Source organism: Herbaspirillum sp. GW821-FHT09A12, assembly GCF_059418325.1.
On the sequence record NZ_JBWKPR010000002.1, the window covers coordinates 686,122 to 912,188 of the forward strand.

At 62.0% G+C, this 226,067-nt stretch carries 212 protein-coding genes, 1 tRNA gene and 1 pseudogene (2 of these 214 only partly in view); 101 read left to right on the top strand and 113 right to left on the bottom strand.

Going from position 1 to position 226,067, the window contains the following annotated elements; genetic code table 11:
* On the bottom strand, nt 1-1,063 hold the 5' portion of the coding sequence (locus AC07N6_RS08120) for an efflux RND transporter periplasmic adaptor subunit (protein WP_494779804.1). It extends 38 nt beyond the left edge of the window; the window shows 1,063 of its 1,101 coding nt (coding positions 1-1,063); its start codon is at nt 1,061-1,063; its stop codon lies beyond the left edge, outside the window.
* Between the two features lie 88 nt (nt 1,064-1,151).
* Nucleotides 1,152-1,769: a TetR/AcrR family transcriptional regulator gene (locus AC07N6_RS08125; RefSeq protein WP_494779805.1), complete on the bottom strand. Its 618-nt coding sequence runs from the start codon at nt 1,767-1,769 to the stop codon at nt 1,152-1,154.
* A gap of 91 nt (nt 1,770-1,860) precedes the next feature.
* Here AC07N6_RS08125 and AC07N6_RS08130 point away from each other — a divergent pair, with 91 nt between their 5' ends.
* The 3 genes from AC07N6_RS08130 to AC07N6_RS08140 all read left to right on the top strand — a co-directional run bounded on the left by AC07N6_RS08130 (nt 1,861) and on the right by AC07N6_RS08140 (nt 5,572).
* Nucleotides 1,861-3,324: an efflux transporter outer membrane subunit gene (locus tag AC07N6_RS08130; RefSeq protein ID WP_494779806.1), complete on the top strand. Its 1,464-nt coding sequence runs from the start codon at nt 1,861-1,863 to the stop codon at nt 3,322-3,324.
* A 297-nt stretch (nt 3,325-3,621) separates the two neighbouring features.
* On the top strand, nt 3,622-4,005 hold the full coding sequence (locus AC07N6_RS08135) for a TetR/AcrR family transcriptional regulator (RefSeq protein ID WP_494779807.1): 384 nt from the start codon (nt 3,622-3,624) through the stop codon (nt 4,003-4,005).
* An 811-nt stretch (nt 4,006-4,816) separates the two neighbouring features.
* A complete protein-coding gene (locus AC07N6_RS08140) occupies nt 4,817-5,572 on the top strand; it encodes a YoaK family protein (protein ID WP_494779808.1) in 756 nt (251 codons plus the stop codon).
* Nucleotides 5,573-5,666: 94 nt separating this feature from the next.
* On the opposite strand, the gene AC07N6_RS08145 is transcribed toward AC07N6_RS08140, so the two are convergent.
* The 4 genes from AC07N6_RS08145 to AC07N6_RS08160 form a co-directional block, all read right to left on the bottom strand.
* The gene (locus AC07N6_RS08145) at nt 5,667-5,993 is read right to left on the bottom strand and encodes a KGG domain-containing protein (RefSeq protein ID WP_494779809.1); all 327 of its coding nucleotides are present in this window, start codon (nt 5,991-5,993) and stop codon (nt 5,667-5,669) included.
* A 298-nt stretch (nt 5,994-6,291) separates the two neighbouring features.
* A complete protein-coding gene (locus tag AC07N6_RS08150; protein WP_494779810.1) occupies nt 6,292-6,660 on the bottom strand; it encodes a hypothetical protein in 369 nt (122 codons plus the stop codon).
* Between the two features lie 20 nt (nt 6,661-6,680).
* Nucleotides 6,681-7,622: a LysR substrate-binding domain-containing protein gene (locus AC07N6_RS08155; protein ID WP_494779811.1), complete on the bottom strand. Its 942-nt coding sequence runs from the start codon at nt 7,620-7,622 to the stop codon at nt 6,681-6,683.
* Nucleotides 7,623-7,719: 97 nt separating this feature from the next.
* Nucleotides 7,720-8,559 (bottom strand): FadR/GntR family transcriptional regulator, encoded by an 840-nt coding sequence (locus tag AC07N6_RS08160; protein ID WP_494779812.1) that lies wholly within the window; start codon nt 8,557-8,559, stop codon nt 7,720-7,722.
* Between the two features lie 357 nt (nt 8,560-8,916).
* Here AC07N6_RS08160 and AC07N6_RS08165 point away from each other — a divergent pair, with 357 nt between their 5' ends.
* Nucleotides 8,917-10,350 (top strand): aldehyde dehydrogenase family protein, encoded by a 1,434-nt coding sequence (locus AC07N6_RS08165; RefSeq protein WP_494779813.1) that lies wholly within the window; start codon nt 8,917-8,919, stop codon nt 10,348-10,350.
* Nucleotides 10,351-10,396: 46 nt separating this feature from the next.
* Nucleotides 10,397-11,155 (top strand): SDR family oxidoreductase, encoded by a 759-nt coding sequence (locus AC07N6_RS08170; protein WP_494779814.1) that lies wholly within the window; start codon nt 10,397-10,399, stop codon nt 11,153-11,155.
* A gap of 133 nt (nt 11,156-11,288) precedes the next feature.
* On the opposite strand, the gene AC07N6_RS08175 is transcribed toward AC07N6_RS08170, so the two are convergent.
* Nucleotides 11,289-12,605 carry a CitMHS family transporter gene (locus AC07N6_RS08175; protein WP_494779815.1) on the bottom strand — a complete coding sequence of 439 codons (1,317 nt, stop codon included), beginning with the start codon at nt 12,603-12,605 and terminating at the stop codon, nt 11,289-11,291.
* Nucleotides 12,606-13,201: 596 nt separating this feature from the next.
* Between AC07N6_RS08175 and AC07N6_RS08180 the strand changes: the two genes are divergently transcribed.
* A complete protein-coding gene (locus tag AC07N6_RS08180; RefSeq protein ID WP_494779816.1) occupies nt 13,202-14,506 on the top strand; it encodes an MFS transporter in 1,305 nt (434 codons plus the stop codon).
* A gap of 67 nt (nt 14,507-14,573) precedes the next feature.
* Here AC07N6_RS08180 and AC07N6_RS08185 read toward each other — a convergent pair whose 3' ends face one another.
* The 5 genes from AC07N6_RS08185 to AC07N6_RS08205 all read right to left on the bottom strand — a co-directional run bounded on the left by AC07N6_RS08185 (nt 14,574) and on the right by AC07N6_RS08205 (nt 18,699).
* Nucleotides 14,574-14,885: a hypothetical protein gene (locus tag AC07N6_RS08185; protein WP_494779817.1), complete on the bottom strand. Its 312-nt coding sequence runs from the start codon at nt 14,883-14,885 to the stop codon at nt 14,574-14,576.
* A gap of 102 nt (nt 14,886-14,987) precedes the next feature.
* Nucleotides 14,988-15,698 (bottom strand): ABC transporter ATP-binding protein, encoded by a 711-nt coding sequence (locus AC07N6_RS08190; RefSeq protein ID WP_494779818.1) that lies wholly within the window; start codon nt 15,696-15,698, stop codon nt 14,988-14,990.
* Nucleotides 15,691-16,455 (bottom strand): ABC transporter ATP-binding protein, encoded by a 765-nt coding sequence (locus tag AC07N6_RS08195; RefSeq protein WP_494779819.1) that lies wholly within the window; start codon nt 16,453-16,455, stop codon nt 15,691-15,693. Before AC07N6_RS08195 ends, AC07N6_RS08190 begins: the two co-directional genes overlap by 8 nt.
* The gene (locus AC07N6_RS08200) at nt 16,452-17,747 is read right to left on the bottom strand and encodes a branched-chain amino acid ABC transporter permease (RefSeq protein ID WP_494779820.1); all 1,296 of its coding nucleotides are present in this window, start codon (nt 17,745-17,747) and stop codon (nt 16,452-16,454) included. Before AC07N6_RS08200 ends, AC07N6_RS08195 begins: the two co-directional genes overlap by 4 nt.
* 4 nt (nt 17,748-17,751) lie before the next feature.
* Nucleotides 17,752-18,699 carry a branched-chain amino acid ABC transporter permease gene (locus tag AC07N6_RS08205; protein ID WP_494779821.1) on the bottom strand — a complete coding sequence of 316 codons (948 nt, stop codon included), beginning with the start codon at nt 18,697-18,699 and terminating at the stop codon, nt 17,752-17,754.
* 165 nt (nt 18,700-18,864) lie between these two features.
* Here AC07N6_RS08205 and AC07N6_RS08210 point away from each other — a divergent pair, with 165 nt between their 5' ends.
* The 6 genes from AC07N6_RS08210 to AC07N6_RS08235 all read left to right on the top strand — a co-directional run bounded on the left by AC07N6_RS08210 (nt 18,865) and on the right by AC07N6_RS08235 (nt 24,241).
* Nucleotides 18,865-20,352 (top strand): protein adenylyltransferase SelO, encoded by a 1,488-nt coding sequence (locus AC07N6_RS08210; protein WP_494779822.1) that lies wholly within the window; start codon nt 18,865-18,867, stop codon nt 20,350-20,352.
* 52 nt (nt 20,353-20,404) lie between these two features.
* On the top strand, nt 20,405-20,800 hold the full coding sequence (gene msrB / locus AC07N6_RS08215; protein ID WP_494779823.1) for a peptide-methionine (R)-S-oxide reductase MsrB: 396 nt from the start codon (nt 20,405-20,407) through the stop codon (nt 20,798-20,800).
* 51 nt (nt 20,801-20,851) lie between these two features.
* Complete coding sequence (locus AC07N6_RS08220; protein ID WP_494779824.1) at nt 20,852-21,472, top strand: septation protein A; 621 nt, start codon at nt 20,852-20,854, stop codon at nt 21,470-21,472.
* Complete coding sequence (locus AC07N6_RS08225; protein WP_494779825.1) at nt 21,469-21,753, top strand: BolA family protein; 285 nt, start codon at nt 21,469-21,471, stop codon at nt 21,751-21,753. Before AC07N6_RS08220 ends, AC07N6_RS08225 begins: the two co-directional genes overlap by 4 nt.
* 83 nt (nt 21,754-21,836) lie before the next feature.
* Nucleotides 21,837-22,613 (top strand): peptidylprolyl isomerase, encoded by a 777-nt coding sequence (locus AC07N6_RS08230; protein WP_494779826.1) that lies wholly within the window; start codon nt 21,837-21,839, stop codon nt 22,611-22,613.
* Between the two features lie 509 nt (nt 22,614-23,122).
* Nucleotides 23,123-24,241: a porin gene (locus AC07N6_RS08235; protein ID WP_494779827.1), complete on the top strand. Its 1,119-nt coding sequence runs from the start codon at nt 23,123-23,125 to the stop codon at nt 24,239-24,241.
* A 143-nt stretch (nt 24,242-24,384) separates the two neighbouring features.
* On the opposite strand, the gene purL is transcribed toward AC07N6_RS08235, so the two are convergent.
* On the bottom strand, nt 24,385-28,410 hold the full coding sequence (gene purL, locus AC07N6_RS08240; protein WP_494779828.1) for a phosphoribosylformylglycinamidine synthase: 4,026 nt from the start codon (nt 28,408-28,410) through the stop codon (nt 24,385-24,387).
* 520 nt (nt 28,411-28,930) lie between these two features.
* Here purL and AC07N6_RS08245 point away from each other — a divergent pair.
* The 3 genes from AC07N6_RS08245 to AC07N6_RS08255 all read left to right on the top strand — a co-directional run bounded on the left by AC07N6_RS08245 (nt 28,931) and on the right by AC07N6_RS08255 (nt 32,888).
* Complete coding sequence (locus AC07N6_RS08245; protein WP_494779829.1) at nt 28,931-30,202, top strand: FAD-dependent oxidoreductase; 1,272 nt, start codon at nt 28,931-28,933, stop codon at nt 30,200-30,202.
* Nucleotides 30,203-30,415: 213 nt separating this feature from the next.
* Nucleotides 30,416-31,984 (top strand): NAD(P)H-hydrate dehydratase, encoded by a 1,569-nt coding sequence (locus AC07N6_RS08250; protein ID WP_494779830.1) that lies wholly within the window; start codon nt 30,416-30,418, stop codon nt 31,982-31,984.
* The gene (locus AC07N6_RS08255) at nt 31,938-32,888 is read left to right on the top strand and encodes a DMT family transporter (protein WP_494779831.1); all 951 of its coding nucleotides are present in this window, start codon (nt 31,938-31,940) and stop codon (nt 32,886-32,888) included. Before AC07N6_RS08250 ends, AC07N6_RS08255 begins: the two co-directional genes overlap by 47 nt.
* A gap of 9 nt (nt 32,889-32,897) precedes the next feature.
* On the opposite strand, the gene AC07N6_RS08260 is transcribed toward AC07N6_RS08255, so the two are convergent.
* The gene (locus AC07N6_RS08260; protein ID WP_494779832.1) at nt 32,898-33,629 is read right to left on the bottom strand and encodes an ABC transporter ATP-binding protein; all 732 of its coding nucleotides are present in this window, start codon (nt 33,627-33,629) and stop codon (nt 32,898-32,900) included.
* Between the two features lie 22 nt (nt 33,630-33,651).
* Here AC07N6_RS08260 and AC07N6_RS08265 point away from each other — a divergent pair, with 22 nt between their 5' ends.
* Nucleotides 33,652-34,302 (top strand): arylesterase, encoded by a 651-nt coding sequence (locus AC07N6_RS08265; RefSeq protein ID WP_494779833.1) that lies wholly within the window; start codon nt 33,652-33,654, stop codon nt 34,300-34,302.
* 60 nt (nt 34,303-34,362) lie between these two features.
* On the opposite strand, the gene AC07N6_RS08270 is transcribed toward AC07N6_RS08265, so the two are convergent.
* The 3 genes from AC07N6_RS08270 to AC07N6_RS08280 all read right to left on the bottom strand — a co-directional run bounded on the left by AC07N6_RS08270 (nt 34,363) and on the right by AC07N6_RS08280 (nt 38,107).
* Nucleotides 34,363-35,082 carry a glutamine amidotransferase gene (locus AC07N6_RS08270; RefSeq protein WP_494779834.1) on the bottom strand — a complete coding sequence of 240 codons (720 nt, stop codon included), beginning with the start codon at nt 35,080-35,082 and terminating at the stop codon, nt 34,363-34,365.
* Between the two features lie 336 nt (nt 35,083-35,418).
* A complete protein-coding gene (locus tag AC07N6_RS08275) occupies nt 35,419-37,341 on the bottom strand; it encodes a SurA N-terminal domain-containing protein (protein WP_494779835.1) in 1,923 nt (640 codons plus the stop codon).
* 241 nt (nt 37,342-37,582) lie between these two features.
* Nucleotides 37,583-38,107, bottom strand: a complete 525-nt coding sequence (locus tag AC07N6_RS08280) for a TonB family protein (protein WP_494779836.1) — start codon at nt 38,105-38,107, stop codon at nt 37,583-37,585.
* A gap of 356 nt (nt 38,108-38,463) precedes the next feature.
* On the opposite strand from AC07N6_RS08280, the gene AC07N6_RS08285 reads away from it, so the two are divergent.
* The 5 genes from AC07N6_RS08285 (at nt 38,464) to AC07N6_RS08305 (ending at nt 46,035) form a co-directional block, all read left to right on the top strand.
* On the top strand, nt 38,464-39,606 hold the full coding sequence (locus AC07N6_RS08285; RefSeq protein WP_494780261.1) for a putative 2-aminoethylphosphonate ABC transporter ATP-binding protein: 1,143 nt from the start codon (nt 38,464-38,466) through the stop codon (nt 39,604-39,606).
* A 17-nt stretch (nt 39,607-39,623) separates the two neighbouring features.
* On the top strand, nt 39,624-41,390 hold the full coding sequence (locus AC07N6_RS08290; RefSeq protein ID WP_494779837.1) for a putative 2-aminoethylphosphonate ABC transporter permease subunit: 1,767 nt from the start codon (nt 39,624-39,626) through the stop codon (nt 41,388-41,390).
* Nucleotides 41,391-41,457: 67 nt separating this feature from the next.
* Nucleotides 41,458-42,492 carry a putative 2-aminoethylphosphonate ABC transporter substrate-binding protein gene (locus AC07N6_RS08295; protein ID WP_494779838.1) on the top strand — a complete coding sequence of 345 codons (1,035 nt, stop codon included), beginning with the start codon at nt 41,458-41,460 and terminating at the stop codon, nt 42,490-42,492.
* A 199-nt stretch (nt 42,493-42,691) separates the two neighbouring features.
* Nucleotides 42,692-43,888 carry a TIGR03364 family FAD-dependent oxidoreductase gene (locus AC07N6_RS08300; RefSeq protein ID WP_494779839.1) on the top strand — a complete coding sequence of 399 codons (1,197 nt, stop codon included), beginning with the start codon at nt 42,692-42,694 and terminating at the stop codon, nt 43,886-43,888.
* A gap of 479 nt (nt 43,889-44,367) precedes the next feature.
* Complete coding sequence (locus AC07N6_RS08305) at nt 44,368-46,035, top strand: MFS transporter (RefSeq protein WP_494779840.1); 1,668 nt, start codon at nt 44,368-44,370, stop codon at nt 46,033-46,035.
* A gap of 145 nt (nt 46,036-46,180) precedes the next feature.
* Here the strand turns inward: AC07N6_RS08305 and AC07N6_RS08310 are convergent, their stop codons facing one another.
* Entirely contained in the window at nt 46,181-47,128 is a 948-nt protein-coding gene (locus tag AC07N6_RS08310) for a LysR family transcriptional regulator (protein WP_494779841.1), read from the bottom strand.
* A 151-nt stretch (nt 47,129-47,279) separates the two neighbouring features.
* Here AC07N6_RS08310 and AC07N6_RS08315 point away from each other — a divergent pair, with 151 nt between their 5' ends.
* The 4 genes from AC07N6_RS08315 to purT all read left to right on the top strand — a co-directional run bounded on the left by AC07N6_RS08315 (nt 47,280) and on the right by purT (nt 51,815).
* Nucleotides 47,280-48,608, top strand: coding sequence for a CitMHS family transporter (locus tag AC07N6_RS08315; RefSeq protein WP_494779842.1), 1,329 nt, complete (start codon nt 47,280-47,282; stop codon nt 48,606-48,608).
* Between the two features lie 27 nt (nt 48,609-48,635).
* Nucleotides 48,636-49,976 carry an acyclic terpene utilization AtuA family protein gene (locus AC07N6_RS08320; RefSeq protein ID WP_494779843.1) on the top strand — a complete coding sequence of 447 codons (1,341 nt, stop codon included), beginning with the start codon at nt 48,636-48,638 and terminating at the stop codon, nt 49,974-49,976.
* Nucleotide 49,977: 1 nt separating this feature from the next.
* Nucleotides 49,978-50,286 (top strand): AtuA-related protein, encoded by a 309-nt coding sequence (locus tag AC07N6_RS08325; RefSeq protein WP_494779844.1) that lies wholly within the window; start codon nt 49,978-49,980, stop codon nt 50,284-50,286.
* A 317-nt stretch (nt 50,287-50,603) separates the two neighbouring features.
* The gene (gene purT, locus AC07N6_RS08330; RefSeq protein WP_494779845.1) at nt 50,604-51,815 is read left to right on the top strand and encodes a formate-dependent phosphoribosylglycinamide formyltransferase; all 1,212 of its coding nucleotides are present in this window, start codon (nt 50,604-50,606) and stop codon (nt 51,813-51,815) included.
* 82 nt (nt 51,816-51,897) lie between these two features.
* Here purT and AC07N6_RS08335 read toward each other — a convergent pair whose 3' ends face one another.
* Together AC07N6_RS08335 and AC07N6_RS08340 are read right to left on the bottom strand one after the other, a co-directional pair.
* Nucleotides 51,898-52,233, bottom strand: a complete 336-nt coding sequence (locus AC07N6_RS08335; RefSeq protein WP_494779846.1) for a helix-turn-helix domain-containing protein — start codon at nt 52,231-52,233, stop codon at nt 51,898-51,900.
* Complete coding sequence (locus AC07N6_RS08340) at nt 52,214-52,594, bottom strand: type II toxin-antitoxin system RelE/ParE family toxin (protein WP_494780262.1); 381 nt, start codon at nt 52,592-52,594, stop codon at nt 52,214-52,216. The genes AC07N6_RS08335 and AC07N6_RS08340 overlap by 20 nt, the downstream gene beginning before the upstream one ends.
* A gap of 247 nt (nt 52,595-52,841) precedes the next feature.
* On the opposite strand from AC07N6_RS08340, the gene nadB reads away from it, so the two are divergent.
* The 3 genes from nadB to AC07N6_RS08355 all read left to right on the top strand — a co-directional run bounded on the left by nadB (nt 52,842) and on the right by AC07N6_RS08355 (nt 57,343).
* Nucleotides 52,842-54,443 (top strand): L-aspartate oxidase, encoded by a 1,602-nt coding sequence (nadB, locus tag AC07N6_RS08345; RefSeq protein WP_494779847.1) that lies wholly within the window; start codon nt 52,842-52,844, stop codon nt 54,441-54,443.
* Nucleotides 54,444-54,613: 170 nt separating this feature from the next.
* Nucleotides 54,614-54,892: a putative quinol monooxygenase gene (locus AC07N6_RS08350; RefSeq protein WP_494779848.1), complete on the top strand. Its 279-nt coding sequence runs from the start codon at nt 54,614-54,616 to the stop codon at nt 54,890-54,892.
* A gap of 219 nt (nt 54,893-55,111) precedes the next feature.
* Nucleotides 55,112-57,343, top strand: coding sequence for a patatin-like phospholipase family protein (locus AC07N6_RS08355; protein ID WP_494780263.1), 2,232 nt, complete (start codon nt 55,112-55,114; stop codon nt 57,341-57,343).
* Between the two features lie 7 nt (nt 57,344-57,350).
* Here AC07N6_RS08355 and AC07N6_RS08360 read toward each other — a convergent pair whose 3' ends face one another.
* From AC07N6_RS08360 to AC07N6_RS08370, 3 genes are all read right to left on the bottom strand, one after another.
* Complete coding sequence (locus AC07N6_RS08360; RefSeq protein WP_494779849.1) at nt 57,351-58,184, bottom strand: alpha/beta hydrolase; 834 nt, start codon at nt 58,182-58,184, stop codon at nt 57,351-57,353.
* Nucleotides 58,184-59,473, bottom strand: coding sequence for an MASE1 domain-containing protein (locus AC07N6_RS08365; RefSeq protein ID WP_494779850.1), 1,290 nt, complete (start codon nt 59,471-59,473; stop codon nt 58,184-58,186). Before AC07N6_RS08365 ends, AC07N6_RS08360 begins: the two co-directional genes overlap by 1 nt.
* A gap of 311 nt (nt 59,474-59,784) precedes the next feature.
* Nucleotides 59,785-60,537, bottom strand: coding sequence for an SDR family oxidoreductase (locus tag AC07N6_RS08370; RefSeq protein WP_494780264.1), 753 nt, complete (start codon nt 60,535-60,537; stop codon nt 59,785-59,787).
* Between the two features lie 127 nt (nt 60,538-60,664).
* On the opposite strand from AC07N6_RS08370, the gene AC07N6_RS08375 reads away from it, so the two are divergent.
* Complete coding sequence (locus tag AC07N6_RS08375) at nt 60,665-61,573, top strand: LysR family transcriptional regulator (RefSeq protein WP_494779851.1); 909 nt, start codon at nt 60,665-60,667, stop codon at nt 61,571-61,573.
* 340 nt (nt 61,574-61,913) lie between these two features.
* On the opposite strand, the gene nadC is transcribed toward AC07N6_RS08375, so the two are convergent.
* Genes nadC through AC07N6_RS08390 form a run of 3 tightly spaced genes read right to left on the bottom strand, consistent with a single transcriptional unit; the run spans nt 61,914 to nt 65,585 of the window.
* Nucleotides 61,914-62,825, bottom strand: a complete 912-nt coding sequence (gene nadC, locus AC07N6_RS08380) for a carboxylating nicotinate-nucleotide diphosphorylase (protein WP_494779852.1) — start codon at nt 62,823-62,825, stop codon at nt 61,914-61,916.
* Entirely contained in the window at nt 62,822-63,961 is a 1,140-nt protein-coding gene (nadA, locus tag AC07N6_RS08385) for a quinolinate synthase NadA (RefSeq protein ID WP_494779853.1), read from the bottom strand. Before nadA ends, nadC begins: the two co-directional genes overlap by 4 nt.
* 22 nt (nt 63,962-63,983) lie before the next feature.
* Nucleotides 63,984-65,585 carry an ABC-F family ATPase gene (locus AC07N6_RS08390; protein ID WP_494779854.1) on the bottom strand — a complete coding sequence of 534 codons (1,602 nt, stop codon included), beginning with the start codon at nt 65,583-65,585 and terminating at the stop codon, nt 63,984-63,986.
* A 546-nt stretch (nt 65,586-66,131) separates the two neighbouring features.
* Between AC07N6_RS08390 and AC07N6_RS08395 the strand changes: the two genes are divergently transcribed.
* Nucleotides 66,132-66,719: a DUF1439 domain-containing protein gene (locus tag AC07N6_RS08395; RefSeq protein WP_494779855.1), complete on the top strand. Its 588-nt coding sequence runs from the start codon at nt 66,132-66,134 to the stop codon at nt 66,717-66,719.
* A 21-nt stretch (nt 66,720-66,740) separates the two neighbouring features.
* Here AC07N6_RS08395 and ldcA read toward each other — a convergent pair whose 3' ends face one another.
* The 7 genes from ldcA to AC07N6_RS08430 form a co-directional block, all read right to left on the bottom strand.
* Complete coding sequence (gene ldcA, locus AC07N6_RS08400) at nt 66,741-67,754, bottom strand: muramoyltetrapeptide carboxypeptidase (RefSeq protein WP_494779856.1); 1,014 nt, start codon at nt 67,752-67,754, stop codon at nt 66,741-66,743.
* Nucleotides 67,751-68,278, bottom strand: coding sequence for a tRNA adenosine(34) deaminase TadA (gene tadA, locus AC07N6_RS08405; RefSeq protein ID WP_494779857.1), 528 nt, complete (start codon nt 68,276-68,278; stop codon nt 67,751-67,753). Before tadA ends, ldcA begins: the two co-directional genes overlap by 4 nt.
* Nucleotides 68,279-68,288: 10 nt before the next feature.
* Entirely contained in the window at nt 68,289-68,735 is a 447-nt protein-coding gene (queD, locus tag AC07N6_RS08410) for a 6-carboxytetrahydropterin synthase QueD (RefSeq protein WP_494779858.1), read from the bottom strand.
* 139 nt (nt 68,736-68,874) lie between these two features.
* Nucleotides 68,875-69,510 carry a 7-carboxy-7-deazaguanine synthase gene (gene queE / locus AC07N6_RS08415; RefSeq protein ID WP_494779859.1) on the bottom strand — a complete coding sequence of 212 codons (636 nt, stop codon included), beginning with the start codon at nt 69,508-69,510 and terminating at the stop codon, nt 68,875-68,877.
* 216 nt (nt 69,511-69,726) lie between these two features.
* On the bottom strand, nt 69,727-70,038 hold the full coding sequence (locus AC07N6_RS08420; RefSeq protein WP_494779860.1) for a putative quinol monooxygenase: 312 nt from the start codon (nt 70,036-70,038) through the stop codon (nt 69,727-69,729).
* An 11-nt stretch (nt 70,039-70,049) separates the two neighbouring features.
* Nucleotides 70,050-70,826: an SDR family NAD(P)-dependent oxidoreductase gene (locus AC07N6_RS08425; RefSeq protein ID WP_494786249.1), complete on the bottom strand. Its 777-nt coding sequence runs from the start codon at nt 70,824-70,826 to the stop codon at nt 70,050-70,052.
* Between the two features lie 79 nt (nt 70,827-70,905).
* A complete protein-coding gene (locus AC07N6_RS08430; RefSeq protein ID WP_494779862.1) occupies nt 70,906-71,886 on the bottom strand; it encodes an aldo/keto reductase in 981 nt (326 codons plus the stop codon).
* Between the two features lie 131 nt (nt 71,887-72,017).
* Between AC07N6_RS08430 and AC07N6_RS08435 the strand changes: the two genes are divergently transcribed.
* On the top strand, nt 72,018-72,911 hold the full coding sequence (locus AC07N6_RS08435) for a LysR family transcriptional regulator (protein ID WP_494779863.1): 894 nt from the start codon (nt 72,018-72,020) through the stop codon (nt 72,909-72,911).
* A 156-nt stretch (nt 72,912-73,067) separates the two neighbouring features.
* Here AC07N6_RS08435 and AC07N6_RS08440 read toward each other — a convergent pair whose 3' ends face one another.
* The gene (locus AC07N6_RS08440; protein WP_494779864.1) at nt 73,068-73,766 is read right to left on the bottom strand and encodes a hypothetical protein; all 699 of its coding nucleotides are present in this window, start codon (nt 73,764-73,766) and stop codon (nt 73,068-73,070) included.
* Between the two features lie 299 nt (nt 73,767-74,065).
* Here AC07N6_RS08440 and AC07N6_RS08445 point away from each other — a divergent pair, with 299 nt between their 5' ends.
* Nucleotides 74,066-74,428, top strand: coding sequence for a cupin domain-containing protein (locus AC07N6_RS08445; RefSeq protein WP_494780265.1), 363 nt, complete (start codon nt 74,066-74,068; stop codon nt 74,426-74,428).
* A gap of 69 nt (nt 74,429-74,497) precedes the next feature.
* On the opposite strand, the gene AC07N6_RS08450 is transcribed toward AC07N6_RS08445, so the two are convergent.
* From AC07N6_RS08450 to AC07N6_RS08460, 3 genes are all read right to left on the bottom strand, one after another.
* Nucleotides 74,498-76,702 (bottom strand): OsmC domain/YcaO domain-containing protein, encoded by a 2,205-nt coding sequence (locus AC07N6_RS08450; RefSeq protein WP_494779865.1) that lies wholly within the window; start codon nt 76,700-76,702, stop codon nt 74,498-74,500.
* Between the two features lie 213 nt (nt 76,703-76,915).
* Nucleotides 76,916-77,545, bottom strand: a complete 630-nt coding sequence (locus AC07N6_RS08455) for an NADPH-dependent F420 reductase (RefSeq protein WP_494779866.1) — start codon at nt 77,543-77,545, stop codon at nt 76,916-76,918.
* A gap of 191 nt (nt 77,546-77,736) precedes the next feature.
* The gene (locus tag AC07N6_RS08460) at nt 77,737-78,489 is read right to left on the bottom strand and encodes an SDR family NAD(P)-dependent oxidoreductase (protein WP_494779867.1); all 753 of its coding nucleotides are present in this window, start codon (nt 78,487-78,489) and stop codon (nt 77,737-77,739) included.
* Nucleotides 78,490-78,650: 161 nt separating this feature from the next.
* Here AC07N6_RS08460 and AC07N6_RS08465 point away from each other — a divergent pair, with 161 nt between their 5' ends.
* The gene (locus AC07N6_RS08465) at nt 78,651-79,244 is read left to right on the top strand and encodes a TetR/AcrR family transcriptional regulator (protein WP_494779868.1); all 594 of its coding nucleotides are present in this window, start codon (nt 78,651-78,653) and stop codon (nt 79,242-79,244) included.
* A 223-nt stretch (nt 79,245-79,467) separates the two neighbouring features.
* Here the strand turns inward: AC07N6_RS08465 and AC07N6_RS08470 are convergent, their stop codons facing one another.
* Nucleotides 79,468-80,229, bottom strand: a complete 762-nt coding sequence (locus AC07N6_RS08470; RefSeq protein WP_494779869.1) for an NADPH-dependent F420 reductase — start codon at nt 80,227-80,229, stop codon at nt 79,468-79,470.
* Nucleotides 80,230-80,326: 97 nt separating this feature from the next.
* On the opposite strand from AC07N6_RS08470, the gene AC07N6_RS08475 reads away from it, so the two are divergent.
* Nucleotides 80,327-80,689 carry a winged helix-turn-helix transcriptional regulator gene (locus AC07N6_RS08475; protein ID WP_494779870.1) on the top strand — a complete coding sequence of 121 codons (363 nt, stop codon included), beginning with the start codon at nt 80,327-80,329 and terminating at the stop codon, nt 80,687-80,689.
* A gap of 68 nt (nt 80,690-80,757) precedes the next feature.
* Here the strand turns inward: AC07N6_RS08475 and AC07N6_RS08480 are convergent.
* From AC07N6_RS08480 to AC07N6_RS08510, 7 genes and pseudogenes are all read right to left on the bottom strand, one after another.
* Nucleotides 80,758-80,982 (bottom strand): annotated as a pseudogene (locus tag AC07N6_RS08480) (site-specific integrase); the annotation flags it as partial.
* Nucleotides 80,983-81,050: 68 nt separating this feature from the next.
* Complete coding sequence (locus AC07N6_RS08485; protein WP_494779871.1) at nt 81,051-81,995, bottom strand: nucleotidyl transferase AbiEii/AbiGii toxin family protein; 945 nt, start codon at nt 81,993-81,995, stop codon at nt 81,051-81,053.
* Complete coding sequence (locus AC07N6_RS08490; RefSeq protein ID WP_494779872.1) at nt 81,988-82,599, bottom strand: hypothetical protein; 612 nt, start codon at nt 82,597-82,599, stop codon at nt 81,988-81,990. The genes AC07N6_RS08485 and AC07N6_RS08490 overlap by 8 nt, the downstream gene beginning before the upstream one ends.
* Before the next feature lie 282 nt (nt 82,600-82,881).
* A complete protein-coding gene (gene guaA / locus AC07N6_RS08495) occupies nt 82,882-84,474 on the bottom strand; it encodes a glutamine-hydrolyzing GMP synthase (RefSeq protein ID WP_494779873.1) in 1,593 nt (530 codons plus the stop codon).
* Nucleotides 84,475-84,593: 119 nt separating this feature from the next.
* Entirely contained in the window at nt 84,594-86,063 is a 1,470-nt protein-coding gene (gene guaB / locus AC07N6_RS08500; protein WP_494779874.1) for an IMP dehydrogenase, read from the bottom strand.
* Nucleotides 86,064-86,233: 170 nt separating this feature from the next.
* Nucleotides 86,234-86,530: an RnfH family protein gene (locus AC07N6_RS08505; RefSeq protein ID WP_494779875.1), complete on the bottom strand. Its 297-nt coding sequence runs from the start codon at nt 86,528-86,530 to the stop codon at nt 86,234-86,236.
* Entirely contained in the window at nt 86,523-86,954 is a 432-nt protein-coding gene (locus AC07N6_RS08510; RefSeq protein WP_494779876.1) for a type II toxin-antitoxin system RatA family toxin, read from the bottom strand. Before AC07N6_RS08510 ends, AC07N6_RS08505 begins: the two co-directional genes overlap by 8 nt.
* Nucleotides 86,955-87,021: 67 nt before the next feature.
* On the opposite strand from AC07N6_RS08510, the gene smpB reads away from it, so the two are divergent.
* Nucleotides 87,022-87,471, top strand: a complete 450-nt coding sequence (gene smpB, locus AC07N6_RS08515) for an SsrA-binding protein SmpB (protein ID WP_050466870.1) — start codon at nt 87,022-87,024, stop codon at nt 87,469-87,471.
* A gap of 58 nt (nt 87,472-87,529) precedes the next feature.
* On the opposite strand, the gene AC07N6_RS08520 is transcribed toward smpB, so the two are convergent.
* Nucleotides 87,530-89,128, bottom strand: a complete 1,599-nt coding sequence (locus AC07N6_RS08520; RefSeq protein ID WP_494779877.1) for a glycosyltransferase family 9 protein — start codon at nt 89,126-89,128, stop codon at nt 87,530-87,532.
* A gap of 51 nt (nt 89,129-89,179) precedes the next feature.
* Entirely contained in the window at nt 89,180-89,866 is a 687-nt protein-coding gene (locus tag AC07N6_RS08525; protein WP_494779878.1) for a hypothetical protein, read from the bottom strand.
* A gap of 401 nt (nt 89,867-90,267) precedes the next feature.
* Between AC07N6_RS08525 and AC07N6_RS08530 the strand changes: the two genes are divergently transcribed.
* Together AC07N6_RS08530 and AC07N6_RS08535 are read left to right on the top strand one after the other, a co-directional pair.
* Nucleotides 90,268-90,957 carry a response regulator transcription factor gene (locus AC07N6_RS08530; protein WP_141915283.1) on the top strand — a complete coding sequence of 230 codons (690 nt, stop codon included), beginning with the start codon at nt 90,268-90,270 and terminating at the stop codon, nt 90,955-90,957.
* A 1-nt stretch (nt 90,958) separates the two neighbouring features.
* Nucleotides 90,959-92,392, top strand: coding sequence for an ATP-binding protein (locus tag AC07N6_RS08535; RefSeq protein WP_494779879.1), 1,434 nt, complete (start codon nt 90,959-90,961; stop codon nt 92,390-92,392).
* Nucleotides 92,393-92,479: 87 nt separating this feature from the next.
* Here AC07N6_RS08535 and AC07N6_RS08540 read toward each other — a convergent pair whose 3' ends face one another.
* From AC07N6_RS08540 to ppsA, 4 genes are all read right to left on the bottom strand, one after another.
* The gene (locus tag AC07N6_RS08540; RefSeq protein ID WP_494779880.1) at nt 92,480-93,745 is read right to left on the bottom strand and encodes a serine hydrolase domain-containing protein; all 1,266 of its coding nucleotides are present in this window, start codon (nt 93,743-93,745) and stop codon (nt 92,480-92,482) included.
* A gap of 116 nt (nt 93,746-93,861) precedes the next feature.
* Nucleotides 93,862-94,776 (bottom strand): SPFH domain-containing protein, encoded by a 915-nt coding sequence (locus AC07N6_RS08545; protein ID WP_494779881.1) that lies wholly within the window; start codon nt 94,774-94,776, stop codon nt 93,862-93,864.
* Nucleotides 94,777-94,806: 30 nt separating this feature from the next.
* Nucleotides 94,807-95,241: an NfeD family protein gene (locus AC07N6_RS08550; RefSeq protein WP_494779882.1), complete on the bottom strand. Its 435-nt coding sequence runs from the start codon at nt 95,239-95,241 to the stop codon at nt 94,807-94,809.
* Between the two features lie 190 nt (nt 95,242-95,431).
* Complete coding sequence (gene ppsA, locus AC07N6_RS08555; RefSeq protein WP_494779883.1) at nt 95,432-97,789, bottom strand: phosphoenolpyruvate synthase; 2,358 nt, start codon at nt 97,787-97,789, stop codon at nt 95,432-95,434.
* Between the two features lie 364 nt (nt 97,790-98,153).
* Between ppsA and ppsR the strand changes: the two genes are divergently transcribed.
* Entirely contained in the window at nt 98,154-99,008 is an 855-nt protein-coding gene (gene ppsR, locus AC07N6_RS08560) for a posphoenolpyruvate synthetase regulatory kinase/phosphorylase PpsR (RefSeq protein WP_494779884.1), read from the top strand.
* A 36-nt stretch (nt 99,009-99,044) separates the two neighbouring features.
* Here ppsR and AC07N6_RS08565 read toward each other — a convergent pair whose 3' ends face one another.
* The 17 genes from AC07N6_RS08565 to rpsB form a co-directional block, all read right to left on the bottom strand.
* Complete coding sequence (locus AC07N6_RS08565) at nt 99,045-99,518, bottom strand: DUF6314 family protein (RefSeq protein WP_494779885.1); 474 nt, start codon at nt 99,516-99,518, stop codon at nt 99,045-99,047.
* A gap of 8 nt (nt 99,519-99,526) precedes the next feature.
* Nucleotides 99,527-100,318 carry a TrmH family RNA methyltransferase gene (locus tag AC07N6_RS08570; RefSeq protein WP_494779886.1) on the bottom strand — a complete coding sequence of 264 codons (792 nt, stop codon included), beginning with the start codon at nt 100,316-100,318 and terminating at the stop codon, nt 99,527-99,529.
* A gap of 10 nt (nt 100,319-100,328) precedes the next feature.
* On the bottom strand, nt 100,329-100,952 hold the full coding sequence (gene rnhB, locus AC07N6_RS08575; protein ID WP_494779887.1) for a ribonuclease HII: 624 nt from the start codon (nt 100,950-100,952) through the stop codon (nt 100,329-100,331).
* A gap of 46 nt (nt 100,953-100,998) precedes the next feature.
* Entirely contained in the window at nt 100,999-102,174 is a 1,176-nt protein-coding gene (lpxB, locus tag AC07N6_RS08580) for a lipid-A-disaccharide synthase (protein ID WP_494779888.1), read from the bottom strand.
* Nucleotides 102,158-102,946, bottom strand: coding sequence for an acyl-ACP--UDP-N-acetylglucosamine O-acyltransferase (gene lpxA / locus AC07N6_RS08585; protein ID WP_494779889.1), 789 nt, complete (start codon nt 102,944-102,946; stop codon nt 102,158-102,160). Before lpxA ends, lpxB begins: the two co-directional genes overlap by 17 nt.
* Nucleotides 102,947-103,126: 180 nt before the next feature.
* The gene (gene fabZ / locus AC07N6_RS08590; RefSeq protein WP_050466884.1) at nt 103,127-103,609 is read right to left on the bottom strand and encodes a 3-hydroxyacyl-ACP dehydratase FabZ; all 483 of its coding nucleotides are present in this window, start codon (nt 103,607-103,609) and stop codon (nt 103,127-103,129) included.
* A complete protein-coding gene (lpxD, locus tag AC07N6_RS08595; protein ID WP_494779890.1) occupies nt 103,602-104,669 on the bottom strand; it encodes a UDP-3-O-(3-hydroxymyristoyl)glucosamine N-acyltransferase in 1,068 nt (355 codons plus the stop codon). The genes fabZ and lpxD overlap by 8 nt, the downstream gene beginning before the upstream one ends.
* Nucleotides 104,670-104,812: 143 nt before the next feature.
* Nucleotides 104,813-105,286, bottom strand: coding sequence for an OmpH/Skp family outer membrane protein (locus AC07N6_RS08600; RefSeq protein WP_494780266.1), 474 nt, complete (start codon nt 105,284-105,286; stop codon nt 104,813-104,815).
* 89 nt (nt 105,287-105,375) lie between these two features.
* Nucleotides 105,376-107,751: an outer membrane protein assembly factor BamA gene (bamA, locus tag AC07N6_RS08605; RefSeq protein WP_494779891.1), complete on the bottom strand. Its 2,376-nt coding sequence runs from the start codon at nt 107,749-107,751 to the stop codon at nt 105,376-105,378.
* 191 nt (nt 107,752-107,942) lie between these two features.
* Nucleotides 107,943-109,316: an RIP metalloprotease RseP gene (gene rseP, locus AC07N6_RS08610; RefSeq protein WP_494779892.1), complete on the bottom strand. Its 1,374-nt coding sequence runs from the start codon at nt 109,314-109,316 to the stop codon at nt 107,943-107,945.
* On the bottom strand, nt 109,313-110,485 hold the full coding sequence (gene ispC, locus AC07N6_RS08615; RefSeq protein WP_494779893.1) for a 1-deoxy-D-xylulose-5-phosphate reductoisomerase: 1,173 nt from the start codon (nt 110,483-110,485) through the stop codon (nt 109,313-109,315). Before ispC ends, rseP begins: the two co-directional genes overlap by 4 nt.
* Before the next feature lie 25 nt (nt 110,486-110,510).
* Complete coding sequence (locus tag AC07N6_RS08620; protein WP_494779894.1) at nt 110,511-111,338, bottom strand: phosphatidate cytidylyltransferase; 828 nt, start codon at nt 111,336-111,338, stop codon at nt 110,511-110,513.
* Nucleotides 111,338-112,096, bottom strand: coding sequence for a polyprenyl diphosphate synthase (uppS, locus tag AC07N6_RS08625; protein ID WP_494779895.1), 759 nt, complete (start codon nt 112,094-112,096; stop codon nt 111,338-111,340). Before uppS ends, AC07N6_RS08620 begins: the two co-directional genes overlap by 1 nt.
* Nucleotides 112,097-112,294: 198 nt before the next feature.
* On the bottom strand, nt 112,295-112,855 hold the full coding sequence (frr, locus tag AC07N6_RS08630) for a ribosome recycling factor (RefSeq protein WP_494779896.1): 561 nt from the start codon (nt 112,853-112,855) through the stop codon (nt 112,295-112,297).
* A gap of 127 nt (nt 112,856-112,982) precedes the next feature.
* Nucleotides 112,983-113,699 (bottom strand): UMP kinase, encoded by a 717-nt coding sequence (gene pyrH, locus AC07N6_RS08635; RefSeq protein ID WP_050466893.1) that lies wholly within the window; start codon nt 113,697-113,699, stop codon nt 112,983-112,985.
* Between the two features lie 275 nt (nt 113,700-113,974).
* Nucleotides 113,975-114,862, bottom strand: coding sequence for a translation elongation factor Ts (gene tsf, locus AC07N6_RS08640; protein ID WP_494779897.1), 888 nt, complete (start codon nt 114,860-114,862; stop codon nt 113,975-113,977).
* A gap of 140 nt (nt 114,863-115,002) precedes the next feature.
* Nucleotides 115,003-115,746, bottom strand: coding sequence for a 30S ribosomal protein S2 (gene rpsB / locus AC07N6_RS08645; RefSeq protein WP_141915339.1), 744 nt, complete (start codon nt 115,744-115,746; stop codon nt 115,003-115,005).
* A gap of 288 nt (nt 115,747-116,034) precedes the next feature.
* Here rpsB and map point away from each other — a divergent pair, with 288 nt between their 5' ends.
* The 3 genes from map (at nt 116,035) to AC07N6_RS08660 (ending at nt 120,492) form a co-directional block, all read left to right on the top strand.
* Nucleotides 116,035-116,859: a type I methionyl aminopeptidase gene (gene map / locus AC07N6_RS08650; RefSeq protein ID WP_494779898.1), complete on the top strand. Its 825-nt coding sequence runs from the start codon at nt 116,035-116,037 to the stop codon at nt 116,857-116,859.
* Nucleotides 116,860-117,077: 218 nt separating this feature from the next.
* Nucleotides 117,078-119,630, top strand: a complete 2,553-nt coding sequence (locus tag AC07N6_RS08655) for a [protein-PII] uridylyltransferase (protein ID WP_494779899.1) — start codon at nt 117,078-117,080, stop codon at nt 119,628-119,630.
* Between the two features lie 115 nt (nt 119,631-119,745).
* Nucleotides 119,746-120,492, top strand: a complete 747-nt coding sequence (locus tag AC07N6_RS08660; RefSeq protein WP_494779900.1) for a pseudouridine synthase — start codon at nt 119,746-119,748, stop codon at nt 120,490-120,492.
* Nucleotides 120,493-120,528: 36 nt separating this feature from the next.
* On the opposite strand, the gene AC07N6_RS08665 is transcribed toward AC07N6_RS08660, so the two are convergent.
* A complete protein-coding gene (locus AC07N6_RS08665) occupies nt 120,529-121,026 on the bottom strand; it encodes a cyanophycin metabolism-associated DUF1854 family protein (RefSeq protein WP_494779901.1) in 498 nt (165 codons plus the stop codon).
* A 2-nt stretch (nt 121,027-121,028) separates the two neighbouring features.
* A complete protein-coding gene (locus AC07N6_RS08670) occupies nt 121,029-123,308 on the bottom strand; it encodes a cyanophycin metabolism-associated ABC transporter (protein WP_494779902.1) in 2,280 nt (759 codons plus the stop codon).
* Nucleotides 123,309-124,026: 718 nt separating this feature from the next.
* On the opposite strand from AC07N6_RS08670, the gene AC07N6_RS08675 reads away from it, so the two are divergent.
* On the top strand, nt 124,027-126,225 hold the full coding sequence (locus AC07N6_RS08675) for a cyanophycin synthetase (protein WP_494779903.1): 2,199 nt from the start codon (nt 124,027-124,029) through the stop codon (nt 126,223-126,225).
* A gap of 57 nt (nt 126,226-126,282) precedes the next feature.
* Nucleotides 126,283-128,853, top strand: coding sequence for a cyanophycin synthetase (gene cphA / locus AC07N6_RS08680; RefSeq protein WP_494779904.1), 2,571 nt, complete (start codon nt 126,283-126,285; stop codon nt 128,851-128,853).
* 58 nt (nt 128,854-128,911) lie between these two features.
* On the opposite strand, the gene AC07N6_RS08685 is transcribed toward cphA, so the two are convergent.
* The 7 genes from AC07N6_RS08685 to AC07N6_RS08715 form a co-directional block, all read right to left on the bottom strand.
* Nucleotides 128,912-129,484, bottom strand: a complete 573-nt coding sequence (locus AC07N6_RS08685) for an AAA family ATPase (protein ID WP_494779905.1) — start codon at nt 129,482-129,484, stop codon at nt 128,912-128,914.
* Nucleotides 129,485-129,681: 197 nt separating this feature from the next.
* Entirely contained in the window at nt 129,682-130,218 is a 537-nt protein-coding gene (def, locus tag AC07N6_RS08690; protein ID WP_494779906.1) for a peptide deformylase, read from the bottom strand.
* 100 nt (nt 130,219-130,318) lie between these two features.
* A complete protein-coding gene (galU, locus tag AC07N6_RS08695; RefSeq protein WP_494779907.1) occupies nt 130,319-131,209 on the bottom strand; it encodes a UTP--glucose-1-phosphate uridylyltransferase GalU in 891 nt (296 codons plus the stop codon).
* Between the two features lie 102 nt (nt 131,210-131,311).
* The gene (ligA, locus tag AC07N6_RS08700) at nt 131,312-133,372 is read right to left on the bottom strand and encodes an NAD-dependent DNA ligase LigA (protein ID WP_494779908.1); all 2,061 of its coding nucleotides are present in this window, start codon (nt 133,370-133,372) and stop codon (nt 131,312-131,314) included.
* A gap of 19 nt (nt 133,373-133,391) precedes the next feature.
* Nucleotides 133,392-134,684, bottom strand: a complete 1,293-nt coding sequence (locus tag AC07N6_RS08705) for a cell division protein ZipA C-terminal FtsZ-binding domain-containing protein (protein WP_494779909.1) — start codon at nt 134,682-134,684, stop codon at nt 133,392-133,394.
* Nucleotides 134,685-134,946: 262 nt separating this feature from the next.
* On the bottom strand, nt 134,947-138,477 hold the full coding sequence (smc, locus tag AC07N6_RS08710; protein WP_494779910.1) for a chromosome segregation protein SMC: 3,531 nt from the start codon (nt 138,475-138,477) through the stop codon (nt 134,947-134,949).
* A 215-nt stretch (nt 138,478-138,692) separates the two neighbouring features.
* Nucleotides 138,693-140,468 (bottom strand): methyl-accepting chemotaxis protein, encoded by a 1,776-nt coding sequence (locus AC07N6_RS08715; protein WP_494779911.1) that lies wholly within the window; start codon nt 140,466-140,468, stop codon nt 138,693-138,695.
* 344 nt (nt 140,469-140,812) lie between these two features.
* On the opposite strand from AC07N6_RS08715, the gene dapC reads away from it, so the two are divergent.
* From dapC to AC07N6_RS08760, 9 genes are all read left to right on the top strand, one after another.
* Entirely contained in the window at nt 140,813-142,027 is a 1,215-nt protein-coding gene (gene dapC, locus AC07N6_RS08720; protein WP_494779912.1) for a succinyldiaminopimelate transaminase, read from the top strand.
* A gap of 68 nt (nt 142,028-142,095) precedes the next feature.
* Nucleotides 142,096-142,932: a 2,3,4,5-tetrahydropyridine-2,6-dicarboxylate N-succinyltransferase gene (gene dapD, locus AC07N6_RS08725; protein ID WP_494779913.1), complete on the top strand. Its 837-nt coding sequence runs from the start codon at nt 142,096-142,098 to the stop codon at nt 142,930-142,932.
* 141 nt (nt 142,933-143,073) lie between these two features.
* Nucleotides 143,074-143,436: an ArsC family reductase gene (locus tag AC07N6_RS08730; RefSeq protein ID WP_494779914.1), complete on the top strand. Its 363-nt coding sequence runs from the start codon at nt 143,074-143,076 to the stop codon at nt 143,434-143,436.
* 15 nt (nt 143,437-143,451) lie between these two features.
* Entirely contained in the window at nt 143,452-144,579 is a 1,128-nt protein-coding gene (gene dapE / locus AC07N6_RS08735; RefSeq protein WP_494779915.1) for a succinyl-diaminopimelate desuccinylase, read from the top strand.
* 71 nt (nt 144,580-144,650) lie between these two features.
* Complete coding sequence (locus AC07N6_RS08740) at nt 144,651-146,234, top strand: methyltransferase regulatory domain-containing protein (RefSeq protein ID WP_494779916.1); 1,584 nt, start codon at nt 144,651-144,653, stop codon at nt 146,232-146,234.
* Nucleotides 146,235-146,534: 300 nt separating this feature from the next.
* Entirely contained in the window at nt 146,535-147,428 is an 894-nt protein-coding gene (gene prmB, locus AC07N6_RS08745) for a 50S ribosomal protein L3 N(5)-glutamine methyltransferase (protein WP_494779917.1), read from the top strand.
* A 50-nt stretch (nt 147,429-147,478) separates the two neighbouring features.
* Nucleotides 147,479-149,470 (top strand): ATP-binding cassette domain-containing protein, encoded by a 1,992-nt coding sequence (locus AC07N6_RS08750; RefSeq protein ID WP_494779918.1) that lies wholly within the window; start codon nt 147,479-147,481, stop codon nt 149,468-149,470.
* 181 nt (nt 149,471-149,651) lie between these two features.
* The gene (locus tag AC07N6_RS08755) at nt 149,652-150,455 is read left to right on the top strand and encodes a cystine ABC transporter substrate-binding protein (RefSeq protein WP_494779919.1); all 804 of its coding nucleotides are present in this window, start codon (nt 149,652-149,654) and stop codon (nt 150,453-150,455) included.
* 68 nt (nt 150,456-150,523) lie between these two features.
* Entirely contained in the window at nt 150,524-151,183 is a 660-nt protein-coding gene (locus AC07N6_RS08760) for an amino acid ABC transporter permease (protein WP_494779920.1), read from the top strand.
* 146 nt (nt 151,184-151,329) lie between these two features.
* Here the strand turns inward: AC07N6_RS08760 and AC07N6_RS08765 are convergent, their stop codons facing one another.
* On the bottom strand, nt 151,330-151,611 hold the full coding sequence (locus AC07N6_RS08765; RefSeq protein ID WP_494779921.1) for a hypothetical protein: 282 nt from the start codon (nt 151,609-151,611) through the stop codon (nt 151,330-151,332).
* A gap of 171 nt (nt 151,612-151,782) precedes the next feature.
* On the opposite strand from AC07N6_RS08765, the gene ompR reads away from it, so the two are divergent.
* Genes ompR through AC07N6_RS08780 form a run of 3 tightly spaced genes read left to right on the top strand, consistent with a single transcriptional unit; the run spans nt 151,783 to nt 154,532 of the window.
* Entirely contained in the window at nt 151,783-152,544 is a 762-nt protein-coding gene (gene ompR, locus AC07N6_RS08770; protein WP_494779922.1) for an osmolarity response regulator transcription factor OmpR, read from the top strand.
* A gap of 43 nt (nt 152,545-152,587) precedes the next feature.
* Nucleotides 152,588-153,949 (top strand): sensor histidine kinase family protein, encoded by a 1,362-nt coding sequence (locus tag AC07N6_RS08775; RefSeq protein WP_494779923.1) that lies wholly within the window; start codon nt 152,588-152,590, stop codon nt 153,947-153,949.
* Nucleotides 153,950-153,986: 37 nt separating this feature from the next.
* Nucleotides 153,987-154,532: a flagellar protein FlhE gene (locus AC07N6_RS08780; protein ID WP_494779924.1), complete on the top strand. Its 546-nt coding sequence runs from the start codon at nt 153,987-153,989 to the stop codon at nt 154,530-154,532.
* 29 nt (nt 154,533-154,561) lie between these two features.
* On the opposite strand, the gene radA is transcribed toward AC07N6_RS08780, so the two are convergent.
* From radA to alr, 3 genes are all read right to left on the bottom strand, one after another.
* A complete protein-coding gene (gene radA, locus AC07N6_RS08785; protein ID WP_494779925.1) occupies nt 154,562-155,947 on the bottom strand; it encodes a DNA repair protein RadA in 1,386 nt (461 codons plus the stop codon).
* Between the two features lie 74 nt (nt 155,948-156,021).
* Entirely contained in the window at nt 156,022-157,410 is a 1,389-nt protein-coding gene (locus AC07N6_RS08790) for an L-cystine transporter (protein WP_494779926.1), read from the bottom strand.
* 148 nt (nt 157,411-157,558) lie between these two features.
* Nucleotides 157,559-158,638, bottom strand: coding sequence for an alanine racemase (gene alr / locus AC07N6_RS08795; protein WP_494779927.1), 1,080 nt, complete (start codon nt 158,636-158,638; stop codon nt 157,559-157,561).
* Between alr and AC07N6_RS08800 the strand changes: the two genes are divergently transcribed.
* Together AC07N6_RS08800 and lplT are read left to right on the top strand one after the other, a co-directional pair.
* On the top strand, nt 158,613-158,819 hold the full coding sequence (locus AC07N6_RS08800; RefSeq protein WP_494779928.1) for a hypothetical protein: 207 nt from the start codon (nt 158,613-158,615) through the stop codon (nt 158,817-158,819). The genes alr and AC07N6_RS08800 overlap by 26 nt on opposite strands.
* 163 nt (nt 158,820-158,982) lie before the next feature.
* Nucleotides 158,983-160,251 (top strand): lysophospholipid transporter LplT, encoded by a 1,269-nt coding sequence (gene lplT / locus AC07N6_RS08805; RefSeq protein ID WP_494779929.1) that lies wholly within the window; start codon nt 158,983-158,985, stop codon nt 160,249-160,251.
* A gap of 49 nt (nt 160,252-160,300) precedes the next feature.
* Here lplT and AC07N6_RS08810 read toward each other — a convergent pair whose 3' ends face one another.
* The 4 genes from AC07N6_RS08810 to tsaB are packed head-to-tail and all read right to left on the bottom strand — an operon-like array spanning nt 160,301 to nt 163,602.
* Nucleotides 160,301-161,323 carry a DUF1853 family protein gene (locus tag AC07N6_RS08810; protein WP_494779930.1) on the bottom strand — a complete coding sequence of 341 codons (1,023 nt, stop codon included), beginning with the start codon at nt 161,321-161,323 and terminating at the stop codon, nt 160,301-160,303.
* Between the two features lie 31 nt (nt 161,324-161,354).
* Nucleotides 161,355-162,383, bottom strand: a complete 1,029-nt coding sequence (locus AC07N6_RS08815) for a uracil-DNA glycosylase (protein WP_494779931.1) — start codon at nt 162,381-162,383, stop codon at nt 161,355-161,357.
* Nucleotides 162,380-162,886, bottom strand: a complete 507-nt coding sequence (gene rimI, locus AC07N6_RS08820) for a ribosomal protein S18-alanine N-acetyltransferase (protein ID WP_494779932.1) — start codon at nt 162,884-162,886, stop codon at nt 162,380-162,382. The genes AC07N6_RS08815 and rimI overlap by 4 nt, the downstream gene beginning before the upstream one ends.
* Nucleotides 162,883-163,602: a tRNA (adenosine(37)-N6)-threonylcarbamoyltransferase complex dimerization subunit type 1 TsaB gene (gene tsaB, locus AC07N6_RS08825; RefSeq protein ID WP_494779933.1), complete on the bottom strand. Its 720-nt coding sequence runs from the start codon at nt 163,600-163,602 to the stop codon at nt 162,883-162,885. The genes rimI and tsaB overlap by 4 nt, the downstream gene beginning before the upstream one ends.
* A 111-nt stretch (nt 163,603-163,713) precedes the next feature.
* On the opposite strand from tsaB, the gene AC07N6_RS08830 reads away from it, so the two are divergent.
* Entirely contained in the window at nt 163,714-164,139 is a 426-nt protein-coding gene (locus AC07N6_RS08830) for a thioredoxin family protein (protein ID WP_494779934.1), read from the top strand.
* Between the two features lie 12 nt (nt 164,140-164,151).
* Here AC07N6_RS08830 and AC07N6_RS08835 read toward each other — a convergent pair whose 3' ends face one another.
* Nucleotides 164,152-165,063 (bottom strand): LysR family transcriptional regulator, encoded by a 912-nt coding sequence (locus AC07N6_RS08835; protein WP_494779935.1) that lies wholly within the window; start codon nt 165,061-165,063, stop codon nt 164,152-164,154.
* Between the two features lie 217 nt (nt 165,064-165,280).
* Between AC07N6_RS08835 and AC07N6_RS08840 the strand changes: the two genes are divergently transcribed.
* The 3 genes from AC07N6_RS08840 (at nt 165,281) to AC07N6_RS08850 (ending at nt 167,496) form a co-directional block, all read left to right on the top strand.
* Nucleotides 165,281-165,565, top strand: coding sequence for a DUF4148 domain-containing protein (locus AC07N6_RS08840; protein WP_494779936.1), 285 nt, complete (start codon nt 165,281-165,283; stop codon nt 165,563-165,565).
* Nucleotides 165,566-166,025: 460 nt separating this feature from the next.
* The gene (locus tag AC07N6_RS08845; protein WP_494779937.1) at nt 166,026-167,279 is read left to right on the top strand and encodes an aspartate kinase; all 1,254 of its coding nucleotides are present in this window, start codon (nt 166,026-166,028) and stop codon (nt 167,277-167,279) included.
* A gap of 123 nt (nt 167,280-167,402) precedes the next feature.
* Nucleotides 167,403-167,496, top strand: a tRNA-Ser gene (locus tag AC07N6_RS08850).
* A 413-nt stretch (nt 167,497-167,909) separates the two neighbouring features.
* On the opposite strand, the gene AC07N6_RS08855 is transcribed toward AC07N6_RS08850, so the two are convergent.
* From AC07N6_RS08855 to AC07N6_RS08880, 6 genes are all read right to left on the bottom strand, one after another.
* On the bottom strand, nt 167,910-168,488 hold the full coding sequence (locus AC07N6_RS08855; protein WP_494779938.1) for a hypothetical protein: 579 nt from the start codon (nt 168,486-168,488) through the stop codon (nt 167,910-167,912).
* Nucleotides 168,489-168,896: 408 nt separating this feature from the next.
* Nucleotides 168,897-169,847 carry a hypothetical protein gene (locus AC07N6_RS08860; protein ID WP_494779939.1) on the bottom strand — a complete coding sequence of 317 codons (951 nt, stop codon included), beginning with the start codon at nt 169,845-169,847 and terminating at the stop codon, nt 168,897-168,899.
* Nucleotides 169,848-170,133: 286 nt separating this feature from the next.
* The gene (locus AC07N6_RS08865; RefSeq protein ID WP_494779940.1) at nt 170,134-171,291 is read right to left on the bottom strand and encodes a WD40 repeat domain-containing protein; all 1,158 of its coding nucleotides are present in this window, start codon (nt 171,289-171,291) and stop codon (nt 170,134-170,136) included.
* A gap of 85 nt (nt 171,292-171,376) precedes the next feature.
* Entirely contained in the window at nt 171,377-171,946 is a 570-nt protein-coding gene (locus AC07N6_RS08870; protein ID WP_494779941.1) for a hypothetical protein, read from the bottom strand.
* Between the two features lie 51 nt (nt 171,947-171,997).
* Entirely contained in the window at nt 171,998-173,125 is a 1,128-nt protein-coding gene (locus AC07N6_RS08875; protein WP_494779942.1) for a WD40 repeat domain-containing protein, read from the bottom strand.
* Between the two features lie 219 nt (nt 173,126-173,344).
* The gene (locus AC07N6_RS08880) at nt 173,345-174,214 is read right to left on the bottom strand and encodes a hypothetical protein (protein WP_494779943.1); all 870 of its coding nucleotides are present in this window, start codon (nt 174,212-174,214) and stop codon (nt 173,345-173,347) included.
* A gap of 801 nt (nt 174,215-175,015) precedes the next feature.
* Here AC07N6_RS08880 and AC07N6_RS08885 point away from each other — a divergent pair.
* The gene (locus AC07N6_RS08885) at nt 175,016-175,771 is read left to right on the top strand and encodes an ABC transporter substrate-binding protein (RefSeq protein WP_494780267.1); all 756 of its coding nucleotides are present in this window, start codon (nt 175,016-175,018) and stop codon (nt 175,769-175,771) included.
* A gap of 12 nt (nt 175,772-175,783) precedes the next feature.
* On the opposite strand, the gene AC07N6_RS08890 is transcribed toward AC07N6_RS08885, so the two are convergent.
* The 5 genes from AC07N6_RS08890 to rph all read right to left on the bottom strand — a co-directional run bounded on the left by AC07N6_RS08890 (nt 175,784) and on the right by rph (nt 181,930).
* Nucleotides 175,784-177,853 carry a putative bifunctional diguanylate cyclase/phosphodiesterase gene (locus tag AC07N6_RS08890; protein WP_494779944.1) on the bottom strand — a complete coding sequence of 690 codons (2,070 nt, stop codon included), beginning with the start codon at nt 177,851-177,853 and terminating at the stop codon, nt 175,784-175,786.
* 4 nt (nt 177,854-177,857) lie between these two features.
* Nucleotides 177,858-179,057, bottom strand: coding sequence for an EAL and HDOD domain-containing protein (locus AC07N6_RS08895; protein ID WP_494779945.1), 1,200 nt, complete (start codon nt 179,055-179,057; stop codon nt 177,858-177,860).
* Nucleotides 179,058-179,227: 170 nt separating this feature from the next.
* Nucleotides 179,228-180,472, bottom strand: a complete 1,245-nt coding sequence (gene hemW / locus AC07N6_RS08900; RefSeq protein WP_494779946.1) for a radical SAM family heme chaperone HemW — start codon at nt 180,470-180,472, stop codon at nt 179,228-179,230.
* Complete coding sequence (gene rdgB / locus AC07N6_RS08905) at nt 180,469-181,059, bottom strand: RdgB/HAM1 family non-canonical purine NTP pyrophosphatase (protein WP_494779947.1); 591 nt, start codon at nt 181,057-181,059, stop codon at nt 180,469-180,471. Before rdgB ends, hemW begins: the two co-directional genes overlap by 4 nt.
* Nucleotides 181,060-181,201: 142 nt before the next feature.
* A complete protein-coding gene (rph, locus tag AC07N6_RS08910; protein WP_494779948.1) occupies nt 181,202-181,930 on the bottom strand; it encodes a ribonuclease PH in 729 nt (242 codons plus the stop codon).
* Between the two features lie 306 nt (nt 181,931-182,236).
* Between rph and AC07N6_RS08915 the strand changes: the two genes are divergently transcribed.
* From AC07N6_RS08915 to AC07N6_RS08940, 6 genes are all read left to right on the top strand, one after another.
* Nucleotides 182,237-183,151: a YicC/YloC family endoribonuclease gene (locus AC07N6_RS08915; RefSeq protein WP_494779949.1), complete on the top strand. Its 915-nt coding sequence runs from the start codon at nt 182,237-182,239 to the stop codon at nt 183,149-183,151.
* 55 nt (nt 183,152-183,206) lie between these two features.
* Nucleotides 183,207-183,563: a type II toxin-antitoxin system RelE/ParE family toxin gene (locus tag AC07N6_RS08920; RefSeq protein ID WP_494779950.1), complete on the top strand. Its 357-nt coding sequence runs from the start codon at nt 183,207-183,209 to the stop codon at nt 183,561-183,563.
* Complete coding sequence (locus AC07N6_RS08925; protein WP_494779951.1) at nt 183,560-183,844, top strand: helix-turn-helix domain-containing protein; 285 nt, start codon at nt 183,560-183,562, stop codon at nt 183,842-183,844. The genes AC07N6_RS08920 and AC07N6_RS08925 overlap by 4 nt, the downstream gene beginning before the upstream one ends.
* Nucleotides 183,845-183,922: 78 nt before the next feature.
* The gene (gmk, locus tag AC07N6_RS08930; RefSeq protein ID WP_494779952.1) at nt 183,923-184,561 is read left to right on the top strand and encodes a guanylate kinase; all 639 of its coding nucleotides are present in this window, start codon (nt 183,923-183,925) and stop codon (nt 184,559-184,561) included.
* An 83-nt stretch (nt 184,562-184,644) separates the two neighbouring features.
* A complete protein-coding gene (rpoZ, locus tag AC07N6_RS08935; RefSeq protein WP_050466556.1) occupies nt 184,645-184,848 on the top strand; it encodes a DNA-directed RNA polymerase subunit omega in 204 nt (67 codons plus the stop codon).
* Between the two features lie 35 nt (nt 184,849-184,883).
* Nucleotides 184,884-187,148 (top strand): RelA/SpoT family protein, encoded by a 2,265-nt coding sequence (locus AC07N6_RS08940; RefSeq protein WP_494779953.1) that lies wholly within the window; start codon nt 184,884-184,886, stop codon nt 187,146-187,148.
* 84 nt (nt 187,149-187,232) lie between these two features.
* Here the strand turns inward: AC07N6_RS08940 and AC07N6_RS08945 are convergent, their stop codons facing one another.
* A complete protein-coding gene (locus tag AC07N6_RS08945; RefSeq protein ID WP_494779954.1) occupies nt 187,233-188,267 on the bottom strand; it encodes a LysR family transcriptional regulator in 1,035 nt (344 codons plus the stop codon).
* Between the two features lie 262 nt (nt 188,268-188,529).
* On the opposite strand from AC07N6_RS08945, the gene AC07N6_RS08950 reads away from it, so the two are divergent.
* Entirely contained in the window at nt 188,530-189,138 is a 609-nt protein-coding gene (locus AC07N6_RS08950; RefSeq protein WP_494779955.1) for an FMN-dependent NADH-azoreductase, read from the top strand.
* Between the two features lie 94 nt (nt 189,139-189,232).
* Here AC07N6_RS08950 and AC07N6_RS08955 read toward each other — a convergent pair whose 3' ends face one another.
* Nucleotides 189,233-190,573, bottom strand: coding sequence for a DUF3422 family protein (locus AC07N6_RS08955; RefSeq protein ID WP_494779956.1), 1,341 nt, complete (start codon nt 190,571-190,573; stop codon nt 189,233-189,235).
* A 127-nt stretch (nt 190,574-190,700) separates the two neighbouring features.
* Nucleotides 190,701-191,258 carry a transcription elongation factor GreB gene (greB, locus tag AC07N6_RS08960; RefSeq protein ID WP_494779957.1) on the bottom strand — a complete coding sequence of 186 codons (558 nt, stop codon included), beginning with the start codon at nt 191,256-191,258 and terminating at the stop codon, nt 190,701-190,703.
* Nucleotides 191,259-191,494: 236 nt separating this feature from the next.
* Here greB and AC07N6_RS08965 point away from each other — a divergent pair, with 236 nt between their 5' ends.
* Nucleotides 191,495-192,382, top strand: a complete 888-nt coding sequence (locus AC07N6_RS08965; protein ID WP_494779958.1) for a methylglyoxal synthase — start codon at nt 191,495-191,497, stop codon at nt 192,380-192,382.
* Nucleotides 192,383-192,405: 23 nt separating this feature from the next.
* Nucleotides 192,406-193,041: a hypothetical protein gene (locus AC07N6_RS08970; RefSeq protein WP_494779959.1), complete on the top strand. Its 636-nt coding sequence runs from the start codon at nt 192,406-192,408 to the stop codon at nt 193,039-193,041.
* 251 nt (nt 193,042-193,292) lie between these two features.
* On the opposite strand, the gene AC07N6_RS08975 is transcribed toward AC07N6_RS08970, so the two are convergent.
* The 12 genes from AC07N6_RS08975 to AC07N6_RS09030 all read right to left on the bottom strand — a co-directional run bounded on the left by AC07N6_RS08975 (nt 193,293) and on the right by AC07N6_RS09030 (nt 202,307).
* A complete protein-coding gene (locus AC07N6_RS08975; protein ID WP_494779960.1) occupies nt 193,293-193,901 on the bottom strand; it encodes a phage virion morphogenesis protein in 609 nt (202 codons plus the stop codon).
* 191 nt (nt 193,902-194,092) lie between these two features.
* A complete protein-coding gene (locus AC07N6_RS08980) occupies nt 194,093-195,376 on the bottom strand; it encodes a PBECR2 nuclease fold domain-containing protein (protein ID WP_494779961.1) in 1,284 nt (427 codons plus the stop codon).
* Nucleotide 195,377: 1 nt separating this feature from the next.
* On the bottom strand, nt 195,378-196,916 hold the full coding sequence (locus tag AC07N6_RS08985) for a DUF935 domain-containing protein (protein ID WP_494779962.1): 1,539 nt from the start codon (nt 196,914-196,916) through the stop codon (nt 195,378-195,380).
* Nucleotides 196,916-198,646: a phage terminase large subunit gene (terL, locus tag AC07N6_RS08990; protein ID WP_494779963.1), complete on the bottom strand. Its 1,731-nt coding sequence runs from the start codon at nt 198,644-198,646 to the stop codon at nt 196,916-196,918. The genes AC07N6_RS08985 and terL overlap by 1 nt, the downstream gene beginning before the upstream one ends.
* On the bottom strand, nt 198,639-199,133 hold the full coding sequence (locus tag AC07N6_RS08995; protein ID WP_494779964.1) for a DUF1804 family protein: 495 nt from the start codon (nt 199,131-199,133) through the stop codon (nt 198,639-198,641). Before AC07N6_RS08995 ends, terL begins: the two co-directional genes overlap by 8 nt.
* A complete protein-coding gene (locus AC07N6_RS09000; RefSeq protein WP_494779965.1) occupies nt 199,133-199,474 on the bottom strand; it encodes a VpaChn25_0724 family phage protein in 342 nt (113 codons plus the stop codon). Before AC07N6_RS09000 ends, AC07N6_RS08995 begins: the two co-directional genes overlap by 1 nt.
* The gene (locus AC07N6_RS09005) at nt 199,471-199,806 is read right to left on the bottom strand and encodes a DUF2730 family protein (protein WP_494779966.1); all 336 of its coding nucleotides are present in this window, start codon (nt 199,804-199,806) and stop codon (nt 199,471-199,473) included. Before AC07N6_RS09005 ends, AC07N6_RS09000 begins: the two co-directional genes overlap by 4 nt.
* Nucleotides 199,803-200,339 (bottom strand): hypothetical protein, encoded by a 537-nt coding sequence (locus AC07N6_RS09010; RefSeq protein WP_494779967.1) that lies wholly within the window; start codon nt 200,337-200,339, stop codon nt 199,803-199,805. Before AC07N6_RS09010 ends, AC07N6_RS09005 begins: the two co-directional genes overlap by 4 nt.
* A complete protein-coding gene (locus AC07N6_RS09015) occupies nt 200,336-200,986 on the bottom strand; it encodes a transglycosylase SLT domain-containing protein (RefSeq protein WP_494779968.1) in 651 nt (216 codons plus the stop codon). Before AC07N6_RS09015 ends, AC07N6_RS09010 begins: the two co-directional genes overlap by 4 nt.
* Nucleotide 200,987: 1 nt before the next feature.
* Complete coding sequence (locus tag AC07N6_RS09020; RefSeq protein ID WP_494779969.1) at nt 200,988-201,371, bottom strand: putative holin; 384 nt, start codon at nt 201,369-201,371, stop codon at nt 200,988-200,990.
* A gap of 102 nt (nt 201,372-201,473) precedes the next feature.
* Complete coding sequence (locus AC07N6_RS09025) at nt 201,474-201,917, bottom strand: hypothetical protein (protein ID WP_494779970.1); 444 nt, start codon at nt 201,915-201,917, stop codon at nt 201,474-201,476.
* A complete protein-coding gene (locus AC07N6_RS09030; protein ID WP_494779971.1) occupies nt 201,918-202,307 on the bottom strand; it encodes a helix-turn-helix domain-containing protein in 390 nt (129 codons plus the stop codon). It abuts the gene before it with no gap.
* Nucleotides 202,308-202,362: 55 nt separating this feature from the next.
* Between AC07N6_RS09030 and AC07N6_RS09035 the strand changes: the two genes are divergently transcribed.
* The 30 genes from AC07N6_RS09035 (at nt 202,363) to AC07N6_RS09180 (ending at nt 224,883) form a co-directional block, all read left to right on the top strand.
* Nucleotides 202,363-202,572, top strand: a complete 210-nt coding sequence (locus AC07N6_RS09035) for a helix-turn-helix domain-containing protein (protein ID WP_494779972.1) — start codon at nt 202,363-202,365, stop codon at nt 202,570-202,572.
* Between the two features lie 13 nt (nt 202,573-202,585).
* Entirely contained in the window at nt 202,586-203,665 is a 1,080-nt protein-coding gene (locus AC07N6_RS09040; RefSeq protein WP_494779973.1) for a transposase, read from the top strand.
* Between the two features lie 21 nt (nt 203,666-203,686).
* On the top strand, nt 203,687-205,345 hold the full coding sequence (locus tag AC07N6_RS09045; protein WP_494779974.1) for a Mu transposase C-terminal domain-containing protein: 1,659 nt from the start codon (nt 203,687-203,689) through the stop codon (nt 205,343-205,345).
* A gap of 24 nt (nt 205,346-205,369) precedes the next feature.
* Nucleotides 205,370-206,347 carry an AAA family ATPase gene (locus AC07N6_RS09050; protein ID WP_494779975.1) on the top strand — a complete coding sequence of 326 codons (978 nt, stop codon included), beginning with the start codon at nt 205,370-205,372 and terminating at the stop codon, nt 206,345-206,347.
* Nucleotides 206,348-206,357: 10 nt separating this feature from the next.
* Nucleotides 206,358-206,573, top strand: a complete 216-nt coding sequence (locus tag AC07N6_RS09055; RefSeq protein ID WP_494779976.1) for a hypothetical protein — start codon at nt 206,358-206,360, stop codon at nt 206,571-206,573.
* 240 nt (nt 206,574-206,813) lie between these two features.
* Nucleotides 206,814-207,431 (top strand): DUF3164 family protein, encoded by a 618-nt coding sequence (locus AC07N6_RS09060; RefSeq protein WP_494779977.1) that lies wholly within the window; start codon nt 206,814-206,816, stop codon nt 207,429-207,431.
* Nucleotide 207,432: 1 nt separating this feature from the next.
* Nucleotides 207,433-207,837 carry a hypothetical protein gene (locus AC07N6_RS09065; RefSeq protein ID WP_494779978.1) on the top strand — a complete coding sequence of 135 codons (405 nt, stop codon included), beginning with the start codon at nt 207,433-207,435 and terminating at the stop codon, nt 207,835-207,837.
* Nucleotides 207,824-208,135 (top strand): hypothetical protein, encoded by a 312-nt coding sequence (locus AC07N6_RS09070; protein ID WP_494779979.1) that lies wholly within the window; start codon nt 207,824-207,826, stop codon nt 208,133-208,135. The genes AC07N6_RS09065 and AC07N6_RS09070 overlap by 14 nt, the downstream gene beginning before the upstream one ends.
* A complete protein-coding gene (locus AC07N6_RS09075) occupies nt 208,132-208,497 on the top strand; it encodes a DUF4406 domain-containing protein (protein ID WP_494779980.1) in 366 nt (121 codons plus the stop codon). Before AC07N6_RS09070 ends, AC07N6_RS09075 begins: the two co-directional genes overlap by 4 nt.
* Nucleotides 208,498-208,507: 10 nt before the next feature.
* Entirely contained in the window at nt 208,508-208,759 is a 252-nt protein-coding gene (locus AC07N6_RS09080) for a hypothetical protein (RefSeq protein ID WP_494779981.1), read from the top strand.
* Complete coding sequence (locus tag AC07N6_RS09085) at nt 208,756-209,208, top strand: phage protein GemA/Gp16 family protein (RefSeq protein ID WP_494779982.1); 453 nt, start codon at nt 208,756-208,758, stop codon at nt 209,206-209,208. The genes AC07N6_RS09080 and AC07N6_RS09085 overlap by 4 nt, the downstream gene beginning before the upstream one ends.
* 74 nt (nt 209,209-209,282) lie before the next feature.
* Entirely contained in the window at nt 209,283-209,663 is a 381-nt protein-coding gene (locus AC07N6_RS09090; protein ID WP_494779983.1) for a DNA-binding protein, read from the top strand.
* A 236-nt stretch (nt 209,664-209,899) separates the two neighbouring features.
* Nucleotides 209,900-210,892 (top strand): phage protease, encoded by a 993-nt coding sequence (locus AC07N6_RS09095; RefSeq protein WP_494779984.1) that lies wholly within the window; start codon nt 209,900-209,902, stop codon nt 210,890-210,892.
* Nucleotides 210,893-210,950: 58 nt separating this feature from the next.
* A complete protein-coding gene (locus AC07N6_RS09100; RefSeq protein WP_494779985.1) occupies nt 210,951-211,853 on the top strand; it encodes a Mu-like prophage major head subunit gpT family protein in 903 nt (300 codons plus the stop codon).
* Between the two features lie 88 nt (nt 211,854-211,941).
* Nucleotides 211,942-212,358, top strand: coding sequence for a hypothetical protein (locus AC07N6_RS09105; RefSeq protein ID WP_494779986.1), 417 nt, complete (start codon nt 211,942-211,944; stop codon nt 212,356-212,358).
* Entirely contained in the window at nt 212,355-212,852 is a 498-nt protein-coding gene (locus AC07N6_RS09110) for a phage protein Gp36 family protein (protein ID WP_494779987.1), read from the top strand. The genes AC07N6_RS09105 and AC07N6_RS09110 overlap by 4 nt, the downstream gene beginning before the upstream one ends.
* The gene (locus AC07N6_RS09115; RefSeq protein WP_494779988.1) at nt 212,845-213,327 is read left to right on the top strand and encodes a phage tail terminator protein; all 483 of its coding nucleotides are present in this window, start codon (nt 212,845-212,847) and stop codon (nt 213,325-213,327) included. Before AC07N6_RS09110 ends, AC07N6_RS09115 begins: the two co-directional genes overlap by 8 nt.
* Entirely contained in the window at nt 213,324-214,808 is a 1,485-nt protein-coding gene (locus AC07N6_RS09120; RefSeq protein ID WP_494779989.1) for a phage tail protein, read from the top strand. The genes AC07N6_RS09115 and AC07N6_RS09120 overlap by 4 nt, the downstream gene beginning before the upstream one ends.
* Nucleotides 214,809-214,844: 36 nt before the next feature.
* Entirely contained in the window at nt 214,845-215,204 is a 360-nt protein-coding gene (locus AC07N6_RS09125; RefSeq protein WP_494779990.1) for a phage tail tube protein, read from the top strand.
* Nucleotides 215,204-215,797 (top strand): phage tail assembly protein, encoded by a 594-nt coding sequence (locus AC07N6_RS09130; RefSeq protein WP_494779991.1) that lies wholly within the window; start codon nt 215,204-215,206, stop codon nt 215,795-215,797. The genes AC07N6_RS09125 and AC07N6_RS09130 overlap by 1 nt, the downstream gene beginning before the upstream one ends.
* A gap of 226 nt (nt 215,798-216,023) precedes the next feature.
* Complete coding sequence (locus AC07N6_RS09135; RefSeq protein ID WP_494779992.1) at nt 216,024-218,114, top strand: phage tail tape measure protein; 2,091 nt, start codon at nt 216,024-216,026, stop codon at nt 218,112-218,114.
* A gap of 14 nt (nt 218,115-218,128) precedes the next feature.
* On the top strand, nt 218,129-219,265 hold the full coding sequence (locus AC07N6_RS09140) for a DNA circularization N-terminal domain-containing protein (protein ID WP_494779993.1): 1,137 nt from the start codon (nt 218,129-218,131) through the stop codon (nt 219,263-219,265).
* Nucleotides 219,258-220,322 (top strand): phage baseplate assembly protein, encoded by a 1,065-nt coding sequence (locus AC07N6_RS09145; protein ID WP_494779994.1) that lies wholly within the window; start codon nt 219,258-219,260, stop codon nt 220,320-220,322. Before AC07N6_RS09140 ends, AC07N6_RS09145 begins: the two co-directional genes overlap by 8 nt.
* Nucleotides 220,322-220,900 (top strand): phage baseplate assembly protein V, encoded by a 579-nt coding sequence (locus tag AC07N6_RS09150; RefSeq protein ID WP_494779995.1) that lies wholly within the window; start codon nt 220,322-220,324, stop codon nt 220,898-220,900. Before AC07N6_RS09145 ends, AC07N6_RS09150 begins: the two co-directional genes overlap by 1 nt.
* 4 nt (nt 220,901-220,904) lie before the next feature.
* Nucleotides 220,905-221,315: a phage GP46 family protein gene (locus AC07N6_RS09155; protein WP_494779996.1), complete on the top strand. Its 411-nt coding sequence runs from the start codon at nt 220,905-220,907 to the stop codon at nt 221,313-221,315.
* The gene (locus AC07N6_RS09160; protein ID WP_494779997.1) at nt 221,312-222,361 is read left to right on the top strand and encodes a baseplate J/gp47 family protein; all 1,050 of its coding nucleotides are present in this window, start codon (nt 221,312-221,314) and stop codon (nt 222,359-222,361) included. Before AC07N6_RS09155 ends, AC07N6_RS09160 begins: the two co-directional genes overlap by 4 nt.
* On the top strand, nt 222,358-222,933 hold the full coding sequence (locus AC07N6_RS09165) for a hypothetical protein (RefSeq protein WP_494779998.1): 576 nt from the start codon (nt 222,358-222,360) through the stop codon (nt 222,931-222,933). Before AC07N6_RS09160 ends, AC07N6_RS09165 begins: the two co-directional genes overlap by 4 nt.
* Nucleotides 222,920-223,849: a hypothetical protein gene (locus tag AC07N6_RS09170; RefSeq protein WP_494779999.1), complete on the top strand. Its 930-nt coding sequence runs from the start codon at nt 222,920-222,922 to the stop codon at nt 223,847-223,849. Before AC07N6_RS09165 ends, AC07N6_RS09170 begins: the two co-directional genes overlap by 14 nt.
* Nucleotides 223,850-223,852: 3 nt before the next feature.
* Nucleotides 223,853-224,059 (top strand): hypothetical protein, encoded by a 207-nt coding sequence (locus AC07N6_RS09175; RefSeq protein ID WP_494780000.1) that lies wholly within the window; start codon nt 223,853-223,855, stop codon nt 224,057-224,059.
* 290 nt (nt 224,060-224,349) lie between these two features.
* The gene (locus AC07N6_RS09180; RefSeq protein WP_494780001.1) at nt 224,350-224,883 is read left to right on the top strand and encodes a DUF7338 family protein; all 534 of its coding nucleotides are present in this window, start codon (nt 224,350-224,352) and stop codon (nt 224,881-224,883) included.
* Between the two features lie 174 nt (nt 224,884-225,057).
* Here the strand turns inward: AC07N6_RS09180 and AC07N6_RS09185 are convergent, their stop codons facing one another.
* Nucleotides 225,058-226,067, bottom strand: the 3' portion of a protein-coding gene (locus tag AC07N6_RS09185) for an EAL and HDOD domain-containing protein (RefSeq protein WP_494780002.1). Its footprint extends 337 nt past the window's final position; 1,010 of the gene's 1,347 nt are visible here — the last part of the coding sequence; the start codon falls outside the window, past its right edge; its stop codon occupies nt 225,058-225,060.

Here is a 226,067-nt window from a genome sequence, read left to right on the forward strand (position 1 = left end):
GCACCGCTTGGCCTTCGCGCAGCAGGTGCGCACCGAGGGCCACGATGCGGTCGCCCCGCTTGAGCGAACCGGAGACGCTGGCGCTGTCCTCATTGAGACGAAGCACCGAGACCGGCCGCCAGGAGGCCTTTCCGGGCTCGCCCTGCACCACCCACACACCGACGCCCTGGCCCTGATCGAACAGCGCGCCGATCGGTACCTGCATGCCGGCCTGCTGTTCTTCGCTCTCAGGAATGCGCACCGTCACCGTCGCCCCCAGCGGCAAGCTGGCCTGCCCGGCATCGAGCAGATAGCGCGCCTCGAAGGTACGCGTCATGCGGTCCGCAGTGTTCGAGAGTTGCCGCAGATGCGCGCTCATCGTGACCTGTTCGGCCCCGAAGAGCGTGGCCGAAGCGGTCGAGCCCAGCTTCGGCCGCATCGTCTCGGGGAGCTGGATCAGCGCTTCCCGGCTACCGTTGCGGGCAAGGCGCACCACCACCTGGCCGGCACTGACGACCTGGCCGGGTTCGGCCACGGTCTCCATCACGATGCCATCGCTGTCGGCCACGAGCTCAGCATAGCGGCTGGCGTTACGGGCGACATCGGCCTGCGCCTCGGCGGCAGTGAGCTGTGCCTTGGCGGCATCGGCGGCGGCTTTTATCTGGTCATAGGAAGATTCGGAAATCGCACCGGTGCCGCGCAAGTCGCGATAGCGCGCTTCGTCGTCGGCCGCTTGCCGGGCCCGGGCGCGCGCGGCCGCCACGGCTTCGCGTTGCGCGCTGGCGCCCAGGTTCAGGTCGACCGGATCGATGCGCATGAGGAGCTGCCCGCGCTTGACCGCTTGGCCGGCATCCACCAGCCGCTCGACCACCTTGCCGGGAACACGGAAGCCAAGATCGCTCTGTACGCGCGCGGCGACGACTCCCGTGAACTCCCGCGCAGGCAGCGAGGCCTCTCCGACTACGGCGATGCGTACCCGGGGCACTTCCGTGCGCGGATCATTGGTTTTCTTGTCAGCGCACGCGGCCAGCGCCAGTGGCAGTGTGCACAGGACGAGTGAAATTGCGAGTCGGCGCCGAAGCATGGGAGCCCTTCCAGTAAATGATCAGGGCTCTCATTCTGTTTCAAGTGACCAATTTAGTCAATGGTCACAATCTGTTTTGATTAACGTTTCATGGGGCCAGACTGCGCAGCACCAGGCTCGACAAGAGGGCCGGGGCCTGCTCGGTGGAATCGAAACTGTATTGCAATAACAACGGATTCATGTACGGACGCATCACCAGATAAGTGGCCATCGCCGCCTCATCGAGAGGCGTCTTGCGCTCGAAGTCTCCCGATTTGCGCCCTTCCTGCAAGACATCGACAAGCAGTTTCTTGGTGCGCTCTTCATAGGCGATCACGGCCTGCCAGCGCTCGGTGGCGGCCGAGGCGGCGATTTCGTAGAGTTTCCGGTCGCGGAAGAACAGCCGCAAACTGGCTTCCGTACTAGCTTTGAAGAGACGACGAAGCTTGTCGGCCGGGTGCTCGGCCTCGGCCACGGCGCGACAAACCTCGTCTTCTATTTCACGCAGGCAATTGGCGCAGATCATTTCGCCGATGGCCTGCTTGGACGCGAAGAACTTGTAGATATAGGCCTTGGAGAAACCGATGGCTTTGGCTAGATCGGACACGGTGGTCTTTTCGTAGCCATAGCGGCTGAAGTGCTCGGTAGCTGCGGTAACGATTTGATCCCGGACTTCATGATCCGCGGGACCCCGGGCAGAAACCGGGTAGGTGCTGGGCTTGTTCATGGGTGACAGCTTACGCCAAGATTCGTGATTGAACAAATTGTGACCAAATGGTATTATGGTCACAATAAATAACTTTTATGGATACTGGACCATGTTGCTCAGACGCCCTCTTTTGGCACTGCTGGCCGCAGGCATGATGTCAGCCTGCTCTGTCGGCCCGGATTATGTCCGCCCCGCCACGACGATACCGGACCAATACCAGGGGCAGGCACTGTTGCAGAGCCGTTCCAGCAGTGCGCCGACCACAGCAGCAGACCTGAGCCAATGGTGGACCGGCTTCCACGATCCGCAATTGACCCGCCTGGTGGCGCTGGCCCTGCAGCAAAACCTCGATCTGGCGCAGGCCAGGGCGCGCCTGCAACAGGCACAGGCCGCCGTGGGGGTGGCCAACGCCGCCCTGCTACCCTCGGCCAACGTGAGCGGCCAGGCCGCGCGGGCTTACCAGTCCGTCGAGACGCCGCTGGGACAAGTCCTCAATTCCCGCCCCGGCTTCGACCGCGACGGCCATGCTTATGCCACGGACCTGAACGCCAGCTGGGAATTGGACATCTTCGGTGGCCTGCGCCGCGGAAGAGAGGCCGCCCTGGCCGAATATCAGGCCTCCGAAGCTGGTTTAGCTGCCGTGCAGCTGGCCGTTGCGGCACAGGTGGCCGACACCTATATCAGCATCCGCGGACTGCAGGAGCGTCTGCGCAACGCGCGCGAGCAGGTGCAGAACCAGCAGGAGCTGCTGGACCTGAACAGGCGGCTGCTGGAGCGCGGCCTGCTGGCGGAAATGCAGGTAAAGCAGATGGAAGGCAGTCTGGCCCAGTTCAATGCCGCCATCCCGGTCTTGAGCACCGCGCTGGAGGTCGCGATGAATGCCATGGACGTGATGTTGGCTTCGCCCCCCGGCACTTATGCCGCCGAGCTGAAAGAAGCTCAGGCCATTCCGCAACTACCGCAGTTCACCGATATCGGCGCTCCCGCGCAGTTGCTGCGACGCAGACCGGACGTCATTGCCGCCGAGCGTCGGCTGGCCTCCGCCAATGCCCGAATCGGCGTAGCCGTCGCCGAGTATTACCCCAAGCTGTCGCTGTCAGGCCTGATCGGCAGCGCCACCTCGGTCTCCAGCGCCAATCTCTTCAGCTCCGGGGCCAGCCAGGCCAGCGGCGCGCTGGGCTTGCGCTGGCGCCTGTTCGACTTCGGCCGCATCAATGCGCAGATCGAACAGGCAAAAGGACAAGAGGCCGAAATGCTGGCTGCCTATCGCCTGGCAGCGCTGAAGGCGACAGAAGACGTGGAGAATGCCCTCTCCGCCCTGACCCGCAGAGAGCAGCAGGCCACCTTCCTGTCGCAAGCCGTGCAATCGCTGAGCCAGTCGCGCGCCTCCACGTTTGCCGCCTACCGCAGGGGCACCGCGAGCCGGATCGATGTGCTGCAGGCAGACGAAAGCGTGCTGCGTTCTACCGATGCGCAAATCCAGGCTCGCGCCGAAGCTGCGCGCGCGGCCGTGCTGACTTTCAAGGCGCTGGGCGGCGGTTGGCAACCACCTGCCAGTTCCGAGGGAGCCTGAACCTCGCTCCGCCTGCTGATTTCGCTGGCGCAGACCAGTCAATTGCTGTGTTTGCGACGAGTTCCCCCCTCGTCTGCAAACATTTCACCCTGCCTTGATCTCCCGTCTTGGCGGGGTGTTTTTTTTCAAAATGAAAGGTGAAGATTTTTCTGAAGAATATATGTTGTGCCCAGCCATGTACTGGATCCGCGCAACATTGGAAGGACTTTTAGAGCAATTTCACTTGGGCCGAATTTCAGGTCCAATTTACCGGCGAGATCATCAAAAATGGAGTCCAAACGAATAACAAGAGCTCAAATGCAAGAGCAGACACGAACCCGTTTACTAGATGCCGCCAACATTTGTATTTCCAAAAAGGGCTATAGCGGGAGCAGCATAGATAACATCACAGAGCAAGCTGGCTATACGCGCGGCGCGTTCTATTCAAACTTTGCAAGTAAGAAAGATCTATTTATAGAGCTGCTTCGCCGCAACGAATACTTAGATCAAATAGTCTCACTGAATCTATCCATGGCAGACTTGAATGACGAAGATCCCAAAAGCATACTGAATTTGGTATGTCTGCATCAACATCTGAACCAAGAGAATACTATTCTTTGGCTTGAAGCAAGTTTGTACGCAGCTCGTGATCTAAATTTTCGACACCGCCTGATCGCTCTCATTCTCGACAAGCGGAAATGACTGGATAAGCTAACGCTAGGCATTGAGTTTTTTTAAAAAATAGAGGCAGCGCCAAAAAGCTGTTGAGTTGCCGCTCGTCGTCGACGCCTTGGAGAGGCCGATCCTTCCTTGTAGGGGTTTTTCTGACGCAGCAATCGGATACTGTCCGATCTGTTTTTTTGCAGTGCGACGCTACTATCCATTCCAACGCACTCGAAACCGATGGACATCAATTTTCAGGCCGGAACGTCCCCCTCCGTCCGACCATGGAAACGTCCTTCCCCAATCGGTTTATTCCCACGAGTCGTTTCATAAGCAGAAATTCATCGGAGATTCCCCCGATCTCCGGCGTCTTATATCCCTCCCCTCAGGCCGCCTCCCCCAGGCGGCCCTTTTTTTGCCTGTCTTTTTGCCTGTCGGGCCGGACTCGGGCAACTGCCGACAATACACGCCGCCCCTTCCACGTCGCAGACGGGCAACGCCGAGGCCATGATTCAGGTCAGCTTGTTGCGGGATGTCTGCCACGCCAGCCCAATGGGAAGTATTCTTATCCCAATTAGGGCCCGCGGCGCCAAGAAAATCATTAACGCCGGGGCACTGGCAATGGCATGGAAAATGCACGCCCACGGCGCTAATGCAGTTCAGTTAAGCCGAAATTTCTCCGTCGCCCTGACGAAGGTCAGGGTCCAGCGTCGTTCAACGGCCATTGAGGCTCAACGAAAGACACTGGATCCCGGCCTTCGCCGGGATGACGATTTGTAGATGGAAGGCTTAACTGAACAGCATTACGCCCACGGCGCAGTTCTTCCGACCCGATAACCCTGAATCCGTCATGCCGATCAATTACTTGCGCCAGCTTACCAGTCCGGCGCGCACCGAGTTATCAAACCGCCATCTCGGCCGTTCGCTGGCGTTCGTCGCCGGCGCCATCAATGCCGGCGGCTTCCTGGCGGTAGGCCAATACACCTCGCACATGTCGGGCATCGTCTCGGCACTGGCCGACGACCTGGTGCTGGGCCAGGTCATCCTGCTGGTGACCGGCGCCAGCGCCCTGCTCGCCTTCACCACCGGCGCGGCGACTTCGGCCGTGATGATCAACTGGGGGCGCCGCCGCCATACCCATAGCGAATACGCCATGCCGCTGATGCTGGAGGCCGTATTGCTGCTGTGCTTCGGCATCATGGGCAGCAACCTGGAAGGGCATCGGCTGCTGTTCGTGCCGGCCACGGTGGCGCTGCTGTGCTATGTGATGGGTTTGCAGAATGCGATGATCACCAAGATTTCCCGCGCCGAAATCCGCACCACCCACGTCACCGGGCTGGTGACCGACATCGGTATCGAGATCGGCAAGATGTGCTACTGGACGATGGCTCCCGGGATACCGGGCGAGCAGTTGCCGGACGACCCGATATCGCCGGCGCGCCGCAAGCTGTTCTTGCTGTCATCGTTGCTGCTGATGTTCTTCCTGGGCGGCGTCATCGGCGCGATGGGCTTCAAGACGGTGGGTTTCCTGGCCACCATCCCGCTGGCGGCCTCGTTGTTCCTGCTGGCGCTGGTGCCGTTGATCGATGACCTGGCGCGGCACTAGGACTGTCGGCGCTCAAAAAGGGGAAAAGGGAAACGAGAAAAAAGAAAAGGCGCCGCGGCGCCTTTTCTTTCGTTGGTCATCCGGCGGGCCGTCCTCAGCCTTGCTGGGGCGGATTGATGTCCGACTGATGCGGCTGCAATGCTTGCGGCGCACTTTGGGTCATCTGCGGCAGCGCCACGGCCATGCTGTCGCCGGCCGCGCCTGAATCGCCGGCGGCGGAAGCGGCATTGGCGCCGTTCTTGCGGCCATGGCTGTTCAGTCCGCCCTTGCGGCCCGCTTCGCGCGCCTCGGCCGAGGTGAACTCGTGGGCGGCGCCTTTGGCATGGGCCGCCTTGCCGCCCATGCTGGCGATCTGGCGCTGCTTGTTCGGATCCATCGCTGCAAAGCCGCGGCTGCTGCCGGGGTTTTGTACATTTGCCATGTCTGACTCCTTTGTCTGGAATAGTCAAAAGTGAAGTGGGAGGTAAACAGAGGGCAGCCGGAGATCCAGGCCTGTCTCGCAGTGATGCCAGGCCGGTTGCCGGATATCGCTGCTGGGGCAAAACCGTCTGTCCACGTCAGCAGTGTAAAAAGCATTCACCGCAGCCACTATCAGAAGAGTCCATCAGGCCATGTAGGCATTGGCTGTAGGAAATGAAGGAAAGCATGAAGATGAGCTTGCCGATTGCTGCCGGCATGCCGGCCGATCCGGAGTCCAAGCGTGCCTGCTGAAGCGGCTTTCAGACGATTTTGCAGGGGATCAGGGCATCTTCGTTGAATCCGTATACCGAGCACAAGCGGTGATAGCCGTCGGCAATGATGACTTTCACGCCGGCATCCCTGACCAGCAACAGGGGCGAAAGCTTGTTTCCCGCGAGAATCTTTTGACGGTCTTTCTCGACGTGCGCATTGCCGCTTCCGAGAAGCGCCAGGCCGGAGGCGCGAAAGATGTCTTTCGCCTTGAAGGTCGACATGGGCGCCTGCCGGAGCTGCTCGACGTAGCGCGCGGCTTTCGCATCGTCATACAGCAGGTTCAGATAGGACTTGGCGGCCGGGTAATCCTGCTCTTCCGGTTCGCTCATCCAGCGGATGTCGACTTTGTCGCTCATGGCGCGTCTCCTGTGATGACTTATTCCCGCTTCAGCAACTCAGTATGCCCCCATTTTCCGGAGCGGCACAATTCGTCGGTCACATCGAGCACCAGTTGCTCGACCGCGGCGGCGGCATTGGTCAGGGGGATGTTCTTGGAGGCGCACAAGGCCAGCGTGCGCGAGATTTTTTCCCCGGCGATGGAATGCGCCACCATTTCCCCGCGCTCGATGTCCGCCAGCAGCGGCGCCACCGGCAGGATGGTGGCGCCGATATCGGCCAGGATGGCCGATTTCAGGATCGCCACCGAATTGATCTCGATCACGTTCTCCAGCGCCATGCCTTTGGAGCGCACCAGGTTCTCGATGCGCGGCCGCACGCCATGCGCCAGCCCCGGCAGGATCAGCGGCGCCTCGATCGCCTTGGCCAGTTGCACCCCGCGGCGTCCGGCCACGCCATAACGCGACTTGGCGCGGGTGATGTACATCATCTCTTCCTCGATCATCGGGGTGGTGGCGAAGGAAGACAGCTGGCCGTCGTCGAACAGCACCGCCAGGTTGATGCGGCCGGACTTCAACTGGGTGATCAGGTTGCCGGTCAGCTCCTCGGTCAGCTGCAGCGTGATCTCGGGATAGGTGGAGCGCACCGCATTGAGCAGCGGCAGCGCCAGCGCGTTGGAGACGCTTTGCGGAATCCCCAGCGCCACCGTGCCGGAGGGCTTGTCGGTCGATTGCGCCACGGCCTGCTTGGCGTCCTGGATCTGTTTCAGGATCGCCAGCGCATGTTCATAAAACACCTTGCCGGCGTCGGTGGCGATCACCCCCTGGGCCGAACGGTGCAGCAATTGCGCTTCCATCTCGTCTTCCAGCTGGCGGATCTGCTGGGTCAGGGCCGGCTGCGCGATATGCAGCACGCGCGCGGCGCGCGAGAGGGAGCCGTGGTCGACGATGGCGACGAAATACCGCAGTTGACGCAATTCCATTCGGGAAAATCCAGTGATTCGTTCTTGATTGTCTTGCGCCGGCAGGCGCTTTATTTGTCAATTTACCTGACAACATGGCTTGATGCAGCCTCTGGCGCTACATCCCCGGCCGGCTGTTGAACATGCGCGTGCGGGCATTTTCAATATGGCCGCGCATGGCGCGCCGGGCGCCTTCGGCATCCTGCTCGCGGATCAGGTTGAAGATGTGGCGGTGTTCGTCCATCGCATCCTGCGAACGCGTCCATGGCGGGATATGCATCAGGTGGCGCAGCATGTTCACGGCGTGGCTGACATCGTATTCCAGCGTCTTCATCACCTGCACGAAGCGCACATTGGCGGTGGCCATGGCGATCGCCTCATGGAAGGCGAAGTCGAAATGGTGGGCGATGCCGCCCACGGCATTGGCCTGTTCGAAACCTTCCAGCAGGCGCTCCATCTTGTCCAGGTCTTGCGCATTGCGGCGCAGCGCGGCCATGTAGGCGCACTCCGGCTCGATCACCAGGCGCAGCTCCAGGCCGTTCATGATGTGGCCGATGCGGGTCTCGGGCTCGGCATCCTGCGGCGTCGCCGCCAGGCCCGGCTTTTCCTTCACATAGGTGCCGGAGCCACGGATCGACTCGACCAGCTGGTCTTCGCGCAAACGGTCCAGCGCCTGCCGCACCACCGGGCGCGAGACATCGAACAGCGTGGCCAGGTCATTTTCCGCAGGCAGCTTGCTGCCGACCGCGATGCGGCCTTCGACGATGGCGTGGAACAGCGTCTCGTAGATGCGTTCGGCGAAGCGTTCCGGACGTACCGGGCCGAGGCCGGCCGCAGTCAGCGTCAGGATTTCCGGCGAAGCGCCGGCGCCACGCGCCACGTTCTTCAAATTGACAACTTTGGCCGATACCTCGCCGCTTGCCGCATCGGGGCGGCGCGGCTGGCTGGACTTCGACATATCGTCCCTCCCCGCTTGGAACCCGTTCCACAATGAAACGGGTGCTTCATCTGTCGCACGAGGGGCATGGTAGCGGATTTGCCGCGGATGCAGATAGTTTTTGCCGAAGCTGACGTGCATTAAATAAGTAAAATAAATTGACAGCTTTTAAGACCTGCCTTAGATTGAGCACCCATAAACCGCGCCGCCATTGCCAAGCATCACCCAGCCTTGCAGCGGACGCCACATAACGACAGGAGACCACGTCCCATCGGGTTCGCGCATATCGTGCATATCGTGCATATCGCGCCGGCCTGCCCTGCCGTTTCGCCTTGCCTCAGCACCTGCCCAGGACTCAACCGAAAGGACGCATCGCCCATGAAACAGCACTTCATCGACAACCGCTGGGTCGCCCCCGCTTCCGGAGAAAGCATTCCCGTCATCGATCCCTCCGACGGCCAGGTCTTCGACGCCATCGCACGCGGCAACGAGGCCGACATCGAGCGCGCCGTCAAGGCCGCGCGCCGCGCCTACGAAGGCGCCTGGAGCAAGCTGTCGGCCGCCGAACGCGGCCGCCTGCTGATGAAATTGTCGATCAAGCTGCAGGAGCACCAGGAAGAGCTGGCCCAGCTGGAAGGCCGAGACTGCGGCAAGCCGATGAAGCAGGCGCGCGCCGATGCGGCCGCCATCGTGCGCTATTTCGAGTTCTACGCCGGCGCGGCCGACAAGCTGCATGGCGACACCATCCCCTACCAGGCCGGCTACACCGTGCTGACGCTGCGCGAGCCGCATGGCGTGACCGCGCATATCGTGCCCTGGAACTATCCGATGCAGATCTTCGGCCGCTGCGTGGGCGGCGCGCTGGCCGCGGGCAACACCTGCGTGGTCAAGCCGGCCGAAGACGCCTGCCTGTCCATCCTGCGCGTGGCCGAACTGGCGGCCGAAGTCGGTTTCCCGGAAGGCGCGCTCAACATCGTCACCGGCTATGGCCATGAGGCCGGCGATGTGCTGGTCCGGCATCCCGACATCGACCATGTGTCCTTCACCGGCTCGCCGAATATCGGCAAGGTGGTGGTGCGCGCCGCCGCCGAGCACCATACGCCGGTGACGCTGGAACTGGGCGGCAAGTCGCCGCAGGTGGTGTTCGACGACGCCGATATCGACGCCATGCTGCCGGTGGTGGTCAACGCCATCGTGCAAAACGCCGGACAGACCTGCTCCGCCGGCAGCCGCTTGCTGGTGCAGCGCGGCGCCTATGAGAAAGTGCTGGATCGCCTGGGCCAGCTGTTTTCCAAGTTGCGCGTGGGCTCCTCGCAGATGGATCTGGATTGCGGCCCGCTGATCCGCAAGACGCAGCAGGAACGCGTGGCCGGTTTCCTGTCCGACGCCCGCAGCGACAAGATCGCCATCGTCGCCCAAGGCAGTATCGATCCCAAGTCGCCCGCTTCCGGCTTCTACCAGGCGCCCACGCTGCTGCGCGACGTGCCGCCGCAGCACCGCCTGGCGCAGGAGGAAGTGTTCGGGCCGGTGTTGGCTGCCATGCCTTTCGACGACGAAGCCGAGGCGATCCGCCTGGCCAACGGCACCGACTACGGCCTGGTGGCCAGCGTCTGGACCAATGACGGCGCACGCCAGTTGCGCATGGCGCGCGCCATCCGCAGCGGCCAGGTATTCATCAACAACTACGGCGCCGGCGGCGGCGTCGAACTGCCCTTCGGCGGCGTCAAGGCCAGCGGCCACGGACGCGAGAAAGGTTTCGAAGCCCTGTACGGCTTCACCGTATTGAAAACCATCGCGATCCGCCACGGCTGAGCCGCGAGCATTGCACGATAAATCAATGAATCAACCAGGAGACAACATGCGTTTGCAAGACAAAGTGGCCATCGTGACCGGCGGCGGTTCGGGATTCGGCGAAGGCATCGCCAAGACTTACGCCCGCGAAGGCGCATCGGTGGTGGTGGCCGACATCGGCGAGGCCGGCGGCCTGCGCGTGGTGGAAGAAATCAGGCAAGCCGGCGGGCGCGCCGTCTTCGTCAAGGCCGACGTGTCGAAGGCGGCCGACATGGATCGCCTGCTGGCGGCCGCCCTGGAGCACTACGGCGCCATGCACATCATGGTCAACAACGCCGGCACCACGCACCGCAACCGGCCCATGCTGGAAGTGGAAGAAGCCGAGTTCGACCGCGTCTACGCGGTCAACGTCAAGAGCATCTTCCTGTCAGCCAAGACCTTCGTGCCGCATTTCCGCAAGGTGGGCGGCGGCGTGTTCATCAACATCGCCTCCACCGCCGGCATCCGTCCGCGCCCGGGCCTGACCTGGTACAACGGCAGCAAGGGCGCGGTCATCACCACCAGCAAGTCGATGGCCGCCGAACTGGGCCCGGACAACATCCGCGTGAATTGCGTCAACCCGGTGATCTCGGCCACCGGCCTGCTGTCGGAATTCATGGGCGTACCCGACACCCCGGAAAACCGCAAGAAGTTCGTAGCCACGATCCCGATGGGCCGTTTCTCGACCCCGCAGGACATCGCCAATGCCTGCCTCTACCTGGGCTCGGACGAGGCCGGGTTCGTCACCGGCGTGTGCGTCGAAGTCGACGGCGGCCGTTGCGTGTAAGCGCCTGCCCACGCCCTTCGACACTCGGCGGGCATCTCTGCACTGCGAGCAAAAAAAACGCCCGATACGGTGTATCGGGCGTTTTGTTGCAATCAAGCCTGTCCATCCATTGAGGACTGGACGGGCGATAAGGCTATAGCGGAATCACGCCAAGCAGCATGGCGATGCCAAGCAAGCAGAGCGAGAGGCCCCACATCCAAAACAGCGAATAGCGGATATGTTTGCCCATTTCCAGATTGGCCAAGCCGAGGGCTAACCAAAGCGCGGGAGAGAATGGACTGATGAAGGTGCCGACCACATTGCCGATCACCAGCGCATAGACGGTGACGGCCGGTTCCACCCCGTGCATGGAAACAATCTGCATGACAATCGGAAGCAAGCCGAAATAATAGGCATCGGTACTCAGTATCAACTCCATCGGAAGACCGAAGATGCCGAGAATGATATGCAGATGGGGAACCATGCTGGCTGGCAATATCGTCACGAGATCGGCTGCAATCGATTTCAGCATGCCGGTGCCATCCATCATGCCAAGGAAAGAGCCGGCGGCCAGAATAATGGCGCCCATCATCAATGCATTGGGGGCATGCGCCTTGAAACGCTCCATCTGCATGGGAAGCGATGGGTAATTGACCAGCAGCGCCACCGATAACCCGATCATGAATATATAGGCGGACGGCAAAATCCCTATCACCAGCGCACCCAATACGCTCAAGAAGATCAAGGCATTGAGCCAAAGGAGTTTAGGACGCAAAAGCGCTTCTTCCGCGCTGGAAAGCTGATCATGCTCCTCAATATGCTGCTCGCTGCCGGCATGGCCCGCAGACAGCCCCTGGGCCGAAATACGGCGTGTCTCCCTGATCCCCAGGACAACCGCCAGCAATACCAGAAGGACCACGCCCGTAAGCTGCACGGCGATTATCGGACGCCATAACATACTGACGTCGATTCCCGTTACCGCCGCCGCCCGCCCCAATGGCCCGGCCCACGGCAGCATATTGAGTATGCCGGCCCCAAGCGCCAGCACCATCAACATGAGATAGGGGCTCATTCTCAGTTTTTTGTAAAGAGGCAGAAGCGCCGGGATCGTTAACAAAAACGTCGTCGCGCCAGCGCCGTCGAGATGCGCCAGCATGCCCAATAACGCCGTGCCCACCGTCACCGCGATCACGTTGCCCTTGGTGATGGTCAGCATCCATTTGATCAGCGGCCTGAACAGGCCGACGTCCTGCATGATTCCAAAAAAAGTGATCGCGAAGATGAACATCGCGGCCACTTGTATCACTTTACTCAGCCCCTGCGTGAAAAAGACCCCGAGTTCGGCCGGACCGAAGCCCGCCAATATGGCGCCAAGCAGCGGGAACAGAATCAAGCCGATGATCGGCGCCCCCTTTCCCGTCAACAAGAAAACCACAACAGAGAAAATGGTTAGCATCCCTAGTAGGGTCATCAATGTATGCCTCCGTCTTTTTGATATTTCATCAGTTAATGTTCTGTGCGTTCGACTCCGGATTGGCGACGCGAATACTTATCGGCCGGCGCCGGTGATCAGGCACTGGCCGTGCCCCTTTTCCAAAAGAATCGAACGGGATTTGAGCGCTACGGGAAAAACGCAAACTATTTGCGGCAGCATCATTTCCCCGTGAATGCTTGCCGCCGAAAGAATGCCTTATCTTTGTATCTTTCGACGATCTGACGCAAAGGAACTCCGAACTCTTGTATTTGACTCGTATGTGCTTTCGTACATTTTTGAATCCAAGCGATCCGAGCCCCCCATCCCGCCGCTGCCGCTCAAAAAACATCGAATGATTGGCAAGGCATCCCGCGAGTTAATATATTAATTGTTTTATCAGGCCCTGGCGCATCTTCTCGCTATCTACATATCGCTGGCTACCTGGCGGCATATATTGACAACCGCACCGCCGCCACTACAATGCTGGGCACCCGCTGACTGAAGCGACGCTGCGCAAGTCATATGGCCGGATGTGGCTGGATGGCGCAGACAGACAACTATAAAAATTCCGCGCACACTTTTTGGAGTGAGACATGACCTACAACGCAGGCCTGAGCGCCTCGTCCGGCGGCGCCTTTGAAGATGCCACCTATGCCAAAGTCACCTGGCGGCTGCTGCCGCTGCTGTTCCTGTGCTATGTGGCCTCTTACCTGGATCGCGTCAACGTCGGCTTCGCCAAGCTGCAGATGCTGTCCGACCTGAAGTTCAGCGAAACCGTCTACGGCCTGGGCGCCGGCATCTTCTTCATCGGCTACTTCATCTTCGAAGTCCCCAGCAACATGATCCTGCACAAGGTGGGCGCCCGTTTGTGGATCGCCCGCATCATGATCACCTGGGGCATCATCTCGGGCGCGATGGCGTATGTCACCACGCCGGAAATGTTCTACATCATGCGCTTCCTGCTGGGCGTGGCCGAAGCCGGCTTCTTCCCCGGCGTGATCCTGTACCTGACCTACTGGTATCCGGCCGAGCGGCGCGGCAAGATCACCGCGCTGTTCATGACCGGCATCGCCTTGTCGGGCGTGATCGGCGGCCCGCTGTCGGGCTGGATCATGCACTCCATGCCGGGCATCTGGGGCCATACCGGCTGGCAATGGATGTTCATCCTGGAAGCCATCCCTTCGCTGGTCCTGGGCGTGCTGGTCATCCTCTACATGAAAGACCGCATCCGCGACGCGCATTGGCTCACCGAGGACGAAAAGGCCCTGCTGGAGAGCAATATCCGCAAGGAAGACAGCCAGAAAGAACACCTCTCGCTGTCGGCCATGTTCACCAACGGCCGTGTCTGGCTGGGCGCGCTGATCTACTTCTGCTTCGTGATGGGCCTGTATGGCGTGAGCTTCTGGCTGCCGACCATCATCAAGACCACCGGCGTCACCGATCCGCTCAATGTCGGCCTGCTGACTGCGATTCCCTACGCCTTCGCCGCCGTCGCCATGGTGCTGATCGGTCGCAGCGCCGATGCCCGCCGCGAGCGCCGCTGGCACGTCGCGATTCCCGCCTTCCTGGGCTGCGTGGGCCTGCTGGCCTCGACCGTGTACGACCACAACACCACGATGGCGATGGCCTCGCTGACGCTGGCCAGCATCGGTATCCTGGCCACCCTGCCGCTGTTCTGGAGCCTGCCGACGGCCTTCCTGTCGGGCACCGCGGCGGCCGCCGGCATCGCGCTGATCAATTCGCTGGGCAACCTGGCGGGTTTCGTCAGCCCGTTCCTGGTGGGCTGGCTCAAGGACGCCACCCAGAGCACCAACGCCGGCATGTACGTGCTGGCGGCCTCGCTGGTGATCGGTGGTTTGCTGACATTGACCTTGCCGGCCAGGCTGGTGAACAAGTAATACGCCGGCGCGCTTCCGGCGACAATGAAAACGGCGGCTCTTTCGGGAGCCGCCGTTTTTGCATGGCTTACTGCTTGTTCTGTGTATTCTGCTTGTTCTGCTTATTTTGTATTTCCTGCGGCGCCAGCAATTGACGCATGGCCAGCCGCACCGCATCCGCATGCGTGGCTTGCGGATGCCGCCGTTTCTGTTCTTCGACCAGAAGATCGACATGGGCGCGCTCGCCGTGGCACAACTCGGTCATGCGCGCAGTCAGTTCCAGATAGCCTTCGGGGTCATGCAGTTGCCGTCCCGCGCGCGCCACATGGCGCAGCCAGGCGCGGTCTGCCGCATAGACGGCGAGGACGCCGGTCGCAAGAAACAGTATCCAGTTGAGCATGGGCGGGATCCCTGGCAAGAGGAACGCCGATTGTGTACGCCCCCTGGCCGGCGAGCCATCGGCGCCATCCGAGAAAATCGACTATTCGTGGCGCAATCCCAGTCAGACCGACAGCCAATCGCGTTGCACCGTGGCATCGGCCAGCAATTGCGCAGGCGTGCCGTGGAACACAACCTCGCCACGCCCCATCACATAGACGCGCTGGGAGATATCCAGCGCGATCGCCTGTTTCTGTTCGATCAGCAGCACCGCCACGCCGCGTTCGCGCAATTCCTGCAGGTAGCGCGCCACCTGCTCCACCATCTGCGGCGACAAGCCTTCGGTCGGCTCGTCGATCAGGATCAGCCTGGGATTGCCCATCAATGCGCGCGCCAGCGACAACATCTGCTGCTCGCCGCCCGATAAGGCGCCGGCTGCCACCGTACGCCGCTTGTGCAGCGACGGGAACATGGCGTACATGTCATCGAAGCGCCAGCCATCGTCCGGTTGTTTCCCGCTTTTCTTGCCCAGCAGCAGGTTCTGCTCCACCGTCAAGGTGGGAAAGACGTCGCGGCTTTCCGGCACATAGGCGATGCCCCGATGGGCGATGTCATACGTCGGCAAACCGGCGATATCCGCGCCGCCAAAGCGCACCATGCCCTCGCTGCGCACCTGCCCGACCAGGGCCTTGAGCAAGGTCGAGCGGCCCGCGCCGTTACGCCCCAGCACGCTGACGATCTCGCCCGCGCCGACCTCCAGGCTGACGCCTTGCAGCACATGGCTCTGGCCGTACCAGGCGTGCAGATCATTCACTTCCAGCAAGGGGCTAGACATGGCGGCTCCGGTCCAGGTAAAGGCGCTGCACCTCGGGATTGGCGCGGATGCTGCGCGCATCGTCGCAGGCGATCACGCGGCCGTTGTCCATGACCGCGATGCGGTCGGCCAGGTTGAACACCACCTCCATGTCATGCTCCACCATCAGCAAGGTCTTGCCGACGCTGACTGCGCGGATCAACGCCACCATCGCTTCGGCCTCGGCGCGATTCATGCCGGCGGTCGGCTCATCCAGCAGGATCACCGAGGCATCGGCGGCGATGGTGACCGCCACTTCCAGCGCGCGCTGGTCGGCATAGCTGAGCTCGCCGGCGGGCACATGCGCGCGCTGGCCCAGGCCGACCTGCTCCAGCACCGCGCTGGCGCGCTCGGCGGCATCGCGCAGGCGGCCAATGCGGCGCCAGAAGGCGTAGCGGTAGCCGAGTTTCCACAAGACGGCGCAGCGCACGTTTTCAAAGGCCGACAAGCGCGGGAACAGGCTCGATATCTGGAAACTGCGCGCCAGCCCCATGCGGTTGATCTGTTGCGGCGCCAGGCGCGTGATGTCGGCGCCATGCAGCAGGATGCTGCCGCCATCGGCGCTATAACGCCCCGAAACCAGGTTGAACAGGCTGGATTTGCCGGCGCCGTTGGGGCCGATCAGCGCGCAGCGTTCGCCTGTACGCAATTGCAGGTCGACGCCGGCGATGACTTCGGTACCGTCAAAGGCCTTGCGCACGCCGCGCAGTTCGAGCGCATGGCCGCTACTGCTACTCATGCCGCCTCCCGCCGTTGCGCCTGTTCGGAAGACTCCACCCGCTTCCATGTGGCACGCCAGGCCGCCAGCCATGGCCGGCGCAGGCGCACAATCGCACCGACGCCGACCAGCACCATCGCCGCAGCCAACAGCCAGGCCGAAGCCGCATGGACATCGATGCTGAAGCCGAACAACACCACCGGCGCCACGCCGCTGCCGCTGTCGCTGCTAATATTGGCCAGGCTGCCCAGGCTCAGTTGGTAAAGCATTTCGGTAGCGAGGACGATGCCCGCCAGCGCCAGCAAACCGGACAATGCCAGCGCCGCCAGCAAGCGCGCCAAGGCGGCATCCAGGGCCCGCGCCCGCATGGCGCGAACGAGGTTGTCCACCAGTTTGGCCAGGCCGCCGGGCAACGCCATCACGATCAGGATGAAGAACGCGCCAAGGTAGAACTGCCAGGCCTGGGTATAAGCCGACAGCAGCGAGGCGAACAGCACCCCGACCACGCCGCCGATGATGGGGCCGTAGAAGAAACCGGCGCCGCCGATGAAGGTGAACAGCAAGATGGAGCCGGAACGCAGCGCCCCCACGTATTCGGCGCTGACGATCTCGAAATTGATGGCCGACAGCCCGCCCGAGACGCCGGCGAAGAAGGCCGACAGGATCAGCGCCAGGTAGCGCACGCGCTGCGGATCGTAGCCGATGAAGGCGGCACGCTCGGGGTTGTCGCGCACGGCATTGAGGATGCGGCCCAGCGGCGTGTGCTTCAAGGCATGGATGGCGACGGCGCATACCAGCAGCCAGCCGGCGATCAGGTAATACACCTGGAGCTGCGGGCCGTAGCTGATGCCCAGCACCGGCTCGCCCGCCACCCGGTTGCCGGAAATGCCGCCCTCGCCGCCGAACAGGTCGGGAAACATCAGGGCGCAGGCCGATACCAGCTCGACCAGCCCCAGCGTGATCATCGAAAAGGTGGTGCCGGCGCGGCGCGTGGTCAGGTAACCGAAGACCACGCCGCACAGCGCGCCGACCAGGCCGCCGGCCAAGGGCACCAGCGTGATCGGGAAAGGCAGGCTGCCGTCGCCGATGCGGTTCATCAGGTGGATGGCGCCGAACGCCCCAAGCCCCGAATACACCGCATGGCCGAACGACAGCATCCCGCCCTCGCCCAGCAGCATGTTGTATGAGAGGCAGAGCAGCACCATGGTGCCCATCTGCGACAGCAGCGACAGCGCCGCGCTTTGCGGGAACGCCAGCGGCGCGGCCAGCAGCGCCAGCGCGAAGCACAGCCAGGGGAGCCAGGAACGATTCATCGCTTCACCCTTCCCGCTTGCCCATCAGGCCCTTGGGGCGCACGATCAGCATCGCCACCAGCAGCAGGTACGGCAGGATCGGCGCGACCTGCGCCAGCGTCAGCCGCAGCACCGGCGCCAGCGGCCCCGCCGACGGCACGCCCAGGCCCAGCGCCCCCAGCATGCCGGCCAGCGAGTAATCGAGCGCCACGGCGAAGGTCTGCATCATGCCGATCAGGATGGAGGTGATGAAAGCGCCGGCCAGGGAGCCCAGCCCGCCCACCACCACCACCACGAAAATGATGCTGCCCACCGCCGCCGCCATGCCGGGTTCGGTGACGAAGGCATTGCCGCCGATCACCCCGGCCAGCGCCGCCAGCGCGCAGCCGCCGCCGAACACCAGCATGAACACGCGCGGCACGTTGTGGCCGAGCGCTTCGGCCATCTGCGGATGGGTCAGCGCGGCCTGGATGGTCAAGCCGATGCGGGTATGCCGCAGCAGCAGCCAGATGGCCAGCAGCATGAGCCCGGCCACCAGCAGCATGAAGCCGCGATAGACCGGGAACGAGGTCGAATACAGCGTGAACAGCGTGCCGTCCAGCCCGGCCGGGATGCGGTACGGCACCGGCGAGCGGCCCCACACCAGTTGCACCAGCTCCACCACCAGGTAGGACAGGCCAAAGGTGAACAGCAACTCCGGCACATGGCCGTAGCGGTGCACGATGCGCAAGCCGTAATGCTCGACCAGGGCGCCGGCCAGGCCGACCAGCACGGGCGCGATGAACAGCGCCGGCCAGAAGCCGAGCACGCTGGAGATCGAATAGGCCACATAGGCGCCCAGCATGTAGAAGCTGGCGTGGGCGAAGTTGGGCACGCCCATCATGCTGTAGATCAGCGTCAGCCCGGAGGACAGCATGAACAGCAGGAAGCCGTAGCCCAAACCGTTCAGGAAGGTGATCAGTGCGAATTCCAAGGATGCCTTTGCAGCGCAGTACGGAAATTGCCTTCCCGCAATCGCGGCAAGGCTCAAAAGTAGCGCGATCCTATGGGATTAGCGGTTCTCTGTCAAAATGACGGATTACGTGCGGATGCCTCGCCACGCGCTTGCGATCGGCGCCGACAGCACCATTTACCTGCCATGACCACCATTCCAGACGCCACGGCGCCCCTGCCGACCTTTGGCAACCGCTTCGCCGACTTGCCGCCGGCCTTTTACACGCGCTTGCAGCCGACCCCGCTGCCGGCCCCCTATCTGGTCGGTTTCAGCGACGCAGCGGCCGCCGCCATCGGCATGGACCGCGCCATGACCGGCGATCCCGCTTTCCTGGACGTATTCACCGGCAACCGCATCGCCGACGGTTCGCAGCCGCTGGCGGCGGTGTACTCCGGGCACCAGTTCGGCGTATGGGCCGGGCAATTGGGCGACGGCCGCGCGATCTCGCTGGGCGATGTGCCCGCCGCCGACGGCCGCGGCCGCATCGAGCTGCAATTGAAGGGCGCCGGCCAGACGCCCTATTCGCGCATGGGCGATGGCCGCGCCGTGCTGCGCTCGTCGATCCGCGAATTCCTTTGCTCCGAAGCCATGGCCGCGCTGGGCATCCCGACCACGCGCGCGCTGGTGGTGACCGGTTCCGACCAGCGCGTCATGCGCGAGACCGCCGAAACCGCCTCGGTGGTCACGCGCATGGCGCCTAGTTTCATCCGCTTCGGCTCGTTCGAGCATTGGTACTACAACCAGCGCTTCGACGACCTGAAAGTGCTGGCCGACGCCGTGCTGGCGCAGTTCTATCCTGAATTGCTGCAGCAAGAGAACCCCTACAAGGCGCTGCTGACGGAAGTCACCCGCCGCACCGCCGAGCTGATGGCGCAATGGCAGGCGGTCGGCTTCATGCATGGCGTGATGAATACCGACAACATGTCGATCCTGGGCCTGACGCTGGATTACGGCCCGTTCGGCTTCATGGAAGCGTTCGATGCGCGCCATATCTGCAACCATACCGACCAGCAGGGGCGCTACTCCTACCAGATGCAGCCGCGCATCGGCCAGTGGAACTGCTTCGCGCTGGGCCAGGCCATGCTGCCGCTGGTGGGCAGCGTGGAAGACACCGAAGCCGCGCTGGCCGGCTATGAAGCGACATTCGAAGCCAGGCAGGATGCGCTGCTGCACACCAAGCTGGGCTTGAAGAGCTTCCAGCCCGATGACGACAAGCTGATCGACGCCATGTTCGCCATCTTGCAGAACAGCCATGTCGATTTCACGCTGTTCTTCCGCCGCCTGGGCGAGTTGCAGGTCGACAACCCGGCCGCCGATGAGCCGTTGCGCGACCTGATCATCGACCGTCCCGCCTTCGACGCCTGGGCCGCGCAATACCGCCAGCGCCTGCGCGCCGAAAACAGCGACGATGCCGGCCGCCGGCTTGCAATGCACGCGGTCAACCCCAAATACGTGCTGCGCAATTACCTGGCCCAGGTCGCCATCGACCGGGCGCAGCAAAAGGATTTCTCGGAAGTGGAAAAACTGCAGGCCATCCTGCGCCGCCCGTTCGACGAGCAGCCCGAGCACGACAAGTACGCCGACCTGCCGCCGGGCTGGGCCAGCCATCTGGAAGTGAGCTGCTCCTCCTGAAAACCATTACACTTCCGGCAACGCCATCGCATCAGCATTACAGGAGCCAGACATGACCAAACGCGTAGAAAAGACCGAAGCCCAATGGCGCGAGCAACTTGAACCGATCGAATACCAGGTGGCCCGCGAGGCCGCCACCGAGCGCGCCTTCACCGGCCGCTACTGGGATCACCACGAGGCCGGCACCTATACCTGCGTCTGCTGCGACACGCCGCTGTTCACCTCGGACGCCAAGTTCGACTCCGGCTGCGGCTGGCCCAGCTACTTCGAACCCATCGATGCCGCCAACGTGCGTGAAAAAATCGACCGCAGTTATGGCATGATTCGCACCGAGATCATCTGCAACGTCTGCGACGCCCACCTGGGCCACGTCTTTCCCGACGGCCCGCCGCCGACCGGGCTGCGCTATTGCATCAACTCGGCGTCGCTGCGCTTCGATCCGGCCTGATGCCGCGATGATCGCTCCCGATTAATTTATTTTCGAGAAGAAGTCCGCACAATGAAGTTTCTGTTCGACCTGTTCCCCATCATCCTGTTTTTCGGCGTGTTCAAGTGGGCCGAAGGCCATCCCTCGGCCGCGCAGGAACTGGTAATGCAATACCTGGGCGGCGCCATGTCCAGCGGCGCGGTCACCGCGGCGCAGGCGCCCATCCTGCTGTCGACGGCGGTGGCGATCCTCGCTTCGCTGGCGCAAATTGCCTGGCTGCTGCTGCGCCGGCGCAAGATCGACGGCATGCTGTGGGTGTCGCTGGCGATCATCGTCGTCTTCGGCGGCGCCACCATCTATTTCCGCGATGACACGTTCATCAAATGGAAACCGACCATCCTGTACTGGTGCTTCGGCGTGGCGCTGCTGTTCTCGCAGCTGTTCTTGAAGAAGAACCTGATCCGTATGATGATGGAAAAGCAGGTCAGCCTGCCGGAGTCCATCTGGCCCCGCCTGAACCTGGCCTGGATCGTGTTTTTCGCCGCCATGGGCGCGCTCAACCTGTATATCGCGTTCAACTACCCGCTCGATACCTGGGTGAACTTCAAGATGTTCGGCAGCATGGGGTTGATGTTCGTCTTCATCATCGGCCAGAGCCTGTTCCTGTCGAAGTACATGAAAGACGCCGAATGAGCGCCGCCGACACGCGGCCCGAACGCATCCGCGAACGTCTGATTGCAACTTTCTCGCCCAGCCAGTGTCTGGTCGAGGACGAGTCCGCCCTGCATGCCGGTCATGCGGGCGCGGCCTCAGGCGGAGGTCATTACAGGGTCCGCCTCGTCTCCAACTTGTTTGAAGGTAAAAATAGGGTTAATCGCCATCGGCTGGTGTATGATTGCCTGTCCGACCTGATGCAGCAAGAGATCCACGCGTTGGCCATTGTGGCGCTCACCCCATCAGAGGCAACCGACTGAAATCAAGAACAAAGAACAGACGCCACCCCTTCCTGTTTTCATCTCCATTTTGATCTACTCCTTTATTTTTTTAGGATGCAATAATGACATTTAAACCTGCTCGTCTGCTGGTTCTGCTGTTTGCAATCGCTTCGATCCCGGCTGTCGCTCAAAACCTGGCTGTCGTGAACGGCAAGGCTATCCCCTCCTCCCGCGCCGACCTGATGGTCAAGCAAATGACCTCCCAAGGCCAGCCCGACAGCCCGCAACTGCGCGGCGCCATCAAGGAAGAGCTGATCAATCGCGAAATCCTGATGCAGGAAGCCGACAAGCAAGGCCTGTCCACCAGCCAGGACGTCAAGAACCAGCTGGAACTGGCGCGCCAGTCGATCGTGATCCGCGCCCTGATCGCCGATTACCTGAAGAAGAACCCGGTGTCGGACGCCGACATCAAGGCTGAATACGACAAGTTCAAGGCCCAGGCCGGCGACAAGGAATACCATGCCCGCCACATCCTGGTGGACAAGGAAGAAGACGCCAAGGCCATCATCGCCAAACTGAAAGCCGGCACCAAGTTTGAAGACCTGGCCAAGCAGTCCAAGGACACCGGCTCGGCTGCCAACGGCGGCGACCTGGACTGGGCAACCCCGGCTTCCTTCGTCAAGCCGTTCTCCGACGCCATGGTCGCCCTGAAGAAGGGTGAAGTCACCCAGACTCCGGTGCAGACCCAGTTCGGCTGGCACGTGATCCAGCTGGAAGACGTGCGTCCGGCCAAGGTGCCGACCCTGGACGAAGTCAAGCCGCAAATCGCCGAAGCCCTGCAGCAGAAGAAGCTGCAGGCTTACCAGGAAGAGCTGCGCAAGAAAGCCAAGGTGCAGTAACCGCCCGGCTTTACGGCGGCCATCGCTGGCTGCCGCAGCGGCATCCGACAAACCCGGTCAAGGTCTCCTTGCCGGGTTTGTTGTTTTACAGGCATGATCTTTTGCGCGACTCGCGCCGTCGGACGTTGCAATGTCCTGATGCCATCCTCTTGCGCGGCATTCCGGTCACTTTGCATGCACTGTCGCATTCAAACGATGCATCGGAAAACGCCGGGCAAACCCATCGGTGGATACGCCCCCTTCAAGAAAAATAATTGTTATTTATTTTTTATCTTTTAATAATTTTTTTATAAATAATTAGAAAAATAAAATTATTGAGCCTCACTTCAATCATTTCACCAATACGCATTCTGCTATTCTTCGATCCTGTCCCAATCGGGACAAGGCCGTCCGCTCACCAAGCATCAACAGCAAAAAGAGCGGCGACAACAGGCATTTCGGAGGAGGCGCACAAGGTCGCTCCGTGATGCCGCCCATTACATAACATCGTGGTTTCAGGAGAGACACCCATGAAAAAGAGTTCCTTGTTGCTGCTCGCAGCGGGTTTGACCAGCGGCGGCGCAGCATTTGCCCAGACGAACGTGACCATCTACGGCATCATCGATACCAGCGTCCACTACCTCAGCAACGCCAATGCCAACGGCAGCAGCAACATCCGCCTGGACAACGGCGCCATTGCCAACAGCCGTATCGGCTTCAAGGGCACCGAGGATCTGGGTGGCGGTCTGAAGGCCATGTTCCAGCTGGAAAACGGCTTCTCCAGCGACACTGGCGCAATGAGCCAAACCAATACCCTGTTCAACCGTCAGTCGTGGGTTGGCCTGCAAGGCAACTTCGGCAAGGTCCGCGTAGGTAAGCAAAACACTCCGCTGTTCGACCTGCTGGCCGACCATTTCGACCCGCTGACCGTGGGCAACTATGGAAGCAATTCCTGGCTGCCGGCCGCCGGCACCTTGATTCGTACCCCAAACATGGTGCGCTATGACAACGACTTCGGTCCGGTGTCGGCTGCTGTCAGTTGGTCCTTCGGCGAACAGGCCGGTTCGGTGCGCACCGGTAGCCAGTTCAGCAGCGCTCTGCGCTATACCGCCGGCGCCTTCGCGGTCGGTGGCGGTTTCCAGCAAACTGTGAGCCCCGACAACTCCAGCTACAAGGATACCGTCTGGAACCTGTCGGCTTCCTATGACTTCGGTTCGGCGAAGGTGTTCGGCGGTTGGTTCAACATCAAGGACACCACTGGTACTACCGGAGCTTATATGGCTGTCGATAGCGATACCACTGGATGGACCACCGCCAGCACCGTCAAGGCAACTGCCGGCAATCAGCGCAAGGACAATGGTTTCTTCCTCGGCTCCAGCTACAAGGCCACCAGCGCCCTGACCTTGACCGGCGCGTTCTACTACGACAAGAGCAAGAACGTGTCGTACGAAGGCCTGGGCAATGTCGGTGACGGCAAGCGTTACGCCGTGGTCGGCTGGGCTGACTATGCGTTGTCCAAGCGCACCCAGTTGTATGCCACCATCGACTACAACAAGGCCAAGGACGCGGCCGTGTATGAGTTGACCAACTCGGCTTCGGGCAAGAACAGCCTGACCACCGTCGGCGTTGGTATCCGCCACTTTTTCTGATCCTGCCTGAACCGCGCCGCCTACCTTCAAGAGGTTGCGGCGCAAGTCAGACGATTCAGAAAGCAAAAAGCGCAGTTCCTTTCGGAACTGCGCTTTTTTATTGCCGCATCGCTTGAACGGCCCGCCAGGCGGGCCGGCCGAGGTCATCCCACCCACTTGCGCGCATTGCGGAACATGCGCATCCACGGCGAATCCTCGCCCCAGGATTCCGGGTGCCACGACTGCGTGACGGTGCGGAACACGCGCTCGGCGTGCGGCATCAGCACCGTGAAGCGGCCGTCCGGCGTGGTCACCGAGGTGATGCCCTGCGGCGAACCGTTCGGGTTGTACGGATAGCCTTCGGTCACGGCGCCCTTGTTGTCGACGTAGCGCATGGCGACGATGGCCTTGGTGATGTCGCCGGTCTGCGAGAAGTCGGCGAAGCCTTCGCCGTGGGCGGTGGCGATCGGCGCCTGGGTGCCGGCCATGCCCTGCATGAAGATCGACGGCGAATCCGCCACTTCCACGTTCACGAAACGCGCCTCGAACTGCTCGGACTTGTTGCGGGTGAACTTGGGCCAGTCTTGCGCGCCCGGGATCATCGACTTCAGGTTGCTCATCATCTGGCAGCCGTTGCAGATGCCCAGCGAGAAGGTGTCGCCGCGCTGGAAGAAGCGCGAGAACTGTTCGGCCAGCTGCGCGTTGAACAGGATGGTCTTGGCCCAGCCCTCACCCGCGCCCAGCACGTCGCCGTAGGAGAAGCCGCCGACGGCGATGAAGCCCTTGAAGTCGTCCAGCTTGGCGCGATTGGCGATCAGGTCGCTCATGTGCACGTCGACCGCGGTGAAACCGGCCTTGTGCATGGCGAAGGCGGTCTCGATGTGCGAGTTCACGCCCTGCTCGCGCAGGATCGCCACCTTGGGACGGGCGGCCGCGCCCAGCGACAGGAACGGCGCGGCGATGTCTTCCTGCGGATCGAACGTCAGCTTCGGGCTGATGCCGGGGTCGGCAGCGTCCAGGATGCGGTCGTATTCGGCATCGGCGCAGGCCGGGTTGTCGCGCAAGCGCGCAATGCGCCAGCTGGTCTCGCTCCACAGGCGTTGCAGCTCGATGCGGGGCTGGCTGTAGATGTTCTTGGCGTCGCGCAGGAATTCCACTACGTCGCGCTCGTTGGGCTTGCCGATGATGTGGCTGCAGGCGCCCAGGTTGAAGCTGCGCAGCACGTTCATCACGTCCGACTTCTCTTCGGCGCGCACCTGGATCACCGCGCCCAGTTCCTCGTTGAACAACGCGCGCAGCGTCAGTTCGTTGCGGCGCTCGGCCACTTGCGAGGTCCAGTTCTTGGAGTCGCCCCAGTCGGCCGCATGCTCGCTTTCCATGGTCAGGATGTCGAGGTTGACCGAGATGCCGGTATGGCCGGCAAAGGCCATTTCCGCCAGCGTGGCGAACAGGCCGCCGTCGGAGCGGTCATGGTAGGCCAGCAGCTTGCCGTCGGCATTGAGCTGCTGGATGGCGTTGAAGAAGCCCTTCAGGTCTTCCGCGCTGTCCACGTCCGGGGTTTCATTGCCGATCTGCTGCATGACTTGCGTGAGCGCCGAGGCGCCCATGCGGTTCTTGCCGCGGCCGAGGTCGATGACGATCAGCACGGTCTCGCCGCTATCCTTGCGCAGTTGCGGCGTGAGCACGCGGCGCACGTCCGTCACCGGCGCAAAGCCGGACACGATCAGCGACACCGGCGAAGTCACCGACTTGGGGCCGGCGTCATCGGTCCAGGTGCTGCGCATGGACAGCGAATCCTTGCCCACCGGGATCGACACGCCCAGCGCCGGGCACAGTTCCATGCCCACGGCCTTGACGGTGTCGAACAGCGCGGCATCCTGGCCGGGCTGGCCGCAGGCCGCCATCCAGTTGGCCGACAGCTTGATGTCGCCGATCTCGGCGATCGGCGCGGCGGCGATGTTGGTGATCGCTTCGCCCACCGCCATGCGGCCCGATGCGGCGGCATCGATCACCGCCAGCGGCGTGCGCTCGCCCATGGCCATCGCCTCGCCCAGATAGCCTTCCAGGCCCATCGCGGTCACGGCGACGTCGGCCACCGGCACCTGCCAGGGGCCGACCATCTGGTCGCGCACGGTCATGGCGCCCACGCTGCGGTCGCCAATGGTGATCAGGAACGACTTGTCGGCCACGGTCGGCAGGCGCAGCACGCGGTGCGACACATCCACCAGGTCCATGCCGGTCAGGTCGACCGCCGGCAGGGTCTTCTCAAGGTGCTTGACGTCGCGGTGCATCTTGGGCGGCTTGCCCAGCAACACATCCATCGGCATGTCGACCGGGTTGTTGCCCTGCTCGGGGTCGATCACCTTCAGCTGGCGCTCCTCGGTGGCGGTGCCGACCACGGCGAACGGCGAACGCTCGCGCTCGCACAGGTACTTGAACAGTTCCAGGTGCTCGGGTGCGATGGCCAGCACGTAACGCTCCTGGGACTCGTTGCTCCAGATTTCCTTGGGCGCCAGGCCGGACTCTTCCAGCGGCACCTTGCGCAGGTCGAACAGCGCGCCGCGCTTGGCGTCGTTGGTGATTTCCGGGAACGCGTTGGACAGGCCGCCGGCGCCGACATCATGGATCGACAGGATCGGGTTCTCGTCGCCCAACGCCCAGCAGGCGTTGATGACTTCTTGCGCGCGCCGCTCCATTTCCGGATTGCCGCGCTGCACCGAGTCGAAGTCCAGGTCGGCGGTATTGACGCCGGTGGCCATCGACGAGGCGGCGCTGCCGCCCATGCCGATGCGCATGCCGGGGCCGCCCAGCTGGATCAGCAGGCTGCCCGCGGGCAGGTCGTTCTTCTTGGTGTGCTTGGCCGAGATGTTGCCCATGCCGCCGGCGATCATGATCGGCTTGTGGTAGCCCATCACCTCGCCGCCCACATTCTGCTCATAGGTGCGGAAGTAGCCGCCCAGGTTGGGCCGGCCGAATTCGTTGTTGAACGCGGCGCCGCCCAGCGGGCCTTCGATCATGATCTGCAGCGGCGAGGCGATGCGCTCGGGCTTGCCGTAGATGCCGCCCTCGGCGTGGATGTCGCGCTCGGCCACCGGTTGCGCCACATCGCGCGCGTTTTCCCAGGGCTGCACGGCGTGCGTGACCATCAGGTTGGAGACGGTGAAACCGGTCAGGCCGGCCTTGGGCTTGGCGCCGCGCCCGGTCGCGCCCTCGTCGCGGATTTCGCCGCCGGCGCCGGTGGAGGCACCCGGGAACGGCGAGATCGCGGTCGGGTGGTTGTGGGTTTCCACCTTCATCAGGATGTGGGTCAGCTCTTCCGACGCCTCATACACGTTGCCGCGGCCGGCGCCGCGCTGGTAAAAGCGCGGCACCGTGGCGCCCTCGATCACCGACGAGTTGTCGCTGTAAGCCACCACCGTGCCCTTGGGGTTCAGTTGGTGGGTGTTCTTGATCATGCCGAACAGCGACTTGTCCTGCGCCACGCCGTCGATGGTCCAGTCGGCGTTGAAGATCTTGTGGCGGCAGTGTTCGCTGTTGGCCTGGGCGAACATCATCAGCTCGACGTCGGTCGGATTGCGCTGCGCGCGGGTGAAGGCGTCCACCAGGTAATCGATTTCGTCGTCCGACAAAGCCAGGCCGAGTTCGGTATTGGCGCGCTCGAGGGCGGCGCGGCCGCCGCCGGTCACATCCACCGACTCCAGCGGCTTGCCCTGCAGTTCGGCGAACAGGCCGGACGCTTCGCTCGGGTGGCGCAATACGGTTTCGGTCATGCGGTCATGCAGCAGCGCCGCCACGGCCGGGATGCTGGCGTCGTTGAGTTTCTTGGCGCCGCCCAGCAGGCCGCTCTTGATCTGGACGCGATAGACGATGCCGCGTTCGACGCGGTGGATATGGGCCATGCCGCAGTTGTGGACGATATCGGTGGCCTTGCTGGCCCAGGGCGAGATGGTGCCGAAACGGGGAATGGCGACAAAGGCCTCGCCTTCGTCGCTGCCGTTGAACGGGTCGCCATAGGTCAGCAGGCCGTTCAGGCGCGCCTCGTCTTCCTTGGTCAGGGCGCCCGCGGCATCGACAAAATGCAGGAACCGGCCGGAAATGCCGGTAATGGCGGGATCGACAGCTTGCAGTTGGGACAGGAGGCGTTGGGTGCGGAAAGCGGAAAGGGCATTGGAGCCCGGCAAGATCAGCATGGCGAGGTCGAGGCAGTTGGCTTGAATCGGGAAAACGGGTGCTGGCGCGGCTTGGAACCGATCCACCGACGCCGATGCATCCCATGGTTCCGCACTGCAACAGGCAGATGCCTGGCACGGACAAGGGATGCTGCATCGGGCTGATCTGATGGATCGTGCGCGCGTTTGCTAGCAAAGACCGAATTATACAGTGGACAAGGGGGTATTGGGCTCACTCAACGCGAGCGCGCGGCCCTGGCGCGCCTTTCTGCCCGGCGCTTGTCATCGGCCCATCCCGTCTGCGCGTTGTTCAACGAAAACACCGACGGTTCTTGAAACGCATTCCCTCCCGGAAATGGAACTTGCATGACATTCAGGCAATATCTCAGCAGCAAGACCATTTCGCGGTATCATTCCGGCCGCATCGGAAAACCGGCCTTGCCCGCATGGCGATATTGTCATCGTGGCCATCTCGACCATCAAGGCAGCCATCCGATGACGATGACAACAGCGGCCTGATCCGCCATCCAAGACACACAGAGTGAACAACACACATCGACAGATCGCCGTCATCGGCGGGGGACTTTCAGGGATTTGCAGCGCCTATTTCCTGGCCGCCAAGGGGTATGAGGTCGCCGTGCTCGAACGGCGCGCCCATGTTGCAGAAGAAGCCACGTTCGGCAATTCCGGCCTGCTCGCGCCCGGCGCGGCCATGCCGCTGACCCTGCCCGGCGCCTTCGCCACCTTCGCCGGCCGTTTCCAGGAAGAACCGCGCGTGCTGCTGGCCGCCGGCACCGACTTCAAGCGCAACCGCTGGATGCGCCAGACGCGCCAGGCCCAGCAGCAACGCCTGGCCGCCAACAAGCTCCGGCTCACACGCCTGTCAGCCTATGGCCAGGAACTCACGCGCCAGTTGCAGGAACATTATGCGATGGAGCACGAAAACAGCAGCGGCGTGTTCCATCTGTTCCGCACCCCGGCCGAAGCCGCGCGCATGGCGCCATTGCAAGAAAGCGCCCAGCAATGCGAGATCCGGCACAAGATGCTGGACACTGCGGCGCTCCGCCTGCTGGAGCCGGCCTTCTCGTCAGAAGCCGCCCTGGCCGGCGCGCTGTATTACCCGGACGACATCGCCGGCAATTGCGTATTGTTCGCCAAGCAGATGCGCAACGCAGCCCAGGAACTGGGCGTGTCTTTCCATTTCGGTTCGACCGTCAAGTCGATCCAGCCTGAATTCGGCGCACGCGTGACGCTGGAACTGGAGTCGCCGCACCTGGCCGGGCGCCTGACCACCGATGGCGTGGTGCTGGCCGCCGGCATGCAGACCGCCGAGCTGCTGCGCCCGCTGGACACGCCGCTGCCGATGCGCGCCCTGCAAAGCTATTCGGCGCTGGTGCCGATCAAGAACCCCGACGATGCGCCCGACATGGCGCTGTTCGATGACAGCTACAAGGTCGCCATGACGCGCCTGGGCAATCGCATCCGCATCACCGGCCTGCTCGGCTTTTTACCGCCGTCGCAGACGATCCCGCCCAAGGCACTGCGCAACCTGCTCAAGATCGCGGGCGACTATTACCCGAACGCCGCCAATTACAACCAGGCGCACTTCTGGAGCAGCACGATCCCGCTCCTGCCCAGCGGCATGCCGCTGTTTGGTCCGACGCGCCACGGCAACGTTTTCGTCAACGTCGGCCACGGCATCGCCGGCTGGGCCGCCGCCGTCGGCTCGGCGCGCGTGCTGGCCGATATGGTCGCCGGCGAGCAGCCGGTGGTGGATGCCGAGGGCTTCTTGCCGCAAGACCTGGCCGCCTGATCCGGTCTTCAATCTACGCCCCGGCCCTGGTCGGGGCGCTCCCTTTGCATCCGGCAAACGCGGCATCGCGCGCGGATTCATCTGCGCCGATTTTTTTCATCTGCCGTCGTGCAGCGCATTCTGCGCAATTGACTTAGAATGATTTCGAGGCAATGCCTCACCTCTGCAGTTCATCCCGATCACCGCAACACCAACGCATCAGCGATCACAGCCATGAGCGCGCTCTATTCTGCTGCCGAAATCCGCGAAGTCGAGCAGACCGCCCTGTCCGGACTCCCCTCCTATACCCTGATGCAGCGCGCCGGCGCGGCCGTGGCCGAATATGCGCAGCAGTTGCTGTCGTCCACCACGCAATCCTCACCTTCGGTGCTGGTCTTGGCCGGCCCCGGCAACAATGGCGGCGATGCGCTGGAAGCGGCCTGCATCCTTGAGGAAGCCGGCATCGAAGTCGCCGTGCAACTGCATGCCGACCAGGGCAAGCAACCCGAGGATGCGCGCCGCGCGCTGGCGCGTGCGCGTGAAGCGGAAATCCAGTTCATCGAAGACCTCACGCCGGCCGGCCTGCGCGAACAATCGTGGGCGCTGGTGATCGACGGCCTGTTCGGCATCGGCCTGACGCGCGCGCCCGCGAGCAAGCTGCGCGCCATCATCGACCACGTCAACGGCCTGCCCTGCCCGGTATTGTCGATCGACGTCCCCAGCGGGCTCAATGCCGACACTGGCAGCATCGTCGGCGGCGCCGATGGCGTAGCGATCAATGCCACCCACACCATGACTTTCATCGGCGACAAGCCCGGCTTGCATACCTGCGAGGGCAAGGACCATAGCGGCCTCATCGCGCTGCAAGCGCTGGAGATCGGCCCTGGCTGCTACCGGCCGACCCGCGCCTTCCTGAACGGGCCGGCGCATTTTGCGGCGTCCCTCAAGCCGCGCGCCAACAACTCGCACAAAGGCAGTTACGGCGACGTGATCGTCGTCGGCGGCGCCCGCGGCATGGCCGGCGCGCCGGTGCTGGCGGCGCGCACCGCGGCGTTTGGCGGCGCCGGCCGGGTCTACCTGGCGTTTGTCGATGACGGGCCGGCCTACGACAGCGTGCATCCGGAATTGATGTTCCGCGTCGCCGACCGCGTCGAGTTCGGCGCCAGCGCGGCGCTGGTGGTCGGCCCCGGCATGGGCACCTCGCGCCACGCGCACGACATCCTGGCCCGCGCGCTCGACAGCCAGGCCGACATCGTGGTCGATGCCGATGCCCTCAACCTGATCTCGGCCGAACCGACCTTGCAGCACAAGCTGCACGACCGCCGCGGCGGCAGCGGGGAAATCGCCAGCATCATCACCCCGCATCCGCTGGAAGCCGCGCGCCTGCTCGACACCACGACCCAGAACATCCAGAGCGACCGTCCCCAGGCCGCCCGCATGCTGGCGCGCCACTTCAATGCCATCACCGTGCTCAAGGGCGCCGGCACCGTGATCGCCTTTCCCGATGGCGAGATGGTGATCAACCCGACCGGCAATCCGGCGCTCTCCACGGCCGGCACCGGCGACGTGCTGTCCGGCCTGTGCGGCGCGCTGCTGGCGCAAGGATGGCCCCTGCGCGCCGCCGCGCTGGCCGCCACCTGGATCCATGGCGCCGCGGCCGACCGGCTGGTGGCGCAGGGCCTGGGCCCGGTCGGGCTGACCGCCAGCGAATTCATCCCGGCCATCAGAGCCGTGTTCAACAACATCATCCGAGACCATGTCCACCAGCGCCCTGCCGCAGTTCCGAGTCGTACATACTCCTAAGCTCTGGCTGGGGATCATTTTCCTGGTTACCGGATTGTGGACGCTGTCCCTGCTGGACGCAGCCGGCAAGCTGCTGGCCATCTCCGGCTACCACGTGGTGATGATCGCGTGGATGCGCTACACCATCAACGTGCTGTTCATGGCGACCACGCTGGTGCCGCTCTACCAGAAACGCAGCGGGCGCAGCATCTTCCGCTCCAACCGGCCGGGCCTGCAGATCGGCCGCGGCGCCCTGTTGCTGGCGTCGACGCTGATCTTTTTCTCGGTATTGAAGGTCGTGCCGCTGGCCGAAGGCACGGCGATGAACTTCTGCGCGCCGCTGGTGGTGCTGGCGATCTCGCCCTGGCTGCTAGGGGAACGGGCGTATGTCTCGCGCTGGATCGCGGTGCTGGTCGGCTTTAGCGGGATGCTGATCGTGATCCGCCCCGGCGGCGACATCCCGCCGCACGGCGTGGCGCTGGGCTTGCTGTCGGCCTGCACGATGGCGCTGATGTCCATCCTCAACCGCAAGGCCAACCAGGCCGACGACCCGATGGTGACGCTGTTCTACGGCGCGCTGATGGGCAGCGCGCTATCCACGCTGGCGGTGCCGTTCTTCTGGAGTTCGCATACGCCGGACCTGGTCGAATGGGCGATCCTGATTTCCACCGGCCTTACCGGCACCATCGGCCACTTCCTGCAAAACAACGCCTACCGCCACGCCGAAGCCTCGGTGCTGACGCCCTTCTTCTACGCCCAGATCATCTCGGCATCCGGCATGGGCTGGCTGGTGTTCGGCCAGTTTCCCGACCGCATCACCCTCCTCGGCATCGCCATCATCTGCGCCAGCGGCATGGGCATCGCCTATATTGAACACAAGCGCGCCCATCCGCTGCCGCCGGCCGATCCGATGGAAGCGGTCTAAATATCGGACTCAGGTACTGCCGGCAAGGCGGCCGGCAGCGATGGTGATGGTGCGCGCGCAGCGCGCGGCGATGGAATTGTCGTGCGTCACCAGCACCAGCGTGGAGCCGCGTTCCTGGTTCAGTTCGAACATCAGCTTGATCACCGATTCGCCGGTGGCGGCATCGAGGCTGCCGGTGGGCTCGTCGGCAAACAGCAGCGGCGGCTCGGTGACGAAAGCGCGCGCCAGCGCCACGCGCTGCTGCTCGCCGCCGGAGAGGTATTTGGGGTAATGCTTGAGGCGGCTGCCCAGGCCCACGCGCGCCAGCATCCGCTCGGCCTTGGCGCGCGCCTCGCCGTCGCCGCGCAACTCCAGCGGCAACATCACGTTTTCCAGCGCGTTGAGGTGGCCCAGCAACTGGAAGGACTGGAACACGAAACCCAGCTTGCGCTTGCGCAGCGCCGCGCGGCCGTCTTCATCGAGGGCGAAAATGTCCGCGCCATCCAGCCGCACGGAACCTTCACTGGGGGTATCCAGTCCAGCCAACAGGCCCAGCAGCGTGGATTTGCCTGAGCCCGAGGCGCCGACGATGGCCAGCGTGGTGCCGGGCGCCACGGTAAAATCGATGCCGGAAAGAATCGTGAGCTGGCCGGATTCGGCCGATGCATCGGCAACGCGTTTGGACAACTGAAGGACTTCAATGGCAGGGACAGCGGAAATGACGACAGGATCGGCAGCAATGGCGGCAGCGGAATCGGGCATGCAGGGCATTCAGTCAAGAAGGATGGCGACATTTGCAGCGCGAACCGGCCTCAGGGCATGGTTGCGGCTGCTGGCGGGCATCGCCCTGATGCTGGCGGCGATGAGCGCTTATTCTGCCCCAAAAACCCTGCTCGTGCTCGGCGACAGCCTCTCGGCGGAATACGGCCTGGCGCGCGGCACCGGGTGGACCCGGCTGCTGGAGCAGCGCCTGCAACAAAACAAGGTCGATGCCGTGGTGATCAATTCCAGCATCAGCGGCGACACCACCATCGGCGGCAAGAATCGCCTGCCTTCCCTGCTGGAAAAGAACAAGCCCGATATCGTCGTGATCGAACTGGGCAGCAACGACGCCCTGCGCGGCCTGCAACTCAACACCACGCAAGAGAACCTGCAGGCCATGATGGACCTGGCGCGCCAGAACAAAGCCAAGGTGCTGCTGGTGGGCATGCAGATCCCGCCCAACTACGGCGCCGACTACACGCGCCGCTTCACTGACATGTTCCAGCACCTGGCCAAACGGAACAAGGCGCCGCTGGTGCCCTTCTTCATGGACGGCATCGCCGCCAACATGGAGCTGTTCCAGGCCGACCGCATCCATCCCAACGAACAGGCGCAAGCCATGCTGCTGGATAACGTCTGGCCGCATTTGAAACCGCTGGTCGGATTGAAATAAACGCTCCCTTCGCTACGCCGCCAGGCGGCTACTCAGGGCGAACGGGCTTGGTCGAATCGCTCAATGCCGCGCATACAGTTCCAGAAACCGGCGCAGCAAGCCGGTCGATTGCGGCGTTTCGCTGACCTTTTCGCACAGCGCCATGGCGTCGATGCCGCAACCGCGATACACCTCGGCGTAGTAATTCAGGTGGGCCCGCACGAAGTCCGGCGAGAACTCCGGGTGAAACTGGGTCGAATAGATGTTTTCCGCATGCTTGAGCATGTGGTGCGGGTCCAGCGGCGAGCACGCCATCACGATCGCTTCCGCCGGTGGGCGCAGCACCGACTGCATGTGCAGCATGTGCGCCGGGAAAGTGGTCGGCAGCTCGCCCAGCAAGGCATCCTTGCGGCAGCAGTCGTAGGTTTGCACATGCATGGTGCCGGCGGCGCGGCCGGCCGGGTTGTAGCCGACTTCGCCGCCGAAGGCATAGGTCAGCAACTGGTGGCCGTAGCAGATGCCGAACATCGGGGTCTCTTCCGCCGCCGCATCGCGCAGCCATTCGGCGGTGCGCTCGCTCCAGTCTTCCTTGTCGGTCACCATGGCGGGCGAACCGGTGATGAAGACGGCGCGGTAGGAACAGGGCGAGCGCAAGGCCTGCCCCTGGTACACGGTCACGGTTTCGGTTTCATGATCGGCCAGTCCGGCGGCAGACTGGATCTGCTGCGCGTAACCGCCATAATTGCTCTTGAGGGTCTGGTTGGGATCGCCGGTTTGGATGATCAGGACTGGGGCTGGCATGGAAAGCAGTGGTCGACTATTCAATGGCAAAACATTGCACCGGAAGCATTTCCATTCAGGAATCCCTTCTGCGATGCCCTTCGAATTCGACTGGAGGCGACGATAACTTTACGGCAGCCGGATAACGCTGGAACGACGCAAGCCGCGATCAGGATGACAAGGAAAGCATGCTGAAAAATGCTGCGCCGCCTCAATAATGAAACAAAAAAGGCCGCTGGAGAAGCGGCCTGTATAAATTTTTTAGCTGATTGTCGCGCCCATGCACGGATGTCACCGGCATGGGGCGCCGCACGCGCACCGTTTCACATCTGTGGTGCGCCCTGCGGCGTGGCTGCCTTATTTGGCGGCATCGTCGGCGCTGATCGCGGCGGCCCCCTTCAACAGCTTGGTCTTGGCCTTTTCACGCAGGTAGCCGAGGTAAGCCAGCGCTTCCTGCTGCGACAGCGCATTGGCGATCTGTTCCTGCTCGGCCTTGCGGCGCGCGGCATCCGCGGTCTTGGGCTGCTCGACCTTGGTCACGCGGTAGATCTGGTAACCCATGCCCGGCATTTCCACGCCGGTGTAGGCCGGCAGCTTGGCGGCATCGACCTTCATGACGGCAACAAACGCCTCTTCGTTCCAGCCCTCAGCCTTGACGCGCGAGACTACCTTGGCCTCGCTGAAGCCGGCGCCGTCATCCTTGGCCTGCAGTTCGGCCAGGCGGGCCTGGCCGGCCTTGGTGGCCAGCGCCTGCTCTTCCTGCAGCAGCACGACCTTCTGCACGTCAGCCTTGACGTCCTCGAAGGCGCGCACGGCCACCGGCTTGTATTGGCTGATGCGGCCGGCCACCAGGATATTGGGGGCGACCTGCACCGCTTCGCTGTTGTGCCTGGACTTGATCACGTCGTCGGTAAACAGCGCCGTCAGGAACTTGGCATTGTTGTACGGCGCCGCGCCGGCCGCCGGGTTGGGCGCGCGCGTGACGCCGGTGGCGGTCTGGATAGTCAGCTTGAGCTTGTCGGAGACCGCCTTGAGGCTGTCGCCGTTTTCGTAGACCAGGTTATTGAACTGGTCGGCCAGTTCGGAATACTTCTTCGCCGCGATCTGCTTCTTGATCTCGCCGGCGATCTCATTTTTCACCGCATCGAGCGGCTTGACCGACGCCGGCTTGATGCCGGTGACTTCGATCACGTGATAGCCGAAGTCCGACTCCACCGGATCGCTGATCTCGCCCTGCTTGAGGCCAAACGCCGCATCCTCGAACGGCTTGACCATCGCGCCGCGGCCGAAGAAGCCCAGGTCGCCACCATTCTCGGCCGAGCCCGGATCTTGCGAATTGGCCTTGGCCAGCTTGGCGAAATCGCCCGGATTCTTGCGCAACTGGGCCACCAGGCCTTCCGCCTTGGCCTTGGCGGCCGCCTTGTCGGCCGCCGACGCATCCTTATTGACGGTGATCAGGATGTGGCTGGCGCGGCGCTGCTCTTCGGTCGCATACAGCTTCTGGTTTTGCTCGTAGTAGGACTTGATGTCGTCATCGGTCGCCTGCGACTGCGCGGCCACGGCGGCGCCATCGAGCACCACGTATTCGATGCTGGCCTGCTCCGGCGTTTCAAAGCGCTTGCCGTTCTTGTCGTAGTAGGCCTTGAGCATCTCGTCGCTCACCTTGACCTGGGAGGCGTAGCTCTCCGGCTTGAAGTTGAGCATCTGCACCGTGCGTTCCTGGTCGTTCAGGTTCGACAGGTTATCGGCCACGGTCTTGGGCGCGAATGCGGTGTTCTGGATCGCCGCATTCAACTGCTGCAGCGCCATTTCGCGGCGCAGGCTGGCCTCGTAACCCTTCGGAGTCATGCCCTGGGCCGCCAGCAGCACGCGGTATTGGTCGTTGTCGAAGGTGCCGTCCGGTTTGGTCAGGCCCGGGATTTGCAGGATGCTTTGCTGCAGCGCCTGGTCAGGCACCACCAGCTTGCTGGCTGCCACTTCGGCGCCCAGCGCGCGTTGCGCGATCAGGTTGTCGAGAATGGCGCGGCGCGCCTCGGGGGTATCGAACAGCCTGGTGTCGAACTGATCGCCATAAGCCTGGCGCATGCGGTCGAGCTGCTGGCGATGCGCGGCATCCCATTCTTCCTTGGTAATGGTCTGTCCGGCCACCTTGGCCACGGCGCTGCCGCTGTCGCTCAGGCTGCTGTAGCCCTCCAGGCCGAAGAAAGCGAACGACGGGAAGATGAACAGCAACAGCAGGAACTGCATCAGGCGCTGGTGGGTACGAATGAATTCAAACATGAATAGCCAATCAATAAACGATCCGGTCAATGAAGGTGTGCGCCCCTCGCTGTCTCGTGCCGGATTCGGGTAATAAAAAAGGCGAACTCACGTTCGCCCTGGTCCGGCGGAGCGGGAACCCGCCCGGAAACTCTTCCTGCGGCAGGCCCTCGGGCGCACAACGCACTCAGTCGTGCACGCGCGACATTATACACATGCCAATCCCCGGCAACACCCCCGCGCCGGCTGCGGATGCCTGCATTCATTCGCCCATCTGCGCCAGCGCCACGCTGCGCAACTGGAAGCGCCCATCGTTATTGAACAGCCAACTTTCGGACAATTCGATGCGGCCGTGCTGCAGCAGCGCCTCCGGCGGCTTGGGAAAAGGCGCCGTATTCTTCAGGCTGCCCAGCGCGCTGGCCTCGGCCTGCTTGTCGCGGTTGCTGCGCAGGATCTCGCTCTTGACCAGGTTGCCGTCGCGATCGACCACATACTTGACCACGATCACCGAGCGCAGCAACGCTTGCGGACGCTCGACATAGACGCTGGTGAAATTGACCTGCGAGATGCGCTTGGCCAGATCCTGCTTGTAGCCATCGGCGGTGGTGGCGGTCGAGGTGCCGTCCGGCGTGGTCTTTTTCTGTTCGATGATGGACTTGGCCAATTCGTCGCGCTGCTGTTGCGTACTCTCCGGCCCCGAACAGGCGGCCAGCAATGCCGCCGCGCCGATCCTGGCCAGCGTCAGGCGGGATGGCCCGCGATATCCCTGCTTCCTTGTTTGACTCATATTCGTTCTCCCCGCATGTCCGCCGCTGATGGCGCCCGGCAACAGCTTGCCGCCTTTCAACGCGCGCTCAGGAATATCGACATTACTCCACATTATTCGACACTATATCAGCGCCGCCGCGCCCTTCCGCCAGTCCGAGAAACGCACCATCCATAACTTCAATCTATAGGTCGGATATTACTCCGCTATCGCAGAGGGAGCTGTCATCCAGCAGTCATATTTGCCCCGTAACATCCGCTTGCCTTGAGACCGACAACGCCCCGCAAATGCGCGACAGCGCTGAGTTCCTGCAAACACGGCAAACGATTGCGGCAGCGTTGCGGCCCAGCCGCTCCACCAGCGAGACCAACCAGATGATGCAGACCGCTTCCCCCCTTCCCAGCGCCCTCGGTTCCCATGCCGGCGATCTGTCGCATACCGATGGCAGCGAGACTTTCCTGTCGGTGCGCGGCATCGACAAGCGCTTCGGCGCCTTCACCGCGCTAGACCGTGTTTCGCTCGAGGTCAGGCAGGGGGAAATGGTCTGCCTGCTGGGCCCGTCCGGCTGCGGCAAGACTACCCTGCTGCGCACCATCGCCGGCCTGGAACGCCAGGATGCCGGCAGCCTGCAGGCCGGCGGGCGCGATATCTCGCAGTTGCCGCCGCAGGCACGCGATTACGGCATCCTGTTCCAGTCGTACGCGCTGTTTCCCAATCTCACCGTGGAAGACAACGTGGCCTACGGCCTCAATGCCGCGGCCGGCCAGCGCAAGCTGTCGCGCCAGCAAAGGCGCGAACGCGTGGCCGAGATGCTGGGCATGGTGGGCCTGGCCGGCAGCGAGCGCAAATATCCCGGCCAGCTCTCCGGCGGCCAGCAGCAGCGCGTGGCCCTGGCGCGCGCGCTGGCGCCGTCGCCTTCGCTGCTGCTGCTTGACGAACCGCTATCGGCCCTGGACGCCCAGGTGCGCGAACACCTGCAACTGGAAATCCGCCGCCTGCAAAAGGAATTCCGCATCACCACCCTGATGGTCACGCACGACCAGGAAGAAGCCATGGTGATGGCCGACCGCATCGCCGTGATGAACCGCGGCCGCATCGAGCAATTCGGCACCCCCGACGAAATCTACCGGCGCCCGGCCTCGCCCTTCGTGGCCGACTTCATCGGCCAGTCCAACTGGCTGCCCTTCACCCGGATCTCGGGCTCCCAGGTCGCGGTCGGTTCGCTGCAACTGGAGATCCAGCCGGAGGAAGAAGAACTGTCCAGCGGCCGCCTGTTCTGCCGGCCGGAAGCGGTCGACCTGTTTCCCGCCGAGCAAGCCGCCAACCGCTTCCGGGCCCGCGTGGTCGACCGCATCTATCTCGGCAACCGTTACCGCATCGCCCTCGCCGCCGATGCCCTGCCCGGGCAAACGCTGATGGCCGACGTCATGGGCCAGGCGCATGACCGGCTCGGCGCCATGCGCGGCGGCGAAGGCATCTGGATCGCGCTGCCGCGCCAATCGCTGCAGGTCTTCGTCTGATGAGAAACGGCGCCGCGATGAACTCCACCGCCACCACTGCCAGCAGCGCCATGCCCGACCTGGGGGCGCCGGGCCTGCACAGCGCTGGCGCCAGGCGCGCGCAACGCCAAACAGACCCCGGCCAGTTGCTGCTGGCCGGCCTCAAGTGGCTGTTGCTGGCCGCGCTGCTGCTGGGGCTGGGCGGCCCGCTGGTGTTCATCCTGATGCAGGCGGCGCTCACCCCTGAGGGCCGCTGGGCCGGCTTGCAGCCGTTGGCCGCATTGTTCTCCAACATCAATTTCCTGCCCATGCTGGGACGCAGCCTGTGGGTGTCCTTTGCCACCGCGCTGGTCACGGTGCCGCTGGCCTATGCGTTCGCCTACGCCTTGCAGCGCACCTGCATCCCGCTCAAACCGGTGTGGCGCGGCATCGGGCTCCTGCCGCTGCTGGCGCCGTCGCTGCTGCCGGGCATCGCGCTCATCTACCTGTTCGGCAACCAGGGCTTGTTCAAGGAATGGATGGACGGCAGCATCTATGGTTTCTGGGGCATCCTGCTGGGCGAAGTGTTCTACACCTTCCCGCATGCGCTGATGATCTTGCTGTCGGCCTTGTCGCAAGCCGATGGCCGCCTGTACGACGCCGCCGCCGCGATGGGCTCGTCGCGCTGGCGCACCTTCAAAAGCGTCACCCTGCCGGCCACGCGCTATGGCATCTTCGGCGCCTTCTGCCTGGTATTTACGCTCGCCATCACCGATTTCGGCGTGCCCAAGATCGTCGGCGGCGCCTACAGCGTGCTGGCGGTGGAAGCCTACAAGGCGGTGGTCGGCCAGCAGCAGTTCGGCCGCGGCGCGCTGATCGGCCTGTTGCTGCTGGTGCCGGCGGTGCTCACCTTCGCCGTCGACGCCTGGCTGCAACGCCGCCAGCGCGCCCAGATGAGCAGCCGCTCGGAATCCTATGTGCCGCGCCCGGACTGGCGCCGCGATGGCGCCAACCTGATGGCGGTGACGGCGCTGGCCGCCGCCATCCTGACCATCATCGCGGTCGCCATCGGCGCCTCGCTGGTCAAGCTGTGGCCGTACAACCTGCAGCTCACGCTGCAGCACTACGATTTCGACAACATGGACGGCGGCGGCTGGCTGGCCTACTGGAACAGCCTCAAGCTGGCCTGCGGCACCAGCATCGCCGGCACCCTGGTGATCTTCACCGGCGCCTGGCTGATGGAAAAGACGCGCGGCGGGTCGGCGCTCTCGTCCGTACTCGGCCCGCTGTTGCGCTTCCTGTGCTTCCTGCCGATGGCGGTGCCCGGCCTGGTGCTGGGCCTGGGCACCCTGCTGTTCTTCAACCACCCGGCCAACCCGTTCAATTTCCTGTACGGCACGATGGCGCTGCTGGTGCTGTGTTCGGTGGTGCACTTCTACACCACCGCCCACCTGACCGCCGTCACCGCGCTCAAGCAGCTCGATCCCGAATTCGAAGCCGCCTCGCTGTCGCTGAAGGTGCCTCTGCTCAAGACCTTCGTGCGCATCACGGTGCCGCTGTGCCTGCCGGCGCTGCTGGAGATCTTCCGCTACCTGTTCGTGTCGTCGATGACCACGGTCTCGGCGGTGATCTTCCTGTACCGCCCCGACACCGTGCTGGCCTCGGTCGCCGTGCTCAACATGGACGACGCCGGCGATGTCGGCCCGGCCGCGGCGATGTCGACGCTAATCCTGCTGACCTCGGCCGCCGCCTCGCTGCTGATGCACGCCGCCGGCGGCCGCTGGATCGCCCGCGCCCAGGCGTGGCGCCGCGCGCGCACCCATTGAGCCGAACCTTGTTTCCCATCCGGCGTTCTACCGACGCCATTTCAACCCAGCCCATCCAAAGGCCATCATGAAAAAAACCAAGCTGTTCAAACTGCTCGCATCGGCCATCGGCGCCGGCATGCTGTTCTCGGCACAGGCCGCGCATGCCGCCACCACGCTGACGGTCTACACCGCCCTCGAAGCGGACCAGATCAAGGCTTACCAGGCCGCTTTCCAGAAGGCCAACCCGGATATCGAAATCAAGTGGGTGCGCGACTCCACCGGCATCGTCACCGCCAAGCTGCTGGCCGAAAAGGCCAATCCGCAAGCCGACGCGATCTGGGGCCTGGCCGCCACCAGCCTGGCCATGCTGGACAAGGAAGGCATGCTGACCCCGTACGCCCCCAAGACCCTGTCCAACATCGAAGCCAAGTACCGCAGCGCCGCCAATCCGCCGGCCTGGGTCGGCATGGACGTGTGGGCTTCGGCAATCTGCTTCAACACCGTGGAAGCGCAAAAGCTGGGCCTGCCCAAGCCGACTTCCTGGGCCGACCTGACCAAGCCGGTCTACGCCGGCAAGATCGTGATGCCGCACCCGGCATCTTCCGGCACCGGCTACCTGGACGTCTCGGCCTGGCTGCAGATGATGGGCGAGGAAAAGGGCTGGGCCTACATGGACGCCCTGCACAAGAACATCGGCCAGTACACCCACTCCGGTTCCAAGCCCTGCAAGCAGGCTGCCACCGGCGAGTTCCCGATCGGCATCGCGTTTGAATACCGCGCCGTGAAGACCAAGAAGGAAGGCGCGCCGATCGACGTGATCCTGCCGTCCGAAGGCCTGGGCTGGGACATCGAAGCCACCGCCATCGTCAAGGGCACCAAGAACCTGGAAGCCGCGAAAAAACTGGCCGACTTCTCCGCCAGCAAGGAAGCCATGACCCTGTATGAGAAGAACTTCGCGGTGGTCGCCATGCCCGGCATCGCCAAGCCGGACGAACTGCTGCCGGCCGACTATGAAAAACGCCTGATCAAGAACGACTTCACCTGGGCCAGCACCAACCGCGAGCGCATCCTGACCGAGTGGAGCAAACGCTACGAAAGCAAGGCCGAGAAGAAGCAATAAGCCGCACGGCCAAGGCAGTACGGCCTGCGCCGCCATTCGGTGGCGCAGGCCGCGCGAGCAACAGCGGCAACCGACGGGCGACGCCAGAGCGCCCGCTTAGAACCTGATTGCGATCTCGACGGGAGTTGAGCAAATGTCATTTCAATCAGGTTCTTCAACGACATCTTTGCAAACAGAACCAGAATCGGATGGAGCATTCATGAACAGCAGCGACTCCCAACACTTCGACCTGGCCGTGGTCGGCTCCGGCATCCTCGGCCTGGCGCACGCCTACGCCGCCGTCAAGCGCGGCCTGCGCGTGGCCGTCTTCGAACGCACCGGCACCCCGCTGGGCGCCTCGATCCGCAATTTCGGCATGGGCCTGGTCACCGGCCAGCCGCCCGGCATCATGCTGGACCTGGCCCGCGAAAGCCGCGAACTGTGGCTCTACCTGTCGACGCGCGCCAATTTCAGCGCCCGCGAAGCCGGCACCCTGCTGTTCGCCCGCACCGAAGCCGAACGCGACGTGCTGCAGGAATTCATGATCGTGCGCGCGCGCCAATATGAATACCGCGTCTCGCTGCTGCAAGGCGACAAGCTCAATACCCTCTACAACGGCCGTTTCAGCCATCACCTCGCGGCCCTGCATGGCACCGAAGACCTGCAGCTGTATTCGCGCGAGGCCATGCCGGCCCTGGTGGCCTACCTGCATTCGCAGGGCGTGCATTTCCGCTTCAATACGCTGGTGCATGGCGCCGGCGACGGCCGCCTCGCCACCACCGCCGGCGACTTCCGCGCCGAACGCGTGATCGTCTGCTCCGGCCATGACTACCAGACCCTGTTCGCCGACCGCCTGCAAGCGATGAACCTGAAGCAATGCCGCCTCCAGATGCTGCGCGTGAAGACCGAAGACGCGCTGCCGCTGACGCACGCGGTGCTGACCGGCCTCTCCTGCACCCACTACGGCGCCTTCTCCGACCTGCCCACCGCGCGCGCGGTGCATGCCGAGATCGACGCCACCGCGCCGCTGCTCAACAAGCACGGCATCCACCTGCTGGTCAGCCCGACGCCCTACCAGGAACTGATCATCGGCGATTCGCACTACTACGGCGCCGACTCGCCGCCCTTCAACAGCGAAGAGATCGACCAGTTGATGATCGGCCTGGCCGAAGACGCGCTGGCCACGCGCGTGCAGGTGCTCGAGCGCTGGCAAGGCGTGTACGGCAGCAAGGGCCCGGGCCCGTTCTCGGCGCTGCCGATCGATGACAAGACCACGGCCGTGCTGATGCATACCGGCATCGGCATGAGCGTGGGACTGGGGCTGGGCGAGCGCGTGGTGAAGGCGCTGCTGGCCGGCGATGCGCTGCCTTCGGGCAGTGACGCCGCGGCGCCGATGCCGACCACCGCGCTGGCATAAGGACCGGATACCCGCCAGGTTCAACGTCAACGTTCATAGCGACACGCAGACACGATGTCCGGCGCCGGCCGTAGAAACGCCGCATGCGTCCGGCATCGGGTTGCCCACCATCCGGGCTTTGGCCGCTGCACCGCAAAAACCTCTTCTTCCCCTGCCATGCGTGCCGGCATGGCTTCTCCATGCTGCGTCGCAACCAATTCCGCCGCGTTTCGCCTGTAAGCCTGTGTAAGTTTCAAGCAAGTCCTGCGTAAGTTTTGAGTCGCACACTCGGCGCGTGGACAAGTGGGCCATTACGCAAGCAATGCGGAACGAATACCGCAGTTTGTGTATGGATCGGTTGACGATCGCCGCCAAGGCGGAATCGTCGGCGGATTCGAAAACGGGGATGGCGTCGCACAGTCATGGCATCTCCGCTGCGTTCTTGCATAACGCCCCATTCGGCCATGCATCAGCCAATCAATTAAAACTAGGAGACCAGCATGACGACAGCATCAGTCAACACGACTGCGCGCGGCATCACACCTGAGGAGCGCAAGGTCATTTTCGCGTCCTCCCTCGGCACCATTTTCGAATGGTATGACTTTTACCTGTACGGCTCGCTGGCGGCCATCATCGCCAAGCAGTTCTTCGCCGGCACCGACCCCAACACCGCGTTCATCTTCGCGCTGCTGGCGTTTGCCGCGGGCTTCATCGTGCGCCCGTTCGGCGCGCTGGTGTTCGGCCGCCTGGGCGACCTGGTGGGACGCAAGTACACCTTCCTGGTGACCATCCTGATCATGGGCGCGTCGACCTTCATCGTCGGCATCCTGCCCAACTACAACGCCATCGGCATCACCGCGCCGATCATCCTGATCATCCTGCGCATCCTGCAAGGCCTGGCGCTGGGCGGCGAATACGGCGGCGCCGCCACTTATGTGGCCGAGCACGCGCCGGATGGCCGCCGCGGCGCCTTCACCGCATGGATCCAGACCACCGCGACCCTGGGCCTGTTCCTGTCGCTGCTGGTGATCCTGGGCGTGCGCACCTCGGTGGGCGAAGCCGCCTTCGCCGAATGGGGCTGGCGCATTCCGTTCCTGGTCTCCATCCTGCTGCTGGCCATCTCGGTGTGGATCCGCCTGTCGATGAATGAGTCGCCGGCGTTCCTGAAGATGAAGTCCGAGGGCAAGATCTCCAAGGCGCCGCTGACCGAAGCCTTCGGCCAATGGAAAAACCTGAAACTGGTGATCCTGGCGCTGATCGGCCTGACCGCCGGCCAGGCCGTGGTGTGGTACACCGGCCAGTTCTACGCGCTGTTCTTCCTGACGCAATCGCTCAAGGTCGACGGCGCCACCGCCAATATCCTGATCGCGATAGCGCTGCTGCTGGCCACGCCGTTCTTCATCTTCTTCGGTTCGCTGTCCGACAAGATCGGCCGCAAGCCCATCATCCTGGGCGGCTGCCTGATCGCCGCGCTGACCTACTTCCCGATCTTCAACGGCCTGACCCACTTCGCCAACCCGGCGCTGGAAGCCGCGCTGAAAAAGGCGCCGGTGATCGTGACCGCGGATCCGGCAAACTGCCAGTTCCAGTTCAACCCGACCGGCACCAAGAAGTTCACCTCCTCGTGCGACATCGTCAAGGCCAAGCTGTCGGCCGCATCGGTGAACTACGAGAACGTGGCCGGCGCACCGGGTTCGGTGGCCACCGTCACCATCGGCGACAAGGTCATCACCTCGTATGACGCCGCCGCCTTGTCCAAGGAAGAAGCCGCCGAGAAAGACAAGGCCCTGTCCAAGGAACTGTCTGACGACATCAAGGCCGCGGGTTATCCGAGCAAGGCCGATCCGGACCAGATGAACAAGCCCATGGTCCTGTTGCTGCTGTTCATCCTGGTGCTGTACGTGACCATGGTGTACGGCCCGATCGCCGCCGCACTGGTCGAAATGTTCCCGACCCGCATCCGCTACACCTCGATGTCCATGCCTTACCACATCGGCAACGGCTGGTTCGGCGGCCTGCTGCCGACCACCTCGTTCGCGCTGGTGGCCTTCAAGGGCGACATCTACTACGGCCTGTGGTATCCGATCGTGATCGCCCTGGCGACCTTCGTGATCGGCCTGTTCTTCGTGAAGGAAAGCGTTCACAACGACATCTACGCCGCTGACTGAAGCGGGGAGCAGATGGCGGGGGAGCCCCGTCCTGCAGCGGCTTGAGTGTTGAGTTGCTTGAGTTGCGCGGGACGGCGGGATCGACAGAAAACAATTATTCCTGCAATCGTTGGGCCGATCGGAACCGGATATCCGATCGGCTTTTTTATTTGGCGCCGCGCTTGCCTGCCGGCGGCCGCCCTTTCTCCGCAATGCCCATTTCCATTGCCGCTTTCTCTTCCACCAACGCCAGCAAGCCTTGCGCCGCGATCGACAGGCTGCGCTCCTTGGGCGTGACGATCAACAGCGGCCGCACCAGCTCCGGCGCATCCAGCGGAATCGCCACCAGGTTGGGAAGGCGGAACTGGAACAGCGTCAACTCAGGCACCACGCTCACGCCAAGGCCGCTCTCGATCAGTGCCGCCACCGTCGCCAGATGTTCCACTTCCAGCCCGGTGTTGACCGTCCCGCCGGGATGCAGCATCGCATCCAGGTGCTGGCGCACGCTGGTCGAACGCGCCAGGTGGATCAGCTCGCAACCGGCCAGTTGGGCCACCTTGATGCGCCGTTTGCCGGCCAGCTTGTGGTCGCGCCGGCACACCAGATAGAACGGATCGGAACACAGCGGCCGGGTATCGAATTCCAGCAGCCTGGGCCCCGGCGCGGTCAATGCGATATCGGCCTTGCCATGGCGCAGCAGGTCCAGGCAATGGTCTGAAATGGCGTCGAACAATTCCACCGTCACCCCCGGATAGCGCTGCCGGTACTGCGCCAGCACCGGCGGCAGCCAGCCGGCCGCCAGCGAAGGCAAGGCGGCAATGGCGACCCGGCCCTTGCGGCGCGCCACATAGTCGCTCATGTCGGAGAAAGCCGATTCGATATCGGCCACCAATTGGCGCGCCACTTCCACGAACAGCTCGCCTTCCGGCGTGAGCGTCACATTGCGCGTATCGCGCTCGAACAGCCGCGCGCCGGCGGCGGCTTCCAGCTTCTGGATCATCACGCTGAAGGCCGACTGCGAGACATGGCAGCGCTCGGCCGCATGGCCGAAATGGCGGCAGTCGGCCAGCGCCAGGAAGGCCTGCAGCAGACGGGTCGAAATATTGGCGGCCATGATTAATCCGAAAAAACGATTAATTGATCGAAAATACGCACTTTACAGCAAAATCGACCGCCACCTACACTCGTTGCACCGCACTTAAAACCATAAATGCGATGCTCCGCCGCCTGCGGACATCCTCGAATAAAAAACACCGGAGACATCTATGCTCGCCCTGCTCGGCTTTATCACGATTGTCGTTTTGCTGGCCGCCATTCTGACCAAGAAAATGTCGCCGCTGGCGGCGCTGATCGCCATTCCGTTTGCGGCGGCCCTGATCGGCGGCTTCGGCCTGGGAACCGGGAAATTCATGGTCGACGGCATCAAGGGCATTGCCCCTATCGTCGGCATGTTCGTCTTTGCCATCCTCTTCTTCGGCGTCCTGAAAGATGCCGGCATGCTCGATCCGATCATCAACAAGGTCCTGAAAGTGGTCGGCTTGCGGCCCTCGCGCATCGTGCTCGGCTCCGCCATTCTGGCCGCCATCGTGCACCTGGACGGCTCCGGCGCCGTCACCTTCCTGGTGACGATTCCGGCCCTGCTGCCGCTCTACGAGCGCCTGAACATGGACAAGCGCATCCTAGCCTGCGTGGTCGCCATGGCCGCCGGCGTGGCCAATGCCTTGCCCTGGGGCGGACCGACCTTGCGCGCCGCCGCCGCATTGCATATTCCGGTCGCGGACCTGTATCTGCCGTTGGTGCCGGTGCAGATTTGCGGCATGCTATTCGTCTTTGCCTGCGCCTGGTTGCTCGGCAAGCGGGAAGAACGCCGCCTCGGCCTGACCGCTTCCGGCGCCGCCCCGGCCTTGGCAACGCAGGATGCCGGCGCCGGCTACCACCAGCAGGAACTGAGCGAAGAACAACGCAGCCTGCGCCGCCCCGGCAAATTCCTGATCAATGTCGGGCTGGTCTTGCTGGTCCTTGGCTGCATGATTACCGGCAAGGTCGACCCCGTGGTCTGCTTCATGATCGGCACCGTACTGGCCTTGTTCATCAATTACCCTGAAGTCGCGCAGCAACGCGCCCGCATCGACGCGCATGCCAAAGCGGCGCTGATGATGGCCAGCATCCTGCTGGCAGCCGGCGTTTTCACCGGCATCATGAAAGGCAGCGGCATGCTGACCGCGATGGCCAAATTCGTCGCCTCCAGCATTCCGCTCGATATGGCGCATCACCTGCCCTTTTTGCTCGGCCTGGTGTCGATGCCGCTGAGCCTGCTGTTCGATCCCGACTCGTTCTATTTCGGCGTCTTGCCGGTATTGGCCGAAGCCAGCAATGCGCTCGGCGTTCCCAGCGTGCAGATGGCGCAAGCCGCCCTGCTTGGCCAGATGACCACCGGTTTTCCGGTCAGCCCTCTGACGCCTGCGACCTTCCTGCTGATCGGCCTGGTCGGCATCGAACTGGGCGACCATCAAAAATTCACCATTCCATTTCTGTTCGCCACTACGGTCTTCATGACCTTTGTTGCAGTGGCGTTCGGCTTATTCCCGTTCTAGAGATAAGTCAGTTTCAAGGAGCATGCAATGCGATCCATCCGCATCGGCGCCGGTGCCGGCTATTCCGGCGACCGCATCGAACCCGCTGTCGAACTCGCTGAAAAAGGCGAACTCGACTACCTGATCTTCGAATGCCTGGCCGAACGCACCATCGCCATCGGCCAGCAGGCGCGCCTGGCCGACCCGGCCAAGGGCTACGACCCGCTGCTGGCCGAACGCATGCAGGCGGTGCTCAAGACCTGCGCCGAAAAGGGTATCCGCATCATCACCAACATGGGCGCGGCCAATCCGCAAGCCGCCGCGCGCCGCATCCGGGAAATCGCCCGAGAGATCGGCCTGAAGCGGCTCAAGGTCGCCGCCGTCAGCGGCGATGACGTGCTGGATGTGCTCAAGCGCGGCAACTTCACCATTGAAGACAACGGCCAGCCGGTCGCCTCGCTGGGCGACAAGCTGATCTCGGCCAACGCCTATCTCGGCATCGCCCCCATCGTCGAGGCGCTGCAAGGCGGCGCCGATGTCGTGGTCACCGGCCGCGTGGCCGATCCGGCGCTGGTGCTGGCGCCGCTGGTACATGAATTCGGCTGGGCCGGGGACGATTGGGACAAGCTGGGCCAGGGCACGCTGGTGGGCCATCTGCTGGAATGCGCCGGCCAGATCACCGGCGGCTACTTCGCTGATCCGGGCAAGAAGGATGTGGCCGGGCTGGCGCGGCTGGGTTTCCCGATCGGCGAAGTCAGCGCCGACGGCAGCGTCGTCATCACCAAGGTGGCCGGCTCCGGCGGCCAGGTGACGGCGCAAACCTGCAAGGAACAATTGCTCTACGAAATCCATGACCCGCGCAGTTACTTCACGCCGGATGTGGTGGCCGACTTCTCGGCAGTGCAGATCACCGAGATCGGTCCCGACCGCGTGGCCGTCACCGGCGGCCGCGGCCGTCCCCGCAGCGCCACGCTCAAGACCACGCTGGGCTACCGCGACAGCTTCATCGGCGAGGGCCAGATTTCCTATGCCGGCCCAGGCGCCCAGGCGCGCGCGCAACTGGCGCTGGACATCGTGCGCGAACGCCTGCAACTGACCGGTGTGCAAGCCGACGAATTGCGTTTCGACCTGATCGGCGTCAACGCCATCTGCGGCAACGACATGTCATCTGCCGCCGCCGAGCCGTTCGAAGTGCGCGCCCGCGTCGCCGGCCGCACCGCCAGCATGAAGGAAGCGGTGCGCATCGGCAATGAAGTCGAGACGCTCTATACCAACGGCCCGGCCGGCGGCGGCGGCGCCACCAAATCGGCGCGCGAAGTGATCGCGGTGCTGTCCATGTTGCTGCCGCGCGAGCTGGTGAGCGCATCGGTTCATTTCGAGGAGATCTGACATGCTGCTGCGTGACATTGCCCATTCCCGCGCTGGCGACAAAGGCGACATTTCCAATATCTCGGTGATCGTCTATCGCCAGCAAGACTATGCCCTGCTGGAGCGCGAACTGACCGCCGAACGCGTGCGCGCGCATTTCGCCGGCGTGGTGCACGGCGAGGTGGTGCGCCATGCGCTGCCGCACTTGGGCGCGCTCAACTTCGTCATGCAAAAAGCGCTGGGCGGCGGCGTCACCCGTTCGCTGGCGCTGGACGCGCATGGGAAATCGTTGTCGGGTGCGATGCTTAATTTGCATTTGAACGAAAAATAATTCGTCCCGACGGAAAATCCCGATCGCGGCAAAACGCGGACATTCGCAAACCCGGCCGCTTCCAGCCAATCCGTTTTGCCGGCAATTGCGCGCCGTTGCCGGCGCATACCCAGAAGTTGGAATCGAAGGTATTAATGGATTCGCATTGAAAGATTTCCACAAAGAAATCATTCGTTGCAGCCTATGCCGATATCGCGCATCCAGCCGTCATGACGACGGATAATGCGGCTGTCCAAACACGGCAAGATTTGGTATCGTCCCGCCGTTATCGATTCCTCGCACCGGATCAGGCTGTTCCTGATCAGCCCCCTCCCGTTATGAAAAAACCAATCCGACTCGGCACTCCGCTTTCCCCATCGGCAACCAAAGTCATGCTGCTCGGCTCCGGCGAGCTCGGCAAGGAAGTCATCATCGCGCTGCAGCGCCTGGGCGTGGAAGTCATCGCCGTGGACCGCTACGAGAATGCGCCCGGCCATCAGGTCGCGCATCGCGCCTACGTGATCAACATGACCGACGGCGCCGCGCTGGCCGCGCTGATCGAAAAGGAACAGCCCGACCTGGTGGTGCCGGAAATCGAGGCGATCGCCACCGAGACCCTGGTCAAGCTGGAAGAAGCCGGCAAAGCCCGCGTCATCCCGACCGCGCGCGCCGCCTGGCTGACCATGAACCGTGAAGGCATCCGCCGCCTGGCCGGCGAGACCCTGAGCCTGGCGACCTCCCCCTACCGCTTTGCCGACAGCCTGGAAGAGTTGCAGGCGGCCGTGCAGCAGATCGGTTTCCCGTGCGTGATCAAGCCGGTGATGTCTTCCTCCGGCAAGGGCCAGTCGAAGATCGATGGCCCCGATGAAATCGAGGCCGCGTGGAACTACGCCGCCGCCGGCGGCCGTGTCGATGCCGGCCGCGTGATCGTGGAAGGCTTCATCGATTTCGATTATGAAATCACCCTGCTGACCGTGCGTTCGCTCAATGAAAACGGCGACACCGTCACCAGCTTTTGCGACCCCATCGGCCACGTGCAGGTCAAGGGCGACTACGTCGAATCCTGGCAGCCGCACCCGATGCCGGCCGCGGCGCTGGACAAGGCCCGCGACATCGCCCGCAAGGTCACCGACAACCTCGGCGGACTGGGCCTGTTCGGCGTCGAGCTGTTCGTCAAGGGCGACATGGTGTGGTTCTCCGAAGTCAGCCCGCGTCCGCACGATACCGGCATGGTCACCATGGTCAGCCAGGTGCAAAGCGAGTTCGAACTGCACGCCAAGGCCATCCTCGGCCTGCCGGTCAACACCGCGCTCAAGACCCCTGGCGCCTCCGCCGTGATCTACGGCCAGCACGATGCCCGCGCGATCGCCTTCGAAGGCGTGGCAGATGCCTTGCGCATCCCCGGCGCGGACATCCGCCTGTTCGGCAAGCCGGAATCCTTCCAGCGCCGCCGCATGGGCGTGGCGCTGGCCTCCGGCGAAAACATCGAATCGGCCCGCATCCGCGCCAAGCAGGCGGCGGCCAAGGTCAAGCCGGTGATTCCCGAGTAAGCACTTTCCGCAGGAAACTCCCGAAGCCGGGCTCCGATGCAAGTCGGGGCCCGGTTTTCTTTAGAACCGGTGCTTGCCTTGTTCAGGCCGGAGTGAGCGTCAGGTGTCCGACGCCCGAACTGGAAGCATGGACGCGAATTTCAATGTCGTAACCCAGGCGGGTCAGGCAATCCATGAGCTTGCGTTCGGAGAAATTAGAAAACTCCCCATGCAGGAGTGCCGACACCTTGGGCTGCGTCAGGCCCATGCGTTGGGCCGCCTCAGCCTGGGTCAATCCGTGCTTGCGGATTGCCTTGGCGATCTCGATGGTCAATCCGGACTTGATCTTGAGCTTGTCGGCATCAGGCAGCGCCAGATCGGCAAATACGTTGCCCGAACTGGATTCGACCTCGATGCCTTCAATGACGCGCTTCTTCATTTCCCGACTCCTGTACGACGATTGCCGCCACCCGCAACCGTTTTCTGATGATTTCCATGTCCGCTTGCGGTGTGGCGATGCCACGTTTGCTTTTCTTCTGGAAGACGTGCAGCACGAATACCGCTTCAGCGAAACGCACCGTGTAGACGGCGCGGTACGTGCCATCGGCATCGTCTTCCACGACTTCCAGCCCCCCTGCTCCGCCAAAACCCCTGAGCGCCTTGGCCGCGGCATGTTGTCCGCCGTGCTGGGCAACATCCAGCGCGTGCCCGAAGAACTTGCGCACCGGAACCGGAAGCGCCAACAGATCCTTTTTACTGCTGCCGAGCCACACAAGCTGGCGTTCCTGATTGCTGGACATGATATACCATTTCAAGGATATTTTTTTCCTGTGCCAGACACTACTGCGATGCCGCTGCATTGGATATCGATCAATGGGGAATTTGTGGCAGATTTCAGAAAACCCGTGCATCTGCCGAATCCGGCCAGCTTTCACGGGACGACGGGGGAGGAATCGCGCGTCATGAAAACGCGCTAAACAGTTTCCAGCGCACGGTGGTTATAATCACTGCCCCACCCCTCACACAACAGCAGTGTTGCTCACGATCATGAAGTTCGATGTCGCCATCATCGGCAGCGGTCTGGCCGGTCTTTCCGTTGCACTCCACCTCGCCGAAAAACACCGGGTCGTCGTCGTCTCCAAGGGCGAACTGCTCGACGGCGCCAGCAACTGGGCCCAGGGCGGCATCGCCGCCGTGCTCGATTCCGGCGACAGCCATAGCCAGCACATCGCCGACACCCTGGTGGCCGGCGCCGGGCTGTGCGATGAAGGCGCTACGCGCTTCATCGTCGAACATGGCCGCGAAGCCATCGAATGGCTGATCGAGCAAGGCGTGCCTTTCACCCGCGACGACAGCGCCGAGCTGGGCTACCACCTGACGCGCGAAGGCGGCCACAGCCAGCGCCGCATCATCCATGCGGCCGACGCCACCGGCCATGCGGTGCAGGTAACGCTGGAGCAGCGGGTACGCACGCATCCCAACATCACCCTGCTGGAACACCACTGCGCGATCGACCTGATCCAGGCCCGCAAGCTCGATCCCCAAGCCGAGGCGCGCTGCCTGGGCGTGTATGTGCAAGACACGGATTCGGAACGCGTGCTTTCGATCGCCGCGCGCCATACGGTGCTGGCCACCGGCGGCGCCGGCAAGGTCTACCTGTACACCTCCAATCCGGATTCGGCCACCGGCGACGGCATCGCCATGGCCTGGCGCGCCGGTTGCCGGGTGGCCAATATGGAATTCATCCAGTTTCATCCGACCTGCCTCTACCATCCCTACGCCAAATCCTTCCTGATCAGCGAAGCGCTGCGCGGCGAAGGCGCGCATCTGTTGCTGCCGCAGTCGGCCGGCGCGGCCGCAGGCACGCGCTTCATGCCCGAGCATGACGAACGCGCCGAGCTGGCGCCGCGCGACATCGTGGCGCGCGCCATCGACTTCGAGATGAAAAAACGCGGCCTGGATCATGTCGACCTCGACATCAGCCACCAGAGCCCGGCATTCATCCAAGAACATTTCCCGACCATCATGGCGCGCTGCCTGGAGTTCGGCATCGACATCACCAAACAGCCGATCCCGGTGGTGCCGGCCGCGCACTACACCTGCGGCGGCGTGGTCACCGACATGGCCGGGCGCACCGACATGCCGGGCCTGTATGCCGTGGGCGAAACCGCCTATACCGGCCTGCATGGCGCCAACCGGCTGGCCAGCAATTCGCTGCTCGAATGCCTGGTGCTGGGCCGCTCGGCGGCAGGCGACATCGAACGGCAATTGGCGGCCAACGCAAAGCCCCTCGCCGAGGTGCCGCAATGGGATGAAAGCCGCGTCACCGATGCCGACGAGGAAGTGGTGATCGCCCACAACTGGGACGAGCTGCGCCGCTTCATGTGGAATTACGTCAGCATCGTGCGCACCGACAAGCGCCTGGAGCGCGCCCAGCACCGCATCCGCCTGCTCAAGGAAGAGATCGACGAGTACTACGCCAACTTCCGCATCACGCGCGACCTGCTGGAACTGCGCAACCTGGTCGACGTGGCCCAGCTGATCGTGGCCAGCGCGCTCACCCGCAAGGAAAGCCGCGGCCTGCATTTCAGCCAGGATTACCCGCGCACGCTGCCGCGCGCCACGCCGACCATCCTGCCGGGGCTATAAACGTCTGGCCGGAGGCTGCGCGGCCGATGACGCCGCGCAGCATCGAATCCCCTTGCCATGCCGCCCTGCACGCGGCTAGCATCGGCTGGAGCGTGCCAGAACCCCTGGATGCACGGTGCAACACGCTCCAGGCATGCGCATTGCGCCAGCGAACGGCCAAGGAGGTCATCATGAGCATCACCCGCATCAACAGCTTCCGTGCGCAGGAACACCACGCCGGCGACCTGAAGAACTTCCTGATGGGCATCTTGCCCGCCGTGCGCGCCTCCGCCGGCTGCCAATCCTGCGAACTGCTGCAAGACCATGCCGATCCGCGCCGCATCGTCATCGTCGAGGTCTGGGACAGCGTGGAAGCGCACAAGGAATCGCTGCGCCACGTGCCACCCGAAAGCATCCGCCAGGCCAAGGAGTTCCTGGCCGAACCGCCTACCGGCGCCTACTATTCCTGAGCCGCTCCGGATGCGATGCAATTGCCGCCGCGCCCTCGCGCCGGTGTAGCTGGTGTAATATCCGCCATCGATCATCGGCCATTTTTCGCCTGAGAGACGCATCCAGGCAATTGGCCGTTTTCCCTATTTCATTGCGGAACGCCCACCGTGCCACGGCCCTTTTTCCTATTTCCGCGCAGCCGTCTGCGCCTGTCCATCCCGTTCATTTTTCTGGTCACCCTGGCCCTGGCGGCCCTCCCGGGCGCACCGGCCAAGGCCGAGGCGCCGGCAAGCGGCCCGGCTGCCGGCAAGCAACGCCCGCGCATCTGCCTGGTGCTGTCCGGCGGCGGCGCGCGCGGCTATGCCCACCTGGGGGTGCTGCAATACCTTGAAAAACTGCACGTCCCGGTCGATTGCATCGCCGGCACCAGCATGGGGGCGCTGATCGGCGGACTGTACGCTAGCGGCATCCCGGCCGACGAACTGGAAAAGCGCCTGGCCGCCACCAACCTCTCCGATATCGCCTTCGACCGCAGCGAGCGCTCGCGCCTGCCGCAATCGCAGCGCGAGGACGAATTCCAGTACCCGATTTCGCTGTCGGCCGGTTTTGACGGCGACAAGTTCAAGCTGGCCTCCGGCCTGATCCAGGGCAACAACCTGCTGTCGCTGCTGCAGAACTGGACTGCGCAGCTGCCGGCCAATATCGAATTTTCCCGGTTGCCGATCCCCTTCCGCGCGGTGGCGACCGATCTCGGCAAAGGCAGCGAAGTGGTGCTGGAGGACGGCTCCCTGCCGCGCGCCATGCGCGCCAGCATGGCGGTGCCGGGGCTGTTCGCGCCCTTTCGCATCGGCGATCGCACGCTGGTCGATGGCGGGCTGGTCAGCAACCTGCCGGTGCAAACCGCGCGCGACATGGGCGCCGACGTGGTAATCGCGGTCAACATCGCCACCCCGCTGCAAGACGCCTCGCAGTTGCAGTCGCCCACCGCGGTGGCGCAGCAGATGGTGGGGATCCTGATCCAGCAGAACGTGAAGGCGCAAAAAGCCCTGCTCGGCAAGCCCGACGTGCTGATCGAACCGAACCTGGCGGGCATGTCCTTCACCGACTTCGCGCGCGGCAAGGATGGCATCAACGCCGGCTGGGAAGCGGCGCAGCAGCAAAATGAGCGCCTGGTGCAACTGTCGCTGCCGCCGGCGCAATGGCAGGCCTACATGGCCGCGCGCGCCCACACCGGCGTGGCGCTGGCCGGCGACACCCGCATCGATGCCATCGAGATCCATGGCAGCGCGCGTATCCCGGCGGCTTATGTGCGCAAGCGGCTGGGCGTGAAGGAAGGCGACGCCTACGACGGCCAGCGCATCAATGGGCAACTGGCGGAGTTGTCGACCAACGGCGACTTCAATACGGTGACGCAAGAGCTGGTGAGGCAAGACGATGGCCGCAACGTGCTGGTGATCGATGCCGAAGAAAAAACCTGGGGGCCGCAATACCTGCTGTTCGGCCTGGGCCTGTCCAACAACTTCAACGGCCGCGGCGGCTTCAACCTGCAGATCGGCCACCGTTATCCCTGGCTCAACAGCAGCGGCCTGGAGTGGCGCAACGACCTGGTGCTGGGCAACAAGCTGGCCAGCCTGCAAAGCGAACTGCGCCAGCCGGTATTCGGCGCGTCAGGCATGTACGTGGCGCCGTATGTGGAGATCAGCCGGCGCTACGTCGACCTCTACCCCGACGGCAGCGACGTCAAGGCCTCGCCCTTGAATGAATACCGCATCGATTCGGCCACCGCCGGCATCGACCTGGGCGTGCCCATCAGCCACCTGGGCGAGCTGCGGCTCGGGGTGAACTACCAGCACGTCAAGTATTCGCCTTCGTACAACATCAGCACCGACGAGGGCAATGTATTCCCCGACCTGCAGAGCAACCAGCCGGTGGCCCGGCTGCGGCTGACCATCGACCAGCTCGACGACGTGCTCTTCCCGCGCAAGGGTTATTACCTCTCGGCCGAGGCCAACCGCGGCTTCGGCGGCGAAGAACGCCGCTTCTCCGATGTCCAGGCCAAGACCCTGTGGGCCTTCAGCAGCGGGCTCGATACCATCAACCTCGCGCTGGAAGGGGCCAGCAGCCTGTCGGCAAACAGCGCCGGCATCGGCTTCACGCTGGGCGGCTTCCAGCATTTGTCGGCCTATGCGCCGGATCAGTTCTTCGGCAATTACCTGCTGTACGGCCGCCTGACCTATTTGCGCGACCTCGCCGAATACAGCTTGCCCGGCCTGCGCAATCCGGTGCTGGGCACCAGCCTGGAAGCCGGCAACGTCTGGCAGAGCCGCGACGCCTTCGGCGACGGCCCCTACAAGAAAAGCGTGAGCCTGTTCCTGGGCGGCACCAGCCCGGTCGGCCCGCTCTATTTCGGCGTGGCGCTGGGCCAGCAAGGCGTATGGAACGTGTACATGCAACTGGGACGGGTGTTCTGAGCCACGGCTAGGCTCCGCTTTCCCGCGACGGGGCCTCACCGCCCCGCTCCCGCCTGCGCGGGCGGAACGCCTGCGGCGGCAAGCCGAAAAACGCCAGGATGCTGCTGGCGACCTGGTCACGGTCATTGTCCACGCAGATCATGTGGTAACTGTTTTCCAGCACCACCACGCGCGCCTGCGCAATCTGCTCCTTGAGAAACTCGGCCGAACGCAGACTGGTCAGCTCATCCTCGCGCGCATGCAGCACCAGCGTGGGCGCCTTGATGTTCCTGGCGCCGCGCATGACCCAGGCGCGCAGGCGGTCGACCTGCCGCACGCAGCTCAGCGGCACCCAGCGGTAATGGAAATCGTCGCCGCGCTCGAACTTGGCTTTCACCACGGCGCGCACCAGCGTGTTCTTGATGCCGTAGGGCTCGCCCTCTTCCACCTTCATGCGCGCGGCCACGCCGGGGATCAGGTAGAACAGCGGACGCAGCATGGCGTACCAGGGCGTGGACCAGCCGTCGATATGGATCGGCGGCGCCAGCGCCACCAGCTTGCCCTGGGCTGCGCCGTGCTGCACGCGCTCGGCCAGCGCCAACGCTACCAGCGCGCCCATGCACATGCCCATGATATGTAATTGGTCGTACTGCGGCTGCAGTTCGCGGTATTGGTCCTCGACGGCGTCGACCCATTGCTCGGCGCGCACCCGCACCAGATCCTCCGGCCTGGTGCCGTGGCCGGCCAGGGTGATGGCGTGCGTTTCCACTCCGGCCTTCCGCAGGATCTTGTGCATCGAGCCCAGATCGTACTGGGTACCGCCCAACCCATGGATGAGCAAGGCGCCGACACGGCCGCTCACTACGCGCCCCGGCTTGGCGCCGTATCCTGTGCCTGCTGCGCCTGGTCGGAGAAACGCCAGACGCCGGCCACCAGCGCCAGGCGGTCTTCGGCGTCCAGCAGGCTACGGCTGCTGTCGAGCACCAGCGCGTTGCCATCCTGCAGTCGGAACTGCATGTCGGCGCGCTCATCGCCATCGCCATCGTCCAGCCAGCGCTGGCGCAGACGCGCCTGGTCCAGCGGCGACACCCGCCGCAGCACCTGATCCAGCGTGTGCAACTGCGTCGCCGGCACCCCCAGCAGCGCCTCGACATCGCCGCTCCAGGTGAAGACAAGCTGTTGCGGATCGAGCGTATAAGCCAACTGGCGGCTGGCCGACAGCGACAGCTCGACCTCGTTTTTCCAGCGCGCGACATCCTCGTGCAATTGCTCGCGGGTAGTCTTGAGCGCACTGATCAGCAGCGATAGCAGCGACGCCACCGCCAGGTAGATCTGCAGCTCCAGCAAGGCATTGCTGGAATGCAGCCGCACCAGCTCGACGAAGGGGCCGCGCCCCAGCGAGTTGTAGACGAAGGCCATCAGCGACAGCACCGCCACCGACAGCGCGCCGCCGCGCCCGCCCCATAGCAGGGTCACCAGCGCGATGAAAAACAGGGGAACGTAAGTTGTGGAGAATTCGACGTCGAATACCAGGCGGTCGATATCGCTGTCGAAGGCCAGGTAAGCCGATGCGACCATGGCGACGAAGGAGGCCAGGCCCAGCAGGAACTCGGTACGGGCAATGCCTCCCGAGCGGGTCGCGCGAAACTGCGACCAGCCGGCCAGCACCGGCGTCATGATCAGGATGCCCACCAAGTCGGACAGCGCCCAGATGCGCAGCGTCTGCCAGAACGACAAGCCTTGTGTGAACTGGAACCAGGCGGCGCCGAACATGCCGCTGACCACGCTGGCGCCCACGCCGATGATCAGCAGGCCGCGCACGAAGAACAGCCCTTCCATCGGGAAAGGTGCGCGCCGTACCAGCCACACGACGATGGCGGCCACGCCGATCTCGTCCAGCGAAAACAGCATCATGCGCCATAGTTCGCGTTGCTCGATCCAGCCCAGCAACACCTGGGCCGCCACCAGCAGCACCAGCAACGGGAACCAGCGCGCGGTTGGCGTCAGCAGCAGCGCGCTGACGGTGATGCCGGCCGGCAGCCAGATATAGCCGCTGGCGATGAATGCCCCGTTGAGCTCATGCGACGCGAAGCCGAACAGGAAATACACGACAGCCCACGCCAATGGCGCAACAAGATTGTCTGGCTTCACAATGGAGTCCCGGGAAATGAAGGTGGCGATGCCTGCGCGATCTCGGCCGCGGCAATGCCGGCCATTCTATCAGGCAGGCTCGCGGCTGCCGTAGCGGAACACGGCAAATGCCGACGAAATTCGCGCAACCTTGGGCTGCGCGTTCGAGGGCTGGCCAACAGCGCAAGCCGGTAGCATCACATGGATGACCTCCATGCCACGGCGGCGCGCTTCTTTGAGGACGATTCTAGAAAGCGGCAGCGATCAGCGCGCCTTGTTGGCGGAGATGCGCCTGGAAACGATCGGCATAGTCTTCGACTTGAGCTGCGCGCTTAGCCATTGAGCAAGCGGCCGCCGTCAAGAACGATTTCAGAGCCGACCGTCCAGCGCGACTCGTCCGATGCCAGATACAGCACGGCTTTGGCCACCTCGTCGGAAGTACCGAAGCGCCCAAGCGGAATGGTTGCCGCGATCTCTTTGTTAAGCTGCTCACGATATGCTTCCGGAACGCCGAGCTTGTCGTAAAGCGGCGTCTCGACGGGGCCAGGGCTCACAGCGTTGACACGGATGCCACGGCCCAGCAATTCGGTCGAGAGCGTCTTCGACATGTTCAGGAATGCGGCCTTCGTCGCGGCATACACGGACGAGCGATCTGCGCCCGCATGCGCGCTGACGGAAGTGGTCAACACTACGGAAGCAGGATTTGCGAACACCGGCAACAGCGCCTGCATCAGGAAGTACGGCCCTTTGACGTTGATGTCGAAAGAACGGTCGAACATATCTTCCGTCCATTCCTCAATGGGCCGCCAGACGGATACGCCGGCATTGAGGAAGGCAACGTCGAGTTGGCCATAGTGTTCCTTGATGACTTGTGCCAGCTCCTTTTGTGCTGCGATGCTGGCCGAGTCGGCGCGCAGCACCGGCACTTCCGGGCCCAATTCGGCCTGGGCCTTTGCAATCGAATCGGGGTTGACACCCGTGACGATCACACGAGCGCCCTCCGCCAGGAACTGCTTTGCCGTTTCCAGCCCGATGCCACTGGTGCCGCCAGTGATGAGAGTACGTTTACCTTGCAAGCGCGACATTTGAATTCTCCGGTGAATGACGACCACCACGGTCGACATGGAGCAATATGCGCTCATACCCCGCAACAGATAAGACTGCCCATTCGCATATAATTCATGCAAATCAGGCATGAATTGAGGTGGAGAAGTGGACCGATTTCTTTTGATGACATGTTTCGCGCGTGCTGTAGAAACAGGAAGCTTTTCGGCGGCAGGGCGCGATCTAGGGCTGGGACAACCCAATGTGAGCCGTTATGTAGCGGCTCTGGAGGATCATTTGCAGACGCGCTTGCTCCACCGGTCTACGCGGAAGCTATCCTTGACGCCGGAGGGCGAACGCTACTATGCGGACATCCGGCGCATCCTGGATGCGGTGGATGAATCCGAATCGTCCTTCAGGAACAATGTCGAGCCCTCGGGACTCTTGCGCGTAGCCTGTCCGACAGCGCTCGCACACGCGTTTGTGCTTCCGCATGTGCCGGCCTTTTTGGAGCGCTACCCTCAATTGACCCTGGATCTCCAACTCAACGATCGATACATAGACCTGGTCAATGAAGGCACCGAACTCGCCATTCGCATAGGACAACTGGAGGACAGCACCTTGCGCGCCCGGCGTCTTGGAGGGTACGACCGGGTCTTCGTCGCCAGCAAGGACTACTTGGCTAAACGCGGAGTTCCGCAGACCCCGGATGATCTACGCGACCACGATTGCATCGTCTACACCTTACTGTCGTCCGGGGCGACCTGGCGATTCCGGGACGCCGACATTCCGATTGCCGGCAGGCTCAGGGTCAACTCGCCCGACGCTGTGAGTGCGGCGGTCGCGGCAGGCCTGGGTGTGGCGCATGGCCCCGCGTGGCTGTTTGAGGACGGGCTCAACAGCGGGAGATTGCAGTTCATTCTCACCAACCATGCGGCGCCCCCGGTCCCCGTGCAGATGGTTTATGTCGCCAATAGACTGCTCCCCACGCGGGCTATCGTGTTCATGGATTTTATGGCTGACGTGTTTTCAAAGATTCCGGCCTTGAACGGCAGCACCCCTGTGCCGACGCTATAAAACGAGACCTGCTGTATCCAGTCCTGGCGTAGTTCAGCGAAGTGCCGGACTGCAGTCATGGTGAAATAAAAAACGCCGCGTTGGACGCTAATGCTGTTCAGTTAAACGATGAACGGCATTTGTGTTTGTGGAGTCCGGACTCCGTTCGCCCTGAGTAGCTGCGCAGCAGCGTATCGAAGGGCAGGCAAGACCGGTAAGGCTGACACGCTGGCTTCGATACGGCCCTGACGGGCCTACTCAGCCCGAACGGGGTCTGTGATGAGTAGTTCAGAATTAGCCTTAACTGAACGGCATTACGCGTTGGACGCGGCGTTTTTTCGGCAGCGCAAACGGCCGATGCTCAGCCGACCACGCGCAACGAGAAATCCGCCGCGCGGATGTCCTTGGTCAGGCTGCCGATGGAAATGCGGTCCACCCCGGTTTCGGCAATGGCGCGCACGGTCTGCATGTTGATGCCGCCGGACGCCTCCAGCACGGCGCGGCCGGCATTGTAGGCGACCGCTTCGCGCATCATCTCCAGCGAGAAGTTGTCGAGCAGGATGGAGACGGCGCCGGCGGCCAGCGCCTCCTTCAGTTCCGCGAGGTCTTCCACCTCGACCTGGATGGTCACGCCGGCCCCCAGTTTCTGCGCGGCGTTCATCGCGGCGGTGATGCCGCCGGCCGCGGCGATATGGTTTTCCTTGATCAGGATGCCGTCATACAGCGCCAGGCGCTGGTTGGCGCCGCCGCCCACGCGAACCGCGTATTTCTGCGCCAGGCGCAAGCCGGGCAAGGTCTTGCGGGTGTCGAGGATGCTCGCTCCGGTGCCGGCCACCACGTCGACGTAGCGCCGGGTGGCGGTGGCCACGCCCGACAGCAATTGCAGGAAATTCAGGGCGCCGCGCTCGGCGGTCAGCAAGGCGCGCGCCGGGCCTTCGATGGTGCAGACCTCGGTGTCGGGTTGCATCAGGTCGCCTTCGGCATAGCTCCAGCCGATTTGCAGGCGCGGGTCGAGGCGGGTCATGACGGCCTCGAACCAGGGCGCCCCGCACAGCACGGCGGCTTCGCGCACGATCACGCGCGCCTTGACGAATTCGTTCTCGGGCACCAGGAGGCCGGTGTAATCGCCATCCCCCACGTCCTCGGCGATGGCCTGGTTGACGTTGGCGTCGAACGCCGCATGCAGCGCGGCATCGAACGGGGCGAAGGGGTTGCGCAGGCTGCTGGTGGCGCTGATGCTGCTGGGGCTGGTTTTGATGGCGTGGAGTGTCATGCTGGGCCGATTCCTGCAAACAGGGTCTGTTCGTCTTCAAGCCGCGCCGAGGGGCGGACATTGGCTTTCTTGTTGGCTGCGAAATCCAGCATGCGGTCGATGCACACCACGGCTTGCTTGCCGACGGCGGGATCGACGTGAATCTCGTTAGCGCCGGTTTCCAATACGTGCAACAGATTCTGCAAGCCGTTCATCGCCATCCAGGGGCAATGCGCGCAGCTCTTGCAGGTGGCGCTGTTGCCGGCCGTGGGCGCGTCGATGAACAACTTGCCGGGCGCAGCCTGGCGCATCTTGTGCAAAATCCCGTTATCGGTCGCCACGATGAACGATGGCGCATTCGAGGCCTGCACAGCGGCGATCAGTTGCGAAGTCGAACCGATCACATCGGCCTGCGCCACCACCGCCGCGGGCGACTCCGGGTGCACCAGCACCAGCGCCTCGGGATGTTCGGCGCGCATCAGTTCCAGCTCGACGCCCTTGAATTCGTCGTGCACCAGGCAGGAACCCTGCCACAGCAGCATGTCGGCGCCGGTCTGTTTCTGGATGTAGCCGCCCAGATGCTTGTCGGGCGCCCACAGGATCTTCTTGCCCTGCGCGTGCAGCTCCTGCACGATCTCCAGCCCGATCGACGAGGTCACCATCCAGTCGGCGCGCGCCTTGACGGCGGCGCTGGTGTTGGCGTAGACCACCACGGTCCGGTCCGGGTGCTGGTCGCAGAAGGCGGCGAATTCGTCCGGGGCGCAGCCCAGGTCGAGCGAACAGGTGGCGTCCAGGTCGGGCATCAGGATGCGCTTTTCCGGGCTCAGGATCTTGGCGGTCTCGCCCATGAAGCGCACCCCGGCCACGACCAGGGTCTGGGCCGGATGGTCGCGCCCGAAGCGCGCCATCTCCAGCGAGTCGGACACGCAGCCGCCGGTTTCCTCGGCCAGGTCTTGCAGATCGGCGTCGACGTAATAGTGCGCCACCAGCACCGCTTGCTTTTCCTTGAGCAATTGCTTGATGCGCGCCTTGAGGTTGGCGCGCTCCTCTACGCTGGGCGTCGGCGGTACCTTGGCCCAGGCGTTGGCGGTACAACTCCCGCCGGTCTCCATTTGTGGCCGCTCGAATTCGACGACCTTGGTTGCGGTTGCTTGCATGGCAGTGGGATGGCTCTGCGGGTTATTGGATGCCCTGGCTGGCCAGGTAGTCTTCATAGTTGCCCTGGAAGTCGACGATCTCATTGTCTTTCACTTCCAGGATGCGGGTGGCCAGCGAAGACACGAATTCACGGTCGTGCGACACGAACAGCAGCGTGCCGGCGTATTTCTCCAGCGCGATGTTGAGCGACTCGATCGATTCCATGTCCATGTGGTTGGTCGGTTCGTCCATCAGCAGCACGTTATGGCGGCCCAGCATCAGCTTGCCGTACATCATGCGCCCTTTTTCGCCGCCGGACAGCACCTTGACCGATTTCTTGACGTCGTCGCCCGAGAACAGCAGGCGGCCCAGGATGCCGCGCACGGCCTGGTCGTCGTCGCCTTCCTGGGTCCACATGCCCATCCAGTCGGTCAGGGTCTCGCCCTTGGCGAACTCTTCGGTCGGGTCTTGCGGCATGTAGCCGACGTTGGCGTTCTCGGCCCACTTCACCTGGCCGTGGTCCGGATGGATGCCGCCGGCCGCATCGCCGCCGATGCTGCGCAGCAGGGTGGTCTTGCCGGCACCGTTGGCGCCGATGATGGCGATCTTTTCGCCGGCTTCGACCATGATGCTGAAGTTCTTGAAGATGTCGCGGTCGTAGGTCTTGGTGATGCCCTGGGTTTCCACCGCCAGGCGGTGCAGCTTCTTCTCGCCTTCAAAGCGGATGAAGGGGTTCACGCGCGAAGACGGCTTGATATCCTCGACCTTGATCTTGTCGATCTGCTTGGCGCGCGATGTCGCCTGGCGCGCCTTGGACTTGTTGGCCGAGAAGCGGCGCACGAAGTCCTGCAGTTCGGCGACCTTTTCCTTGGCCTTGGCATTGACCGCCAGTTGCTGCGCGCGCGCCTGCGACGAGGCCAGCATGTAGTCGTCGTAGTTGCCCGGATAGACCTTCAGCGTGCCGTAGTCCATGTCGGCCATGTGGGTACAGACCTGGTTGAGGAAGTGGCGATCGTGGGAAATGATGATCATGGTGGAATTGCGCTCGTTGAGCACGTCTTCCAGCCAGCGGATGGTGTTGATGTCCAGGTTGTTGGTCGGTTCGTCCAGCAGCAGGATGTCCGGGTTGGAGAACAGCGCCTGCGCCAGCAGCACGCGCAGCTTCCAGCCGGGCGCGACGTTGCTCATCGGGCCCTGGTGCTGTTCGATCGGCACGCCCACGCCCAGCAGCAGTTCGCCGGCGCGCGCTTCGGCGGTGTAGCCGTCGTATTCGGCGAACTTGGCTTCCAGGTCGGCGGCCTTCATGTAGTCGTCGTCGGTGGCATCCGGGTTGGCGTAGATGGCGTCGCGCTCGGACATCGCCGCCCACATCTCGACGTGGCCCATCATCACCACGTCCAGCACGCGCATTTCCTCATAGGCGAACTGGTCCTGGCGCAGCTTGCCCAGGCGCTCGTTGGTGTCCAGGCTGACGTTGCCGGCCGACGGCTCGAGGTCGCCGCCCAGGATCTTCATGAAGGTCGACTTGCCGCAGCCGTTGGCGCCGATCAGGCCGTAACGGTTGCCGTCGCCGAACTTGACGGAGATGTTCTCGAACAACGGCTTGGCGCCGAACTGCATGGTGATGTTAGCGGTGGATAGCACTGCGAAAAACCTTTTCTAAAATGAAACTTGCGCGCGATAAAAAGCAGACATTGCCGCCAGGCGCGCCAAAACGGGCGAAAACGGCAATTTTACCACTGCGAGCCAGTGCCGGCTTGCGTTGCAGCCCGTCTGCGGGACAACCGGCGCCGCCCGATTCCGCCGTCCTTTCCCGGCAGCAAGCCTCAGGCGCAGCCCGCCTGCCCGCCGGAAGCTACAATGGCCGGGATTTTTAGCCGGCCCAGAGCGTGTTATGAACTATTACAGCCCCCGCGTTCAAATGAGAAGGGTGCAGTGCAAGGCGCGGTGCGCCGCACAGGGTGGTGCCCTGTGCAAGCGCCGCAACGCCGCACTGTGCCCTTCTCATTTGAACCCTTCGGGCAGCCCCGGCAACGGGCCGCCTGCTGTGTTGCTCCTCCTTGCCGTGGCGCCACCACGGCGCGTCGTCGCGCCTTGCATCCGGCCCGTTGCCGGGGCTGCGCGGGAGCTGTAATAGCTCATAACACGCTCTCACTCCAACCGGCTTCGCAGCATTGAAATGAAGACGATATGACACAAGCAAAAAAGATGCCCCGCCGCACCACTCCCGCCGCCCTCGCCGCTGTTGCCCTCATCGGGATGGGACTTGCCGCGGCCAGCCATGCCGCCTACAACCTCTGGACCGGCGAATACAGCGTGTCAAAAAAGGAATTGGAGGCGGCGATCGCGCCGCAGTTTCCGCGCAAGCTGCGCTATATGGAAATTTTCGAGGTCACCCTGAGCAACCCGCGCCTGGGGATGGAGCCGGACAAGAACCGCCTGAGCACTGTGGTCGATGCGCAAATCGCCAACCCGTTGCTGCTGGCCCGGCCGGTCAATGCCGCGCTGACCATGAGCAGCGGCTTCAAGTACGATCCCGCCACGCGTTCGCTGCGGCTGGATGCGCCCAGGGTGGAGAACGTCGATTCGCAAGACCTGCCGCCGCAATACAGCCAGCAATTGAGCGCGCTGGGCAATGCCGCCGCCGACAAGCTGCTGCGCGACTATGCGGTCTACACCTTTACGCCCGAGCAGCTGCAAATGAACGGCAAGCGCTTCGAGCCGGGCAAGATCACCGTGGAAAAGGATGCGGTGAAGGTGGAGATCAAGGAGCAGTAGGAATGATCGGAAATATTGGAATTATCGCCTGCGCAGCGTTGGATAGCCCGACAGCGTCAGCGTGAAGCCTTCGGCCCCCTTCGAATCCAGCGCCGCATGCGCCCCCATCGGCAGCGTCACCAGGTCGCGCACGTGGCCGAACGGCAGGCCGGTGACGATCGGTGTGGCGATGCGCTGGCGCAGGAAGGCCAGCATCTCGCCGAAGTCGTAACCATTGTCGACCTCGCCCAGCCGGTAGCAGGAAAAGTCCCCCAGCACGATCGCCCTTTGCCGCGCCAGCACGCCGGCATGCTCCAGTTGCAGCATCATGCGCTCGACCCGGAACGGGTGCTCGTTGACATCTTCCAGAAACAGGATGCCGCCATCGATCTGCGGGAACCACGGGCTGCCGACCAGGTGCGCCACCATCGCCAGGTTGCCGCCCCACAGCTTGCCCTCGCATTGCAGGGCCGGGCTGTGCGGGTCGGTCCAACGGTCGCCGTTGGGCGCGCGCTCGGCGCCGGCCGGGCCGGTGTAGTTGCGCACCACGGTCTGCGGCGCAGACAGGGTTTTCCAGAACGTCGCCAAGGCCTGCCAGTTCGGCTGTTCAGCGCCGAAATCCCCAGCCAGCATGGGCCCCTGGAAACCGGCCATGCCCCTCAGCTTGAGCAAGGCGAATTGCAGCGCGGTGACGTCGCTGTAGCCGACCAGCAGCTTGCCGCTGGCCGCCAGCGCAGGAATATCCAGCGCCGGCAGGATGCGGCTCATGCCATAGGAGCCGCGCAGGCACAGCAGCACATCGATATCCGGATCGGCGGCCGCTTCCATCAGTTGCGCGGCGCGCTGCTCGTCGGTGGCGCCGAAGCGCTGGAAGCGCGCCTCATGACTGTAGAAATTGCGCACGCGGCAGCCCAGCGACGCCAGCAGCGCCACGCCGCGCTCCACGTTTGCCGGGTCGACCGCATGGCCGCACGGCGCAACGATCGCCACGCCGGTGCCGGCCGGCACCAGCCCATCGAGTAGTTCCCGGCCGGCGGCCGCTGCTGCCTCTGTCATTGCTGTTCGCTTTCATCGTCGGTTTGCCCATTCGCCGCCGCATCCAGCAGCCGCTGCTGCTTCAGCTGGTCGCGCCGCATGGCGAAAAAATCCTTCAGCAACTGGCCGCACTCTTCGGCCATCACGCCGCCCTGCAATTCGGTATGGTGGTTCAATTTTTCCTGTTCGAACAGGTTGAGCACCGAGCCGCAGGCGCCGGTCTTGGGGTCGGCCGCGCCGTACACCACCCGCGCCAGGCGCGCATGCATCATGGCGCCCGAGCACATCGCGCAAGGTTCCAGCGTCACATACAGCTCGCAGCCCGGCAAGCGGTAGTTGCCCAGTTTTTCGGCGGCCGTGCGCAGCGCCATGATTTCCGCATGTGCGGTCGGGTCGTGCTTGCCGATGGGATGGTTGAAGCCGGTGGCGATCACCGCCCCGTCCTTGACCACCACCGCGCCGACCGGCACCTCGCCCAGCGCCCAGGCGTTATTGGCCTGGTCGAGCGCGGCGCGCATGTGGCGCAGGTCGTCTTCGGTTGGCATGAAGTCGTCCTTAGTCGGCAGTGACTTCGGCCCAGCAATTGGGCGTCTCGTGCAGCACCAGCTTTTGCAGGTGCAGGCCGGTGCCGTAGCGGTCCTTGTAGGCCGCCTTGAGGATATGGAAGGCGGCGCGCGCCAGGTTTTCCACGGTCGGGATGCTGTCGATGACGACCGTCTTGTGGCCCGGCAGGCTGGCCAGGAAGTCGCGCACCGGCGTGTCTTTTTCATAGACCAGGAAGGCATGGTCCCAGACGTCGACCAGGTGTTCCTTGGCCAGCGACTTGATGTCGGAAAAGTCCATGATCATGCCATTGTCGGAGTTGCCTTCGATGTCGATCACCGCGCCGGTCAGCGTGATCTCCAGCGTATAGCGATGGCCGTGCAGGTTGCGGCACTGGCTCTTGTGGTCGGGGATGCGGTGGCCGGCATCGAATTCGAGTTTGCGGGTGATCGTCAGCATGAATGGTTTTCCGAGAGGGAGGCCGGCTCCGGCGCACAAGGTGCAACACGCGCAGCGGGCGGCGATAAGCGATTGTAATCAATCGGCGCGGCCTCGCGTAGGCGGATTGACCATGCCGGGTATTGGAGCGGGAAGATGTTCAGGGAATATTGAGCAGCTTGTGGGTCTGGATGCTCAGCTTCCACTTGGGGTTGCCCTTGACCATCTCGATGGCCAGCCTGGTATTGGCCGCCGCCTCCGGCCCGTCCATGGGCTGCAGCAGGAAGTGGGTGAAATCGAGCGTTTCGTATTCCGCCAGCGGTTGTCCGGCCTGCGGCACCACTACCTTGAGTTCGCTGCCCTGCTTCACCTTCAGCTCCGAACCCATCTTGGGGCTGACGCAGATCCAGTCCACGCCCGGCGGCACGGGAATGGTGCCGTTGGTCTCGATGGCGATCTCGAAGCCGGCGGCATGCATGGCATCGATCAATGGCCCATCGAGTTGCAGCAGCGGCTCGCCGCCGGTAAACACCACGTACTTGCTGGGCGCATAGCTCGCCGGCCACAGGCTGTTGATCTTGGCGGCCAATTCTTGCGGCGACTTGAACTTGCCGCCGTTCTCGCCATCGGTGCCGACGAAATCGGTATCGCAGAACTGGCAAATGGCGCGGCTGCGGTCTTCCTCGCGCCCGGTCCACAGGTTGCAGCCGGAAAAGCGGCAAAATACCGCCGGACGGCCTGCGTGGGCGCCTTCGCCTTGCAAGGTGTAGAAGATTTCTTTGATGCTGTAAGTCACGATATCGGTGCCGAAAGGCGTAAAACGGGCTGAAGGAAGCGGCCAGGGATGCCCCTGCTGCGGGATGGCTTCCTAAGCGCCTGATATTTCGGGATATTTTCCGAACGTCCAAAGGGGCATTATAGCGGGACGGCAGGCCTGACGCAGCCTCCGGCTGCTGCCGGTGGCCTTGTCATTGTCGTTTTGGGGATGCTCAGATCAAAGAAGTCCGTTCTTTTAATCGCTTATACGCTTGGATAATGTGATTGACGGGCCGAATACGAGGAGTGGACCAAGTTCTTTCATCACCTCGGCCACATGTGGATTAGCCGCGTGAGCGGCAACTGCTTGTTCGTCTACCCATCCATCGATGATGTAAAAAGTGTTGAGATCATCCATCTTTTGGTGGAGATCGTAATAGAGGCAACCGGCCTCGCGTCGGGCTGGTTCGACGAATTGCAGAACGAGTTCCCGAACCCGTTCCCGATCCGCAGTCTCACAACGCAATTCACAAACGATATGGCGTTCCTGTGCTTTAGCGTTTTGCATTCTTGCCACCTTCAATTTTTGCCAGCATATACACGGGTCATGCCGCCATCGACCACCAGGTCGATGCCGCAGATATAGCTGCTCGCATCGGACGCAAGAAACACCAAGGCGTCAGCAATATCTTCGGCCGTTCCAACCCGCCCTGCCGGAATCTCTGTCGATACGCGGCTGACGTAGCCTGCGACCTCGGCATCGGTCATTTTTTGCTCATGGCTATATCCTTCGGTAGGTACCACGCCAGGGCTGATCGTGTTGACCCGGATCTTCCGGTGCTTGAGATCGGTGGTCCAGCTGCGCGCGAGCGAACGCACCGCGGCCTTGGTCGCTGCATAAACAGCAAAACCCGGCAACCCCATATCGGCGGTAATGGATGCATTGAGAATGATTGATGCTCCATCGCGCAGAACGCCAAGGGTACTCTGTACCGTCAGAACAACTCCCTTGATGTTGATACTGAGTTCGCTGTCAATCTGTTCTTCGCTCAACTGTGCGAGTGGCGTTGCATGGCCGCCACCGGCATTGGCGAACAAAATGTCCAGCTGGCCGTGTGCCTTCCTGATCATTTCTGCGACTCGCAGCATGTCACTCTTGCTTGTGACATCGGCCTGAATTCCCACTGCACTTGCGCCAAGTTTGCTGACGGCGGCATCAAGCACCTCCTGTCGCCGGCCCGTGATGTAGACCACGGCGCCGTGTTCAATGAGACGTTTCGCGGCACCGAAACCAAGGCCGGTTGTCCCGCCGGTGACCAGCGCGACACGTCCCCTGAGTGTTTGATTACTCATCATTTTTTCCTTCGAAATATTTTGTACGGATAACGATCTACGAGTAGAACGTCGGCTCGGACCGAGCCCTTGAACTTTGAACTTAGCGGTTGATCGTCTTCATCATCTGCGCGTTGTATCGCTCACCCTGCACCGGAACCTTGGCCAAGACATCGCCGATTTCCTTCAGGTCTTCATTGGTCAGTTCGACGGTGGCGCCGCCGACGTTCTCTGTCAAACGATGCAGCTTGGTCGTGCCAGGAATAGGCGCGATCCAGGGTTTCTGGGCCAGAAGCCATGCCAATGCGACTTGAGCCGGCGTGGCTTGTTTGCGCTTCGCCACCTCGCCAATCAAGGAAACCAAGTTGTGATTGGCTTCACGTGCCTCGTCTGCGAAACGGGGCAAGTTATTGCGGACATCACCGCTGGCAAACGTCGTATTGGCGTCTATCTTGCCGGTAAGAAAACCTTTTCCAAGCGGACTGAACGGAATGAAGCCAATGCCTAATTTCTCAAGCGTCGGCAGGATTTCGCTTTCCGGCTCCCGCGTAAACATCGAGTATTCGCTCTGCAAGGCGGACAGCGGCTGCACGGCATGTGCCTGACTGATAGCTTGCACACCGGCTTCGCACATGCCGAAGTACTTTACCTTGCCCTCCTTGATGAGGTCCCGAACTGCGCCTGCAACATCTTCCATAGGAACATTCGGATCGACACGGTGCTGATAGAACAGATCGATTCGATCGGTCTTCAATCTTTTCAGCGATTGTTCCGCGACCAAGCGAATTCGCTCCGGCCGGCTGTCGAGTCCAGTGGCCGCATTGCCATCCTTGAAACCGAATTTAGTCGCAATAACCACTTGGTCACGAAAAGGCGCCACGGCCTCACCGACCATTTCTTCATTTACCTGACCGTAAGCTTCTGCCGTGTCAAATAACGTGACACCACGCTCGAATGCAGCTCTGATAAGTGCAATCGCCTCTGCTTTGTCTGTCGCGGGGCCGTAGCCGAAAGTGAGCCCCATACAGCCCAGTCCGATTGCAGATACTTCCAAACCGTTATTTCCCAATTTACGTTTTTGCATAGCGCTCTCCAAGATTTGTGCCGACTAAACATTGTCAGGCCGCCGACGATGCCCACTGACCCAACTTTAGGTCACCACAGTTCCCTTGAGAAGACCTATACTTTGCAAATCGATATGTAGAATTTCAATAAATGGAACGTATAAATCTTAATAACGTTGCCGCATTTGTCGTAGTAGCGCGGGAGCGCAGCTTTACGCGAGCTGCTGCTCAGCTCGGACTTTCGCAATCGACGCTCAGCCATACAATTCGAGTGCTTGAGGAAAAGATCGGCATCCGGCTGCTGACACGTACGACACGCGGCGTATCCCCTACGGAGGCAGGCGAACGCCTCCTTGCGAGCGTCGGTCCTTATTGTGAAGGGATTGAAACTGAATTGGCTTCGCTGAGTGAGCAACTAGACAAGCCGGCAGGCACTATCAGGATCAATTCGCACGACCATGCGGTTCGAACAATCCTATGGCCGAAACTATCGAAGCTATTGCCCGCGTATCCAGAGATAAAAATTGAATTCACGATAAGTTACGGACTGATCGACATTGTTGCCGAGCGCTTCGATGCTGGTGTGAGGCTAGGCGATCAAGTCGCCAAAGACATGATCGCGGTTCGGATCAGTCCCGACTTCAGGATGGTCGTTGTTGGTTCACCATCGTATTTTGCGACGCGCAAAAAACCGACAATGCTGCCAGACCTCACCGCCCATAATTGCGCGAATCTACGCCTGCCTACCCACGGCGGCCTCTATGCATGGGAATTTGCGAAAAACGGCCAGGAAATGCATGTACATGTACAAGGTCAATTGATTTTCAATACCTCGCCCGAGCTGCTAACCGCAGCCTTGGAAGGATATTGCCTGGCCTATGTACCAGAAGATGTGGCGCAGCAACATATTACTGATGGACGCTTAATACAGGTACTTGAAAAGTGGAGCCCAACCTACCCGGGTTACCATCTGTATTATCCAAGCCGGAGAAATTCTTCGCCGGCTTTTTCATTGGTACTGAACGCTCTGCGCGACACACGATAAATCTCGATGCCACGATGTCTGTGACCGCTTTGGCGAGTATTTTCGATTACGAAAAAAGCGTGCTCGAAACGTCCGACATTGGCGGTTTATGGCTTGAACGTTCCATGCGGTCTGGCGCCAGTGGACTTGGCGCCTGATACCCCTCCTGGCGAACCATCATTGCACTACTTCGAAACTGAGCGTGGCCACGTGCCGCACGTCAGTAAACTCCTTGCCGTCGATGGTGACCGAACCGTTCACCTTGGCCGTCACTTCCAGCACGTACAAACCCGGAAACGGCGTGCCCAGCGTGACGCTGCCATCCTTGGCGGGCGTCAGCACACGACGCCAGCCTTCGGATGTCTCGACGTTGACTTGGGACGCGGCCACCGCACTGCCCTTCCACATCAGCCGGAAAGTGTCGCCGCCCGGCTTGGTGGGCACCAGCTCGAGGTCATTGACGGCTTCGGTCTCGCTGCGGCCGTAGCGGGCCTGGTAGAACACCACGGTGTTCTTGCCGGTGATTTCGCGCGCGGAAAAGCGCAGGTCGCCGCCTGCCGGCGCCTTGTCGATCTGCAAATGGTCGCCTACCGTCGTCACCGGCAGGCTGGCGGCCTCATCCGCGGGAAAGGCTTTGGGCATGTCGATCTGCGGCATGGACACATCGCGCTTGGCGAGCTCGCCGGAATAGACGCGGAAGCGTCCATTGGCCCGCCCGTCGGCGTTGTCTTTCTCCAGCCACAGGTAATTGGCATAAGCCGGGTTGGCCAGCGCCAGCGAAGCGGTCAGCGCGACGGCTGTCATCAACTGCTTGCGGCCGCTAACCAGGCGACTGGAGACCGACATCGGCAATGAGGCATTTTTCTTGGTGGTCATGATAGTGGTTGTCTCGTGGTGAATTCAATGGAACAGCACGGTAGCAAAAGCATTGGCGCAACACGTAAAGATGATAATTATTCTTATTTGAATTCTACCCGTTGATCCGCATCCGCTCCATTGATAATCAATTCAAAACGTAACCTGCCATGCGCCGATACTGCCGCATCGCTTGCCGATGCCGCCGCGCAACTGAGCCTGGCCGGCCAGGCGAAAAGGAAAACCCGTGGCGATGCGCGAATCGCGAACCTTCCCCTGTTAAACTGCCGGCCAGCTTACCGATGACTTCCGCCATGACCATGCCTGCCATCACCGAATTCCGCCATCAATCCCCCGCCCCTGAATACGACCATCCGCGTGAAGAGCGCAGGCTGGAAGGCAATCCGAAACGCACCACCTGGAATCATTTCACCAACGCCGGCGGCGAAGTCAGCGCCGGCGTCTGGGCTTGCGAAAAAGGCAGTTGGCGCATCGCCTTCGCACCCAACAAGGATGAATATTTCTACGTGCTGGAAGGCCGCTGCCGCGTCATCGACGAGCAAGGCCACGCCGCCGAGGCCGGCCCGGGAGATGCGTTGGTGATCCCCGGCGGCTTCAAGGGCATCTTTGAAGTCGTGGAACCGGTGCGCAAGCACTATGTGATCGTGGAGCGGGCGGCCTGACTTATCCGCCCGACTTGTCCGCCCGCCTTATTTGCCCGCCTTATTTGCCCGTTTCCGGGAAACGCACAATCAGTTCTTCGCGCCTGCCGCATTGGCTCGCGCCTTATGCAGCTTGCGGTAGCTGTCGAGCAGGCGCTGGTGCCGGTCCAGCCCCTCCAGCTTCATGCTGGTAGGCGTCAATCCGTAGAAACGCACGCTGCCGTCCACTGAACCGATGACCGCATCCATCCGCTCATTGCCGAACATGCGGCGGAAGTTGGCTTCGTAATCGGCCAGTTCCAGTTCCTCGTCGAGCTGCACTTCCAACACCACGTTCAAGGCCTGGTAGAACAATCCGCGCTCGACCGTGTTGTCGTTGTATTGCAGGAAGGCGCCGACCAGCTCATGCGCCTCCTCGTACTGCTTCAGGGCCAGGCGGATCAGCAGCTTCAGCTCAAGCACCGTCAACTGTCCCCATTCGGTGTTTTCATCGAACTCGATGCCGATCAAGGTAGCGATGTCCGAGTAATCGTCCAGCTCATTGTTTTCCAGGCGATCGAGCAGCGCCGCCAGGCTGGCGTCGTCCAGGCGATGCAGGTTCAGGATATCGGCGCGGAACAGCAGCGCCTTGTTGGTGTTGTCCCAGATCAGATCCTCGATCGGATAAATCTCGGAATACCCCGGCACCAAAATCCGGCAGGCCGTCGCGCCCAACTGGTCGTACACCGCCATGTAGGCTTCCTTGCCGAGGTCCGCGAGAATGCCGAACAAGCCCGCCGCTTCCTCGGCGTTGGAGTTCTCGCCCTGGCCGGAAAAGTCCCATTCGACAAACTCGAAATCCACCCTGGCGCTGAAAAAGCGCCACGACACGATGCCGCTGGAATCGATGAAGTGCTCGACGAAGTTGTTGGGCTCGGTCACCGCGTTGCTTTCGAAGGTCGGCTGCGGCAAATCGTTCAAGCCTTCGAAGCTGCGTCCCTGCAGCAATTCCGTCAGGCTGCGCTCCAGCGCCACTTCGAAGCTGGGATGCGCGCCGAACGAGGCGAAGACGCCGCCGGTGCGCGGGTTCATCAATGTCACGCACATCACCGGATAAGTCCCGCCCAGCGATGCGTCCTTGACCAGCACCGGAAAGCCCTGCTCTTCCAGGCCCCGGATACCGGCCACGATGCCGGGATATTTCGCCAGCACTTCTTGCGGCACGTCGGGCAAGGCGATTTCGCCTTCCAGGATTTCGCGCTTGACCGCCCGCTCGAAGATTTCGGACAGGCATTGCACCTGCGCTTCGGCCAGCGTATTGCCGGCGCTCATGCCGTTGCTGACGAACAGGTTTTCAATCAGGTTGGACGGGAAATACACCGTTTCGCCGTCCGACTGCCGCACGTACGGCAGCGAACAGATGCCGCGCTCGGCATTGCCGGAGTTGGTATCGACCAGGTGCGAGGCACGCAACTCGCCATCGGGGTTATAGATGTCCAGGCAATACGCATCCAGGATCTCCTTGGGCAGCGCATCCTTGCGGCCCGGCTTGAACCAGCGCTCGTTCGGGTAATGCACGAACTGGGCGTTGGCGATGTCTTCGCCCCAGTAGGAACCGGCGTAGAAATGGTTGTTGCTGATGCGCTCGATATACTCGCCCAGCGCCGAGGCCAGCGCGCTTTCCTTGGTCGCGCCCTTGCCGTTGGTGAAGCACATCGGCGAGTGCGCGTCGCGGATATGCAGCGACCACACGTTGGGAATGATATTGCGCCACGAGGCGATTTCGATCTTGATGCCCAGGTTCGCCAGCAGGCCCGACATATTGGCGATGGTCTGCTCCAGCGGCAGGTCCTTGCCCAGGATGTAGGTGCTGGCCTCGCCGTCCGGCTTCACCGTCAACAAGGCCTGCGCATCGGCATCCAGGTTCTCGACCTCTTCGATGATGAACTCGGGGCCTTCCTGCACCACCTTCTTGACGGTACAGCGCTCGATGGAACGCAGGATGCCCCGGCGGTCGGCTTCCGAGATATCGGCTGGTAACTCGACCTGGATCTTGAAGGTTTGCTGGTAACGGTTTTCCGGGTCGACGATATTGTTCTGCGACAAGCGGATGTTTTCGGTCGAAATGTTGCGCGTATTGCAGTACAACTTCACGAAGTAAGCCGCGCACAAGGCCGACGAAGCCAGGAAGTAATCGAAGGGACCGGGCGCCGAACCGTCGCCCTTGTAGCGGATGGGCTGGTCGGCGATGACGGTAAAGTCGTCGAACTTGGCTTCGAGGCGCAGCTTGTCGAGGAAGTTGACCTTAATTTCCATGAGGGGCTCTAAAAATGGGAGTGGGGGCTATTATCCCCGTCAGGTCGGCGCCCTGCAAAACATTCTCGCGTGATTGCACAAAAAACATGCACAGAGACAGGACAGGCCGGGATGCGCGCACGCCCGACCATCAGGTTGGAGGGTGTTCATCCCGAATCCCTCTGCAACGGCAACTGATCCGCCGACTCATAATGCACGCGGCCCAAGTTTTTCTTAGCGAACTATCCGGCGCACGAAGTGCAATTCAACCGCGGATAGAGGGCCGCCGAGCTGTTGCATCGCACCGCCGTCGGCGAGAGAGCCGAGGTCGAGCGCGACCAGGCCCGTCGAATTAATCAGTTCGACCACGACCGCCTTGGCATCGCGATCGTCCCCCGACACGAACAGTACGGTCTTCGGCTTCTGTGGCGAGAAATCCTGTATCCAAGCCATCGGCATGTTGCTGATCGATTTCACCAGCCTGGCCCCGGGCGCCATTGCGGCGACTGTCTCGCTCGAGGTGCGGCCCTTCAATGCGGCCACCGATCTGGCGACGCCGGCAGCGCTGGTGTCCGGTTCCTCGCCCATATGGGCGTTGGTCCCGTCGACCAGGATACGGCCGCTCCAGTCGATCCCCTTGAGCGCCGCCGGCGCATCCGCCCAATTCGTGGCGAGGATCACCACATCGCATTGCGCGGCGTCCTGCCTGGATCCCGCGCTGGCGGCCGATCCCAGATCGGCGACGCGCCCCGCAAATGCCTCCGGCCCGCGCGAACTGGACAGGACGACCTCGTGGCCCGCGCCGATCAAGTGGCGACCGATGGTCGTCGCCATGCGGCCAGCGCCGATAAAACCAACTTTCATATCCGTTTCTCCTCGATCAAATGACGACGCAAGCAGCCATGGCCGATACAGTCGCTGCGCCGAACGCCGCCACCGCTGTCTCGCCTGCCATTCCATTTGACGAGCGCGCTGTGTTAATTAAAACCAAAGGTTGAGAGATGTGACCCCACGACTGGCCGGACTTGTGGGCCAGCCATGGGACCGCGTCGGGGTCAGGCCTGCGCCATGCCCCCATCGACGGGAAGATCTATACCGGTGATGTAAGAACTTTCATCGGAGGCGAGGAACGCGACTGCTGCGGCGATTTCCTCGGGCATGCCTCTGCGGCCCATCGGGATCTGCGTGGTGAACTGTGCGACTGCCTGCTCGGCCTGTTCGGCAGTCAGGCCCGTCGTCGTCGCCAGGGCCGGGGTGTCGATTGCTCCGGGGCTCATGCAATTGACGCGGATCTTGCGGTCCTTCAATTCCAAGGCCCAGCCGCGCGCGAAGTTGCGCACAGCCGCCTTGCTCGCGGCGTAAGCAGTAAACCCTGGCAGCCCGAGCACGTTGGAGACCGAAGAGTTCAGGATAATCGAAGCGCCATCCTTGAAGAGGGGAAGCGCCTTCTGCACCGTAAAGAACATCCCCTTCACGTTCACATCGAAGGTCTGGTCGAAATGGGCCTCGGTCGCGACCGCGAGCGGGGCGATCGTTCCTGCGCCCGCGTTCGCGAAGAGAACGTCGATGTGACCGTGCTTCTCTTTCACGACGGCATAGAGCCGGTCCAGGTCTTCCAGGCGCGACACGTCGCCGACGACCGTCGTAACGTTTCGCTTGATGGAGGCGGCGGCCTCCTTCAGCTCTGTCTCTCGCCGTCCAGTGATCACGACGTGCGCACCCTCTTCCACGAAGCGCCTGGCCGTGGCCAGGCCAATCCCGCTGCTTCCGCCCGTGATGACGGCAATCTTGCCTTCCAGTTTTTTCATGATCTTTTTGAACCTTTCGTTTGCGGTGTAAAGCAGCGCCGCTGTTCCCATCGGCACAAAGGCGCTGTATCATTTGGATCATCGATCCATATCCTGATCCGCAACATCTGAACCATTGATCCAAATATATGGATCAATGATCCACTTGTCAAGGGACACCCATGCGCGCTGACGCAAAAAAAAATTACAGCCACATCCTCGCGATCGCGCGTGAGGTTCTCATCGAGGATGGCGCCGATGCCTCGATGCGCGATATCGCCCGTCGCGCCAATGTCGGATTGGCGACGCTGCTTCGTCACTTCCCGTCGCGGGAAGCCTTGTTCGAAGCGCTGCTCTGCACGAATCTGGATGCGCTCACGCAAAAAGCAGGTGAACTCGAAAAATCGGGTTCACCTGGCGCAGCGATCATGTCCTGGTTCCGCGAATGGATGAGCTTTGCCCAAAGCTATCGGGGCGTTGTCGCCCTGATGGCGGCAGCCCATACCAACCCGGACTCCGCGCTTTACGCTTCATGCGCAGCAGTGCACTCAGCGAGTGCACGCCTGTTGCAACGTGCTCAGGCGGAAGGGACGGCACGTGCCGATATGAACGGGGACGACATGTTCGGCTTGATGGCGGCGCTCGGCTGGCTTGTCGATCTACCCTCATTCGCGCCACGGGCAGATCATCTTGCTCACCTTATTACGAGCGCCATCCTGACAAACTCGTCCAGCGATGACGTCAAAAGGAAAGGCGTCAAAAAGGCAGTGCCCTGAGTCGGATCGGGCAGGAAGGATTGGTGGAGATCCGCGGTGGCCGGCGCCCCGCGCTCGCGGCGCAAGCGCAAGGGTTCGTGCATAAGACGTTTTCTCCGCACGGATACGGCGATCACCCAAGGTCGCGGTGCGCCCATGCGATCCGCATCTATGACTACACAAAGGAACGGACGATATGCATCAGGCACATGCATGGACTGCGCGATCTCCGCGGAAATTCCGATCAGGTTGTCTGCCCGTTGGCAACAACATTGGTTGCGCGGTTCGCGGCGACGATATCGGCATGCGTGGGGTTGGCGCCCAGCTTGGCGTAGAACTCCAGCATCCGATCACGGATCGGGGCGGCGACGCCGGGAACCGCCGTGGCGAGCGCCTTGCGCATGGCGTCGGCATCGAAGTCGCAACAATACGCAGGAGTCGCTGGCTGCTGCCGCCAGGATTCTTCGAGTGAACCCGCATCGACGGCATCGAAGCCCGTCTGATTCACAAGCGCCATCACAATTTCCTTGGCGCGCTGGTCATTCCCAGCCACAGCGGCCGCAAGACGGCCACGCGTCCCCTCCGGCTGCCCCAGTTCTGCGAGCGTGTACGTCAGGACGTTGTTGAACGCCTTAATGACAGGGCGACCGATTTGCCGGGCCACCCACACGCTCTCTGGCATGCCCTCGTCGATCTCGGAGATGTGCGGGTCGCGCATGTCCGGGTAGTAATTGCCGGTGTCGATGATGACGGCATCGGCCGCTACCGAGTCGAACAAGTTCCGTGGCAGCGCCTGCACGGCGGGGAACGGAATCGACAGAATGACGACGTTGGCACCATCGACCGCGCCGTAAACATCTGCGGCTTGCGCGCCAACCTCATCGGCAATCTGGCGAACGCCATCCAGGCCGCGAGAGTTGGCGACGCGGACTTCATGGCCTGCCGCACTCAGCTTGCGTGCCAGAGACGCGCCAATGTTCCCTGTTCCGATGATTCCAATTTTCATAGTTCTGTCCTCAATCACTCATGATGCATGCATTTTAGATGGCTTATGAGATAATGGTAAGTACCAACCAAAAAGTAAGTAACGCACCGAGAAGAATATGTCACTAGAGCGTGAGTGGAATTGCGAAGATCCCAAAAAGCGGCTGGAGTGGGCCGAGGCGACGACGGAGGCCCTGCGGGTTCTTGAGGGCAAGTGGAAGATCGTCATCATCTGCCAGCTGTTTGCCGCAAAAGGGCCGTTGCGCTTCTCCAATCTGGAGAGGCTGATTGCTGACATCAACCAGAAGATGCTGACTCAGCAACTCAAACAGTTGGAAAAAGACGGCATCGTGCGGCGAACGGTGTACCCGCAGGTACCGCCGAAGGTGGAGTACGAACTTAGCGATATGGGATATGCGCTTGGGCCGTCAATGCAGGCCTTGATCGAGTGGGCCGAAATGCGGCGAAAAGTTGCCAACTAGCCGTACATACACTGCTGGGCGGCGTGTCGGGGGGGCCTGTAATAACAGATCCTGATTTTACGCGGCATCAACCGGTCTTTCGGGATTGTCCAGAGCGCCGCATCGAAGTCGCCCTCCTCCCACGTGGCCAGGATGAATTCCGACTTACGCACCATCGTAAGGAGCATGAACCTGATCGCCAGAAGCAGCGTGGGCAAGCCAGGCGTCCGCTCCAGCGCCTTAAAGAACACGTGGATCTCAGCGGGCGTCAGTACCCGATCGCGAGGCTTGAATCTGGCAATGGCCTCCCATCGCGGTGGGGACATAAGGCACGTGCAGCATCGCGCAAGATCCTCAATGAATACGCTACGTCCGTGGCGTCTCACATTACGTCGATGTATTGATGAATCCGAGCCACCAGCGCATCGAAATCAGGCTGGCCCTGGTAATACAGCGCTTGCGTCTTGCGGTATTCCAACGCGAAGCGCTCGCGTTGTACAGCGTCAGCAAAGACAAAGGCCTGGTTTCGTGCAATCACCTGCTCATCGCCGCTCCGAAAGCGCTGCGCCTTACGCTCCTGGTAGGCCGGTTCCCGTATGAATGCCTGCACCTCCTCCAAACCCAGAAGGCAGTACACGTCATAGTAGTGCCGCAGAAAATTGCCCGGAAACGCCTCCGACTCACCCAAGCGACGGTACTTGGTGGAAATTGTCTGAAGCTTCTCGACGAAAGTGTGCGTCGGCGCATAGCAAGGTACCGCTACTGCACGGTTGTCGAACATGTCTACGCCTCGATCTCTGGCAACATCGAAAGCCCATGATGAGATCGTGACAGCTCGATTGGGCGCCGTGTCGTCAAATCCAAGCTCCAACAAAATTCCATCCTTGACACCTGCCAATGCCGATACGCGCGGCGTGTAGATCAAGCGGATGCCGGCGCTGCGCATCTTGTCGTCGTCAAATTGCGTGTCGCGCTCAACGCTGCCGATGCCCGGGATACGGATACGCGCCGCCAGTTCGTCGTAATACGTACGGCGCGAAAGGACGTGCGCTGGCTTGTCTTGATTGCGCCCCGTCTTCACATCCATGTCGGCGGGCGGCTCGATGCGGATGTCGATGTCCTCGGAAAAACGGTGGATGACGCCAAAGCCCTTCGAGAGCGACGTCCCTCCTTTTAGTTCGAACTGGAAGCCCTGTGCCTGCAAACCCCACAGGCAATGCATGATCCAGTAGTCCTTCTCGACCAACATGGGATCAAGCCCCCGCTCGTCAGCGACAAGCGCAAGCAACTGATCAAAGTCCTTCCGCGCGTGCAGGAAATCAGGCACTCATCCACTCCCGCAGGCGCTTGCGCGTCGCCACATTGCCAAAACTGTCGGCAGCCCGCTGCAGCCGGACTGAGTCGAACGAGGACAGCTTGCTGCGCGCTTGGCGCAAAACGGCATCACGATCCTCGGCCAACTCTTCAAGGTTGTTTAGCAGATCGACATACAGAAACTCGGGGGTCAGCTTCTTCGGGAAGCGCGGCTTCATTCGGAAGTCGAACTGCCGGTTGCCAAGTTGGAAAACACCATGGCGCTTGTGGTTGTAGACCAGCGTGCGGTTATAGAGCTGAGTGGTACCAAGACCCACGGCGTTGTAGGCCGAGGGTGAAAACACCAGAAAATCCTTGTCACGAAGAAAGCCCCCCACCACTTGGTCATCAGTTGGCGGCAGCGGGCCAAAGCTGGACTGCTTCGGCGCGTGGTAGAGGCCCTGCGCAAGTTTTTTCAGCTTTCCTGTGGCTACCAGCTCACGGAGATGCCTATCCACTGCGGTGGACAGATGTGCCAGATCCTCGCGTCGATAGACACGACCGGCTTGCAACTCATCCGCAAGATGAGCTGCGGCCCCTCGGAGGGGCTCAACGGCAGATAGAGCGGCGACAGGCATGTCTGATTTCTCATTGAAGTTTCATGCATTTTATCGCATTCTGCCGACTACGTCAGCCGCAAGTATGGGCGCGCCAGCACTGCGACTCCGACACGTTGTGCATCTACACCGCCGGGATGCCTTCCCCTGCTTGGCGGGTGATGTATCTCCGGCTGCTTTCCGCAGCTTTCCGTCTCAATTCCAGTGCCGCACTGGGGCGATGGCGTTGGGATAATCCCGCGTGCGGCGGCTGTGCGGTCGGATAACGGCTCTCAGCCTTTTGCCAGCTTGTAGGATTCCTCCTCACTCCCACTCAATCGTCGCCGGCGGCTTGCCCGAGATGTCGTAGACAACGCGGTTCAGGCCGCGCACTTCGTTGATGATGCGGTTGGACACGCGGCCCAGCAGCTCGTGCGGCAGGTGCGCCCAGTGCGCGGTCATGAAGTCCTGGGTCTGCACCGCGCGCAGCGCCACCACGTATTCGTAGGTGCGGCCGTCGCCCATCACGCCCACCGACTTGACCGGCAGGAAGACTGCGAACGCCTGACTGGTCTTTTCGTACCAGCTCAGGCCGTCTTCGTCCTTGGTGTTGCGCAGCTCTTCGATGAAGATGGCATCGGCGCGGCGCAGCAGGTCGGCGTATTCCTTCTTCACTTCGCCCAGGATGCGCACGCCCAGGCCGGGGCCCGGGAACGGGTGGCGGTACACCATCTCCGGCGGCAGGCCCAGCGCCACGCCCAGTTCGCGCACTTCGTCCTTGAACAGTTCGCGCAGCGGCTCCAGCAGCTTCAGGTTCAGGGTTTCCGGCAGGCCGCCGACGTTGTGGTGGCTCTTGATGGTGTGGGCGGTCTTCTTGCCCTTGCCGGCGCTTTCGATCACGTCCGGGTAGATCGTGCCTTGGGCCAGCCACTTGGCGCTCTTGAGCTTGCCCGATTCGGCCTGGAACACTTCGACGAACTCGCGGCCGATGATCTTGCGCTTGGCTTCGGGGTCGGTCACGCCGGCCAGGTGGCCCATGAACTGGTCGGTGGCGTCCACGTGGATCACCTTCACGCCCAGGTTCTTGCCGAACATTTCCATGACCATCTTGCCTTCGTCCAGGCGCAGCAGGCCGTGGTCGACGAACACGCAGGTCAGTTGGTCGCCGATGGCTCGGTGGATCAGGGCCGCCGCCACGCTGCTGTCGACGCCGCCCGAGAGGCCGAGGATGACTTCATCGCTGCCGACTTGCTGGCGGATGGATTCGACCGCCTCGGCGATATAGTCGGGCATGTTCCAGTCCGATTTGCAGCCGCAGATGTCGAGCACGAAGCGGCTCAGCAAGGCCTTGCCTTGCAGCGTGTGCGTGACTTCCGGGTGGAATTGCACGGCGTAGAAACGGCGCTCTTCATCGGCCATGCCGGCGATCGGGCAGTTGCCGGTGGAAGCCATCAGCTTGAAGCCGGCCGGCATTTCGTTGACCTTGTCGCCGTGGCTCATCCACACCTTCAACATGCCGTGGCCTTCGGCGGTGGTGAAGTCGGCGATGTCTTTGAGCAAGGCCGTATGCCCATGCGCGCGCACTTCGGCGTAACCGAATTCGCGCAGTTTGCCGTTTTCAACCTTGCCGCCCAGTTGCTGGGCCATGGTCTGCATGCCGTAGCAGATGCCCAGCACCGGCACGCCCAGTTCGAACACCGCCTGCGGCGCGCGCGGGGTGTCGCCGTCGGTGACGCTGTTGGGGCCGCCGGAGAGGATCACGCCGGCCGCGCCGTAGTTGCGTACGAACTCGTCGCTCACGTCATGCGGAAAAACCTCGGAAAACACGCCGGCTTCGCGCACGCGACGCGCGATCAGCTGGGTAACCTGGGAACCGAAGTCGAGGATCAGAATTTTCGAGTGCGAATGCGTAGACATGGCGATGGGAGATAGCTGCGTTGATGGATGAAATGGCAGTGACGGCTGCGACAAAAATTCAACAGCCCGGCAGTCCGGCATCTTGCCTGCGGACTGTCGGGCTGTGGCCGCACCGGGGATTACTCGGCGCGGTAGTTCGGGGCTTCCTTGGTGATCTGCACGTCGTGCACATGCGACTCGCGCATGCCGGCCGCGGTGATCTCGACGAACTCCGCCTTTTCGCGGAAATCGTCGATGCTGCCGCAACCGCAGTAGCCCATGGAGGAGCGCACGCCGCCCACCAGCTGGTACAGGATCGCGACCACCGAGCCCTTGTAGGCGACGCGGCCTTCGATGCCTTCGGGCACGAACTTGTCGGCGGTGTTGTCGCCGTCCTGGAAGTAGCGGTCGGCCGAACCGTCGGCCATCGCGCCCAGCGAACCCATGCCGCGGTAGGACTTGTAGCTGCGGCCCTGGTACAGGATCACTTCTCCCGGCGCCTCTTCGGTGCCGGCGAACATGCTGCCCATCATCACGGCCGATGCGCCGGCGGCCAGCGCCTTGGCGACGTCGCCCGAGAAGCGGATGCCGCCGTCGGCGATGACCGGAACGCCGGTGCCCTTCAAGGCGTCGGCCACGTTGGCGATGGCCGAGATTTGCGGCACGCCGACGCCGGCCACGATACGGGTGGTGCAGATGGAACCGGGACCGATGCCCACCTTGACGGCATCGGCGCCATGCTCGACCAGCGCCTTGGCGGCAGCCGCGGTGGCGATGTTGCCGCCGATCACTTCGACGTGCGGGAATTTGGTCTTGACCCACTTGACGCGGTTCAACACGCCGGCCGAGTGGCCGTGGGCGGTATCGACCACCAGGACGTCCACGCCGGCCGCCACCAGCAGCTCGATGCGCTCGTCATTGTCCGGGCCGACGCCGACTGCCGCGCCCACGCGCAGCTTGCCATGCTCGTCCTTGCAGGCGAAGGGGTGTTCGGTCGACTTCTCGATGTCTTTCACGGTGATCAGGCCGCGCAGCTCGAACGCGTCATTGACCACCATCACGCGCTCCAGGCGGTGCTTGTTCATCAGGCGCTTGGCTTCTTCCGGATCGGCGCTGGCGCCGTTTTCCTTGACGTAGACCAGCTTCTCGCGCGGGGTCATCTTGGCGCGCACTTCGGCGTCCAGCTCCTTTTCGAAGCGCAGGTCGCGGTTGGTGATGATGCCCAGCAGGCTCTTTCCTTCGACCACCGGGAAACCGCTGATGCCATGCTGCTTGGACAGCGCGATGACGTCGCGGATCTTCATGGTCGGCGGGATGGTGATCGGGTCGCGCACCACGCCAGATTCGAAACGCTTGACCTTGGAAACCTCGCGCGCCTGTTCCTTCGGCGTCAGGTTCTTGTGGATGATGCCGATGCCGCCTTCTTGCGCCATGGCAATGGCCAGGCGGGCTTCCGTCACGGTATCCATCGCCGCGGAGACCAGCGGAATGTTCAGCGTGATGTTGCGCGTCAGGCGCGTGGTGAGCGAAGTATCTTTGGGAAGGATGTCCGAGAAGGCCGGGACGAGCAGCACGTCATCGAACGTGAGTGCTTTTTGGAGAAGACGCATAGTGTTTCCTATAGGCGCAAAAGCGAATTATACAGAAAAGTTTTGCGTGCGTCGCGCGACAGTTGCGTTTTGCCGTCCGGCCTGTGGCAAACAGGCCGGATCCGTTGAAATTCAGGCAAGCATCGCCTGCGATGCGTATGGGGGCCGGCCAGTGCGAGGTCGGGGGCATGTCAGCGCTGCGCCTTGTGCGCCACCCGGCGACGGCGTGAATCCTTGGGGTCGGCGATCAGCGGGCGGTAAATCTCGATCCTGTCCTGCGCCCGCAGCGGCGTGTCCAGCGCCTTGAGCTTGCCGAAGATGCCGACGCGGCATACGGTCAGGTCGATCGCCGGCTGCTCGCGCAGCAGGCCGCTGTCCATGATGGCTTGCTGTATCGTGCAGCCCTCGTCCACTTCGACCTCTTTCAAGACCTGCAAACCGGGGCCGGCGTAACAGATCTGCACTTGCAAACGGGTCGGCTCAGCCATATATCTGTTCGGCGCGCTTGCAGAAGGAATCGACGAAGCTGTTGGCGATCATGCTGAACACCGGGCCGATGACGCCTTCGAGGAGTCGACTGGAGAATTCATACTCCATGTCGAATTCGATCTTGCAGGCGTCTTCGCGCAAGGGCTTGAAATGCCAGCGCCCTTCGAAATGCTTGAATGGCCCCTCCACCAGGCGCATGGTCATGCTGGTGGGACGCACATTGGTATTTTGGGTGCTGAATGACTGTTTCAGCCCGTGGTAATTGATCTTCAGCTTGGCCGTCAGGCTGTGTTCGCCGCGCTCGGCCACTTCCACTCCCCCGCACCAGGGCAGAAATTGCGGGTAGTTCTCGACCTGATCCACCAGGTTGAACATCTGCTCCGCGCTATAGTTGATCAAGACGGTTTTGTGTACGACTGCCATCGAGGGTGATCCGTTTGATAAAATCGCAAAGTAATAATTTTAAACCGACGGGACGAGTTTTCCTTAGATGAGCATAGTTGACAACAAAAAAGCCTTTTTCGATTACTTCATCGAGGAGCGATTCGAAGCGGGCATCGTCCTGCAAGGTTGGGAAGTCAAATCGATACGCGCCGGCCGCGTGCAACTGAAAGAAGCCTATGTGATCGTGCGCAACGGCGAGGTATTCCTGTTCGGCGCGCACATCAGCGCCCTGACCAGCACCTCCACCCATGTGCACCCTGAAACCCTGCGCACCCGCAAGTTGCTGCTGAATGCGGCCGAGATCAGCAAGCTGATCGGCAAGGTGGAACGCTCCGGCTATACCCTGGTGCCATTGAACCTGCATTACAGCAAAGGACGCGTCAAATGCGACATCGGCCTGGCCAAGGGCAAGAAGCAGCACGACAAGCGCGAGACCGAGAAGCAGCGCGACAGCCAGCGTGAAATCCAGTCCGCCATGAAACAGCATCGGCGCTGACCTGACCGCCGCTTCCGGCAAAAAAATAACGGCTGCCTGGTGCAGCCGTTTTCATTGGTCAATTGCCTGATCTGTCCCCGGCAGCAAGCGCACGCACGGCCGCGGCGACCTCTTCGAGCACATTGTCCCAATTGCCGCGCTCCCGCTGGCGAAACAGCCGCATGCGCGGATACCAGGCGCTGCGATCGGGCTGCAGCCCCCAGCGCCATTCGCCTTCCAGCCGCAGCATCAGCCATACCGGCATGCCCAGCGCGCCGGCCAGGTGGGTCACCGCGCTGTCTACGCTGATCACCAGATCGAGATTGGCCAGCAGCGCCGCCGTATCGCTCCAATCCTGCAATGGAAAGGCCTGAAGATTTTGCAGCGTATCGACGTACTGCCTGTCCGATGCCGGAACCGACTGCTGCAGGCAAATGAAATCGGCCCCGGCGTCCAGCATCGGCTTGAGCTGCGCCAGCGCCAGGTCGCGCGTATGGTTGACGATGCCATATTGCCGCCCGGCCCAGGCAATGCCGATGCGTGGACGCCGCGGCAAGCCGTCGCGCCGGCCCAGCCGCGCCGCCCAATGCGCCACATGCCCCGGGTCAGCAGCCAGATAGGGCGGCAGCGGGCCTTGCGCCGGATCCGGCCTGCCCAGCAGCAACGGCAGGCTGAGCAAAGGCGCATGCACGTCGTGGGGAGGCAGCGCCTTGTCGTTTCCGGTAAAACTGCAGGCCGGAAATGCAGGCTGCAGCAGCGGCAGCAATGCCGGCGGCACGCAGACGATGACTTGTTGCGCCCACCGCGCCACGTCTGGAATATAGCGGGCAAATTGCAGCGAATCGCCCAGCCCCTGTTCGGCCCACAGCAGCACCGTCTTGCCGGCAAGTTCCATCCCCGCTTGCCATGGCGGGCTGGCGCTGCGCAGGTCGGCACGGCGGATCTGCGCGATCGAGCGCCTGGCCTCATGCTCGCGCCAGCCTTCCTCGTAACGGCCCGCCATCAACAGCAAATGGCTGCGCGCCACGCGCGCCTCGGCAAAGCCGGGATGCCGGGAGATAGCCTGTTCATAGCACGACAGCGCATCGCCAAAACGCCCCATCTGGCGCAACACGTTACCGCGATTGAACTGGACCAGCGCCATGTCGGCGCCGCTGTCGAGCGCCCCTTGGCACTCGTAGCAGGCCAGCGCCTGCTCATGGCGATTCAGCCGGAGCAGGATATCGGCGCGCAGGTTGAGGATGGAAAAATCGGCGGGGAAAGCTGCTGCTGCGGGGGCAATCGCTTCCAGCGCGAGTTCCGGCAGCTCAAGCTTGAACAGCGCTTCCGCCTTGCGGATGCCGGCCTCCAGGGATGGGGATGAAGATGATTCGGCCTGCAGGCGGTCGCATTGCCCGACCAGCGCCTGCAATGCCTGCGTGCGCGCAGCCGTGGCATCCGCCAGCGCCGGGCTAAGCGCCAGGCAAGCCTCGTAACTGGCGACTGCGGCCTCGAAATCTCCAGCCTGTTCTTGCAGGCGCCCGCGTTGCATCAGGAGGGGGAGGAATTCCGGCTCGATGGCCAGGCCTGCGGCCACCTTTTCCAGGGCCGGCCCATGCATGCCGGCGCCGCCCAGCGCGATGGCGTCGCACATCAGGGACATCAACTGCGCCAGCCTGGCCGCATCCAGATTATTCATGCGGCCAACTTAGCACGGGGCCGACAAACGCAAACCGCGACGACGACGGCTTTACGCCGTCGTATCGATCAGGTTGCCGGCGCTCTTGCCATCGGCCAGCTTGCTCTGCAAGCTTTGCAGGAAGCTCGATAGCGACGTGCTGTCGCCGGACACGCCCAGCGAGCTGAGCAGGCTGCTAAAGCTGCTTTCCAATGAAGATAGGCTGCTGTCGGAACTGGAAGCGCCATCCGACTCGTCGCTGCCGCTGAGCTTGGAGATGAGGTTCTTGAGATCGGCTTCAAGCCCGCCGCCCGGCGGCGGCGGACGGCCTGCCGGCGTATAGGAGGATGAGGCAGTCGAGGTCGTCGCATCGGTCGCCGTATCGCTGCCGTCCGAACTGGCATCGCTGCCCGATGGCGGCTCGCCGCTGCCCTGCGCATGCAGCGCCGCCATCAGTTGCTGCAGGAAGGCATCCAGCTTGGTGTCGACGCTGCCGGTGGCGGCCGATGTTGCGGAGGTGAGCGAATAGGAACTGGTGGCACTGGTGGCGGCGGCATCGCTGTCCAGGTCGATGCCCAGCGATTCCAGCACATCCTTGAGGGCGCCCAGCAGGCCGCCGCCCTTGCCGCCTCCGGGCGGCGGCGGAGGCGGCGGCATGTCCATGCGCGTGGAGGCGCTGGACGTGGCGGAACTGGCGCTTGCCAGCCCGCTCAGGTCGGCGATGGTGTAATTGCTGCTCGATACGCTGCTGATGGTCATGATGGACTCCGTCTTGTATTTGCGATGCCGGTGCATCGCCCCCGTCGATATGGCAAAAGTATCCACCAGCGCAGCATGTTAAGTTCGCGCCGATCGGGTAAAACGGAGTAAAGTTTTGTCAGGCGCGGTCGGGCTGCCCATTCGTTGCCGCGGGCGCCGGGATTTTTCCCGCAAAAACGATGCGGCAATGGCAATATTCGCCGGCCGCATTCCTTGCGATATTGAAATAAAGGAATCCGAGCATGGGCGCTCAAAAATGTTCGCCAGCACCGGGTAAATGAATGTAAAGATGCAATTGTAAAGACGTTCTGAAACACCTCTGCAAAACCTTTTACGGCATATTAGCGACTGCCGACGTCCCGCGGCATTAATGCAGGGCAACTAAAGAATGGAATGCAGCAATGTCTAAAGTGCTTTTGATCGATGACGATGTCGAGCTGGTCGATATGCTCAAGGAATACCTCGAGCAGGAAAAATTTGAAGTCAATGTCGCCTATGACGGTGAAGCCGGCGCTGCCGAGGCCTTGACCGGCCAATACGCCATCGCCGTGCTGGACGTGATGATGCCGCGCCTGAACGGGGTCGACACCTTGCGCCGCATCCGCGCCAAGAGCAGCATGCCGGTGGTGATGCTGACCGCCAAGGGCGACGACACCGACCGCATCATCGGCCTTGAACTGGGCGCTGACGATTACGTTCCCAAGCCCTGCACGCCCCGTGAAATCGCCGCCCGCATCCGCGCCATCCTGCGCCGCGCCACGGCCGACAACACCGAGCAATCGCCCTACTCCCCGCTGGCCGTCGGCGCCTTGTCGATGTGGCCGGAACAACGCCGCGCGACCTGGTCCGGCCGCCCGCTGGAACTGACCAGCAGCGAATTCAACCTGCTCGAGGTGCTGGCGCGCAATGCCGGCAAGCCGGTGAGCAAGCAGCACCTGTCCGAACAAGGCCTGGGCCGTCCGCTGGCCCGCTTCGACCGCAACATTGACGTGCATCTCTCCAGCATCCGCCAGAAGATCGCCGCGCTGGGCAGCGACAAGAGCTGCATCCAGACCGTCTACCGACTGGGCTATCAGTTCATCAAGGAATAAAGTGGGTCGGTTATTCTGGAAGTTCTTCTTCTTCATCGCCATCGCCCAGATCACCGCCACCTTCGGCGTGGGCGTGCTGTTCTGGATCGAAAATCTGGAGCGCAATAACCGCACTTCCGAGATCGACCTCAGCCCCCCGGCCTCCTTCATGATCCGTTCGGCCGCCGCCACCCTGCAGTTCGGCGGCACCGAAGCCTTGCGCAGCCTGATCAACGAAGGCCGCGAGCATCGCCTGAAGTTGTATGCGGTCGATGAAGAGATGAAGGACCTGATGGGCCGCGAAGTCTCGCCCAAGCTGGTGGAAGAAGCGCGCGCCGTGCTCAAGACCGAAAAAGAGCGGCGCGTGGTCGAACTGGTGAAGGCCGCCAATGGCCATAGCTACCTGCTGTTCATCCCCGCCCCGCCCGAAGAATTCATCGGTCCCGGCGGCCCTGGCGGCCCCGAACCTGGCGGACGCGAGCCGCGCCACATGCGCGAGCGCGGGCCGCAGCCCTTGTTCTTCCCGAGCATGCCGATCGTGGTGGCGCTGCTGGCCAGCATGGTGTTCGCCCTGTTGCTGGCCTGGTATTTCTCCTACCCGATCCGCCACCTTAAAAACGCCTTTGCCCAGGCCGCTTCCGGCAACCTGGACCTGGAACTCGAACCTGTCATGAGTTCGCGCAGCGACGAACTGGCCGACCTCGGGCGCGACTTCGACGCCATGACCGCCAAGCTGCGCACGCTGATGGAGAGCCAGCGCCGCTTGCTGCATGACGTCTCGCATGAGCTGCGCTCGCCGATTGCCCGGCTGCAGGTCGCCATCGGCCTGGCCAGGGTGCAGGACAAGGACAAGCTGGAGATCACGCTGGAACGCATCGAGCGCGAAAGCGTGCGCATGGACAAGCTGGTGGGCGAGCTGCTGACGCTGTCACGGCTGGAAGCCAACGTGCCCGGCTCGATGGAAGAAAACATCGCAATCCAGCCGATGCTGGCCGACATGATCAACGACGCCAGTTTCGAGGCCAGCGCCAACGGCAAGCATATCGAGGGCCAGATCGATTGCCCGGTGGAGGTCAAGGGCAATCCGGAACTGCTCTATCGCGCCATCGAGAACGTGCTGCGCAACGCCATCAAGCACACCGCGCCCGATACCACGGTACAAATCCATACCCAGGTCGATGAGATCAACAAGCTGCTGCATCTATCGATTCTCGACCGCGGCCCCGGCGTGCCGGAAGACGAACTGAACAGCATCTTCGAACTGTTCTTCCGCAGCAGCCGCACCAAGAGCAACAGCTCAGGCCATGGCCTGGGGCTCTCCATCGCGCGGCGCATCGTCGAAGCCCACAACGGTTTCATCCGCGCCGCCAACCGCAAGGATGGCGGCCTGCGCGTGGATATCACCCTGCCCTTCATGGCGGATGCGCCGGCCAAAGGGCAGACGCTGGACGCCTGACGGCGCGCGCTCCGCAGGCAATGGCGATAACGGCCCGGCCGGCATCGATGCCGGCCGGGCCGTTTTTCTTGGCGGGGAGTTGCCGTCTTACCTGGCCTGCTCCGGATCCGGCCGGCCGATGATGGCCGCCATCAAGCCGCGCTGTACCGCGACCTGGAAGGCTTGCAGCTCGGCCACGGCCTTTTCGGGCGGATAGGCGATCGGCAGGCGATTGAACAGCACGGCCCACGACCAGCCGTCTTCACGCGCCTGCAGGTAGGCATAAGTGCCGGTGGTCAGCGCGCCGCTGTGCGAGAGGATGGTGACCCCATTCATCCTGGTGACCACCCAGCCCAGCCCATTGTTATTGTCCGGCATGGCCGGATTGCGCTGCATCATCAATGCCACCGTTTGCGGCTTGAGCAGCGCAGGCGACTTGCCGCGCCCCAGGGCGGCATCGGCGAAGCGCACCAGGTCGCCCGCGGTCGCCGCCCAGCCGCCGTGCGCATCCATGGACTGGAGATGGAAACCGAAATACGAGCCGGGGCCGGTGCCGCCGCTGCCGTCCTGGTCGGGTACCGGCGGCCAGCGCGGGTCATCGTAATAAACCGCCTCGTTGGCCACGCGCTGCATGCGCTTGTCTGCCGCGATCACCGCGCTGCCGGCACCCGCCGGCTCCAGCACCAGCTCGCGCACCGCCTGTGCATAAGGCTTGCCGCTCTTGTGTTCGATGATGCGGCCGAGGATGTTGTAACCGAAATTGCTGTAATGGACTTCGGTGCCGGGCGCCGCGTCCAGCAAGCGGTGCTTCAGCATGAAGGCGATGACGGTGCGCGCCGGGGCCGGCGCCGGCACGTTCATCGTGCGCGCGATCTCGACCAGGTCGTATTGCGGATCGTAGTCGCCCGCGCCCCAGCCCGCGGTATGTTGCAACAATTCACGCAACGTCACTTTCAGCACGCGCGGGTCGAGCGGATCGGCGAACTCGGGATAGGCGGCGTCGGGCAGCAAGCCGTCCGGGCCGAATACGCGCCGGTCCAGCGCTTGCGGCAACTCATCCTCGAACAGCTTGAGCAGCGCCACCGCCGTGATCGGCTTGGAGACGCTGGCGATGCGAAACACCGTCAGCGGCGTCGCCGGCGTGTTGCTTTCCGTCACCGCCATGCCGTAGCCGCGCTGGTAGACCAATTCCCCCTTGTAGGCGATGGCGATGCTGGCGCCGGGGATCGGGTATTGGGCCAGCAAGCGGCCCATCTGCCCGTCCACCCGCGCCGCCAGGGCCTCATCATCCTGCTGCTGCGGCTGCTGCTGTGACAGCTGCGACTGGGCATGGGCCGGCAGGCATGCGCCTGCCGCAAATAATGCGATGGACACGGCTGCCGGCAGCAAATGACGGATACGGCGAATACGGCGGATATGGCTGGACCTCGTGGCTTCCTGCGTTGCCCGACTCCTGCCGGCCGATATCCGCGATAGTGCAAACGACAGCATCACTTCGGCTGGCTCTTGACCACTTGCAGCGCTGCCGCGATCAGTCCGCTCATGTCGGACAGGTTGGCCGGCACGATGATGGAATTGTTGGTCTTGGCCAACTGGCCGAAAGCCGTCACGTATTGCTCGGCCACCTTCAGGTTCACCGCATCCGATCCGCCCGGCGACTGGATCGCCGCCGCGGTCTTGCGGATCGCTTCGGCGCTGGCTTCGGCAATCGCCAGGATCGCAGCGGCCTGGCCCTGGGCGCGGTTAATCGAGGCCTGCTTTTCGCCTTCCGACCTGGCGATGGCCGCTTCGCGCTCGCCGGTGGCGATGTTGATCTGCTCCTGCTTGCGGCCTTCGGAGGCGGCGATCAGCGCGCGCTTCTCGCGCTCGGCGGTGATCTGGGCCTGCATCGCGTGCAGGATTTCCTTGGGCGGGGTGAGATCCTTGATCTCATAACGCAGCACCTTCACGCCCCAGTTCTCGGCCGACTCGTCGATGGCGCTGACGATGGCGGTATTGATGTGGTCGCGCTCCTCGAAGGTCTTGTCCAGTTCCATCTTGCCGATCACCGAACGCAGCGTGGTCTGCGCCAGCTGCGTAATCGCCGCGATGTAATTGGACGAGCCGTAGGACGCGCGCATCGGATCGGTGATCTGGAAATACAGGATGCCGTCCACCTGCAGCTGGGTGTTGTCCCTGGTGATGCAGACCTGCGGCGGCACGTCCAGCGGGATTTCCTTGAGGATGTGCTTGTAGGCCACGCGGTCGATGAACGGCACCACGATGTTCAGGCCCGGCGCCAGCGTGGCGTGGTATTTGCCCAGGCGCTCCACCACCCAGGCATGCTGTTGCGGAACTACCTTGACCGTCTGCACGACGAACACGATGGCGATAAAGAAAATGACCAGGGTTACGCTTCCCAGCATGGAGTTCTCCTTCAGTGGTTCAAAAATGGATCAGCGCGGCGCGACGATGAGCCGGCTGCCGCGGATTTCGCGGATGACATATGTGCCGGGCAAAGGATGGTGCCCGGCTTCCAGTTCAATATCCCATTGGGCGCCGCGATAAGGCACGCGCGCCACATGGAGCTCGCCGTGCGCATCCCAGGCGGCCACTTCCACGGTTTGGCCGATGTCGAGGATGACGTTGGGATCGGCATTGGCGTTGCGCTTGCGCAGGCGGCCGAAACGGCTGCGGCGCAACAGCAGCACCGCGGCAATGCCGACCGCGGCGGCCGCCAGCAACTGCCATTCGAGCAGCGCGTCGCCCAGCGCGACCAGGCCGCCGGCTGCCAGGCCGAGGGCAATCATCAGCAGATAAAAGGTCCCGGAGAACAGTTCGGCGGCAATCAGTGCGCCCGCTGCCACGAACCAGATGGCCCAGTCGGTCATGTGCGTTTCCTCCATGAAGATGCGTCGGTTTTCCCTCCGACAAGGGCGGCATCAGTCTACCCCACAATAGTGCACGCAAAAACAAAGGCGCGGACATTTCTGTCCGCGCCTTCGAATTTGCTTCACGTCTATCTCGTATTGTGCGCCTGCCGGCGGCGCCCGAGGCCGCCGGCGACGATGCGCAATACGCTTACTTCTTGCCGGCCAGCGCCTGCCAGGTGTCGATGACCGTGTCCGGGTTCAGCGAGATCGACTCGATGCCCTGGTCCATCAGCCACTGCGCAAAGTCCGGGTGGTCCGACGGGCCCTGGCCGCAGATGCCAACGTACTTGCCCTTGGCGCGGCAAGTCGAAATCACCTTGGTCAGCAAGGCCTGCAGGGCCGGATCGCGCTCGTCGAAGTCGGCCGCCAGCAGTTCCATGCCGGAGTCGCGGTCCAGGCCCAGGGTCAGTTGGGTCAGGTCGTTGGAACCGATCGAGAAGCCGTCGAAGTGTTCCAGGAACTGCTCGGCCAGGATGGCGTTGGACGGCACTTCGCACATCATGATCACGCGCAGGCCGTTCTCGCCGCGCTTCAAGCCATTCTTGCCGAGCAGGCCGATGACCTTCTCCGCCTGGCCCAGGGTGCGCACGAACGGCACCATGATTTCGACGTTGGTCAGGCCCATGTCGTTACGCACGCGCTTCATGGCCAGGCATTCCATTTCGAACGCTTCGGCAAAATCCGCCGCCAGGTAGCGGGCGGCGCCGCGGAAGCCCAGCATCGGGTTTTCCTCGTCCGGCTCGTAGCGCGAACCGCCGATGAGCTTCTTGTACTCGTTCGACTTGAAGTCGGACAGGCGCACGATCACCGTCTTGGGCCAGAAGGCGGCGGCGATGGTGGCGATGCCTTCGGCCAGCTTGTCGACGTAGAAGGCCCTGGGCGATGCGTGGCCACGCGCCACCGATTCCACCGCCTTCTTCAGGTCGGCGTCGATGTTCGGGTATTCCAGGATCGCCTTCGGGTGCACGCCGATGTTGTTGTTGATGATGAATTCCAGGCGCGCCAGGCCGACGCCGCCGTTGGGGATCGACTGGAAGTCGAACGCCAGTTGCGGGTTGCCCACGTTCATCATCACCTTCAGCGGAATCTCGGGCAATTCGCCGCGCGCCACTTCGGTGATTTCGGTTTCCAGCAGGCCGTCATAGATCTTGCCTTCGTCGCCTTCGGCGCAGGACACGGTCACCAGCGTGCCGTCCTTCAACACATCGGTGGCGTCGCCGCAGCCGACTACCGCCGGCACGCCCAGTTCACGGGCGATGATCGCCGCGTGGCAGGTACGGCCGCCGCGGTTGGTGACGATCGCCGCGGCGCGCTTCATCACCGGCTCCCAGTTGGGGTCGGTCATGTCGGCCACCAGCACGTCGCCCGGCTGCACGCGTTCCATCTCGGCCGGGTCGCTGATCACGCGCACCGGACCGGCGCCGATCTTCTGGCCGATCGCGCGGCCGGTCGCCAGCACCGTGCCGGAACCCTTGAGTTTGAAACGTTGCTGGGCGTCGGTTGCCTTTTGCTGCGACTTCACGGTTTCCGGACGGGCCTGCAGGATGTACAGCTTGCCGTCGCGGCCGTCCTTGCCCCATTCGATGTCCATCGGGCGGCCATAGTGCTTCTCGATGATGGTGGCGTACTTGGCCAGCTCGACCACTTCGGCATCGTCCAGCGAATAGCGGTTGCGCAGTTCGACCGGCACATCGACGGTCTTGACCGAGCGGCCGGCCTTGGCTTCGCCGGTGAATTCCATCTTGATCAGCTTGGAGCCGAGGTTGCGGCGGATCACCGGCTGCTTGCCCAGTTCCAGCATCGGCTTGTGGACGTAGTACTCGTCCGGGTTGACGGCGCCCTGCACCACCGTTTCGCCCAGGCCATAGCTGGAGGTGATGAAGACCACATCCTTGAAGCCCGATTCGGTATCGATGGTAAACATCACGCCGGCCGCGCCCACATCCGAACGCACCATGCGCTGCACGCCGGCCGACAGTGCCACTTCGGCGTGGGTGAAGCCCTTGTGCACGCGGTACGAGATCGCGCGGTCGTTATACAGGGAGGCGAACACGTGCTTCATCGCTTCCAGCACGTTGTCGATGCCCACCACATTGAGGAAGGTCTCTTGCTGGCCCGCAAAGGAGGCGTCCGGCAAGTCTTCCGCCGTGGCGGAAGAACGCACGGCGAACGACATCTCGCTGGTGGAGTCGGCCACCAGCCGGTCGTAGAAGGCGCGGATCTCCTGGTCCAGGCGCGGCTGGAACGGGGTATCGACAATCCATTGGCGGATGTCGGCGCCGGCTTGCGCCAGCGAGCGCACGTCATCGATATCCAGCCCTTCCAGGCGCGTGGCGATACGCTTGGCCAGTGTCGGGCCACCGTCGGCGCTGTGCTCGAGGAAATCGCGGAAGGCTTGCGCAGTGGTGGCAAAACCGCCCGGCACGCGAACGCCCGCGCCGGCCAGCTGGCTGATCATTTCACCCAGCGATGCGTTTTTGCCGCCGACGGACTCGACGTCCGTCATGCGAAGAGTTTCAAACGAGGCTACGTATACTGCCCCCTGGGTATTTGCTGCGTTGGACATGACAACCCCTAGCTTGATGATAAGAAATCTTCGCGGGCGCAGCATGCGTCTGTTGATTTTTGTTATTCTGCGACGATGGCGGCAACAGTGGCGGCATGAGAGACGAACCCAGGGACCGGAAGCAACGCGCGCATGCGCCGAGGACGTTTGCCAATGCAAACATCGCAAGATACTCGGTCAAATTACGCAGGCGATGGATGGTCATTCAGGATGGGCTGCTCGATCAGTTGCCGGGCATTGTACCGCGTGAAACCATTTTTGTTCATCGCAGCACCCTTTTTTTATCTTTATTTCCGACAACATTATGCTCGATCCCATGCCTCTCCCGCGCTCGGCGCCTGCCATTGCCGCCAACCGCACCGTGTTCTTCGTTTCCGACGGCACCGGGATCACCGCTGAAACGCTCGGGCATTCGGTACTGAGCCAGTTCGAGCTGCGCTTCAAGCAGGTGCGCCTGCCCTTTATCGATACCGTCGACAAGGCCCACGACGCCACCCGCAAGATCAATGAGGCATCCCAGGTCGACGGCAAGCTGCCGATCGTCTTTTCGACCCTGGTGAAGTCCGAACTGTCGGCCGTGATCCGCAACGCCAAGGCGATGCACATGGACCTGTTCCAGACCTTTGTCGAACCGCTGGAGCAGGAACTGGGGCTGAAATCCACCCACACCATCGGCCGCAGCCACAATACCGCCGATTCGGAGGAATACAAGAACCGCATCGAGGCCATCAACTTCTCGCTGGCGCACGATGACGGCCAGTCCAACAAGAACCTGTCGGAAGCGGATGTGGTCCTGGTGGGCGTGTCGCGCTCGGGCAAGACGCCTACCAGCCTGTACCTGGCGATGCAGTTCGGCATCAAGGCGGCCAACTATCCGCTGATCCCGGAAGACTTCGAACGCGACAAGCTCCCCAGCGGCCTGGTGGTGCACAAGAAAAAGATCTTCGGCCTGACCATCGCGCCGGAACGCCTGGCCGAGGTGCGCAATGAACGCCGCCCCGGCAGCAAATACGCCGCACTGGAAAATTGCCGCTATGAAATCAATGAGGCGGAAAAGATGATGCGCCGCGAAGGCATCCGCTGGATGTCGTCGACCGCCAAGTCGATCGAAGAGATCGCGGCGACGATCCTGCAGGAAATCAAGCCGGAACCGCGCTGACGCCCGCTGCCGAGCATTCCTGCCTGCGAGGAAATATCAGGCGCGCCGGTATTCGGTCAGCAGGCGTGCATGTTTTTTCGGGCCGCGGATGAAGGTTTCCATCGTGAAGTGCCCTTCGCCATGCAATGTGTAGGCGGCCGTATAGCAATCCGGCCCGCAAATATGCTCGGCCGCCGGCGCCAGGAGATGTCCCTTCAACACATACTGCTGGTATGGCACGCCCACCCGCTCGCCATCGGCAAAGAAAACCTGCACCGCATCCTCCCCGAACCGGTATTCGAATACACGGGTAAAGGGAATCGGCCGGCCTTGCAGTTGCAATGGCAGCATGCGCAAGTTGCCGTGTTCACGGTACAGCAGTTGCCCCGCCTCCGCCGTCGCCGTGAATGAACATGCGCCATCGGCCTCGGCTTGCGGCGCATCCTGCGCGCCCCGGATGGTGCGGCTGAAATGCCAGTTCCCGCGGAAAAAACCGAACAGGCCGGGGATATCGCCGGGCAACGAATCCATGGCCCCGCTCAGCGACCGGCAGTGCGTTGCCGCACCTGCTCAAAAAAGCACACGGCCGCCGCCGCCGCCACGTTGAGCGACTCCATCTGGCCCAGGTGCGGAATCGTCACTTCCTGCGAAGCCATCTCCATCAACTGCGGCGATACGCCCTGCCCTTCATGGCCGAACAGCCAGGCGGCCGCGCCGGCCAGATCGCACTGGTAGATGGTCTGGGCCGCATGCGAACTGGTGGCCAGCACCGGGATCTTGCTATCGGCGCACAAGCGCTCAAGGTCGGCGTTCTCGTAGATATCCAGCACGAAGTGCGCGCCCATGCCGGCCCGCAGGACTTTGGGCGACCATGCGGCGGCGGTGCCGGCCGAGCAGAATATCTGGCCGATGCCGGCCGCCGCGGCGCTGCGCAGCACCGAGCCGAGGTTGCCCGGATCCTGCAAGCCGTCCAGCAGCACCGCCGACTGCTCCAGCGTCGGCGGCGCTTCGGGATGGGGCGTGGCGACCAGCAACAGCAGGCCGACGCCGTTTTCCACCTGGCTGAGCGCGCCATACAGGTTGTCGTTCAGAACCAGGCATTGCGTCCGGCTGCGTTCGCATTCAGCCAGGATGGGGGCGACTTCCGGATGCTGCTGCGCGCTTTCCGCCACCACGTATAACTGGGGCGCGCCCCGATGCTGCAGCCAGGCTTGCGCCAGATGCACGCCGTCCAGCAACGTCTGTCCGGCGCGGCGCCGCGCCTGGCTGCTGGCGGCCAGTTGCTTGAGTTCCTTGTACAGCGGGTTGTCTTTGGAGGTGATGAGTTTCATGCGATCGGCCTCAAGCGCGCTCTTGCGCCGCCAACAGGGCCTTGACCGGGGCATAGGAACGGCGATGCACCGGCGAGACGCCATGCAGGCGCAGGCGTTCCAGATGCAAGGCGGTCGGATAGCCCTTGTGGCGGTCGAAGCCGTAGTGCGGATAGGTATCGTGCAACACCATCAGCGCCGCATCGCGCGCGGTCTTGGCCAGGATGGATGCCGCCGAGATCGCCGGCACCTTGTCGTCGCCCTTGACGATGGCTTCGCTGCGGATGCTCATGACCGGGCAACGGTTGCCGTCGATCAGCGCCAGCGTGGGCTGCGTGGCGAGGCTTTCGACCGCGCGCCGCATGGCCAGCATGCTGGCGTGCAGGATATTGAGTTCGTCGATTTCCTGTTCGTTGCAGGAAGCAATGGCCCAGGCGATGGCCTTGGCCTTGATCTCCAGCGCCAGGCTGTCGCGCGCGGTTTCGCTGAGCTTCTTGGAGTCGCGCAATCCCGGGATCGGGCGCGCCGGATCGAGGATCACGGCGGCCGCGAACACCGGGCCGGCCAGCGGGCCGCGGCCAGCCTCGTCGACACCGCACATGATCTCGCCGGCGTAATCGAACAGGGACAACGTCTGAGGCGCCGCTTTGGGCATGATGGTCTTCTTTCTTTAAAACAATGAGGCGGCATGCGCCGCCTTGCTATCTGGCGCGGGCGCCGATCACTTCACACACGGCGTTGGCGCTTTCCCGGCTGGTATCGCGCAGCAGCGCATGGTGCATGTCGGTAAAGCGGCGCACCAGCCGCTGCTGCTGCGCATGGTCGTCCAGTTGACGCCACATGGCGTCGGCCAGCGCTTGCGGCGTGGCGTCGTGCTGCAGCAGCTCCGGCACCAGAAACTCGCGCGCCAGGATGTTGGGCAGCCCGACCCATGGCTGATACCCCATATGGCGCATGATCTGGTACGAGGCCCACATGACCTTGTAGGAAATCACCATCGGCTTCTTGTACAAGGCCACTTCCAGCGATGCCGTGCCAGAGGCCACCAGCACCGCATCGGCCGCTTCCATGGCCGAATGCGACTGGCCGGAAACGACCTTGACATCGAGGTCTTCATAGCCGCCCAGGCGGATCTGCTCCAGGAAGACGGCCATCTGCCGCTCGCCCGCCATGGGGGTGACGAACTGCAGGCTGGCTTCGCGTTGCCGCAGCAACCGCGCCGCCGCCAGGAAACCGTCGCCGTTCTGCTTCAACTCGCCCATGCGGCTGCCCGGCAAGATCGCCACCACGCGCGCATCCTGCTTCAGCCCCAGCCGCGCCCGCGCCGCCGGCATGTCGGGCTGCATCGGGATCACTTCGGCCAGCGGATGGCCGACATAGGTCACCGGGATGCCTGCGTTGCGGTAAATGCTTTCCTCGAAAGGAAAGATCACCAGCATGTGCGACACCGCGCGCGCGATCTTCTTGATGCGCCAGCCGCGCCAGGCCCAGATCTGGGGGCCGATGAAATGGATGGTGGGAATGCCCGCCTTGCGCAGTTGCTCTTCCAGGCCCAGGTTGAAGCCCGGGTAATCGACGCCGACGAAGACATCCGGCCGCTCGGCCAGCAGCCGCTCGCGCAGCGCCTGCTGGATACCCTTGATTTCGCGATAGCGGGGAATGACTTCGAACAGGCCGCGCACGGTCAGCTTGTCCATCGGCCAGTCGCTGGTGAAGCCTTGCGCCATCATGTGTTCGCCGCCGATGCCGTGCAAGCGCACATCCGGCAGGCGTTCGCGCAGGCCGGCCAGCAGGCGGCTGCCCAGCAAGTCGCCGGAGCTCTCTCCGGCCACCAGGGCGATCGATTGCTTGCGCGTCAGTTCAGCGGATGATGCCACGGGACGAGGCTTCGATGAATTCGCGCAGCAGGCGGATATGTCCGGCCGATGCAGCCGATTTGGCCTCCATGCTCGCCAGTTCCCCCTTGGCTTCATCCAGCGGCAGGTTGGAACGGTAAATCACCTTGTAAGCGCGCTTGATCTCCATGATCTGCTCGCTGGTGAAACCGCGCCGCTTCAGGCCTTCGCTGTTGATGCCGGCCGGCACCGCGCGATTGCCCGCGGCGGTGACGAAAGGCGGCACGTCCTGGCTGACGGCGGCGGTGAAGGCGGTCATCGCATGCGCGCCGATATGGCAGAACTGGTGCACGGTGGTGAAACCGCCCAGGAACACGTAATCGCCGAGATGGACATGGCCGGCCAGCGTGGCGTTATTGGCCAGGATGATGTTGTTGGCCAGCTGGCAGTCATGCGCCAGGTGGACATAGGCCATGATCCAGTTGTCGTTGCCGATGCGGGTGGCGCCGGCGTCCTGCACCGTGCCGCGGTTGAAGGTGACGAATTCGCGGATGGTGTTGCGGTCGCCGATCTCGACCGTGGTGGGTTCGCCCGCGTATTTCTTGTCTTGCGGCGCGGCGCCGATGGAGCCGAACTGGAAAATCTCGTTGTCGCGGCCGATGGTGGTATGCCCTTCGATGACCACATGGGCGCCGATGCGGGTACCCGCGCCGATGCGCACATCGGGGCCGATCACGGCATACGGGCCGACCTCGACCGAGGAATCGAGCTGGGCGCCCGGTGCAATCACTGCGGTAGGATGAATCTTCGACATATCCTGTTATTCGCTTGATGTTCGCTTGATGTTCGCTTGAGGGCTTGCGATATCGCAATGCCCAATGAATCAGGCCCGGCGGGATCGTATCCGATCGCCGGCCGGGCCCTCCATGCTCGGTTTGGCGGCCCTCGCAGATCCGGTTCGTGGACTCCCGGCGACGGGGCCACCAACAAGCTCTTAGGCGCTCTGGCTGGCGTCGGCGGCGCTGCGCATGGTGCACATCAGGTCGGCTTCGACCGCCACCTGTCCGTCCACCGAGGCAACCGCCGTGTACTTCCAGATGCCGCGCGCACGGCGGGTAATCTCGACTTGCATCTTCAACTGGTCGCCCGGCTCCACCGGACGCTTGAAACGGGCGTTATCGATGCCGACGAAATAGACCACGGTGTTTTCATCGGGCTTGCGGCCTTCGGTCAGGAAGGACAGCAGCGCGGCAGTCTGCGCCAGCGCCTCGATCATCAGCACGCCGGGCATGACCGGCTTGTGCGGGAAGTGACCGTTGAAGAACTCTTCATTGACGGTCACGTTCTTGATGGCGGTAATGGTCTTGCCGCTTTCCCAATCCAGCACGCGGTCCACCAGCAGCAGCGGGTAACGGTGCGGCAGGTACTGTTTGATCTCGTTGATATCGAGGACTTTTTTGATATCGGGACTATTCATTCTCTTCTTGATTCTCTGAATTGGCTGTAAGCGATTTGAGCGTTTTCTCCAACGCCCGGATTTTCTCACGCATCGTGCCCAGATTGCGCACCAGGGCGGCAGATTTTTCCCAGTCGCGATGCTCGGTGATGGGGTAGAAGCCGGTGTATTGCCCCGGCTCCAGGATCGAGCGCAGCGCCAGCGTGCCGGCCGAAACATGCACCCGGTCGACGATGGTGATATGGCCGTGGATCATGGCCGCGCCGCCGATCGAGCAATATTTGCCGATCCTGGCGCTGCCGGCGATGCCGGCGCAGGCGGCAATCGCGGTATGCGCGCCGATGTGGCAGTTATGGGCGATCTGGATCTGGTTGTCGAGCTTGACGCCCTCTTCGATCACGGTGTCGGCCAGCGCGCCGCGGTCGATGGTGGTGTTGGCGCCGATTTCGACATCGTCGCCGATCATCACGCGCCCGACCTGCGGGATCTTGATCCACTGCCCCGCTTCGTTGGCAAAACCGAAACCATCGGCGCCGATGACCGCGCCCGAATGCACGATGCCGCGCGCGCCGATTTCACAGGCGTGATGCAGCGTGGCGCGCGCATGGAAATGCGTATCGTCGCCGACTTTGGCGTTGCGGCCGATGAAGCTGCCGGCGTCGATGCGCGCACGCTCGCCGATCACCGCCCCGGCTTCGACTACCGCCAGCGGACCGATCACGGCGCTGGCGGCCACCTGGGCCGCCGGGTCGACCACCGCGCCGGGATGGATGCCGGCCGGCGGCAGCGCCTCGTCCAGGCGCTGGAACAACTGCGCCGCGCGGGCGAAATAGGCGTAAGGGTTCTTCGTGACGATGCGCGCCCCGGCGTAGGACTGGACTTGGGCATCGTCGGCCTCGGACAGGATCAGCGCAGCAGCCTGCGTCTGGTCGGCCTGGGCCCGGAATTTGGGATTGGAAAGGAACGTGATATGGGAGGCGCCGGCGGCGTCCAGCGGTGCGATGCCCTGGACTTCAATGTCCGCATCGCCCTTCAACTGTCCGCCCAAGCGCTCGACCAATTGTTCCAGCCGAATACTCATCTTGGCCTTCTGAATGATATGCGTTGCATGGAAAACACCAGCGCCGCTGTCCGGCATCGAATTTGCGCGGACAAACGGAACACCAATTGGCATGCGGGCGCGAAGGCGTCTCCGCCATCGCGCCCGCATCCATGGCCAGCCGATTACTTTGCCAGTTCTTTCAGCACTTTGTCGGTGATGTCGATACGCTTGCTGGCGTACACGGCTTCCTGGAACACGATGTCGTACTTTTCAGCTTCGGCGATCTGGCGGATCACCTTGTTGGTGCGCTCCAGAACCACCGCCAGTTCCTCATTGCGGCGCTGGTTCAGGTCTTCGCGGAACTCGCGCTGCTTGCGCTGGAATTCCTTGTCCAGGTCGGACAGGTCGCGCTGACGCTTGGCGCGATCCGAATCCGACAGCACGGAGGTGTCCTTGTCCAGCTTGTCCGACTGCGCCTTCAGGCGTGCCGCCATGTCTTGCAGTTCGCGGTCGCGCTTGGCGAACTCTTGCTCCAGCTTGGTTTGCGCAGCCTTGGCCGGCGCGGCTTCGCGGAAGATGCGCTCGGTGCTGACAAAGGCGATCTTCGAGCTTTCCTGCGCGTGCGCAACGGAAGCACTCATCAGGCCGACAGCCATCACGATGGCTTGCAGGGACAGAAACGATTTGGTAATGAACTTCAAGGTTGTTCTCCGTATTACAAAATTCAATGATGCCCGCTTCAAACTTAGAAGCCGGTACCCAGTTGGAACTGGAAGGATTGGGACTTGTCGCCATCCTTCAGGTTCAACGGTTTGCCGAAGCTCAGTTTCAGAGGCCCGATCGGCGACACCCAGCTGATGCCGACACCGGCAGAATAGCGCAAGTCGTTGAACTTGATATTCTGGCCGTCGGCGAAGACGTTGCCGCCGTCAAAGAACGTGAACCAGCGCAAAGTACGATCCTGGCCCGAACCCGGGAACGGGAATTGTAACTCCGCATTGGCATAGAAACGAGAGGCGCCGCCCATGGAGTCGCCATACTGGTCCTTCAGGCTGCCCAGCGACGATGCTTCATAACCGCGCACGGTGCCGATGCCGCCGGCATAATAGTTCTTGAACACCGGGTACGGCTTGCCGCCAAAGCCGCGGCCGTAGTCCAGCTCGCCGTTCAGCGCCAGCGTCACCGCCTTGCTGAAGAAAGGCTGGAAATACTGGTGTTGGTAGCTGGCGCGGTAGTACTTCAGCGTCCCCAGGGACGAGACTTCCATGTTGGCGCGCATGTACTGGCCGGTGGTCGGCACGAGCGCGCTGTCGCGGCCGTCGCGTTGCCACGCGATGGTCAGCGGGATGCTGGTGGTGCGGGCACTGCCGACACCGCAATCGTTGCTAGTCGAGGTCACATCGCATCCCGCGCCGCCGGCGCCGCCGAAATCGCGCACATACTGGCGATACAGCGAGGGGCTGGTGGTGTCGGTGCTGACGTCGGTATTTTCGACGCCCACGCCGAAGAACACGCGATCCAGTTCCGAGAACGGCACGCCGAACTTGACGCTGCCGCCCAGGGTCTTCACGCGGTAGTCGCCGGTCGCATACACCGATGGGCGGATCGTGCGCAGATAGACTTCATAGGTGCGGCTGATGCCGTCGTCGGTGAAGTAGGGGTTGGTAGTCGACACCGAGATCGTGCGATAGCGCGAGCTGGTGTTGACTTCGACGCCGACGGTGTTGCCGCTGCCGAAGGCGTTTTCCTGCGAAATCGAGCCGGTCAGGCTGAGCTTGTCCGATTGCGAGAAGCCGGCGCCCAGCATGATGTTGCCGGTCGGCTTTTCTTCCACCTTCATGTTGACGTCGACCTGGTCGCTGGTGCCGGGGACTTCCGGCGTTTCAAGCGTGACTTCCTTGAAGTAGCCCAGGCGGTCCACACGGTCGCGGGAGAGCTTGATCTTCTCGCCGTCGTACCAGGAATCCTCGAACTGGCGGAATTCGCGGCGGATGACTTCATCGCGGGTCTTGGTGTTGCCGGCGATGTTGACGTGGCGCACATACACGCGCTTGCCCGGATCGACCATGATGGTGAAGGCGACTTCCTTCTTCTCGCGGTCGACATTCGGGTTGGCGTTGACGTTGGCGAAGGCGTAACCGAAGTTGCCCAGGCGCTCGCCGATCTTCTTGGTGCTGTCGGTCAGCTTGGAGCCGGAATAGATATCGCCCGTCTTCAACTGCACCAGCGAGGCCAGTTCCTGGTCCATCCCGAACATCTCGCCTTCGAGCTTGATGCCGGAGACGGTGTACTTCTCGCCTTCCTTGATGTTGACGGTGATGTAGATGTCTTTCTTGTCCGGCGTGATCGATACCTGGGTGGATTCGACCTGCATCTCCAGGTAGCCGCGGTCCAGGTAGTACGAGCGCAGGGTTTCGATGTCGCCCTGCAGCTTTTCCTTGGAATACTGGTCGGCCTTGGTGTACCAGGTGAACCAGCCCGGTGTGGTCAGCTTGATCTGGTCGCGCAGCGTGCCGTCGGAAAACACCTTGTTGCCGACGAAATTGATCTGCTTGATGCGCGAGACTTCGCCCTCATCCACGGTGAAGCTGATCGCCACGCGATTGCGCTCGACCGGGGTCACCGTGGTCGACACCTTGGCGCCGTACAGGCCGCGCGACAGGTATTGGCGCTTGAGCTCCTGCTCGGCGCGGTCGACCTGCGAGCGGTCGAAGATGCGGGACTCGGCGACGCCGATTTCCTTCAGCGCCTTGGTCAGCTGTTCCTTGTCGAATTCCTTGATGCCGGAGAAGTCGACGCTGGCGATCGCCGGGCGCTCGACCACCTGCACCACCAGCACATCGCCTTCGGACTCGATGCGCACGTCGCGGAAGAAACCGGTGGCGTACAGCGCCTTGATCGCCGCGGTACCCTTTTCATCGGTGAAGGTGTCGCCCACCCGCACCGGCAGGTAGCTGAACACGGTGCCGGCTTCGGTACGCTGGATACCCTCGACGCGGATGTCCTTGACCACGAACGGCGTCACAGCCATGGCTTGGCTGGAGCACAGGGCGAATACGGCTGCTGCGATCAGGCGACGGGAAAGGGTCGGAATGGGATGGTGCGCAGGGTGTATTTTCATCTATCGTTCATCAACAGTGTTTTCGCCTCGGCACTGCCTGACAAGATGCTGGCAAGCAATTGAAAACGGATTCCAGATCCATTGCCAATTGCTTAACAACTGCCATGGGGGTTGGCCGGCAAATGTAAAAAATCCGGTCTTTCTTGCAAACCTTGGCGATTTCACTCGTCAAGGCCCGCAACAGCCCGGATTTATCCTTGAAACATCAGGCGCGCGATGTCGTTGAATGCAGCCACAAGCATCAGTGCCATCAGTATTCCCAGGCCGGCGCGCTGCGCGATTTCCCCAAACCGCTCGGGAACGCGTCGCCCTGTCAAAATCTCCAGCGCATAATACAGCAAATGACCGCCATCTAAAACCGGGATCGGCAAGAGATTCATCACGCCCAGGCTGATACTGATAAAAGCCAGGAAACTGAGGTAGCTGACCAGGCCCACGCGGGCGGTCTGGCCCGCATAATCGGCAATGGTGATCGGGCCGGTAATGTTCTTCCACGAGACCTGGCCGACGATCATCTTGCCGATCATCTTGACCGTCATGATACTGGTGTCCCAGGTGCGGCGCGCGCCCTTGACCACGGCTTCCAGCGGGCCGTCGCTGATGGTCGCCATCTCGGGCGCCAGCGGCACTTCAACCTTGATGCGGCCGATCTGCTTGCCCGAAGCGCTGTCGGCCACGCTGTCGGGAACCAGCGCCACATCGAATGCGGAAGTCCCTCTTACGCCATGCAGCACCAGGCGCTTGCCCGCCGACTCGCGCACCTTTTCGACGAACGCCAGGCCATCCCTGACCGGCTCGCCGTCGACCGCCAGGATCTTGTCCCCGGTCTGCAGGCCGGCCGCTTTGGCCGGGCCGTCGAGAATCTTGCCCAGCACCGCCGGCGGCCGCGCCAGCGCCAATCCCAGCGTGGCCAGGAAGTCGCCTTCCAGGTCGCCGCTGCCCACTTCATTCAGGCGCAACGTGACGGTATTGAGCAGCTTGCCCTGCCCGTTCGGGTTCGGGCGCTCGACATCGACCCGGGCATCGGCCTTTTCCAGCACCGATTGCATCAGCTTCCAGCGCACTTCCGACCACACATGCACCGGCTCGCCATTGATGGCCGTGATGCGGTCGCCGCCGCGCAAGCCGGACTGGTAAGCCGCCGTCGGCTCCGCCGCCGCACGCAGCGTGGGCACCGGCTCGGGTATGCCATGCATGTACAAGCCCGCGAACAGCAGGATCGCCAGCAGGAAGTTGGCCGCCGGGCCGGCCGCCACGATGGCGATGCGGCGCCATACGGACTGGCGGGTGAATTCGCGCTTGAGGTCTTCTTCGGGAAGGTCTTCCAGGTCCTGCTCGCGCGCGTCGAGCATCTTGACGTAGCCGCCCAGCGGCAGGATGGACAAAGCCCATTCGGTCTGGTCCCGGCCGAACCGGCGCGACCAGACGACGCGCCCCATTCCTACCGAGAAACGCAATACCTTGACGCCGCACCAGCGGGCCACCAGGTAGTGTCCCAGTTCATGCACCACCACCAAGGTGCCGAGCGCGACGAAAAACGCGATCAGGGTATGCAGCAACGTCATTGTGAAATCAAGGCCTCGGCATGGGCGCGGGCGGCGGCATCCTGTTCCAGCAGCGTGCCGACATCCGCCGCCTGCCGGTTGGGAACCGCGGACATCACCCGCTGGATCAATTGGTCGATCATCCTGAACCCGATCTTGCGGTCGAGGAAGGCTTGCACGGCGACTTCGTTGGCGGCGTTCAACACCGCCGCCAGCGTGCCGCCGGCGTGCAAGGCATCATACGCCAGTTTGAGGCAGGGAAAGCGGCCGAAATCAGGTTGACTGAACGACAACTGGGCGATCTGCGCCAAGTCCAGCGGCGCCACGCCCGATGCGATGCGGTCGGGATAGGCCAGGGCCGATGCGATCGGAGTGCGCATATCCGGATTGCCCAACTGCGCCAGCACCGACCCATCCAAATACGAGACCATCGAGTGGATCACGCTTTGCGGGTGGATCACCACCTCGATCTTGTCAGCCGGGGCGCCGAACAGCCAGTGCGCCTCGATCACCTCCAGCCCCTTGTTCATCATGGTGGCCGAATCGACCGAAATCTTGCGCCCCATCACCCACTTCGGATGCGCCACCGCCTCTTCCACGGTCACCTCGTTGAGCGTGGCGACATCGCGGGTAAGAAACGGGCCGCCGGACGCGGTCAACAGGATCTTTTCCACGCCGTGCGCCGGCATTGAACGGGTGTAGCCCGGCGGCAAGCATTGGAAGATGGCATTGTGTTCGCTGTCGATGGGCAACAGGCAGGCGCCATGCGCCGCCACCGTATCCATGAGCAACTGGCCCGAAATGACCAGCGCCTCCTTGTTGGCCAGCAGGATCTTCTTGCCGGCCTTGGCCGCGGCCAGGGTCGACGCCAGCCCCGCCGCGCCGACGATGGCGGCCATCACCATATCGCAGCCCTGCGCCGAGGCGATATCGCATAATGCCTCGGGGCCATAGGCGATGTCGGTCGGCACCCCCTTGGCGCGCAGCAACGCACTCAATTCGGCGGCGGCCGCGGCCGAACCCACCACCGCCACCTGCGGGCGGAAGCGTTCGCATTGCGCCGCCAGTTCCGCCACACGCGCATGGGCGCTCAAGGCATAGACACGATAGCGGTCGGGATGGCGGGCAATGACGTCGAGTGTGGAAACGCCGATGGAACCGGTGGAGCCGAGGATACTGATGGACTGCATGAGATTTCCGGATTTGTTAAGACGCTCAGGCTGCCGCCAGCCAGAGGTCGATCAGCGCCGCCAGCGGCAGCACCGGGATCAGCGCGTCAATACGGTCCAGCACGCCGCCATGGCCTGGCAGCAGGTTGCTGCTGTCTTTCATGCCGGCGCGGCGCTTGAGCTGCGATTCGAACAGATCGCCCACCACGCTGGCCACCACCATGACGCTCAGCACGGCCACGAAGCCCAGCCAGCCCCAGCGGTCATACAGGTGCAGCTGGAAGGTCTCGCCCAGGCCGACCGACATCGCCACCGCAGCCGAGATCACCAGCACCGCCAGCCAGCCGCCGATGGCGCCTTCCCACGACTTGCCGGGGGAAATCGATGGCGCCAGCTTGTGGCGGCCGAAGCCCTTGCCGGCAAAATAGGCGCCGATGTCGGCCACCCAGACCACCGCCATCACCGACAGCAGGTACAGCGGCGAACGCAGGAACAAGTCGACGATGGCGACAAAGCAGCCCAGGATGGACAGCATGTAGGTGCCATTGAGCAGGCGGTTGGCGAACGCCTCGGCCTTGGGCAGGCCCAGGCCCAGCGCCGGCACGAAACGTATCGCCCACAGCATCACGCACAGGACATACAGCGGGCGCACGCTGGGCAGGCCGCTGAAAAACAGGATCACGCTGAACGCCAGCGTCCACCCCACCGCCCACACCGCGGGGCGCGGGCTCTTGAACAGGCGAAAGCATTCCCAGGCGCCGGCGGCAAAAAACACCAGCACCACCATCGCAAATGCGGGGAAATAATCGAAATACAGGACAGGCAACAGGATTGCCAGCAGGATCAACGCCGTGATGACACGCGTCTTGAGCATCAGGAAGCCTTTTTCTGGTCCAGCACTTGTGCGCTGGTGCGCCCGAAACGGCGCTCGCGTTGTTGGTACGAGGCAATGGCCAGGTCGAGCGCCGCGGCATCGAAGTCCGGCCAAAAGGTATCGGTGAAATACAGTTCGCTGTACGCCAGCTGCCACAGCAGGAAATTGGAAATACGCTGTTCGCCGCCGGTCCTGATGAACAGGTCCGGCTCGGGCGCATAGGCCATTGCCAGGTAAGGCGCCAACTGCCCTTCGGCAAAGTCGTGGGTGCCGGGATTGTCCCGGGTCATGCGGGACACCGCCTGCATCACGTCCCAGCGGCCGCCGTAGTTGGCGCATACGGTCAGGGTCAGGCGATGATTGTCAGCGGTTTGCGCCTCCGCCCGCAGCGCCATTTCCTGCAGCTTGGGGTCGAAGCGGCTCATGTCGCCGACGATCTTCAGGCGAATCCCATTGACCGCCATCTTGCCGACTTCCCGCTCCAGCACCGTCATGAACAGGCGCATCAGCACCGACACTTCGTCGGCCGGACGGCGCCAGTTCTCGGAACTGAACGCAAACAAGGTCAGGAATTCGACGCCGCGCACGGCGCAGGCTTCGACGATGGCGCGCACCGCATCCACGCCTTTGGCATGGCCGGCCACGCGCGGCAGGAAGCGTTTGGTTGCCCAACGTCCATTGCCGTCCATGATGATGGCAATATGACGCGGAACCGCGGAAATATCCGGAACCGCAAGAGTTGAGCTTTGATGCTTCATGAAGAATTATTTAGTGCATTAATGGCTTTCGGCCGCACCATGGTAGCGGGACATGGGGACTTTGACAAACCTGGGAACCGGGAATATCCCGCCTCATGCCATCGGCGGCTTCGCCGCACATTTCCTTATTGTCTTTACTTCTGCGGCATGCTGCCGGCCCAGCCGGCAACAACCGCATGCAAGCCCTGCACGACGGGATTACACCGTCATCACATCCTTTTCCTTCTCGCTCACCAGCTTGTCGATCTCGGCGACGAACTTGTCGGTCAGCTTCTGGATTTCGTCCTGGCCGCGGCGCTCGTCGTCTTCCGACGCCACCTTGTCCTTGACCAGCTTTTTCAGGCCTTCATTGCCTTCGCGGCGGATATTGCGGATCGCGATCTTGGCGTCCTCGGCCTCGCTCTTGACCAGCTTGACCATTTCCTTGCGGCGTTCTTCGGTCAGCGCCGGCATCGGCACGCGAATCAGTTCGCCGTGGGTAGCCGGGTTCAGCCCCAGGTCGGATTCGCGAATGGCCTTTTCCACTGCGCCCACCATTTTCTTTTCGTACGGCTGCACGCCAATGGTGCGGGCATCGATCAGGGTCAGGTTGGCCACTTGCGACAGGCCGGTCGGGCTGCCGTAGTAGTCCACCATCACCTGGTCCAACAAGCCGGTATGGGCGCGGCCGGTGCGAACCTTGGCCAGGTTGGCCCTCAAGGTCTCGATCGACTTGCTCATCTTCTGTTCACTGTTCTTCTTGACCTCAGCGACACTCATGCTGCTCTCCTAATTTGATGCAATAACTTATCTTGAATGCAAATGCCCAATGCGGGGGCATTGTAAACGGGAATGCCGGCGCGTGGCCGGTTTGCTTGCCGCCGGCGCATGGAACCCATTCAGGTTCTCAGACGTGCACCAGCGTACCTTCGTCCTCGCCCATCACGACGCGCTTGAGGGCGCCCGGCTTGATGATCGAAAACACCTTGATCGGCAACTTCTGGTCGCGGCACAGCGCGAATGCCGTGGCATCCATCACCTGCAGGTGCTTGGCGATGGCCTCGTCGAACGAGATCGAGGCATAGCGGGTGGCCGACGGGTCCTTCTTCGGGTCGGCGGTGTAGACGCCGTCCACCTTGGTGGCCTTGAGCACGATCTGGGCGCCGATTTCCGAGCCGCGCAACGCAGCCGCGGTGTCGGTGGTGAAGAAAGGGTTGCCGGTGCCGGCGGCGAACACCACCACCTTGCCCTCTTCCAGGTATTGCAGCGCCTTCGGGCGCACGTAGGGCTCGACCACCTGTTCGATGCCGATGGCCGACATCACGCGGGCCGTCAGGCCGGCCTGACGCATGGCGTCGGCCAGGGCCAGCGAATTCATGACGGTGGCCAGCATGCCCATGTAGTCGGCGGTCGCGCGGTCCATCCCTTGCGCGCCCGGCGCCACGCCGCGGAAGATGTTGCCGCCGCCGATGACGATGGCCAGCTCGATACCCAGTTTGCTGATTTCTGCCACATCCGCGACCATGCGTTCGATGGTCGCACGATTGATACCGTAGGCGTCGTCGCCCATCAGTGCTTCGCCGGAAAGTTTGAGGAGTACGCGCTTATAAGCAGGTGTTGTCATTGCAGGGCTCCGTGTTCTATCCGATTTGAATTATTGCTTGTTGATTGGCCTGCTTTTTTTCGCCTGGGCGGGATGGCGCGTTCCCGCCGCGAAAAACCGCGGACACTTGCATGCCGGTACTGCTGCGCCAGTTTTTCCTACAATCGATCAACGCCTATTGCCGCCTTGCCTGGTGGATGGATCAGCCAAAGCCATGACAATAGATGCCGCCCACCCCAAAAGTTCCGGCCGGGCTTAAAAAAACGGGCCTCTCGGCCCGCTTTCTTTTACAACGCTTACTGGGCTTGTTTCGCCGCAGCCACTTGCGCTGCCACTTCGGCAGCGAAATCGTCCTGCTTCTTCTCAATGCCTTCGCCCACCACGTACATCACAAAGGACTTCACGGTGGAGTTCGCGGCCTTGAGCATCTGCTCGACGCTTTGCTTGTCGTTCTTCACGAAAGCCTGGTTGAACAGCGACACTTCCTTCAGGTACTTTTGCACCGAACCTTCGACCATCTTGGCGGCGATGTCGGCCGGCTTGCCGGATTCAGCAGCCTTCAGGGAGGCAACCGAACGCTCCTTCTCGATCAGGTCGGCCGGAACTTGCTCGGACGACAAGGCCACCGGCTTCATGGCGGCGATGTGCATTGCCACATCCTTGCCGACTTGCAGGTCGGCGCCGTCGAACTCGACGACCACGCCGATACGGGTGCCGTGCAGGTAGGACACCAGCTTGGCAGCCGACTCAAAGCGCTGGAAGCGGCGGAACGACATGTTTTCGCCGATGCGGCCGATCAGTTCGGTACGCAGTTCTTCCAGGGTCTTGCCGTCAGGCAGCTTGCAGGCGCCCAGGGCGGCCACGTCGGCCGGGTTCTGCTCGGCGACCAGCTTGGCAGCTGCTTCAGCCAGGCCGATGAATTCTTCGTTCTTGGTCACGAAGTCGGTTTCGCAGTTGACTTCGATCAGGGCGCCGACATTGCCGTTGATGTAGGTCGCGACCACGCCTTCGGCGGTGATGCGCGAGGAAGCCTTGGAGGCCTTGCTGCCCAGCTTGACGCGCAGGAGCTCTTCAGCCTTGACCAGATCGCCGTTGGCTTCGGTCAGTGCCTTCTTGCATTCCATCATCGGCGCGTCGGTCTTTGCGCGCAGTTCGCCCACCATTGCTGCGGTAATTGCCGCCATACTATTTCTCCTGACTTGATGGCGCGCTGCCCGAGGCAACGCGCCTTGATCCAACATTAGCTCGAAAATCGACTCAAAAAAAAGGGGCCACTGCGCGTATCGCTGTCACCCCTTTTTGTACTGCACCAGCGAAAGCGGAATTACGCCTGTTCACTGACCTCGACGAACTCGTCGCCCTTGACGGCTTCGACCACTTCGTTGACGGCATTGGCACGGCCTTCCAGCACGGCGTCAGCCACACCGCGGGCGTACAGCGCGATCGCCTTGGCGGAGTCGTCATTGCCCGGGATGACGTAGGTCACGCCTTCTGGCGAGTGGTTGGTATCGACCACGCCGATGACCGGGATGCCCAGCTTGGCGGCTTCGGTGATGGCGCCCTTGTGGTAGCCGACGTCGATCACGAAGATCGCGTCAGGGATGCCGCCCATATCCTTGATGCCGCCGATGGACTTCTCCAGCTTTTCCTTTTCGCGGCTGAACAGCAGCGCTTCCTTCTTCGACAGCTTCTCGACCGAACCGTCTTCGATGGCAGCTTCCATGTCCTTCAGGCGCTTGATCGAGGTCTTGATGGTCTTGAAGTTGGTCAGCATGCCGCCCAACCAGCGCTGGTCGACGTAAGGCACGCCGGCGCGTTGCGCTTCGGCAGCCAGGATTTCGCGCGCCTGGCGCTTGGTGCCGACAAACAGGATGGTGCCGCGATTGGCCGACAGTTGACGCACGTACTTTTGCGCCTCCTGGTACATGCCCAGGGTCTTTTCCAGGTTGACGATGTGAATCTTGTTGCGATGACCGAAAATGAACGGGGCCATCTTGGGGTTCCAGAAGCGGGTTTGGTGGCCGAAGTGGACACCGGCTTCCAGCATTTCACGCATGGTAACGGACATGAATTTCTCCAGGGTTAGGTCTGGAATCCGCTCGGTCATCCGGCTCATGCAGCCAGACACCCTTTGGCGAACGGATTCGCGTTTCAAAAATACATTTCAATAAGGCAACATGCAGCTTACGCCAATCACATTGCCCTCCAACCTGATTTCAGGTTAGCCCGAGATTGTACTTAACTACGCCATTTTATTCAAGCATCACTTCAACATGGCATACCTGCCTGCCGACGCGCCGGCAGCCTCTCGACTATAATCCCTACTTGACGATTTTCCTGCGAATTACGATACAACATGGGCAACATCACCATCAAGACCGCTGAAGACATCGAAGGCATGCGCGTGGCCGGCCGCCTGGCCGCCGAAGTACTGGACTACATCGCCCCCTTCGTGAAACCCGGCGTGACCACCGGCGAAATCGATCGCCTGTGCCACGAGTACATGACAAATGTGCAAGACACCATCCCGGCCCCGCTCAACTATTGCCCGCCCGGCTACACGCCCTACCCCAAGGCCATTTGCACCTCGCTGAACGACGTGATCTGCCACGGCATCCCGGGCGACAAGGTGATGAAGAACGGCGACGTGCTCAATATCGACATCACGGTCATCAAGAACGGCTACCACGGCGACACCAGCCGCATGTTCTACCTGGGCGAACCGTCCATCCTGGCGCGCCGCCTGACCGACATCACCTATGAATGCATGTGGCTGGGCATTTCCAAGATCAGGCCGGGCGCGCACCTGGGCGACATCGGCCACGTCATCCAGCAGCATGCCGAAAAGGCCGGTTACAGCGTGGTGCGCGAATTCTGCGGCCACGGCATCGGCAAGGTGTTCCATGAAGAACCGCAAGTGCTGCACTATGGCCGCCCCGGCACGCTGGAAAAGTTGCAGGCCGGCATGATTTTCACCGTCGAGCCGATGATCAACGCCGGCCGCCGCGAAATCCGCGAAATGGGTGACGGCTGGACCATCAAGACCAAGGATCGCAGCCTGTCGGCGCAGTGGGAACATACGGTGCTGGTCACCGAGACCGGTTTTGAGGTGCTGACGGTTTCGCCCGGCATGCCGGCGCCGCCCGCCTTCATCCAGAACCTGGCGACGGCGCCCGCCTAACCCTTTATCCAACCGGCTGCCACCTCCGGCGGAAATGACGATGAGCGACAATTTGGCCATCGCCATTTCCGCCGCAGCGTTTCAGGATCAACCGCGGCATTTCGCGCGCCTGCGGGGTATTCGGCATGAAACCTGCTAAGGAAAGCGAGCCGCATGGGGATGCGGCCCATAGGCCGCCAGCAAGCGGACAACCCTCCGCCAACCACAACACCAAGCCGATGCCGACACTAGCCGTCACGCTCAAAAAACATCTCAAGGCTGCGCGCCAGCAAGCTATCGATGCCTTCCAGTCCAACCACAAGACGGAACAGTTGCTGACCCAACTGCGCCGCAATGTCGACGAAGCGCTCACGCAGGCCTGGACCGAACTGGGAATGCCGGCCGACGCCGCCCTGGTGGCAGTCGGCGGCTATGGCCGCGGCGAACTGTTCCCGCATTCGGACGTGGACGTGCTGATCCTGCTGGCCAGGGCGGCCGAAGGCGCGGAAAAAGAGAAACTGGAATCGCTGGTGCAACTGTTCTGGGATATCGGCCTGGAAATCGGCCACAGCATCCGCACCATCGATGAATGCATGGACGAGTCGGCCGCCGACATCACGGTGCAGACCAGCCTGCTGGAAGCGCGCCTGGTCACCGGCAGCCGCAAGCTGTTCAAGCAACTGCAGGAGCGCTACCAGGCCGCGCTCGATCCGCTGGCATTTTTTCAGGCCAAGACGCTGGAAATGCGCCAGCGCCACGTCAAGTACGAAGATACCCCCTACAGCCTGGAACCCAATTGCAAGGAAAGTCCCGGCGGCCTGCGCGATCTGCAGGTGATCCTGTGGGTGGCCAAGGCGGCCGGACTGGGCGACTCCTGGAGCAAGCTGGCCGAACACGGCATGCTGACGGCCACCGAAGCGCGCCAGTTGCGCCAGAAGGAGCGCGCCTTCAAGGACATCCGCATCCGCCTGCACATCTACACCAACCGCCGCGAAGACCGCCTGGTGTTCGACATCCAGACGCCGATTGCCGAAAGCTTCGGCTTCAAGACCACCGACACCCGCCGCGCCAGCGAATACCTGATGCAGCGCTACTACTGGGCCGCCAAGGCGGTGACCCAGCTCAACACCATCCTGCTGCAAAACATCGAGGCTCACCTGTTCCCGCAGCAGGTCGTGCCCAAGCGCATCAACGACCGCTTCAACGAGGTCAACGGCTTCCTCGATATCGCGCACGAAGACGTATTCGAAAAGACCCCCTCGGCCATGCTGGAAGTGTTCCTGGTGCTGGCCGAGCATCCCGAACTCAAGGACATGTCGGCGCGCACCATGCGCGCGCTGTGGCACGCCCGCTTCAAGATCGACAACGCCTTTCGCAACGATCCGGAAAACCACCGGCTCTTCATGCAGATCATCCAGGGCAAGCGCGGCATCATGCACGCGCTGCGCCGCATGAACGCCACCAGCGTGCTGGGGCGTTATTTGCCGAACTTCCGCCATATCGTCGGCCAGATGCAGCACGACCTGTTCCACGTCTACACGGTGGACCAACACATCCTGATGGTGGTGCGCAACGTGCGCCGCTTCACCATGAGCGAACACGCCCACGAATACCCGTTCTGCAGCCAACTGATCGCCAACTTCGCCCAGCACTGGGTACTGTACGTGGCGGCGCTGTTCCACGACATCGCCAAGGGCCGCGGCGGCGACCACTCCAAGCTGGGCATGGCCGACGCCCGCCAGTTCTGCGAGCAGCATGGCATTTCCGAGGAAAACACCGAACTGATCGTGTTCCTGGTCGAACAGCACCTGGCCATGTCGCATGTGGCGCAAAAACAGGACTTGTCGGACCCCGACGTGATTTCGCAATTCGCCCAGATGGTCAAGGACGAGCGCCACCTGACCGCGCTCTACCTGCTGACCGTGGCCGACATCCGCGGCACCAGCCCCAAGGTATGGAACGCCTGGAAAGGCAAGCTGCTGGAAGACCTGTACCGCATGACGCTGCGCGTGCTGGGCGGCGAAGCGCCCTCGGCCGACCGCGAACTGAAGAACACCCAGCAGGAAGCCATCAAGACGCTGCGCCTGTACGGCCTGCCGGCCGACGCCCACGAGAAGTTCTGGAAGCAGTTGGATGTGGCCTATTTCCTGCGCCACGACGCCTCCGACATCGCCTGGCAGACCCGCTGCTTCTACGACAAGATCGACACCGACGTGCCGCTGGTGCGCTGCCGCCTGGCCCCCATCGGCGAAGGCGTGCAGGTCGCGGTCTACACGCCCGACCGCCCCGACCTGTTCGCCCGCATCTGCAGCTATTTCGATGAGAAGAACTTCAGCATCTTCGACGCCAAGATCCACACCACCCAGAGCAACTACGCGCTGGACGCCTTCCTGATCAATGCGCCGGTATTCGCCAGGAACTATCGCGACATCATCAACCTGATCGAGCACGAACTGGGCGAGCTGCTGAAGTCGGACGCGCCGTTGCCGGCGCCGTCGAAGGCGCGCCTGTCGCGGCTGTCGCGCACCTTCCCGGTCAACCCGGCGGTCGACCTGCGCCCCGACGAGCGCGGGCAGTACTACCTGCTGTCGGTCTCGGCCAACGACCGCGCCGGGCTGCTGTACTCGATCTCCAACGTGCTGGCCAAGTACAAGATCAACCTGCACACCGCCAAGGTGATGACCCTGGGCGAACGGGTGGAAGACGTGTTCCTGATCGACGGCCCGGGGCTGAACCAGCCGCGCAACCAGATCATGCTGGAAACCGAGCTGCTCAAGACCCTGCGCATCTGAGCCGCTCCGGCATCATCGTCATCGGCCGGCGCCCAGCCTTGGCGCGCCGGCTCCCAGGCCGTACAATCTCACCCTCGCCGCCCGCCGGCATCTTTACGCATTTGCAAGGCCCTTCATGACCGAACCCGTCCGCCTCTCCAAACGCATGTCCGAACTCGGCCTGTGCTCGCGCCGCGAAGCCGACGAGTGGATAGAAAAAGGCTGGGTGCGCGTGGACGGCGTGGTGGTATCGGTGCTCGGCAGCAAGGTGCTGCCGCACCAGAAGGTCACCGTGGAACGCCAGGCCAGCGCCGAGCAATCCCAGCGCGTGACCATCCTGATCAACAAACCCATGGGCTATGTCAGCGGCCAGGCCGAGGACGGCTACAAACCGGCGGTAGTGCTGGTCAATGCCGAATCGCGCTGGCAGGAAGACACGGCCGAGATGCAGTTCCATCCCAAGCAATTGCGCAGCCTGGTGCCGGCCGGACGCCTGGATATCGATTCGGTGGGCCTGCTGGTGCTGACCCAGGACGGGCGCATTGCCAAACACCTGATCGGCGAGGATTCCGCAGTCGACAAGGAATACCTGGTGCGCGTGAAGTACACGCGTCCCGGCAAGCTGCCGGAGCATGACCTCAAACGCCTGAACCACGGCCTGATCATGGATGGCAAGCCGCTCAAGCCGGCCAAGGTGGAATGGCAGAACGAAGACCAGTTGCGCTTCGTCCTGCGCGAAGGCAAGAAGCGCCAGATCCGCCGCATGTGCGACATGGTGGGACTGAAGGTGATCGGCCTGAAGCGCGTGCGCATCGGCGGCGTCAAGCTGGGCGAGCTGCCCACCGGGCAATGGCGCTATCTGCGGCCGGACGAGCAGTTCTGACCCTGCCCCCGCATGCCCCGACCGCTGGCGCCCGGATCAGAGGAAGCGATCCAGGATCTTGCGGCTGTGCTTGTCCAGCGCCTTCAGGTCGCGCACCAGGAACTGGATGCTGTGGCTGTCGGCGATCAGCAAGGCCGACTGCGGCAAGCGCCGGATATCTTCCTCGCCCTTCAAGGTAAACGTCGTGACGCCGCGGCTGGTTTCCACCGTCCAGTCGCTGGGGGTGGCGTAGGTGGAAACGCCGACGATGCGCAGGATCTCCGGCATGAACTCGCGGCTGGCCAATTCCTCTTCGATCAGGGCGCGCACTTCCGCGCCGACCTGTTCCAGCCGCTCGATCCAGGCCAGCTCGTGGCCGTCGCTGCTGACGATGGAAATGCCGTGGTCCGGCGCCCCGATCGGAAACGCCCGCACCGGGATCACATTCTCGCTCTCAATGCCGTCGGCGCCGATGAAGACCAGCCGGCCGAAGCTGTTGCGGCGCAAGGCGATAGACGCCAACGGCGTTGCCGTTATGGTTGGGATCGTGGTCATGCTCATTCTCCTCCCTCGGCCTGGCTGACCGAGACTTCCGCCTCGCCCTCGGGGTTGCGCGCCTGCGCCTGGTACAGCTTGTAATAGTGGCCTTCGCGCGCCATCAGTTCCTCATGGTTGCCGACCTCCACCACCTGGCCGCGATCCAGCACCACCAGGCGATCGGCCTTGCGCAGCGTCGACAAGCGGTGGGCAATGGCAATCGTGGTGCGGCCCTGCACCAGGTTGTCCAGCGCCTTCTGGATTTCCTTCTCGGTGGTGGTGTCGACCGACGAGGTCGCCTCGTCCAGGATCAGGATACGCGGGTCGATCAGCAGCGCGCGCGCGATCGAGATGCGCTGGCGCTCGCCGCCCGACAAGGCCTGGCCGCGTTCGCCCACCAGCGAGTCGTAGCCCTGCGGCAAACGCAGGATGAATTCATGCGCATGCGCCGCGCGGGCGGCGGCCACGATTTCTTCGCGCGTGGCCTCCGGTTTGCCGTAGGCGATGTTCTCGGCGATGGTGCCGAAGAACAGGAAAGGCTCCTGCAGCACCAGGCCGATGTTGCGGCGATATTCCGAAATCGGCAGCGAGCGGATGTCGACGCCGTCGATGCGGATCGCGCCTTCCGACACGTCATAGAAACGGCAGATCAGGTTGACCATAGTCGACTTGCCCGAGCCGCTGTGGCCGACCAGGCCGATCATCTCGCCCGGCGCGATGGACAGGCTCATGTTGCGGATCACCGCGCGGTTGCCGTAGCGGAAACCGATGTTGCGCACCTCGATGGCGCCCTTCACGTTCGCCAGGTGCACCGGGTTGGCCGGCTCGGGCACGCTGGAAACGTGGTCGAGGATATCGAAGATACGCTTGGCGCCGGCGGCCGCCTTTTGCGTCACCGACACGATACGGCTCATCGAATCGAGTCGGGTATAGAAGCGGCTGATGTAAGCCAGGAAGGCGGTCAGCACACCCACCGTGATCTGGTTGTTCGATACCTGCCAGATGCCGAACACCCACACCACCAGCAAGCCGACTTCGGTCAGGAAGGTCACGGTCGGGGTGAACAGCGACCAGATCTTGTTGACGCGGTCGTTGACCACCAGGTTGTGGCGGTTGGCCTCGCGAAAACGCGCCACCTCGCGCTTTTCCTGCGCGAAGGCCTTGACCACGCGGATGCCGGGAATGGTGTCGGCCAGCACATTGGTCACTTCCGACCAGATGCGGTCGATCTTTTCAAAGCCGTGGCGCAGGCGGTCGCGCACCACATGGATCATCCAGGCGATGAACGGCAACGGCAGCAAGGTGACCAGCGCCAGCCACGGGTTGATCGAGATCAGGATGGCCGCCGTCATGATGATCATCAGCACATCGATGGCGAAATCCAGCAGGTGCAGCGACAGGAACACGCAGATGCGGTCGGTCTCGGAGCCGATGCGCGCCATCAGGTCGCCGGTGCGCTTGCCGCCGAAATACTCTTGCGACAGGCGCAGCAAGTGCTCATAGGTGCTGGTGCGCAGGTCGGCGCCGATGCGCTCGGACACCAGCGCCAGGATGTAGGTGCGCGCCCAGCCCAGCCCCCAGGCCAGCAAGGCCGCGCCCAGGAGGCCGGAGAGGTACAGCATGGCAAGGTGGGTGTTGATCGGCGCGCCGTTCTGGAACGGGATCAGCACATTGTCCATCAGCGGCATGGTCATGTACGGCGGCACCAGCGTGGCGGCGGTCGACGCCAGCGTCAGCAGGAAGCCCAGCAGCAGCGAACCCTTGTAAGGCTTGGCGAAGCGCGACAGGCGGAACAGCGCCCAGGTCGACGGCGGCGCTTCCTTGACCTCGGGGCAGATGGCACAGGTTTCCTGCCCCTCTGGAATGGGCGCCTTGCACTGCGGGCAGATGTCGCCGCCCTCTTCTTCCGGCGCCACACCGGATGCCGCCATGTCGCGCTGCTGCTCGAACAGCTTGATCAGGCGCAGCGCCTGCGGATTCTGCGCCAGCGTATAGCGCCAGGCGGCCAGGCGGCCATGCTCATCGCATAGCTCCAGCGTGCCGACGCCGGCATGGTCGACATGCTTCAAGGAAAGTTCGGGACGGTAAACCCACTCCTGCCAGACGGTGCCTTCCGGCGTGTTGGCCAGCAAGCGGGTTTCGGTGGCAAGCACCAGCGAAGACCTGAATTGCAATTGCGAGTCGAGATCCAACTCCAGCCAGGCCACGATCTTTTCGTTGGCGGCCAGGCGGGCTGCGGTTTCCGTTCCCCAGCGTTCGGGCAAGCTGGCGATGGCGGAAGGATGGGAATCAATAGTCATTTAACGGCAACGTTGGGCCCGATGCGAGCGATTGGCAATCTGCAAAGTACAAAGTCGGAGCGCGGCCGGAAGCGTCGTCCGGCCATGAACAGCGCGCGATTATAGCGCTCACTAGGGGCTGTTGACATTCAATTTGCGAGTGCGAACGGTCATCAGGCGTTGCCTGCCTAGGCGTGGCGACGCGTCGTAGCGGTGCTACGGCAAGGAGCCACAACAACGGCAGGCGACGCCTGATGGCCGTTCCCGGAGGGTTGCCCCCAGAATGCGCGCTGGCCGCGTTGCCCGGCCTGACTGGTGGGGCCACCACCAGTCAGGCCGGGCGCCTTGCCACCCCGCATTCTGGGGGCAACGCATCTCGCAAATTGAATGTCAACAGGCCCTAGCATTCATAACGCAAGACACCCCAAAACGGTGGACGCCGGGCCGGATCGTCGAGAACCCTTTCCCAGCGGATGCGACAACGGCCGCGGCGCGGCGAAATTCACGCCATGGGCGGGAGACAGTCTGAGACAATACTGGCCGAGAAGCCCGCGCTATCGACCTTTTTGCCGCGACAGTAAACCAATCGTGCCCCGATGCGTTAGTGGGGCATGGGCTATTCTGACGAAATACTGACCATTACTTGCAAATAAGCAACAATACAGCAAAACATTGGCGCAACAGCAATCATCAACAAACGGTACAACAAACGGCACATTACGCGGCACATCATCCAGACATGAAAAATATCGAATTCCTCCGTTTCCTGCCCTTGCAAGGTCCCAACATCTGGACCTACCGTTCGGCCCTCGAAGTCTGGATCGACATCGGCGAACTGGAAGATTTTCCGTCCAATACCCTGCCCGGGTTCAACCAGCGCCTGACCACCTGGCTGCCCACCCTGATCGAACACCGCTGCAGCTATGAAGTGCGCGGCGGCTTCGTCAAGCGCCTGGAAGAAGGCACCTGGCCCGGCCACATCCTGGAACACGTCACGCTGGAACTGCAAAACCTGGCCGGCTTGCCGGGCGGCTTCGGCAAGGCGCGCGAGACCAATGTGCGCGGCGTCTACAAGGTAGTCGTGCGCGCCCGCCATGAAACGGTCACCCGCGCCGCCCTCTACGCCGCGCGCGACCTGGTCATGGCCGCCATCGAAGACCAGCCCTACGACCTCGAGGCCACGCTGGCCAAGCTGCGCCGCATGGTCGACAAGCTCTGCCTGGGCCCCAGCACCGCCTGCATCGTGGATGCCGCCGACGAGCGCCGCATCCCCACCATCCGCCTGTCCGAAGGCAACCTGGTGCAGCTCGGCCACGGCTGCAAGCAGCGCCGCATCTGGACCGCCGAGTCCGACCAGACCGGCGCCATCGCCGAGAGCGTCTCGCGCGACAAGGACCTGACCAAGACCCTGCTGGAAAACTGCGGCGTGCGCGTACCTGAAGGCCGCCTGGTCGACAGCCCGGAAGACGCCTGGGACGCCGCCGAAGACATCGGCCTGCCGGTAGTGGTCAAGCCTTGCGACGCCAACCACGGCCGTGGCGTCTTCATCGACCTCAACACCCGCGAAGAAATCGAGACCGCCTACAAGGCCGCCCTGGAAGAAGGCAGCGGCGTGCTGGTCGAACGCTATGTGCCGGGCCTGGAACACCGCCTGCTGATCGTCGGCGGCAAGCTGGCCGCGGCCGCGCGCGGCGAACCGATCTTCATCATCGGCGACGGCAAGTCCACGGTGCAGGAGCTGCTCGATGAACTCAACCGCGACCCGCGCCGCGGCCTGCTGGAAGAACACCTGCTCGACCCGGTGCTGCTGGAACGCGAACCGGCCGCCGTGCTGGAACTGCAACGCCAGGGCCTGAGCACCGAGTCAGTGCCGGCCGCCGGCCGCCGCATCCTGCTGCTGCGCAACGGCAACGTCTCGGCCGACGTCACCGACAAGGTTCATCCCAGCGTCGCCGCCGCCGCCTCGCTGGCCGCGCGCATCGTCGGCCTGGATATCGCCGGCGTGGATATCGTCGCCGAAGACATCTCGCGCCCCCTGGCCGAGCAAGGCGCCGCCATCGTCGAAGTCAACGCCGGCCCCGGCCTGCTGATGCACCTGAAGCCTTCCGAAGGCCAGCCGCGCCCGGTGGGCGAAGCCATCCTCGACAACCTGTTCGGCGCAGACGAGAACGGCCGTATCCCCATCGTCGGCGTCACCGGCACCCACGGCAAGACCACCATCTCGCGCCTGATCGCCCGCATCATCCACCTCTCCGGCAAGCATGTCGGCCTGGCCTGCGGCGACGGCCTGTATTTCGGCGAACGCGTGGTCGAGCGCGGCAACCGCGCCAACTGGGGCGCCGCCCATCGCGTCCTGCTCAACCGCGCGGTGGAAGCCGCCGTGTTCGAGAACGGCAGCGTCTCCATCCTCTCCGAAGGCCTGGCCTACGACCGTTGCCTGGTCGGCGTGGTGGCCAACATCGACCCCGACGACAGCCTGCCCGAGTACTACATCGAAAACGCCGAACAGATGGCGACCAAGGTCAAGCGCACCCAGATCGACCTGGTGCTGCCGGACGGCGCGGCCGTGCTCAACGCCGACGACCCGCTGGTGGCCGACATGGCCCAGCTGTGCGACGGCGAAGTGATCTTCTTCGGCGTCCACCCGGAGTCGCCGCTGTTGGCCGCGCACCTCAAGGACGGCGGCCGCGCGGTGTTCCTGCGCGGCGGCGACCTGATCCAGGCCGCCGGCGAGCGCGAGTTCAAGGTCAGTTCGGTGGACGCCATCCCACTGACCGAAAACGGCGCCGTGGCCTACCAGGTCGAGAACGTCCTGGCCGCAGTGGGCGCCGCCTGGGCGCTGGGCATCGGCCCCGAGGTGATCCGCGCCGGCATCGAGCTGTTCGGCACCGAACAGGCCGAGCAGCAAGGCTTCAAATTCAAGGCGCAGGCCGCCTGAACGCGGCACCAGCAGTCAGTAAAAACACCACTCAAGAGACACTCAGGAAAATTGTCCATGGACGTATCACGCATTCGCGCACTGCGCGGCCCCAACCTCTGGTGCAGACACACCGCCATCGAAGCCATCGTCTCCTGTCCCGCCGCGGAACAGGTGGTGAACGACATGCCCGGCTTCGAAGTGCGCCTGCGCGCGCGCTTCCCGCAGATCGGCTTCCTCGAACCCGATGGCGGCAAGCAGGTGGTGTCGATGGCGCATGCGCTGGCCTCGGCCGCGCTGGCGCTGCAGTCGCAGGCCGGTTGCCCGGTCACCTTCAGCCGCACCGTCTCCACCATCGAGACCGGCGTCTACCAGGTAGTGGTTGAATACAGCGAAGAGGAAGTCGGCCGCCTGGCCTTCGATCTGGCGCTGGAGTTGTGCCGGGCCGCGCAAGCCGATACGCCATTCGACCTGACCGGTGCGCTGGCGCGCATCCGCGAGCTGGACGAGGACGTGCGCCTGGGCCCCAGCACCGGCTCCATCGTCAATGCCGCCATCAAGCGCGGTATCCCGTTCCGCCGCCTGACCCAGGGCAGCATGGTGCAGTTCGGCTGGGGCAGCCGCCAGAAACGCATCCAGGCCGCGGAAACCAGCAACACCAGCGCCATCGCCGAATCGATCGCGCAGGACAAGGACCTGACCAAGATGCTGCTGCACGCGGCCGGTGTGCCGGTGCCCAACGGCCGCGTGGTCACCACCGCCGAAGATGCCTGGAAGGCCACTGAAGAGATCGGCGCCGCGGTCGTGATCAAGCCGCTGGACGGCAACCAGGGCAAGGGCGTGGCGGTCAACATCAGCAGCCGCGCCGAAATCGAGCAAGCCTTCGCCAATGCCGCGCGCATCAGCGACGAAGTCATCGTCGAGCGTTACCTGCACGGCCACGATTACCGCCTGCTGGTGATCGGCAACAAGCTGGTGGCCGCGGCGCGGCGCGACCCGCCGCAAGTCATCGGCGACGGCGTGCACACCATCCGCCAGTTGATCGACCAGGTCAACGCCGACCCGCTGCGCGGCGATGGCCATGCCACCTCGCTGACCAAGATCCGCCTGGACGACATCGCCATCTCGGTGCTGGCCGGCCAGCATCTCGACCCGGAAGCCATTCCGGCCCAGGGCGTGCGCGTGGTCTTGCGCAACAACGCCAACCTCTCCACCGGCGGCACCGCCACCGATGTCACCGACGACGTCCATCCCGACATGGCCGCGCGCGCCATCGCCGCGGCGCAGATGGTGGGCCTGGACATCTGCGGCGTCGACGTGGTGTGCAACTCGGTGCATGCCTCGATGGAAGAGCAAGGCGGCGGCATCGTCGAAGTCAACGCCGCGCCCGGCCTGCGCATGCACCTCTCGCCCTCCTACGGCAAGAGCCGCGACGTCGGCGAAGCGATCGTCTCGACCATGTATGAAGACGGCGACGACGGCCGTATCCCGGTGGTGGCCGTGGCCGGCACCAACGGCAAGACCACCACCGTGCGCCTGATTACCCATCTGCTGGCCGAGACCGGCCTGCGCGTGGGCATGACCAATACCGACGGCGTCTACATCGACAAGCAGCGCATCGACACCGGCGACTGCAGCGGCCCGCGCAGCGCCCGCAATGTGCTGTTCCACCCGGACGTGGATGCCGCCGTGCTGGAAACCGCGCGCGGCGGCGTGCTGCGCGAAGGCCTGGGCTTCGACCGCTGCCATGTCGCGGTGGTCACCAACATCGGCATGGGCGACCACCTCGGCCTGTCCTACATCAGCACGGTGGAAGACCTGGCCGTGGTCAAGCGCGTCATCGTCGAGAACGTGGCGCCCACCGGCACTGCCGTACTCAACGCGGCCGACCCGATGGTGGCGAAGATGGCCTCATCCTGCCCCGGCTCGGTGACCTTCTTCGCGCTCGACCCGCAGCACCCGATCATGGCCACGCACCGCGCCCAGGGACACCGCATCGTCTACCGCGACGGCGATGCCATCGTCGCCGCGCAAGGCGGCTTTGAGCAGCGCCTGAAGCTGTCCGGCATCCCGCTCACGCGCAACGGCGGCATCGGCTTCCAGGTCGAGAACGTGATGGCCTCGGTGGGCGCCGCCTGGGCGCTGGGCCTGGACTGGGCACACATCGCCGCAGCCCTGAACAGCTTCATCAGCGACAGCGACACTGCCCCCGGCCGCTTCAACCTGTTCGACTACAAGGGCGCCACGCTGATTGCCGACTATGGCCACAACCCGGACGCCATCGCCGCGCTGATCAAGGCCGTCGACAGCATGCCCTCCAAGCGCCGTTCGGTGGTCATCAGCGGCGCCGGCGACCGCCGCGACGCCGACATCACCCAGCAGACCGAAATGCTGGGCGATGCCTTCGACGAAGTGGTGCTGTACCAGGACCAGTGCCAGCGCGGCCGCGTCGACGGCGAAGTGATCGCGCTGCTGCGCCAGGGCCTGGAGAAAGCCACTCGCACCAGCGACATCAAGGAGATCTATGGCGAGTTCCTGGCCATCGATACCGCCTTGGCGTCGCTCAAGGATGGCGACCTGTGCCTGATCCTGATCGACCAGATCGACGAGGCGCTGGCGCACATCAACATGCGCGTGGCCGAAGCCTGACACGGCTGACCGGCAAGGCCTGAACGGCCGGCGGCGAAATCTCGCTGCCGGCCGTTTTCTATTGGGGCCCGGCGCCCACGCTGCGCAAAATGAAATCCCTTCTCTCCGCCAACTTTCCCGCCGGCACTTCCAGCAAGCGATACCCGAGTTCTTGATAGATCTCACGCATCACATCGTGGGTGGCGACGGCCTCTTCCCAGCTTTGCTTGCGCTCCCGGTCGGTTTCATAGATTTCTTTCCACGGCGGCAGGATGAACACCCGCCGGGAGTAGCGCCACGCCTTGGCCGCATGCCTTGCCAGTGCAAGCAGCGCGGCTGCTTGCGGCAAACTATCCAGGCCTTCCAGCCGCAGGTATCCAAGGAGATCGGGAATGCCTCGATCGCAAAAGACGATGCCCTCAATGGAATGCTTGGCCCGGACGGCATGTGCGCGGCAATGCGCGACCTCCGCCGCCAGCATCGCCTCGGCAAAGGCCAGTTTGTCCTTCCAGGGCAGCGCGCTGCCCTCTGACGCCATCTGCTGCCGGATGATGATGCGCCCGACCTCCTCCTTGATGCCGTGGCCTTGTTCCTGCAAGGCATGCAACAGGGAAGTCTTGCCCGCACCGGGGCCGCCGGTGACGATGCACAAATGCTCAAGATGACTGATCATGGATGGACTCCCGGAATTTCACTCATTGGATAACATGCCCCCGATGGCGTCGGACGCATGTTATCCAGAGAATTGCGGAGAATAGGTACGGGGAATATCGATGCAGCGTATGCCGCAGAAGGAAGGATGCACACCATCCCCGTGACCGCCGGGATGGTGCGTACTGCAGAAGGTTCTCAATCGTCCTGGTTGGGATCGAGTTCCGGAAACAGCACCTCGGTAAAGCCGAACTGCGAGAAATCGCGGATGCGCATCGGATACAGGATGCCCAGCAGATGATCGCACTCATGCTGCACCACGCGCGCATGGAAGCCATCGACGGTGCGGTCGATCACATTGCCGTCCAGGTCGTAGCCTTGATAACGCAGGCTGCTCCACCGGGGCACCACGCCGCGCATGCCGGGCACCGACAGGCAGCCCTCCCAGCCATCTTCGATGGCGTCGGACAACGGGGTCAGCAGCGGATTGATCAGCACCGTCTCCGGTACCGGCGGCGCATCGGGATAGCGCTGGTTGCTGCCGAAACCGAAGATCACCAATTGCAGGTCGACGCCGATCTGCGGCGCCGCCAGACCGGCGCCGTTGACCGCGCGCATGGTTTCGAACATGTCATCCACCAGTTGCGCCAGTTCCGGCGTGCCGAACCGGATAACCGGCTGCGCCTGGCGCAACAGGCGGGGATCGCCCATTTTGAGGATGTCGCGGATGGCCATCTCTTTCTTGCTCCCAAAAGAATGACGCCCGGCAAAACCGGGCGCCTCCCATCATTATCGTCGATCCGGCCGGCTGCCGCTGCGGCCGCCGCCGCAGACCTTATCCGGCTTTGCGGCCAAGTTCCTTGAGGTATTCGCTGAACTCGGGGCCGGTTTCCGGGTGCTTCATGCCCATCGCCACCATCGCCTTCAGGTAACCGAGCTTGGAGCCGCAGTCATAGCGCTGGCCCTGGTAGCGGTACGCCAGCACGGACTCGGCCTGCATCAGCTTGGCGATGCCGTCGGTGAGCTGGATCTCGCCGCCGGCGCCGCGGCCGATGTTTTCCAGGCAATGGAAAATGCGGTTGTTCAGCACATAGCGGCCGACCACGGCCAGCGTCGAAGGCGCATCTTCCGGCGCCGGCTTTTCGACGATGGCATTGACGCGCTCGAGATCGGGCTGATAAGGCGTGGCGTTGACGATGCCGTACTGCTTGGTCTCGGCCCTGGGCACTTCCTGTACCGCCAGTATGCTCATGCCTTCGCGGGCGTAGATATCGGTCATCTGCGCCAGCACCGGCTTGACGCCGCTGTCGGTATCCATGAAGTCGTCGGCCAGCAGCACCGCGAACGGTTCTTCGCCCACCACCGGACGCGCGCACAGGACCGCATGGCCCAGGCCCAGCGGAGTCGACTGGCGGATGAAGATGCAATTGACGTTCTTGGGAACCACGTTCTGCACGATCTCCAGCAGCTTCTGCTTGCCCGCCGCCTCCAGTTCGCTCTCCAGCTCGTAGGCCTTGTCGAAATGGTCTTCGATGGCGCGCTTGTTGCGGCCGGTGATGAACACCATCTCGGTGATGCCGGCGGCCACCGCCTCTTCAACGGCGTAGTGGATCAGCGGCTTGTCGACGATGGGCAGCATTTCCTTGGGCTGCGCCTTGGTCGCCGGCAGAAAGCGGCTGCCCAGTCCGGCAACCGGGAAAACGGCTTTCTTGATCTTCTTGATCATTATTGCTCCCTGAGGATAGGTAATCTTTTCGGGCCCGATCTGCGTCGGTTGACGTGAATCGGGCGCAGTTTAATACATCTTGAACAACAAATTATGTTCGTTTCATGACATCCCGGCGCACAAGGCCTTGAGCTGGTCCTCATCCAGGATCGGCAGGCCCAGCTCCTCGGCCTTGGCCAACTTGCTGCCGGCCTCGGCGCCCGCCACCACATAGCTGGTCTTCTTCGATACCGAACCGGTCACCTTGCCTCCGGCCGCTTCGATCAATTGCGCCGCCTGGTCGCGCGACATGTTGGGCAAGGTGCCGGTCAGCACGAAGGTCTTGCCCTGCAAATGCTTGGGCTGGCTATCGGCCCCTGCCGTTTCCGGCCAGTGCACGCCCACCGCGCGCAACTGCTCCACCAGCTCGACATTGAGCGCATCGCTGAAGAATGCGCGGATGGAGCTGGCCACCACCGGGCCGATATCGGCCACTTCCAGCAATTGCTCTTCGCTGGCCGCCAGCAGTTTATCCAAAGCGCCGAAATGGCGCGCCAGTTCCTTGGCCGTGGCCTCGCCCACATGGCGGATGCCCAGGGCATAGATGAAGCGGGCCAGCGTAGTCGCCTTCGACTTTTGCAATGCGGCCAGCACGTTCTGCGCCGACTTTTCGGCCATGCGGTCCAGCGTGGCCAGTGCCAGCAGCCCGAGACGGTACAAGTCGGCAGGGGTGGTGACAATATTGCTGTCCACCAGTTGCTCCACCAGTTGCTCGCCCAGGCCTTCGATGTCCATCGCGCGGCGCGAGGCGAAATGCTGCAAGCCGCCCTTGCGCTGCGCCGAACACTTCAGCCAGCCGCCGGAACAGCGCGCGATGGCTTCGTCTTCGGCCCGCACGATAGGCGAACCGCAGACCGGGCATGCGGTAGGCATGACGAAAGCACGCGCATCGGCCGGACGTTTTTCCGGCACGAACGCCACTACCTCGGGGATGACATCGCCGGCGCGGCGCACGATGACGGTGTCGCCGACCTGGATATCCTTGCGCCGGACTTCATCTTCGTTGTGCAGCGTGGCGTTGGTGACGGTGACGCCGCCCACGAACACCGGGTTCAGGCGCGCCACCGGCGTGATGGCGCCGGTGCGGCCGACCTGCACCTCGATCTCCAGCACCTGCGTCAACGCCTCTTGCGCGGGGAATTTATGCGCCAGCGCAAAACGCGGCGCGCGCGAGACGAAACCGAGATGCTTTTGCTGGTCCAGGCGATCCACCTTGTAGACCACGCCATCGATTTCATAGGGCAGCGTCTCGCGCTTCTCGCCGATGCCGCGGAAGAAGTCCAGCAGCCCGGCCGCGCCCGACACCACGGCGCGCTCCTTGCACACCGGCAAACCGAGTGCCTGGTACCAGTCCAGCAGCGCCGAATGCGAGGCCGGCATGTCCATGCCTTCCAATACGCCGATGCCATAGGCGAAAAAACGCAAGGTGCGTTGCGCCGTGATGCGGGAGTCGAGCTGGCGCAGGCTGCCGGCGGCGGCATTGCGCGGGTTGGCGAACTCCTTCTGGCCGGCATCGCGCTGGCGCTGGTTCAGGCGCGCGAAATCTTCCTTGTACATCAGCACTTCGCCGCGCACATCCAGCACCGTGGGAATCTTCGTCCCGTGCAGGCGCAAGGGAATGGCGCGCACCGTGCGGATATTGGCGGTGACGTTCTCGCCGGTAGTACCGTCGCCGCGCGTGGCGGCCTGCACCAGCAGACCATCGACGTAGCGCAGGCTGATCGCCAGGCCGTCGAACTTCAGCTCGGCGGCGTAGCGCACTTCCTGCAGCGTCTCCAGGCCGTCCATGACGCGCTTGTCGAAGGCCTCGATGTCCTCGTCGGAAAAACCGTTGCCCAGCGACAGCATCGGAATATCGTGGCGCACCGGGTCGAACTGCGGCAGCGGCGCGCCGCCCACGCGCTGGGTGGGCGAATCGGACGTCAGCAATTCCGGATGCGCCGTCTCCAGCTCCTGCAGTTCCTGGAACAGGCGATCGTATTCGGCATCGGGGATGCTGGGCTGATCCAGCACATAGTAGGCGTGGTTATGCCGGTTCAGTTCGTCGCGCAATGCATGCGCACGAACCAGCCAGTCCGGCGCCCCTGGCGGGGGCGGACCTGCGGAAAACAAATCTGGTTGCATCTTGAATGGCTGAAAGGCCTTAGCTGAACAGGCGCAGCGCGCGCGTGGAACCTGCGGGAATGTCGGCCGACTCCATGGCGCTGTAGAACGCCGCCACTTGCTCGGCGATATCGGCCAGCGCGGCGTCGGACAGCATCTGGTTGCTGTCGTCGACCATGGTGCCGCCCAGGCGCGCGGCCAGCGAACGGGCGCAAGCCACCAGCGCGCCGTAGCCGTCGCGCGAAGGCGCCACGCGCGGCACGTCCAGCAGCAAGGTCAGGCGGTCGGTCGTCTCGTCGGCCTGGGTGGCGTTGGTCGAGAGCGCGAACAGCACCTCGCCCTCGCCGTCCTGCATCACCAGGTAGCCTTCGGTGCGACGGTCGAAACCCTGGCGGGTCAACGCCGCCAGCAAGGTCGCCAGGCTCCATGGCGCGCCATTGGTGCGCACGTTCACGCTCAACTGGACATCATGGTCGGCGATGAACTGATGCAGGGCCTGGGCGGTCTTGATGATGTCCGGCATGTCGGGCAGCTCAGGCTCGCCGGACAGCGTATCGGTCAGGTCGCGCAGGCGCATGACCAGTTCCGAATACTCGATCTCGTTCATCGCATTGCTGCGGTTGGCCAACTGGGCTCCGGCCAGCAAGGCGGTATAGACGCCGCCATGGCCGACGGCTTCCCACTCGCCTTCGGCGCTGCGGCCGATGAAATGCACCGGCTTGTTGCCCACGTGGCGCAGGTTCTGCAGCGCCGGCAGCAGCTTGTCGCCGCGCAGCGGGTGTTCCAATGCGATCGGGATGTTGCAGTCGATCAGTTCGTCCACCGGCAATTCGCGCTTGGGCTTGGCCGGAACCTGCCGTTCCGGCGGCGACGCGAAGGCCGGCGCCGACTCGATCTGCTCTTCGGCGCCGGCGATGACTTGCGCCACCGTCGATTGCGGCGCCTGGGCCAAGGTCTCGGCCAGTGCGGCATCGGCCGCCGGCGACGCATCGCCGATATAAGGTTCGCGCTGCTCGAACTCGGCCTGGTCCAGATAGGCCTTGAGCGGCGCCGGCACCGGCTTGCGCTCGGGCAGGTCGTACAAGCCGGGCTCCATGCGCTCGTCCGAGGCTTCCGCGGCTGGCGTGAAACCGGCCGCATGCTCCGTATGTTCGGCTACCGGCGCCTGGGGAGCGTCCTGGTCTTGCGGCGACATCAGCACGTCGTCGTGCGATGAAGAAAAGGCGCGCTCGACGGTCTTGCGCGCCTTGTGTTCCTGCCACTTGTTGTAGGAGATGACGCCGACGACGAAGACGCCGCCGATCACGATCAGGCTGGTCTGAAGATCCATCATGCTGCTTGCCCCTTCAGTGTGGCTGGCGAAAATGCCGCGGCTCGGGCGGCGCGGCGAAACATGTTCGGCTCGATAAAGCTACTCATTGAAGGAATAAATGTTGTTATTTTTCATGGCCCGCAGGCCGTAAAAAGCATGCCAAAGCACGTCAAACCTGGCGAATCCGGCCAGGAAAAACGCCCCGGCCGGGCTGTATGACAAGGTTCTCAGGGTAGTGTTCCACCCCGGCCTTGTCAAGCTGGCAAAGGCGCGCAGCGCCGCCTCAGGCGGCCTGCTCGGCGCTGGAAAAATTGGCCGCCGAATCCATGTCCACCGCCACGATGCGCGATACGCCCTGCTCCTGCATGGTCACGCCGATCAGTTGCTGCGCCATCTCCATCGCGATCTTGTTGTGCGAGATGAAGAGGAACTGGGTGTGCTCGGACATGCGCTTGACCATGTTGGCGAAACGCTCGGTGTTGGCGTCGTCCAGCGGCGCATCCACTTCGTCCAGCAGGCAGAACGGCGCCGGGTTCAGCTGGAACATGGAGAACACCAGCGCCGTCGCGGTCAGCGCCTTTTCGCCGCCCGACAGCAGGTGGATGGTGGCGTTCTTCTTGCCGGGCGGTTGCGCCATGACCTGCACGCCGGAATCCAGGATCTCGTCGCCGGTCATGATCAGCTTGGCCTGGCCGCCGCCGAACAGCACCGGGAACAGTTCCGAGAAATGGTGGTTGACCTTGTCGAAGGTATCTTGCAGCAGGCCGCGGGTCTCGATGTCGATCTTGTGGATCGCGTCCTGCAGCGTGGTGATGGCTTCGTTCAGGTCGGCATGCTGTGCATCCAGGAAGTGCTTGCGCTCGGAGGCCGTCGCCAGCTCATCCAGCGCGGCCAGGTTGACCGCGCCCAGCGCCGCGATGGCATTGGTCAGGCGGGTCACTTCGCCTTGCAGGTAGGACGGCCGCATGTCGGCGGTCAGCTTTTCGGACAGCGCGGCTTCGTCGGCCTGGGTCTGCGCCAGCGCTTCCGAGAACTGCTCCTGGTTCAGGCGCGCGGCCTGTTCCTTCAACTGCAGCTCGGTGATGCGGTCGCGCTGCGGCTGCAGGCTGCGCTCGGCCTGCATGCGGTTCTCTTCGTGCGTGCGCAGCTGCTGCGACAACTGGTCCAGTTCGTGGCGGGCGTCGGCCAGCGCGCGCTCCTGCTCGCTGCGGCGGTCCAGCAGTTCCTGCAAACCGGCCTGGGCCGCCTGGTCGTCCAGGCTTTCCAGTTCCAGGCTGCCCTGTTGCATGCTGGCGAACAGTTGCGCCGCCTGCTCCAGCGCGGTGGCGATGCTGCGCTTCAATTCCTCGATCTTGCTGCGCTGGGACTTCTCGGCGAATTCGGTTTCCTGCGCGGCGCGCTCCAGTTCGCGCAAGCGGGTGCGCGATTCGTTCAACTGCTGTTCCTTGCCCAGGTAATCGGTCTGGCCGTTCTCATGCTGCTCCTGCAACTCGGCCAGCTCGATATCGAGCTGCTCGAAACGCGCCTCGGATTCGGCCTGCACTTGCTGCTGCTCGGCTTCCTGCATGCCGATCTCTTCCAGGTCGGTGGCGATCTGGGTGCTGCGCTGGTTGAAGCGCTCCTGCACTTCGGCCAGTTTCATCACTTCGATCTGCAGGCTGTGCGTCGACTGGGTCAGGCTGCCCACCCGCTGGCGCAATTCCTGCAGGCGCTGCGAAGCAGCTGACAAGGCCGCCTCGGCGCGTACCGCCCGGCCCTTGGCTTCTTCGGCCAGCATGTATTGCGCACGTTGCTGCTTGGTGATGTTCTCGATTTCCTGCTGGCGCGCCAGCATGCCGTCCTGCTCCGAATCCGATGCGTAGAAACGCACGCTGGACTGGCTCACCACATGCCCCTGGCGGGTAACGAACACGCCGCCCAGCGGCAGATTGCCACGCTCGGCGAAAGCGATGGCGGTGTCGTCGGCCACATACACGTCCCTGAGCCAGTCGTTCATCAAGGCGCGCTGGCCGGGGTCGTTCAGTTGCAGCAGGTTGATGAAAGGCTTGAGGCCATTGGCCGCCGGCAGCGCCGGCTGGGCGATGCCGGCATTGGGCGCGTACAGCGCCAGCTTGGCCGGCGGCGCGTCGGAAAAGAAGGCCTTGGCCCAGTCCAGGTTGGACATTTCCAGCGCCGACATGCGTTCGCGCAGCACCGCTTCCAGCGCGGTTTCCCAACCCGATTCGATATGCAGCTTCTGCCACAGGCGCGGCAGCTCGGCCAGGCCGTGCTTCTCCAGCCAGGGCTGGACCTTGCCCTGCGCCTGCACGCTTTCCTGCAGTTGCTTCAACGCCGACAGGCGCGCTTCCAGCTGGGCGTTGGCCGAGGTTTCCTTGCTGACCAGTTCCTGCGCGGCGCGGCGCTCCTCTTCCAGGCGCGGCAGTTGTTCCTGGGCTTCTTCCAGGTACATGCCGGCCTCTTCCAGCGAGGCCTGCTTTTCTTCCAGCTGCAGCCTGAGGTTGGACAGGTGCACGTCGTCCGGCATGCTCAAGCCGTTCTTTTCCTGCATCAGGCGTTCACGGCGCGAGGCCAGGCCGGAGAGGATGTTGGAGGCGTTGCGCTGGTGCGTGGACTGCAGCTCGATCTGCTGCTGCACCTGCATGATCTTGCCGCGCGACTCGGTGGTCTTCAGTTGCGACTCGCGCCAGGCCTGCTCCAGCGCCGGCAGGCGCTCATTGGCGTCTTGCACCGCCTGCTGCGACTGTTCGACGCGCATGCCGAACTCTTCCAGCGCGATTTCAGCCTCGGCCAGCTCATCCTGCTGCTGCGAACCCTGGCGCTGCCACTGGTCGCGCTGGGCGGTCAGCGAATTCAACTGCGATTGCAGGCGGTTGCGCGATTCGATGACGAACTTGATCTGCGCTTCCAGGCTGCCGATCTCGGAGTTGGTCTGGTACAGGTGGCCCTGCGCCTGGTGCAGGCGATCGCCGGCGCCGTAGTGCGCCTGGCGCATATGTTCCAGTTCGGCCTCGACGTGGCGCAGCTTGGCGGTCTGTTCTTCCAGGTCGATCTGGGCGCGTTCGATCTCCTTGAAGAATTTTTCCTGCTCGCTCTTGGCTTCGTTCTTGCGCAGCAGCCACAGCAGCTTCTGCTTCTCTTCCTGGTCGCCTTGCAGCTCGTGGAATTTCTTGGCCACGGCGGCCTGGGCTTCCAGCTTTTCGAGGTTGGCGTTCAGCTCGCGCAGGATGTCTTCCAGGCGGGTCAGGTTTTCGGTGGTGTCGTGCAGGCGGTTCTCGGTCTCGCGGCGGCGTTCCTTGTACTTGGACACGCCGGCAGCCTCTTCCAGGAAGATGCGCAGCTCTTCCGGGCGCGCCTCGATGATGCGCGAGATCATGCCCTGGCCGATGATGGCGTAGGCGCGCGGCCCCAGGCCGGTGCCGAGGAAAATGTCCTGGATGTCGCGACGGCGCACCGCCTGGTTGTTGATGTAATAGGACGAGGTGCCGTCGCGGGTCAGCGTGCGCTTGACGGCGATTTCGGCATATTGCCCCCACTGCCCAGCAGCCTTGCCGGCGGCATTGTCGAACACCAGTTCGACCGACGCGCGCCCGGCGGGCTTGCGGTGGGTGGAACCGTTGAAAATGACGTCCTGCATGGATTCGCCGCGCAGCTCGGAGGCCTTGGATTCGCCCAGGACCCAGCGCACGGCATCGATGATATTGGATTTGCCGCAGCCGTTCGGCCCGACCACACCCACCAGTTGCCCCGGAACCTGGAAATGCGTAGGTTCGACGAAGGACTTGAATCCCGACAATTTAATGGAAGTTAGACGCACGTTATCGACAAAATGAACTGGTTGGCAGAAAGCGGAAAATTTGCTTCCGGAAAGCCCGGTATCATAACATCGCCGGCCCCCGACTCGGCCAAATGGCAGGCCATTTGCCGGATGACAAGCGCTGCGCCTGGCAATGCAAAAAGACGCCGCGCTTCAAACCGCGGCGTCTTTCCGTCCGTCTTTCCAGCTCGTCTCCCCGCTTTTCCCGAGGACAATCAGAAGGTCTCCCACTCGCCATCGTCGATGCCTGGCTTGCCCTTGGCAGGCGCCGACTTCGGCGCCGGCAAAGGCGCGGCGGCAGCCGGCCTGGGTTTGGGCGTGGCCGGCGGCGCTTTCGGTGCGGCAGGCCTGGCAACGGCCGCCGGCCGATGGGCCGCCGCCGTCGACGACGATGGCGCCGGGGATGTCGTCACCGGCGCCGGCGGCACAACCGCATCGGCGCCCTCTTCGACCTGGAATGCCGCCACCGCCTGCTTGAGGCGGCGCGCCTGTTCTTCCAGCGAACCGGCGGCCGCGGCGGCTTGTTCGACCAATGCCGCGTTCTGCTGCGTTACCTGGTCCATCTGGCCGATCGCGTGGTTGACCTGTTCGATGCCATTGCGCTGTTCTTCGGATGCCGCCGAAATCTCGCCGACGATGTCGGTCAGGCGCCGCACCGCGGACACCACTTCGCCCATGGTCTGGCCGGCGCGCGCCACCTGGTCCGAACCGCTGCCCACACGCTGCACCGAATCCTCGATCAGGGCCTTGATCTCCTTGGCCGCCTGCGCGCTGCGCTGGGCCAGGCTGCGCACTTCGGAAGCCACCACCGCGAAGCCGCGCCCCTGCTCGCCGGCGCGCGCCGCTTCCACCGCCGCGTTCAACGCCAGGATGTTGGTCTGGAAAGCAATGCCGTCGATCACGCCGATGATGTCGGCAATCTTGCGCGAGCTTTCGGTGATGCCCTCCATGGTCTGTACCACCTGCCCCACCACGTCGCCGCCGCGGCTGGCGATATCGGAAGCGCTGTTGGCCAGTTGGCCGGCCTGGCGCGCATTGTCGGCGTTCTGCTTCACCGTCGAGGTGAGCGAATCCATGCTGGAGGCGGTGGTGGCCAGCGAGCCGGCCTGCTGTTCGGTGCGCGAGGACAGGTCGAGGTTGCCGGCGGCGATCTCGCGCGCGCCGATATCGATGGCATCGGTGCCGTGGTGGATGCCCTTGATCACCGTCGCCAGGCGTTCACGCATGGTTGCCATTTCGTACAACAGGCTCTTGGTGTCGCCGGGACGCGTATCGACGCGCACCGTCAGGTCGCCGGCGGCGATGCGGGTGGCGATATTGACCGCATAGGCCGGCTCGCCGCCCAGGCTGCGCGTGATGCGGCGGATGATGGCCAGCATCATGGCCGAGACCACCACCCCCACCACCAGCAGGATGCCCAGCAACTTGAACAGGTCGGAACGGAATTTCGCTTCAATGTCGTTGAGGAACACGCCCGTGACCAGATACCAGTCCCAGGTTTCGTTATGGACCAGGTAACTCAGCTTGCGGGTGCGGTTATTGTCGTCGGCGCCGGGCAGGCGCCCCATGTATTCGACAAAGCCCTGCTTCTGCTCCTTGCCGACCTTGACCATCTCGACGTAGTAGAGCTTGCCGTCCGAATCCTTGCGGTCGGCCACGTTCTTGCCGACCACGTTCTTGTTGGTCGGATGCATCAGCACCACCGGCGCGGAGTCGAACACGAACAGGTAATTGTCGCCGTCGTAACGCATGGAGGAAATGCGCTCCAATGCGGCCTTCTGGGCATCGGCCTGCTGCATGCGGCCGGCGGCGACGTCGTTCGCATAGCTGGAGACGACGCCATTGGCGGCCTCCACCACACGGCGCAGGCCTTCCTTGCGCTCATTGACCATGTTTTCCCGCGCGCTGAAGGCGGACCATGCGGCAAGCGTCAACAAGCCTATCCACATGACGACGAGCGCGAACAGGAGTTGTGCTTTGAGGCTTTTCATTAGTTTTCTCCGCAACAGGCTGCCGGCGCCAAAGAGCGCCGGGAATGAGTATTTCTTGGATGATTATTTTGGCGAATTGCAACAATACGCCACAAGCAAGCCCGACAATCGCATGAATACACCGCCATCGCCCCCGCGATTGTTGCGATTGAATCATTGACAGCCCGTCTTGCCGGCCGGCCTTCCGCTAGCGCTTTCGTGCCATTCCATCAAGCTTTCAACGGCCGCGGCGCTTCATCGGCCCCTGTTAATGACGGTATAATTCCGAGCTTTCCCCCAGCGCTTTGCCCAAGGCCGTCGGCGGCATGCCGGCCCGGCCCACAGGATCTTTCCAGTTCAGCACCGTGAATCCCTTACTCGACCAGTTACAGCCCTATCCCTTTGAAAAGCTGAAGAAGCTGTTTGCCGACGTCACGCCCGATTCCGCCTACCGCCCCATCAGCCTGGGCATAGGCGAGCCCAAGCACCCGACGCCGCCGTTCATCCAGCAGGCGCTGGCCGACAATCTCACGGGCCTGGCCACTTATCCCGCCACCTTGGGCAGCGAAGTCCTGCGCGGCACCATCGCCGACTGGCTGCAACGCCGCTATGGCATTGCGCGTCCCGATCCGGCGACCGAAGTGCTGCCGGTCAACGGCTCGCGCGAAGCGCTGTTCTCGCTCACGCAAACCGTGGTCGATCCGACCCGGCCCGGCGCGCTGGTGATGTGCCCCAATCCGTTCTACCAGATCTACGAAGGCGCGGCCTACCTGGCCGGCGCCCAGCCTTATTTCGTCAACTCCGATCCGGCGCGCAACTTCGCGCCCGATTTCAGCCAGGTGCCGGAAGAGGTATGGTCGCGCGTGCAACTGCTGTTCGTGTGCTCGCCGGGCAACCCGACCGGCGCCGTGCTGTCGCTGGAAGACTGGAAGGAACTGTTCGCGCTGTCGGACCGCTACGGCTTCGTGATCGCCTCCGATGAGTGCTATTCGGAAATCTATTTCAAGAAAGAAGCGCCGCTGGGCGGCATGGAAGCGGCGCACAAGCTGGGCCGTACCGGCTATCCGCGCCTGATCTCGTTCTCCAGCCTGTCCAAGCGCTCCAACGTGCCGGGCATGCGCTCCGGTTTCGTGGCCGGCGATGCCGCCATCCTGAAGAAATTCCTGCTCTACCGCACCTACCACGGCGGCGCCATGAGCCCCTCGATCCAGGCGGCCTCGGTGGCGGCCTGGAAGGATGAGACGCACGTACAGGACAACATCGCCAAGTACGTGGCCAAGTTCTCACAAGTGACGCCGCTGTTGCAGGAAGTGCTGGACGTGGCCCTGCCCGATGCCAGCTTCTACCTGTGGGCGCGCGTGGGCAAGCTGGTCGACATCGGCGACGAGGAATTCGCCCGCCGCCTGTACGCCGAATATAATGTCACCGTCTTGCCGGGCAGCTACCTCGCGCGCGAGGCGCACGGCATCAACCCGGGCGCCGGCCGCATCCGCATGGCCCTGGTAGCCGAAGTGGATGAATGCCTGGAGGCGGCGCAACGCATCGTCGCCTTCGTCAAGAAATTGGCCGCCGGAAAATAGGCTCCAATCAACCCGACGCATACCGCAATCCGTTTTTATTTTTCACCCAACCGTTCATCGACATCAACATGACACAGTCCATTCAGCAAATCATCGACCAGGCATGGGAAGACCGCGCCAGCCTCTCCCCCAAGACCGCTCCGGCAGACATCCGCAATGCGGTGGCGGAAGTGATCGCCGGCCTGAACGATGGCACCCTGCGCGTCGCCAACCGCCAAGGCGTCGGCCAGTGGGAAGTCAACCAATGGGTGAAGAAGGCCATCCTGCTGTCGTTCCGCCTGGAAGACAACGTGCCGGTCAGCTCCGGCATTCCCGGCTACCCGCAGTTCTACGACAAGGTGCCGACCAAGTTCGCCAACTACACCGCCGAAGATTTCGCCAAGGGCGGCTTCCGCGTGGTGCCGCCGGCGGTTGCCCGCCACGGCTCCTTCATCGGCAAGAACGTGGTGCTGATGCCGTCCTACGTCAACATCGGCGCCTACGTCGATGAAGGCGCCATGGTCGACACTTGGGCCACCGTCGGCTCGGCCGCGCAGATCGGCAAGAACGTCCACCTGTCCGGCGGCGTGGGCATCGGCGGCGTGCTGGAACCGGTGCAGGCCGGCCCGGTCATCATCGAAGACAACTGCTTCATCGGCGCCCGCTCGGAAGTCGTCGAAGGCGTGATCATCGAAGAAAACTCGGTGCTGTCGATGGGCGTATACATCGGCCAGTCGACCAAGATCTACGATCGCGAAACCGGCGAAGTGCATTACGGCCGCGTGCCTGCCGGCTCCGTCGTGGTGCCGGGCAACCTGCCGTCCAAGGACGGCAAGTACAGCCTGTACGCCGCGATCATCGTCAAGAAGGTGGATGCGCAAACCCGCTCCAAGACCTCGATCAACGAGCTGCTGCGCGGCGCCTGATCGGCGCGGATGAAAATTGCCGGCGAATGTCGGCAATTTTCTTTTGGCGCCAGAATTCGCGCGCAAGCCATCCCGGCCGGCACGACAAAACGCCGGCCTCCACTTTTTGTACGACGATTCGTACGACGAGAATTTGATTCCATGAGCACATCCGTCACCCTCTACGGCATCCCCAATTGCGACACGGTCAAGAAGGCGCGCACCTGGCTCGACGCCAACGGCGTCGCCTACACCTTCCACGACTTCAAGAAAGCCGGCCTCGACGCCGCGCTGGTCAAGGCCTGGCTCAAGGACATCCCGTGGGACACGCTGGTCAACCGCAAAGGCACGACATGGCGCGGCCTGTCCGACCAGCGCAAGGCCAGCATCACCGACAACGCCAGCGCCACTGTGCTGATGGTCGAGCTGCCGTCCATCGTCAAGCGTCCGGTGCTGCAAGCAAACGGCCAGGCGACGCAAGTCGGCTTTAGCGCCGATCTCTATCAACAGATTTTCAAGAACTGATTGCACGGATTCATCATGAGCAAAACCCTTGCCCTGACCCAGGAACTGATCGCCCTCTCCTCCGTGACGCCGGAAGACAAAGGTTGCCAGGCGCGCCTGGCCGAACTGCTGGCGCCGCTGGGCTTCGCCTGCGAAACCATCCAGTCCGGCGACGTCACCAACCTGTGGGCGCGCAAGGGCACGGCGCAGCCGCTGCTGGCGTTTGCCGGGCACACCGACGTGGTGCCGACCGGCCCGCTCGACCAATGGCAATCGCCGCCGTTCGTGCCGACCCAGCGCGACGGCAAGCTGTTCGGCCGCGGCGCCTCCGACATGAAGACCTCGATTGCGGCGATGGTGGTTGCGGTGGAGGAATTCGTGGCCGCGCATCCCGACCACAAAGGCTCGATCGGCTTCCTGATCACCAGCGATGAAGAAGGCCCGGCCACCGACGGCACCATCGTCGTCTGCAACCAGTTGAAGGCGCGCGGCGAACAGCTCGATTACTGCATCGTCGGCGAACCGACTTCGGCCAAGACCCTGGGCGACATGATCAAGAACGGCCGCCGCGGCACCATGTCCGGCAAGCTGGCCGTCAAGGGCATCCAGGGCCATATCGCCTATCCGCAACTGGCGAAGAATCCCATCCATCTGGCCGCGCCGGCATTGGCCGAGCTGGTCGCCGAGAAGTGGGACGAAGGCAATGAATACTATCTGCCGACCTCGTGGCAAATGTCGAACATCCACGGCGGCACCGGCGCATCGAACGTGATCCCGGGGGAAGTGGTGATCGACTTCAACTTCCGCTTTTCCACCGCCAGCACCGTCGAAGGCCTGCAGCAGCGGGTGCACGCCATCCTCGACAAGCACGGCCTGGAATACGACCTGAAGTGGACCGTCGGCGGCCTGCCCTTCCTGACCCCGCGCGGCACGCTGAGCGCTGCGCTGTCGGCGGCGATCAAGGACGAGACCGGGCTCGATACCGAGCTGTCGACCACCGGCGGCACTTCCGACGGCCGTTTCATTGCGCAGATTTGCCCGCAAGTAATCGAGTTCGGCCCGCCCAACGACAGCATCCACAAGATCGACGAATACATCGAAGTGCGGCATATCGATCCGCTGAAGAATATTTATCGCCGCACGCTGGAAAATTTATTGTTATAGTCAAAACTCCTGGCTGAACCATCGTAAGCCGGCGCTCTCCTCAATATCACTTTTACTGACCTTGGAGCCTCATGGATACAAGCAATCAAAACAGTATTGAACAGACTTACGATCAGACGCCTTACGCCTCGCATGCGATCGCCGGGACCGCGCTGGAACAGCTTGCCGCGGTTGCCTGGCTGTTCGGCATCGCCACGCCCGACCCGGCCACGGCCAGGGTGCTGGAACTGGGCAGCGCATCGGGCGGCAATCTCATCCCGCATGCGCAACGCCATCCCGAAGGTCGCTATCTGGGCATCGACCTGTCGCAGGTGCAAGTCGATGCCGGCCAGCGCCGCATCGACGCGCTGGGCTTGCGCAATATCACCTTGCAGCGCATGAGCATCGCCGACATCACGCCCGAGACCGGGACCTTCGACTACATCATTTGCCACGGCGTCTACAGCTGGGTGCCACCGGAAATACAAGACCACATACTGCGCGTGTGCGCGCAAAACCTGGCGCCGCAAGGCCTGGCCTTTGTCAGCTACAACACCTATCCGGGCTGGAAATTCAAGGAAACCATTCGCGACGCGATGCTGTATCGCGGCAGCAAGTTTGCCGACCCGAAGCAAAAGCTCGGGCATGCCTACGGCATGATCAACTTCATGCGCGAGATGACCGCGCCCAACAGCCTGATGCGGCAAGTGCTGGACGCGCATGCCGAGTCGTCCAAGGGACTGAGCGACGATTACCTGTTGCATGAATACCTGGAACTGCATAATGCGCCGTGCTATCTGAGCGAATTTGTCAGCCGCGCGCAGCCGCATGGATTGGCCTATCTGGCCAACAGCGAAGTGCCGCCGATGTTCGTCAGCAATCTGGGCCAGGACGCCGCGCAACCGCTGTTGCGCGAATGCGGCGACGACCAGGTGGCGATCGAGCAATATATCGATTTCCTGACCAACCGCCAGTTCCGCCAGACCCTGCTGTTGCCGGCGCAACGCAAAAGCGAGATTCGCTACCGCCTCGATCAGGCGCGCCTGGCCGACTTCCATTACGCCGGCAACTATCACACCGGCGCCGTGCCTTCGACGCCGGACGACCAGCCGCAGGTATTTTATGCCGGCAACTTGCAGATCAACGTATCGCACGCGATCGGCAAAGCCGCCTTGCTGGTGCTGGCGAAAGCCTTCCCCGGCACGCTGGCGCTGCCGCAAATCGTCGAGGCCGCCCAGAAAATGCTGGAGCGCGAACAGGCGGAAGACGCCGACCACATCCTGGCGCTGATGGAACACCTGCTCATGCGCGGCCTCGTGCGCTTCCGCCGGCAAGCGGTGCCGGCATCGGCGAGCGTATCGAAACAACCGCTGGCGGCCTTTTCGACGCCGGCCGATACGCGCCTCGATCCGCGGCAAAGCGTGGCCAATCTGTGGCACGAACATACGACGCTCAACGTCATCGAATGCCTGCTGCTGCCGGTGCTGGACGGGCAGCACTCGCAAACGCAGATCGTGGAGCATCTCAAATTGCAAGAACGGCAAGGTTTCTGCAAATTCGCGACGGCGGCCGGCGAACTGATTACCGACCCCGAGCAAATCCACGCCTGCGCTATCGAACACGTTGTCACTTCGCTGACTTCGCTGAAGAATAAAGGCATGCTAAGGATCGCTTGATCCGCCCCAACGCCCTGCCCGGTTATAATTCGCCGGGCTTGCGGAAATCCGGGCATGCCGAAACCTGTACCGAATCGGGCAATCAGGTATAGATGGCGTAGCGCATTGCGGCTGGCAACCTGCGGTTCAGTGCCTGGGGCCTGCCTATATCGATGCGCACAACCATGCCGCTGCAAGCAATCCGCAGAAACCGCTTGCGGCGGCAACTGCTTTGCCATCGCATCCCAACAAGGCCTTGCCGCGCCCGGATAGCCATGCGCATTGTCCATATACCCGTTTTTACAGATCGACCACGCCAGCATGACAACACATCATTTTTCCACCTTGCGCGATATGCTGCGCTACATGGTGACCCGCTTCAATCGCGCCGGCCTCTTCTTCGGCCACGGCAGCAACAATGCGTTTGACGAAGCCGCCTATCTCGCGCTGCACACCCTCAACCTGCCGCTCGACCGTCTGGAGCCGTTTCTCGATGCCCGCCTGCTGCCCGATGAACTGGCAGCCCTGCAGCACGTCATCGAACTGCGCACCGAACAGCGGATGCCGGCGGCCTATATCACCAAGGAAGCCTGGCTGGGCAGTTATCGCTTTTACGTCGACGAGCGCGTGATCGTGCCGCGCTCCTTCATTGCCGAACTGATTCCTGAATATTTCTCGCCGTGGGTGCAGGATCCGGCGCAGATCGAAAACGCGCTCGACCTCTGCACCGGTTCGGGCTGCCTGCCGGTTCTGCTGGCAGACGCCTTCCCGCAGGCGCATATCGACGCCGTCGACATCTCGCCGCAAGCCTTGCAAGTGGCGCGCCGCAACGTCGACGATTACGAACTGGGCGAGCGCATCAATCTGGTCGAATCCGATCTCTACGCCAAGCTGCCGGCGCGCCAATACGACCTGATCATCAGCAACCCGCCCTACGTCAATGCCGACTCCATGAGCAAGCTGCCCAAGGAATACCTGCAAGAGCCGCAAATCGCGCTGGCAGGCGGCGAGGACGGCATGGATCTGGTGCGCAAGATCGTCAAGGGCGCGGCACAGCGCCTGACCCCGCACGGCATATTGGTCGTTGAAATCGGCAATGAGCGCGCGCACGCCGAAGCCGCCTTCCCGGAGCTGGAACTGACCTGGGTCTCGACCAGCGCGGGCGACGATATGGTGTTCCTGTTGAGCGCAGACCAATTGCAGGGCCTGGCGTAAATCCGCGGCGTCCTTAGCGTAGTTTTCTCTTCTTTGATTGCAGTTTCACGATGATCCGTTTTCATCAGGTTTCCCTCGCCCGCGGCGTCAAGCCGCTGTTCGAGAATGTCGACCTCACGCTCAACCCGGGCGACAAGATCGGCCTGATCGGCGCCAACGGCGCCGGCAAATCCAGCCTGTTCGCCATGCTGCGCGGCGAGCTGCATGCCGACCAGGGCGATATCGGCTTCCCCGCCAAATGGCGCATGGCCTATGTGGCGCAGGAAACGCCCGCGCTGGAGCGCGCCGCCATCGAATATGCGATCGACGGCGATGCGCATCTGCGCCAGCTGGAGGCGGCGCTGGCCGAGGCCGAGGCGCAACCCGACAGCGCCGCCAACGGCACCCGCATCGCCGAGCTGCACAGCGCGCTGGCCGATGCCGATGCCTATACCGTGCGCTCGCGCGGCGAGCAGTTGCTGCTGGGCCTGGGCTTTTCGCTGGAACAGATGGAACGTCCGGTGGCCAGCTTCTCGGGCGGCTGGCGCATGCGCCTGAACCTGGCGCAGGCGCTGATGTGCCCGTCCGACCTGCTGCTGCTGGACGAGCCGACCAACCACCTGGACCTGGACGCCATCATCTGGCTGGAAGACTGGCTGAAGCGCTACCAGGGCACGCTGATCATCATCTCCCACGACCGCGACTTCCTCGACGGCGTGGTCAACGTGATCGTCCACATCGACGAGCGCAAGCTGAAGCGCTATTCCGGCAACTATTCCTCCTTCGAGCGCCAGCGCTCGGCGCAACTGGAGCTGATGGCCGGCATGATCGAAAAGCAGCAGCGCCAGCGCGCCCACCTGCAATCCTTCATCGACCGCTTCAAGGCCAAGGCCACCAAGGCGCGCCAGGCACAAAGCCGCATGAAGGCACTGGCCAAGATGGAAGAACTGGCGCCGCTGCGCGCGGCGGCCGAGTTTTCGTTCGAGTTCCGCGAGCCCTTGTCGGCGCCCAATCCCCTGCTGGTGATGGAGAAGGTCAATGCGGGGTATCGCATCGAGGGCAAAGGCAGCGAGCCTGACCAGGAAAAAGTGATCGTGCGCGGCATCGACTTCTCGCTGCAAAGCGGCCAGCGCATCGGCCTGCTGGGCGTCAACGGCGCCGGCAAGTCGACCCTGATCAAGACCGTGGCGGGCGAGATCGATCCGCTGTCGGGCACGGCGCGCCTGGGCAAGGGACTAGTGATCGGCTACTTCGCCCAGCACCAGGTCGAGATGCTGCGCCACGACGAGTCGCCGCTGTGGCACATGACACGGCTGGCGCCGGATGTGCGCGAGCAGGAACTGCGCAACTTCCTGGGCAGCTTCAACTTCAATGGCACCATGGCCTCCTCCTCGATCGCGCCGTTCTCCGGCGGCGAAAAGGCGCGCCTGGCGCTGGCGCTGATCGTCTGGCAACGCCCCAACCTGCTGCTGCTGGACGAACCGACCAACCACCTCGACCTCGAAACCCGCGAAGCGCTGACCATGGCGCTGGCACAGTTCGACGGCACGCTGGTGCTGGTTTCCCACGATCGCCACCTGCTGCGCGCCACCACCGACCAGTTCCTGATCGTGGCCGACGGCAAGCTGCAGCCCTTCGACGGCGACCTGGACGATTACAAGGACTGGCTGTTCAAGACCAAGCTGGCCGCGCGTAACGATGCCGCCGCCACCGCGCCATCGGCGCCCTTGCCCGGCAAGGCTGCGGCCGAGCCGGAACCGGTAGTGTCGCTGGCCGACCGCAAGGAACAGAAACGGCTGGAGGCCGAGCAGCGGCAAAAAATATCGGCGCTGAAAAAACCGATCGAGCAACGCATCAAGCGGCTCGACGAGCAGATCGCCAAGCTCAACGCCCGCAAGGCCGACATCGATGCTCGCCTGGCCCATCCGGACATCTACGACACTGCCAACAAGGAAGAACTGAAGACCCTGATCACCGACCAGGCCTACTGCGCCAAGGAGCTCGACCAGCTGGAGAACGAATGGCTGGAACAGCAGGAGGCGCTGGAGCAATTGCAGGCGTAAGGACAAACGCAAGGCCGCATGGCCAAATGCGATATCCTCGCGGCCTCCCGCCGCGTGCTTGCCCGCTGCATAAGCTTCCTACATCAATGTATGAAGCGAGCCCTTGTACTTTGGCAAAACGAAGGCATCATTGCGGCCTGGCTGCTTTTTCCGCAGCATTCATTCAGAAAGGAAGCATGCGATGAACAAGAACTTCAAGCAATGGCTGCTGGCCGCCGCCGGCGCAACCCTGCTGGCATCGAGCCTGTCGGCCTCCGCTGCCGACCTGTTGCAGACGGTCAAGGACCGCGGCACGCTGAAAGTGGCGCTGGAAGGCAACTATCCCCCGTTCAACTTCAAGGATCCCAAGACCGGCCAACTGGCCGGCTTCGAGGTCGATGTCGCCAACCTGCTGGCGGCCAAGCTGGGCGTCAAGCCCGAATTCACCGCCACCGAGTGGAGCGGCATCCTGGCGGGCCTGGGCGCCGGCAAGTATGACGTGATCATCAACCAGGTCGGCATCACCGACGAGCGCCAGAAAGCTTTCGATTTTTCCGATCCGTATACCCTGTCGAGTGCGCAGCTGATCGTGCGCAAGGATGAGACGCGCCAGTTCAACAGCCTGGAAGACCTGAAGGGCAAGAAGCTCGGCCTGGGCCAGGGCACCAACTTCGAACAGAAGGCCAAGAGCGTGCCGGGCATCAATGTGCGCACCTATCCGGGTTCCCCGGAATACCTGGCGGATCTGGCCGCGGGACGCATCGACGCGGCATTGAACGACAGCCTGCTGGTGAGCTATATCCTGAAGTCGACCAAGCTACCGCTCAAGGGCGGCAACCCGGTGGGCGCGATCGACAAGATCGGCATTCCGTTCCGCAAGGGCAACCCGGAGTTCAAGGCGGCGCTGAACAAGGCCCTGGCCGACATCAAGGCGGACGGCAGCTTCAAGCAAGCGTCCGAGAAATGGTTCGGCATTGACGTGAGCGAGCCGCCGAAAGCACAATAAGGCCGCCTTGGGGCCAAGGAAGCAAACTATCCCCGCATCGCGGGGATAATTTTTTATATCGAATGCTTATGGAAATCGTAGAACTGCTGCAGCAAGCCGCTCCCACGCTGATGAAAGGCGTGGGCTACACCTTGCTGTTCGCATTGTCGTCAATGATCGGCGGGCTGGCCCTGGGCTTCGTGCTCGCGGTGGCGCGCATTGTGCCGTGGCGCCCGGTGCAATGGCCGGCGGCGCTCTACGTGAGCCTGATGCGCGGCACGCCGCTGCTGGTGCAGATCTTCGTCGTGTATTACGGCCTGCCCAGCGTGGGCATCGAGTTCTCGCCGCTGGCCGCCGGCGTGCTGACCTTGAGCCTCAATGCCGGCGCCTATCTGTCCGAAAGCCTGCGCGGCGCCATCCAGGGCGTGACGCGCGGCCAATGGAATGCCGCCTACAGCATCGGCCTGACCTATTTCCAGACGCTGCGCTTCATCATCGTCCCGCAGGCGGTGCGCATCGCCGTGCCGGCCATGAGCAACACCCTCCTCAGCCTGATCAAGGACACCTCGCTGGTGTCGGTGATCACCGTCACCGAACTGATGCTGGCGACCAAGGAAGTCATCGCGGTCACCTTCCGCCCGCTGCCTTTGTACATCGCCGCCGCCGTCATCTATTGGGCCCTGAGCCTGTGCTTCGAGGCGCTGCAGCATCGCCTCGAGAAGAAGCTCGGGAAGGCCCATCAGCACTAGGGCCGGCGCAAAAAAAAATCCCGGACGCGGTTTTCGTCCGGGATTTTCTTTTCATAAAATTACCGCTTAACTGCGGTCTGCTGTATTCGATCCGCCACAATTGGGGCGCTGCATGAAGAGGGAGCAGGTTTTTTTATTTCCGCGCATCAACGTTTGCCGCGATAAATATCCTGTCCGACTTCATTGATCTGGCGCCGCAATTCGCGCCGTTCGTCCGGGCTCAACTTTCCGCTGCGGCGCTGCTCCTGCTCATTGGCCATCTGGTTGCGATGATCTTGCTGACCGAATTCCATGCCGCGCGGCCTGAAGTCGCCCGGCGGCCCCGGCATCGGCCGGCCGCCTTGCGGAGGGGCCGCCATCGAGGCAGACACCACTCCCAGCGCCAGCACCGCGACCAGACAGAGCTTGTTGACGACTACAATCTTCATAACGCGTTTTTCCACAAATTCGGAGAATCGAAACCGGATACCTTCGGCGCGATTCCAGTGTAGGGCGCAGGCCGCGATGGTATAAGATGATTAAGGTAAGGGATGTAACACTTTGTAATGAATACTCGACCACGACTTGCTCAAAATCGCGGAGACGCTACCATAGGCACCATGAACTCTACCAACGGCAACAATACTAATACGACAACATCCGCCAATCAATTCAAAGTGTTGGTGGTGGATGACGATATTCGCTTGCGCGATCTGCTGCGCCGTTATCTGACCGAGCAAGGTTTCAATGTCGTGACGGCGGAAAACGCCCAGGCGATGAACAAGCTGTGGATTCGCGAGCGCTACGACCTGCTGGTGCTCGACCTGATGCTGCCCGGCGAAGACGGCCTGGCCATCTGCCGCCGCCTGCGCGGCGCCGGCGACCAGACGCCGATCATCATGCTGACCGCCAAAGGCGAAGACGTGGACCGCATCATCGGCCTCGAAATGGGCGCCGACGATTACCTCCCCAAACCGTTCAACCCGCGCGAGCTGGTGGCGCGCATCAACGCCGTGCTGCGCCGCAAGGGCCCCGACGAGCTGCCCGGCGCGCCGTCGGAAACGCCTGAAACCTTCGAGTTCGGCGATTTCATACTGGACCTCGGCACCCGTACGCTGAAGAAAAACGGCGAGACCATCTCGCTGACCACCGGCGAATTCTCCGTGCTGAAAGTGTTCGCCCGCAATGCGCGCCAGCCGCTGTCGCGCGAGAAGCTGATGGAAATGGCGCGCGGCCGCGAATATGAAGTATTCGACCGCAGCCTCGATGTGCAGATCTCGCGCCTGCGCAAGCTGATCGAACCGGATCCGGCCAACCCGCTCTACATCCAGACCGTCTGGGGCCTGGGCTACGTGTTCATTCCGGAAGGAAAACCGCGCTGATCCCCCGCTTCACCTTCACCGCCGCTCCTCAGGCCGTTCGCCGATGAAAGCCCGTACCCAATCAGGATGGTTTAGCAACGGCCTGTTCTGGCGCACCTTCTTCCTCCTGACCTTCCTGATCACCGCCAGCATGGTGGCGTGGGTGGCCAGCTTCCGCATGGTCGAACGCGGCCCGCGCGCGGAGCAGCTGGCCGCGCAGATCGTGTCGGTGGTGACCATCACCCGCGCGGCGCTGACGCACTCGGCGCCCGAGATGCGGCGCGAACTGCTGTTCGACCTGGCCAGCAACGAAGGCATCCGCATCTATCCGCTGGAAAAGACCGACAAGATCGTCCCGCCGGAAGACTCCCCCATCGTCCCCGAACTCGAATACTACGTGCGCGAGACGCTGGATGAGAACACCCTGTTTGCCTCCAGCGTCAACGATGTCGAGGGCTTCTGGATCAGTTTCAACATCGATGGCGACAAGTACTGGCTGATGCTCGACCGCGGCCGGCTCGACCGTACCTCCAGCCTGCAATGGCTGGGCTGGGGCTCGATTGCGCTGTTCCTGTCGCTGATCGGCGCGGTGTTCATCTCCACCCTGATCAACCAGCCGCTGGCGCGCCTGACGGCCGCCGCGCGCGCCATCGGCAAGGGCCGGCAACCGGAACCATTGCCGGAATCGGGCCCCACCGAAATCGAAGAGGCCAACCGCAGCTTCAACCAGATGGTGGCCGACATCAACCGCGTCGAATCGGACCGCGCGCTGATCCTGGCCGGCATTTCGCATGACCTGCGCACGCCGCTGGCGCGCATGCAGCTGGAAGTCGAAATGGCCAACCTGTCCGACGAATCGCGCGACGGCATGCATTCCGACCTGGCGCAGATGGACAGCATCATCGGCCAGTTCCTCGACTACGCCAAACCCTTCGACGCCAACAGCCTGGATGCCGTCGACATCTCCGGCCTGTTGCAGGACGTGGCCGCCAACGCCACCCGCCTGTCCGACGTGAAGATCGCCACCTCGATCGTCGCCAGCGCCGAGATCGCCGGCGACGGCACCGAGTTGGCCCGGGTGTTCAACAACCTGGTGGAAAACGCGCGCCGCTATGGCAAGACGCCCGGCACCGACTGCGCCGAGATCGACCTGCGCAGCCGCATCGAGGCCCACAACGTGGTGGTGGAAATCGCCGACCACGGCCCGGGCGTGCCCGACAGCGAATGCGAACGCCTGCTGCGCCCCTTCACCCGCCTCGATACCGCGCGCGGCCAGGCCAATGGCTCAGGCTTGGGACTGGCGATCGTCAACCGCATCGTGCTGCGCCATAACGGCAAGCTGCTGCTCAAAGGCCATGAAGAAACCCATGGCGGGCTGGTGATCCAGATTACGCTGCCGCTGCTGCATCACCGACGCCATGGCTGAATGCCGCCGGCCATGGCGCCGCCTTGCGCGGCACACCATGCCAGCGCTATGGCCGGCAGCCTGGCTGGGCATCGCCTGCACTGCCGGCGCGCAAACCTATGTCGACCGCAACTTCAGCCTCTCGCCCGCCGCGCGTGACGCCTCCAGGCCGGTCATCATCATCGCCCCGGCGCAACCTGCGCCGCCGCCCGCGCCAGCCCCCGCCCTCCCCAAATCCGGACCGATCGGCTCCTACGCATCGGATGCCGCCGGCCCCGACATCCGCGCCAAGAATGCCGATTACGCCACCCGGTTCCGGGTGGTCGAGAAAATCCCTCCCGGCGCCACCATCAACAAGGTGGCATGGCGCTATGGCGTGGCCAGGAAACCGCCGGGCTTCGAAGCCGTCCTGTGCTGGCAGGACGCCGCGACGTGCTGGACCGTCACCGATGCCAACGCCGGCGACACCGACTTTTTCAATGGGAAGGATGCCGCCCGGCCGTTCATGCTGTTCTACCGCGTCAAGGGTAGCGGTTACATGAAGGAAGGGCCGGTCAAGGGCGACATGAACCAGATCATCGTCACCTACGACGTTCCGGGCTGAGAACAGCCAGTAGATTCAGCCGGCAAGCTTCAGCCGGCGTAATCGTCGATCTCGCGCGACTTTTGCAAGGCATCGTCGATGCGTTCCACCGAAATCACCTTCAGGCCCTCGATCGGCTGCTTGGGCGCATTGGCCTTGGGGATGACGGCAATCGAGAAGCCCAGCTTGGCCGCCTCGCGCAAACGCTCCTGCCCGCGCGGCGCAGGACGGATCTCGCCCGCCAGGCCGACTTCGCCGAACACCACCAGCCCGCGCGGCAGCGGCTTGTTGCGCATCGAGGAGTTGATCGCCATCAGCACCGCCAGGTCGGCCGCCGGTTCGGTGATCTTGACGCCGCCCACGGCATTGATGAACACGTCCTGGTCGAACGCGGCGATGCCGGCGTGCCGGTGCAGCACCGCCAGCAGCATTGCCAGCCGGTTCTGCTCCAGCCCCACCGACAGGCGGCGGGCATTGGGCACATGCGAGGTATCGACCAGCGCCTGGATCTCCACCAGCAGCGGGCGCGTCCCTTCCTGGGTGACCATCACGCATGAGCCGGGCACCTGGGTGTCATGCTGCGACAGGAACAGCGCCGAGGGGTTGGACACGCCCTTCAAGCCCTTCTCGGTCATGGCGAACACGCCCAGCTCGTTGACCGCGCCGAAGCGGTTCTTGAAGGCGCGCACCAGGCGGAAACTGGAATGGGTATCGCCTTCGAAATACAGCACGGTATCGACGATATGCTCCAGCACGCGCGGACCGGCCAGCGCGCCTTCCTTGGTGACGTGGCCGACCATGATGATGGTGGTGCCGGAGGTCTTGGCCGCGCGCGTGAGTTGCGCCGCGCATTCGCGCACCTGCGCCACCGAGCCGGGGGCGGAGGTAAGTGCATCGGAATAGATGGTCTGGATGGAGTCGATCACCGCCACTTCCGGCTTGTGCTCGGCCAGCGTGGCCAGGATTTTTTCGAGCTGGATCTCGGCCTGCAGTTGCAGGTCGCGCGCATCGACCGCCAGCCGCTTGGCGCGCAGGGCGATTTGCGCGCCGGACTCCTCGCCGCTCACATACAGCGTCTTCTTCAACTTGGAAATATTGGCCAGCGCCTGCAACAGCAGCGTCGACTTGCCGATGCCGGGGTCGCCGCCGATCAGCGCCACCCCGCCCGGCACCAGGCCGCCGCCCAGCACGCGGTCGAACTCCTCGATGCCGGTGCTAAAGCGCGGCACGTCGATCGCCTCGATATCGGCCAGGCTCAATACCGGCGCGGTCTGCGCCAGGCCTTGCGGCTGCGCGGAGTAGCGGTTCACGCCGGCCGTTTCGGCCACGGTCTCGACCAGGGTATTCCACTGTCCGCAAGCCGAACATTGCCCTGCCCATTTGTTGCTGATGCCACCGCACTCGGTGCAGGTGTAATGGGTCTTGAGCTTGGCCATCGTATTTGATCCTTTTAATGTCTACCGCTGTCGCTGCTGTTTCTCTCTGGCTGCCCGATAAGAGGCTGGCGCCGTCACTGCGCCAGTTCTACCGCCTCATCGCCGTGCATGACGGACTTGTCGGTTTGCCCCATCACCTGGCTCGTGATGGCGCCCGCGGTCATGGAACCGCTGACGTTCAAGGCGGTACGCCCCATGTCGATCAACGGCTCCACCGAAATCAACAGCGCCACCAGCGTCACCGGCAACCCCATCGCCGGCAGCACGATCAGCGCCGCGAAAGTGGCGCCGCCACCGACACCCGCCACTCCGGCCGAACTGACGGTCACCACCAGGGCCAGGGTGGCGATCCACATCGGGTCCAGCGGATTGATGCCCACCGTCGGCGCCACCATCACCGCCAGCATGGCGGGATACAGTCCCGCACATCCGTTTTGGCCGATGGTGGCGCCGAACGACGCGGAAAAACCGGCAATCGACGCCGGCACGCCCAGGCGGCGAGTTTGCGCCTCCACGTTCAGCGGAATGGTGGCCGCGCTGGAGCGGCTGGTAAAGGCGAAGCTGAGCACCGGCCAGATCTTGCGGAAAAAGCGCAGCGGGTTGACGCCGAAGGCCGACAGCAGCACGCCATGCACCGCGAACATGATCACCAGGCCGAGATAGGAAGCGACCACGAAGCCGCCCAGCTGGACGATATCCTGGAGATTGGAGCTGGCCACCACTTTGGTCATCAGCGCCAACACGCCATACGGCGTCAACTGCATGACCAGTCGCACCAGCTTCATGACCCAGGCTTGCAGCAGGTCGATGCCGGCCAGCAGGCGCTGGCCCTTTTCCACGTCATCCTTGAGCAATTGCAGCGCCGCCACGCCGAGGAAGGCGGCGAAGATCACCACGCTGATGATCGACGTCGGGCTGGCGCCGCTGAGGTCGGCAAACGGGTTTTTCGGAATGAACGACAGCACCAGCTGGGGGATGTTCAGATCAGCCACCTTGCCCGCATAACTGCTCTCGATGGCGGACAGGCGGGCGCTCTCCCGCGCGCCCTGTATCAGCCCCTCGGCCGTCAGGCCGAACAGATTGGCCATCAGCACCCCGACCAGCGCCGAGACCAGCGTGGTCAACAGCAGCGTGGCGATGACCAGCACGCTGATCCTGCCCAGCGAGGATGCCGAATGCAGCCTGGCGATCGCGCTCAGAATGGAGGCGAATACCAGGGGCATGACGATCATCTGCAGCAGTTGCACATAGCCGTTGCCGACGATATTGAACCAGGGGATGGAAGCGCGCACGATGTCGCTGCCTTCGCCATAGACCAGTTGCAGGCCAAGGCCGAACAATACGCCCAGCGCCAGGCCGGCCAGCACTTTCTGCGCCAGGCTCCAGCTCCGGCGACGGGTTTGCGTCAGCAGCAGCAAGAGGACGGCAAACACCGCCACGTTGATCACAAGCGCCTGATTCATTCCTGGTTTCCCCTGCAAATATGGTCTTGAAATATGCTCTCGATATGAACGCCGCCCCTATGGGCGCATCCATTGATAAACATTGATAAAGCTTCCGTGCGGATAAATCCGCGTGTGCCGCGCTTTCCCGCTACGCCACATATGCCACTTACGCCACTTCGCGCACGGCCACGCGCGGCGCCAGCGCGCACATCAGCTCATAGCCGATGGTGCCGGCCGCGAACGCGACTTCGTCGATCGGCAAGTCCTCGCCCCACAGCACCACGCGACTGCCGATGCCCGCGCCCGGCACGCCAGTCAGGTCGACCGCCATCATGTCCATCGACACCCGGCCGACAGTACCGGTCTTGACGCCATCGACCACTACCGGCGTGCCGTTGGGCGCATGACGCGGATAACCGTCGGCGTAACCGCAGGCGACCACCCCCACCTTCATCGGCTGGTCGGCCACGAAGCGGCTGCCGTAACCGACCGCTTCGCCAGGCGCGACGTCTTGCACGCCGATGATCTTGCTCTCCAGCGTCATGACCGGGCGCAATCCGAAATCGGCCGCGCTGCCGCCGCCGGGCGTGCCGCCGTACAGCATGATGCCGGGCCGCACCCAGTCGCAGGCCAGTTCGCCATGCAGCAGGTCGGCCGCCGAATTGCACAGGCTCTTCGGCCCGGCCAGCCCTTGCGTGCCGGCATTGAAACGCCTGACCTGCTCCTGCAACGACAAATCCGGATTGCCGGCGTCGTCGGCATTGGCGAAGTGGGTCATCATCGTGACGCTGCGCACCGAAGCAATCTTCTGGAGCCGCTCGTAGGCGGCGCGGTAGACATCGGGCTTGAAGCCAAGGCGGTTCATGCCGCTGTTCATCTTCAGATGGGCATGCAGCCCGGCCTCGGTGGCGAACGCCTCCAGCATGGCGATCTGTTCGTTGCAGTGCACCGCGAACTGGATGTCGTGCCGGGCCAGGAGCGGCAAATCATCGGCATCGAAGAATCCTTCCAGCAACAGGATGGGCTTCCGCCAGCCCAGTTCGCGCAGCCGCACCGCGTAGTCCACCTCGACCAGGGCCAGGCCATCGGCCTGGGCCAAGCCGCGCATGGCGCGTTCCAGCCCGTGTCCGTAGGCGTTGGCCTTGACCACGCCCCAGGCCTTGGCGCCAGGTGCATGGGCGCGGGCAACGGCCAGGTTATGTTGAAGGGCAGAAATGCTGATGGAAGCGACGATCGGTCTTGGCATGATGAGCGATGGGCCTGTTAAACAATGGGCAAAGGCGGGGCAATACGACAAATACCGAGAGCCGGATCGAAAACCGGCTGCTGCGCCGCAAATCGCCCGGAAGTTTGCCCTGCCGGGGAACAAGCGGGCATTTTACCGGACGAATATCTTTCAGGTCAGACCAGGGCCTGTTAACATTTAAGGTTTACGCGTGCGAGTGTCCAGCAAGCGTTGTCTGCCCGGGCATGGCGCCCCTGGAGGCGATGCATCTCGCAAATTAATTGTTAACAGGTTCTAATCATTGGCACGCCATGGTTTCATGGTATAAAGCTAGCCGGAGCTAATTTGTTACATTTTGGACAGGGATGAATCGCGGTTTCTACACCATCATGGCGGCGCAATTTTTTTCGTCGCTCGCCGATAACGCGCTGCTGATCGCCGCTATCGCCCTCCTTGCCGAAATGCATTCTCCGCCATGGATGACGCCGCTGCTCAAGCTTTTCTTCGTCCTCTCCTACGTGTTGCTGGCCGCCTTCGTCGGCGCTTTCGCCGATGCCTTTCCCAAGGGGCGGGTGATGCTGATCACCAACATGATCAAGATCGTCGGCTGCAGCCTGATGTTCTTCACCGTCCATCCCCTGCTGGCCTACGCGGTGGTCGGGTTCGGCGCCGCAGCCTACTCCCCGGCCAAATACGGGATCCTCACCGAACTGCTGCCACCGGAAAAACTGGTCGCCGCCAACGGATGGATCGAAGGCCTGACGGTCGGCTCCATCATCTTGGGCACGGTACTGGGCGGCGCGCTGGTCAATCCGCATGTTGCCTCGGTCATCCTCAGTTTCGATTTCCCCCTCGTCGACCTCCCCATCGATACGCCCACCGAAGCGGCACTGTGCATCATCTCCGTCATCTACATCATCGCCGCGCTGTTCAACCTCAGCATCCCCGATACCGGCGCCCGCTATGAACACCAGCAACGCAATCCGATCCGCCTGATCATCGATTTCGCCGGCTGCTTCAACCTGCTGTGGAAGGACAAGCTGGGCCAGATCTCGCTGGCGGTGACCACCCTGTTCTGGGGCGCCGGCGCCACGCTGCAGTTCATCGTGCTGAAATGGGCCGAGAAGTCGCTGCACATGCCGCTGGACAAGGCCGCCATCCTGCAAGGCATCGTGGCCGTGGGCGTGGCGCTGGGCGCGATGGCCGCCGCCCGTTTCGTGCCGCTGAAGAAGTCGCTGTCGGTGATGCCGCTGGGCATCATCATGGGCATCGTGGTGATGCTGATGACCACCACCACCTCGATCTGGATCGCCTATCCGCTGCTGGTGATCATCGGCGCGCTGTCCGGTTACTTCGTGGTGCCGATGAATGCGCTGCTGCAACACCGCGGCCATGTGCTGATGAGCGCAGGCCATTCGATCGCGGTGCAGAATTTCAACGAGAACCTCTCGGTGCTGACCATGCTGGTGCTGTACGCCTTCATGGTGCGCATGGACCTGGATGTGAACACCGTGATCATCATCTTCGGCTCCTTCGTGGCCGGCATCATGTACCTGATCATGCGCCGCCACGCCGCCAACCAGCGCGAACACGATTCGCTCTCGCTGATCGGCGAAGACAAGCACCGCCATTGAAACCGCGGCAGGCGCCGCGGCCACCCTGCTGCCGGCTTCCCTTAACTGCTCAGATCCGTATCACCGCATGCCTGACATGCTCGGCCGCCCGCTGCTGCCAGCCGTCGGGAACGATGAAGCCGCGCTCGATTTCGAAGGCATCGCCTCCCTCGCCCGCCTTGGGCCCCCGGCACACCGCCAGCATGACCGGCGCCGGATCCGCATTAAAGCGCGCAGCCAATTCCTCCTGCAAGGCATCCATCCCCAGCGTGCGGCCGATATCGGCGCGCGCCGGCGCCAGCCATTCCAGCCGGGGCGGCAACAGGAAATGCAATGGGCCGGACGGCTGCGCATAACGCTGCCGCAAAGTGGCCGCATCGCACCAGAAGCCATGGCAATGGTCGGCCGCAATACCCATCGCCGGCGGCAACGACGACAACGGTTCGCGATAGAACAGCCATCCCTTGACCAGCGCCTGGGCGGACACAACAGGTTCCGACAACACCCCGGCGGCGGCGGGATGGCGCGACAACATCAACTGTTGCTGCATGATCTTGCGCATCTTGCGACCCAGCGAATCGGCCAGGTTGGGGCCGACAAAGGCATCGGGAGGCAGTTCGCCTGATTGATCCAGTTGGGAAGGAACCTGTTCGAGCAGGTAGAACTTGGTGGCGAATTCCCAATGCTCGAGCCCGTTGCCGGAATCGATATGGGGGCGGCGCACCAGAAAGTCGAATTCGCCCAGGGTCTCGCGGGTCGCGCCATGGTTGCGCACCTGCAGGTTGACGGCGACCAATTGCCGGCGCTGCTGCAAATAGAAACCGAGCAGCTTCTCGGCATAGCGGCCCAACCGGGCGGAAGGCTGGCGCGCCATATGGTCGTGCAGTTGCCGGTTCAGCTGCGCATCCTGCTCCAGCGCACGCAGCCATGCGGCGACCTCATCACTAACCGGCCCCAGGGTGGCGATACGCCCTTCCCAGCACGGCGCATCGACGGCCATCAGATCCGGCGCGTCCAGCAGCCAGGCCAGTGCGCGCACATGCGGATCGCGCAGCTCGGGCCAGCGCTCATGGAACCGCGCCTGGCAGCTCATTGAAGCAGGACGCTCCCGGGCGTCGGCCATGTCATTGCACCGGCTGGCGTTGGAAGGCGGTCATCGCCAGGCACAGGTCGGCCCAGGATTTGCTCTTGTCGCCCAGCGTACGCAGCAGATACGCCGGATGGTAGGTCACCACCAGCGGCAGCTCCTGGTAGCGGTGCACGGTGCCGCGCAGCTTGGATACCGGCGTCGACGGATCCAGCCCCAGCAGCGAGATCGCCGCGGTCTTGCCCAGCGCCACCAGCACCGTCGGCTGGATCAGCGCGATCTGGCGTTGCAGGTAAGGCAAGCAGGCCGCCACTTCCTGCGGCGATGGCGGACGGTCGCGCCCGTTGTCATCGGTCGGACGGCATTTGACGATGTTGGCGATGTAGGCATTGTCGCCACGCTTCAAGCCCATCGCCACCAGCATGTTGTCGAGCAGCTTGCCGGCCGGGCCGACGAATGGCTCGCCTTGCATATCCTCATTGCGGCCCGGCCCTTCACCGATGAACAGCCATTTGGCTTTTTCATCGCCGACGCCGAAGACGGTGTTCTTGCGGCCATTGCACAAGCCGCAGCGGCGACAATCGGCCACGCTTTCCTTGAGCTGCGGCCACTCCATGGCGGCAATCCTGGCGATCATCGGGTCGACGGCCGCAGGCGCACTATCTTCCTCATCGTCATGGGGCGGCACCAGCGGCTCCATCGATGCGGCGAAATCCATCTCGTCCAGCCACGCCGGCGGGCCGCCATCGTCTTCAGGCGGCGCGCTGCGATGCTCGGGCGCACGCAGTGGCGGCGGCGACGGCGCCGCCGGCATAGGACGCGCCACCGGCGGCGCTGCCGGAGCGCTTGCTTCAGAAACAGCAAAGGCAGGACGCGGCGCAGCAACCGCTGGCGCATCCTGACGCATCTCGGCGATTGCGGCCGGCGCTTCTTCCGCAGCCACGGCCTCTTCTGCAGCCTCTTCCACGGCCAGGTCGCGCTGCACCCACACCGGGCCGATGCCCAAGGCATCCAGCAATGCCAGCGAGGAGCCGTATTCTTTCTCGTTTTTCAATTCTTCATTCATAGCGCGAGACTCATGACGATAGCCCCTTCGCGGGTATTGTTCCCGGCCGGGTAGTAGTTCTTGCGCCGACCGATTTCGGAAAAGCCATAGCGTTTATATACCTTGATGGCATGCGTATTCGATTCCCGCACTTCCAGCAGCATGCTGCGCATCTGCTGGCTGCGGCCCAACGCGGCAGCCTGGTTGAGCAGCAATTGACCCAGCCCCTGATGCTGGTGCGCGGCAGCGACGCTGATGTTGAGCAGATGCGCTTCATCCACCGCCAGCATGACCAGGAAATAGCCCAGCAAGACATGCGCGCCGTCGCGCAGCGTCTGCGCCTGGTAACCGCTGTACAGCGAATCGAGGAAATTGCCGCGGGTCCACGGATGCGAATAGACGGCGTTTTCAATCTCGACCACGGCATCGATGTCGTCTGTCGTCATCGGAGCGAACCGCAGCGGCCCGAAGCGCGCCTCCAATCCGGACAACAGCTCGGCGCCGCTCTCGACCGACGCGGTCATGCCGCCCCCTTCAAGGCATCGCGCTGCTCGCGTTCAGCGGTAGTCAGCGCGACCTTGTTGCGCAGGTAGAGCGGTTGCGCTTCCTGCGCCGGCAAAGCGCGCCCCTGGGCAAAATGGAATTGGCCCAGGCTTGCCACATGGCGAGCATGCGGCATGTACTGCGGATAAGCGGCCGCGAATTCGTTGGCGCAGAAATCCGGCGTGAAGTGCGCCGCATACACCGCAAGGCCGTTGCCGCAGGCCACCGGCTTGCCTGCGCTGTCGACCTGCCCGGCCGCCGACAATGCCGGCTCGGCCAGCATGTCCCAAGCGCCGTTATCACCTGCGCGATAGCGCGCCCAATACACCTCCCCCATGCGGGCATCGAGGATGGGCAAGACTTCGCGGACATCGGGATGCGCCGCCCGGCAAGCCTGGGCCGCCGCTTCCAGCGTGACGACCGGCACTACCGGCCGGTCGATGCCGAAGGCCAGTCCCTGCACCACGCCGCAGGCCGTGCGCACGCCGGTGAAAGACCCCGGCCCGACGCCGAAGGCCAGCGCATCGCACTGGGAGAGGGTGATGCCGGCTTCGGCCAGCAATTGCTGGATCATCGGGAGAATCGAATCGGAATGGGTCTGCGCGCCGGCGGATTCGCGCGCGATCAGCTCGCCTTGGTGCAGCAGCGCTGCCGATGCGAGCTCGGTGGATGTTTCAATGGCTAAGATCGTGGACATCCCGCTATTTTACCGTGAGGCGGGCTTTTCCCTGTGCTGTTGGCAAGCACCGGCGACTGCTTCGCTCCAAAGCAAAACCACGGCTGCCGAAGCGGGTAAAATAGCGACGCCATGTCCTACCAGAAACTAGACCAGACCAACCGCCGCCAATTGGCAAACGCCCTGCGCAACGACACCTGGGTCGTCGCCTGCCTGTGCGCGGCCTGGTGCGGCAGTTGTCGCGATTACGACATTGCCTTCAGCGCCTGGGCGGCGCGTTACCCGCAACACCATTTCGTCTGGATCGATATCGAAGACCAGGCCGACCTGCTCGGCGACCTCGACATCGACAATTTCCCCACCCTGCTCATCGAACGCGGCGCCACCGTCGCCTTCTTCGGCCCGATGGAGCCCGACACCCGGCTGGCCGAGCGCATCCTGCTCTCGCAATTGGAAAAAAGCGATGCCGACTTGCAGCGCGAAGCCATCAGCACCGAAGAGCGCCGCACCTGGCAGGAAGAATGCAACCTGCTGGCCAAGCTGGCCGACGTCATCTGACCGGCTGCCGGCTCAAGCCAGCCAGGGATCGCTCTCCGGATGCGGATAGAGCGCGCTGACATGCTCCACGAAACTGCGCACCTTGGCCGACAGCAGGCGACGGCTGGGATAGGCCATCGAAATGCTGACCTGGCCGGTATCAAAGTCCGGCAGCACCCGCGCCAGCTTGCCGCTGCGTAAATCGTCGCCCAGCGAAAAGGACGGCCGCAGCACAATCCCCATTCCCCTCAATGCGAACTCCCGCAGCAATACGCTGCTGTTGGACACCACCTTGCTGACGATGGGCACATCCAGCACACCGTTGATCGTGTTGACATGCCAATGGTGGCGCAGATACTCGTGCGAAAAATTCAGGCAACAATGGCGCGACAGGTCTTCCGGATGCTGCGGGGAGCCATGCTTGTCCAGATAGTCGGGAGACGCGCACAGCACCACCTTGGCGATGCCCAACTGGCGCACGATCATGCTGGCGTCGACCTTCTGCATGCTGCTGAAAAACCCGATGTCGATCCCCTCTTCCACCAAATCGATGGCGCGGTCGGACAGGGTCACGTCCAGCACCACTTCCGGGTAGGCCTGGGAATAGCCGGACAGCAATCCAGCCAGCTGCGACTGCCCGAATCCCGCATGCGAGTAGACGGCCAGGGTTCCGCCCGGCATCTTGGTATCGAGCGAAACCAGCGCTTCGGCATCATCGATCTCGGCCAGGATCAGCCGCACACGTTCCAGATAGGCCTGCCCGGACTCGGTCAGCGACAGGCGGCGCGTCGAGCGGTTCAGCAGGCGCGTGCCCAGGTGCGCCTCCAGGTCGGCGATAAAGCGCGTGGCCACGGCGTTGGAAATCTCCAGGATTTCCGCCGCGCGCACGAAACTCCCCTGCTCCACCACCTTGGAGAACACCCGCATTGATTGCAGCCGATCCATAATTCAAGCCCTTGATTGTTCCAGATAGAGAAATAGTCAATTCCGATTAAACCCATTTTTCTTTGCTTAGGCAACATTTAGACTGCATTCATCGGTTGGACGAATGCAACAGAAAACGCTTCCAGCCGATTCCGAAGGAACAGCGCATGTTGACCGTACCCCCTTACCGGCCAAGGTGCCTGCGGATTTTTATCAACTTACCAAGAAGGACAAGATCATGAGCATCAAGAACATTACCGTTGCCGCCGCTCTCCTGGTCGCCGCTGGCGCCGCCCTGGCAGAAGCACCCTATCCCCCTGAAACCGCTTTCGTGTCGACCCAGACCCGCGCCGACGTCAAGGCAGAACTGCAACGCGCCCGCGCCAACGGTGAAATCGCCGTGCGCAACGAGTACCCTATCGTTCGCCAGGCCAGCTCTCACCTGAGCCGCCAGCAAGTGGAAAACGAAGTGCAGCAAGCCAGCAGCAACAAGGCCGCCGACAGCCTGTACAACGGCGCCTGATAGACGTTTGCGCACGACCGCCATCCAGCCCGACGGCAGCGTTCCGCCATCGCGCGTCCGAACCACCGGCACCGGGCTGAAGAACGGGTAATACGAAGTACGCAGTACCGACGCTTCACATCAGTACCGCAGCACCAACTGCCATGCCGCCTGCCAGACAGAGCCTGCAGCGCATGACAGCTGGTGCCCCCGCCCGCCCAATCCCCCCTCGCTTTCCTCTTTGCATCGTACCTCTGCACGCAATTTGCGTTGCCTGAGGCCAATCCTGCGCAAATTGCGCACCCTGGACGCGCCTGACGGGATGTTTTGCTGCGCCGCGACATGCAAAAGCTCATCAGAAAGCCTTGCCGGACAAGCTTTTCCTTGAGATTTTGGCGCACCGGATGTAAAGTCAAGGGTTTGTTCCCTCCGGCCTAGCTAGCGGTTGTTCGTCAAAGTCGGGCCACCTATTCTTATCCCTATGGCTTTATACGTTCACAAATACGGCGGCACTTCGATGGGCTCGACAGAGCGCATCAAGAATGTCGCAAAGCGCGTTGCCAAATGGCACGACGCAGGCCATCAGATCGTCGTCGTGCCCTCGGCGATGTCTGGTGAAACCAACCGCCTGCTGGGCCTGGCCAAAGAAATCATGGCCCAGCCCGACGGCCGCGAACTGGACATGCTGGCCGCCACCGGCGAACAGGCTTCCGTGGCGCTGCTGGCCATCGCGCTGCAGGCGCTGGGCAAAGAGGCCGTGTCCTACGCCGGCTGGCAAGTGCCGATCAAGACCGACTCCGCCTTCACCAAGGCGCGCATCCGCTCGATCGACGACGCCCGTGTACGGCGCGACCTGAACGCCGGCAAGGTCGTCATCATCACCGGCTTCCAGGGCGTTGACGCCGACGGCAACATCACCACGCTGGGCCGCGGCGGTTCCGACACCTCGGCCGTGGCAGTGGCCGCCGCCATCAAGGCCGCCGAATGCCTGATCTACACCGACGTCGACGGCGTCTACACCACCGACCCGCGCGTGGTCAGCGAAGCGCGCCGCCTCAACACCGTGACGTTCGAGGAAATGCTGGAAATGGCATCGCTGGGCTCCAAGGTGCTGCAGATCCGCTCCGTGGAATTCGCCGGCAACTACAAGATGCCGACCCGCGTGCTGTCGTCGCTGACCGACCCGCTCATGCCGCTCGCCGAAGAAACCGTCTCCGGCACCCTGATTTCGTTTGAGGAAGACACCAACATGGAACAAGCAACCATCACCGGCATCGCATTTTCCCGCGACGAAGCCAAGATCACCGTGCTCGGCGTGCCGGATCGCCCGGGCATCGCCTACCAGATCCTGGGCCCGGTCGCCGACGCCAACATCGAAGTCGACATGATCATCCAGAACCAGTCGGTCGAAGGCAAGACCGACTTCACCTTCACCGTGCCGCGCGCCGAATACGCCAAGGCGGTGCAAGTGCTCGACAGCAGCGTCAAGGCCCACATCGGCGCCGCCGCCATCAACGGCGACACCAAGGTGTCGAAAGTCTCGGTGGTGGGCGTAGGCATGCGCAGCCACGTCGGCATCGCCTCGCAAATGTTCCGCACGCTGTCGGAGGAAGGCGTCAACATCCAGATGATCTCCACCTCGGAAATCAAGATCTCGGTGCTGATCGACGAGAAGTACATGGAGCTGGCCGTGCGCGCCCTGCACAAGGCGTTCGACCTGGACAGCGCCAAGTAATCGCAGCACGGAAAGTTCGGTGGACAAATCAGCGGTTTTTTGCAAACCGCCGATTGACCAAACGCAGTTGAGAAGCTATTATGCGTGACTTCGCTGGGGCTACGTAGTAACTGCCCGCAGTGTGGAGACGTGGCCGAGTGGTCGAAGGCACTTCCCTGCTAAGGAAGCATATGGGCTTAAACCTGTATCGAGGGTTCGAATCCCTCCGTCTCCGCCAGAAACATTGATAAAACGGGCCTTCGTGGCCCGTTTTTCATTTCTGCCCGTAATACGCCCCTTAAATTATTATTGGCTCAACTGGGTTCAGCAGGTCTTGGTAAGTACGTACAGTTGTCGCCTAAGGATGCCGGCAGCCGATCTGCTGTTGCGAGTGGTTCCGCTGGCTGAGATTAAAACACAGCACTTCAGGTGCTATCTCACGCTGATTCAACAAGTCCGCCTTTCGAGATATGTTCTACATTTTCCAGCCGCTTCATTAATAGCGTCCTGGACAGATTGATCTATGGGGCATCTCACTATTTGGAGTAACGTTAGATAGTCCCGTAGATACGTTATTTCCCAAAGGCTGCGCAGCATCTGTAGAAGACTGGACTCCACTACCAAGAACATAAATGGATGGTGCGTTCATTCTTATTTATCTTTCTTTTGAGAAGAAAACATTAATGCATACAGGTCTACAAAGAAACCTGTAACTGCCATCCAAAATCCAATCGCGACTATTGGTGCAATACACGCGCTAGAAAGCCTGTTAATAAAAACAAATTTACTAGCCCTGCTAATTCCGCCAAAGAAATTCAAATGCAAGGTCGAATAAATAAAAATCAGAAATCCTCCGGCCAATAGATAACCAATCATCCGCGTTAATCCAGGCCTGGCCGTTCCAATGCTTCTCGTTAGTTTTTCTTCTTGAACAGCATAAAATATGGTCATTGGAGCAAAAAACAGATGACATAGACTATGCAGATAAAGCGCTCGGTCAGCGGTCTCGCCGAAGACGCGAATATTTGCTAACCATGGGAAGAATCCAAGCGAAAAAGCAGTTAATGCCACTGCATCTTCACTAGTTTTTAAGATCGAAGTTGGGACGACAATTGCACCAAAAAGAGCGACTACTATTAACGTCACTATTAGCAGCAGACCTGATATTTTCAGTGGAAGTGGCCCGCTCAAATGCGCATCAAACCATCGACGATATTCTTTAAAAGACATAATGATATTTATAGCCTATAGCCGCCCTAAATTGAGTGGCATTTCTACAAACCCTTTGTGCCAACTTCTTAAAACAACAATGGCATTGCCGGTAAAGCGGACAGCGTCTGACATCTGCGCCTCCAATTTCCCACGGCAAAATTCACATCGACGGTTCTTCCGTCGGCAACCTCGTCGGAACCACAAAATGCAATCCTGAATGATTGAGGATTCCCTGCTACATCTACTACCGAACCAATATAAAGTTATGCCGAAAAATGGCTGTCCGTGGCAGCAAGACTATCGACGATCGACGCCTGACACCCAGAAATATAGGCAGCATCAGTACTGTTATTAGTACTGATATACGGCTTCCGAAAAATAAAAATACGAAGCAAGCTGATTTTTGTCCACGATGGAACCCCGTTCTTATTTTTTTCCGCGAATACGAGAGGACGAAAGCATTTTTTGCAGCATTTCTCCACGTTTTTTGCTATCGGCTCGATCTATATCTTGCAGTTGCTCAAAGAACCATTTTGGAAATTCGATGACATACGCAACTTGTGAAAGAGGCAGACCGTTAATACTCCTGTTATCACTTGGCTGCTTGAAAATCAGAGCATAATGTTCAATGCCCAACTTCTCCATCCGAGGATTAACAAATCCTCCCATCGTTCCTTCCAGGGTCAAGAGATCGTAGCCGTACATTACGTCATCGACATAAATCTGCTGACCGAAGCCAGCAATGGGCCAAACGATTTTTGAATCTTTTACGCCAGCAAATATTATTGAGTTGACAGTAAATTTGCTTTGAGCCCCTGGGCGATCCTGAAACCACTGAGCCGATGTACTTTTTGAGGGCGCATTTACACTATTGGTTGACAATAAATGTTTTGAATAGTCAAGCATGTAGAGAGCACGAAAGCTAAATTTTGTATCGCTAACGGCTGGCATTTTTCTTTCTGACTTATAGTAAATCTCGATCCCATGAGAGGCTCTCCGTGCGCATGTCTCTTTATCCCCTCCCCATCCACAGTGCTCCACCGGTTCGTAAACGATCTTGTACGCAATCGCCTCGGCACCTTTTAAGCGATCATCGATAAATTCCTCCGGCATACAAAATCTTTTAGCAAACTCGGAAGTCACGATCCAGAGATAGCTATCTTTTGTATAACGCGTACGTCCCGGACGAGGACCGCTGTAATAGCCGCCCTCACAATTCTTGTATACCGAGTCGACATCATTCACAGCCTTTGATTGCTGGCCAGATGCAAAACCACTAATCGACAGCGGTAAGAAAAATGTAACGAAGAAAAGACTGGCGCGAACCCAATCAAAAGACCGTCGCGAGAATTTTTTAACAAATATCTTGTTTTTCATATTGGAGTTACCAGGATTTAGTGGACACCTAATTTCCGCTTGCGATGCATGGCTTCAAATTCGTTCGGACTGACACCGCCAAGATAGCTGTGCCGCCGTCTTAGCAGTATGAGAAATACACGTTTTATACAATACGCGAGATAGTTAATCTTTAACGCTTGCTTAAAATTAAATTCATCCAGCAGATTGTCCTGGACTGCGCTAAATCCAAGAGAAGCAACCTCTCCTGAATTTAGCCCGACAAGTTTTAAATGACTTGCAGTGTTCAACGAATTCGTTGACATTTTTATTTAATTTCCTTGACGGCCGTATCATTCTCATCTCTCCGATACGCATAAAAGTGAATTACTCTTCCAGCAACAACAGCAACAAGACTGGATCGTTCGCTAACGGAAATCCGGAATATGTCTCTGTAACTAGGAAATGCAAGTACCTCATCCGGCTTAGAGAAATTCCAGAAATGCAAATGACCATCTCCCAACCCTAACATGCCATCAGTACCTGGGATTGACGTCAGATAACCTATCGTTTTAAACGATGTTTCAATAATTTGACTTTCGGCGTATCCCTTATCAACAGACCAGGTACGAATCCATTTCCCTCCTCGGGATACCAATCGCTTCCCATCTGACGAATACGAAATACCGCTTAATCCAGTAGAGCTATATATGACGATTTTTTGCTCGCGGTTCTCCATATCGGCAATCACAATAGGTGTCGTTCCAATAGGAATCCGTCCCAGTTTCGGGACATCTCCCCAAAATTGACTTCCTTCTAAAGAGATATCAGGTTTAACTGGATGACAGTCCATTTTTTTATAATTTATACTCTTATTGGGATCATCTTTGAAAGGATAAGACAAATCCACGTCATAGAGCTTTCGCCCCGACGGAGATTCGTAGACACTGATGACAGATCGTCGCAAAACAGCTAGTTGATCCTGCTTGTTACCGATCCAGCACATTCCAGAATGACTTCCATCATGCAAACGGGAGCCAGGCCCTTTGATTTGAGCAACTTCCACTTGGGATTCCAAATCCCAAATCCTCGCCAGAATTAGTCGTTGATCATCAGCCTTGGTTATCAGGTCCTCGAGACTGTCTTTGATCTTCGAAAATGGGGGGACGCCATTCTTCGTATCAACGGTATCTTGGACAATTAGATATTTTCCGTCCTTACTAAAAATAACTTCTTGTCCAGATGAATTGATGGGACGACGTTTACTCGGGACTGAGAAAAGCATTTTCTTCGTCTTGACGTTCCAGACTGCGACCTCATCTTTCATGAAATAACCGATGGCCATGCGCTCTCCATCTGGATGCCAAGCAATCGATTGAATTCCATAAGTAACTTCTAACGAATCAACCTCTTTAATAAGTTCCTTAGATTTGCACCCGACAAATAACACCGATAAGAAGACAACAAATACAGGGTTAAACCTCATGAGTTCAATTCCTATCAGCAATATTTAGTTTGAGCTATTGGAAGAGGTGGCCCAGCGAAGCTCAGACCAGATAAAAAACTCAATCTCAATCAAAAAAATGAACACAATGCTGCCGATCAAGACGCAACAAACTCACAGCAAACAAAAATAGAGATATAAACGCCACGAACATTGCTTGCTCACCACTTTGCAGGCGATCGAAATATATCTCTTTTGCACGTTGATAGTTCAGTACATCATTACCCTCAATCTCGACCTTCCAGACACGTTGTAATTTATTGTTTTCACTAAGCCACAAATAAGCATACGGTTCCCTTGATAACCGGATCTTCTTTATAAGCTCATGAATTTTTATTCCGTGATTAAATTCATATTGATTTAGAAAATATCCTGGCTCCTCCCCTTTTACCGCTGAAAATCGCAAGCCACTAGTTCTTCCTCTAATTGATTCAACTGACCAAGGCCCAACCTTAATTAATTTTTCAAATTCTGGTTTTTTTTCACTTGGGATATAGCGGCTAAAACCTACAATTAAGAAAAAAATCCCAAAAATAAAAAATGTAATTTTGAGGAAATCAATTCTTAGAGATATGCTGACCCTCCATCCCCCAAAAGAAATTATTTTCAAATTCTTTTTCTTTTCTTGAATAGCCATAATGCCCTGTTATTTCATTTAGCTAAAATAGATAACTTCCACTACAGTCGATCAATTTTTCTGTTTCTGGTAAAAGTGAATTACTCTTCCAGTGACAACAGCAACAAGACTGGATCGTTCGCTAACAGAAATCCGGAATATGTCTCTGTAACTTTGAAACTCAAGAACCTCACTTGGCTTAGAGAAGTTCCAAAAGCGTAAATGACCATCGCCTAACCCCAACATGCCGTCAGTACCAGGGATTGATGTCAAATAACCTGTGGTTTTAAATGTTGTTTCAACAACGAGACTTTTAACGTATCCATCATTAACAGACCAAGTACGTATCCATTCACCGCCTTGGGATACCAATCTCCTCCCATCTAGCGAATAGGAAATTCCACTCAATCCGGTAGGGCTATATACGACCATCTTTCTCACGCGCTTTTCCATATCCGCAATCACAATAGGCGTCGTTCCGATGGGGACTCGACCTAGCTTTGGAACGTCCCCCCAAAACTGGCTTCCTTCTAACGCGATTTCCGGCTTTATTGGATGGCAATCCATTTCCAAATAATCCCTAGTTTTATTAGGATCATCTTGAAAAGGATGAGACAAATCTATGTCGTAGAGTTTTTTCCCAGAAGGAGATTCATAAACACTGACCACGGAACGTCGCAGAACGGCTAATTGATCTTTCTTGCCACCGATCCAACACATTCCAGAATGCCTTCCATCATGTAAACGAGAACCTGCTCCTCTGAGTTGGGCAACCTCTGTTCGAGATTCCAAATCCCAAATCCTCGCCAGAATTAGTCGTTGATCATCAGCCCTGGTTATCATGTCCTCGGGACTGTCTTTGATCTTCGAAAATGGGGGGACGCCATTCTTCGTATCAACGGTATCCTGGACAATTAGATATTTTCCGTCCTTACTAAAAATAACTTCTTGTCCAGATGAATTGATGGGGCGACGTTTACTCGGGACTGAGAAAAGCATTTTCTTCGTCTTGACGTTCCAGACTGCGACCTCATCTTTCATGAAATAACCGATGGCCATGCGCTCTCCATCTGGATGCCAAGCAATCGATTGAATTCCATAAGTAACTTCTAACGAATCAACCTCTTTAATAAGTTCCTTAGATTTGCACCCGACAAATAACACCGATAAGAAGACAACAAATACAGGGTTAAACCTCATGAGTTCAATTCCTATCAGCAATATTTAGTTTGAGCTATTGGAAGAGGTGGCCCTGCGAAGCTCAGACCAGATAAAAAAACTCAATCTCAGTCAAAAAATGAACACAATGCTGCCGATCAAGACGTAACCAACTCACAGCAAACAAAAATAGAGACTCGGTTGCCATAAATTATGACTCGAAGATGTCTACCAGGGGCTGCTCGGTCCACCTTGCGATTTCTAATTGTTATATTTCTGGGAAGGACATGCGGGTGCTGATGAAAAACATCCAACGACAAATTTAAGAAAAAGTAATTTTGCTTGTCGCTCCATACTCTCCCAATCTTTTAATTTAGACGGGGAATATTTAATGTAGCCTTCAACAACCGCATCAGGCCACATAGAAAAATAATGCTCACAACTGAAACTCCCCTGCGGAGATCGCGACGCTCCTGCTCGACATTCAATAAAAGTCACAACCTGTGAATCGACCCGACGAGAATAAAAATTAAAGTTATTTTGATCATATTTACTATCGTCCACTGGAGCAGTCTTTTCCATAGTGAGCCCGTAAACTTTTTCGTTCACCACTTCAAACCTAATCATCTCTGGAAATCTATACTTTCGGTTCACGACATGTCTGTTTAGAAACGAGCTAATCCCCCAACTTTTTAGCCCACGCGAATTTCCTTGATACGAGAATTCAATCCATTCACTGGAATTTCTATCCTTGAAAGAATTAAGCCAATTTTCGTAATTAACCGCAGTAAGAGGAGCTAGATCTGATTGATGCACATAGAAAGCCAAGTCGGCTATTCTAGAATTAACAGATCGTGGCGCTTTTATTGCATCTGGCTTTTTTATTTCCCACGGATGGTCGTCGTCATATTCAACCATGAAAGGACGCCCTCCTCTCATGTAGTTTGCCGGGACACGCACCTGAACTCCGCTTAGCTCCCCCTCAACAAAAGGCTCAGATGACAATAAATGCTCTGGAGCTCTCTCGCCAGAAACATTTTTATTTTCTTTAGTAATAGAGGTGACCTCTTTGTATAAGATAACCAGCAATACCAAGACAACGATCAGTAACAAAATGCGCTTTTTATTCATAAGCTCTATTCGATTCAACGCACTGATGCAACTCTAGAACAGTATCAAAAATTGCTAACAGCTCTACTCAGATAACTTCCCCATTCCCTACATTGGTGATTCATGAACTTCGAAATCACCTCCCGCAAGATGCTAATGATTTGTTCGTCGCTAAATCGCTTCTGCATTGAGCTCTTCCTACCTCTAGCACAAAAGAACTCACTTGCACGGTGGTTACAAGAAACGTTTCAGGTTATCTCTATACCCCCTCACTACAATCTGAGCACGCAAGAATAGTGACGCTTAGAAATTGCATGTAAATTGTAAATAGATGTAACCATTATTTCAAAAAAAATTAATATTTATAGTTGATTTTTTATTCACTTATTACGTCTCATATTTCTTTGCGCAGCATATAGAAAGCAGACAAGACCGCTACCGCTAATACGCTGACTTCGATACGCCCCTGACGGGCCTACTCAGCCCGAACGGGCTCTAATGATTGGTTCAGAGTTAATCTTGACTGAACGGCATTAACACGCAAGCGGACATTTCTATTTCCGCCATTCCGATTTGCGGAGGCGAGCAAGGCTGCACAGCGGACGTCAAGCTACGGCGACACACGCACAAAACCGTCCAGACAAACTACCTACCCGCGTCCATTCCCGTCCTTGCCGACCACCGCCACGCACAACCGGCAACTCGGCTATGCTATCCCGACAGCATCCACACAGCCCAGTCCGGAGATCCACTACAATGAAAATCAACGCCACCCTCATCCAGGGCATGCTTGCCCTGTCATTGCTCTCATCGATAGTCGCCATGCCTCAATCCGCCCATGCCCAATCCAGCGCAGCCATTGTCGCCAGCTTCGCTCCCACCGGAGCCCTGCGCGCATCGATCAACCTCGGCAATCCGGTACTCGCCAACCTGGACGCCAAGACCGGCGAAGCGGTCGGCGTATCGGTAGACCTGGCCCGGGAATTGGCACGCCGGCTCGGTGTGCCCTTGCAGTTGGTGGTGGTGAAGTCGGCCGGCGTTTCGGTGGAAAACATCGAACGCGGCCAGGCCGATATCGGCTTCTTCGCCATCGATCCCAAGCGCGGGCAGGAAATCAGTTTCACCCGGCCCTATGTGCTGATCGAAGGCTACTACGCGGTGCGCAAGGATTCGCCGATCACGGCCAATGAACAGGTCGACCAAGCGGGGACCAGCGTCGCCGTCGGCCAAGGCAGCGCCTACGATCTCTTCCTCACGCGCGAACTCAAGCGCGCGACCATCGTGCGCATCCCTACCTCGCCGGCCGTGGTGCAAGCCTTCCTTGACCAAAACCTGGACGTGGCTGCGGGCGTGAAGCAGCAGCTTGAACACGATGCGCAAAAAGCTGGCGGCCTGCGCATCCTGGAGCAACGCTTCATGGTGATCCGTCAGGCCATGGGCGTGCCCAAGCATCGTGGCGAGGAGGCGGCCAGCTATCTGTCCGCCTTTGTCGAAGAAATGAAAACGTCAGGATTTGTCGCGGCGTCACTCGCGCGGCACGGTATTGAAGGCGCAATCGTCGCCAAGGAAAACGACTGAGCAGGCACGCGCTCAGAAGCCGATATCGTCCAGCGGCAATGAAGGATGCTCGCCGATGATCTTGAGCCGCCGGCCTTCCAGCAGCATGCGATAGAAATCGTCGGCCGGCACCGGGCGCGAGAAAATATAACCCTGCAGCTCGTTGCAGCCGGCGTCCTTGAGGAAGTTGAACTGCTTTTCGGTTTCCACGCCTTCGGCGATCACCTTGTGGCGCAACTGCTTGGCGATGCCGATGATGGCGCTGGCAATCGCGCAATCGTTGGTGTCGTCCGGGATGCCCATGGTGAACGAGCGGTCGATCTTCAGGGTATTGATCGGGAAACGCTTGAGGTAGGACAGGCTGGAATAACCGGTGCCGAAATCGTCGAGGGAAATCGTGATGCCCAGGCTGCAAATCTTTTCCATGATGGAAATCACGCGATCGGTGCTGTGCATCAGCATGCTTTCGGTGATCTCCAGTTCCAGCCATTCGCCGCGCAGCTGGTGTCGGCTCAACGCCGCCCGGATGCGGTCCGGCAGCGAACGGGTGAATTCGCGTGCGGTCACGTTCAGGGCGATGCGCATCGGCGCCAGGCCGGCATCCTTCCATGCGCGCGCCTGGTTGCAGACCGCATCCAGCACCCAGTCGCTCAATTGCACGATCAGGCCGGTCTCTTCGGCGATGGGGATGAATTCGCCCGGCAGCAGCAGGCCGCGCTCCGGATGCTGCCAGCGCACCAGCGCTTCGGCGCCGGTGATGCCGCCGGTCAGCATGTCCACCTTCGGCTGGTAGTACAACAGCAGTTCGTTGTATTCGAAGGCATGCAGGAGGCCGGTCTCGATGCGCAGCAGGTCCAGCGTGTTGCTGTTCATCTCTTCGCTGTAGTACGCGTAACCGCCCTCGTTGTTCTCGCCGCCCTGCTTGGCGCGATACATGGCGATGTCGGCCAGGCGCAGCAGGGTTTCGGTATCGCCGGCATCTTCCGGATACATGCTCACGCCGATGCTGGCCCCTACGCGCAGTTCATGGCCATCGATGAAGAACGGTTCGTCGAACAGCGCCAGCAGCTTCTGCGCGACGAAGCCGGGGTGGTAATCCTTGTCGATGTCGAACAGCGCCACCGCGAACTCGTCGGCGCCCAGGCGCGCCACCACATCCTGCTCGCGCAGCGCGCGGCGCAGGCGGATCGCCACCTCCACCAGCAACATATCGCCGGCCACATGGCCCAGCGTGTCGTTGATGGGCTTGAAGCGATTCAGGTCGATGAACATCACGCAGCCGTGCATACTGTCCTGCCGGGCTTCCAGCAAGGCCTGGTCGACGGTGCGCGTGAGCAGCGTGCGGTTGGGCAGGCCAGTCAGCGAATCGTAATAGGCCAGATGGTGGATCAGCTTCTCGGCGTTCTTGCGTTCGGTAATGTCGTTGAGGTAGCCGATCAGGCCGATCGGATTGCCGTGCTGGTCGCGCATGACCGATAGCGACAGGCTGGCCCAGAAGGTTTCGCCGGACTTCTTGCGGCGGCGCACTTCCATCTCGCGCCCGCCCTGCTCCAGGAACATATCGGCCAGCGAATCCTCTTCGTCTTCGTTCTCATAGAGGAACAATACGTTGCGGCCGATGGCTTCCAGCGCGGTATAGCCGAACAGTTGCTCGGCGCCGCGGTTCCAGCTGGTGATGAAACCGGCCGGATCCATGGTGATCACCGACTCGTGCATCTGGTTCAGGATCTGCGCCTGCTGCTCCAGCTTGGCCTCGATCTGGTCGAGCGAGCGGGCCCGTTTTTCGGTATCGGCCTGGCGCTGCAACAGGCGGCCGGTAAAGCCCGCCAGCATCGCCAGGCGCTGGCATTCCGGCTGGCTGTAAGTGGCGGCCGGATCGGGAAAGAGGTAATAGCCGAAATGCTCGCTCTCATATCCGACGGCCTGCTTGAGCAGGTCCCCTTCCGGCGCCGGACCGGACTGGTATTTACCGCCGGGGCGCTTCAGGAAACCGGAAGCGATCCCCCCGAGCGCGGCGGACAGCGCCGGCCCATGCAGGTTCTGCAGCGCGTCCAGCAATGCGGAACAACATGCCAGATCGTCGGTGCTGACGGAGGAGATCATCGGTTCAAGCCTCGGTGCTGACTCTGGTTGCCCAGCCAAAAGCCTCCAGCAGGCATTCGCAATACACCTTGGCGTCGAGGCCGGCGGCCTCCAGGTCGGCATGCCGCAGGGGGATGCGGCCGTATTCGGAGCGCTCCACCACATCCAGCAACTTGCCCAGCCGCCCGGTGCGAGCGGTCAGCGCATTGACGATATCCACCGGCAGCTTGAGCGGCTCGATGATGTCTTGCAGCGGCATGCCCAGCAGGATGTCGAGCAGCGAGAACATGCCGGTGATGAAGGCGCGGTCGAGCTCCTCGCGGGTGCAATCGACCCGCTGCGCCATCGACTCCATCATCGCCGCACGCGCTGCCGCGCGCGGCAACAAGGGATTGGCCGACTCGTCGCCGGGGAAGCGCGCATACAGCAGCAATTGCAGCCAGCGCTGCAACTGGCGCCGCCCCAGCAGGTTGATGGCCTGGGTGAAATTGGTGATATGCGCCGAGAAGCCGAAGGCGGCCGAGCTGACCAGCTTGAAGAGCTGGTAGGACAGCGCGGGGTCCTGCTTGAGCAACGACTCCAGTTCGCCCGCATCGGCATCGCGCGCGACCAGTCCCAGCAGTTTCAGGAGGCGCGCGCGGGAAATCGAATTCTTTTGCGAGAGGCGGCTGTCGGGATGCAGCGCATAGTCGCCGGAAAACCAGCGGAAACCTTCCGCGCGGCAGCGATCGAACTGGATCGCATCGCCGATGTTTTCCGCCAGGTGCGGTCCGCGCAGGCGGTGCAGCCACTGCACCGCGTCCGGCAACTGGCCTACGCTGGCGTCAAGCGCGATCGATTCGACAAACGGAAACATGGCCGCGCCCTGCGCGGGCAGGCCGTCGGCGATGATCGAAAAGCCGCGGCTGTAAAGCCAGTCCAAGGCATCGATCTTGCCGGGATCGACGCAATGCTCGACCGGCACACGCAGGGCGATCTGCCCTTGGGGAACGGGATGGGCGAACTCAGGCGCGAATACCGCAGGATCCCGGACCGGGATGATGCAAGTCAGTCCGCCCAGGGCGTCATGCAGCTTGAACTCGTTGAATAGACGGGACAGCAGTGCACTGCCATCCTCATCAATGGGTGAAATGTGCAGAGACAGTGCAGTCCATACGTGATGAACGTCGGCTACAGGCTGTAAAAACACGAGAGGAAAAGAGACGCTTTTATCCTGGACAGCCATATTCTTTTATCGTTGGCGCCCCTCTTTTTATTGTTTGAGGCGCTCATTCATGATGGAAAACCAGAATTATTTTCACAAATAAGAGTGAGTTCCTAGTTTCCCAACAGAATTCTTAATTAAATTCAAATTTTTCCAAATATACCTGATAAAAATGGCCTTGCAAGCAGGCTTTAATCCGACAGGAAAATTTCTTGCAAATCGTTAAGAAAACGCCGGCCCAACTCCGTTGGGCGGATCAAAGCGTGATCGCGATACAACATTCCTTTTTCCTCCGCCAGATCCAGCTGCTTTTGGATCTGGTTCAAGCCCATGCCGGTGCGTTCGGCAAACAGGTTCGGCGCAAACCCTTGCGTCAGGCGCAGTGCATTGAGCATGAATTCAAAACCCAGGGCGTCGCGCCCGATCTCGGCCTCTTCCTGGATCGGCGCGCCGGCGCGGATCTGTTCCAGATAGGTCTGGGGATGCTTGTAGCGCGCCTGGCGCACGATGCGATGCGGGAAGGACAATTTGGAATGCGCGCCGGCGCCGATGCCCAGGTAATCGCCGAATTGCCAGTAATTGAGATTGTGCCTGGCGCGCCGCTTGGGCTGGGCATAGGCCGACACTTCGTAGTTGGCATAACCGGCCGCCGAGGTCAGTTGCGCGATCATGTCTTGCATGTCGGCGCTGGCGTCGTCGTCAGGCACGGCCGGCGGGAACTTGGCGAACAGCGTGTTCGGCTCCAGCGTCAGGTGGTACAGCGACAGGTGCGGCGGCGCGAAGGCCAGCGCGGTCTCGACATCGGCGCGGGCTTCGGCCAGCGTCTGCGACGGCAAGGCGTACATCAGGTCGAGGTTGAAGTTGTCGAAGTTGGCGTGCGCAATCTCCACCGCCTTCAAGGCTTGCGCGCCATCGTGGATGCGGCCCAGCGCCGCCAGATGGCCGGCATTGAAACTCTGGATACCGATCGACAGGCGATTGATGCCGCTGGCGCGGTAGGAACGGAATTTTTCGGCTTCGAAGGTGCCGGGATTGGCTTCCATCGTGATCTCGATGTCGCTGTCGAACGGCAGCAAGGTGCGCACATCCGACAGCAAACGGTCCAGTCCGGCCGCCGACAACAGGCTGGGCGTGCCGCCGCCGATGAAGATGGTGGTGATCTTGCGGCCCCAGATCAGCGGCAGCGCCATTTCGAGATCGGTGCGCAAGGCGTCCAGGTATTCCTGCTCCGGGAAGCTGCCCTTGACTTCATGCGAATTGAAGTCGCAGTACGGGCATTTGCGCACGCACCAAGGGAAGTGCACATACAGCGACAGCGGCGGCAAAGCCGTCAGTTGCAGGCTGCCCGGCTTCAGGAAAGCCAGCGCGGCCTGGGCCGGGCCGCCCTGCGCCGGCCCGGCGGGTAGCTTGGCTGCAACCGGTTTGATCGGGATCATTTCAGCTTCTCTACCAATGCACGCAAGGCCTGCCCCCGGTGGGAAACGGCATTTTTCTCGGCCGCGCTCAACTGCGCGGCGGTCTTGCCCAATTGCGGCAGCAGGAAATACGGATCGTAACCGAAACCGCCCTCGCCGCGCGCGTCGGCCACGATCTCGCCCTTCCATACGCCATCGGCGATCACCGGCTGGGGATCGTCGGCATGGCGCACATAGACCAGCACGCAATAATAGTAAGCCGACTTGTCGGCATGCGCGGCCAGATCCTTGACCAGCCTGGCGTTGTTGGCGGCGTCCGATTTCGGCTCGCCCGCATAGCGCGCCGAATACACGCCGGGCGCGCCACCCAGGGCGTTGACGCATACGCCGGAATCGTCGGCCAGCGCCGGCAGGCCGGTCAGGCGGGCCGCGTGGCGCGCCTTGGTCAGCGCATTCTCGACGAAGGTGCCGAACGGCTCTTCCGCTTCCGGCACGTTGAATTCGCCCTGCGCGCGCACGTCGAAACCGATGTCGCCCAGCAGGCTGGCGAACTCCTTGAGCTTGCCGGCGTTGTTCGACGCCATCACGATCTTTTGCTTGGTATTCATACTTTGACTGAGTGGTATTGGCATGGCATTGCGCCGGTGCAATGAAAAACGCCATGTCGTCAGTGCAACATGGCGTTAACAGGTTCTTATGCGATGTGCGCATTGTAAAACGATTCACGCGCCACCGCAGGATAGCGGGCAATCAGAGGCCCAGCGCCTGCTTTTGCAAGGTATTGAGCGTGGCGATGCCCTGCTGGGCCAGGTCCAGCAGGCTGTTCAGGGTAGCGCGGTCGAATGCCGCGCCTTCAGCCGTGCCCTGCACTTCGACGAAGTGGCCGGCCTCGGTCATCACCACGTTCATGTCGGTGTCGCAGTCGGAATCTTCCAGGTAGTCCAGATCCAGTACCGGCACGCCCTGGTAGACGCCCACCGAGATGGCGGCCACGAAATGCTTCAACGGGATCGACGCCACCAGCCCGCGCGACTTGAGCACCGAAAACGCATCGTAAGCCGCCACCATGGCGCCGGTGATGGCTGCGGTGCGGGTGCCGCCGTCGGCCTGCAGCACGTCGCAGTCCAGGTGCAGCGTGCGTTCGCCGAAGGCGTCCAGGTCGAATGCGGCGCGCAATGCGCGGCCGATCAGGCGCTGGATCTCCTGCGTGCGACCGGACTGCTTGCCCTTGGCGGCTTCACGATCCATGCGCGTATGCGTCGAGCGCGGCAGCATGCCGTACTCGGCGGTCAACCAGCCCTGGCCTTTACCCTTGAGGAAGCCCGGCACCTTTTCTTCGATGCTGGCGGTGCACAGCACGCGGGTGTCGCCGAATTCGACCAGCACCGAACCTTCGGCATGCTTGGTGTAATGGCGCGTCAGGCGCACCTCGCGCAATTGCGAAACGGTGCGGGCGCTGGGGCGGTGGGATGATGTCATGCTCGGTCCTTGTCTGGTCTGCCGGAGGGATGGCGGCAATGGTAAAACCGCCAATGTCGATGTTTTGATAGCGCTTGGCTGCCAATCTTCTTTAAAATGCGGGATCCGATGAGGCGATGCCGCCCGGTCTACCGGCGCGGCGGCAGCAACCGCCGCAGCCGCATTTTGCAAAACCGGCATTGTAAAGGATGGCGGGCCGCCTGCGCGGCGCATCCGCAGCGCGCGGCATGGCATCCCACTCATCACCATGACCCGCCAACGCACGGCCGCCGACTGCGGCAAGCACCAACACACCGGAGCCAGAATTTGACCATTTACAGCATGACCGGCTATGCCGTCACCACCCGTGAAACCACTGCCGGCACGGTCACCGTCGAAATGAAGAGCGTCAATTCGCGCTTCCTCGACCTGCAGTTCCGCATCAATGACGACCTGCGCGCGGTCGAGCCGATGCTGCGCGAAGCCATCATGAGCCGCCTGGTGCGCGGCAAGGTGGAATGCCGGCTGAGCTTCGGCCGCAAGGTGGCGACCGGCAACACCCAGGCGCTCAATGCCGGCGTGGTCGGCAGCTTGTCCAACCTGCAAGACCAGTTGCGCGCCCAGTTCCCTGACGCCGCGCCGCTGTCGGTCAACGAGCTGCTGCGCTGGCCGGGCGTGATGGAAGAAGCCGAAATCAGCCAGGAAACCCTGCAGGCCGACATCCTGGCCGCCATGCAACAGACGCTGGCGGCCTTCATCGACACCCGCGCGCGCGAAGGCGCGGCGCTGCAAGCGGTGATCCTGGCCCGCGTCGACGCGATGGAAGCCATCGTGGCCCGCATCACGCCGCTGGTGCCGCAACTGATCGAGCAATTCCAGCAAAAGGCGACCGAGCGCATGAGCGAGGCGCTGGGCCTGGCATTGCAGCACAACGGCGCATCCACGCAGTTGCTCACGCGCGAAGAATCGCTGGAGCGCATCCGCCAGGAAGTCACCCTGTATGGCATCCGCATCGACATCGCCGAAGAACTGGCGCGCCTGTCGGCCCACCTGGCCGAGACGCGCCATATCCTGAAAAAAGGCGGCCAGGTCGGCAAGCGCCTGGATTTCATGATGCAGGAGCTCAATCGCGAAGCCAATACCGTCGGCTCGAAGGCGGCCATGAAGGAACTGGCCGACGCTTCGATGGAATTGAAGCTGCTGATCGACCAGATGCGCGAGCAAGTGCAGAATTTGGAGTGAGTGCAATGGCGGCTAAACGCCTTGATGCCGCTAATCCATTGGATTAGAATACATCATGCACGAGGTTCCACACGGCATCGCCGAACTGCCAACCTACCTCCGCCTGGCTGACAAGCTCCTGAGTGCGCAAGAACGCCAGGATTTAATCAGCTACCTGGCCGAACATCCCAAGGCCGGCGACCTCATGGAAGGCACCGGCGGCGTGCGCAAGCTACGCTGGCGTCGTGGCGCGCAAGGCAAGAGTGGCGGTGTGCGAGTCATCTACTATTACCACGATGACCTCATGCCGCTGTACCTGCTGACGCTCTTTGCCAAAGGCGACAAAGCCAACTTGAGCAAGGCCGAGCGCAACGAACTGGCCGGCCTGGTGAACGTGCTGGTGGACATCTGGAAAGGAAAGGCAACATCATGAGCAGCGCATTCGACAGCATCAAGCAGGGACTTCAAGAAGCCATCGTTCACGCCAAGGGCGACGAGCCTAGCGTACGCGTACATCGCCCCCGCGCAATCGATGTGAAGGCCGTGCGCGCCAAGGTGGGCATGACCCAGGAGCAATTCGCCGCCCGCTTCGGCTTTTCCACCGCGACCCTGCGGCACTGGGAGCGCGGCGACCGTACCCCGCACGGCCCTGCGCTGGTACTGCTCAACGTGATCGAGCGCAACCCGCAAGCCGTTATCGAAGCATTGGCCTGAGTCGCCGGATATCCCGTAACAGAGCATCCACGCCAGCGCCAGGCGCCGACCGACACAACAAAAAACACTGAGAATCACATGCCAGCTAAAACCCCTACTTCCGGCAGCCTGTTCATGGTGGTCGCCCCCTCCGGCGCCGGCAAATCGACCCTCGTCAATGCCCTGCTGAAGCAGGAACCGGCCATCAAGCTGTCGGTTTCCTACACCACCCGCGCGCCACGCCCGGGCGAGGAGCATGGGCGTGAATATTATTTCACCGATGCCAACGACTTCCTGAAACGCCAGGCCGAAGGAGAATTCCTGGAATGGGCCGAAGTCCACGGCAATTATTACGGCACCTCGCGCCTGATGATCGCCGACCAGATCGCCAACGGCACCGATGTGCTGCTGGAGATCGACTGGCAAGGCGCGCAGCAGGTCAAGAAGCAGTTCACCAACGCCATCGGCATCTTCATCCTGCCGCCTTCGATCGCGGCCCTGGAAGAGCGCCTCAAGAAGCGCGGCCAGGACGAACCGCATGTCATTACCCGCCGTATCCTGGCCGCTGGCGGCGAAATCGCCCACTCTCCGGAGTTCGAATATGTTATTATCAACCAAGAGTTTGCCGTCGCTTTGTCAGAGTTGACGGCGATTGTCCAAGCAGCCCGCTGCCGCTTTCCGCAGCAAGCTGCCCGCAACGCCTATTTGTTCACCCAGCTCGGCATCCACGCCACCTGAACGGCGTCCCGAACAAATCGGCGCCGGCATCGCTGCCAGGACATTCCACCCATTCCAAGCAAGACCGTCACACAGGAGTTTACATGGCCCGTATCACCATCGAAGATTGCCTCAAGCAAATCCCGAACCGTTTCCAACTGACCCTGGCCGCAACCTACCGCGCCCGCCAGTTGTTGCAAGGCCATACCCCCAAGGTTGACGCCAAGGACAAACCGACCGTTACCGCGCTGCGCGAAATCGCTGCCGGCAAGGTCGGTGTGGAAATGCTGAAAAAGGTTCCGGCCTGATCCTTGTCCGTCCATGAAGCTGATAACGGCAAAGCATGAGCCTCACCCCCACCGAATCCACGTTATCAGCAACTCCCAGCACCAGCACCAAACGAGCAGCCGGTTCCGGCCGCTCGCATTCCCAGAACGAAGCCAACCCCGCCGCCCATAGCGGCGTGGCGACGTTCGCCCATCTCACGCCCAAGCTCGAAGAGTACCTGACGCCTTCCGAATTGAAGAAGGTCAAGGAAGCCTATCGCTTTGCCGACGAGATGCACCTGGGCCAGATGCGCAAGTCGGGCGAGCCCTATATCTCGCATCCGCTGGCGGTGGCCGAAATCTGTGCCGAGTGGAAACTCGATGCGCAAGCCATGATGGCGGCCTTCCTGCACGACGTGATGGAGGACCAGGGCGTCAAGAAGGAAGAACTGATCGAACGCTTCGGCGCGCCGGTGGCCTCGCTGGTGGATGGCCTGTCCAAGCTGGACAAGATCGAATTCCAAAGCCAGGTCGAAGCGCAGGCGGAAAACTTCCGCAAGATGTTGCTGGCCATGGCGCGCGACGTGCGCGTGATCCTGGTCAAGCTGGCCGATCGCCTGCACAACATGCGCACGCTGGGCTCGATGCCGCCCGACAAGAAGCGCCGCATCTCGCGCGAGACCATGGAAGTCTACGTGCCCATCGCGCATCGCCTGGGCCTGAACAACATCTATCGCGAACTGCAGGAACTGTCGTTCGCCCATCTGTATCCGCTGCGTCACCGTACCCTGCTCAAGGCGGTGAAGGCCGCGCGCGGCAATCGCCGCGAAGTCGTGACCAAGATCATGGAGTCGGTCACCAGCACGCTGATCGCTGCCGGCATCCCGGCCCAGGTCGACGGCCGTGAAAAGACCCTGTACGGCATCTACCGCAAGATGCGCAACAAGCACCTGACGTTTTCCCAGGTGCTGGACGTGTATGGCTTTCGCGTGGTGGTGGACAGTTTCGCCAACTGCTACGTGGCGCTGGGCACCCTGCATTCGCTGTTCAAGCCGATGCCGGGCAAGTTCAAGGATTACATCGCCATTCCCAAGCTCAACGGCTACCAGTCGCTGCACACCACGCTGATCGGCCCCTACGGCACCCCCGTCGAGTTCCAGATCCGCACCAAGGAAATGCACCGCGTGGCCGAGTCCGGCGTGGCGGCGCACTGGCTGTACAAGGACGACGAAGGCAGCCTGACCGACCTCCAGCAGCGCACCCATGCCTGGCTGCAATCGCTCCTGGACATCCAGAAGCAGACCGGCGATTCGGCCGAGTTCCTGGAGCACGTCAAGGTCGACCTGTTCCCGGATTCGGTCTACGTGTTCACGCCCAAATCCAAGATCATCGCCCTGCCGCGCGGCGCCACCGCGCTGGATTTCGCCTACAGCATCCACACCGACATCGGCGACCAGACCACGTCAGTCATCATCAACCACGAACCGGCCCCGTTGCGCACCGAGCTGCATAACGGCGACATCGTCGAGATCATCACCTCGCCGACCTCGCGCCCCAGCCCGAACTGGCTCGGCTATGTCCGCACCGGCAAGGCGCGTTCGGCGATCCGCCATCGCCTGCGCACCGCCAACATGGTCGAATCGCAGTCGGTCGGACGCCGCCTGCTGGGCAACGCCCTGCACACGCTGGGCATCGATCCCGAACTGCCGGTGCATATCGTCGAGCGGCTGCTCAATGAGTCCAGCGCCAAGACCATGGATGACCTGTATGCCGAAATCGGCATCGGCACCCGTATGGCGCCGCTGGTGGCACGCCATATCATGGGCATGATGGATACCGGCACCAACGTCCCGCAGCTCGACCCCGAAGGCCAGATGCTGCCCAACAAGCCCGATCCGGTGGTCATCACCGGCAGCGAAGGCGCCTCGGCCCAGCTCTCCTCCTGTTGCATGCCCATCCCGGGCGACCGCCTGACCGGCTACCTCAAGCCCGACCAGACGCTGATCGTCCACACGCAAGAATGCGAGACCGCCAAGCGCCTGCACGAGAAGGAACCGGATCGCTGGATCGAGCTGGTCTGGGGCCATGACCTCAACCGCCGCTTCGATTGCCGCATCACCATCCTGATCCATAACCAGCGCGGCACGCTGGCGCGCATCGCCGCCGAGATCGGGGAATCGGACGCCAACATCGTGTCGGTCAGCATGGACGACGATGGCGGCTCCTCGATGAAATACCTGCGCTTCACCATCCAGGTCGAGGATCGCGTGCATCTGGCGCGCACCATGCGCGGCATCCGCCAGATCGACAGCGTGGCCCGCATCCTTCGTGAACGGGGCTGAGCCCTTAAAGCCCGTCCGTTACCGCCAAAACCAAACGCCCGCATTTGCGGGCGTTTGGCCGAAATGAAGCGCATCAGGCCGGTATCAGATCACCGCCTTTTCCACGCCCTCAAGTCCCTGCAATTCCGATCCGGCCTCCGCGCCGCCAGCCTCTGCGTCGCCAACCTTGCCCCGCTTGGCTTGCTCCTCCCGGGCGAAATGCTCCTGGCATACCTGCTCCCCCTTGTCGGCGATACCGCGCTCCAGCTTGTCGACAAAGAATTCGATCAAGGCGCTGACCGCCGTGGGAAGCTGGCGGCGGTGGACATACACGGCGTACAAGCCCATCGCATCGCGCTGGTAGTCCGGCAGGATATGCACCAGCGTGCCATTGCGCAGGTCTTCTGAGGCCAGCATGGTCGGCAGCAGCGCAATGCCAAGGCCGGTGCGCGCCGCGCGCAACTGTCCTTGCGCAGTGTTGATGCAGAGCCGCGGATTGACGCGCACGCTTTCCAGGCCTTGCGGCCCCTCCAGTTTCCAGGTGGTGTGGTGCGGCGCCTGCGATGCGGCCAGGCAGGCGTGGCCGACCAGATCGGCCAGCGTATGCGGCGTGCCGAAGCGCTCCAGGTAATGCGGACTGGCCACCAGGCCGCGGTGGCTGTCCACCAGCTTGCGCGCCACCAGGCTTGAGTCCGGCAAGACGCCGCCGCGAAAAGCCAGGTCGATGCCCTCGGCGATCAAGTCGGCGCGGCCGTCGCTGAGCACGAACTCAAGCTGCACCTTGGGATACAGGCGCATGAATTCATGCATCCACTCGATGGAGAAATTATCGAAGAAGTCGACCGGCGCCGCCACGCGCAGGCTGCCGGACGGCTCCCCGCTGCTCTCGGTCAGGCTGGCGCTGGCGTATTCGATGTCTTCCAGGCCCGGGGCGCAGCGCTCGAAGAACTCGCGCCCGGCGGCGGTCATATTGAGCTGGCGCGTGGAGCGCTGCAGCAGGCGCACGCCCAGTTCGGCCTCCAGCGCCTGCAGGCGGCGGCTGATGGTATTGGACGGCATGGCCAGCCGGCGGCCGGCCGCGGCAAAGCTGCCGGCGCGCACAACATGGACGAAAAGCCAGATATCGTTCAGATCAACCATCATCATTACCGGCAAAAATGGATCAGTGAAATGACATTCTCGCATCTACTGATGTAAATGAAAACTGGGTAAGCTTCTTTCATCGCCGCAAGCAAGGCCAGGGGCAGCCCCTGACAGGAAGCAACGATACCTCGAAACCGCTTCTCCCGCTGCCGGCGCCGCATTCCGCCCCTTCCCAAGGCATTCCCCTGGGCAATGAAGACAAACCGATGCCGTTGCCATACAGACAAGCGCAACAGCATGCCAACCGAAAGGAAAGACCATGAGCACCTTGCTGCATATCGACTCCAGCGCCCGCGCCAGCGCCTCCATCTCGCGCCAGCTGACCGCCTCCTTTGCCCAACAATGGCAGGCAAAGAACCCCGCCGGTCGCATCGTCCACCGCGACCTGGCCAGCGACGCGCTGCCGCATATCAGCGAAGCGCTGCTGGGCGCCTACTTCACCCCCGCCGAGAACCGCAACCCGCAGCAAGCCGAACTGATCAAGCAATCCGACCAGCTGGTCGACGAGCTGCTGGCGGCCGACACCCTGGTGATCGGCGTGCCGATGTACAACTTCGCGCCGCCCTCCACGCTCAAGGCCTGGATCGACCATGTGTTCCGCGCCGGCCGCACTTTCCATTACACCGAGAACGGCCCGGTCGGACTGGCCACCGGCAAGAAGGCCATCGTGATCCTGTCGCGCGGCGGCATGTATTCCTCAGGCCCGATGGAAGCGCTGGATTTCCCGGGCAAGTACATCAAGAGCGCGCTGGCCTTCATCGGCATCACCGACGTCGAGCTGGTGGTGGCCGAAGGCGTGTCGATGGGCGACGAGTCCGTCAAGAATGCCCTGGCCAGCGCGCAGGAAAAGATCGCCGCGACCGTCTGACCCGCCATCGCAGGTTGGTCGCCATCGGGGCGAACCGTGCGCAGCGGTTCGCCCCGATTTCATTTCCCGCAGCCAGGCCGCTGCGGATTCAGGATCAGTGGCGCCCCAATCCCTTGTGCATGCGGCGCAGCCCCAGCCATACGCAAGCCGCCACCAGCGGCACCGCCAAGCCCGTGGCGAGGTCGGGATTGACCGCCAGGCCGGCCGCCTTGGCGGCCTTGCCGGCGTAGCCGATCAAGCCGATCACGTAATACGAGATCGCCGCCACCGACAAGCCTTCGACCGCTTGCTGCAGCTTCAACTGCTGCGCGGCGCGCGCATTCATCGATTGCAGGATCTGGCGGTTTTGCTGCTCCTGGACGATGCCGATACGGGTGCGCAGCAAGTCGTTGGTGTGGGCGATGCGCTCGGCCAGCGCTTCCTGCCGGCGCGCAACGGCCTGGCAGGTATTCATGGCAGGCGCCAGCCGGCGCTCCATGAACTCGCCGATAGTCGGCACGCCTTCGATACGCTGCTCACGCAACTCTTCGATACGCGCCTGCACCAGCTGGAAGTAAGCCTGGGACGCCGAGAAGCGGTAACTGTTTTCCAGCGACCGCTTTTCGATGCGCGCGGCCAGCCCGGTGATCTTGCGCAGCATCCGTTCATCCTCGGCATGCTCCTCGGGAGTGCCACCCATGGATTGCTCGGACTGCACCATGGCCGCGGTCAAGGCCGCCAGGTCGCCTTCGATCTGGTTCAGCAGCGGCCCCGATTGCTGGGCGTGCGGCAGACCCAGCAAGGCCATCATGCGGTAGGTCTCGATCTCCAGGATGCGCTGCGCGAGGCGGCCGCCCTGCAGTTCGCGCAAGTCGATGTCGCGCACCACGAAACGGCTGAAACCATCGGACTGGATCTGGAAATCGGTCCAGATCTCGCCGCCCTGCAAGACCTTGCTGGAACTCAGCAACTTGCCTTCGAAGATACGCTGCATGCTGCGCGCGGTATCGGCAAGGTCGTCGGCGCCGGGTTCGACCACCACATGCACCGCCACCATCAGCTTGCCCTGCAGCGACAGCAGCCATTGCTGGGGAATGTGCGACAGCGGCGCGCGCACGAACGCTTCGGCAGTCGACAGCGGCTCCTCATGGGCTTGCGCGAACGTGTAAGTGGCGAATTCGGTATGGCACTCCCATTTCAGGCGGAAGCGCCCGAAGTCATGATAAAAATGCTTGGCTTCGGCGCCCGGCGCCACTACGCCGAAATGGGTGCACAGCGCTTCGAGCAGCGCGTGCTGCGTCTTGGCGTGCTGATTGCCGTTGCCTTCCTCGCGCACATAGACGGCCAGATGCGTGAGCGTTTCGGACTGCGTCAGTTGCAGGAACGGACGCGAATGCACCTCGGCCGCCAGGACGATGCGCTGGGGATGGTTCAGGCTGGCATAGACGATAGACATGGGTTTTCCGCAGATGATGTTGAATACTGGCTTGGCGCCGTTGCACGCATGCGAAAAGCATGCCGGGAACGGCGCACGTTATTTTTTGCCGGTGCTTGGATGCCGGCCCCGAGCGTGTTCGCCGCGCTTATTCCGGCGCCGGATAGCTCACTTCAAGGATGGCCAGCTGTTCGATGCCCGACGGCGTCTGCAACACGACCTCGTCGCCTTCGCGCGCCTTGGTCAGCGCACGCGCCACCGGTGAAATCCAGCTGATCTTGCCGTTGAGCGGATCGAGCTCGTCGATGCCGACGATGGTCACCGTATGGGCCTCTCCCCGCTGGTTTTCATAGGTGACGGTAGCGCCGAAGAAGATCTGGTCGCTGCCATGGTGCACCGTGGGATCGACCACCTCGGCCAGATCCAGGCGCTTGGTCAGGAAGCGGATGCGGCGGTCGATCTCGCGCAGGCGCTTCTTGCCATACAGGTAATCGCCGTTCTCGGAACGGTCGCCGTTGGAAGCGGCCCAGGACACGATGCGCACCACCTCGGGGCGATCAACGTCGATCAGTTGCAGCAACTCGTCCTTGATGCGCCGATGCCCTTGGGGCGTCATGTAATTCTTGGACCCTGCGGGAATGGCGGGCAAGGCGATTTCATCATCGTCGTCACCGCCGTCGGATTCTTTTACAAAGGCCTTGTTCATCTGCAATGTTCGGTTCAATTGGGCTGCAGCCGCGCTGCGCACGGCTTAAACGTCATTGTAGCCGGATGCGGGAGGCAACGAGGGTACAGTTGAGGCTGCAAACGCCCCCTTTGCTGTGCTGCGCCACATAGCCGTCCCCGGCTTTTCTTGCCTGGCCCCTCGCCCTTTGCCGCGCCCTCGGCGATAATTCCGGGTAATGCAACTCCCCTTGCCCCGTTTCCATCAAGCGACCACCCATGTCCTCCATTGCTCCCCGTTACCGCATCGGCCTGATTGCCAACCGCGCCCACCAGGACGCCCCCGACTCCGCGCTGGTCCGGCTGCTGACCGGCTCGCGCCATCGCATCGAAGCGCTGCAGCCGGAACTGATCGTGGTCGGCCGCACCCTCGACGCCATCGGCCAGATGAACCTGCTGCCCGGCTACCCGCATCTGGTGCGCTTTCCCTACGGCCGTAACGGCGGCTTGATGAAACTGGTCTCGCGCACGGTGGATGCCGATCCCGAGCGCACACTGGATGCGGTGATCTATCTGATCGATCCGGTCGATCCCTCCTCCACCTTCCCCGAGGCGGTGGCGCTCAAGCGCCAGTGCGTAATCCACGGCAAGCCTTTCCTGTCGACGCTGGCCGGCGCCCAGGAATGGCTGGAGCTGGAGTCCATCGCCACCGGCGCCGCTGCCGACCCGGCTCTGGACAGTCGATTCAAGCTGGAGCAGGAAGGCATCGCGCTGATCGCCCACGATGCGATGAAGCCGCGCATGCTGGCACTGGCCGAAAAGCATTTCGACGTGCTCGACAAGTTTGCCTTCCGCTGCGCCACCGGCACCACCGGCGGGCAACTCAACCAGTTGGCCATGAAGATCAAGGGCGAAGCCGGCCGCCATTGGGTCAAGCCTTTCCTCTCCGGCCCGTTGGGCGGCGATGCGCAAATCGCCGAGCTGATCCTGGAACACCAGTGCCGGCGCGTGCTGTTCCTGGAAGACCCGCATGTGGCGCGCCAGCACGAGGCCGACATCCAGTTGCTGGAACGCGCCGCGCGCACCGTGACCGACTACGCCTCCTGCATGAGCGACGTCGAATGGGGCGACCGCTGGCTGTCGCTGATCGGCGCGCGCCAGGTCTGACCTCAAGCCTCATCGACGCTGCCATGTCCATTCCACCGCCCCCTGCGCCCCGCCGGCCATCGAGATGGCGACGGCGCTTGCTGGCGCCGCTGATCTACCTGGCGGCCTTGCTGCTGATATTGGAAGAATGGCTGTGGGACGTCACCCAGGCGCTGTTGGCGCGCATTCCCGCCTGGCCGTTTTTGGCGAAACTGCAACGCTGGGTGGAACGGCTCTCGCCTTATGCCGCGTTGGTGTTTTTCCTGGCGCCGACCCTGCTGCTGCTGCCGGTCAAGATCCTCGCCCTGCTCTCCATCACCCATGGCCACCCGACGCTGGGCGTCGGCATCATCCTCACCGCCAAGGTGCTGGGCACTGCGCTGGTGGCCCGCATCTACGCGCTCACGCGCCGCAGCATGCTGTCGCTGGGATGGTTTCAACGCGCCCATGACCGGGTACTGGCGTTCAAGGACAGGATGATTGCCCATCTGTACGCCAGTCCCGGCTGGCAGCAGATACAGCGATTGATCGCAAGCCTGCGACGCACGGTGCGCGGCGCCATCGGCGCCGTGAAAGCGCGCTTGACCGGGTCGCCGCGCGCCGAAGGCCCACGCTTGCCGCGCCTGTTCCGGCGCCTGGCGGCACGCATGAAAAAATGGCGTAAATTCCGCTCTCACTGAAAGCGCACCCGAGATGCCGGCCGTCGACCGCCGGTCATTCATCATCAGTCATTGAGTAGGGAGGTAGGAGAAACAGGACGCTAAAAACCAGCCAAAACTACCCGCGAGGCCGCGAGAAATCAGGCTTTTCGGGGTGGCGAGGCAAATTCTGATTTCCGGACAGTGTCGGTGGTTTAGTGCGGGATATTCGGGCATTAAATGTGGGAAATTCAATCCGGCAATGCGGATTTAATCCCACTTTAATGCCCGTTTTATTTCCGATTGGCGCGCCGTAAAACGGTGGTTAAATGATCATCCAAGACGTCCCCAACCAAGCGACGGTCGGAATCCGGGAAACCAACCAGCGGACGAGCCGGGATGCCTGGATGAGTCACGCGCTTGCGAACCAGGCCACCAAAAGCGAGGGCTTTTGCCGTTTTGGGCTTGATGGTATAGGGGGAACCCTTCGGCCCATAGGTGCCGGTGCCGCCGTGGTGGAAGATGGCCTTCCAGTCGTTCGTGCCCACTACGACGCTGGCGCCGTCGACCTGATATTGGAAGCGCAGCAGGTCGCCGCTGTCGTAGAGAATCCGGTTTCCTTTCTTCGCTATCACCTTCTTGGCCGTCGCCAGGCTCATCGTGCCGTTCTTTCGGAACGTCTTCCCCTGTGCCTTCCAAATCGCCGAGCCGAGCGTGGACGGCTTGAGGGGCGCCCATTTTGTGCCATCTGGCGCTAGACCCTGACTATGGCGGTCGTCATTCACGCGCAGCAGGCTTTCGCCGAGGGACGCCAGGAGCTGGGCGGGCGTTACGAGCGCATGCCCGACCGCCTCCAGGGCGCGGATCAGGTGGTCGGCTTGAATTTCATATTGGAATTGCATAAACTAGTCCCGTGTCTCGGTCAGACTGCGCTCCGGCGCTACTGCACAGTATCCGGGCCACTGAAAAGACGCGGCTTCGGCCGCGTTTTTCATTTCAGCGTTCAATGCGTGTAGAGGTAGGCCAGCAGCACGATAAATGCCGGCGTGCCGAGCATCCAGGCTAAGAAGTATTTCCACATCGTCCGCTCCCTTTAGTCTTTCTTGAACACCAAGCGGCCATTCCGCTGCCGGTCAAAGTACGCTGCGCGCGCCGCCTCGGAATTCTGGCTCCCCATGAAGGCGGTGGAGCCGTCCCAGCCGTTGTCGCCCCACTCGAAGACGCCAACGCCGAATTCCTTGCTGCCCTCCATCTCGAATGCCTTCAGATAGCGGCGCTTCAGACGCCAGCGCCCCTTCTCGGCAGCGTCCTTCACCCAGGCCCACCAGATTTCATCCGGCTCGATCAGCGTCGAGGCCAGGAGGTTGGCATATTCCATGCGGTCGGCCTTATCCGGCCTGGCCAGCCACTTGAATTGACCTCTGCCGTCCTGGAACAGCGCTTTGCTGATGGCCACGGTGCTCCCGGCCGCGTCAGTGAATGCGGCGCCGTGCTCCATATTCGCGCCGAACACGTCCAGGAAATCCGCGACGGCCACTTCTGGCTTTGTTCCCGCCGGCACCAGGTCGCTCTTGGGAACAACGGTCGGCTTTGGCGCCGCCACCGGCCGCGCCGCTGTTGGCCAGGTGGCGCCACGCTCTTTCAGCACCGCGTCATAGCCCTGCAGCGGCGGGACGGTGTTCGGCTCAAGCCAAGCCTGGCCGGGGTTGTAGGCGAAGCCCGGGTCGATGCCTTTCGGCACCCGCACGGATCGGGGATTGCTGCCGTTCTTGCCCACGACACGCTCTTCCCATTCAATAGCCGGCTCCTCGTCCGGCCTGGTGCGGCCCTTCTTCTCCCACTCCCGCGCGGCTTCGACGCGCGACAGCGAGTATTTCTTGCATTTGCAGCCCCAAGCGTTCTGCGGCGTGTGCGTGGCCCACCACGGGCTGTCGAGCGGCAAAATAGTGCCGTCCCATGCCTTGTGCTCCAGGCGCGGATGTTCAATCGAGGTGTGGACATACTTGGCGTAGGGGCGCAGGTGCTTCAGCTCCTGCATTTGCTGCTCGCGGCCGGCGTTGTATGCCTGGGTGATATTGGTGTCGTAGATCACCTTGCTGCGCCAGCCAGGCGTGCCCTTGTAAGCCCACCCGTATTTGGCCGCGATGCTCTCGAATTGCTCACGGAACGCCGCGTAGCCGGTGCCATTGGCCTGCGCATCACGAATAGCGTTGTAGAAGTCGGAGACCAGGGCATCGTTGGCCGCTCCAGCGATCACGAAAGCGTGGCTGTGCTGCTTTTCCCAGATATCAGTCCAGCCCGAGGATGGGAGCTGGATTTTTTTCTGGAAAAAGTCGATTGCTTGCGGGAACGGTAGCTGCAGCGGAGATGCGGCCATGTCAGTTGCCGTCCATTACATCCGACCTGCCGCCTAGGTTCGCAGCCGCCATGCCGAATGCCAGGGCCTCGCCCCATTTCGGATCGGCCTTGAGTGCCTCGATACGATGGAGCGCGTCTTCGAAGTCACCGGCCTCGCTGACCGCTGCAGCGATCTGCTGGAACACAGCCTGTTCGAACGGAGCGCACAGTGCCGCCAGGCGGGCCGACATGGCGCCAGTGATCTCCTGGTCAGTCTTGCCGGTCGCAGTTAGCGCCGCCATACGCACCAGGGCGGCCTGCTCGGGGATGGCCTGCCTGGTAGTCAGCGTCAGAATCTTGTCGCCGTCCTTGGCGCGCGGAATCTGCATCACGCGATGGGCATACTCCACATCGATCTCCATGCCCAGGGCGGCCGCCTTGATCAGCACGTCGGCCATCTTGCCCTGGTCGGCCGTCTCTTCGGTGAGATAGCCAAACTGGGGGATGCGATCCTCCGGGAACATGCCGTTGATCAGCGCAATCGGCTTCACCAGTTGCGCGTTCCAGGTCGGTTCGATCTGGCGGACGTCATGCAGCATGATTTCGCGGCGCACCTTGTCATGGATCACGCCCAGGGCATTGGTAGAGGTCTTTCCATCGGCCTGGCTGGTAAGCGTGCCTCCTAGGATCGCCATAGACTGCTTGCGCTCCCAGTAATCGATGGCGTCGAGGAAGTCGCCGACCTTGCCGCTTGATGCCTCGACAAAGTCAATGCTCATCGTCGATGGCACCACGCCGGCCCCGTCGTTGCCGATGTTCCGGACGGCTTTCAGCAGCTCATCGCGTTGGCTGTTCGTGATGCCAGCAGGATATTTCCCGAGGCGCAGCGGAAGGCCATAGGTTTCCAGGAAGCGCTGCATGTCCTGGACGTTGTAAGCCTTATAGGCATACGTCCAGCAGAGCACGCGGAACAACGCAGCCTGCTCGATGTAGCCCGATTTTGCCTGGTGCTCATGTACCACCCAGCCCCATTCGCGCAACGGCTCGGGAATACCGTTATTCACGTACTGCAGGGCTCCTTTTTTCCTGTCGATCTCCAGGAGGCGCTGGGGAACCCACACCAGGCTGCTGGGAACCCATTCGCTACCGGTCTTCCAAGCGATTTCAAGGGCAGCAATGCCCTTGCCGACCGCATCAGTGATGTTGTACTGCGCGTCTTCGAAACGGGGAATGCTCCGCAGCATACCGGCCAGCTCTTCACACCGATCCAGCTCGGATTGCGTTGCATCATCCGGCGGGGTCAAGGCCCAGCCGAGGCCGGTAACGGCGCGGCGGCGCTTGGCCAGCTCGCTGAAGATGTGTGCATCCTGTTCCTCGACCAGCTCGAACAGCTCGGCTTGAAACGTGATGACGCCCTGATCCGCCGACGAAAAGGCTCCGGCCAGGCGCGTCGGGTCGATGGTGTTGCCGGCGCGATAGTTGAGCGAGCTGTTTTGGCCAGCGCGGGGGCCGGCCTGCAGGGCATCGATTCCTGCTTTGACCGCAGAGCGGAGCCGGTTTTTGATATCAGTGAAATTCATCAGTCGTCATCCTCATTGTCGCGGGCACCACGGCGGCCACCTCTGACAGCCGTATAGGCCCATTCGCCAGCAAATTGCGTTGTGATCTTGAACAGCTTTTCTAAAGCATCAGGGCCGTCATCGTGGTCGGCCTCGGGCCAGAACTTGAGCTGTTCCAGCATGACACTCTGCGAGCGATGGAGCCGAATCTTTCCATTGGCGACGTGCGGCTGCAGGCTGATGATGCGCAGCTCCTTTTCCACGCTTTCCGACATGGGAATACCCGGAAAGGCAATGCCTCGCAGTGCGGCGCGCTTGAGCAGCTCCGTATACATGAACTCCTGGAACTGGACGGTTTCAACGCCCCACGCCAGGCACCGGTATTCCTGCTGATAGTCAATCGCACGGTCAATAATCATGTCTGGAACACGGCGAGCGATATCGGCTTCGACGAGGTCGAGATCCATCGTGTTGCGGTTCAGCCCGCCAACCAAGATTGCGGACGGATCGCGCTTCTTGTTCTTCTTCCCCAAGGACGGATCAATAGAACCGAAAAACAGCCAGTCATTGCGACGGTCGACCCAAAAATGCACCACGCGGAACGGTGCTGTATCGTCGTTGCCTGCTTCGTTCTGCTGCTCCGAATTGAAGGCATCGTGATCGACGGCACGCATGCACATCAGGCGATACAGCGGGCGCACCTTTGCCCATGACAGCTCGGCGCCAGCAGTCATTTCCGCTTCGTTCTCCTTGAAGAAGGCGAGCGCATCTGCCTCCGCTGTTTCCTTCTCCCCGTCGCCGTCGCCGCCGCTGGAATAGATGGCCTCCCACTTTTCCCACAAGTCCATCCGGTCAGGCCAGCGCATGATCGACTTGAAGACGCGGCGGCGCCATCCAGGCTTGCGCGATACACGGTTGATCGCCGCGTCATAGTGCAGGCTGGTGCCGACCCAAAAGACGTCCAGGCCGCCGGCCGGCCCGGCAAGGCCCAGCACTGCCTTGAGAACGAAGTCTTGCACCTTGTCGCGCTGCGCCTTGTCCCGCACGTTCTCGTCGTTTTCGAGGTCGTCCAGGTGGATCAGATCGGGGCGGTAAGGGCCGTGGCGCATGCCGCGCAGCTTTTTGCCCGTGCCGGCAATCCGAATCTTGATGTTGTTGGCGGTAATGGCCGTAGTGGCATGCCAGATGCGGCCACGGCCGCATGCCTCGGGGAAGTCCATCGCCAGCCGCGGATTGAACTCCAGCTCGCTCTTGATGGCCTCCAGCATCTCGGCGGACTGCTCTTCGGTGTTCATGATGTTGACGATCAGATGCTTGCGCGCCTTGGCGGGCAGCAGGCCGTCCTTGATGCGTTGCGCGATGCGCGTCGAGCGACAAACGTTCCACAGTGAGCCCAACTGGGTCTCGTAAGTGGATTTCGCTTCACCGCGCGCCGCCTGGTGGACCTCACGGGCGTCCTGGGCGCTATTGATCACGCCGGGGTATCGCTCGAAAACGAACTTGTGAAACAGCGAGAAATCATTCGTCGGCACATAGTGCGGGAAGTAGGTCGAGCAGAAGTATTCGTAGTCGTCTACCGCGCGTTCGGCCCGCCTCTTACTGGCTGTGGAGTCGGTTTCAAACTTCTCGCATTCCAGCTCGATCAAATTCCGCAGGTCTTCTCCGAGCTGGGCCAGTTGCTGCTCGAACTCCCGCAGGTTGGCCACCTCCAGGGGGACGTAGTTGTCGTCTTCGAAGGTCGAATCAGCCATATCGCTTGCCCAAGATTGCGCCGATCTCTTCCAAGTGTGGATGCAGTGCCCGCAACGCCGACGGGTCGGAGGCGCGCAGATGTTCGGCGATGGTCTTCAGCGTGTCCAGCGCCACGGACAGCGCCGAGAACGCCGGGTTGACGCGGGCAAATGCCTTGCTGAACTTGGCATAGGCATCGGCCAGTTGCGCAAGCATCTGCGCCTTGTCGGCGGCCGGCATGTCACCGGATTCCAGCTCGCGCGTGGTGGTGATCACCTGGCGGGCGAAGTCCTCCACAAGCTGCTTGTTCAGATCGTCGACGCCCCGGTCGCTGATCCGATATGCCGCCCGCGCGGTATCCCAGTCGTCGCCTTTCTTGGCGGCGGCCTGCTTCCAGTCGCGCGCCGTGTCATAGCTCACGCCGCAAGTGACAGCAGCGCCCTTGAGCGGCATGCCCTCGACGTAGAGCTGGCGGACGCGGTCGCGCGTTTCTTGGTTGTGGGCCATTACTGCTGCCTCAAAATGCCGACGCCAGCCGCGACCAGCATTTCCTCCGGGCTTGGGCGCGCGACGCCAGGCATCTGCACCAAGCCGGCGGCGCAGTCCTTGCCGCGCGTCGAGATGGTGGCGAAGACGATGGCGCCGGTATCGCTATAGGTCAGCATCCCTTGTTCGTTGAGCCAGGCCAGCTCGGTGCGCAGCGCATCCTGGGACAGTGCATGGCCGTAGTTGATGGAGAGCTGCTGGCGCACCAAGCTTTCGTTGGCGCGATAGCCAGGAACGGTCGACAGCACTTGCAACACGCGCAGGCGAAGGTCTTCCCGTTGCATTTTTTCGTAGTTGTTCATCGCGTCTTGCTCCGCAAATGCTCGTCGATACTGTTCAAGAGACGGTTCATGCCATTGACGATGCCGGTGAGCTGCGCCAGGGCCGTACTGAGCTGATTGGTCTTCTCGTGCCATTGGCCGAGGTCTTGATGCGTGGGGCCGCTTTCCAACTTCGTCAGCCGGTTGCCATGCTGCAGGATGGAGTCATTCAAATCAGCCTCCACCTTGTCGATACGGCTGTTTGTGGCTTTGTTCTTGTTGGACAGGTACATGTACAGGGCCACGCCCCACGTCAAGATAAAGTTGGCCGCGCCCAGCAACAGCGACCACGTCATCAAGTCTTCCCGGCTCATTTTTCTCCCTCTGTAGTTTCAAAATCGATCAGCTTGTCGAGGCGGGTTCGGCAGATTTCATACTGCTCTTTTGTGTTTGCGATCCAGCCGGCGACGTCGGTATCGGTGGCAACGGCTCCACCCGCTGCAGCAGGGTTCCCGGTGGGCGTGGACATTCCCCCAGGCGCGTTTGCGGAACCTGCGGTGTCGTTGAGCAAGCGCACAGTGTCAGCAGCAAGACAAGTTCGGCCAGTAGTGGTTTTGTGTAGCGCATTTGATAGCTCCTGCTTTTTGGTCTTGAGGACGGATTCAGTCTTGGCCAGGTCAATGGCCAATTGGTCTCCGCGTGCATTGGCCTTCTTTAGGCGCTCGGCTTCTGCAGTCAATGCCAATGCATCGGCCTTTGACTGGTTGGCGTCTCTGGTCGCCAGGTCTGCCGAGTGCCTGGCGCCGATGTATTTCCAAGCAGCGAAAGCGCCACCGCCCAGGCCGATAGCCAGGGACACAACGGAAGCAATCAGAATCGCCGCAATGAATTCGGATAGCGTCTTCATGGCTTTGTCTCCGGGCCCCACGTCGCATAGCGCGGCTGCAGGGTCTGCATGATGCGGCGTGGATAGCCGAGGTTTTCAGGGCAAAAGATCGGGCTTCGCTTGGCCTGGCCACATGCAGCATCGACCGCCTCCCGATCAGTCGCCGGCTTTGCAGTTGCGGCCTCCTGGAGCCAGTGCCCCAGGCCGCCGTTATAGCTGCGGAACGTTGCCCAAAGACGGTCGTATTCGGTGGGGCCACGCACGCGCAGATACAGCCAGCGGTCATATTCGACCAGTGCGCGAAGTGCCCAGGTGGGATTGGTCGGCAAGCAGTCGCTCGCAGGAAGAGCCTGCAGCTCACACCACCAGCGCGCCGTGGCTGGCATGAATTGCGCCATACCCTGTGCACCCACCTTCGATACGGCGCTGGGGTTCCAGCCGCTCTCCTGGTGAATCTGTGCCGCAAACAGTGGGATGGGGGCATCCAGGCCCCAGACGGCATGCGCAGCGCGCGTCAGCTCGCCGCGATACTGATGAGCCGCCCTGGGAATTTCTTGGGCGGAGGCGCGGCCCGCGAGCAAGCCGGTACCAAACGCAACCACTGCCAAGAGCAGCAGCCAGTGACAAACGAGCGGCAGCAGGCCCAGCTTGGTTCGATGCCAGTTCATATCAGGCACCCAAGCCCATAGCGAGCATGGCGCAGCCCACGATCAGCGCGCGGCGAATCATGGAGGCAGCAAAGGATTGCTGCATCGACTCCTGGAAGTGGCCGACGACCATGCGGTCGCCGTCAGGCTCGATCTGGCAATGGGGGTGGTCAGGCTCCGGCTCGTCCTCGATGAAGGTGTGCGGCCGAGCGTAAGGGAACAGCCCACGGTCGAGCCAATAGCCGACCACGCCGGCCACCGTGACCAGCGAGAGCTTATAAAGGCTGACCAGAAACTGCTGCGGATACAGCAGCCAGATGGTCAGCAGAAGAGCAGCGGTAAAAACCAGCCAGCCGAACAGGCGTGGTGTTTCCAGCGACGAGAATTTGAGGCGAAGTTTTTGCATTGCGTAATCTCCGATAGGTTGCCTTGCGACAATCGGAAGTTACGCCTCCAAACTCATCTGTCCCACGCTGGAAATGTTTCCAGCGGCATGACGCCGCTTGGGTCAGCGGCGATAGATTTCGGTCAGGAACTGCGAAGCCCGGGTCTTTGCCGTGCCCAGCAGGTCAGCATCCAGGCGACCGCAATAGAGGTTCACATTGCTCTTGTCGCCCTCGTCAATTCGCGGACTCCCCGAGTTGAGAACGACCAGATACCAAGAGCAAGCCAGAACCGAGTTTTTTTCCTGACCAGGATATGGTTGCGCCGCGTAGCCGTAGGCTAGATTGCGCTGAGCCTGATAGTCGCCCGCATGCGCCTGCCGCATGACCTCCTGGAACTCTCCATTTTCTGGCACCTTTGCCTCCTGGGGGGCTGCGGCCGGCTTCGATGCAGAATTGAAGTAGCTGGCAGCGGGGATCAGCACCGCCATTGCAAGAGCAAATATCGTTACCTGTTTTGATCTTGAAAGCGATCCAATTTTGGTTACCTTTTCTGCGCCTTTTTCCATTTATTCCTCCCCCTCAAGTTTTCCACCGAAAGCCTTTCGCAGGCTGACAACCGATTCCAAGGCAGCCTGCCGCGCCTCTGCGGTGGGCATGGCTCGACTGTTCCGCAGGAATGCAAGCTCCTGCGGCGTCCGAGCCGCATTTTCGATCCGCATGCCCGTGATTACGTAGGAAATATCAAATCCGAGCCCTGCCACGATACTCAGGTAATTCGCGTCCGGTGGGGTTCGATTCTTCTCATAATCAATCTGCGTTTTCTTCGAAACGCCCACCGCGTCGGCCACTGCTGGCTGACTGAGTTTTAGTCGGTCGCGCTCTTCGCGCAGTCGCTCACCTATGGACACAAAAAACCCCCTAAAAAAGTAGTTGACGGTAACGAAATCGTTACTCATAATCCCTATCATTCGCTGTGTTTGATAGTTACCAATTTGTGAGGAGTATGACGACATGCCACCAGCAGTCAATAGGTCTGATGTGCTCGACGCCTTGAGGAAAGAAGGAACGACCCTCAAGGGCTGGTGCGAAAAGCACCGGTATGGCTACCGGAACGCCTCGGATGTGCTCCGGGGCATCAACAAAGGCACGTTCGGCCAGGGCAAGGAAATCGCCGACAAGTTGAACGCGGTGGCTGCTCGTTCGAAGACCAAGAAGCGTTAAGGAGGATTGAAAAGTGGGAAAAGGTACGAAAGCAAAGCCGGAATCGACGCCCGCCGTAGCGAGCGAACTGGTGCTGCCGGATAGCCCGGTCTCAGCCCTGTCGACTGTGGCGCCGGAGCGCTTGGCACAAGTCAGTGCCCAGTTCGGCATCGTGACCGAAGACCTGGGCGAGCTGGCAGTCCTGGGCGCGGATTCGATGAACCGGGCGATGTTCGAAATTACCCGGGCCGGCCTTGCCTTCATCAAGGCCCATGCGCTGCTCTCCCTGGGCAACGGCGGTGACCGAAAATCAGTGTCCGAACGTGCGGACACTGATCGCCCGGCGGGCTTTGGCGCGTGGATGGAGCAGCATGGTCTGGCCAAACAGCGCGTGTATGAGTCGATGAAGATCGCCAAATTCGTGACGCTGCTCCCGCCCGAGCAGCTCGACGACGTATTGACCCTCGGCCGCGTCAAAGTCGCCTTGTTGGCATCCCTTCCCCCTGACGTCATCGAAGCCGCAGCACAAAGCGGCAACGACCTGATGGACAAGGCGGACGTGATGACCACCGCCGAACTCAAGGAAGAAGTGCGACGCCTCAAGGGGCGCGAAAAGAACTATGAGGCCGAGCTGGAACGTGCCGAAATGAAGTTGCAGCGGGTGATGAGCGCCAATCAGCGTAGCACCACCGAGCTGCTGGATCGCACGGTCGAAATCCGCGAGGAATGCATGGCCTTCGAGGCAGGCGCCCGCCTGAATATCGAAAGCCTGCGAAAGCTCTTCGAGGATGTGAATCCGGAGGGGCCTGACGCCCCGGAATGGCGTATTCAGATCGAGCAGCTATGGGTGGCGGCGCATGTCGTGGCCGCGCGCGCCTCCGACCTCGTCGAGCTGATGCGCGACAGCGTCCGTGCCAGCGACATGCCCGAGCGCATTCAGGCCGGCCACATTCTCACGCCCGAAGAGGCGCAGCGTTGGCTGCTCGACTACCCAGCAATCGAAAACCGCCACGGCGCCGAGAGCGCCTCCCGCCAGGAGACGCGCGAAGAGGCCAAGCCACGCGGCCGTGGTCGTCCGGCCGGATCGAAGAACAAAGAAAGCAAGGGGGAATAAGCCATGAAGGGAGCGCGAAACATGGTGAGACTTGTGGGGACAACCGGCGGCGCGGTGGCGCCGTTGCCGACAGCCCAGGTGCTGGCGCTGCGCAGCCGCGATCCGTGGAAAGAGTCCACGGATCGCGCCCGCCAGGTGGCGATGTTCCGCGAGACCGTCGTCAACTATGTGCACGCCCTGACAGAGCAAGGCGTGACGCAAAACAACGCGATTGCGCTAATGCTGGAACGCGGCGAAGCCGACCGTCTGCCCAAGCACTTCGCCGTGGCGCTGCAGGAATCCGCTAAGTCCGGCCGCAAGACTCCTTCGCGCTCCGCCATCTGTGACTGGTGCGCCAAGTACCGCGAAGGCGGCATCTCGGCCTTGCTGCCCGAGCACAAGGGCCGTGTGGTCGAAGCGGCCGGATGGTGGGGGCCTGCCCTGGAATACTTCAATTCGCCGAGCAAGCCCGATATGTCGGCCGTGCATCGCCGCCTGGTCGAGGTTGACCACTTTCCGGTGAGCTATGACCAGGTTCGCAACTACCTGGCAGGCGTCCCGGCCATGCTCGGCCGCAACAGCCCGGCCCGCATCGGCAAGAACCTCTATCGCTTGACCGAGAAAGCCTATGTCCGGCGCTCGACGGAGAACGCCCTGGCCGGCGACGTCTACGTCGCCGACGGTTACCGGGCCGATATCTACCTGGCGCATCCTGTAACCGGCGATATCTGGCGCCCCGAACTGACCGTCGCCATCGACATGCGCAGCCGCTATCCAGTCGGCTGGCGGGCGGACGAGCACGAAGGAACGGTCGCGGTGCAGAACATGTGGGCCGAGGCGTTCGCACGCTGGAACCACGTGCCGCCGTTCCTGTACGTCGACAACGGATCAGGCCACAAGAACAAACTGATGAGCGACGAAATGACCGGCTTCTATGTCAGGGCCGGCGTGCAGCAGATCATCCACGCCATCCCTGGGAACCCCCACGGTAAGGGCTGGGTGGAACGCTTCTTCCGCATCGTCAAGGACGACTTCCTCAAGCTGTGGCGTCCTGAGTTCTACTGCGGCACGGACATGGCGCCGGAGGCGCTGAACGCGACAGTGCGTGAAATCAAGGCCGGCCGGCTGACGCTCCCATCGCTCGCCGAGTTCCGGGACGCCTTCGACGCCTGGATGGAGCGTTTTGTGGATCGCCCGCACCCGGAAGACAAGAACGCCACACGCCGCTCCCTGTGGGAGTCCCTGGTGCCGATCCCGCCGCACCAGAGTGCCCTGGAGCTGAAACGCCAGGCGGTGGTGCTGACCGTCGCCCGTGCCTCGCTGCGACACGGCAAGCGCGGCTACAAGCATCCTGACCTGCATTGCTTCAACGGCCAGAAGGTGGTGCTGGAGTACGACCTGATGGACGACCGCGTAGCGGTGATCCGCACCACCGAGGGCCGCTGGATATGCGATGCCCACCTGATCACGGCTATCGACGCTATCGCGCCGAATCGCTTGGAAGAGAAACGCCAGAACCGCGCAGCCGACGCCATCAAGCGCCTGGAGAAGAAGAAGGCCGAGCAGAAGGCCCGCGCCGGCCAGGTCATCGATGTGGACGCGGTGGCCGAAGGTGCAATGCCCGCCATCGAAGTAGAAGCGCGGGTGATCGAGGACGACGAACCGCTGCTGCTCGATCTGAACATCAACGACAACGAATAACCGATAACGAACTGGAGCCTTCCCATGCCCAAAGCTACCTCGATCAATCCGACCTCCCAAGCTGCGGTCGTCTACGCCGCCCACTACACCGCCGAAGACCGCGACGCTTGCATGCGCGTCACGCAATGGCTGGCCGAGCGCGAGTTCAAGCTGGTTCACCTGGCTCGCCTGGCCCGTGTGCATCAAAGCACGCTGACCCAGATCCTCAAGGGCTACTACGATTCGAGCCCGACCAAGCAGCTCCGCGCCGTGGAGTCCGCGATGCGCCACCGCGACGAGGTCGCCCTGGACGTGATTGCACCGGTCGAGACGAGCGTGTTCAAGCTGGTGCACACGTCCTGCCTGATGGCCCGCCGCTACCGGAATTTCTCCGTACTGACTGGCTACGTAGGCACCGGGAAGACGTTCGCCCTCAAGTGCTACCGCGCCGCGCATGACAACACGCATCTGATCGAGGCCACGCCGACCATGACCACGTCGAGCCTGATCAACCACCTGCATTTGGCGGTGATGGGCTTCGAGTCCAAGGCCAATCTGGAGGTGAAGTTCCGCGCCATCGTTGGTGAACTCAAGAACACCGACAGCCTGCTGATCATCGATGAAGCCGAAACACTGACGCCGCACCAGCTCCACACGCTGCGCCGTCTGCGCGACCTGGCAAACATAGGAATTGTCCTGGCCGGCACCGAGAACCTGCGCGGCCTGATCTCGCCTGAACATGGCCAGTTCGACCAAATCCGCTCTCGCGCCGGCTTCTGGCCGGAGACCATCACCAAGATCACCCTGGACGACGCGGCCGCGATGGTGCAGTCGGGTTTCGGCGACCGCGAGGTATCGGACGAAGTGATTCAGCGCATGTACGAATACAGCCGGGGCAGCGCCCGTGTGCTGACCGAGGGCCTCATCGCCGCGACCAAGGAATTCGGCAAGGGCCGTGCCCTGGACGTGAAGCTGATCGACGCTGTAGCCAAACAGGCGCTGTGCCTCCAGGTTGCGAACTGAGGGGCATGCCATGCAAGTGCTGACTGACAACTTCATCAAGCGCCTGGCCCAGGCCAACGAGGCATGCAGGCAACTGCGCAAGATCGGCTTCCGCGTTCACCGCTGCATCGTTAGCGGCGGCGACTCCCTGGAGAAGAGCCGCATTGAAGTGAGCGGCAAGGCGGCATACCCGCATGTCGAGTTCGCTGGCTGCGAAGTGCAGCGGTTCATCGAGGGGCGGCGATGAGCGGCCCGCGCCGGCCGCGCGGCAAGGCAGCGCCAGCAGTAGCCGACGTTTGGGCCAGCGCCGACATGGCACACGCCTTGAGCGTCGTTGGCCGGCTGCTGCCCGAGGGCATGCGTGTCGTGATCTTCCGCCCCGATGGGGAAACCCGGGCAGCGGTCGAGGCAACGCATGAGGGCGGCACCACCACGTCGCACTGGGCGGACGGCGCCACACACTGATTTTTCACAAGGAGAGCAAGCAATGAGCGAAAGCAAGAAGATTCCCGAGGGCTACCGCGAGGACGCCAAGGGGCGGCTGGTGCCGGAAGGCTTGATCAGCCAGGTAGACCTGATGCGCGATGCCCTGGTGGTCGAACTGGCGACCTTAGCCAAGGCCGCGAGCAATGGGCTCGCAGAGTTGAAGACGCGCGCATTCCATGACATTGGCGCTTTCGCCGAGCTGTCGGCCGAGAAGTACGGCGCCAAGATCGGCGGCGCCAAGGGCAACACCAGCCTGACCAGCTATGACGGACGCTTCAAGGTGCAAGTGGCCGTGGCCGAGCATACCCAGTTCGACGAGCGTATCCGGGCCGCCGAGCAACTTCCACTCGAATGCGCTGCTGAATGGGGCGCCGGTCTGCGCCCGGAAGTCCAGGCGCTCCTGCAAGCGGCCTTCCAGGTGGACAAGAACGGCAAGATCAGCCTGGGCCGTATGCGCGATCTGAAAAATCTCGCCATCGAAGACGAGAAGTGGAAGCGCGGCATTCAGGCTATCAACGACAGTCTCCAGGTGGCCGGCAGCAAATCCTATGTGCGCTTTTTCGAGCGCAACGCCCAGGGTGAATATCTGCCCATCACTCTCGACGCAGCGGCGGTGTGACATGAGCAAAGAAATCTTCTCGTTACTTGTTCCAGACACGTGGATGGGTACGCCGCTCGGCGATATCCTCGCCAAAATGGCGGACGCGAACGCGGGTTCGGTCAGCTTCGCCACGGCGGCGCCCGGCAAAAATCTCGATTTTGCCGTAGTGTTGCTGCAGGGCGATGGGACGCCCGAAATTCTGGAGGCAGTCAGCGCGGCCACTGATTCGCAACGCGACACCTCCGGCCCGGCTGGGGCACTGGCGCGCATCCGTGGGGTGATGAAGCGCCATCTGCATCCGATGGGCACCAGCAAGCACGAAGCGATAGCTGAGATTGCGGCCATTTTGGCGCAGGCTGACGGCATTCCTTCGCGTTTGGCAGAACAAAAACAAGGGGCAGAGGTAGAAAATGGCAGAGGCTAAAGCGACGCATTGCGCGTACTGCTGGGCCACCGGCCAGATCCAGTTTGCGGTGATCGGGGCGGCGCCTAAGACAGCAGTTGAGTTTGCACGTGGCCCGGAGGCTGCGTTGCGCGAAACAGTAACCGTCGCGGCCACACGCGACGAGAAGAACAAGAGCAGCGGCGAACTGTTGGTGCCTGGCGTCCAGGAAGCACCGAACCAGAGCGCCGGTGGGGACGCACTCGGGGATTTCGTCTCCTGGTGCCGCAAAGTCCTGCGCGTTCCTGGTGTCACCTTCCAGATCAGGGTGGTGCTATGAAGCGCATCTACATCAGCGGCCCGATGACGGGCCTTGCCAACCTCAATTTCCCTGCCTTCAATGCCGAAGCGGCCCGTCTGCGCGCCCTCGGCTACGAGGTGGTAAATCCGGCTGAACTGCATGGGGGCGTCCCCAACGAGGATATCTCTTGGGAGGAATGCCTACGTCTTGACTTGGTGGCCATGCTTGGGTGCGACACCGTGGCCATACTGCCCTCCTGGCATCAGTCCCGGGGAACTCACCTGGAATTGCACGTGGCCCATCGTGTGGGCATCAACATCGTTGAGGCCGCGTCAATCAACTTCCCCTGGACGCCGTCGGCTGAATTGTTGGCCGACGCAGCGCGCTTGGTCAGATGCTGACGGGGGCAGCATGATGGAATTCATCGAAATCAAAGTGCGCCAGGGGGGCGGCACCTACTCGGCCAGTTACAAGGGTAGGCGCGTCTCATGCACCACCGGCCCGGAGCAGGCGGCCGAGCGCCTGGCCACAAAATTGTGGGGCGCGGGAAACCACCAGGTCGAGCGCGCCGAGGCGCAGACCAATCCCGACGTGTACGCCCTGGTAATCTTCCGGGCAGCCGAGCCGACCCGTTGCCCGCGCACGCTGGAGCTGCCGCTATGAGCGAAACAGCCAAGCATCTGCGCCAGCTCCTGGGCATCGCCAAGAGCTGGGCGGCGAAGACGCTGCCCGGCTGGAGCGACGATTCCCACCGCGACCTCCTGGCGCGCTACGGCGCGCGGGCGGTTGAAGGCAGGATTTCGGCCAGCACAATGTCGCTTCAGCAGCTCGGCTCGGCGCTCGATGATTACGAGCGTCGCGGCTGGCCACGTCAGCGTGGCGTCTTCAAGCGAGACGGGCATGCCAAGGCAGTATCGCCTCAGATTGCCCATATCTTCCGCTTGTGGGGTCTCCTGGGAAAAGCCGGCAAGGTCAAGAATGCAGACCGCGCCGCGCTGCTGTCTTTCTGCGCCCGCCAGGTGAATCGTGACGTGCCAAACCTCGACGGCCTCACCGATGACCAGCGCCAGGCCATCATTGAAGCCCTCAAAGCGTGGATGAAGCGAACCTGACTATGTCCACGCCTCGACTCCCTCAGTCGTTACCCCTGACCTCCAACGTCGACGATATCGGCGATTGGCCAGCCTTGGACGACGACTTCCTGGCAACGCTGCCGGCCGTGCTGCGCGCTATCGTGCGTGCGCTCGGTCTGGTGCGGGCCAAGGACTGGCTGCGCGAGTACGGCGGCGTGAACTGCAATGTTCCGATGTTCCGTGAGCGTGCAATGGGGCTGATGCCCGACGAGCTGGCGCGCCTGCGCATTACCTTGCGGCCTCACTTGGATGCCAACGGGCGCTTGTGGCTTCCCAAGGCCGACAAACTGTTCCAGCGGCTGCGTAATAGCCACATTCGAAAAGAACGTGCTCGTGCCAGCTTGTCCACGCTGGCCCATCGCTACCACCTCTCATCGCGCCAGATTCAGAACATCTGTGCGGACGAAGACGACGCCCAACTCGACCTGTTTTAGCCAGGTTTCGCATTTCCTCGGTCAGTTCGACAACAGGAATAGGTCGAAAATCGTTTTATACCGATTTAGAAACGCCGTTCTCCCTCTTCTGAGTACGAATCCCTACGCAGCACCCCAAAACGTCTTAAAAGCCCTCTAAATCGGTCGGCCTTATCTCGTCCGCTGGAAATGTTTCCAGCGTGGGCCTTAATTCGCTGCGCCGCAAGAATGCTTCCTATCGAAACAGGGAGCAAAACGTGGCCCAAACCAAGCGCAATACATCCATCGCCGGCTGTTCATTTGAATTGGCTCTTGCCGCCGGTCAGGCACCGACCGAAGTACATCTGCTGCCGGCCGGCTCGTTCCGCTCGGTTGATGGCCGCCCGGATGATGTGGCAACCGGGGCTTGGCATATCAATGCTCCGGTCGCCGCTGACGTCATCGCTTTGGCCAAGTCCCGCAAGACCGACATTCTCATCGACTTCGAACACCAGTCGCTGAATGCTAAGAATAACGGGAAGCGCGTCGAAGCCGCCGGCTGGATTCCTCGCTCGCTGGAATGGCGCGATGGAGTCGGCCTGTTCGCAACTGATGTGCAGTGGGTCGACGACACCGCCGACCTGATCGTCAAGAAGAAGGTGCGCTACATCAGCCCGGTCTTCCTGTACGACAAGGACACCGGCGATGTGCTGGAGCTGATTTCGGTTGCGATCACCAATACCCCCGCACTCGATGACCTCGAAGCTCTGGCCGATCTGGCCCGCGCGTATTCCATTTTTTCCACCGAAAAGGAGGCTGAAATGCCTAATGAAGTAGCCGCGCTCACGGTTGAGCGCGATGGCCTGCAAACCAAGGTCGCAGCCCTGACCGCCGAGCGCGACACACTCAATACCAATGTTGCGGCACTGGCCAGGGAACGCGACGACTTCAAGGCCAAGGCCGAGAAGCTGGAAGGCGAAAAGACCGAAGCCACCAAGCTGGACGAGCAGCAGAAGCATTCAGCCCTGTTGCTGGCCGCGTTGAACGACGGCCGCCTGGTGCCCGCGCAAAAGCCCTGGGCCGAAAAGCAATCGCTGGCTGTTTTGACCGAATACCTGGACGCCACCAACCCGATTTCTATCGCCAAGGGCCAGCAGCACCAGGAGGCCAACAAGGGCGGCAACGGTCTGAGTCAGGAGACCCTGGCCATGTGCAGTCGCATGGGCGTGACGCCGGAGGAATACCTGGCTGCGAAGAAGTCCCGGGACTGATTCCTAGCAGGCATAGAGGCAACACCGAATTCAACATTAAGAGTCCAAGGAGAACCCAATGGGCAAGCTGACGCAAGACCAAATCAACGACCTCAAAACCACCCTGATCGCCCGCTGGGACAAGGGCCTGAAAGTCAGTTCGGATGACTGGAAAAAGATCTCCAAGCTGGTGAACAGCAACGGTGCATCCAACACGTACAAGTGGCTGACCCAATTCCCGCAGTTCCGTGAATGGGTCGGCTCCCGCGTGCATAAGTCCGTCGAGGAGCGCGGCTACCAGGTGGTCAACAAGAAGTTCGAGGCCACCATCGACGTGCTGGTGGACGACATGGAAGACGACAACACCGGCCAGTACGGCACGCTCGCCGAATCCGCCGGCCAGTCGGCCAACGATCTCAAGAGCCGCCTGATCTTCCAGGCACTGGCGGCCGGCTTCGCCAGCGAGTGCTACGACGGTCAGTACTTCTTCGACACTGATCACCCCACCACCACCAACGAAGACGGCAGCGGCGATGTGACGCCCGTCAGCAACATGCAGGACGGCACCAAAGCGCCCTGGATTCTGCTGTGCACCAAGCAGGCCCCGGCGCCGATCTACCTGCAGGAGCGTTACAAGCCCAAGTTCGAAATGCTGACCAACATTCAGGGCGACCGCAACTTCGACTACGACCAGATTTCGTTCGGCGGCAAGTGGCGCGGCAATGCGGCCTATGGTTTCTGGCAGTGCGCGTTCGGTTCCAAGGCCGACCTGACCGCCGCGAACTTTGAAGCGGCCTTCGACGCGATGGGTCTGTTCAAGGGCGATGGTCAGGTGCCCTTGGGCATCATGGCCGACACCCTCCTGGTGGGCATGTCCAACCGCGCTGCCGCCGAGGCCATCCTGCTAAAGCAGAACCTGGCCAACGGCGAGAGCAACACCAACTACAAGCGCGTCGAGCTGATCGTCACGCCCTGGCTGTAACCAACACGTGAGCGGAAGGGAGCGCAGTTTGGCTCCATGTTTGCCCCCCGCCCAGGCGGGCGGGGGATTTTTTTAAGGACACAGCACCATGACGAAGGTCTATGTACGACTCGTTCCCGTAGCACGACAAGACTCGTTCTTCCGCTGCGGCACCCGCTTCATCAAATTATGGCAGCCGGTTGAGGTGGATGACGCCACCCTCAACCGACTGAAGGCAGAGCAGATGCTGGAGGTCTCGGAAGAGAAACCGACCGACCTGGAGAACGACACGCCCAACGCAGCTGACCCTGCGGGCGGCTCCGGCGCCGGCACCGCTTCCGTGCCTCCAGCGGCTGCACCCACCGGCAGCGTACAAGCTCCGGGCTCGGCTGAACCCTCGCCGCTCGCTGCTGCAACCAAGGGGGCAACAAAGACGGCCGCGAAACCGGCCGCAGCAAAGAAGGTGACCGCCAAACCGGCAACCAAGGCCGCAACCAAGGGCGGCCAGAAAGGTAGCGCGCAATGAGCTTCGCCGCCCGCGCCGACCTGCTCGCGCGCAGCAACGCCCGCCGCCTCGCCCAGTTGGCCGTGCCGGCCGACCTGGACATGGTGCCGGACGAGGCGCTGCGCCAGGCTATCGCGGGGGGCGACCTCTCCGCCTACTCCCAGGAGGAGCAGGACGCCATCGCACTGGCCCTGGATGCCATCGACAAGGCCCTGGCCGATGCGGACGCCTTGGTGCTCACCTACGGCATACCGGAGACCGTCCAAACACCGTTGCTGGCCCGGATCGCATCGACCATCGCCCTGTACAACCTGCAGGGCGCCGAGAACATGACGGAGGACGTCCGCAAGGCTTACGACGACGTCCTGACCATGCTGATCAACCACAGCAAGGGAACGCAGAACCTGATCCCGGCCGATCCGGCACAGCCGGCGCCATCGGGTGACCTGGCGATCATCGACAGCCGGAAGCGCCGCTACGGCATGCGCAGCGTCGGCGGAGATGCCGATGATTAGCCTTGATCCGCTGATCACGCTGCTAACGCCCAAGCCTGCCGGCTTCCCGCATGTCTGGTTTCGGAACGTCGAGGGCGCCGCCGAGTTCGCGCAGATCAAGCCCGAGTCGCTCCCTCTCCCGGCGTGCTGGGTGGTGCGTGCCGGCGAAAGGTCTGTGCATGCTGGTGAGCGGGCCGAAAACATCACGATATCGCTCGACCTGGTCATCGCCATCGAGAACGCCCGCAAGCACAAAGCCCGGGCCGAGGGCGACAACATGCTGCTGGCCTATCGCCAGGTGGTGAAGCAGCGCCTGCTGGGCTGGCAGATCGAGCCGGGAAAGAAGCCCATGAAATTTGCCGGCGGCCGCGTGCTGCAGTACACGGATGGCGACATGTACTGGGCCGACAAGTACGAATTCACCACCCTCATCACCAACTATTTGCCAGACCCGCCCCAGTTCGAGGGCCTCAGTAGAAAAGGAACCGATCTATGAGCACTATCCCCATGTCCTACGTCCCCGAGGCGCTGCGCTACCCGGGCGGCTATATCGAGATCGACGGCAGCCAGGCCGGCCTGGGCGGCGACCTGCCCATCATCCTCCTGGTTGGCCAGAAGCTGCCCACCGGATCAGCCGCGGCTGGTGAAATCGTCCGCCTGTCGGGTGTCGAGGACGCCAAGAAGAAGGCCGGTGACGGCTCGATGCTGCACCAGATGGCCAAGCGCTATCGCAAGATCGATCCGACCTACGACATGTACATCCTGCCGTATGCCGACCTGCCGGCCGGTGCCACCGCCGCAGGCAAGATCACCGTGGACGCGGCCGCCACCGAGGCCGGCGTCCTGGCGCTGTACATCGCGCAGCGCGCCATCGTGGCCCCGGTGGCCGCGAATGCCACGGCGGCCGACCTGGCCACCGCAATTGCCGCTGCCATCACCGCCGCAGGCACCGATATCCCGGTCACCGCTGTGGCGGCGGGCGCCGACGTCACGCTGACCGCGCGCCACAAGGGCACTTGCGGCAACAACATCGACATTCGCCTGAACCTGTACGGCGAAGAAACGCCCGAAGGCATGTCCCTGACCATCGCCGCGATGCATGGCGGTGCCGGCGATCCGGCGCCCGGCGATCTGCCGGCCATCATCGGCAGCGGCCGCTGGTTCCGTTACGTTGCCCTGGGCATCAATGACAACGTGACGATTGCGGCCTGGAAGACCGAATCCGACCGCCGCTATCAGCCGCCCGTGCAAGCAGGCTTCCGGCTTTTCAGCGCTTATCGCGGCGGCTTCGAGGCTGCGGCCTCCTATGGCGAGACCAAGAACGCGGTGCACGTCTGCACGGTCGGCATCGACAACCAGCCCATGACGACCTGGGAAACGGCGGCAGCAGTGTGCGCAGCCGCCGGGCCGCGTCTGCAAAGCCAGCCTGTGGCCTCCCTGGAAGACACGGCGCTACCCGGACTGGTGGGCGTGCCTGGGGAATACTTCGAGTGGACGGACGCCAACAGCCTGCTGTTCAAGGGCATCAGCATGCTGGAGATCGGCAAAGACGGCGGTGTCTACATCAAGCGCCTGATCTCCATGTATCAGTACAAGCCCGATGGCAGCGCCGACGACGCCTTCCTGGATATCAACTCGGCCGAGGTCATGGAGCGCATCCGCTACGCGCAAATCAGCGGCGCCAAGAAGCAATTCACCGGGACGACGGCGGCCAAGACCGATGAGGACTACCGCCCTGGGCTGCGCATCACCACCGAGGACAGCGTGCGCGGTTACCTGCTGTCGCTCTACCAGAACGACCTGATGCGCAACAAGGGATGGGTGCAGGCATATGCCTACTACAAGTCCACGCTGGTGGTGGAGCAAGATCCGGCCAACCCGAGCCGCTTCAACTTCCACGATACCCCGGTGATCAATTCGCCGTATTACATCATCGCGGGCAAGTCGAGCTTCTTGAAGGCCGTTCCGACCTACTGAGCACTGCCTCCGCACAACATCTGAGAGGAAAACAACATGGAAATGACGAACATCCGCACGGTGTCGGTTCCCTCCATCGGCAAGCTGCCGCTGGCGGACAATCCCGGCACCTTCACCCCGAGCGGCGAAAAGCGAAGCCACAAGCCGGGCCGGCTGCCCCAGGATGGTGGCCACACCTCCAGCGCCCAGGCCGCTCGCCTGGAGCTGAACCTAAACGCCGTTGGGATTGACCTGGTTGCGCTGGCGGCCGTCCAGGACGAAGACGTTACCGTCCGCTTGTCGGACGGCTCGGTTCACCTGATGAGCCAGGCGTCTATCGAGTCGCCGCCGCCGCTGGACGGCGAAGGCACCATCAAAATCGCCATCTTCGCCAACACCTCGGAGCGCATTTCGTAATGGGCGCGCCGATGAAGCTCAAGCGGCCCGTGAATGTCGGTGACAAGACCATCACCGAGCTGGCGTTCCGTGGTCACTCGGTGGCACGCGACTACCTGGCATTCGATATTCCCGGCGGCACCGCCCAGCGCCAGGCGCTGATTGCCAGCATGGCCGACCTGGATATCGCAGTCGTCCAGGCGCTCGACGGTCGGGACTATCAGAAGGCCGCGCGCTACTGCGATGAGCTGATCGACGCCGACGACGCCGCTATCAAGGCATATCTGGCGGCGCTGCAGAAGGACGGCGCGCACATCTTGGAGGCGAAGACCAAGCGCCTCAAGGAACCGCTGCAGTTCGGCAAAAAGACGTTCAGCGAGCTGACCTTCCGTGATCACACCATTGCCGGCGACTACCTGGCATTCGACATGCGCGGCGGCACGCTTCAACGCATCACCCTGGTGGCCGGCATCGCAGGCGTCGACGAAGAGATCGTCCTCAAGCTCCACGGCCTCGACTACCAGATCGCCATTGCCCACGTCGACGCAATGATCGAGGCAGACGAGAAAGAAGTGTTCAGCGATCTGCCTGCAGGGGACGCCGTAAAAAAGTAGCGAAGGTGCTGGGCGCCGCTGCAATGGTTGCTCGCGTGCTGAACCAACAGATGCCCGTCATTGAGTCCTGGCGGCTATCAAAGCTGTTTGTGATGGCCGATGTTTCGAAACGCATCGTCAGCCCGAGCCCCTAGCGTCACGCACCCGCTGGAAATGTTTCCAGCCTTAACCGCAGGGAAGGCGGTCTTTATGCTCCAGTCACCATCAGGTACTGGAGCATTTTTTTATGTCGAATTCCTCGGCTGTCGACGTCGAAGTCAGAGTCAAGCTGGTTGACAGCGCGTCGGCGGACATCCGCAACGCCACTCGCCTGGCCGAGCAGAGCGCGGCCAAGGCCGCCACGGCCACCGAGCGCCAGGCCGAGCGCGCAACCGCCGCTGCAGAGCGCAGCGCGGCTCGTCAGCGCACCGCCTACGAGCGTCTCAACTCTGCCCGGGAAACCCTGGGCGTGCGCTCCGAACGCACTATTCAGCGCGAAATCCAAGCTACTGAAGCCGCCTACAACCGCCTGGCGCGTAGCGGCGTGCTCTCCTGGAGGGAGCAGGCCCTGGCCGCTTCCAAGATGCGCGAGAAGGTCACCGAGCTGCGCAATGAAATGGGCCGCTTGACCACAGCACAGAAGCTGCAGGCGGGCATGAAGTTCGGTGCGGCGAGCGTCGCGGGTGTTGCCGGCGCGGCGTATGCCCTGAAGGGGCCGACCTCGGCCGCGATCTCGTTCGACGAGCGCCTGGCCAACATGTCCAACACCGCCTTTGCCGAGCGCGACTTCAAGGGGCGCCGCCAAGGCATGGCGGAGCTGGAAGCGGCAATCAATACCGCAGTGGGCCGAGGTGGTGGCGGCACCCGCGAAGAAGCTGCCGAGGCCTTGGACACGCTGATTGCCTCGGGCGCCTTCGAGGCCGATGACGCCAAGAAGATGCTGCCCCAGCTCATGCGCTTCCAGACGGCCACCGGCGCCAGTGCCAATCAGCTCGCGCAGATCGGCATCCGCGCGATGCAGACCTTCAAGATCAAGCCCGACGAACTCCCGAACGTCCTGAACATGGCGTTGGCCGCTGGCCAGGCTGGCGGCTTCGAGCTGCGAGACATGGCCAAATGGTTGCCGCAGCAGATGGCCGCCGCCACCATGTCGGGCATGTCCGGGCGCTCAGGCTTTGCAAAGCTGGCCGCGTTGAACCAGGCGGCGGTGATCACCGCCGGCACCAAGGACGAGGCCGGTAACAACGTTGTCAACCTGCTTTCCAAAATCAACTCCAGCGACACGGCTAACGACGCCAAGAAGCTGGGCATCAACCTGCCCAAGTATCTCCAAGAGCGCCGCGCCAAGGGCGTGGACTCGGTGGATGCGTTCGGCGAGCTGGTCTCGCAGACCGTGAACAAGCGGGATGACTACAAGTCCCTGCAGAAGCAATTGGCGGCAGCCAAGAACGACGACCAGAAGAAGGAAGCCCTGGAAGGCATGGCCACAATTGCCCAGGGCGCGGGGATTGGCAAGCTGATCCAGGACCGCCAGGCCCTGATGGCGTTGCTGGGCATGATGAACAACTCGGAATACATGAAGAAGGTGCTGGGCACCGTCCGGGAGAACGACGTCAGCATCAACGGGGCCGGGGACAAGAACTATGAGCTGATGGCCAGCACACCGTCGTTCCAGCTTCGCATGGCCCAGCAGCAAAAGGACATTGGGCAGAAGGCAGTGCTGGACGGCCTGACACCGGCCATCGGACGCGCGGCTGAAGCATTCGGCGACCTGGCCAACAAACATCCGCTCCTGGTTGGTTCGATCACGCTGGCCACCGGTGCCCTGGGTGCACTGGCGGGTGCGGCAGGCTTGGCCAGCATCGCTATGGGCGGCAAGGCTGGCCCGGTTGGTGGTGCCATCGGTCGCGCCGCAGGCGCCGCCGCTAGCAGCGGCGTAGGCAGAACCGTGATGCGTGGAGTGGGTGTGGGTGCGGCTGCAGGTATTGGCGCCGCTGCGGGCGATTGGGCGCTTGGGAAGGCGTTCGGCGACGACTCGGCAATCACCAGATACGGCTCCAGCGCCTTGAACGGCGCCGCCCTCGGCGCCACGGTTGGCAGCTTCATTCCGGTCATCGGCACAGGCATCGGCGCCGCAGTCGGCGGCGTTGGCGGCCTGGCCTGGGAAGGTATCAAAGACCTGATGAAGGGTGGCGAGCAGAAGCCCGTCGACGTCAATGCAAATCTCTCCATTGCCCTGGCGCCGGGCCTGGTCGTCCAGCAGCAAGGCATGGAGGTCAATGGGATCGCCAATTTCAAGATGAATACCGGTAATGTGTGGAACGGGGCACCGCGATGAGCTATCGAGAACGCATGGCCACCGCCTCTTTCCGAGGCTTTGATTTTCTGACCGACGACCATAGCGCCACGGGCGGCCGCCGCTTGGCCGTTACCCCTATTCCTGGCGCGGACGAGCCGCACGTCAAAGACCTAGGCGGCAAGGCGGATGAATGGAAGTTGAACGCTTATTTCATCGGCGAGGACTATGACCTGGAGCGGAATGGCTTCCTGGAGAAGCTGAATCAGCCCGGCGCCGACTGGCTGCTGCATCCTTGGCTCGGTAACCTCTGGGTTCGTGCCCAGGGTTGGACGGTCAGCGAGAGCAACGAGCGCGGGGGCATGGCCACGGTCGCCATCGAGTTCGTGCCCGGCGGGAAGCAGCCTTACGTCGTCCAGGTCGACAAGGTTGACGTGGCCATCGACAAGACGGCCAAGCTGTCTGACGCTGCAGTCGACGACTTCGAGCTGGAGCCGATGAGCGCCGATGGCATGACCGCCTTCATCGCCAATGTCAACCAGCAACTGGAGGGGCTGCGCAATCTGATCTCGATGGCCACGCTGCCGCTTACCTGGGCCGGCCAGGTGCTCAACCTCATCCAGGGCGTAAAGAACGATATCAACGAGCTGATGGCCATTCCTGGGCAATATGCCGCCATGCTCCGTAGCCTGACCAACGCCCTGGGCGGCGGCGGCGCCGAGCTAGACGACACCGACCGCCCTCGGGTGGTTACCCGGTTTGCCAGCATTGCCACCACGTCGGCCGTGCCGGCCTTGACCGGCGTGGCAGCGACGGATGGCGCAGTGAGGCGCAACCTGGAGCGGGAAAATACGCTGCGCAGCCAGCTCATGGTGTCGGCCACCGCCCAGGCGGCGATGGCGGACTACCGGGCCGAGAGTGACCGCGATGCGGCGCTGACCTCTGCAGTGTCGGCCCTGGATTCGTTGCTGCCTGGTGCGTCGGATGGCGTCTTTGAGGCTGCTGTGGATGCACGCACGTCCTTGATTGACGCGCTGATGGCCCAAGACCTGAAGCCGGCTGTGGAGCGCAGCGTTGTTCACCCCATGCCCTCGGCGGTGCTTGCTTACCTCCTGGAGGTCGATGAAGAGGTGTTCATCGCCCGCAATGCCGTGCGTCATCCAATGTTCGTCCAGGGAGTGGTCTATGGATGAGCCAATCGCAAGCCTGCGCTTCAACGGCAACCGCTATCCCCTTTGGCAATCGGTCGATATTCAAATGTCCGTCGATGATATCTGCTCGGCGGTGCGCCTGGCCATTGTCGGCCCGGGCCGAGGAAATAGCCTGGGCTTGGGTGTCAACACGGTGGCCGACGTGCTGATCGGGGACGCCCTGGTAACAACGGTGCGCCCGGATTCGCGGCGCCGCAAGGTCAGCGGGGAGCATCACGGTATTTCCATCGAGGCGCGGTCACTGGGGCGTGAGCTGGTCGACTGCCAATACTCGAAGACCTTGTCCGGCCTGACCCTTGCCGAGATCGTGAAGCGACTCTGCGACACGTTCAAGGTGCCGGTAGAGATCGCCGCCAAGACCGAGGCTGTACCCCAGTTCTCCATGCAGTGCGAGCAGCCGTCAAACGCCCTCATCAATGCTGTACGGGCCGCAAACCTGTTGCTGTATCCGCTGCCCTCCGGCGGCCTGATCCTGACCGAACCGACCAATGAGCCGCCTGTCACCACGCTGGAATACGGCGTCAACATCGCCGACTACACCATCGTCGACGAGTACAAGCTGCGGTTCTCTGAATACGTGGTCAAGAGCTTCGACTATGCCGCAGACGCCGCGCGGCGCGGATCGATCAAGGACGAGGGCCTCAACTTCTTCCGGCCCATGCACATAGTCGCCGACCGCTATAGCCACGGCATCGGTGGCTGCGAGCGCCGCGCGCTCCTGGAGCGAAACCGTCGCTTGGCTCGCGCCCACCGTATCGAGCTGGAAGTGCCGGAGTGGCGATACACCGATGCAGCCGGCAACAAAGTGCCCTGGGCGATCAATACCCAGGTTCGCGTCATCATCCCGGGTGAGGAAGATGGCGAGGAAGACATTGACGAAGTGCTGCTGATCGGTGAAGTGAACTTCACTTCCGACACGCGCGGCGGTGCGGGTAGCGGCGAGCGTGCCAAGCTCACCGTGATGCCGCGCAGCGCATTCCTCGGCGAACCCAAGAAGAAGAGCAAGCGAGGTGCTGGTGTGAAGAAGGGGAAAAACTGATGGATGAACAAGGCTGGGGCCGATTGAAGCTGCTCATCGCCCAGGGAACGCTGAACCTTGCCGAGGCCGACACGGTGCAAGTGACCGTCCTGGACGATGAGCCGCTGCCCAACGTCAAGCGCATCGAGCCGTATGGCTTCTCGCACAAGCCGCTGCCAGGTGCGCAGGTATATCTGATGTTCCCCAGTGGCGACCGCGCGCAGGGCCTGGCCCTGATCGTCGGCGACAAGCAGTACCAGATGGAGCTGAAGGACGGGGAAGTGGCCATCCATAACGACAAAGGGGATTTCGTTGCCATCCAGGAGGGCGGCATCGTGAGAGCCAAGGCCCGCGCCAAGGTGATCGCGGAGACGCCGCTTTTCGAGACCACCGGGGATGCCAAGATCGGCGGCAACCTGGAAGTGCTTGGCCAGACCTCATCTGCAGCAGGCTACTACGGCGCTAATGGCGGAGTGGCCGAGATGAAGGGCGGCTCTCATATTGACGGGGAATTTAAAGTCAATGGCGTCGACGTGGGAGACGGCCATACCCACACCAGCACGCCACCCGGCGAACCCACATCCACAGTGAACCGATGAAAACATGCTGAAACTAGTTCGAGTAGAGGGCAATGCCTTCGATCTTGCTTTCGACGACCCTATGCTGGATGACGCAGATGCGGCTGCAGCGACCGTCATCTATAGCGAGCTGTATACCGATGCCGAGGCGCCGGACAATCTGGTTTCCCAGCGGTTCGACCGCCGAGGCTGGTTCTATGATCCTACAGCAGGGGTAATCTTGTGGTGCGTCCGCCGACAACCACTGGATGACAGCGCTAGGCGTCAGACCATCAACGACCTAGCCACGCGTCTAACCTCTCGCGATCCGGCATTCACGGACGTCACGGTACAAGAGGAAGTCCCTACCACTCCCGCTGGAAACATTTCCAGCGTTCTCGTTAAAATCACCGGGTTCCACAATGGACGCAAGTTCATTGTGCGAGCCCCGTTGTGACCAACTACACCCGTCCCGCCTTTCCTTCTCTGCAGACCCGTATCGAGGCAGACCTTGCCTCGATGCCCGGTGTCTTGCGCCGTCCGCTGGCGGTGGCGCTCGCACGTGGCCACCACAGCACCAACGGCTATGTGCAATGGGCTGACCGCCAATCCTCCCCCCTGACCTGCGAGGAAGAGCGCCTCTACGACTGGGCCGCCCTCTACAAGGTGGAGCGCCTCTTGGCACGCGCCGCGGCCGGCGGCACCATCGCCATCGGAGCGGCCGATAAGCAAATCCTCAAGGATGTCCAGGCACGTGGCCCGAATGGGCTGGACTACGCCGTTACCACTGCCACGACAATCGGTACCGGCCCGACGCCCGTGTCGGTACGCTGCCTGACCGCTGGTAGCGCCGGCAACCTCACTGCTGGGCAGACGCTTACCTTTATCGATCCGGTTCCTGGTGTTTCTGCGACATTGACGGTCGACGACGCCGGCATCCAGGGCGGCGAAGAGCAAGAGACCGTCGATAACTGGCGGGTGCGGGTGGCCGATGAATGGCAGACGGTCGTAACGGACGGGGCGCGGGGCGGTAAGCCCAACGACTACCGCTTTTGGGCGCGCAGCGCCCACCCTTCTGTCACGACGGCCCTGGTGCAGCTCCATGTGCTCGGGCTGGGCACTGTGACTGTCCGGCCGATTTGCGATCGCCTGCCCGGGCGCATGCCGACTGATGCTGTGCTGCAGGCGGTCAAGGACTATCTGGCCACGGTCGCGCCTGGCGGCTCAGATTGGCGTGTTGTGTCACCCATCCAGCATTTCGTCGTTGTTCAGCTCGATCTGCCGCCTGTCTCGGACAACGAGGCCAACCGAACAGCTATCGAGGCCGCTATCAGCGCCACCGTGCTCGCAAAGGCCAACGAGGACGCGGTGCTGCAGGTGTCGGAGATCGACGCGGCTATTGCCACCGTCACGTCGCAGTACACGCGTCTTTTACCGATTGAGAGCGTCGTTGCCGGCCCGGGCGAGCTGCTCGTCTCAACGCCAGTGCAGTGGGCGCCATGAAAGTCAAACAGCATACCCAGCGCGAATTTGCCGCAGCCCTGCAGAGCTACTTGCCGCCTGGCTCGGCCTGGAAGTGGCCGGAGGGCGGGTTCGGTGACAAGTTGCTCATGGGAGCGGCCAAGGAATTTGCGCGGACAGAGGTGGCAGTCCAGCAGGTGCTGGACAACGCCGTCGACCGTCATCGGCCAAAGGTCAGTAGCTGGCACATCGAAGAATACCGACGCGTAGCCAGGGAGGCCATTGCGGGACACACAGAGACCTTTCCACGTCGTGCAGCAGCCATCGGTGGCCATATCGGCGACCGCTTATGGAGCCATGCAGCGCCGCAGGAAACCTTTCCGGTTGATCTACTGCGCGTGGAGCACCTAATCGGCCCGGCACGCATCGGTAGCCACATCGGCGACGGGTTGTGGGGGCATCGCAGCCGCTACATCATCCGCGTGCGCTACTACAGCTCGGTGGTTGATCCGAGTGTTCTATGGACAGCACTATCCGCTTTCAAACAAGCCCATGTCTATCTGTGGTTCGAAGATATTACGGGAACAGGAGGTTATTACAATGCATCGAATTGATGGCCCTGGCCATGTCAACAACCGTTGGGTAGCGGAAGATGCTGCCAACAACCGGCCACCTACTGAATTCACGGCAGAATTCAACAATGCGATTCAGGAAGAATCCGCATCCTTCATTGAGTCGATGGGCATCGTTCTCAACAAGGCAGACAACACACAACTGGCTCAGGCAATTCGGCGTGCGCTGATCGGCGCCAACGGTGCGCAATGCCGCCTCCAGGTGTCTGGGGCGAATCTTCTACTTGCGAGGGTGAAGAGTGGTACGGTTTTCATTCCTGGCTATGGCTTGGCAACGGTTCCTGCGGCAGGGGTGACGCTCGCAGCTGCTGGTCTGGTGGCGTCGACGCTGTACTACATCTATGCCTATATGAACGGCAATGCGATGGTGCTGGAGGCGTCCACTACACCGCATGCTACCGATGCGGCTACCGGAATCGAGATCAAGAATGGTGATAGTACCCGCCTGCTTGTTGGCATCGAATATGCCACGTCAGCGACAGCATGGTCTGGTATGGCGCGATCTTGGTACAACGATACGGGCTATGTTGCGATTAGCGGTGTGAGCACATCCAGTACAGGCAGTACCAGCTTTGTTGCGCTGGCGAGTTTAAAAATCAGCTTTCTGGCATTCGCGGGCGAGATGGCCAGGGCCACCTTTGTCGGCCTGGCCAACACGAGCGTGGCAAATTACTCGTCATACACACAGATGGGCTATGACGGCGCTGCCGCAGATGGGCAGCTCAGCACCCAAATCCAGTCCTATACCGCGAATCCGGGCAACACGTTGATTTATCCCATGCCCAAGAAAATGGCTGCTGACGGACTCCACTACGCTCAGTTGTACGGAAAAACGGATAACGGTTCGTCCACCTGGACTGGCGGCATGACCATCGAAATTCAACCGACTGGGAGGTAAGACATGGAAGATGTGACAGCAAACGGTGCTGAGTCCGGTACCAAGCCTATCGGCAAATCCTTTGTGGCCGAATTGGAGGCTGCCGGTCTAATCGGCCTCCCATTTTCCTGGGCCAGCTCGGGCGAATTCGAGTTCCACGAAGACATGACGCGGGAACAGATTGATGCAGTTCTGGCGGTGTACGCAGCACATACCCCAGCGGAAGACTGAGACCTCGGTCATCCATTAAAGACAGAGCAAACAGCCGCACGCGCTAACGTGCGATTGAACGCTCGGCACGCTGCAACGTGACTGCTTTGTGCTCCACCAAGGCCCTGCCCCCCCCCCGCAGGAGGCGGCCGAATGGTATCGCTGAGCAACTTTGCAAGATATTCGCTGTGGCCAATGCCGGAAGAAACTAAGTTCCGGTCAGTTTCAGTTTATGGATAAAGGGGCTTTAAGCCCCGTTCGAAGGCCGGGTAAATCCGGCCATAGTGCAAATTCAATGAAAGGAGTACCAGATGCTATTTTTGACCTTGCTGTTCTCGGTGGGGCGTACAGTCCTAGACTTGAGCTTTTCCTGGATCGTGGCGGCCCTGTTCGTGAATTGGTGGGCTCCGTTGTTTGCTGTGCAAACCACCTACAGCGATAGGGGACTGCTGAAGATGGGCTACAAGCTGCCAGCCTGGCTGGCTTGGTTTGATACCTTCGATGCGGATCTTGACCAGGGCGTGCGTGACGGAGCCATTCGTGGGAAGTCGACCTACTGGAACCGCGTCAAGTGGTTATACCGGAATTGTGGCTATGGCTTCAGCTACTGGGTGCTGGGACTAGAATTCGCTCCGACGAATTGGCGAGTGATACGGACAGACAATACGACCTTCGTCGCGGTGGCCAACGGATATTTCAGCCTACACATTGCCCGCATTGGGATTCAAGTCAAACTTGGCTGGAAAGTATGGGGCTGCTACGACAAGGGCGCGCAACAGTGGAATTCGGTGCCGTGGGGGCCAGTTTGGCGGGTTCCGTTTGTTTTTTCGGTCTCGAGAGCCTGACCCAGGTCGAGTCATCCCAAAATCAAGCCAAAATTGCCTGAAAATACTGTCCGAAAATCAAAGTGCTTTCGTCCGAAAATCAAAGCCGCTTTACTCATTGAGCGGCCAAAGAAAAAGCCGCCAATGCATCGGCATGGCGGCCTGGTCTTTGCTCAGGATCCGGGTCGGGCCAACTCAATCATCATCGTCGTCGTCGACATAGCCGTCCGGCGGCGGCGCCATCGAAGCGCCTGGCGCCTGGCCGACGTTATTGGTCGAGATGCTGTTGCCCCACTCGAAGGCATATTTTTCCGCCTCGAAAAAGTCGTCGGCGGACAAGCCCAGCTCATCGAGCAGTTGCTGCATTTCTTCCTGGTTCTGCTCGCGCTGTTCGGTGCACTCGACCAGCTTCAAGGCGGTTCCGTAAAAGCCGGTGCGGCGCAGCAGCGCTTCGCGGATCTCGGTGCTGACCGTGATCTGGCGCAACACGCTTTCCATGCTCATGCCAAACAGCGCATCCACCAGCGACATGATGCCGACCGTGAACGCCATTTCCGACATCTTGCGACGCCCCGGACGGATCTTCGCGGTCACCAGTTCGAGCATCTTGCCGCGGGTGGCCGCCAGGATCATCAAGGGCGACAGGGTATGCGCCTTGTTCTTGTCGGTATTGGCGAACAACAGGATCTGCAGCCAGCGCTTGAGCTGGCGGCGGCCGAGCACAATCAGCGCCTGTCCCAGCGAATCGATGAACTTCTGGAAACCGTAGACGGGGGTGTTGACCAGGCGCAGCAGCGTCAGGCTCAAGGCGACGTCGCGCTTGATGTAGCGCACGATCTCGCCGTTGTCGACATTGCGCACCAGAAGCGTCAGGAGGTGCATGATCACCACCTTCGAGGCTTCCAGCTTCTTGCCCTGGAGGATCATGGGCTTGGCGAAGTAATAGCCCTGGAAGTAATCGAAACCGAACGTGACGCAGTCATTGAACTGCTGCAGGGTCTCGACCTTCTCCGCCAGCAGCTCCTTGCCCGCGCGCTTGAAGTGCACGGAAAGCTTGAGCAGCTTGCTGGGATCGACTTCCATGACATCGATCTTGATGATCTTGACCAATGGCAGCAGCTCTTCGATTTCTTCCGATTCGGCCACCACGTCATCCAGCGCAAAGACATAGCCGGCCCGGACCAGTTCGCGCACGCGCTCCACCA

What these genes read in the sequence shown, in the direction of transcription:
- AC07N6_RS08620 (WP_494779894.1), bottom strand. Translation starts at nt 111,338, where the DNA reads ATGCTCAAGACGCGTGTCATCACGGCGTTGATCCTGCTGGCAATCCTG.
- AC07N6_RS08185 (WP_494779817.1), bottom strand. Translation starts at nt 14,885, where the DNA reads ATGCTCAACTGGATACTGTTTCTTGCGACCGGCGTCCTCGCCGTCTAT.
- AC07N6_RS08125 (WP_494779805.1), bottom strand. Translation starts at nt 1,769, where the DNA reads ATGAACAAGCCCAGCACCTACCCGGTTTCTGCCCGGGGTCCCGCGGAT.
- AC07N6_RS09110 (WP_494779987.1), top strand. Translation starts at nt 212,355, where the DNA reads ATGAGCTTCGCCGCCCGCGCCGACCTGCTCGCGCGCAGCAACGCCCGC.
- AC07N6_RS08565 (WP_494779885.1), bottom strand. Translation starts at nt 99,518, where the DNA reads ATGGATTCGTTGCCCGGCGATATCCCCGGCCTGTTCGGTTTTTTCCGC.
- ldcA (WP_494779856.1), bottom strand. Translation starts at nt 67,754, where the DNA reads ATGACAGAGGCAGCAGCGGCCGCCGGCCGGGAACTACTCGATGGGCTG.
- AC07N6_RS08510 (WP_494779876.1), bottom strand. Translation starts at nt 86,954, where the DNA reads ATGGCAGTCGTACACAAAACCGTCTTGATCAACTATAGCGCGGAGCAG.
- queD (WP_494779858.1), bottom strand. Translation starts at nt 68,735, where the DNA reads ATGCTGACGATCACCCGCAAACTCGAATTCGATGCCGGCCACCGCATC.
- AC07N6_RS08775 (WP_494779923.1), top strand. Translation starts at nt 152,588, where the DNA reads ATGAAAGCCCGTACCCAATCAGGATGGTTTAGCAACGGCCTGTTCTGG.
- ompR (WP_494779922.1), top strand. Translation starts at nt 151,783, where the DNA reads ATGAACTCTACCAACGGCAACAATACTAATACGACAACATCCGCCAAT.
- AC07N6_RS08985 (WP_494779962.1), bottom strand. Translation starts at nt 196,916, where the DNA reads ATGAATTTCACTGATATCAAAAACCGGCTCCGCTCTGCGGTCAAAGCA.
- AC07N6_RS08715 (WP_494779911.1), bottom strand. Translation starts at nt 140,468, where the DNA reads ATGAAAAGCCTCAAAGCACAACTCCTGTTCGCGCTCGTCGTCATGTGG.
- AC07N6_RS09085 (WP_494779982.1), top strand. Translation starts at nt 208,756, where the DNA reads ATGAGCGAAACAGCCAAGCATCTGCGCCAGCTCCTGGGCATCGCCAAG.
- def (WP_494779906.1), bottom strand. Translation starts at nt 130,218, where the DNA reads ATGGCCATCCGCGACATCCTCAAAATGGGCGATCCCCGCCTGTTGCGC.
- AC07N6_RS09105 (WP_494779986.1), top strand. Translation starts at nt 211,942, where the DNA reads ATGACGAAGGTCTATGTACGACTCGTTCCCGTAGCACGACAAGACTCG.
- AC07N6_RS08255 (WP_494779831.1), top strand. Translation starts at nt 31,938, where the DNA reads ATGTCCACCAGCGCCCTGCCGCAGTTCCGAGTCGTACATACTCCTAAG.
- AC07N6_RS08225 (WP_494779825.1), top strand. Translation starts at nt 21,469, where the DNA reads ATGAGCGCCGCCGACACGCGGCCCGAACGCATCCGCGAACGTCTGATT.
- AC07N6_RS09065 (WP_494779978.1), top strand. Translation starts at nt 207,433, where the DNA reads ATGAGCAAAGAAATCTTCTCGTTACTTGTTCCAGACACGTGGATGGGT.
- pyrH (WP_050466893.1), bottom strand. Translation starts at nt 113,699, where the DNA reads ATGACAACACCTGCTTATAAGCGCGTACTCCTCAAACTTTCCGGCGAA.
- nadA (WP_494779853.1), bottom strand. Translation starts at nt 63,961, where the DNA reads ATGCAAGCAACCGCAACCAAGGTCGTCGAATTCGAGCGGCCACAAATG.
- AC07N6_RS08290 (WP_494779837.1), top strand. Translation starts at nt 39,624, where the DNA reads ATGAACTCCACCGCCACCACTGCCAGCAGCGCCATGCCCGACCTGGGG.
- AC07N6_RS08675 (WP_494779903.1), top strand. Translation starts at nt 124,027, where the DNA reads ATGAAAAATATCGAATTCCTCCGTTTCCTGCCCTTGCAAGGTCCCAAC.
- AC07N6_RS08665 (WP_494779901.1), bottom strand. Translation starts at nt 121,026, where the DNA reads ATGACCACGATCCCAACCATAACGGCAACGCCGTTGGCGTCTATCGCC.
- prmB (WP_494779917.1), top strand. Translation starts at nt 146,535, where the DNA reads ATGACAACACATCATTTTTCCACCTTGCGCGATATGCTGCGCTACATG.
- AC07N6_RS09010 (WP_494779967.1), bottom strand. Translation starts at nt 200,339, where the DNA reads ATGAAGACGCTATCCGAATTCATTGCGGCGATTCTGATTGCTTCCGTT.
- tsaB (WP_494779933.1), bottom strand. Translation starts at nt 163,602, where the DNA reads ATGTCCACGATCTTAGCCATTGAAACATCCACCGAGCTCGCATCGGCA.
- AC07N6_RS08865 (WP_494779940.1), bottom strand. Translation starts at nt 171,291, where the DNA reads ATGAGGTTTAACCCTGTATTTGTTGTCTTCTTATCGGTGTTATTTGTC.
- AC07N6_RS09055 (WP_494779976.1), top strand. Translation starts at nt 206,358, where the DNA reads ATGCAAGTGCTGACTGACAACTTCATCAAGCGCCTGGCCCAGGCCAAC.
- AC07N6_RS08435 (WP_494779863.1), top strand. Translation starts at nt 72,018, where the DNA reads ATGGAACGTATAAATCTTAATAACGTTGCCGCATTTGTCGTAGTAGCG.
- hemW (WP_494779946.1), bottom strand. Translation starts at nt 180,472, where the DNA reads ATGATCCCGATCAAACCGGTTGCAGCCAAGCTACCCGCCGGGCCGGCG.
- AC07N6_RS08155 (WP_494779811.1), bottom strand. Translation starts at nt 7,622, where the DNA reads ATGGAATTGCGTCAACTGCGGTATTTCGTCGCCATCGTCGACCACGGC.
- rdgB (WP_494779947.1), bottom strand. Translation starts at nt 181,059, where the DNA reads ATGAATACCAAGCAAAAGATCGTGATGGCGTCGAACAACGCCGGCAAG.
- AC07N6_RS08370 (WP_494780264.1), bottom strand. Translation starts at nt 60,537, where the DNA reads ATGTCGCGCTTGCAAGGTAAACGTACTCTCATCACTGGCGGCACCAGT.
- AC07N6_RS09165 (WP_494779998.1), top strand. Translation starts at nt 222,358, where the DNA reads ATGAAAGTCAAACAGCATACCCAGCGCGAATTTGCCGCAGCCCTGCAG.
- ispC (WP_494779893.1), bottom strand. Translation starts at nt 110,485, where the DNA reads ATGCAGTCCATCAGTATCCTCGGCTCCACCGGTTCCATCGGCGTTTCC.
- AC07N6_RS08145 (WP_494779809.1), bottom strand. Translation starts at nt 5,993, where the DNA reads ATGGCAAATGTACAAAACCCCGGCAGCAGCCGCGGCTTTGCAGCGATG.
- AC07N6_RS08165 (WP_494779813.1), top strand. Translation starts at nt 8,917, where the DNA reads ATGAAACAGCACTTCATCGACAACCGCTGGGTCGCCCCCGCTTCCGGA.
- AC07N6_RS09175 (WP_494780000.1), top strand. Translation starts at nt 223,853, where the DNA reads ATGGAAGATGTGACAGCAAACGGTGCTGAGTCCGGTACCAAGCCTATC.
- AC07N6_RS09070 (WP_494779979.1), top strand. Translation starts at nt 207,824, where the DNA reads ATGGCAGAGGCTAAAGCGACGCATTGCGCGTACTGCTGGGCCACCGGC.
- AC07N6_RS08475 (WP_494779870.1), top strand. Translation starts at nt 80,327, where the DNA reads ATGTCACTAGAGCGTGAGTGGAATTGCGAAGATCCCAAAAAGCGGCTG.
- AC07N6_RS08835 (WP_494779935.1), bottom strand. Translation starts at nt 165,063, where the DNA reads ATGGATCGGCTGCAATCAATGCGGGTGTTCTCCAAGGTGGTGGAGCAG.
- AC07N6_RS09115 (WP_494779988.1), top strand. Translation starts at nt 212,845, where the DNA reads ATGATTAGCCTTGATCCGCTGATCACGCTGCTAACGCCCAAGCCTGCC.
- AC07N6_RS08220 (WP_494779824.1), top strand. Translation starts at nt 20,852, where the DNA reads ATGAAGTTTCTGTTCGACCTGTTCCCCATCATCCTGTTTTTCGGCGTG.
- AC07N6_RS08190 (WP_494779818.1), bottom strand. Translation starts at nt 15,698, where the DNA reads ATGTCTAGCCCCTTGCTGGAAGTGAATGATCTGCACGCCTGGTACGGC.
- AC07N6_RS08470 (WP_494779869.1), bottom strand. Translation starts at nt 80,229, where the DNA reads ATGAAAATTGGAATCATCGGAACAGGGAACATTGGCGCGTCTCTGGCA.
- AC07N6_RS09155 (WP_494779996.1), top strand. Translation starts at nt 220,905, where the DNA reads ATGCTGAAACTAGTTCGAGTAGAGGGCAATGCCTTCGATCTTGCTTTC.
- nadB (WP_494779847.1), top strand. Translation starts at nt 52,842, where the DNA reads ATGAAGTTCGATGTCGCCATCATCGGCAGCGGTCTGGCCGGTCTTTCC.
- rpoZ (WP_050466556.1), top strand. Translation starts at nt 184,645, where the DNA reads ATGGCCCGTATCACCATCGAAGATTGCCTCAAGCAAATCCCGAACCGT.
- AC07N6_RS08780 (WP_494779924.1), top strand. Translation starts at nt 153,987, where the DNA reads ATGCCAGCGCTATGGCCGGCAGCCTGGCTGGGCATCGCCTGCACTGCC.
- AC07N6_RS08450 (WP_494779865.1), bottom strand. Translation starts at nt 76,702, where the DNA reads ATGGAAATTAAGGTCAACTTCCTCGACAAGCTGCGCCTCGAAGCCAAG.
- AC07N6_RS08520 (WP_494779877.1), bottom strand. Translation starts at nt 89,128, where the DNA reads ATGAATAATCTGGATGCGGCCAGGCTGGCGCAGTTGATGTCCCTGATG.
- terL (WP_494779963.1), bottom strand. Translation starts at nt 198,646, where the DNA reads ATGGCTGATTCGACCTTCGAAGACGACAACTACGTCCCCCTGGAGGTG.
- AC07N6_RS08505 (WP_494779875.1), bottom strand. Translation starts at nt 86,530, where the DNA reads ATGGCTGAGCCGACCCGTTTGCAAGTGCAGATCTGTTACGCCGGCCCC.
- purL (WP_494779828.1), bottom strand. Translation starts at nt 28,410, where the DNA reads ATGCTGATCTTGCCGGGCTCCAATGCCCTTTCCGCTTTCCGCACCCAA.
- AC07N6_RS08890 (WP_494779944.1), bottom strand. Translation starts at nt 177,853, where the DNA reads ATGATCTCCTCCGTCAGCACCGACGATCTGGCATGTTGTTCCGCATTG.
- AC07N6_RS08970 (WP_494779959.1), top strand. Translation starts at nt 192,406, where the DNA reads ATGTCCATTCCACCGCCCCCTGCGCCCCGCCGGCCATCGAGATGGCGA.
- AC07N6_RS09005 (WP_494779966.1), bottom strand. Translation starts at nt 199,806, where the DNA reads ATGAGCCGGGAAGACTTGATGACGTGGTCGCTGTTGCTGGGCGCGGCC.
- rph (WP_494779948.1), bottom strand. Translation starts at nt 181,930, where the DNA reads ATGACATCATCCCACCGCCCCAGCGCCCGCACCGTTTCGCAATTGCGC.
- tsf (WP_494779897.1), bottom strand. Translation starts at nt 114,862, where the DNA reads ATGGCGGCAATTACCGCAGCAATGGTGGGCGAACTGCGCGCAAAGACC.
- uppS (WP_494779895.1), bottom strand. Translation starts at nt 112,096, where the DNA reads ATGAAGCATCAAAGCTCAACTCTTGCGGTTCCGGATATTTCCGCGGTT.
- AC07N6_RS08875 (WP_494779942.1), bottom strand. Translation starts at nt 173,125, where the DNA reads ATGAGGTTTAACCCTGTATTTGTTGTCTTCTTATCGGTGTTATTTGTC.
- AC07N6_RS08455 (WP_494779866.1), bottom strand. Translation starts at nt 77,545, where the DNA reads ATGAAAGTTGGTTTTATCGGCGCTGGCCGCATGGCGACGACCATCGGT.
- rimI (WP_494779932.1), bottom strand. Translation starts at nt 162,886, where the DNA reads ATGACCGCGTCGGTCGAGAGCGGCGCCGAGCTGTTGTCCGGATTGGAG.
- ligA (WP_494779908.1), bottom strand. Translation starts at nt 133,372, where the DNA reads ATGCAACCAGATTTGTTTTCCGCAGGTCCGCCCCCGCCAGGGGCGCCG.
- AC07N6_RS08315 (WP_494779842.1), top strand. Translation starts at nt 47,280, where the DNA reads ATGCTCGCCCTGCTCGGCTTTATCACGATTGTCGTTTTGCTGGCCGCC.
- AC07N6_RS09170 (WP_494779999.1), top strand. Translation starts at nt 222,920, where the DNA reads ATGCATCGAATTGATGGCCCTGGCCATGTCAACAACCGTTGGGTAGCG.
- AC07N6_RS08395 (WP_494779855.1), top strand. Translation starts at nt 66,132, where the DNA reads ATGACACAAGCAAAAAAGATGCCCCGCCGCACCACTCCCGCCGCCCTC.
- smpB (WP_050466870.1), top strand. Translation starts at nt 87,022, where the DNA reads ATGAGCATAGTTGACAACAAAAAAGCCTTTTTCGATTACTTCATCGAG.
- AC07N6_RS08570 (WP_494779886.1), bottom strand. Translation starts at nt 100,318, where the DNA reads ATGAAACTCATCACCTCCAAAGACAACCCGCTGTACAAGGAACTCAAG.
- AC07N6_RS08975 (WP_494779960.1), bottom strand. Translation starts at nt 193,901, where the DNA reads ATGCAATTCCAATATGAAATTCAAGCCGACCACCTGATCCGCGCCCTG.
- AC07N6_RS08460 (WP_494779867.1), bottom strand. Translation starts at nt 78,489, where the DNA reads ATGAAAAAACTGGAAGGCAAGATTGCCGTCATCACGGGCGGAAGCAGC.
- AC07N6_RS08855 (WP_494779938.1), bottom strand. Translation starts at nt 168,488, where the DNA reads ATGTCTTTTAAAGAATATCGTCGATGGTTTGATGCGCATTTGAGCGGG.
- AC07N6_RS08210 (WP_494779822.1), top strand. Translation starts at nt 18,865, where the DNA reads ATGACCACCATTCCAGACGCCACGGCGCCCCTGCCGACCTTTGGCAAC.
- guaB (WP_494779874.1), bottom strand. Translation starts at nt 86,063, where the DNA reads ATGCGTCTTCTCCAAAAAGCACTCACGTTCGATGACGTGCTGCTCGTC.
- AC07N6_RS09140 (WP_494779993.1), top strand. Translation starts at nt 218,129, where the DNA reads ATGGCCACCGCCTCTTTCCGAGGCTTTGATTTTCTGACCGACGACCAT.
- AC07N6_RS08465 (WP_494779868.1), top strand. Translation starts at nt 78,651, where the DNA reads ATGCGCGCTGACGCAAAAAAAAATTACAGCCACATCCTCGCGATCGCG.
- map (WP_494779898.1), top strand. Translation starts at nt 116,035, where the DNA reads ATGGGCAACATCACCATCAAGACCGCTGAAGACATCGAAGGCATGCGC.
- AC07N6_RS08880 (WP_494779943.1), bottom strand. Translation starts at nt 174,214, where the DNA reads ATGAATAAAAAGCGCATTTTGTTACTGATCGTTGTCTTGGTATTGCTG.
- AC07N6_RS09145 (WP_494779994.1), top strand. Translation starts at nt 219,258, where the DNA reads ATGGATGAGCCAATCGCAAGCCTGCGCTTCAACGGCAACCGCTATCCC.
- greB (WP_494779957.1), bottom strand. Translation starts at nt 191,258, where the DNA reads ATGAACAAGGCCTTTGTAAAAGAATCCGACGGCGGTGACGACGATGAT.
- rnhB (WP_494779887.1), bottom strand. Translation starts at nt 100,952, where the DNA reads ATGCCCAAAGCGGCGCCTCAGACGTTGTCCCTGTTCGATTACGCCGGC.
- AC07N6_RS08325 (WP_494779844.1), top strand. Translation starts at nt 49,978, where the DNA reads ATGCTGCTGCGTGACATTGCCCATTCCCGCGCTGGCGACAAAGGCGAC.
- AC07N6_RS08830 (WP_494779934.1), top strand. Translation starts at nt 163,714, where the DNA reads ATGTCCTACCAGAAACTAGACCAGACCAACCGCCGCCAATTGGCAAAC.
- AC07N6_RS08895 (WP_494779945.1), bottom strand. Translation starts at nt 179,057, where the DNA reads ATGGCTGTCCAGGATAAAAGCGTCTCTTTTCCTCTCGTGTTTTTACAG.
- AC07N6_RS09035 (WP_494779972.1), top strand. Translation starts at nt 202,363, where the DNA reads ATGCCACCAGCAGTCAATAGGTCTGATGTGCTCGACGCCTTGAGGAAA.
- lplT (WP_494779929.1), top strand. Translation starts at nt 158,983, where the DNA reads ATGAATCGCGGTTTCTACACCATCATGGCGGCGCAATTTTTTTCGTCG.
- AC07N6_RS09025 (WP_494779970.1), bottom strand. Translation starts at nt 201,917, where the DNA reads ATGGAAAAAGGCGCAGAAAAGGTAACCAAAATTGGATCGCTTTCAAGA.
- AC07N6_RS08445 (WP_494780265.1), top strand. Translation starts at nt 74,066, where the DNA reads ATGCCTGCCATCACCGAATTCCGCCATCAATCCCCCGCCCCTGAATAC.
- AC07N6_RS08320 (WP_494779843.1), top strand. Translation starts at nt 48,636, where the DNA reads ATGCGATCCATCCGCATCGGCGCCGGTGCCGGCTATTCCGGCGACCGC.
- AC07N6_RS08160 (WP_494779812.1), bottom strand. Translation starts at nt 8,559, where the DNA reads ATGTCGAAGTCCAGCCAGCCGCGCCGCCCCGATGCGGCAAGCGGCGAG.
- AC07N6_RS09060 (WP_494779977.1), top strand. Translation starts at nt 206,814, where the DNA reads ATGAGCGAAAGCAAGAAGATTCCCGAGGGCTACCGCGAGGACGCCAAG.
- AC07N6_RS09100 (WP_494779985.1), top strand. Translation starts at nt 210,951, where the DNA reads ATGGGCAAGCTGACGCAAGACCAAATCAACGACCTCAAAACCACCCTG.
- AC07N6_RS08275 (WP_494779835.1), bottom strand. Translation starts at nt 37,341, where the DNA reads ATGTTTGAATTCATTCGTACCCACCAGCGCCTGATGCAGTTCCTGCTG.
- AC07N6_RS09000 (WP_494779965.1), bottom strand. Translation starts at nt 199,474, where the DNA reads ATGAACAACTACGAAAAAATGCAACGGGAAGACCTTCGCCTGCGCGTG.
- AC07N6_RS09075 (WP_494779980.1), top strand. Translation starts at nt 208,132, where the DNA reads ATGAAGCGCATCTACATCAGCGGCCCGATGACGGGCCTTGCCAACCTC.
- galU (WP_494779907.1), bottom strand. Translation starts at nt 131,209, where the DNA reads ATGATCAAGAAGATCAAGAAAGCCGTTTTCCCGGTTGCCGGACTGGGC.
- AC07N6_RS08815 (WP_494779931.1), bottom strand. Translation starts at nt 162,383, where the DNA reads ATGAATGAAGAATTGAAAAACGAGAAAGAATACGGCTCCTCGCTGGCA.
- AC07N6_RS08295 (WP_494779838.1), top strand. Translation starts at nt 41,458, where the DNA reads ATGAAAAAAACCAAGCTGTTCAAACTGCTCGCATCGGCCATCGGCGCC.
- purT (WP_494779845.1), top strand. Translation starts at nt 50,604, where the DNA reads ATGAAAAAACCAATCCGACTCGGCACTCCGCTTTCCCCATCGGCAACC.
- AC07N6_RS08945 (WP_494779954.1), bottom strand. Translation starts at nt 188,267, where the DNA reads ATGGTTGATCTGAACGATATCTGGCTTTTCGTCCATGTTGTGCGCGCC.
- AC07N6_RS08760 (WP_494779920.1), top strand. Translation starts at nt 150,524, where the DNA reads ATGGAAATCGTAGAACTGCTGCAGCAAGCCGCTCCCACGCTGATGAAA.
- AC07N6_RS09080 (WP_494779981.1), top strand. Translation starts at nt 208,508, where the DNA reads ATGATGGAATTCATCGAAATCAAAGTGCGCCAGGGGGGCGGCACCTAC.
- AC07N6_RS08920 (WP_494779950.1), top strand. Translation starts at nt 183,207, where the DNA reads ATGCACGAGGTTCCACACGGCATCGCCGAACTGCCAACCTACCTCCGC.
- AC07N6_RS08845 (WP_494779937.1), top strand. Translation starts at nt 166,026, where the DNA reads ATGGCTTTATACGTTCACAAATACGGCGGCACTTCGATGGGCTCGACA.
- AC07N6_RS08765 (WP_494779921.1), bottom strand. Translation starts at nt 151,611, where the DNA reads ATGAAGATTGTAGTCGTCAACAAGCTCTGTCTGGTCGCGGTGCTGGCG.
- AC07N6_RS08260 (WP_494779832.1), bottom strand. Translation starts at nt 33,629, where the DNA reads ATGCCCGATTCCGCTGCCGCCATTGCTGCCGATCCTGTCGTCATTTCC.
- AC07N6_RS08265 (WP_494779833.1), top strand. Translation starts at nt 33,652, where the DNA reads ATGGCGACATTTGCAGCGCGAACCGGCCTCAGGGCATGGTTGCGGCTG.
- AC07N6_RS08230 (WP_494779826.1), top strand. Translation starts at nt 21,837, where the DNA reads ATGACATTTAAACCTGCTCGTCTGCTGGTTCTGCTGTTTGCAATCGCT.
- radA (WP_494779925.1), bottom strand. Translation starts at nt 155,947, where the DNA reads ATGGCCAAGCTCAAGACCCATTACACCTGCACCGAGTGCGGTGGCATC.
- AC07N6_RS08310 (WP_494779841.1), bottom strand. Translation starts at nt 47,128, where the DNA reads ATGGCCGCCAATATTTCGACCCGTCTGCTGCAGGCCTTCCTGGCGCTG.
- AC07N6_RS08660 (WP_494779900.1), top strand. Translation starts at nt 119,746, where the DNA reads ATGACCGAACCCGTCCGCCTCTCCAAACGCATGTCCGAACTCGGCCTG.
- AC07N6_RS08270 (WP_494779834.1), bottom strand. Translation starts at nt 35,082, where the DNA reads ATGCCAGCCCCAGTCCTGATCATCCAAACCGGCGATCCCAACCAGACC.
- AC07N6_RS08335 (WP_494779846.1), bottom strand. Translation starts at nt 52,233, where the DNA reads ATGAAGAAGCGCGTCATTGAAGGCATCGAGGTCGAATCCAGTTCGGGC.
- AC07N6_RS09030 (WP_494779971.1), bottom strand. Translation starts at nt 202,307, where the DNA reads ATGAGTAACGATTTCGTTACCGTCAACTACTTTTTTAGGGGGTTTTTT.
- AC07N6_RS09020 (WP_494779969.1), bottom strand. Translation starts at nt 201,371, where the DNA reads ATGCAAAAACTTCGCCTCAAATTCTCGTCGCTGGAAACACCACGCCTG.
- lpxD (WP_494779890.1), bottom strand. Translation starts at nt 104,669, where the DNA reads ATGAGTATTCGGCTGGAACAATTGGTCGAGCGCTTGGGCGGACAGTTG.
- AC07N6_RS08800 (WP_494779928.1), top strand. Translation starts at nt 158,613, where the DNA reads ATGGAAGCGACGATCGGTCTTGGCATGATGAGCGATGGGCCTGTTAAA.
- AC07N6_RS08810 (WP_494779930.1), bottom strand. Translation starts at nt 161,323, where the DNA reads ATGAGCTGCCAGGCGCGGTTCCATGAGCGCTGGCCCGAGCTGCGCGAT.
- AC07N6_RS08300 (WP_494779839.1), top strand. Translation starts at nt 42,692, where the DNA reads ATGAACAGCAGCGACTCCCAACACTTCGACCTGGCCGTGGTCGGCTCC.
- AC07N6_RS08790 (WP_494779926.1), bottom strand. Translation starts at nt 157,410, where the DNA reads ATGAATCAGGCGCTTGTGATCAACGTGGCGGTGTTTGCCGTCCTCTTG.
- lpxA (WP_494779889.1), bottom strand. Translation starts at nt 102,946, where the DNA reads ATGTCGAAGATTCATCCTACCGCAGTGATTGCACCGGGCGCCCAGCTC.
- AC07N6_RS08150 (WP_494779810.1), bottom strand. Translation starts at nt 6,660, where the DNA reads ATGAGCGACAAAGTCGACATCCGCTGGATGAGCGAACCGGAAGAGCAG.
- AC07N6_RS08280 (WP_494779836.1), bottom strand. Translation starts at nt 38,107, where the DNA reads ATGAGTCAAACAAGGAAGCAGGGATATCGCGGGCCATCCCGCCTGACG.
- AC07N6_RS08130 (WP_494779806.1), top strand. Translation starts at nt 1,861, where the DNA reads ATGTTGCTCAGACGCCCTCTTTTGGCACTGCTGGCCGCAGGCATGATG.
- AC07N6_RS08195 (WP_494779819.1), bottom strand. Translation starts at nt 16,455, where the DNA reads ATGAGTAGCAGTAGCGGCCATGCGCTCGAACTGCGCGGCGTGCGCAAG.
- dapD (WP_494779913.1), top strand. Translation starts at nt 142,096, where the DNA reads ATGACACAGTCCATTCAGCAAATCATCGACCAGGCATGGGAAGACCGC.
- tadA (WP_494779857.1), bottom strand. Translation starts at nt 68,278, where the DNA reads ATGCCAACCGAAGACGACCTGCGCCACATGCGCGCCGCGCTCGACCAG.
- cphA (WP_494779904.1), top strand. Translation starts at nt 126,283, where the DNA reads ATGGACGTATCACGCATTCGCGCACTGCGCGGCCCCAACCTCTGGTGC.
- AC07N6_RS08940 (WP_494779953.1), top strand. Translation starts at nt 184,884, where the DNA reads ATGAGCCTCACCCCCACCGAATCCACGTTATCAGCAACTCCCAGCACC.
- AC07N6_RS08530 (WP_141915283.1), top strand. Translation starts at nt 90,268, where the DNA reads ATGTCTAAAGTGCTTTTGATCGATGACGATGTCGAGCTGGTCGATATG.
- AC07N6_RS09120 (WP_494779989.1), top strand. Translation starts at nt 213,324, where the DNA reads ATGAGCACTATCCCCATGTCCTACGTCCCCGAGGCGCTGCGCTACCCG.
- AC07N6_RS08885 (WP_494780267.1), top strand. Translation starts at nt 175,016, where the DNA reads ATGCCTCAATCCGCCCATGCCCAATCCAGCGCAGCCATTGTCGCCAGC.
- AC07N6_RS09135 (WP_494779992.1), top strand. Translation starts at nt 216,024, where the DNA reads ATGTCGAATTCCTCGGCTGTCGACGTCGAAGTCAGAGTCAAGCTGGTT.
- AC07N6_RS08740 (WP_494779916.1), top strand. Translation starts at nt 144,651, where the DNA reads ATGGATACAAGCAATCAAAACAGTATTGAACAGACTTACGATCAGACG.
- AC07N6_RS08305 (WP_494779840.1), top strand. Translation starts at nt 44,368, where the DNA reads ATGACGACAGCATCAGTCAACACGACTGCGCGCGGCATCACACCTGAG.
- guaA (WP_494779873.1), bottom strand. Translation starts at nt 84,474, where the DNA reads ATGTCTACGCATTCGCACTCGAAAATTCTGATCCTCGACTTCGGTTCC.
- AC07N6_RS08950 (WP_494779955.1), top strand. Translation starts at nt 188,530, where the DNA reads ATGAGCACCTTGCTGCATATCGACTCCAGCGCCCGCGCCAGCGCCTCC.
- AC07N6_RS08340 (WP_494780262.1), bottom strand. Translation starts at nt 52,594, where the DNA reads ATGTCCAGCAATCAGGAACGCCAGCTTGTGTGGCTCGGCAGCAGTAAA.
- gmk (WP_494779952.1), top strand. Translation starts at nt 183,923, where the DNA reads ATGCCAGCTAAAACCCCTACTTCCGGCAGCCTGTTCATGGTGGTCGCC.
- AC07N6_RS08250 (WP_494779830.1), top strand. Translation starts at nt 30,416, where the DNA reads ATGAGCGCGCTCTATTCTGCTGCCGAAATCCGCGAAGTCGAGCAGACC.
- AC07N6_RS09130 (WP_494779991.1), top strand. Translation starts at nt 215,204, where the DNA reads ATGGGCGCGCCGATGAAGCTCAAGCGGCCCGTGAATGTCGGTGACAAG.
- dapE (WP_494779915.1), top strand. Translation starts at nt 143,452, where the DNA reads ATGAGCAAAACCCTTGCCCTGACCCAGGAACTGATCGCCCTCTCCTCC.
- AC07N6_RS08980 (WP_494779961.1), bottom strand. Translation starts at nt 195,376, where the DNA reads ATGGCCGCATCTCCGCTGCAGCTACCGTTCCCGCAAGCAATCGACTTT.
- AC07N6_RS08705 (WP_494779909.1), bottom strand. Translation starts at nt 134,684, where the DNA reads ATGATGGATCTTCAGACCAGCCTGATCGTGATCGGCGGCGTCTTCGTC.
- AC07N6_RS08420 (WP_494779860.1), bottom strand. Translation starts at nt 70,038, where the DNA reads ATGCAAAACGCTAAAGCACAGGAACGCCATATCGTTTGTGAATTGCGT.
- AC07N6_RS08180 (WP_494779816.1), top strand. Translation starts at nt 13,202, where the DNA reads ATGACCTACAACGCAGGCCTGAGCGCCTCGTCCGGCGGCGCCTTTGAA.
- AC07N6_RS09180 (WP_494780001.1), top strand. Translation starts at nt 224,350, where the DNA reads ATGCTATTTTTGACCTTGCTGTTCTCGGTGGGGCGTACAGTCCTAGAC.
- AC07N6_RS08925 (WP_494779951.1), top strand. Translation starts at nt 183,560, where the DNA reads ATGAGCAGCGCATTCGACAGCATCAAGCAGGGACTTCAAGAAGCCATC.
- AC07N6_RS08860 (WP_494779939.1), bottom strand. Translation starts at nt 169,847, where the DNA reads ATGAAAAACAAGATATTTGTTAAAAAATTCTCGCGACGGTCTTTTGAT.
- AC07N6_RS08545 (WP_494779881.1), bottom strand. Translation starts at nt 94,776, where the DNA reads ATGCTGGGAAGCGTAACCCTGGTCATTTTCTTTATCGCCATCGTGTTC.
- frr (WP_494779896.1), bottom strand. Translation starts at nt 112,855, where the DNA reads ATGAGTGTCGCTGAGGTCAAGAAGAACAGTGAACAGAAGATGAGCAAG.
- ppsA (WP_494779883.1), bottom strand. Translation starts at nt 97,789, where the DNA reads ATGACGGACGTCGAGTCCGTCGGCGGCAAAAACGCATCGCTGGGTGAA.
- AC07N6_RS08955 (WP_494779956.1), bottom strand. Translation starts at nt 190,573, where the DNA reads ATGTCTATCGTCTATGCCAGCCTGAACCATCCCCAGCGCATCGTCCTG.
- AC07N6_RS08750 (WP_494779918.1), top strand. Translation starts at nt 147,479, where the DNA reads ATGATCCGTTTTCATCAGGTTTCCCTCGCCCGCGGCGTCAAGCCGCTG.
- AC07N6_RS09150 (WP_494779995.1), top strand. Translation starts at nt 220,322, where the DNA reads ATGGATGAACAAGGCTGGGGCCGATTGAAGCTGCTCATCGCCCAGGGA.
- AC07N6_RS08840 (WP_494779936.1), top strand. Translation starts at nt 165,281, where the DNA reads ATGAGCATCAAGAACATTACCGTTGCCGCCGCTCTCCTGGTCGCCGCT.
- AC07N6_RS08175 (WP_494779815.1), bottom strand. Translation starts at nt 12,605, where the DNA reads ATGACCCTACTAGGGATGCTAACCATTTTCTCTGTTGTGGTTTTCTTG.
- AC07N6_RS08140 (WP_494779808.1), top strand. Translation starts at nt 4,817, where the DNA reads ATGCCGATCAATTACTTGCGCCAGCTTACCAGTCCGGCGCGCACCGAG.
- msrB (WP_494779823.1), top strand. Translation starts at nt 20,405, where the DNA reads ATGACCAAACGCGTAGAAAAGACCGAAGCCCAATGGCGCGAGCAACTT.
- AC07N6_RS08730 (WP_494779914.1), top strand. Translation starts at nt 143,074, where the DNA reads ATGAGCACATCCGTCACCCTCTACGGCATCCCCAATTGCGACACGGTC.
- ppsR (WP_494779884.1), top strand. Translation starts at nt 98,154, where the DNA reads ATGCTCGATCCCATGCCTCTCCCGCGCTCGGCGCCTGCCATTGCCGCC.
- AC07N6_RS08135 (WP_494779807.1), top strand. Translation starts at nt 3,622, where the DNA reads ATGCAAGAGCAGACACGAACCCGTTTACTAGATGCCGCCAACATTTGT.
- AC07N6_RS08235 (WP_494779827.1), top strand. Translation starts at nt 23,123, where the DNA reads ATGAAAAAGAGTTCCTTGTTGCTGCTCGCAGCGGGTTTGACCAGCGGC.
- AC07N6_RS08440 (WP_494779864.1), bottom strand. Translation starts at nt 73,766, where the DNA reads ATGACCACCAAGAAAAATGCCTCATTGCCGATGTCGGTCTCCAGTCGC.
- AC07N6_RS08425 (WP_494786249.1), bottom strand. Translation starts at nt 70,826, where the DNA reads ATGATGAGTAATCAAACACTCAGGGGACGTGTCGCGCTGGTCACCGGC.
- AC07N6_RS08285 (WP_494780261.1), top strand. Translation starts at nt 38,464, where the DNA reads ATGCAGACCGCTTCCCCCCTTCCCAGCGCCCTCGGTTCCCATGCCGGC.
- AC07N6_RS09015 (WP_494779968.1), bottom strand. Translation starts at nt 200,986, where the DNA reads ATGAACTGGCATCGAACCAAGCTGGGCCTGCTGCCGCTCGTTTGTCAC.
- bamA (WP_494779891.1), bottom strand. Translation starts at nt 107,751, where the DNA reads ATGAAAATACACCCTGCGCACCATCCCATTCCGACCCTTTCCCGTCGC.
- AC07N6_RS09050 (WP_494779975.1), top strand. Translation starts at nt 205,370, where the DNA reads ATGCCCAAAGCTACCTCGATCAATCCGACCTCCCAAGCTGCGGTCGTC.
- nadC (WP_494779852.1), bottom strand. Translation starts at nt 62,825, where the DNA reads ATGACACTCCACGCCATCAAAACCAGCCCCAGCAGCATCAGCGCCACC.
- rpsB (WP_141915339.1), bottom strand. Translation starts at nt 115,746, where the DNA reads ATGTCCGTTACCATGCGTGAAATGCTGGAAGCCGGTGTCCACTTCGGC.
- AC07N6_RS08600 (WP_494780266.1), bottom strand. Translation starts at nt 105,286, where the DNA reads ATGGCTGTCGGCCTGATGAGTGCTTCCGTTGCGCACGCGCAGGAAAGC.
- fabZ (WP_050466884.1), bottom strand. Translation starts at nt 103,609, where the DNA reads ATGAATAGTCCCGATATCAAAAAAGTCCTCGATATCAACGAGATCAAA.
- AC07N6_RS08200 (WP_494779820.1), bottom strand. Translation starts at nt 17,747, where the DNA reads ATGAATCGTTCCTGGCTCCCCTGGCTGTGCTTCGCGCTGGCGCTGCTG.
- AC07N6_RS08670 (WP_494779902.1), bottom strand. Translation starts at nt 123,308, where the DNA reads ATGACTATTGATTCCCATCCTTCCGCCATCGCCAGCTTGCCCGAACGC.
- rseP (WP_494779892.1), bottom strand. Translation starts at nt 109,316, where the DNA reads ATGACGTTGCTGCATACCCTGATCGCGTTTTTCGTCGCGCTCGGCACC.
- AC07N6_RS09045 (WP_494779974.1), top strand. Translation starts at nt 203,687, where the DNA reads ATGGTGAGACTTGTGGGGACAACCGGCGGCGCGGTGGCGCCGTTGCCG.
- AC07N6_RS08430 (WP_494779862.1), bottom strand. Translation starts at nt 71,886, where the DNA reads ATGCAAAAACGTAAATTGGGAAATAACGGTTTGGAAGTATCTGCAATC.
- AC07N6_RS08995 (WP_494779964.1), bottom strand. Translation starts at nt 199,133, where the DNA reads ATGGCCCACAACCAAGAAACGCGCGACCGCGTCCGCCAGCTCTACGTC.
- alr (WP_494779927.1), bottom strand. Translation starts at nt 158,638, where the DNA reads ATGCCAAGACCGATCGTCGCTTCCATCAGCATTTCTGCCCTTCAACAT.
- AC07N6_RS08525 (WP_494779878.1), bottom strand. Translation starts at nt 89,866, where the DNA reads ATGACCATCAGCAGCGTATCGAGCAGCAATTACACCATCGCCGACCTG.
- AC07N6_RS08755 (WP_494779919.1), top strand. Translation starts at nt 149,652, where the DNA reads ATGAACAAGAACTTCAAGCAATGGCTGCTGGCCGCCGCCGGCGCAACC.
- AC07N6_RS08965 (WP_494779958.1), top strand. Translation starts at nt 191,495, where the DNA reads ATGTCCTCCATTGCTCCCCGTTACCGCATCGGCCTGATTGCCAACCGC.
- AC07N6_RS08170 (WP_494779814.1), top strand. Translation starts at nt 10,397, where the DNA reads ATGCGTTTGCAAGACAAAGTGGCCATCGTGACCGGCGGCGGTTCGGGA.
- AC07N6_RS08870 (WP_494779941.1), bottom strand. Translation starts at nt 171,946, where the DNA reads ATGGCTATTCAAGAAAAGAAAAAGAATTTGAAAATAATTTCTTTTGGG.
- AC07N6_RS08350 (WP_494779848.1), top strand. Translation starts at nt 54,614, where the DNA reads ATGAGCATCACCCGCATCAACAGCTTCCGTGCGCAGGAACACCACGCC.
- AC07N6_RS08490 (WP_494779872.1), bottom strand. Translation starts at nt 82,599, where the DNA reads ATGCCTGTCGCCGCTCTATCTGCCGTTGAGCCCCTCCGAGGGGCCGCA.
- AC07N6_RS08655 (WP_494779899.1), top strand. Translation starts at nt 117,078, where the DNA reads ATGCCGACACTAGCCGTCACGCTCAAAAAACATCTCAAGGCTGCGCGC.
- AC07N6_RS08550 (WP_494779882.1), bottom strand. Translation starts at nt 95,241, where the DNA reads ATGACCGACTGGGCCATCTGGTTCGTGGCAGCGGGCGCACTGATTGCC.
- AC07N6_RS09125 (WP_494779990.1), top strand. Translation starts at nt 214,845, where the DNA reads ATGGAAATGACGAACATCCGCACGGTGTCGGTTCCCTCCATCGGCAAG.